Here is a 226,978-nt window from a genome sequence, read left to right as displayed (position 1 = left end):
CCTCACTATCAGCGCCTGGCAGCCGTTCGTGGCGCTGTTGCAGGATGCGCAGGTGACTAAGTTCCTGCACGCCAGCAGTGAAGATCTTGAGGTGTTTATTAATGCATTTGGCGTGTTGCCGCATCCGTTTATCGATACACAGATTTTGGCCGCCTTTCTCGGTAAGCCCTTGTCCTATGGATTTGCTGCTTTAGTGGCTGATTATCAAGGTGTGACGCTGGATAAAACCGAGTCGCGTACCGACTGGCTGGCGCGTCCGTTGACTGAGAAACAGTGTGACTATGCTGCTGCAGATGTCTTCTACCTATTGCCGATGGCTGAGAAGATTGTGGCCGAAACGCGTGAAGCTGGATGGCTGGACGCGGCGTTGGATGAGTGCCGGCTACTGTGTCAGCGTAAACAGGATATTCTCACGCCGGAACTGGCCTATCGTGAATTTGGTAACGCCTGGCAACTGCGTGGCAAGCAACTGGCTTGTTTACAACTGCTTGCTCAGTGGCGGCTCAATCTGGCGCGTCAGCGCGACAGCTCGGTCAACTTTGTGGTACGGGAAGAAAATTTACTTCAGGTGGCGCGCTGTATGCCGTCCTCGTTGGGTGAGTTGAGTGCATTGGGGCTGAGCGGCCCGGAAATCCGTTATCACGGGAAAACACTGCTCGATATTGTCACCCAGGCCAATGCGCTGCCGGAATCCCACTATCCCGCGCCGATCGTTAATTTGATCGACTACCCCGGCTATAAGCGCGTGTTTAAATACATCAAAAATCTGGTGACACAGGTGAGTGAACGCAGTGGACTTTCTGCTGAATTACTGGCATCACGGCGTCAGATCAACCGCTTGTTGAATTGGCATTGGAAACTGTTTGCTCAAGAAGGCACTGCGCCGGAAATGTTGAACGGCTGGCGAGCTAAACTGTTCGATGAACCGTTGCGCGATTTGTTGACTCGCGAAGGGTAACAGCAGAATAACCCCCACAAGGTGCGGGGGTTATTTAATTCCTTGGACTCATTTAGCGGGTTCTTCCGGTTCAGGCAGGGTGACGTTAAGCTCAAGCACGGAGATATCATCCCCTTTTTGCTCCAACTGCACCGTCACCATTTCCGGGTCGATCTGTACGTATTTACAGATCACCGCCAAAATATCCCGCTTTAACTGTGGCAAATAATGTGGCTCACTGTCGCCACGGCGGCGTTCTGCAACGATAATTTGCAGCCGCTCCTTGGCAATATTCGCAGTGTTTTTTTTGCGGGACAGAAAGAAGTCGAGTAATGCCATAATTTATCCCCCAAAAAGGCGTTTAAGAAAACTCTTTTTCTCTTCCTCAATGAAACGGTAGGGACGATCTTCACCCAGCAAGCGATCTACGGTGTCAGCGTAGGCTTTACCTGCGTCAGAAGCGATATCAAGGATCACCGGTTCCCCCTGGTTTGAGGCGCGTAGTACGGACTGATCTTCGGGGATAACTCCAACCAGCGAAATACGAAGAATTTCCAGTACATCTTCCATGCTTAACATATCACCGCGGCTGACGCGGCCTGGATTGTAACGGGTGAGCAGCAAGTGCTCTTTAATCGCATCCTGCCCGCGTTCTGCCCGGCGTGATTTGGAGGCGAGGATACCAAGAATGCGGTCAGAGTCGCGCACTGATGACACTTCCGGGTTGGTGGTAATGATGGCTTCGTCGGCAAAATAGAGCGCCATCAATGCACCCGTTTCAATTCCGGCCGGCGAGTCACAGATGATAAAATCAAACTTCATCTCTGCCAGCGTATCCAACACTTTTTCCACGCCTTCGCGCGTCAGTGCATCTTTGTCACGGGTTTGTGACGCGGGCAGGATATAGAGGTTTTCCGTGCGCTTGTCTTTGATTAATGCCTGATTCAGCGTGGCATCGCCTTGAATCACATTGACGAAATCGTAGACTACGCGGCGCTCGCATCCCATGATGAGATCGAGGTTACGCAGCCCAATATCGAAGTCGATAACAACCGTCTTTTTACCTTTCTGGGCTAAACCGGTAGCAATGGCCGCGCTTGAAGTAGTCTTGCCAACGCCCCCTTTACCCGATGTAACAACAATAATGCGTGCCATAAATAGTTCCTTGTTAAAGGGCTTAGTCTAGAGGTTGTATGGTTAAATCGTTTGCGAGTTGGTCGAGCTTCAGACGCACGGCCTTCCCGAAATGTGCCGCTGGGATCTTGTCACTGAGCCAGTAACGCCCGGCGATGGATACCAGTTCGGCTGCAAGATGCGTACAGAAGATTTGGCTCTGTACATCACCCGAGACGCCCGCCAGCGCTCGGCCCCGCATCATGCCGTAAATATGGATATTGCCATCGGCGATAACTTCTGAACCGGCGCTGACGCTGCTCAGTACGATTAAGTCACACTCTCTGGCATAAATCTGCTGTCCGGAACGAACCGGCGCGGTAATCACTTTCGTTTTGGCTATTGTGGGTGAAACGGGAATAGGTTCCGGTGCCCGACGCGGTGACTTGCCTTCATTTAACAGCGGTAATCCCGCTTTGATAATGGCTTTTTTAAGTACCTCGTCCTTACATCCGCTCACACCTACCACGTGTAACCCTGTAGAAATAATAGCGTGCTGGATAGATAACCAGTCTATTTCTTCCGTCAGGGCGGCAACATTAATAACCACAGGTGCATTTTTTAAAAATGCGGGAGCCTGTTCTATCTTTTCCTGTAATGCTTGAATAATTACCTCGGGCTGCGACTCATACAAATGAACAACCGATAAGGTAAAATTGCTGCCTTTTAACTCAATTGGCGTTTGTGACATCTATCCTGACTCTGTTTCAGCCTGTTAAATCCCTGGATTTGCATGGCAACATGATATTCCAGAGTGCTGTAAGCATGTTATAGTCACAATTATATACAGGCAAGATGACATTCCCATCTAATCGAGTAAAAAAATGTTTTGTGTGATCTATCGAAGCGCTAAACGCGATCAAACCTACCTCTATGTTGATAAAAAAGACGATTTCTCCCGCGTACCGGAAGCGCTGATGAAAAGTTTTGGCTCGCCGCAGTTGGTGATGCTATTACCGCTCGATGGCAGCAAAAAATTAGCGTCAGCCGACATTGAAAAAGTAAAGCAGGCGCTTAAGGACGAGGGGTTTGATCTGCAAATACCGCCGCCTCCTGAGAATTTGTTATCCGTTCATCACAACGTCAGCAAATAATGTGACGCCGTGTTTGGTATGAAAATTCGGTTTTTTCTTAACCGTTTTTCGCCCCTAATTGCGTAGTTCAGGCGTCGCGCTCGTGCCTAACCACGTTTAAAAAGTATGATCTGGCGTTGAATTCTTTACTTATATAGCCAAGCAACTTAATTTTGATTACACCATATGGACTGAGAACAAACTCTCTGTATCGCAACCCATCTCTCTTTTTTTGCTTTTTGCTTGTGCCCATTTATGCTCAATTGGGTTAAGATCTGGCGAATATGTAGGCAAATACTCCACCATATACCCTGCATCGATGATGACTTGTTGAATATTATGTTTTTTGTGAAAAGTGGCATTGTCCATCATGATTACACTGTTTTTAGGGAGTACTGGGATAAGGACTTGTGTGACCCAGGCATAGAAAACATCGCTGTTAATATTGATATCAAATAATCCGATAGCAAACAGCGTTGTGCCTAATAAAGCGCCGATAACATTTGTTCTTCCCCTAGCTCCCCAGTTCTTCAGGCCAAAACACCGTTGACCTTTTGGGGAATAGCCGTGAGTCCGTGGGGCATCGTGTGAAAAACCACTTTCATCAATAAAAACAATAGGTTTACCTTCTTTTTCATACTGTTGTTTTTTTTGTTGAAATCCCTGCCGGGAGTTTTCGTCGGCTTTCGGATGACGTAGAGTTTTTTTTATAGGTCAATCCCAGCTTTTTAAGCGCTTGCCAAATGGCCTTCTGACAAACGCCAAAACGCTCTGCACGTTCTTTTTGGTAAGCATCTGGATATTGTTCAACATCTTTTATCAACTCGGATTTATCGATCTTTCGCTGACGCGTGGTCGATGCTTTTGACTCTATTTGATTAATCCAACGCGATACAGAGGCAGGGCCAATCCGAAATTGCTTCGCTGTTTCTCGGATACTCAACCCTTCGTTTTTCCGTGTAGATATCACTTTACGTCTAAAATCAATTGAATAGCTCATTTAAATAATGTAATCAAAATTAAGTCGTTTAGCTATATTTTTCCGCATTACCGCCTATAGGCTTGTTTTATCGGCGCAGAGACGTATAAATAAACCCCTAGCGTAAATGGATACCCACCGGTTTACGGTGCGTGTCAAGGTAGTTGTCGCCCCAGTTGATTCATACGGCCTGTTTTTTCCGTTCCGGATTTAGCCACACTTCGTCCTGCCGCTCCCAGTTTCTTGTTGGCCCTGACCAACGATGCGGGTTCTGCATTTTTGCTGCCTCATACACCGATTTTCGCTTTACCAGCAACTGGCTGTCTTCGCCTCTGTGCCGCTGGCCCGGCGTGACATACCGGATACCGCTATGGCGATGTTCCTCGTTGTACCAGCCGACGAAGGTTTCCACCCAGGCTCGCGCATCTTCCAGCGTTGCAAAGCCTTTTTCAGACCATGCAGGCACGTATTTCAGCATCCTGAACAGCGATTCCACGTGGGCGTTGTCGTTGCTTACCCGCGGCCGACTGTGTGACGGGGTTATCTTCAGCTCCGCAAGCTTCACCTGCAGCACCTGTGACTTCATCGGTGCACCGTTATCCGCATGCAGTACCAGCGGCTCCTGCCAGCAGCGCTCGCTTCAGCAGTTCTGCTGCATACTCGCCGCTTTCGACCGGGTACACCTCATAACCCACTATTTTGCGACTGAACACATCTTCTATGAGATATAGCCAAGCGACATTATTTTGATAACAGCCAGCTATGCTTCTTTGCCGCATATCAGGGCATAGGATGTAATCATTTTTAAGTCGGTTGGCTATACAGGTAGAACCAGTGACCCGCCGTCAGCGACTTCAGCCAGGTGATGTCCCACGACCACACCTGGTTCGGCGCGATCGCCTTCCATGTCGACAGCGGCTTACTTTGCGGGGCCTGCTGACGCCCGCGATGACTGACCTCTCCGGCACGGCGCAACACCCGGTAAAACGTCGATTCACTGGCAACGTAACGCCCCTCATCGGCTAGTGCCGGTACGATTTGCGCCGGCGACAGACTGGCGAATCGTGGCTCATGGCAGATGGCCAGCACCTGCTGTTCCTCTTCAGCACTGAGCCTGTTTTTCGGCATCGGCCGTGATGCCGTCGGTCGCCGGTCGTCAGGACTTAGCCGCCAGCGCTGGAACGTCCGCTCGCTAATACCTACAGACCTGCAGGCATCGCTTTGCCGGACGCCGGCAGTGGCAGCCTCCTCCAGCATCTTCATCAGCCGTAACCTGTCGGCTGTGCGCGTCATTCGACCTCGCGTTCTTCGTCGAAGAACGCCTTGAGCTTTTTTTCCAGGATGAGCAGTGCCGCCGCTTCGGCGAGGGCTTTGTCCTTGCGGGCTATTTCACGATTAAGCTGCTGAATTTCTTTTTGCTGTTTCTTTATTAAGGCTCTTTCTGCACGCTGACCTGGCTGCATAAACTCGTCCTTCCACTGCTGAATCTGTTCAGGATAGAGGCCTTTACGGCGACAGTATTCAGCCACAGCATGAGCAGAAAGCGGCGCGGTTTCAACGATAACGGCGAAGCGCGCATCCTGAGACCACTCCAGGTGGAGTTTACTCTCACTGGCTGCCGACTGAGTCGGAATTCCAGCCTGAGACCGCCAGCCATAAAGCGTATTGGCGGGAATGCCTTCCAGGCGGGATATCTGGTAAATAGACTGACTATGCGGCGGCAACATTCTGGCGATCACAGCCGCTTTACGTTCTGGCGAATAGCTTCCCATGAACAGCTTCTCCAGCCCCCTAGATTTTTTTCACTCAGAGGCGACAACTACCCTGACATGGGGGGTTTATAGCCAACCGACTTAAAAATGATTACATCCTATGCCCTGATATGCGGCAAAGAAGCATAGCTGGCTGTTATCAAAATAATGTCGCTTGGCTATACCTGATGCACGGGGTATCTTAGCGTGATTTTCAACTGACAGGGCAGGAGAATGAGATGAACGCATCCCACACATTTGAGAGCAGCGAAGGGTTCGGCAGGTAAGGTGTGGATCCTCGCAGACTTACGGCATCATTGTGCCCAACACGGGATGCATAAAGCTCCCTGATAACTGGAAGATCCACGACATGAAATATACCCCTGTTGGCGTCGATATCGCAAAACATCTGATGCAGGTTCATTTCATTAATGAACATACCGGTGAAGTCATCGATAAACAGATAAAGCGCGACGCGCTGCTGGAATACTTCAGCAATCGTGAGCCTTGCCTGATTGGCATGGAAGCTTGCGGCGGTTCCCAGCACTGGGCGCGGGAGCTGGAAAAACTGGGGCATAAGGTCAGACTACTCCAGGGCAAATTCGTCAAGGCCTTCGTGATGGGCAATAAAAATGACGTGATGGATGCCCGTGCTATCTGGATGGCGGTCCAGCAGCCAGCTATAGCCAACCGACTTAAAAATGATTACATCCTATGCCCTGATATGCGGCAAAGAAGCATAGCTGGCTGTTATCAAAATAATGTCGCTTGGCTATAAAGCCGTTGCCGTCAAAACTGAGGAACAGCAGGCAGTACTGTCGCTGCACAAAATGCGCCGCCAGTTAGTAAACTAGTTGCTGAATAGAGACTTGCATTTTTTGTCAGGCTATTGAGAATAAAAAGAGGTTTAACTTAGAGAATAAAGGTTTGAAATGATCAACAAAGAGCGGTTGTTACGAGATAATCGTTTATGGGCTTTGTTGAATAAATCGAACTTTCAGGGGATCGCCGGATCAAAGCACTATCATCGCTCACGATAGCAGCTCCCCATGGCAAAGCAAAAGTTTAAAATCACCAACTGGCCCACCTACAACAAAGCACTCAGACAACGCGGCTCCCTGACGGTCTGGCTTGATGAGTCTGCCATCGCTGCATGGACTGACAGTTCTTCGCCTGAAGGTCGTGGTCGGCCGCTTTACTACACCGATATGGCTGTTACCACGGTTTTGATGATAAAGCGCGTGTTTAACCTGTCGCTCCGTGCATTACAGGGCTTTGTCGACTCGGTTTTTACACTGATGAGCCTGCCACTGCGCTGCCCGGACTACTCTCTGGTCAGTCGGCGGGCAAAAACCGTCAGTATCAGCATAAAAACGCCAACGCGTGGTGAAATCTCGCATCTGGTCATCGACAGTACCGGTCTGAAGGTCTTTGGCGAAGGTGAATGGAAAGTCAGGCAGCATGGGGCTGACAGACGAAGAGTGTGGCGCAAGCTTCATCTGGCAGCAGACAGTGCGACGCATGAGATTATCTGTTCCGACTTATCGCTCAGCGGAACGACAGATGCGCAGGCACTGCCGGGCCTGATTAACCAAACCCACCGAAAAATCAGGGAAGTGTCAGCAGACGGTGCTTATGACGCCCGTTACTGCCACGATGCGTTGCTAAGAAAGAAAATCAGGCCCCTTATCCCGCCGCGAAGCGGAGCCAAATACTGGCCGGACAAGTACCATGAACGTAACCATGCGGTGGCGAATCAGCGTCTGAGCGGGAGTAATGATATGTGGAAAAAGAAAGTGGGTTATCACCGGCGTTCAGTGGCAGAAACAGCGATGTTCCGCATAAAAACTTTGCTGGGTGGCCATCTGAGCCTGCGTGACTATGAGGCTCAAGTAGGTGAAGCCATAGCGATGGTCAAAGCGCTGAACCGTATGACGTTGTTGGGTATGCCACACAGCGTCAGGATAGGATAACAGGTGTAGCAGAGGGAGTCATCCTGTCGGCTAATTCTGATTTATTCAACAAAGCCTCGTTTATGTAAAGCAATCATTGGATTATCAGTGGCTTTGTTGAATAATTTAACGTTTTGATTTACAACTTCTTTAGGTGGGATGCATGTACAGAAAATGTATTTTGTTAGAGCGATAAATCAAATAGTTAGCACAATAAAAAGCATTACGGTAGTAAAATTTAGTCGTTAAAATTTTATAATACCCATTTAAATCAGTATTTTAAATTATTCAACAAAGCCATTATCAGTCGAAGAATTGAAAAATTTAGCCGCTGAATTTTCAGCTTGTTATTTGATTTATCGGAAAAAGAATCGAAAAGATCACGAGCGGCAGATGGGTGCAGGGCAGAAAGGATTTATCCCAACCCCATTAGATAAACTGCTTTTTATTTTATTGTATTTAAAATGTTATCCGACCTATGATTTGCAAGGACTTCTTTTTGGTTTAGATAGAACACGGGTATGTCGCTGGGTAAAAATATTATTGCCGGTTTTAGAGATGACCTTGGGGCGAGAATGTGTTTTGCCCGCTCGTCAAATTCGCTCTGCTGAGGAATTTTTTCGCGCCTTTCCTGGAGTTAAAGACGTCTTTATTGATGGGACAGAGCGACCTGTCCAAAAGCCTAAGAATCTGCGTCGGCGAAAAAAAATGTATTCGGGAAAGAAAAGACAGACCACTCGAAAAGGGCTTATTATGACTGACGAAACAAGGCAAATTGGATTTATCCCCATGAGCAAAAATGGGCGCCGTCACGATAAACGCTTACTCGATAAAGTCGATATAATTCGCCATATTCCTCCTGAGGTAACCATCTGGGCAGATACCGGTTTTCAAGGTATAGATAAACAGCATCCTAATACACAAATCCCAAAAAAAGGAACTCGAAAAAGACCTTTATCGCCTGAACAAAAACAAGAAAATAAAATAATCTCGGGCATCCGTATTACAGTTGAACACGCCATCGCGGGTATCAAGCGCCTCGGTTGCATGACCCAAATTTTACGGAATCGTAGACCCTTTATTGATGATACCTTCTTACTCCTTAGCGCCGGTCTTTGGAATTTCCATCTCAGAACAGCGTAAAATTTACTTCAATCACCGAAACACCCTTATTTCACTATTAAGCAACACGCTTATTGAAGTTCCGCACCGCGCAAATCAACGCGCTGCACGGATTGCTGTTGGAGTTCGGCGAAACTGTGCGTAAAGGCCGTGCGTCACTGGACAAGGCGATGCCAGAGGTGCTTGAGCGACTTAAGGAAAAGCTGCCACCGTTCCTGAACTACCAGTTTGAAGACCAGCGTCGGCGCCTCAATGACCTGGATATGCAGATAGAGGGTATCGAAAAACAGCTTGCCACTTGGGCGAAACAGAATGAGGCCTGTCGGCGGATTATGGACATTCCAGGTGTTGGCCCACTGGTTGCCACCGCAGCAATTACCATCATAGGCCCAATTCCCACTCGAAACGCAACAAAGTGACCCACTTGCCAGAGTCGGATAAAATCACCGTTCTGGCCATACTGGAGAGCCTGTTGCATGCAGGGAAAACATCTGACTCAGAAAGAACGGTTCTACATCGAAAAGCGGCGTGGTGAAGGTGTCAACCAAGCTACCATCGCCAGAGAGCTTGCTCTGCCTCGCTCGACCATCAGCAGGGAACTCAGACGCAATACCGACCCTACTTTCAATGGTGTCTACTGCTGTAGCAGGGCGGACACTCTGGCCCGGGAACGCCGTCATAAGCCTCTGCCAAACAATGCTTTTTACCAGTTGGAGCCACACATTCAGAACTTCATCAGGCAGGAGCTTTCCACTCACTCTTCACCTGAAATTATCAGTGGCCGTTTGCACCTGGAATTCGGTATATCTGTCAACAAGAATACGCTCTATCGCTATATCCTGCAGGAGAGACAGGCTGGCGGGGAGCTATATCAGCAACTTCCTCATCGGGGAAAACGTTACAGGTACAATGCCGAAAACCTCAAATCAGGCCCTATTCCCAACCGTGTTGGTATTGAGTATCGCCCAGCTCAAGCCGAGCTTAAACAGGAGCCTGGCCACTTCGAAATTGACACTATTTTTGGCTTTGTTGAATAAATCAGAATTAGCCGACAGGATGACTCCCTCTGCTACACCTGTTATCCGATCCTGACGCTGTGTGGCATACCCAACAACGTCATACGATTCAGCGCTTTGACCATCGCCATGGCTTCACCCACCTGAGCATCGTAGTCACGCAGGCTCAGGTGGCCACCCAGCAAAGTTTTTATGCGGAACATCGCTGTTTCTGCCACTGAACGCCGGTGATAACCCACTTTCTTTTTCCACATATCATTACTCCCGCTCAGACGCTGATTCGCCACCGCATGGTTACGTTCATAGTACTTGTCCGGCCAGTATTTCGCTCCGCTTCGCGGCGGGATAAGGGGCCTGATTTTCTTTCTTAGCAACGCATCGTGGCAGTATAGCTAAACGACTTAATTTTGATTACATTATTTAAATGAGCTATTCAATTGATTTTAGACGTAAAGTGATATCTACACGGAAAAACGAAGGGTTGAGTATCCGAGAAACAGCGAAGCAATTTCGGATTGGCCCTGCCTCTGTATCGCGTTGGATTAATCAAATAGAGTCAAAAGCATCGACCACGCGTCAGCGAAAGATCGATAAATCCGAGTTGATAAAAGATGTTGAACAATATCCAGATGCTTACCAAAAAGAACGTGCAGAGCGTTTTGGCGTTTGTCAGAAGGCCATTTGGCAAGCGCTTAAAAAGCTGGGATTGACCTATAAAAAAACTCTACGTCATCCGAAAGCCGACGAAAACGCCCGGCAGGGATTTCAACAAAAAAAACAACAGTATGAAAAAGAAGGTAAACCTATTGTTTTTATTGATGAAAGTGGTTTTTCACACGATGCCCCACGGACTCACGGCTATTCCCCAAAAGGTCAACGGTGTTTTGGCCTGAAGAACTGGGGAGCTAGGGGAAGAACAAATGTTATCGGCGCTTTATTAGGCACAACGCTGTTTGCTATCGGATTATTTGATATCAATATTAACAGCGATGTTTTCTATGCCTGGGTCACACAAGTCCTTATCCCAGTACTCCCTAAAAACAGTGTAATCATGATGGACAATGCCACTTTTCACAAAAAACATAATATTCAACAAGTCATCATCGATGCAGGGTATATGGTGGAGTATTTGCCTACATATTCGCCAGATCTTAACCCAATTGAGCATAAATGGGCACAAGCAAAAAGCAAAAAAAGAGAGATGGGTTGCGATACAGAGAGTTTGTTCTCAGTCCATATGGTGTAATCAAAATTAAGTCGCTTGGCTATAACGGGCGTCATAAGCACCGTCTGCTGACACTTCCCTGATTTTCCGGTGAGTTTGGTTAATCAGGCCCGGCAGTGCCTGCGCATCTGTCGTTCCGCTGAGCGATAAGTCGGCACAGATAATCTCATGCGTCGCACTGTCTGCTGCCAGATGAAGCTTGCGCCACACTCTTCGTCTGTCAGCCCCATGCTGCCTGACTTTCCATTCACCTTCGCCAAAGACCTTCAGACCGGTACTGTCGATGACCAGATGCGAGATTTCACCACGCGTTGGCGTTTTTATGCTGATACTGACGGTTTTTGCCCGCCGACTGACCAGAGAGTAGTCCGGGCAGCGCAGTGGCAGGCTCATCAGTGTAAAAACCGAGTCGACAAAGCCCTGTAATGCCCGGAGCGACAGGTTAAACACGCGCTTTATCATCAAAACCGTGGTAACAGCCATATCGGTGTAGTAAAGCGGCCGACCACGACCTTCAGGCGAAGCACTGTCAGTCCATGCAGCGATGGCGGACTCATCAAGCCAGACCGTCAGGGAGCCGCGTTGTCTGAGTGCTTTGTTGTAGGTGGGCCAGTTGGTGATTTTAAACTTTTGCTTTGCCATGGGGAGCTGCTATCGGGAGCGATGATAGTGCTCTGATCCGGCGATCCCCTGAAAGTTCGATTTATTCAACAAAGCCACTATTTTTGGCAAAGACCAGAAGTCATTCTTGTTAACCATCGTAGATAAAGCATTGAAAACCGTCATCATTCGCAAACTGCCTAATAAGCGTGCGGAGACTGTGGTTGCTGCTTTCAGGGACATTGAAGCTAATACCTTTTGCAAGTTTAAGACCCTAACAGCTGATAACGGCCCTGAATTCGCTCTGCACGAGGCTTTGTTGAATAATTTAAGATACTGATTTATATAAGCATTATAAAATTTCAACGACTAATTTTTCCTCTCGGAATGCTTTTTATTGTGCTAACTATTTGATTTGTCGTTCTAACAAAATACATTCTCTGTAAATGCATTCTAACTAAAGAAGATGTAAATCAAACGGTTAAATTATTCAACAAAGCCTCTGCACGAGCAAATTACTCAAATCAAAGGGGCGCAGGTCTACTTTGCCCATCCTTATAGCTAAACGACTTAATTTTGATTACATTATTTAAATGAGCTATTCAATTGATTTTAGACGTAAAGTGATATCTACACGGAAAAACGAAGGGTTGAGTATCCGAGAAACAGCGAAGCAATTTCGGATTGGCCCTGCCTCTGTATCGCGTTGGATTAATCAAATAGAGTCAAAAGCATCGACCACGCGTCAGCGAAAGATCGATAAATCCGAGTTGATAAAAGATGTTGAACAATATCCAGATGCTTACCAAAAAGAACGTGCAGAGCGTTTTGGCGTTTGTCAGAAGGCCATTTGGCAAGCGCTTAAAAAGCTGGGATTGACCTATAAAAAAAACTCTACGTCATCCGAAAGCCGACGAAAACGCCCGGCAGGGATTTCAACAAAAAAAACAACAGTATGAAAAAGAAGGTAAACCTATTGTTTTTATTGATGAAAGTGGTTTTTCACACGATGCCCCACGGACTCACGGCTATTCCCCAAAAGGTCAACGGTGTTTTGGCCTGAAGAACTGGGGAGCTAGGGGAAGAACAAATGTTATCGGCGCTTTATTAGGCACAACGCTGTTTGCTATCGGATTATTTGATATCAATATTAACAGCGATGTTTTCTATGCCTGGGTCACACAAGTCCTTATCCCAGTACTCCCTAAAAACAGTGTAATCATGATGGACAATGCCACTTTTCACAAAAAACATAATATTCAACAAGTCATCATCGATGCAGGGTATATGGTGGAGTATTTGCCTACATATTCGCCAGATCTTAACCCAATTGAGCATAAATGGGCACAAGCAAAAAGCAAAAAAAGAGAGATGGGTTGCGATACAGAGAGTTTGTTCTCAGTCCATATGGTGTAATCAAAATTAAGTCGCTTGGCTATATCATTCCTGGGAGAGGGGCTTGAATGAGCACACCAACGGGCTGATACGACGTTTTTACCCAAAGGGAACAGACTTCAGTCAGGTCAGTCATCGTAAGATTGCCGAACTCGAACACATACTCAATACAAGGGGCAGAAAATCGCTGGGCTATCGTTCCCCCAATGAGGTATTTTTAACGCACTTACTGGTGGCATAAGCCTCTACCGTTTTGTTGCGTTTCGAGTGGGAATGGGGCTCCACGGAGCCAGGGCTGCGACGCTGCTGGCGAAAGAGCCGAACCCGTGGGTTACGGAGCTGCTGAAAAGACGGACAACCAGCGTTGCGGTGGTAGGAATGGCTAACAAGATAGCGCGCACGGTGTGGGCCCTGGTGGCACATAGACGAACTTACGACAAAAAACACGTCAGCGTCAGGCCGTTCTGAACGACAGATGCTGGCAAAACATTAACTCTTTTAATAGAAGGGTGAATGCTGAAAGGTTGCTAGGGCAGCCGTAGTGATGACAACGACAGGTAAGACCGTGACTCACTAAACCTGAATGGGGTGTTGAGCTTAAAGCTCGCCAGGAGAATGAGGTGTGAGTCAGCGAATCTCATCGAGGCCCGCAGCAGCGGCTGCAACAAGGCCGAATATAGAGCTGCAACCTACCGTCAATGTCAACACCACGAATGCTTTGCAAACGGGATGCGTTCATATAGATATCCATGTACCAACACAGAGACTGGCAGGGCGCACTGCTCGATTTCCCGGTAAATAAAGTGGTTTGCGTCGGCAGTAACTACGCGGACCACATTAAAGAAATGGGAAACTCGGTCGCCCCTGAACCCGTGCTATTTATCAAACCTGAGACCGCACTGTGCGATCTGCGCCAACCCGTGGCTATTCCGAAAAACCTGGGTTCGGTGCATCACGAAGTTGAATTGGCGGTGCTGATATCGGCACGCCGCTTAAACAGGCGAATGAAGAGCGCGTGGCGCGTGCGATTGCCGGTTATGGTGTCGCGCTGGATTTCACGCTGCGTGACATTCAGTCCGACTGCAAAAAGGCCGGTCGCTCTTGGGAAAAGGCCAAAGGATTTGATGGCGCTTGTCCGATTTCCGGGTTTATTCCCGTCGCGGAGTTTGGCGATCCGCAGCAAACGGATTTAGGCGTAAAGGTGAATGATGACATTCGCCAATAGGGCAACACGCGCGATATGATCACGCCGATTCTGCCATTGATTGCTTATATGAGCCGCTTTTTTACACTGCGTGCCGGTGATGTGATCCTGACCGGAACCCCAGCGGGCGTTGGCCCGATTGTGTCCGGTGATATGCTGACCATCACTATCAACGATCGCAGTCTCTCCACGCGGATTATCTGATGTTTCCCCGACCCGTTCCCGTTGGGAACAGGTAAAGCACTTGCTTCACTCCGCTAAATCCGTTATACACCCGTCTTACTTCAAGTTGCAGATGCGCTGGCTGCACTCATTCACCCGAATCACTGACTTGAGTCAGTTCATCGGGATTGATGAACCTCATCCCTGAGATTCTCCCTTCGGGCCACTGCTTGCCGTTTTTCTGCAATTCGAATCATTTAGGGTATACCCCTCCTGCTCGTTGCAGGTGTGGTTGGCGGGGCGTTTGTGCGTTGCCAGATAACATAAAGAATGATGAGATACTGTGCATGAGCGAACGCGATTTTTGGCAGCAAAAAACCTTGTCTGAAATGTCCGATCAAGAATGGGAGTCCCTGTGCGACGGCTGCGGTCAGTGTTGTTTGCATAAACTCATTGATGAAGACACGGAAGAACTCTACTTCACTAACGTCGCCTGTAATCAGTTAAATATCAAAACCTGCCAATGCCGCAACTACGAGCGGCGATTTGAGTACGAACCGGATTGCATCAAACTGACGCGGGAAAACCTGCTCTCCTTCGACTGGTTGCCTGCTACCTGCGCTTATCGATTGATTCACGAAGGCAAAGACTTGCCCGGCTGGCACCCGCTGCGAGCAGGTAACAAAGCGCTGATGCACAGTGAACGTATCTCCGTGCGCCACATCGCGGTGCGTGAATCCGAGGTCGTCGATTGGCAGGACCATATTCTGAATAAACCAGAGTGGGCGCGGTAATAGTTGAATTGAAATATAATTTTATTATTGATTGGTTAATTGGTGCATCGGTGGGGCGTTTCCCCCAAAATTCGCATTGAGTATGTTCATTTGGTGGGTGTTGTTGTCTGCCATCCATTTTCCATAAACGCTGTAAACCCTCTGCGCCGAGGTGTGGCCCATACGAACAAGGCGTTCACCGCGGCAACTACTGACGCCACCAAAGCTACAGCGGTTGCATCAGGCAGCACCGTCATTCGCATTGCAGCCGGCATCGCTCAAATCGTCACTTCAACCGAGGATGGCAACAACGTGGCTACTCACACTGTCACCGTGAGTTAGTGGTCATTACAAGGGGAGAGCAAAACTGCCTTTGATAATGATCACGGAGAATGAGATGAACGCATCCCACACATTTGAGAGCAGCGAAGGGTTCGGCAGGTAAGGTGTGGATCCTCGCAGACTTACGGCATCATTGTGCCCAACACGGGATGCATAAAGCTCCCTGATAACTGGAGGATCCACGACATGAAATATACCCCTGTTGGCGTCGATATCGCAAAACATCTGATGCAGGTTCACTTCATTAATGAACATACCGGTGAAGTCATCGATAAACAGATAAAGCGCGACGCGCTGCTGGAATACTTCAGCAATCGGGAGCCTTGCCTGATTGGCATGGAAGCTTGCGGCGGTTCCCAGTACTGGGCGCGGGAGCTGGAAAAACTGGGGCATAAGGTCAGACTACTCCAGGGCAAATTCGTCAAGTCCTTCGTGATGGGCAATAAAAATGACGTGATGGATGCCCGTGCTATCTGGATGGCGGTCCAGCAGCCAGCTAAAGCCGTTGCCGTCAAAACTGAGGAACAGCAGGCAGTACTGTCGCTGCACAAAATGCGCCGCCAGTTAGTGAAGTTCCGCACCGCGCAAATCAACGCGCTGCACGGATTGCTGTTGGAGTTCGGCGAAACTGTGCGTAAAGGCCGGGCGTCACTGGACAAGGCGATGCCAGAGGTGCTTGAGCGACTTAAGGAAAAGCTGCCACCGTTCCTGAACTACCAGTTTGAAGACCAGCATCGGCGCCTCAATGACCTGGATATGCAGATAGAGGGTATCGAAAAACAGCTTGCCACTTGGGCGAAACAGAATGAGGCCTGTCGGCGGATTATGGACATTCCAGGTGTTGGCCCACTGGTTGCGACCGCAGCAATTACATCATAGGAGATGCGGGAGCCTTCCGATCAGGACGGGAGTTCGCAGCCTACATCGGCTTGGTGCCAAAGCAAACAGGCACCGGCGGCAAAGTGCGGCTTCTGGGCATCAGTAAACGCGGCGATGCTTATCTGCGGACGCTGTTTATCCACGGAGCCAGGGCTGCGACGCTGCTGGCGAAAGAGCCGAACCCGTGGGTTACGGAGCTGCTGAAAAGACGGACAACCAGCGTTGCGGTGGTGGGGATGGCTAACAAGATAGCGCGCACGGTGTGGGCCCTGGTGGCACATAGCCGAACTTACGACAAAAAACACGTCAGCGTCAGGCCGTTCTGAACGACAGATGCGGGCAAAACATTAACTCTTTTAATAGAAGGGTTAATGCTGAAAGGTTGCTAGGGCAGCCGTAGTGATGACAACGACAGGTATAGCCAACCGACTTAAAAATGATTACATCCTATGCCCTGATATGCGGCAAAGAAGCATAGCTGGCTGTTATCAAAATAATGTCGCTTGGCTATAAGACCGTGACTTACTAAACCTGAATGGTGTGTTGAGCTTAAAGCTCGCCAGGAGAATGAGGTGTGAGTCAGCGAATCTCATCGAGGCCCGCAGCAGCGGCTGCAACAAGGCCGAATATAGAGCTGCAATCTACCGTCAATGTCAGCACCACGAATGCTTTGCAAACGGGATGCGTTCATATTGAACCCCATGACGCCCATTGCCGAGATCGGGAAAATGCTCATCTCCAACATGTAAACAGATTACTTTTCTGCCCCTCATTTGCCGCCATGACTCGCATCGGTGTCCCGCTGAGATTGTCGACGTTTACGCGGTGCTGAACGGTGCAGAGGCGAGTATATTTACAGGGTTTATGACGTGGGCTATAGAGCACACACAACGCATCCCCTCCCTACGTCGCGTTTCTTACAGCAGCATAACTGGAAAGCGGTGCAGCGATAATTCGTGGCTATTTTCACCAATTCAGCGCATGGCTTCGCGTGAGTTGCTGTCAGCGGCAATGCACGTAATGCAGGTCTGCTGCGATAACTTGTATTAGTCGCGACTTGATCTTACACATGACCTTGAAAGGTTGAGAGTTACCGGTTTTGATATGGGTGTTCGATCCTTAAACAAAACGCGAGATAACTCTCATGCTTCATACTAACAATCCCATCATCAAACACAAAGCCGGCCTGCTCAATCTGGCCGAAGAACTTGGTAACGTATCAAAAGCCTGCAAGATCATGGGCGTGTCACGCGACACGTTTTACCGTTATCAGGAACTGGCTGCTGAAGGCGGCATCGATGCGCTGGTTAACCAGAACCGCCGGGTTCCCAACCTGAAGAACTGTAGTGGTCAACTAAATTTGGCCACCCTACCTGACTGTTGATGGAACAGCCGTTCTGATTCATTTGGTGTTAACCCACCGTTATACCAGTGAGGTCTGACATCGCTATAATAATGGGTTATGTAGCGAATAATGGATGATTGAGCAGTACTAAAGCTTTGGTAGCCAGTCGTTGGCACCCATTCAGTCTTCAGACTACGGAAGAATCGCTCCATCGGACTATTATCCCAACAATTTCCTCTGCGACTCATACTTTGGGTCATCTGATAACGCCACAACGCCTGCCTATACTGACGACTGGTGTAATGGCTTCCTTGGTCACTATGAAACATGACTTGTTTGGGATGCCCACGCAGTTCCCAAGCCATTTGTAGTGCTTTGGCTGTTAATTCTGAATCTGGCGAAAACGACATTGCCCAGCCCACGGGTTTTCGGGCAAATAAATCTAATACCACCGCCAGATACGCCCATCGGTCGCCTGTCCAAATATAGGTTACATCGCCGCACCAAACCTGGTCAGGCTTGGTCACAGCGAACTGCCTATTGAGCAGATTTGGAATATCAATACGTTCATTTCCACCGCGGTTGTATTGATGTTTTCTTGTTTGGCAACTAACGAGGGTTAATTCTTTCATCAACTTACCCGCTAACCACCGCCCAAGTTTCACGTCGTGTGTATTGGTAACCATCGTGGCGATAGTCCTTGCGCCCGCAGACCCGCCACTAACGTTCCACGCTTCGCTGACCAGGCTACGTTTTATCGTCCGCTCAATATCTGGCTCCTTAGGTCGACACCAATAGCGATAACTGCTTCGGTGAACATTAAAAATACGACACAGCGCTTTCACTGGATAAAGCGCTCTTAGCTTTTCAACTACCGAGAATTTTTCAGTGAGTCGGACATTAAGAGCGCAGTAGCCTTTTTTAAGATGGCATTCTCCATTTCCAGTCGGTGGATTTTTTTCTTCATTTCTCTGAACTCAATTGAGTCTGTAAAGAATTTTGTGTAAATGGCTCCATTGCTTAACCGGAGATTCGTTCTCCATACATCAACATGAATTGGCTCATAGCAGGTTTCCAGTCTCTGATTGGCAAGGTCCATTTAGCAGAGATATTATGCAAGGCTAGATAGAGTAATTTTATCACCGAGTCATCCGTTGGAAATATTCGTCGCGTTTTCGTTATCTTGCGCAATGAAGCATTTAACGACTCTATCGCGTTGGTGGTGTAGATAACCTTGCGGATCTCCGGCGGAAAGTCAAAAATGACGATGAGACGTTCCCAATTATTTCTCCACGACGGGCTGATCGTCGGGAACTGTTCATCCCATTTGGCCGCGAAGGCATCCAGGGCCTCTTCAGCGCCCTCTAGCGTTGCGGAACTATAGATGGTGCGCAGGTCAGCAGCAACGGCCTTACGCTCTTTCCAGCCGACGTAGCGCAGCGAGTTCCGCACCTGATGCACAATGCAGAGCTGTACCCGCGTATGCGGGTAAACAGCTTCAATGGCATCAGGAAAGCCTTTCAGGCCATCGCAGCAGGCGACGAAGATGTCCTTTAGCCCACGATTTTTCAGTTCTGTCATCACAGATAACCAGAACTTGGCCCCCTCAGTTTTGGCTATCCATAGCCCCAGCAGCTCTTTTTCGCCCTGGCCGTTGACGCCGAGGGCCAGATAAACAGACTTGTTGGCCACGGCTCCGCCGTCCTGGCTTTTGACAACAATACAGTCAAGGTAAACAATGGGATAAAGCGCATCCAGCGGCCGTTGCTGCCAGCGCTTAACTTCATCCATCACAGCATTGGTCACTTGAGAAATGAAGCCAGCGGAAACATCGACCCCGTAGACTTCTTTAAAGTGTGCCTGAATATCACGGGTTGATAACCCTCTGGAATAGAGAGAAATAATGCGGTCATCGAAGCCGTTAAGCTGTTTTTCGTGCTTACCGATCAGTGTCGGCTCGAAGGTACTGTTGCGGTCGCGCGGAATATCGAGCTCGATCTCCCCATTTTGGCTACGTACGCTCTTGGATGTCTTGCCATTGCGTGAGTTGCCTGAATGATTACCAGCCGGGTCATGCTTAGCATACCCAAGGTGCATCTCCATCGCAGCTTCAAGAACCCGTTCCGCCAGTCTTTTAGTCAGCACCTTGAGTAGGCCTGATTCACCCAGCAGATCCTGAGGGGAGTGACAATCTTGAAGCAGTTGGTCAATAAGTTCGTTGCTGATAGGCATTTTGTTATCCTTTGAAGGTTTTCCTCAAAATGCCATTTACACAGATTATTTTACAGTCTCCTATGCGGCGGCAACATTCTGGCGATCACAGCCGCTTTACGTTCTGGCGAATAGCTTCCCATGAACAGCTTCTCCAGCCCCCTAGATTTTTTTCACTCAGAGGCGACAACTACCCTGACATGGGGGGGGTTTCAGACTGTGCGGTTATTTATTTAGTGTGTTTCTGGCTTCATCGAGCTCTGACTGAGCCTCTTTGAGCTTCCTCTGTTGTTTACTGATTTTATCTTTACGCCCGTCAGCCTGAGCTTCAGCCAGTTCCTGGCGGCGTTCTTCAACCTTTCGTTCTTTTTCACGCAAGTTGACTTCACGCTTAGCACGCAGCGCTTCATCGGTGCAGTTAGCGTTAAGTTCAGCAAGTGCTTTTTTCAAACCGGCTATGCGATGGTCGTTGCCGTGAGTGCGGGCATAATCTATTTGCTGTTCAATGTTCTGGCGTTTTGCTTCGCATCCTGTTGCTGCTTGGGGTGTTGCTAGTACGGAAAAAATTGGCGTCAAAACCGGCTTTGTTGAATAAATCGAACTTTCAGGGGATCGCCGGATCAAAGCACTATCATCGCTCCCGATAGCAGCTCCCCATGGCAAAGCAAAAGTTTAAAATCACCAACTGGCCCACCTACAACAAAGCACTCAGACAACGCGGCTCCCTGACGGTCTGGCTTGATGAGTCCGCCATCGCTGCATGGACTGACAGTGCTTCGCCTGAAGGTCGTGGTCGGCCGCTTTACTACACCGATATGGCTGTTACCACGGTTTTGATGATAAAGCGCGTGTTTAACCTGTCGCTCCGGGCATTACAGGGCTTTGTCGACTCGGTTTTTACACTGATGAGCCTGCCACTGCGCTGCCCGGACTACTCTCTGGTCAGTCGGCGGGCAAAAACCGTCAGTATCAGCATAAAAACGCCAACGCGTGGTGAAATCTCGCATCTGGTCATCGACAGTACCGGTCTGAAGGTCTTTGGCGAAGGTGAATGGAAAGTCAGGCAGCATGGGGCTGACAGACGAAGAGTGTGGCGCAAGCTTCATCTGGCAGCAGACAGTGCGACGCATGAGATTATCTGTGCCGACTTATCGCTCAGCGGAACGACAGATGCGCAGGCACTGCCGGGCCTGATTAACCAAACCCACCGAAAAATCAGGGAAGTGTCAGCAGACGGTGCTTATGACGGCCGTTACTGCCACGATGCGTTGCTAAGAAAGAAAATCAGGCCCCTTATCCCGCCGCGAAGCGGAGCCAAATACTGGCCGGACAAGTACCATGAACGTAACCATGCGGTGGCGAATCAGCGTCTGAGCGGGAGTAATGATATGTGGAAAAAGAAAGTGGGTTATCACCGGCGTTCAGTGGCAGAAACAGCGATGTTCCGCATAAAAACTTTGCTGGGTTGCCATCTGAGCCTGCGTGACTATGAGGCTCAAGTAGGTGAAGCCATAGCGATGGTCAAAGCGCTGAACCGTATGACGTTGTTGGGTATGCCACACAGCGTCAGGATAGGATAACAGGTGTAGCAGAGGGAGTCATCCTGTCGGCTAATTCTGATTTATTCAACAAAGCCGGTTCTACATCGAAAAGCGGCGTGGTGAAGGTGTCAACCAAGCTACCACAGCCAGAGAGCGTGCTCTGCCTCGCTCGACCATCAGCAGGGAACTCAGACGCAATACCGACCCTACTTTCAATGGTGTCTACTGCTGTAGAAGGGCGGACACTCTGGCCCGGGAACGGAGACTGTAAAATAATCTGTGTAAATGGCATTTTGAGGAAAACCTTCAAAGGATAACAAAATGCCTATCAGCAACGAACTTATTGACCAACTGCTTCAAGATTGTCACTCCCCTCAGGATCTGCTGGGTGAATCAGGCCTACTCAAGGTGCTGACTAAAAGACTGGCGGAACGGGTTCTTGAAGCTGAGATGGAGATGCACCTTGGGTATGCTAAGCATGACCCGGCTGGTAATCATTCAGGCAACTCACGCAATGGCAAGACATCCAAGAGCGTACGTAGCCAAAATGGGGAGATCGAGCTCGATATTCCGCGCGACCGCAACAGTACCTTCGAGCCGACACTGATCGGTAAGCACGAAAAACAGCTTAACGGCTTCGATGACCGCATTATTTCTCTCTATTCCAGAGGGTTATCAACCCGTGATATTCAGGCACACTTTAAAGAAGTCTACGGGGTCGATGTTTCCGCTGGCTTCATTTCTCAAGTGACCAATGCTGTGATGGATGAAGTTAAGCGCTGGCAGCAACGGCCGCTGGATGCGCTTTATCCCATTGTTTACCTTGACTGTATTGTTGTCAAAAGCCAGGACGGCGGAGCCGTGGCCAACAAGTCTGTTTATCTGGCCCTCGGCGTCAACGGCCAGGGCGAAAAAGAGCTGCTGGGGCTATGGATAGCCAAAACTGAGGGGGCCAAGTTCTGGTTATCTGTGATGACAGAACTGAAAAATCGTGGGCTAAAGGACATCTTCGTCGCCTGCTGCGATGGCCTGAAAGGCTTTCCTGATGCCATTGAAGCTGTTTACCCGCATACGCGGGTACAGCTCTGCATTGTGCATCAGGTGCGGAACTCGCTGCGCTACGTCGGCTGGAAAGAGCGTAAGGCCGTTGCTGCTGACCTGCGCACCATCTATAGTTCCGCAACGCTAGAGGGCGCTGAAGAGGCCCTGGATGCCTTCGCGGCCAAATGGGATGAACAGTTCCCGACGATCAGCCCGTCGTGGAGAAATAATTGGGAACGTCTCATCGTCATTTTTGACTTTCCGCCGGAGATCCGCAAGGTTATCTACACCACCAACGCGATAGAGTCGTTAAATGCTTCATTGCGCAAGATAACGAAAACGCGACGAATATTTCCAACGGATGACTCGGTGATAAAATTACTCTATCTAGCCTTGCATAATATCTCTGCTAAATGGACCTTGCCAATCAGAGACTGGAAACCTGCTATGAGCCAATTCATGTTGATGTATGGAGAACGAATCTCCGGTTAAGCAATGGAGCCATTTACACAAAATTCTTTACAGACTCCGGGAACGCCGTCATAAGCCTCTGCCAAACAATGCTTTTTACCCGTTGGAGCCACACATTCAGAACTTCATCAGGCAGGCGCTTTCCACTCACTCTTCACCTGAAATCATCAGTGGCCGTTTGCACCTGGAATTCGGTATATAGCTAAGCGACATTATTTTGATAACAGCCAGCTATGCTTCTTTGCCATATATCAGGGCATCGGCTGTAATCATTTTTAAGTCGGTTGGCTATATCTGTCAGCAAGAATACGCTATAGCCAAGCGACTTAATTTTGATTACACCATATGGACTGAGAACAAACTCTCTGTATCGCAACCCATCTCTCTTTTTTTGCTTTTTGCTTGTGCCCATTTATGCTCAATTGGGTTAAGATCTGGCGAATATGTAGGCAAATACTCCACCATATACCCTGCATCGATGATGACTTGTTGAATATTATGTTTTTTGTGAAAAGTGGCATTGTCCATCATGATTACACTGTTTTTAGGGAGTACTGGGATAAGGACTTGTGTGACCCAGGCATAGAAAACATCGCTGTTAATATTGATATCAAATAATCCGATAGCAAACAGCGTTGTGCCTAATAAAGCGCCGATAACATTTGTTCTTCCCCTAGCTCCCCAGTTCTTCAGGCCAAAACACCGTTGACCTTTTGGGGAATAGCCGTGAGTCCGTGGGGCATCGTGTGAAAAACCACTTTCATCAATAAAAACAATAGGTTTACCTTCTTTTTCATACTGTTGTTTTTTTTGTTGAAATCCCTGCCGGGCGTTTTCGTCGGCTTTCGGATGACGTAGAGTTTTTTTTATAGGTCAATCCCAGCTTTTTAAGCGCTTGCCAAATGGCCTTCTGACAAACGCCAAAACGCTCTGCACGTTCTTTTTGGTAAGCATCTGGATATTGTTCAACATCTTTTATCAACTCGGATTTATCGATCTTTCGCTGACGCGTGGTCGATGCTTTTGACTCTATTTGATTAATCCAACGCGATACAGAGGCAGGGCCAATCCGAAATTGCTTCGCTGTTTCTCGGATACTCAACCCTTCGTTTTTCCGTGTAGATATCACTTTACGTCTAAAATCAATTGAATAGCTCATTTAAATAATGTAATCAAAATTAAGTCGTTTAGCTATAAAGCCATCATGGGGGGAATATGGAATGTCAGTTATAACGTATTCACCCTTCAGGAGATGCCTCTAAAACTGGCGGCAAGGATTTCTGCGGTGAGCGGGACGTTGGTGAAAATCAGCGCTGGCGTTGGTAGCCTGGTGGCCGGGTATTCTCTAGGATTTATCGGTGCAAAGTTGACGCTGGTTACATTGGCTGTGCTGACCTTGTTCATGCTGTCCGGCTCTTTTGTTTGTAAAAAAGAGTACGGTAAATACCATGAGCAAAAAGCGTCAGAAGGGTAACGTTACATTCTGGTGCTAGCTGGGGAGTAAGGTGGACAGTAAATAAAATAGACGCTGCGATATGGTGGTGGGGGAAGGATTCGAACCTTCGAAGTCTGTGACGGCAGATTTACAGTCTGCTCCCTTTGGCCGCTCGGGAACCCCACCATGGCCTAACTGATTGTGCGCTTTCTTGGTAAGCGGGGCGCATCATACCAAATGCGGCGCCCCTGTAAAGCCTGAACGCAAAAAAACGCGTTTGTTTGCCGTTTTTTCACACGCCTTGAGGATTTTCCACCCAGTGTTGAGTTGAAAAACAGCAGCTTAAAGAATAATGGTGCGATTACCGTAAACGAAAACTCGCTGCGCCAGCACGCGGTAAAGGGCGCGGCTAAGGACGTTTTTCTCGACGTCGCGGCCTGCACGCATCATGTCATCGGCGGTATAGGTGTGATCCACGTTGATCACATCCTGCATGATAATCGGACCCTCATCCAGGCTATCGTTCACATAGTGGGCGGTAGCACCGATGATCTTCACGCCGCGCTCATAGGCCTGATGATAGGGACGCGCACCGATGAACGCTGGCAGGAACGAGTGGTGGATGTTGATCACCTGATTCGGGTAGTGCTGCACAAAAGCAGGCGTCAGTACGCGCATGTATTTGGCCAATACCACGTAATCCGGTTGGTAAGCATCAATCTGCTCAATCATCAACTGGTCGTGTGCTTCGCGTGAAAGCCCTTCATGGCTCACCAGATGGAACGGAATATCAAAGCGCTCAACCAGCGTCTGCAAGGTATCGTGGTTGCCAATCACGGCGGCAATTTCAACATCCAGGCCACCGTAGGCGCTCTTCATCAGCAAATCGCCCAAACAATGCGCCTCTTTGGTGACCAGAACCACGATGCGACGACGGCCCGCATCGCTCAGTTCACGCACGGAACCTTCCGGCAGCGCGCCGTCTAAATCGGCCAGCAGCGTGGTGTCATTGAAGATCCCTTCTAATTCGGTACGCATGAAAAAGCGCCCGGTGCGGTGATCGACAAATTCATTGTTCTGCACAATGTTTAATTCGTGCTTGTAACAGATGTTGGTAATTTTCGCGATAAGCCCCTTCGCATCGGGGCAAATAGTACGCAACACTTTTCGTTGTAGTGCCTGAGATTGCATCGTTTGGGATTGCATGGAAATAAGAACCCTGTCCAAATTCGTCTGTCATCATCCCCGAAAGCTGCCACGTTCGTGCGATTTATCGCCGCGATAAGGGGAAGCATGCCACCGGGTTACATTTTTTGCCTTACACTACGCGCCTATCCACGCCCGCAGCACTGTTTGTATTTTTTGTCCGAACCTCATGGACAGCGATCGTTTCTGCCAGTTTGCAGATGTACGCCGTCCATATAGTACCAGCGATCGAGGCGGCGAAGGAAGCGTGAGCGTTCGCGCATCAGCGATGTGCGCTCTGGCTGCGCGGCGTCGGTATAGCGCGCAGCGAATTCGACATAGCCTTCATCCGCATCGCGTCCTGGGCTGGTAGCCAGCACGTTCAAGCGTTGCCACTGCGTATCCTGGGCGCTTTCGGAGATTGAAGCACGCCATTTTTCAGGTTGAAGCGCAGGGTCCCAGGTTGCAATAAGATAATCAACGTCATGGGCTACGTACGCACAATAGCGTGAACGCATTAATGCTTCTGGCGTTGGTGCGATGTGGGTGCGTTGCAGATAGGGAAGGCAGCATGCGGTATACTGCTTACCACTCCCGCAAGGACAGCTTTGCGGCACGGTGACTCCTGGGTGTGCCAATAGTAAAAAAAATGAAAAAAATATCGATATTTGCGTGAAAATAACTCAACGTCGTGGCGATATGTTACCTAACAATCTCGGTGAGTGGCAATGTACGCTAAAATGAATAGCGAGATGAGAAGGATATCATGAAGCAAAGAAAGATTGGCCTGGCGCTGGGATCGGGCGCGGCAAAAGGATGGGCCCATATCGCTGTCATTCAGGCACTGACTAAAATGGGGATTGTGGTCGATGTGGTAGCCGGTTGCTCTGTAGGCGCTTTAGTGGCAGCGGCTTATGCGACTAACCGACTGAATGCCATGGCTCGCTGGGTGAGTGGGTTTCATCATTGGGATGTGATTCGCCTGATGTATCTCTCTTGGCAGCGGGGTGGGTTACTGCGTGGCGATCGGGTATTTAATCAGGTACGACACATCTTGCGTACCCAGCAGATAGACGAGTGTACTATCAAGTTCGGTGCGGTGGCTACTAACCTTACAACAGCGCGAGAACTGTGGCTTACCGAGGGCGATCTGCACCATGCGATCCACGCCTCGTGCAGCATGCCGGGATTGCTCGCACCGGTGCGACACAATGACTATTGGTTGGTTGATGGTGCAGTGGTGAACCCGGTGCCTGTTTCTCTGGCACGCGCACTGGGCGCTGACGTGGTAATTGCCGTTGATTTGCAGCACAACGCGACGCTGGGGCATGACGACATGCTGTCGGTGGCCGCGATGGCTGAGGAGACGCATGCGGATTCGACGCCGCTCAACTGGCAGCATAAGCTTCGGCGGCGCTTGTCCATGGTATTGCAGCGTCAGCGTGCCAACCGTGCACCTTCCGCGATGGATATCATGACGGCCTCCATTCAGGTGCTGGAAAACCGTTTAAAAATGCATCGTATGGCTGGCGACCCGCCTGATGTGGTGGTGCAGCCCTATTGTCCACAAATTGCCACGCTGGATTTTCATCGTGCGCACGAGGCGATTGCAGCAGGGCGACTGGCCGTGGATAAAAAGCAGGATGAATTGCAACTGCTGGTAAACCGAGACGCAGGCTAATGCGAAACGCTGCACCTGATAGGTGTCAAAAAGGGTAAAAGTTTGGAGTGGCAGGGGTTAAGGCCGAACAACGCGAGGGAATATGCATGAAGTTGACGTATGAGGTCATCAATGGGTCAGCCATTAACAGATAAGCACATTTTGATTGTTGAAGATGAGGCGGTATTTCGTTCCGTGATCGCTGGCTATCTGACATCGCTGGGTGCATCTGTGCGTGAAGCTGTCAATGGTGTGGATGCATTAGCCGTAATGCAAGGCTATCACCCTGATTTGATCGTGTGCGATTTGGAAATGCCGCTGATGGGGGGCATTGAGTTCGTTGAAACGCTCAGGTTGCAAGATAATCGCACGCCTATTCTGGTGGTGTCCGCCACCAGCCAGATGGGGGATGTCGCCAAAGTGCTGCGCCTGGGCGTGCAGAATGTGATGCTTAAGCCTATCCGCGATTATGCGCGCTTGCGCGAAGCTGTGATGACCTGCATGTACCCTGACATGTTCACTTCTCAACTGAGTGAAGTTGAGCAGTTGATGGAGGATATGGATTCACTCAATCAATCGCCAGACGCGGTCAATAAATTGCTGGCGCAGCTACAGCCGCCGGTGCATCAAAAAATAATAGCAGGTTGCAGCGTGCGTTACCGCCAATTGACGTCATTAGAGCAGCCGGGTCTGGTACTGGATATTGCCGCTTTGTCTGATGATGATTTGGCGTTCTATTGTCTTGATGTGACACAAGCCGCTAATAATAACGGCACGCTGGCGGCTTTGCTGCTGCGCACACTGTTTAACGGGTTGTTGCAAGAGCATCTGGCTAATCAGCAACACCGTCTACCTGAATTGCCTGTATTGCTGCGACAGGTCAATCAATTGCTGCGTCAGGCCAATCTTAATGGGCGTTTCCCTCTGCTAGTGGGCTACTATCACCGAGGATTGCAACGACTCATTCTTATTTCAGCCGGTTTGCATGCCATGCTGAACGCGGGAGAGGAGCAGTTGGTGTTAAACAATGGTATTCCACTCGGCACCCTCGATGGAGCATATCTTAACCAATTAAACCATGAGTGCGCCGCTTTTGAATGTCAGGTATGGGGACGCGTCGGACGCTTACGACTGATGTTATCAGCAGATTGAATGCTTACGCGGTGTGATGAGGCCTACGGAATAGTCTGATAGGCGCTCATCATGCAATTTGTTGCATACTCTTCGCTTTCGAAATTATTTTTTATTTCCTACTATATAAAGTGTTGTTTTATTTTTATCATAGCCATCGCGTTTACCGGGTGTCGTCTCTGGCCGAGCAGGCTGGTGTATCCCGAATTAAACCCGGCAATAAAGTTCATTATTTGAACGGTATATCAGAGGTTGTTATGTCAACGGTCAATAAAAAAGTTAGAAAAGCGGTCATCCCCGTCGCAGGGCTAGGGACTCGGATGCTGCCGGCAACAAAAGCGATTCCAAAAGAAATGTTGCCGCTGGTTGATAAGCCGCTCATTCAATACGTCGTCAATGAGTGTATCGCCGCAGGCTTGAACGAAATTATTTTAGTTACACACTCATCTAAGAATTCTATTGAAAACCACTTCGATACCAGTTTTGAGCTGGAAGCGATGTTGGAGAAGCGTGTTAAACGCCAATTGTTGGAAGAAGTTCAGTCTATTTGCCCGAAGCACGTCACCATCATGCAAGTGCGTCAGGGGTTGGCAAAAGGATTGGGACACGCTGTGATGTGCGCACACCCGTTAGTCGGGGATGAGCCGGTCGCCGTTATTTTGCCCGACGTTATCATTGATGAATTTGAATCCAACCTGAAAAAAGACAACCTGAGTGAAATGCTGGCGCGTTTCTCTGAAACGGGTCATAGCCAAATTATGGTTGAACCGGTTGAAGAAGTCAGCAGCTATGGCGTTGTTGACTGCAAAGGGCAAACATTACAGCCGGGCGACAGTGCACCAATGGTGGGCGTCGTGGAAAAACCCAAGGCGGCAGAGGCACCGTCCAATTTAGCCATTGTTGGTCGCTATGTGCTATCGGCTGATATTTGGTCTCTGCTGGAAAAAACACCGCCGGGAGCGGGTAATGAAATCCAGTTAACGGATGCCATTGCCATGTTGATGGAAAAAGAAACAGTAGAGGCTTACCACCTTAAAGGGGGCAGTCACGACTGCGGAAACAAATTGGGTTACATGCGTGCATTTGTAGAATACGGCCTGCGTCACAATACGCTGGGTAATGATTTTGCTGCATGGCTTAATGAAACCGTTAATGAAAATGATGTGAAATAACCTGATTCGATGGCGCTTTGCCTTGTGGTTCGCGGAGCGTCACGAAAAATGGATATAAAAAACCCCGTTAAACGGGGTTTTTTGTTAAATAAGCGCAAGAATTCCGATTGGGAATTACAGCAGGAAATCGTCCAGCGATTTACTTTGCTCTTCAATGGCTTTTTTGATCACGGCAGGGGTACGGCCTTGGCCAGTCCACGTTCTTGATTCGCCGTTTTCATCGGTATATTGATATTTTGCAGGGCGTGCGGCGCGTTTGCTTTTGCCCGGAGTTTTTGCTGCACCCAAAGATTGCAACAGTTCATTCGGGTCGATGCCATCAGCAATCAACATATCACGATATTGTTGTAATTTACGGGTACGCTCTTCGATTTCTGCCTGAGCCTGATTATCTTCGTCACGACGCTCATTGACAACGACTTCCAGTTTTTCCAGCATTTCTTCCAAAGTATCCAGGCTGCATTCTCTCGCTTGGGCGCGCAGAGTACGGATGTTGTTTAGAACCTTTAGTGCTTCGCTCATTGTGATAATCTCAAATAATATTATTGGTGGCGTATGTAGGGTGATAATAGATGGCTATTTTATTTTCTGCAATAGTCAAATTTGTAAGATTGTTAAAAAATGGCGTTTTTAAAACCGATATCACGTTGCCGCTGAGGTAAATAAAACTGCGGTGTTAACAAATGAAATACCTGTTACTTGAGTATTACTCTGTGCGCTGCGTTAAAACGGTCAACGGTGATGTGGACAGAGAGCGATATAAGCATTTTTTATACCCGATAACGTTTACCTGTTGTCAGGTGGCTGCGTCGATAAGCACAAATCAAGTTACTCGTTCCCTTACTCTGAAGAGGGCGATTCCATGCCTTTCTGACCGGTATCATACAATGCTAATTATTTACGCTAAATATCGCTCATGCTGTTAATATTTTCCTATGTATAGGAATTTTCGCAATTGCCCATTGCTTTATATACGCCGAGCACCTACGCCATTGTGGCAGTGATATAGCTAAATGACTTAATTTTGATTACATTATTTAAATGAGCTATTCAATTGATTTTAGACGTAAAGTGATATCTACACGGAAAAACGAAGGGTTGAGTATCCGAGAAACAGCGAAGCAATTTCGGATTGGCCCTGCCTCTGTATCGCGTTGGATTAATCAAATAGAGGGATTTGTTGAATAATTTAACCGTTTGATTTACATCTTCTTTAGTTAGAATGCATTTACAGAGAATGTATTTTGTTAGAACGACAAATCAAATAGTTAGCACAATAAAAAGCATTCCGAGAGGAAAAATCAGTCGTTGAAATTTTATAATGCTTATATAAATCAGTATCTTAAATTATTCAACAAAGCCCAAATAGAGTCAAAAGCATCGACCACGCGTCAGCGAAAGATCGATAAATCCGAGTTGATAAAAGATGTTGAACAATATCCAGATGCTTACCAAAAAGAACGTGCAGAGCGTTTTGGCGTTTGTCAGAAGGCCATTTGGCAAGCGCTTAAAAAGCTGGGATTGACCTATAAAAAAAACTCTACGTCATCCGAAAGCCGACGAAAACGCCCGGCAGGGATTTCAACAAAAAAAACAACAGTATGAAAAAGAAGGTAAACCTATTGTTTTTATTGATGAAAGTGGTTTTTCACACGATGCCCCACGGACTCACGGCTATTCCCCAAAAGGTCAACGGTGTTTTGGCCTGAAGAACTGGGGAGCTAGGGGAAGAACAAATGTTATCGGCGCTTTATTAGGCACAACGCTGTTTGCTATCGGATTATTTGATATCAATATTAACAGCGATGTTTTCTATGCCTGGGTCACACAAGTCCTTATCCCAGTACTCCCTAAAAACAGTGTAATCATGATGGACAATGCCACTTTTCACAAAAAACATAATATTCAACAAGTCATCATCGATGCAGGGTATATGGTGGAGTATTTGCCTACATATTCGCCAGATCTTAACCCAATTGAGCATAAATGGGCACAAGCAAAAAGCAAAAAAAGAGAGATGGGTTGCGATACAGAGAGTTTGTTCTCAGTCCATATGGTGTAATCAAAATTAAGTCGCTTGGCTATATTCAACAAAGCCCCTTGGTGGTTAATGCGCAACGTGAACAGCCTGTACACTGCATATTAATCGATGAGTGCCAGTTTCTAACCCGCGAGCAGGTGAACCAGCTGTCGGACATTGTCGATGAGTTGGATATTCCGGTGCTGTGCTACGGTCTACGCACTGATTTTCAGGGCGAATTATTCTCCGGTAGCCAGTATCTGCTCGCCTGGGCGGATAAGCTGATCGAGTTGAAAACGGTTTGTCATTGCGTGCGCAAAGCGAATCGGGTACTGCGGCTTGATGCGCAGGGCAACCCGCTGCGCGAAGGTGAGCAGGTGGTGATCGGGGGGCAATGAGCGCTATGTGTCAGTCTGCCGTAAACACTATAGCCAACCGACTTAAAAATGATTACATCCTATGCCCTGATATGCGGCAAAGAAGCATAGCTGGCTGTTATCAAAATAATGTCGCTTGGCTATATAAAAGCGCATTGGGATTGATCCACGCGTCACTATCAACAGATAAGCAATAGGCGGTCGATAAAAATCAGGCCGATAAAAAAAACCAGTGACGCGGTGCGTCGCTGGGGTGAGAAACCCTCACCTTAACGGCAAGGGGGTGTTATCGCCTCTCAGTTAGCCTTCTTACCTTTTTTCTCGGTTTTGGCCGGGGCTTTCGCGTCTTCTACACTTTCCGTATAGGGACGGCCGTAGTACGTGTCCAGCATGATCTGTTTCAGTTCAGCAATCAGCGGATAGCGCGGGTTGGCCCCGTACACTGATCGTCAAAGGCATCTTCAGACAGTTTGTCCACTTTCGCCAGGAAATCGGCTTCTTGCACGCCTGCTTCACGAATTGACGTGGGGATGCCCAGTTCAGTTTTAATTTCATCCAACCAAGTCAACAGTTTGTCAATCTTCGCCGCAGTGCGATCGCCCGGCGCGCTCAGCCCCAGATGATCGGCCACTTCGGCAGAACGACGACGCGCTTGTGGTCGATCGTATTGACTGAATGCGGTTTGCTTGGTCGGGTTGTCATTCGCGTTATAACGAATCACGTTAGCGATCAACAGGGCGTTGGCCAAACCGTGCGGAATATGGAACTCAGAGCCCAGTTTGTGCGCCATGGAGTGGCAGACCCCAAGGAAGGCGTTGGCAAAGGCGATACCGGCGATGGTGGCGGCGTTGTGAACGCGTTCACGTGCAACCGGGTTTTTCGCGCCGTCACGGTAGCTGGCTGGCAGGTTCTCTTTGAGCAGCTTCAATGCCTGTAGCGCTTGTCCGTCGGAATATTCGTTGGCGAGTACCGATACGTAGGCTTCGAGTGAGTGGGTAACCGCATCCAGGCCGCCAAAGGCGCACAGAGATTTCGGCATGTTCATCACCAGATTCGCATCAACGATCGCCATGTCCGGGGTGAGCGCATAGTCAGCCAGCGGGTATTTTTGCCCGGTAGCATCATCCGTTATAGCCAAGCGACTTAATTTTGATTACACCATATGGACTGAGAACAAACTCTCTGTATCGCAACCCATCTCTCTTTTTTTGCTTTTTGCTTGTGCCCATTTATGCTCAATTGGGTTAAGATCTGGCGAATATGTAGGCAAATACTCCACCATATACCCTGCATCGATGATGACTTGTTGAATATTATGTTTTTTGTGAAAAGTGGCATTGTCCATCATGATTACACTGTTTTTAGGGAGTACTGGGATAAGGACTTGTGTGACCCAGGCATAGAAAACATCGCTGTTAATATTGATATCAAATAATCCGATAGCAAACAGCGTTGTGCCTAATAAAGCGCCGATAACATTTGTTCTTCCCCTAGCTCCCCAGTTCTTCAGGCCAAAACACCGTTGACCTTTTGGGGAATAGCCGTGAGTCCGTGGGGCATCGTGTGAAAAACCACTTTCATCAATAAAAACAATAGGTTTACCTTCTTTTTCATACTGTTGTTTTTTTTGTTGAAATCCCTGCCGGGCGTTTTCGTCGGCTTTCGGATGACGTAGAGTTTTTTTTATAGGTCAATCCCAGCTTTTTAAGCGCTTGCCAAATGGCCTTCTGACAAACGCCAAAACGCTCTGCACGTTCTTTTTGGTAAGCATCTGGATATTGTTCAACATCTTTTATCAACTCGGATTTATCGATCTTTCGCTGACGCGTGGTCGATGCTTTTGACTCTATTTGATTAATCCAACGCGATACAGAGGCAGGGCCAATCCGAAATTGCTTCGCTGTTTCTCGGATACTCAACCCTTCGTTTTTCCGTGTAGATATCACTTTACGTCTAAAATCAATTGAATAGCTCATTTAAATAATGTAATCAAAATTAAGTCGTTTAGCTATACTACGGCGAACGGCGTCACTTCAGAACCGGTACCGGATGTGGTGGTCACGGCAATCATCTTCGCCTTCACGCCAATTTTCGGGAATTTGTAGATACGCTTGCGAATATCCATAAAGCGCAGCGCCAATTCTTCAAAATGGGTATCTGGATGCTCGTACATCACCCACATGATTTTGGCCGTGTCCATCGGTGAACCGCCACCTAGCGCGATGATCACGTCAGGCTTGAATGCTTGCATCTGCTCAGCGCCTTTGCGCACGATGCTCAGCGTCGGATCGGCTTCCACTTCAAAGAAAACATCGGTTTCCATTCCGTGCTGTTTCAGCACCGACGTGATTTGATCCACGTAGCCGTTGTTGAACAAGAAACGGTCAGTAACGATAAAGGCGCGTTTGTGGCCATCCTCGGCCACTTATTCCAGTGCGATAGGCAAGGAGCCACGACGGAAATAGATGGATTTCGGAAGTTTGTGCCACAACATATTTTCAGCTCGCTTGGCTACCGTTTTCTTGTTAATCAAGTGTTTGGGTCCGACGTTTTCTGAAATTGAGTTACCACCCCAAGAGCCGCAGCCCAGCGTTAGCGACGGTGCCAGATTGAAGTTGTACAGATCGCCGGTACCGCCCTGAGAGGCTGGTGTATTGATTAAAATACACGCGATTTTCATCATCGCCCCAAAATGGTTGACGCGTGCTACCTCGTTATCCTGATCGGTATACAGGCAGGAGGTATGACCGATACCTCCCATGGCGACCAACTTCTCGGCTTTGACTAAAATCCTATTGGGATAGGTTCTAAGGCGTCATCAAAATCTTTAGCGCGATACATGGCAAGCGTTGGCGACAGTTTCTCGTGGGCAAACGGTTCAGACTCATCCACGTTAACCACTTCACCAATCAGCACTTTAGTCCCAGTGGGCACAGTAAAACCGGCCATTTCGGCGATTTTTGGCGCTGCCTGACCAACAATAGCCGCGTTAAGCGAGCCGTTTTTCAAAATGATCGATTGGATTGCTGCGAGCTCTTTATAGCCAAGCGACATTATTTTGATAACAGCCAGCTATGCTTCTTTGCCGCATATCAGGGCATAGGATGTAATCATTTTTAAGTCGGTTGGCTATACCTTGCAGCAGATAGCCGCCGTGGGTTGAAAAACGTTCCCGCACCGCGTCATAAACGCTGTCTACCACAATCACCGACTGTTCAGAGGCGCAGATAACACCGTTGTCGAACGTTTTCGACATCAGAATAGAAGCCACGGCGCGTTTGATGTCTGCCGTTTCATCGATCACAACGGGGTATTGCCAGCGCCCACCCCGATGGCCGGTTTGCCGGAACTGTAGGCGGCTTTTACCATGCCGGGACCACCGGTGGCGAGGATCATATTAATGTCGGGATGGTGCATTAACTGGTTGGACAATTCCACAGAAGGCTCATCAATCCAGCCAATTATGTCTTTCGGCGCGCCGGCAGCGATGGCGGCTTGCAGCACGATGTCTGCGGCTTTATTGGTGGCATTTTTAGCGCGCGGGTGCGGCGAGAAAATGATGCCATTACGGGTTTTCAGACTGATAAGTGCTTTGAAAATAGCGGTGGAGGTCGGGTTAGTGGTCGGGACAATCCCGCACAGCAATCCGATCGGCTCGGCGATGGTGATGGTGATGGTGATGGTGCGAGAGTGTAAAAAGATCTGTGTAAATGGCATTTTGAGGAAAACCTTCAGAGGACAAAAAATGCCTATCAGCAACGAACTTATTGACCAACTGCTTCAGGATTGCCACTCCCCTTGTATCTTAAAAGTTGGTTAAAATAACTACGATTAGATTTGGCACAGCGTATGCAGCCCGATTTCCCCTTGGGTTAAAAGCCCGTTACTGAGCGACTGGCGCATACGTTGAGCCACTCATCTGAAACCCGAACAGTTGTCCGTACTCCATAACGCATTTGCAAGGATGGGTAATAATGAGTCTGCCAAGTCCACTCTGTGTAGGTATCGATGTTTCGAAAGCAACGCTGGACATTGCCGCCAGCAGCACGATTGCGCAATTTTCTGTTGCCAATGATGCTGACGGCTTTGATTCCATTATTGCTGAGCTGAAGAAGCACGACGTTGCGCTTGTGCTGATGGAAGCCACCGGAGGGCTTGAAGCTGCCGTAGCTTGTGCGCTTCAGGCCGAAGGTTTTGAGCTCGCTGTGGTCAACCCCAGGCAGGCTCGTGACTTTGCCCGTGCTATGGGGTATCTGGCGAAGACTGACCGTATTGATGCGAGAGCACTTGCGCAGATGACCGAGGTTATTAATCGCCATCCGGAACGAGGCCGCTTTATTCGGGCTTTGCCGGATACTGAACGTCAGGTTCTCAATTCCATGGTAGTTCGCAGACGGCAGTTGATTGCAATGCTGGTTGCTGAACGAAACAGGTTGTATCTGGCTCATCAGCAAAGCAGAAAAAGCATTAATATCATCATCAAAGCGCTGGAAGATGAACTTGCGCGGATCGATAAGGACATGAACACCCACATCAGCAACCACTTCAAAGAGCTTTCTGAGCGGTTGAGTAGCATTAAGGGCGTCGGCACTATGAGCCCCATTCCCAGTCGAAATGCAACAAAGTGACCCACTGGCCAGAGTCGGATAAAATCACCGTTCTGGCCCTACTGGAGATCCCGTTGCATGCAGGGAAAACATCTGACTCACAAAGAACGGTTCTACATCGAAAAGCGGCGTGGTGATGGGGTTAACCAGGCCACCATCGCCCGGGAACTGGAGCTTCCTCGTTCTACCATCAGCAGGGAACTCAGACGCAATACCGACGCCGCTTTCAACGGGGTCTATTCCTGCAGAAGGGCCGAAACGTTGGCCAGAGGGCGGCGGCAGAAAACACGGCCGGACAGCGTGATTAACCAGCTTGAACCGCACATTCAGGACTTTATCATAACGGCGCTGTCTACCCACACCTCACCTGAGGTCATCAGTGGGCGCCTGGTCCTGGAATTTGGCCTGTCCGTCAGCAAGAACTCGCTCTATCGCTATATCCAGCAGGAGCGCCGGGCCGGCGGTGAGCTGTATCAGCAGCTCCCTCATCGGGGTAAACGGTATAACTATCAGACCGATGAGAACAAACGCGGTCCTATTCCCAACCGTGTTGGCATTGAGCAGCGGCCGGCCGTTGCTGACCTCAAGCAGGAACCCGGGCATTTCGAGATTGACACCATCTTTGGCAAAGATCAGAAATCATTCCTGCTGACGGTGGTCGATAAAGCCGTCAAGCTGGTCATCATTCGCAAACTGCCCAACAAGCGAGCAGAGACAGTGGTAGCGGCCTTCAGGGACATCGTTGCCAATACCTTCTGCGAGTTTAAAACCCTGACTGCTGACAACGGTTCTGAATTTTCCCAGCACGGGGAAATTACAAAAGTCACGGGGGCACCGGTCTACTTTGCCCGGCCATATCATTCCTGGGAACGCGGGTTGAATGAGCATACCAACGGGCTGATACGGCGTTTTTACCCGAAGGGAACGGACTTCAATTATGTCACCCATCGCAAGGTTGCAGCACTCGAACACCTGCTCAATACGCGAGGCAGAAAATCGCTGGGTTATCGTTCTCCAAATGAGGTATTTTTAACGCACTTACAGGCGGCATAATGCCCTACCGTTTTGTTGCGTTTCGACTGGGAATGGGCCCACTGATCGGTAAGCACGAAAAGCAGCTTAACGGCTTCGATGACCGCATTATTTCTCTCTATTCCAGAGGGCTATCAACGCGTGATATTCAGGCTCACTTTAAAGAAGTCTACGGGGTCGATGTTTCCGCTGGCTTCATTTCTCAAGTGACCAATGCCGTGATGGATGACGTTAAGCGCTGGCAGCGACGGCCGCTGGATGCGTTTTATCCCATTGTTTACCTTGACTGTATTGTGGTCAAAAGCCAGGACGGCGGAGCCGTGACCAACAAGTCTGTTTACTTGGCTCTAGGCATCAACGGCCAGGGCGAAAAAGAGCTGCTGGGGCTATGGATAGCCAAAACCGAGGGGGCCAAGTTCTGGTTATCTGTAATGACAGAACTGAAAAATCGTGGGCTACAGGACATCTTCATCGCCTGCTGCGATGGCCTGAAGGGCTTTCCTGATGCCATTGAAGCTGTTTACCCGCATACGCGGGTACAGCTCTGCATCGTGCATCAGGTGCGGAACTCGCTGCGCTACGTCGGCTGGAAAGAGCGTAAAGCCGTTGCTGCTGACCTCCGTACTATCTATAGTTCCGCAACGCTAGAGGGCGCTGAAGAGGCCCTGGATGCCTTCGCGGCCAAATGGGATGAGCAGTTCCCGACGATCAGCCCATCGCGGAGAAATAATTGGGAACGTCTCATCGTCATTTTTGATTTTCCGCCGGAGATTCGCAAGGTTATCTACACCACCAACGCGATAGAGTCGTTAAATGCTTCATTGCGCAAGATAACGAAAACGCGACGAATATTTCCAACGGATGACTCTGTGCTAAAATTATTCTATCTAGCCTTGCATAATATCTCGGCTAAATGGACCCTACCAATCAGAGACTGGAAACCGGCTATGAGCCAATTCATGTTGATGTATGGAGATCGGATTTCCGGTTAAGCGATGGAGCCATTTACACGAAATTCTTTACAGACTCATAAAATCGAACGTAGTATGTTGCTAAGGCCGATGCCCAGTAGTTATTGCAGCCCGATTGCGTTGTGACGCCGTGAGGCATTATGAAAACAAAAAATCCACGCAACTGCGTGGGTTTTTTGAGGTTTGGTGGTCCTTATGCGATGCAGTGAGATCGCATGAGACAACATAATCGATTTAGACGTTAAACAAGAATTTCATCACATCGCCATCTTTAAGGATGTATTCTTTCCCTTCAGAACGCATTTTTCCTGCTTCTTTCGCGCCTTGCTCACCTTTGTAGGTGATGAAGTCTTCATACGCGATAGTTTGGGCGCGGATAAAGCCTTTTTCAAAGTCGGTATGGATTTTACCTGCGGCCTGTGGGGCAGTAGCGCCGACAGGGATGGTCCAGGCGCGCACTTCTTTTACGCCGGCGGTAAAGTAGGTTTGCAGGTTAAGCAGTTCATAACCGGCGCGAATCACGCGGTTCAGGCCCGGTTCTTCCAGCCCCAGTTCTGCCATGAATTCGTCGCGATCGGCGTCATCCAGTTCGGCAATGTCGGATTCCACCTCAGCACAAACCGGGACGACCACAGAACCTTCGCTGGCAGCGATTTCACGCACCCGATCCAGGTAGGGGTTGTTTTCAAAGCCATCTTCATTGACGTTAGCGATGTACATGGTGGGCTTGAGCGTCAGGAAGCTCAGGTAACGAATGGCCGCTTTCTCTTCAGCGTTCAGATCTAGGGCGCGCAACATGCCCGCTTTTTCCAACTGCGGCAGACATTTTTCCAGCGCGGCCTGTTCAATTTTGGCGTCTTTGTCGCCGCCTTTGGCTTTCTTCTGCACGCGGTGCAGTGCACGTTCGCAGGTATCGAGATCAGCCAGCGCCAGTTCGGTGTTAATGGTATCGATGTCGTCAGCCGGATCAACTTTGCCCGCAACGTGGATAATATTGTCGTTTTCGAAGCAGCGCACTACGTGACCGGTCGCTTCCGTTTCGCGGATGTTAGTCAGGAATTGGTTACCCACGCCTTCACCTTTGGACGCACCTTTTACCAGACCTGCGATATCAACAAACTCCATCGTGGTTGGGAGAATACTCTGCGGTTTAACAATCTCGGCCAGCTTATCCAAACGCGGATCGGGCATCGGCACCACGCCAGTGTTGGGCTCTATGGTGCAAAACGGAAAGTTGGCCGCTTCGATACCGGCTTTGGTCAATGCATTGAACAGCGTAGATTTACCCACGTTAGGCAGCCCAACGATACCGCATTTGAATCCCATACTTTTATCACCTTAAATAGCTTATCAATCAGATGGTTGTGGTTTGTTATCTGAACAAATAAATACGTTAGCGCCGATTATACACGGAATGGCGCATTAACTCGAATCGCCTGCGCGCGAATATTACTTCACACAGGTTTATAGGCGTGCAGTCGATTCATTGCTTTTACCATATCGTCTTTCAGCAAAATCTCGGTGCAGCGAATGGCTTCGTCGATCGCGCAGTCGATCAGCGTCTGCTCACTGGCGGGCGGTTTGCCCAGCACAAAACCGGTAACCTTACTTTTATCACCGGGATGGCCGATACCGATGCGCAAACGGTGAAAATTAGGGTTGTTCCCTAATTTGCTCATGATGTCTTTCAAGCCGTTGTGTCCGCCGTGTCCACCGCCCAGTTTTAGTTTGGCAATCCCCGGTAAAAGATCCAGCTCATCGTGCGCCACCAAAATTTCATCCGGTTGGATGCGGTAAAAGGTTGCCATTGCCGCCACTGCTTTACCACTGAGGTTCATAAAGGTGGTTGGCACCAGCAGACGAATATCGTGGCCAGCCAGCTTAAGGCGTGCGGTATAGCCAAAGAACTTGGCCTCTTCCTTCAGCGATTGCCGATAAACCTCAGCTAACTGGTCAACATACCAGGCACCGGCATTGTGGCGCGTGGCGGCGTATTCGGCTCCCGGATTCGCCAATCCGACGATCAATTTGATACTGCTCACGTTAAGTCCCAGATTTTGCGTCTTATGACGCCCGATAACAGAAAGTCAAACGCGTAGTTTACACACGTGTAGTACAGTGAAAAAGCCTTCAGCAGGTTGTTTGTCGTGCGTTCGACGGGCGTGCAGCAGAAAAGGGTTGGAAACGATTTACTTTGGTAACAATTCAATTTTGTTATTAATTATATTCACACTCTGTCAGCACTAAATGTAAAAAAACGTTTCTACACTTGCTTATCTGTGATCGCCTACGCAATACCTTATTGCCTACAGCGTCTATAATTACATCAGAACAAGGACGGTTACGTAGCATTTTCATTTTTCCGAACGGTCACGTATTTTACCTGACCCTTACAGGAGGTGACAGATGAAACGCAAAAATGCTGTCATGCTAGGCAACGTATTTATGGGTATCGGTATTGTGTTAATGGTCGGGGGGATCGCCTTAACCATTATCAGCCAATTACCGGAGCTTAACTTGCCCGCCTATTTTACCTATTTCGACCTGATGGCCATCTTCGCTGGTGCCATGACCTGGTTGGTTGGTGCGCGCATTGGCGGCCGTGAAGCCGTCGCCGATCGCTATTGGTGGGTGAAGCATTTCGATAAACGCTGCCTCCGCCAGCAACCGCATTCCTGATAATACCAGACGCCTGCCTGTGCGGCAGGCGTTGAGATACTTTCTGCTTGCAGAAAGTATCTGCTTTGCGCGCTTATCATATTCCTCTATAGTGGTCAACTAAATTTGGCCACCCTACCTGACTGTTGATGGAACAGCCGTTCTGATTCATTTGGTGTTAACCCACCGTTATACCAGTGAGGTCTGACATCGCTATAATAATGGGTTATGTAGCGAATAATGGATGATTGAGCAGTACTAAAGCTTTGGTAGCCAGTCGTTGGCACCCATTCAGTCTTCAGACTACGGAAGAATCGCTCCATCGGACTATTATCCCAACAATTTCCTCTGCGACTCATACTTTGGGTCATCTGATAACGCCACAATGCCTGCCTATACTGACGACTGGTGTAATGGCTGTAGTGGTTGAATAATCAGGACACTAAACTTACATCCAAAACGGAGGTGTTTAGTGAACCATAAACGACAATTTACCCCTGAGTTTAAAAAGGAAGCCGTTGCCCTGGTAACAAAGCAGTGCTATACGATAGCCAGGGCAGCAGCATCGCTGGGCATAAGCAACAAAACCCTGCATACATGGGTCTCGCTGGCACGCAAGCAGAGCAACGGCGTACTCAGCGATGATGAACGTGCAGAGTTAAAACGGTTACAAAAGGAAAACAAAGAGTTACGTACAGAGAAGGAGATACTAAAAAAGGCGAGTGCCTTCTTCTCGAAACATATGTCGTGAGATATAGCCAAGCGACTGAGACTGTAAAATAATCTGTGTAAATGGCATTTTGAGGAAAACCTTCAAAGGATAACAAAATGCCTATCAGCAACGAACTTATTGACCAACTGCTTCAAGATTGTCACTCCCCTCAGGATCTGCTGGGTGAATCAGGCCTACTCAAGGTGCTGACTAAAAGACTGGCGGAACGGGTTCTTGAAGCTGAGATGGAGATGCACCTTGGGTATGCTAAGCATGACCCGGCTGGTAATCATTCAGGCAACTCACGCAATGGCAAGACATCCAAGAGCGTACGTAGCCAAAATGGGGAGATCGAGCTCGATATTCCGCGCGACCGCAACAGTACCTTCGAGCCGACACTGATCGGTAAGCACGAAAAACAGCTTAACGGCTTCGATGACCGCATTATTTCTCTCTATTCCAGAGGGTTATCAACCCGTGATATTCAGGCACACTTTAAAGAAGTCTACGGGGTCGATGTTTCCGCTGGCTTCATTTCTCAAGTGACCAATGCTGTGATGGATGAAGTTAAGCGCTGGCAGCAACGGCCGCTGGATGCGCTTTATCCCATTGTTTACCTTGACTGTATTGTTGTCAAAAGCCAGGACGGCGGAGCCGTGGCCAACAAGTCTGTTTATCTGGCCCTCGGCGTCAACGGCCAGGGCGAAAAAGAGCTGCTGGGGCTATGGATAGCCAAAACTGAGGGGGCCAAGTTCTGGTTATCTGTGATGACAGAACTGAAAAATCGTGGGCTAAAGGACATCTTCGTCGCCTGCTGCGATGGCCTGAAAGGCTTTCCTGATGCCATTGAAGCTGTTTACCCGCATACGCGGGTACAGCTCTGCATTGTGCATCAGGTGCGGAACTCGCTGCGCTACGTCGGCTGGAAAGAGCGTAAGGCCGTTGCTGCTGACCTGCGCACCATCTATAGTTCCGCAACGCTAGAGGGCGCTGAAGAGGCCCTGGATGCCTTCGCGGCCAAATGGGATGAACAGTTCCCGACGATCAGCCCGTCGTGGAGAAATAATTGGGAACGTCTCATCGTCATTTTTGACTTTCCGCCGGAGATCCGCAAGGTTATCTACACCACCAACGCGATAGAGTCGTTAAATGCTTCATTGCGCAAGATAACGAAAACGCGACGAATATTTCCAACGGATGACTCGGTGATAAAATTACTCTATCTAGCCTTGCATAATATCTCTGCTAAATGGACCTTGCCAATCAGAGACTGGAAACCTGCTATGAGCCAATTCATGTTGATGTATGGAGAACGAATCTCCGGTTAAGCAATGGAGCCATTTACACAAAATTCTTTACAGACTCGCTTGCCAAATGGCCTTCTGACAAACGCCAAAACGCTCTGCACGTTCTTTTTGGTAAGCATCTGGATATTGTTCAACATCTTTTATCAACTCGGATTTATCGATCTTTCGCTGACGCGTGGTCGATGCTTTTGACTCTATTTGATTAATCCAACGCGATACAGAGGCAGGGCCAATCCGAAATTGCTTCGCTGTTTCTCGGATACTCAACCCTTCGTTTTTCCGTGTAGATATCACTTTACGTCTAAAATCAATTGAATAGCTCATTTAAATAATGTAATCAAAATTAAGTCGTTTAGCTATACTTGTCCGGCCAGTATTTGGCTCCGCTTCGCGGCGGGATAAGGGGCCTGATTTTCTTTCTTAGCAACGCATCGTGGCAGTAACGGGCGTCATAAGCACCGTCTGCTGACACTTCCCTGATTTTTCGGTGGGTTTGGTTAATCAGGCCCGGCAGTGCCTGCGCATCTGTCGTTCCGCTGAGCGATAAGTCGGCACAGATAATCTCATGCGTCGCACTGTCTGCTGCCAGATGAAGCTTGCGCCACACTCTTCGTCTGTCAGCCCCATGCTGCCTGACTTTCCATTCACCTTCGCCAAAGACCTTCAGACCGGTACTGTCGATGACCAGATGCGAGATTTCACCACGCGTTGGCGTTTTTATGCTGATACTGACGGTTTTTGCCCGCCGACTGACCAGAGAGTAGTCCGGGCAGCGCATTGGCAGGCTCATCAGTGTAAAAACCGAGTCGACAAAGCCCTGTAATGCCCGGAGCGACAGGTTAAACACGCGCTTTATCATCAAAACCGTGGTAACAGCCATATCGGTGTAGTAAAGCGGCCGACCACGACCTTCAGGCGAAGAACTGTCAGTCCATGCAGCGATGGCGGACTCATCAAGCCAGACCGTCAGGGAGCCGCGTTGTCTGAGTGCTTTGTTGTAGGTGGGCCAGTTGGTGATTTTAAACTTTTGCTTTGCCATGGGGAGCTGCTATCGGGAGCGATGATAGTGCTTTGATCCGGCGATCCCCTGAAAGTTCGATTTATTCAACAAAGCCACTTACCCGCTAACCACCGCCCAAGTTTCACGTCGTGTGTATTGGTAACCATCGTGGCGATAGTCCTTGCGCCCGCAGACCCGCCACTAACGTTCCACGCTTCGCTGACCAGGCTACGTTTTATCGTCCGCTCAATATCTGGCTCCTTAGGTCGACACCAATAGCTATAACTGCGTCGGTGAACATTAAAAATACGACACAACGCTTTCACTGGATAAAGCGCTCTTAGCTTTTCAACTACCGAGAATTTTTCAGTGAGTCGGACATTAAGAGCGCAGTAGCCTTTTTTAAGATGGCATTCTCCATTTCCAGTCGGTGGATTTTTTTCTTCATTTCTCTGAACTCAATTTGTTCAGGTGTTAATGGCAGACCAGGCGATGTTTTCCCTTGACGTTCTAAACGAAGGGCTCTTACCCACCGGCTAATCGCTGAAAGACTGACGTTCATGGCTTTCGCGGCTTCCTGGTAGGTATAATTTTGGTCAAGGACTAATTTGGCGGTTTCACATTTAAATTCAGCAGTAATTATTTTACTCATTTTGGCACCTATAAAAATCATGAGGTAAGCATATCACCTCTACTTAGGTGGCCAAATTCAGTATGCCACTACACTCCTGCGCTAATAGACCCGATAATAATTATCGCCATTGTTCATAAGCAATATTATTGTCGCGCTGAACGATATTATGTCGAGCAGGTAAATGTACCCACACGATAATAAAAAACGCCACCCGAAGGTGGCGTTTTGTTAATAACAAATTGACAACAGAGATGGACGCTGTTGATTAATGCTCAAACATGGCAGAAATAGACTCTTCGTTGCTGATGCGACGAATAGCTTCTGCCAACATGCCCGAAAGTGTCAGCGTGCGCACGTTAGGCAGTGCTTTGATATTTTCCGACAGCGGAATGGTATCGCAGACGATCAATTCATCAATCACCGAATTCTTGATGTTGTCATACGCATTGCCAGAGAAAATCGGGTGAGTGGCATAAGCAAAGACGCGTTTGGCACCGCGTTCTTTTAATGCTTCTGCCGCTTTGCACAGTGTGCCACCGGTATCGATCATGTCGTCGACCAGAATACAGTCGCGCCCAGCGACATCACCAATGATGTGCATCACCTGAGAAACGTTGGCGCGCGGACGACGTTTGTCGATGATCGCCATGTCAGTGTCGTTCAGCAGTTTAGCAATGGCGCGTGCGCGCACAACGCCACCGATATCCGGAGAAACCACAATCGGGTTTTCCAGATTCTGCTGCAACATATCTTCCAGCAGAATGGGGCTGCCGAAAACGTTATCGACCGGAACATCGAAGAAGCCTTGAATCTGTTCTGCGTGCAGGTCCACGGTCAGGACACGGTCAACCCCGACGCTTGACAGAAAGTCAGCGACCACTTTGGAGGTGATCGGCACACGCGCAGAACGCACACGGCGGTCCTGACGAGCATAGCCGAAATACGGGATAACGGCGGTAATACGTCCCGCTGACGCGCGGCGTAGAGCATCGACCATTACAACCAGCTCCATCAGGTTGTCATTGGTTGGTGCACAGGTGGACTGGATGATGAAAATGTCGCCACCACGAACGTTTTCATTGACTTGCACGCTGACTTCACCGTCGCTAAAGCGACCTACAGCGGCGTCTCCCAGGCTGGTGTATAAACGGTTGGCAATACGTTGCGCTAGTTCGGGGATAGCGTTACCAGCAAAAAGCTTCATATCAGGCACGAGAAGAACCTCAGGCTTGCGTCCAGAGAAATATTGTACCCGGTGTCTCGAGGGCGTTGCGAGGCAGCGGGTAAAATATGCATACGGGTGTATGAGTTAAGCGTTGAACTTAAGGCATAAACCCGTCATACGGGGTAAAAAATTTTTCAACGCTTAACGTTGCCCAGAAAGCACACGGTGCAGCGGCGAGGTATTCACGCCACGCGCAACAAAACCGTTCAGCGTTTCCGGGGCCTGGTCAAGCACCTGACGAGCGGCAAATTCGGTGTCGAATTCGGCAAACACACAAGCTCCCGTTCCTGTCAGGCGCGCCGGTGCGTATTCTAGCAGCCAAGAAAGTCGCTGTTCAACCTCGCGAAAACGTTTTCTTACGGTAGATTCACAATCATTGACGAAGGTCTGTTTTTGTAGCTCATCTAATGTGCGTACCGGTGTGTTACGCGGTAAGTCAGGATCGCCAAATACCAAGGGTGTCGGAATGGCGACGCCGGGGTGCACCACCAGATACCATTTTTCCGGCGGCGAAGCGGGTGTCAGCCTCTCACCAACGCCTTCGGCAAAGGCGGCGTGACCGCGCACAAACACCGGCACATCTGCACCTAATTGTAATCCCAACTGCGCCAGCGTGTCTTCATCAAGACCGCATTGCCACAGGTGATTAAACGCAACCAGCACCGTAGCGGCGTTGGACGAACCGCCCCCCAGCCCGCCTCCCATCGGCAGGCGTTTATCGATAGCGATATCGGCGCCGTTACGGGCAAGGGTGAGGCCCTGCTCATGGCAGTAGGCCTGTAACAGGCGTGCTGCGCGCACCGCCAGATTGGTGTCGTCAGGTACGCCGGGCAGCGGGGTGAGTAGCTGGATAACACCGTCGTTGCGTAACCCGATGTCGACCGTATCGCCATAATCCAGAAACTGAAACAGCGTTTGCAACATGTGATATCCGTCGGCACGCTGGCCAGTGATATACAGAAACAGGTTGAGTTTGGCCGGAGACGGCCACTGCGTCAGCTGTGCAGCATCGCTCATGCTTATTGCACCGTCCAGTTATTCATTTTCAGCTTGATGCGTTGCTCGCCTTGCGTCAGTTCGAGAGCGTTCGGCAGCGTGGGCGTGACGCTATCATCGTACCCAAGGTATTTCACTTCCCACGTTAGGCCGTTTTGTTGAAGCGTTGCCGTACTGAGCCGTGCGTGCTCATTCAGCGTAAACTGCTGCGCATCTCCCGGTACGCCAATCATCCACTGGCGCAGATTGGTCAACGGAATACGCATTCCGGTCAATTGATACAGCATGTACTCGGCATCTTTGCCGATATAACGTTTGCCTTGTCCATCGGTGATTTGAATGCCATCAGGCTGCGCGCGCAGTTCCAGCTCTGTGCCGCCAAACGGGTTGGTCAGCAGCAGGCGGTAGCGCTGCGCAGAGGACTCTTGCCAGAAAAAGTTGGCTGAAAGCTTCTTGCTATCGGAGAGATAGGCAAATGCGCCACGCGTCTGATACTGGCTTAATTGTTGCACCTGCTGCTTATGTTGCAACCAGGCTGGAGAGTCCGACGTTGCATTGGGACCAGAGGGTTTGGTCAGCGTACAGGCGGTCAGCAGTAAGCTGGCGACAGGCAGGAGCCGTAAGGCGCGGGCGGTGTGGATTAACATGTTACATGTATCCTATTAAGGGTAGAGAACCCCGTCATCATGTCGAATGGATACAGTGTGCCATGCGTTGCAAGCGATGCCCAGCGACAATGTATGGCAGAGAAAAAGCAACGCGGCACGCAATACCAACTACATCAATAGAGGTACTTCGCGCCGCGTCGCTTTTCATGCTGCGCAGCATCAAGTAGAATGCCCCTACTCGAAGACCATACTAATGTCGGCATTACTCTTGACGGCGTTTATTCAAGAATGACCCAATGACCCTGCTTGCGCTTGGCATCAACCACAAAACCGCTCCAGTATCACTGAGGGAACGTATCGCGTTCTCCCCTGATGCGCTGTGCTATGCTTTGCACAGCCTGCTTGCGCAGCCGCTGGTGCAGGGCGGGGTTGTGCTGTCTACCTGCAATCGTACTGAGCTGTATCTCAGTGTCGATGAGAGGGAGAACCAGCGCGAGCAGGTGGTTGACTGGCTGTGCCAGTTCCACCACCTGCACCCTGATGAACTGAAAAACAGCCTCTACTGGCATCAGGATAACGCGGCGGTTAATCACCTGATGCGTGTTGCCAGCGGATTGGATTCGTTGGTGCTGGGCGAGCCGCAAATTCTTGGTCAGGTTAAAAAAGCCTTTGCCGAATCCCAACGCGCTCACTCGATCTCCAGTGAGTTGGAACGCTTGTTCCAGCGCTCGTTCTCAGTGGCAAAACGGGTGCGCACGGAGACGGATATCGGTGCCAGCGCGGTGTCGGTGGCGTTTGCTGCCTGTGCGTTGGCGCGGCAGATTTTTGAATCACTGGTGGGGGTTACCGTGCTGCTGGTCGGTGCGGGAGAAACCATCGAACTGGTGGCACGTCATCTACGTGAACATCAGGTGAAACGCATGGTGATTGCCAATCGCACCCGCGAACGTGCGCAAGTCCTTGCCACAGAGGTGGGTGCTGAAGTGATCACGCTGGGCGAACTGGACGATTATCTGGCACAGGCTGATATCGTGATCAGTTCCACCGCGAGTACGTTGCCGATTATTGGAAAAGGCATGATGGAACGGACGCTGAAAGTGCGACGCAACCAGCCCATGCTAATGGTGGACATCGCCGTGCCGCGCGATATCGAACCGGAAGTGGGTAAGTTACCCAACGTCTATCTGTACAGCGTAGACGATTTGCATGCCATCATTCAGCACAACATGGCGCAGCGCCAGGCTGCGGCGGTGCAGGCTGAATCCATCGTACAGCAAGAATCTGCCGATTTTATGGCCTGGATGCGTGCGCAATCTGCGGTAGAAACCATCCAAGAATACCGTTCACAGGCAGACGCGATTCGCGCGGAGATGACGGCGAAAGCGCTTACGGCCATTCAGCAAGGCAATGACGTCGAAGCGGTGCTGGACGCGTTAACCTCGCGTCTTACTAACCGCCTTATTCATGCGCCTACCACCGCGTTGCAGCAGGCTGCCCGCGATGGCGACCTAAACCGATTACACATTTTACGCGACAGCCTTGCGCTGGACTAGCCCCCCTCCATTCTTAGTTGACAGGAATTAACCGCACGCATGAAGCCTTCTATTGTTGCCAAACTGGAAGCGTTACAAGAACGTCACGAGGAAGTACAAGCCCTGCTGGGTGAGCCGAGCGTTATCTCTGATATGGAGCGTTTTCGGGCCTTATCTCGCGAATATGCTCAGTTGGCGGACATCACGCGCTGTTTTCAACGCTGGCAGCAGGTGCAAGAAGACAGCGAAACCGCAGAAATCATGCTGGACGATGCGGAAATGCGCGATATGGCGCAAGAAGAATTAAAACAGTTGAAGATTGATGGTGAAGCGCTGGAACAGCAGCTTCAGGTGCTGTTATTGCCCAAAGATCCGGATGATGAACGCGGTTGCTTCCTTGAAGTGCGTGCAGGGACCGGCGGTGATGAAGCGGCGCTGTTTGCCGGCGATCTGTTTCGCATGTACAGCCGTTATGCCGAATCGCGCCGCTGGCGGGTGGAAATCATGAGCGCCAGCGACGGTGAGCACGGCGGCTATAAAGAAGTGATCGCCAAAGTGAGTGGCGATGGTGTCTATGGCCAGTTGAAATTTGAGTCGGGCGGCCACCGCGTGCAGCGCGTGCCTGCCACAGAATCGCAGGGGCGTATTCATACTTCAGCCTGTACGGTTGCAGTGATGCCCGAGGTGCCCGAAGCGGAAACCCCTGATATCAATCCGGCCGATTTGCGTATTGATACCTTCCGCTCCTCCGGTGCCGGTGGCCAGCACGTTAACACCACCGACTCAGCCATTCGTATCACCCACTTACCGACCGGGATTGTGGTCGAATGTCAGGATGAGCGTTCCCAGCACAAAAACAAGGCGAAGGCCATGTCGGTGCTGGTAGCTCGTATACGCGCGGCAGAAATGCAAAAACGTCAATTGGAAGAAGCGTCGACACGCCGTAACCTGTTGGGCAGCGGCGACCGTTCCGATCGTATTCGTACGTATAACTTCCCGCAGGGGCGCGTGACCGATCACCGCATTAACCTGACGCTTTACCGACTGGATGAAGCGATGGAAGGCAAGATGGATATGCTGATCCAGCCCGTGGTGCAAGAGTATCAGGCCGATCAGTTGGCTGCGCTGTCAGAGCAGGAATAATGGATTACCGCACCTGGGTGGCGACGGCGTTACAGCAACTGGTACACAGTGAAAGCCCGAAGCGTGACGCTGAAATTCTGCTGGAACACGTCACGGGTAAAGGGCGCACGTTTTTGCTGGCGTTTGTCGAAACTCGGCTTGATGACGCACAGCTTCAACGCCTGTCGGCGCTGCTGGCAAGTCGCATCAACGGTGAGCCAGTGGCGTATTTGACGGGAGAACGTGAGTTTTGGTCTCTGCCACTGGCTGTTTCATCGGCAACGCTTATTCCTCGTCCCGACACTGAGTGTCTGGTGGAACAGGCGTTGCAGTGCATGGCACAGTTCACTGCACCGGCGGTGCTGGATTTGGGCACAGGCACAGGAGCGATTGCGCTGGCTTTGGCGAGCGAACGCCCGGACTGTAGGGTGACCGGGGTTGACGTTCAGCCGGATGCCGTGGCATTGGCACAACGCAATGCGACAACGTTGCAATTGTCTAATGTGCAATTTCTGCATGGCAGTTGGTTTGAGCCCGTGGCACACGCGAGCTTTTGTCTGATTGTGAGCAACCCGCCTTATATCGACGCCGAAGATACCCATTTGCGTGAAGGGGATGTGCGCTTTGAACCTCTTAGCGCGCTGGTAGCTGCCGAAGGTGGGTTAGCTGATTTACGTTGGATTATTCAACATGCTCCGCAATATTTGAAAAATACGGGCTGGCTGCTATTAGAACACGGTTGGCAGCAAGGCGAAGCGGTGCGACAGTTGTTGTCACAGCGCGGTTTTGAACAGGTTGCCACCTGTCGCGATTATGGCGGCAATGAGCGCGTGACGCTGGGGCAGTGGCCAGCGGCAGAGGAAGAAGCATAATGTCGTACCACTCCATTGTTCTCACGCTGCACGTGCTGGCCGCTGTGGTCACGCTCTGCCTGTTTGTGACGCGTTTTTATTGGCTGTGCCGCCACTCTCCCGCGTTGCAACAGCGCTGGGTCAAAGTAGCACCGCACATTAACGATACGCTACTGTTAGCCAGCGGTATTGCCCTGATCGTTATCAATCGCTTTTATCCTTTCTCTGCGCAAGAAAGCTGGCTGACGGCGAAGCTGTTTGGCGTTATCATTTACATTTTACTGGGACACATTGCGATGGGTCGACGCCAGCGTAGCCTGAGTCTGCGCTGGGTGGCGTTTATCCTTGCCTTGATGTGTTTCTTTCTGATTGCACAGGCAGCAATCACTAAACTCGCATTTCTGATGGAATAACTATGAGTTCTATTGCGGATTTTGAATTCAATCAGTCGCCGTTAAGTGAAGGTGTTATTTTAGTTTCACAGAGAGTGCGAAGTGACTTCTCCGACCTGAATGTACGCAAGAAACTGCAACAGTTGGTCGATGAAGCGCGTAAAGCCATTCCCCGCGATCTGGACCAGGATCAACAATTAGAGATGTTGTTGACGTTGTTCTACGGCACTTGGGGATTTGGCGGTGCCGGTGGGGTTTACCGTTTATCCGATGCGCTGTGGTTAGATAAGGTACTGGAATCCCGTCAGGGGATGCCGGTATCGCTGGGGATTGTGTTTCTGCATATTGCTCACGCCTTGGATCTCCCCATGATGCCTGTGATTTTTCCGACACAGTTGATCCTGCGCGCCGACTGGATGGATAACGAAATGTGGCTCATCAATCCGCTGAATGGCGACACCCTGAGTGAGCATGTGCTGGATGTGTGGCTTAAAGGTAACATTGGCCCGTCTACGCAACTGATGGATGAGGATCTGGACGAAGCGGAAAACGTGCTGATTGTGCGCAAATTGCTTGATACGTTAAAAGTGGCGCTGATGGAAGAGAAGCAGATGGAGCTTGCGCTGCGGGCAAGCGAGGCTGTGTTGCAATTTGACCCAGAAGATCCCTATGAAATTCGCGATCGCGGCTTGATCTATGCGCAATTAGACTGTGACCATATCGCCGTGTCTGATTTAAGCTACTTCGTGGAGCAATGCCCTGAAGATCCGGTCAGCGAAATGATCAAAGTGCAAATTCATTCGATAGAGCAAAAACATATTGTATTGCACTAAAGCATTTTTTTAATGTTAATCACTCCGATAAGGTAACAGCATGAAGAACAAAGTGGTCAAGGTTGGTGATATTCCTGTTGCCAACGACGCGCCTTTTGTCCTGTTTGGCGGTATGAATGTGCTTGAATCGCGCGATCTCGCCATGCGTATTTGCGAACATTACGTCACTGTCACGCAAAAACTGGGCATTCCCTACGTGTTCAAGGCCTCATTCGACAAGGCTAACCGCTCCTCCATTCACTCTTATCGTGGACCGGGTCTGGAAGAGGGCATGAAAATCTTCCAGGAACTGAAACAGACCTTCGGTGTGAAGGTGATAACCGATGTGCACGAAGCACAGCAGGCGCAGGCTGTCGCCGACGTGGTGGATGTGATCCAGCTACCTGCATTTTTGGCCCGTCAAACCGATCTGGTAGAGGCTATGGCGAAAACCGGCGCGGTGATCAACGTGAAAAAACCGCAGTTTATCAGCCCGGGACAAATCGGCAATATCGTTGACAAGTTCAAGGAAGGTGGCAACGAGCAGGTTATTTTGTGCGATCGTGGCAGCAATTTTGGTTATGACAACCTGGTTGTGGATATGTTGGGTTTCAATGTCATGAAGCAGGTGTCTGGTGGCTGCCCGGTGATTTTTGACGTGACTCACGCCTTGCAGTGTCGCGATCCGTTCGGTGCTGCCTCCGGCGGTCGTCGTGGTCAGGTTACTGAGTTGGCTCGTGCTGGTATGGCGGTCGGGCTGGCTGGGTTGTTTATTGAAGCGCATCCGGACCCAGCTAACGCGAAATGCGATGGCCCGTCTGCATTGCCGTTGAATAAACTGGAGCCCTTATTGCAGCAAATGAAAGCAATTGATGACCTGGTCAAACAGTTCCCTGAACTGGATACCAACAACTGATTGTCCGCTGTTCGTTATCCCCATTAAACACAGATTCCCGCCTTGGCGGGAATCTGTCACTTCAGCAAAAAAAATTCCAGCACGCTGTTATTTATACAGATCTGCGCTGATGGTCATATTGCTGCGTTTATTAAACCACTGCTTGGTAATGTGGTAGTACTTGGCACCTTTGTCGGCGGCACGTTTTGCCACGGCTTCTGATACATCAGTCGTTCCGTTGAAGTTGCCACGGAAGGTTATCGAGTCGAAGGGGGTCATCTGCGCAGCGGTGGCCTTGTTCAATTCCTGAATACTTTTGCCATCTGCCAAATTCACCGTATAGCGTCCACCTTTAGATGCCTGCGTTTCGTAGAAATTACCCACGTTACGGCTCGGGCTGCCAGACATGGCAACACCGGAGATTTCCACTTTCGCCGCCGCTTCACCACCCGCGGCGAGCGCAGCGCGACCTGCATCAGAATCGGCGGGGATAACATCAGTGCTCTGCACGACGCGCTTGGGCGCATCGGCCTGATAGACGTAAGCGGTGATCTTCTGGTTAGTGCCAGTGCTGTTGATATCGACCTGGCGCACGATAAAGAAGGATGCTGCATTCTTCTCTTTCGCGGCTTTGGCAATGGCGGCATTGATGTCAGGCTGGGTAGAGAAATACCCACTGACTGATACGGTATCAAACGGCTCAAGATGGTAAGCATCATGTTGTGGCAGTTCACGAATGCCATCGAAAGTGCGCTGCGCCGGGGTGGCATCCGCTTTCGGTGCCTCTTTATGGTACAGGTCGACATAAACCGTTTGACTGTTGCCTCGGTTTTGTTCGTTGATCGCCTGAATGTAAAACGCATCAGCACCGGCTTTGTCAGCACGTTTTGACGCTTCAGCCACCGCGTCAAAAATGGCGTCAAAACGGCCATTAAACGAAATTCGATCGAACGGTTTTACCGCAGCAGCCTGCTCGGGTGTCAATTCTTGTGCCGCATGGGCAGAAAAAGCCGCGAGAGAGAGGAGGATAGACGCGATAACGCGGGTCTTCAGCTTCATAAAAAATCCTTTCGCCTGACGCATGGAAGGTTGCGACATAAAACGTCATCACCTGATGACACAACGTGGTGCCGATTATGGCACGTAATCAGCGCGTTCGCCTCAGCATTTTGTCTGGCGGCGGCGTATCGTCAGGGGGAAAGCATTCGTGGCACAAAAAAGGGAATAATACCCATTAATGATAATTTGCGTGCGATAAGTGAGATTTATAAGGATTGTCGCTAATAACAACCTTGTAACAAGCAAGTTTTGTGAATTACCGCTAAATACGTTTTGGAAGATAATGATAAGAATAGGGGAGATAGCGGCGGCTTTTCTCCTAAATTCGAGCCATTCGCCGAAGTTTGCTAAGCATTTGCAGGAAAGTGATTTTATATATGGATCATCGATCACATTTTCAGTAGGTTATATGTAATTGCCTTGTGATTGTTGATAACAGAACGTTGCGCAAGCATTGCCGGGCAATCGAGTTATCAGGTGGGGTGACAATAAAAACTTCGTATAAATAAGCGATAGGGAATCAGTATGCGTATTGGTATACCAAAAGAACGGTTGGCCAATGAAGCGCGTGTCGCAGCAACGCCGAAAACGGTGGAACAGTTGCTGAAACTCGGCTTCGAGGTCTCAGTAGAACGTGACGCGGGCAAATTGGCCAGTTTCGACGATGCCGCTTATGCCGCTGCGGGCGCAGCGATTGCGGAACCGGCGGATGTCTGGCAATCCGATATCATTTTCAAAGTTAACGCGCCGTCAGAGGATGAAACGGCGTTGTTACGTGCAGGCAGCACGCTGGTAAGCTTTATTTGGCCTGCGCAGAATCCGGCATTGCTGGAAAAACTGGCAGAGCGTCAGGTAACCGTGATGGCCATGGATTCCGTGCCGCGTATTTCTCGCGCTCAATCATTGGATGCCTTGAGCTCCATGGCCAATATCGCCGGTTACCGTGCCATTGTGGAAGCCGCCCATGAGTTTGGCCGCTTCTTCACCGGTCAGATTACCGCGGCGGGTAAAGTACCGCCTGCCAAAGTGATGGTGATCGGTGCGGGCGTTGCCGGGCTGGCTGCTGTCGGTGCGGCAGGTAGCCTGGGTGCGATCGTGCGTGCGTTCGACACCCGCCCGGAGGTCAAGGAGCAGGTGCAGAGTATGGGCGCCGAATTCCTTGAACTTGATTTTGAAGAAGATGCGGGCAGCGGCGACGGCTATGCCAAAGTGATGTCAGAAGCCTTTATCAAAGCGGAAATGGAACTGTTCGCTGCGCAGGCGAAAGATGTCGATATTATCGTGACCACAGCCTTGATCCCCGGCAAACCGGCACCGAGCCTTATCACCAAAGAGATGGTGCTGAGCATGAAACCGGGCAGCGTGATTGTCGATCTGGCGGCACAAACCGGTGGTAACTGCGAACTCACCGTGGCCGATCGAGTGACCGTCACTGAAAACGGCGTGAAAATTATCGGTTACACCGATTTGCCGAGCCGTTTACCGACACAGTCCTCACAGTTGTATGCCACTAACCTGGTTAACTTGCTGAAACTGTTGTGCAAAGAGAAAGACGGCATCATCACCGTTGATTTTGATGACGTGGTGATCCGCGGTGTTACCGTGGTGAAAGAAGGAGACGTCACCTGGCCGGCACCGCCGATTCAGGTTTCTGCCCAACCGCAACAGGCCAAGGCGGCCGCTGCTGCGCCAAAAGTGGAGGCAGCACCGGCTTCACCGTGGAAAAAATACGCCTTTATGGCACTGGCTATTTTGTTGTTCGGCTGGCTGGCCAATGTGGCTCCGAAAGAGTTTTTATCGCATTTCACCGTGTTTGCGCTGTCGTGCGTGGTGGGCTACTACGTGGTGTGGAACGTCAGGCATGCGTTGCATACGCCGCTGATGTCCGTTACCAATGCGATTTCGGGCATTATTGTGTTGGGGGCGCTGTTGCAGATCGGTCATGGCGGATGGGTGTCATTCTTCTCCTTCATTGCCGTACTGATCGCCAGCATCAATATATTCGGTGGTTTCACCGTCACCCAGCGCATGCTGAAAATGTTCCGTAAAAACTAAGGGGTAACACATGTCTGGAGGATTGGTTACAGCTGCATACATTGTTGCCGCTATTTTGTTTATTTTCAGTCTGGCAGGGCTGTCGAAACATGAAACTTCACGCCAGGGCAATATATTTGGCGTTACCGGGATGGCGATTGCGCTGATTGCCACCATTCTCGGGCCGAATGCCGGAAACGTGGGCTGGATTATCGCTGCGATGGCGATTGGTGGCGCAGTCGGTATCTACCTGGCGCGTAAAGTCGAAATGACGGAAATGCCGGAGCTGGTCGCTATTCTGCACAGCTTTGTCGGCATGGCCGCAGTACTGGTTGGGTTTAACAGTTTCCTGGATCACGGTGAAATCACCGATCCGGTGATGGTGAATATCCATCTGACGGAAGTGTTCCTTGGCATCTTTATCGGTGCGGTCACCTTTACGGGTTCCGTGGTAGCCTTCGGTAAACTGCGCGGCATTATTTCATCCAAGCCGCTGATGTTACCGCATCGCCATAAGATGAACCTGGCCGCGCTGGTCGTGTCGTTCCTGCTGCTGCTGTGGTTTGTCAATACGGGCAGTGTGGCCGGACAGAGCATTGAGCTGCTGCTCATGACCGCCATTGCACTTGTGTTCGGTTGGCACTTGGTGGCATCCATCGGTGGGGCTGACATGCCTGTTGTGGTATCGATGCTGAACTCCTATTCCGGTTGGGCAGCGGCGGCGGCGGGTTTTATGCTCAGCAACGACCTGCTGATTGTTACCGGTGCGTTGGTCGGTTCTTCGGGGGCGATCCTCTCTTACATCATGTGTAAGGCGATGAACCGCTCGTTCTTTAGCGTCATTGCTGGCGGATTCGGCACCGACGGCTCTTCTACCGGTGCCAGTGAAGAAGTGGGCGAATACCGCGAAGCGTCGGCGGAAGACGTCGCGGAACTGCTGAAAAACTCTAGTTCGGTGATCATTACGCCGGGATACGGTATGGCGGTGGCTCAGGCGCAATATCCGGTGCATGACATCACGGCTAAACTGCGCGCGCGTGGCATCAAAGTGCGTTTCGCTATCCACCCGGTCGCCGGGCGTTTGCCGGGCCATATGAACGTGCTGCTGGCGGAAGCCAAAGTACCTTACGATGTGGTGCTGGAAATGGACGAGATCAATGACGATTTCGCCGATACCGATACCGTGCTGGTCATTGGTGCTAACGATACGGTGAACCCGGCGGCACAGGAAGATCCGGGTAGCCCGATTGCAGGAATGCCTGTGTTGGAAGTGTGGAAAGCGCAGAACGTTATTGTATTTAAACGTTCCATTAACACCGGCTATGCCGGGGTGCAGAACCCGCTGTTCTTCAAAGAAAACACACAAATGCTGTTTGGCGATGCCAAAGAAAGCGTGGAAGCGATCCTGAAAGCGTTGTAACAGTTTTATGACCTGAGCGTATATTGCGAAGGGCAGGAGATATCCTGCCCTTTTTATTGGTTGTCCGTTACCAGCTTAAACCAAAACCGCGCGGAAAGGCGACCGTGCCCGTATTGGTTTGCGCGTCATAGTCTTTCCACACCATCACCGGCAGCTTGCCCTGCGGCGAGGCGTTTCCTGTCAGCACTTTTGCCAGCGCTATCATAGATTTTCCACGCCACACACCGTTGTCACAGCCATAATAGGCGTAGCTGGCAACGGAGGCCTCAACGTCATTGGCATAAAGGGCGATGTCATAAGGCGCACGAAGTGACAAATGTACCCGTGTTTTGGCGAGCGACCCCGCATAACGCAACCAGCCCAGGTAACGCGCGGTATCGTTTTGCTGCGCGTTTTCGGCTGTTGCAATACCGTCTTTTTCTACTGGGGTAAAACGGGTCGAGAGGGTTCCAAGCAGAAACACATCACAGTGTGCTATCCGCTGGCGAATTTCTTTGTCGGTTAACTGCGATTCCTTGGCGACATCAACGTGAGCGTAGCCGTATTGATCCATCATTATTTTGATGCCGTCTGCCTGCTCCATCCAGGGGGTCAGGATAAAGTAGCGTAAGTTTTTTTCCAGCAACGGTAGCGTGGCACGGTGATTAACCACGGCGGTGATCGAACGATCGGCAATCAGCGCTTCGGTATCGTCGTTGGGCGGAGTGACTGCGGGAGCACTGGTGTTGCCCAGCAGGTGGTAGTGCTGTTTCAGCGTGAGGATACGCGCTACGGATGCGTTGATTTCCGCCTCACTGTAGTCACCCTGTTTCACTTTCTCAACAATGCGGTTAATCAAGGCCGATAGTGCTGCGCCCTGTTCGGGCGTGGTTATGCTGACCGGCATTAGCGCGATATCTACCCCAGCCCTAAACACCGCATCCAGTGCGTCTTGTTGCGTGAAGTGGTCGGCAATTGCACCCATGTCTAACGCATCGGTGATAGTGACGCCCTGATAATGCAACTGCTGGCGCAGCAGGTTGCTCTGTATTTCTCGCGACATGGTTGCTGGCACAATGATGCTTTCGCCGTTGCAGGTCGTGATATGACTGTTATCCAGCGCGGGGTACTGAATATGCGCAGTCATGATCATATCGGGTGCAGGCCCGTGTTCAATGGCTTGCGCAAAGGGGGCGATATCGATGGCGAAAGCATCATGGCGCGAGCGATTAACCCGTGGCAGAGAGGTATGGGAATCGGTGGAAGTATCTCCGTGCCCGGGAAAATGTTTATAGGCCGTCATTACACCTTGTTGCTGCATGCCTGCCGAGACTTTTTCAGCCAGTGTCGTGACGGTCGCGACGTCATCGCTAAAACTGCGCACATTAATCACCGGGTTGAGCGGGTTGCTGTTAACGTCAACCACCGGGGCAAAGTTGGTATTGATGTTCAACGTCCTCAGATCGTGCCCCATATGCACGCCCTGCGCGTAGGCCAGTTGGCTATCTCCGCCGCCGGTAACGGCCGCTGCCAGCGCCATGTTGCCTGAAAACGGGGCATACTGATCGCGCGGCAAGCGAAATACATTTCCGCCTTCATTGTCAGTGCCAATAAACAGCCGAACGCCAGAAAGGGTTTCCAACGAGGCGTACCAGGAGGTGAGTGTCTTAATTTGCGCTTTGTTTTTCAAATTGTTGGCAAAAAGAATCACGCCACCGATGTGGTTGACGCGTAGCAGGTTTGCGATGACCCCGTTGGGTTCGATCATGTCCTGCTGCTGCCAGAGGCGAAAATCCAGCATGATTTTTTGCCCTATTTTTTCTTCCAGCGTCATGGCATGTAGGATTTGCTGAACGTCCATGGTCGGTCTCCTGTATCAATAGCGTGTTAAATCGTCCTCTCTAAGACAAGCATAAACGAGAAAATGCGCTAAACCGTTTGGCAACATAAACGAGATTGCGCCACAACGTGCCAGATGACGGTTGCGAGCGCATAAAAAAACGAAATCGGCCGTCAGGTCGATTTCGTCCAGAGAAACAGATTATAACCTTGAAGCGCTAGGCTTTGGTATCTTCACCTTCGTCATCGAGGGTGACAGGGGAAATAAAATCATTGGGTTTGATAGCGAGCAGGTCACATTTAAGGTGATCGATAACGTGTTCAACGGTGTTGCCGATAAAGGCCGCTGACAGACCGGTGCGTCCCAGCGAGCCCAGCACCACCACGCCCGCCTGCAAGTGTTCCGCCAGGTCGGGGATAACTTCTTCCGGTAACCCTTTTTCGACATGCGTCAGGCGTTCATCCAGCGAAAATTTCTGGCGTAAGGATTTCATGGCAATCAAATGCTGGCCACGAATAGCGTCATTGTAAACACCGGGATCGAAATCCGGCAGCTCAATGGCAATATTGATAGGGGTAATCGGATAGGCGCCGACAAGATGGACTTCGGTTTGGTCAACCAGCTTGGCAAGCGCAATCGTTTCAGACACCAGCTTGATGTTGAGCGGATCGTGATAAGGATCTTCACTGGCAATGTTAACGGCGACCAGCGCACGGCCATTATCCGGCCAGGGTTGGTCTTTCACCATCCACATCGGGCAGGGGCATTTACGCAACAATTGCCAATCCAGCGGGGTAAAAATTACTGCCTCCAGCCTGTCGTGCTGGTGAGCCATTTTCAACACCAAATCGTGCTGATGAGTGATCACTTCCTGAATAATGGCGACATAGGGTTTATTGTGCCATACCACTTTGATATCGATGGGGATACCGGCTTCAATGTAGTAGGCGCACTGTTCTGCAATCCACGCTTTCCGCTGTTCAATGACACCCTGGCGCATTTCCGTGCGTTCGTCTGGCGAGAGCAAGGTGGTCATTTCGTAAGAGAAATCATAAATCGGCAGGAATGCCTTGATACGACCGCCTAACCGCTGAACCAGGTATGCCGCGCGTCGCAGCGCAGGTTGGTCATCCTGATTCGGGTCAATAGCTACCAGTAAGTTCTGATATGTTGCCATAGGTCCTCCTAACAGCTGTCACCTTACAGCCGGTAATTAAGAGTACCTCATGAGAATTGCTTTTAACAACTGGTGATGAGCGCCGGATCAATAAAATAAAAACAATGACCCGGCAATAGGTTAGGCTTTAACGCGTGCGGTTCCGGCCAGTTCTGACAGGGCATCGATATTCTTGATGGTGATGTATTTTCCTTTTACTGCCAGAATGCCGCCTTTCTGGAAGCGACCGAGCAAACCGCTGATGGTTTCCACTGTAAGCCCTAAGTAGTTACCGATATCACCGCGAGTCATGGTCAGTCGGAACTCGCGTGGAGAGAAACCACGCTGGGCGAAACGGCGCGACAGGTTGTAGATAAATGCAGCCAGACGTTCTTCGGCGTTCTTTTTCGACAGTAGCAGTATCATGTCTTGATCGCTACGAATCTCACCGCTCATCAGGCGCATCATCTGCTGGCGCAGATTCGGCATTTTGCCAGACAGGTCGTCCAGCGTCTCGAAGGGGATTTCACACACCATAGAGGTTTCCAACGCCTGCGCAAAGCTGGGATGCTGGGCATTGCCAATGGCATCGAAACCCACCAGATCGCCTGCCAAATGGAAACCGGTAATTTGTTCGTCACCCTGTTCGTGATGGTGTAACTTTTAATGGTCCCGGAACGGATCGCGTACAGTGATTTCAGTTCATCACCGGCTTTAAACAGTGCTTGTCCCTTTTGGATCGGTTTTTTCCTTTCAATGACATTATCGAGCTGATCAAGCTTGTGCTCATTTAATGTAAAAGGAATGCACAACTGGCTGATGCTGCAATCCTGGCAATGGATTGCACAACCACCAGACTGAATGCGCCGAATAATTCGCTTTTCCGGGATCCACGCAGCACCAGTTTTTTGCCGTGCAGACGCAAAATGCGGTGCAGCACTTTCATGCTCTGTTTCCACTGCTCGGGATGAAACGTTGGGGTTTGCAGACTGAGAATCAGTCCGCTGATGTCCGGCAGCGCCCCCCCATGTCAGGGTAGTTGTCGCCTCTGAGTGAAAAAAATCTAGGGGGCTGGAGAAGCTGTTCATGGGAAGCTATTCGCCAGAACGTAAAGCGGCTGTGATCGCCAGAATGTTGCCGCCGCATAGTCAGTCTATTTACCAGATATCCCGCCTGGAAGGCATTCCCGCCAATACGCTTTATGGCTGGCGGTCTCATGCTGGAATTCCGACTCAGTCGGCAGCCAGTGAGAGTAAACTCCACCTGGAGTGGTCTCAGGATGCGCGCTTCGCCGTTATAGCCAAGCGACTTAATTTTGATTACACCATATGGACTGAGAACAAACTCTCTGTATCGCAACCCATCTCTCTTTTTTTGCTTTTTGCTTGTGCCCATTGCCCCATTCCCACTCGAAACGCAACAAAGTGACCCACTGGCCAGAGTCGGATAAAATCACCGTTCTGGCCCTACTGGAGATCCCGTTGCATGCAGGGAAAACATCTGACTCACAAAGAACGGTTCTACATCGAAAAGCGGCGTGGTGATGGGGTTAACCAGGCCACCATCGCCCGGGAACTGGAGCTTCCTCGTTCTACCATCAGCAGGGAACTCAGACGCAATACCGACGCCGCTTTCAACGGGGTCTATTCCTGCAGAAGGGCCGAAACGTTGGCCAGAGGGCGGCGGCAGAAAACACGGCCGGACAGCGTGATTAACCAGCTTGAACCGCACATTCAGGACGTTATCAGAACGGCGCTGTCTACCCACACCTCACCTGAGGTCATCAGTGGGCGCCTGGTCCTGGAATTTGGCCTGTCCGTCAGCAAGAACTCGCTCTATCGCTATATCCTGCAGGAGCGCCGGGCCGGCGGTGAGCTGTATCAGCAGCTCCCTCATCGGGGTAAACGGTATAACTATCAGACCGATGAGAACAAACGCGGTCCTATTCCCAACCGTGTTGGCATTGAGCAGCGGCCGGCCGTTGCTGACCTCAAGCAGGAACCCGGGCATTTCGAGATTGACACCATCTTTGGCAAAGATCAGAAATCATTCCTGCTGACGGTGGTCGATAAAGCCGTCAAGCTGGTCATCATTCGCAAACTGCCCAACAAGCGAGCAGAGACAGTGGTAGCGGCCTTCAGGGACATCGTTGCCAATACCTTTTGCGAGTTTAAAACCCTGACTGCTGACAACGGTTCTGAATTTTCCCAGCACGGGGAAATTACAAAAGTCACGGGGGCACCGGTCTACTTTGCCCGGCCATATCATTCCTGGGAACGCGGGTTGAATGAGCATACCAACGGGCTGATACGGCGTTTTTACCCGAAGGGAACGGACTTCAATTATGTCACCCATCGCAAGGTTGCAGCACTCGAACACCTGCTCAATACGCGAGGCCGAAAATCGCTGGGTTATCGTTCTCCAAATGAGGTATTTTTAACGCACTTACAGGCGGCATAATGCCCTACCGTTTTGTTGCGTTTCGACTGGGAATGGGGCATTTATGCTCAATTGGGTTAAGATCTGGCGAATATGTAGGCAAATACTCCACCATATACCCTGCATCGATGATGACTTGTTGAATATTATGTTTTTTGTGAAAAGTGGCATTGTCCATCATGATTACACTGTTTTTAGGGAGTACTGGGATAAGGACTTGTGTGACCCAGGCATAGAAAACATCGCTGTTAATATTGATATCAAATAATCCGATAGCAAACAGCGTTGTGCCTAATAAAGCGCCGATAACATTTGTTCTTCCCCTAGCTCCCCAGTTCTTCAGGCCAAAACACCGTTGACCTTTTGGGGAATAGCCGTGAGTCCGTGGGGCATCGTGTGAAAAACCACTTTCATCAATAAAAACAATAGGTTTACCTTCTTTTTCATACTGTTGTTTTTTTTGTTGAAATCCCTGCCGGGCGTTTTCGTCGGCTTTCGGATGACGTAGAGTTTTTTTTATAGGTCAATCCCAGCTTTTTAAGCGCTTGCCAAATGGCCTTCTGACAAACGCCAAAACGCTCTGCACGTTCTTTTTGGTAAGCATCTGGATATTGTTCAACATCTTTTATCAACTCGGATTTATCGATCTTTCGCTGACGCGTGGTCGATGCTTTTGACTCTATTTGATTAATCCAACGCGATACAGAGGCAGGGCCAATCCGAAATTGCTTCGCTGTTTCTCGGATACTCAACCCTTCGTTTTTCCGTGTAGATATCACTTTACGTCTAAAATCAATTGAATAGCTCATTTAAATAATGTAATCAAAATTAAGTCGTTTAGCTATATTCGATATTTAACGCTGTTAGCCTCGTATAAACTTATTTTTATCTCCATATTTGTTTTAATGGTGGTGTTAAAAACCATAGTTCATACAAAATTAATTTAAATCATAATGCGGTGTCGCTGCATTGGGTAAAACGGTTGCGTTGCTATCTGTCTTCCCAACCTGTTAATGGAATCGAAAATGAATAACCCAATGAAGGTACTGTTTACTGCTGCACTATTTGCCTTGCCCGTTGCTGCCTTTGCCCATATCGGTGCCGATGAGGGGGCGCACCACGTAACGGGCTTTATGCAGGGATTTATCCATCCGCTTACCGGCCTAGATCACCTGTTTGCCATGACGCTGGTCGGCGTGTGGAGTGCCATGAATACCCAAAAATGGTGGTTGGCACCTCTCTCGTTTGCCAGCCTGTTGCTGGTAGGCGCACTGATTGGCATGACAGGGCTGGTTGTGCCAGCGACTGAACATATTGTTGCGGCTTCGCTGTTGGTTCTGGGGCTGATGGTGGCTATGCAACTGAAGCTGTCAGCTTCCACTGGCGCAGTGCTGGTCGGCGCTTTTGCCCTGTTTCATGGTCTGGCGCACGGCGCTGAGTTGTCTCACTCCTTTGTCGCCCTGTCAGGGATGGTGGTCGCGACTGCGCTGCTACACATCGGCGGGCTGGCGTTGGGCTATGCCATGCTGGCTGCGAAACGCAGCGTGTGGTGGCCGCGCGTTATCGGTGCAAGCTCTGCGCTGCTTGGCGTAGGGTTGTTGAGTTGCTTCTTTGCCTGAGCATTTTCTTGATGATGACACCGGTTCCCACCGCCTGATGCGGTGGGATATCGGATTTTACAACGCAGGCTGACCCGGCAACTGTTATCGTGTAATCCACTGAATTCCACGGAGTATCGCCATGTTGCCAGCAGTGACTTCCGAATCTATCGCTCTGTTACCCCTCTATTCCCGCGATCGGCAGCAAACTGCCTTGACGCCCACCTCAGTCATTAATCAAACCCACCTACGTCCACATGGACAATTGATGTATCGTTTTCAGGACCAGCTCTTCTGGTGTGAGCATGATGATGTCTCCTCGCTGAACAGTCGGGTGAGTTACCTCAACGCGGTGGTTAACCATATCCGGCAGACGATGCCCAACCGGGATCAGCCGTTGACGCTGATTTCACTTGGTGCTGGTGGGTTGTTGATGGAATCCTTTATTCATAAGCAGTTGCAAGGCCATGGATATCAGGACATAAATTGGCGGGTTATCGATATTGAATACGGGCCTGATGGGGTTCACCGTTGCCTTTCCTACCGCGACAGTCTGGATGACTTTGCCGGGTTAACGGCGGGAAAACTGGCTGTTTACAGTTCGGAACAACACTATTTCACTACCGGTACGGGCGGAAATGGCGCAACTAACGACAGAGACCGTTGGGCTACCGTACTACTGATCATTGATCCGCCGACGTCATCGTCACAGGCTTTAGGCAGGGCGTGCATCGATCCGCAAAGTATGTCGGTCAAGGGCCGCCCCGTTGAGGATATCGCCGCCGCCAATTGCCTCTATTTGATCGCCTGCGATCCTGAATATAAAGAGCTGGTGGACCATGCGATGGCGATGCTGGCACGTGGCGATCGCATCGCGACGCTGTGCAGCATCTTGAAATGCCACGTCAATAAATTCGGGCGCTGTGAGGTGTTGTCGACGCAGGCACCAAGAAGTTTGATGATGAAAGAGGCATGTATTCCGCTTCTGGAACAGGCAAAAACCATACAGGCGTCGACGTCGGCTCCCGAAATGACGATATCGGATATCAAGCGCGCTGTTGAGCGCTACGTTACAGCGATGGCAGATGAAAACAATCTTTACTACTCCGTATGTTGCGTGTCTGATTATGACGTTAGTCTGGCACGACTGCGTGATTACATCATCGATAGCCCGCATTCATCATCACTCGCCACACTCGAGATAAATGCGACCTGTATTGAAAACTATTCGTAAGCGGCGATATGGGGAGGTTTGCCCCTGCATTGAGCAGGGGCGAATCACTTATTTTGTGCCGGAGGCGGTCTGTTTGAAAATTTGTAGAATGGCACCCAACTGTTTGCGCTGTTCGGTATCCAGTTCGCGACCTGCAGAATGCCCGGCATTATGCAGGATCAGCGTATTGAGCACAATCAGCCAATCGTACACGTAAAACGCCGTATTGTTGGTAGGGGGGAGCGACAGCTTGGTCAATCTTTTGGCGCTGCCCCAACTGACGGCCTGTTTTTCCGGCTTAGCAAAGATTTTACGGCCACGGTTGATGCGGCTTTCCGGCCGCTGTTCCTCGGGTATTTTCTGGAAACCCAACCAGGCGATATAATCGCCGAGCACCGTCAGGGCACGAGAAACCTGACTGTCAATCTCATTGTCCGTGTAGGCGCTGGGGTGATCGGCATCACCAGCGCATTTTTATCTACCGGTTTGGCTTCTTCCGGTTTGACTTCTGCAACCACCGTTTCAACCGGTGGCGTGCTGGGCGTCGGGGCCGGTTTCTGAGCCACCACCGGCGCAGTTTCAGGATGCGCAACCACGGGCGCTTTTACTGCCTCGGGCGGTGTTTCAGCAGCAACCGGAGGTGGCGCTATCGGTGTGGCATTTTGTGCAACGGTCTCGGCTTCTTTGGCTTTTTCCGTAGCAGGCAGCACGCGTTTTTCCGGCGTATGTGCGACCACCGGTTCTGCCGTTATCGGCTGGCTCGGCGCGCCCGCGCGGAACTGCCACACTAACGCACCAGCGAGTGCTACGCCCGGTGCAGCCCACCACCAGCGGCGTAAGGCGGATTTCCCTTGAGATGCGGACGGCACAGGAGGAATAGCGACCTTGGGGGCGTCGTCGGGTTCGTTGTCTGGCTCAACCGGTAACGACGCCGTTTCCGCATAGACGGCGGCAGCGTTGGGTTGCGCAATAGGCGGTGCAATCGGATCGACCAGTGGTTGTGACGTGATGACCGGCAAGGCTTCGCGCAGGCACTCTAAGGCGTCGGTTCGCGGTTTTTGGTCAATATTAATAAAACCCCAAAAGGTGATGATGGGGAGGCCACCGACCAGATAAACGTAATTTGCCGCGGGGAATTGGAACGCTTTGGCGAGCAGGGCGCCAAATCGTTGCTGTGCCGCATTGTCTGATGCTAACGCGCGCTCACTCAGCGCCGCAACGGTGGTCAGGCAGGTTTGCAACTGCTCCAGCGAGGCCTCCCGTTCTGTTTCGCCCGCGGCCATCCATGAGGGCACTTTTCCTTCGCTGGGGGCGTACCAATCAAGACGGTCGCCCGTTTCATTAGGCTGCGGAATGGCCAGGCAGTCAGCGATCGTTTGTTGTCGCCGTAAACGTAGAGTTTCTCGCAACTGAAGTGCCGATGCATACACCGGTTGCCCATTTTCGCCCAGCGCAAAAAAATCGGCCAAACTTCCGCTGCGTAGTAATTATTTTGCCAAGAAAAAGACCTTATTAAATGGAAGGTTAAAATCTGAAATCAAATCAGTTTACTATAAAATTTACTTTAAACCGGAAATGGCAATGTCAAACGGATAAAGAAACGACAAAACCACTAAATATTTGACCTATAAACGCCGTTTCTTGGGTTTAGCGTCGTGTATGGGCCGTTTTTTTCTATGGGCTATCGTTTTCCGAGTAGGCCGTGTCTTGTGATGCGGGTGGGAAGGGAACCGAGGTCTTTTCGGGCACAAAGGGCATCCACCATAACGGTGGGGTGGATAATGAATGGCTGTCCACCACTTCTCCCAGACGTGGGCAGAGCACCTGAATGCCTTTCTGAGCGGCCAACGCGCAGCTGCGCTGTACCGGTTCTGTCCAGTGATGCAGTGACAGCGTAAACATGCCCCAGTGAATAGGAACAAAGGTACGCGGTGCCAGATCGCATACTGCTTGCAGGGTTTGTTCCGGTGTCATGTGTGAATCGGGCCAGCGTCGGTTGTATTGACCATTCTCGACAAACGCAAGATCGATAGGGCCAAAGCGTTCTTTGATGGCCGTAAAGTGGTCATCGTAGGCGGAGTCCCCGCTGTAATACAGCGTTTCATGCGGACTCTGTAGCACCCAGGAGCACCAGAGCGTACGGTTATGATCGAAGGGGGTGCGACCGGAGGCATGACGCGCTGGCGCCGCAGTTAATTTCAGCGTCTTCCACACACATTCCTCATACCAAGCCCGTTCGGTAATGCGTTCAGCGGCGATCCCCCATTTTTGCAGGGTTTTTCCCATGCCGAGCGGGGTAACAAAATGACTTTTCTTATCGCGGAAGAAATCGATGGTCACGCGGTCCAGATAATCGTAATGGTTATGTGAAAGCACGATCACATCGATGGCGGGTAAGGCTTCCATCGGGACCACCGACGGTTGAAAGCGTTTGATACGAAAAGGAAAGGGGGCTGCGGATGCAGAAAATACCGTGTCGATCAGTACGGTGACGCCATCCATGTTCAGTAACAGACTGGAGTGACCAAACCAGATGATGCGGGTTTTAGTGTCAGGTTTGAGAAACTCCCGCCAATTCGGCGTGACTTCAGGCAAACGCTGTTCCGGCATACGGGATCGTGCAGTAAACAACAGGCGCCTGAGTACCGAAAGCCGTTCACGCCAGCCCATGTGCAGGTATACGCTGGGTCGCACTTCGTGAAAGCGCTGGTCAGCCGCAGAATAGTGATGAGGCGTGGTGTTCGATATCGCCTTTTCGGTCATGGTATCACTCCGCCCTAAGGTGAAATTGTGCTGTCTGAGTAAAAAAGCTGCATGACAGTGTCATGCGTGTTTAGTATGATAAACAAACCGTGATTGACGATGACATAATAATATCATGATTTTATCTCAGGTAAGACAGGGTGCGTTATGCAGTAATAAGTTATTGCTCATTTGTGGCACCGGCTGGTTGTTTGATGCCATGGATGTCGGGCTATTGTCTTTTGTTCTGGCGGCGCTGAAGCTGGAGTGGGGGCTTTCTGCCGCGCAGTTAGGGCTAATCGGCAGCGTTAACTCCATTGGCATGGTGGTTGGTGCATTTGTTTTCGGCCTTTATGCCGATCGTAAAGGGCGTAAATGTGCCTTTATGATCACGTTGCTGATGTTCAGCATTGCCAGCGGATTAAGCGCCTTTGCCTGGGGATTCGGCAGTTTGCTGGTGTTGCGCTTCTTTATCGGCATGGGATTAGGCGGCGAATTGCCGGTGGCCTCTACTCTGGTCAGTGAAAGTGTGCCCCCAGAAGTACGAGGACGCGTCGTGGTGCTGCTCGAAAGCTTTTGGGCTGTAGGCTGGCTGCTGGCCGCATTAATCGCCTACTTCCTTATTCCCTTGCCTAGCGTTGGCTGGCGCGGTGCCATGATCCTGTGTGCGTTGCCCGCTTTCTATGCGCTCTACTTGCGCTTTCGTTTGCCGGATTCGCCGCACTATCTGCAACTGAGCCAGAAAGAGAAAAAAAGCGCTTTTCGCCATAAGATTGCTGCACTCTGGGCACCGGAGTTGCGGCGTGCCAGCGTAATGTTGTGGATTGTCTGGTTTTGCGTGGTGTTCTCCTATTACGGCATGTTCTTGTGGTTGCCGAGCGTGATGATGCTCAAAGGGTTTGATATGGTGAAAAGTTTCGGCTACGTGCTGGTGATGACGCTGGCGCAGTTACCCGGCTATTTTACCGTTGCCTGGCTGATTGAACGCGCAGGGCGAAAGGCTGTGCTGGTGGTCTATTTGTTGGGAACGCTGATCAGCGCCTATTTTTTTGGTGTTGCCACCAGTGCCTCACAACTGCTGCTTTCCGGCTCGCTGCTATCGTTTTTCAACCTTGGGGCTTGGGGGGCGCTGTATGCCTATACGCCAGAGCAATACGCGACTTCCATTCGCGCTACCGGTGCAGGGATGGCTGCGGCCGTAGGGCGCATCGGTGGGATTTTTGGCCCACTGTTGGTTGGCGCTTTGGTCGCAAGCGGCGTGCCCATCAGTGGTATTTTTGCCTTGTTTAGTCTGGCAATACTGCTTGCTGTCTTGGCTATTATGCTGTTGGGACAGGAAACGCGGCAGCGTGCACTGTAGCGCCCAGCATCGAATGAAAAACGGGAGCCGGGTGGCTCCCATTTTTTATGCCTGCTTTATAGAAACGTTTACCGCAATAGCCCAATTCCCACTCGAAACGCAACAAAACGGTAGAGGCTTATGCCACCAGTAAGTGCGTTAAAAATACCTCATTGGGGGAACGATAGCCCAGCGATTTTCTGCCCCTTGTATTGAGTATGTGTTCGAGTTCGGCAATCTTACGATGACTGACCTGACTGAAGTCTGATCTGGCCCAGACTTGATGGACACGCCCTTAAGAGAGGACTTGTCGTTCAAATACCATCGGGCTGACATAGCCCAGCGTGCTATGCCGCCGTTTCTGATTGTAATCCACCTCAATGTAGTTAAACACCTCAGATTTCATGGTTTCCCGGTCAGGAAAGTGTTCGCCGTGGATCAGCTCCACCTTCAGGCTGTGAAAAAAACTTTCAGCACACGCGTTATCATAACAGTTGCCTTTCCCACTCATGCTACATGTTAATTTACTGATTTTAATTAACTTCTGATAATCATCAGAACAGTACTGACTGCCACGATCCGAGTGGACGATGACGCCCTCTGGGGAACCCCGTCGGCTCAGGGCCATCTGCAGGGCATCGCAGACCAGGCCCGACTTCATCCTTACCGATATTGACCATCCCACAACGGCTCGTGAAAATAAATCAATTATTACAGCCAGATAAACCCAGCCCGCTTCCGTCCATAAGTAAGTGATGTCACCGACCCATTTCTGGTTCGGGGCTGATGCTGTGAAATCCTGCTGTAGCAGATTCGGCGCCACCGGACGATTATAGCCAAGCGACATTATTTTGATAACAGCCAGCTATGCTTCTTTGCCGCATATCAGGGCATAGGATGTAATCATTTTTAAGTCGGTTGGCTATACTGTTGCGGTCGCGCGGAATATCGAGCTCGATCTCCCCATTTTGGCTACGTACGCTCTTGGATGTCTTGCCATTGCGGGAGTTGCCTGAATGATTACCTGCCGGGTCATGCTTAGCATACCCAAGGTGCATCTCCATCTCAGCTTGAAGAACCCGTTCCGCCAGTCTTTTAGTCAGCACCTTGAGTAGGCCTGATTCACCCAGCAGATCCTGAGGGGAGTGACAATCTTGAAGCAGTTGGTCAATAAGTTCGTTGCTGATAGGCATTTTGTTATCCTTTGAAGGTTTTCGGCTTTGTTGAATAAATCGAACTTTCAGGGGATCGCCGGATCAAAGCACTATCATCGCTCCCGATAGCAGCTCCCCATGGCAAAGCAAAAGTTTAAAATCACCAACTGGCCCACCTACAACAAAGCACTCAGACAACGCGGCTCCCTGACGGTCTGGCTTGATGAGTCGGCCATCGCTGCATGGACTGACAGTTCTTCGCCTGAAGGTCGTGGTCGGCCGCTTTACTACACCGATATAGCCAACCGACTTAAAAATGATTACATCCTATGCCCTGATATGCGGCAAAGAATCATAGCTGGCTGTTATCAAAATAATGTCGTTTGGCTATATGGCTGTTACCACGGTTTTGATGATAAAGCGCGTGTTTAACCTGTCGCTCCGGGCATTACAGGGCTTTGTCGACTCGGTTTTTACACTGATGAGCCTGCCACTGCGCTGCCCGGACTACTCTCTGGTCAGTCGGCGGGCAAAAACCGTCAGTATCAGCATAAAAACGCCAACGCGTGGTGAAATCTCGCATCTGGTCATCGACAGTACCGGTCTGAAGGTCTTTGGCGAAGGTGAATGGAAAGTCAGGCAGCATTGGGCTGACAGACGAAGAGTGTGGCGCAAGCTTCATCTGGCAGCAGACAGTGCGACGCATGAGATTATCTGTGCCGACTTATCGCTCAGCGGAACGACAGATGCGCAGGCACTGCCGGGCCTGATTAACCAAACCCACCGAAAAATCAGGGAAGTGTCAGCAGACGGTGCTTATGACGCCCGTTACTGCCACGATGCGTTGCTAAGAAAGAAAATCAGGCCCCTTATCCCGCCGCGAAGCGGAGCCAAATACTGGCCGGACAAGTACCATGAACGTAACCATGCGGTGGCGAATCAGCGTCTGAGCGGGAGTAATGATATGTGGAAAAAGAAAGTGGGTTATCACCGGCGTTCAGTGGCAGAAACAGCGATGTTCCGCATAAAAACTTTGCTGGGTGGCCATCTGAGCCTGCGTGACTATGAGGCTCAAGTAGGTGAAGCCATAGCGATGGTCAAAGCGCTGAACCGTATGACGTTGTTGGGTATGCCACACAGCGTCAGGATAGGATAACAGGTGTAGCAGAGGGAGTCATCCTGTCGGCTAATTCTGATTTATTCAACAAAGCCAAGGTTTTCCTCAAAATGCCATTTACACAGATTATTTTACAGTCTCACCAGCGATGGCGTGTTCAACTGTAATACGGATGCCCGAGATTATTTTATTTTCTTGTTTTTGTTCAGGCGATAAAGGTCTTTTTCGAGTTCCTTTTTTTGGGATTTGTGCATTAGGATGCTGTTTCTCTATACCTTGAAAACCGGTATCTGCCCAGATGGTTACCTCAGGAGGAATATGGCGAATTATATCGACTTTAGCGGGTATCAAGCGCCTCGGGGCTTTGTTGAATAAATCAGAATTAGCCGACAGGATGACTCCCTCTGCTACACCTGTTATAGTCAACCGACTTAAAAATGATTACATCCTATGCCCTGATATGCGGCAAAGAAGCATAGCTGGCTGTTATCAAAATAATGTCGCTTGGCTATATCCTATCCTGACGCTGTGTGGCATACCCAACAACGTCATACGGTTCAGCGCTTTGACCATCGCTATGGCTTCACCTACTTGAGCCTCATAGTCACGCAGGCTCAGATGGCCACCCAGCAAAGTTTTTATGCGGAACATCGCTGTTTCTGCCACTGAACGCCAGTGATAACCCACTTTCTTTTTCCACATATCATTACTCCCGCTCAGACGCTGATTCGCCACCGCATGGTTACGTTCATGGTACTTGTCCGGCCAGTATTTGGCTCCGCTTCGCGGCGGGATAAGGTGCCTGATTTTCTTTCTTAGCAACGCATCGTGGCAGTAACGGGCGTCATAAGCACCGTCTGCTGACACTTCCCTGATTTTTCGGTGGGTTTGGTTAATCAGGCCCGGCAGTGCCTGCGCATCTGTCGTTCCGCTGAGCGATAAGTCGGCACAGATAATCTCATGCGTCGCACTGTCTGCTGCCAGATGAAGCTTGCGCCACACTCTTCGTCTGTCAGCCCCATGCTGCCTGACTTTTCATTCACCTTCGCCAAAGACCTTCAGACCGGTACTGTCGATGACCAGATGCGAGATTTCACCACGCGTTGGCGTTTTTATGCTGATACTGACGGTTTTTGCCCGCCGACTGACCAGAGAGTAGTCCGGGCAGCGCAGTGGCAGGCTCATCAGTGTAAAAACCGAGTCGACAAAGCCCTGTAATGCCCGGAGCGACAGGTTAAACACGCGCTTTATCATCAAAACCGTGGTAACAGCCATATCGGTGTAGTAAAGCGGCCGACCACGACCTTCAGGCGAAGCACTGTCAGTCCATGCAGCGATGGCCGACTCATCAAGCCAGACCGTCAGGGAGCCGCGTTGTCTGAGTGCTTTGTTGTAGGTGGGCCAGTTGGTGATTTTAAACTTTTGCTTTGCCATGGGGAGCTGCTATCGGGAGCGATGATAGTGCTTTGATCCGGCGATCCCCTGAAAGTTCGATTTATTCAACAAAGCCGCGCCTCGGTTGCATGACCCAAATTTTACGGAATCGTAGACCCTTTATTGATGATATAGCCAAGCGACATTATTTTGATAACAGCCAGCTATGCTTCTTTGCCGCATATCAGGGCATAGGATGTAATCATTTTTAAGTCGGTTGGCTATACCTTCTTACTCCTTAGCGCCGGTCTTTGGAATTTCCATCTCAGAACAGCGTAAAATTTACTTCAATCACCGAAACACCCTTATTTCACTATTAAGCAACACGCTTATTGTTACTCCTTGATTGCCAGGCTGCTTAGCGCTGCTCTCTGAAATTTAATAGCCCTGTAAACATTACTATTACTCATGAGTTCGATCGGATCTCGTTCACCGGCAAATCTGAATACCGGTGAGGAAAGGGAATCCGCCTTCTTTAAAAGGCTTTACATTTTTTTTCAGTTGGTTAAATAACACTACAAATATTAAACAAATCCTAAACGAGAGTGGCGATTATCGTCATAATCCTACGTATTCCCGCTATTTACTTCGCTAAACTCACATTAAGATTCGTTTTTTGCTATTCGCCACAGTGATGATTTTCGACGCCGTTTGGCGTAATGCGCATTGCTGCTCGGCACAGAGGAATAATCATGATCAAACCGCGTACAGAACGCTTTATCGGACTGGAATGGCTGCGTTTTCTGCTCGGCTGCTATGTGATGATCTATCACACTGCCCATGTTTATCCCCAGATAAAACGTGTGCCTTTCTTAAGTGAACTGACCAGCATGGGTTTTTTTGCCACCAGCACCTTTTTCGTGCTGTCCGGATTTTTGCTGGCTCACGTTTATATTCGCGGTGGACAACTGCGCGAGCCCGTCCGCCATTTTTGGGCCAAACGGCTGTTCACGCTTTATCCCATCCACATCATGGCACTGCTGGCATCTATCGCCGTGGTCACCCTGATGCAATGGCTGGCGGTGCCACCAGAGGGCCAGGTCGCCAGCGCACGCTTTGTCATTTATGACACCAACGAGCCCAATGTCGATCCGGAAAGCCTGCGCCATTACATGACCAATGCGCAGTTGCTCTTCAATAGCCTGCTGCAAGTGTTTATGCTGCAAGCGTGGAATCCCTACTTTCTGACGTTCAATGCCCCGTTGTGGTCGCTCTCAACGCTGTTTTTCTTCTATTTACTCTTTCCAGCACTGGGGCCGCGCTTACTTAACAGCCGTCACCCCTGGATGTGGCTTGGTATTATTTGTCTGCTCTATTTGATACCACCTGCCTGGATTATTTGGAAGCAGCAGTTTGGTATGCCCTACACCGGTTTGCTGCAACGCGGGCCTATTTTCCGTTTGCCGGAATTTTTAGCGGGGATATTAGGCTATGCGCTATTCCGCTATTATCGCGATCGCGCCAGAACGCCACTGACCAACGGCCAACGCAACGGCGTTGCCGCGTTTATTTTGCTGAATTTCATTGCGGGTGCCTGGTTGTTCACTAACGGAGAAGCCTATTGGTATTTCCTGTTGCACAACGGTCTGCTGCTACCAGCGCAGGTGGGGCTGGTGTGTCTGAGCGCGCTGGCACGCGATCCGGATAGCCACTGGCTACGCCATTGGTCACCGCGATTGGGTGCAGCATCACTCTCTATTTTTGCGCTGCATGTTCCCCTGTTTAACCTGTTCCGAACGCTGGAGCAGCTATTACGCGGCGATCCTAAGACCTGCTTTAGCGATTGGGGACAGTGCGCCTTGGCCGCTGGGAACGTGCAGCTTTCACTGCCCGGCTACGGCATATTCCTGCTGGCAACCGTGATTATCTGCTTGCTGTTCCAAGAACACATTGTGACGCGAGTACGCCAATTTCTCACAATCCGTTTTCTGCCACGCAAGGCACGCCCTGAGAGAAACCAGCGCAAGCCACAACAAGCGGCGTGATGTCCCTCTCCCTCTTCGCACCCTCGGACGGCGTTGAGGGGATAACGCCCGATTGAAACGGGATTTTGCTCTGGTTATAGCGCTTAATCATCATTGATATGTTTTATAACAATTTAGATTCTAACGAATCGCTGTTTTATTGTAGAGCCAGATCACATTTCCTGTTACTGTTTGCAGTGACGAAATTAACGGCTCAACTGCTTTAGCCAGCGCCATTGGCAGCATTATTCATCAACGACTTCCACTGTATTATCTCCCAAAAAATGACACATACTAAACGCGCACTATCTTCCCTGGGTTTGGCCTTTGCTCTGGCAACGGTTGGCACGTCTGCAAGCTACGCCGATACGGTCTGGCTCAACAACGGGGACAAAATTACCGGGAAAATTACGCTGCTTGACGGCGGCAAACTGTTTATCACCACGGATTATGCAGGCTCCGTTTCTGTCGCCTGGGATCAGGTCAAGACCTTTGAATCCGACCACGGGTTGGTGATTCAGGGCGAGCGCTATGAAAACGGTGTGCTGTATCCGAACCTGAAGGCGGGTGAAACCCGTTCCGTCGTCGGCGCGCCTGCCAGCGCAGGTCAGGGTGAACAAACGCTGGCACTCACCAATATCAAATCCATCGTTACCGCGAAACCGTTGGTCACTGACTTCTCATGGAAAGGCAACATCGACGCCGGGATGTCGCACAAGAAGAGCTCGACCGAGACCGAAAACTACGTCGTCACCCTCGATACCCGGATGCGCCACGGCACCTAGCGTCACAACGTGGATGGTACTTACCACGAAGCCACTGAAAATGATGTGCGCAGCACCAAGAATGCCTCCGGCGAATACGCACTGGATAAATTCCTTGATGAGCAATGGTTCGTCCAGTCACGTTAATACTACATACGTGACTGGATCGAAAACATCAAGGTCAACCGCTCGTTCGGTCTTGGTCCCGGCTACCAGTTCTGGGACAATGATTTAGGCGCGTTCTCGCTGACGTCTCTGGTCAACAGCCAAACCTTTACCTATCAGAAGTCACCCTGCTGTGGATGCGCCTGCTTCGCCTGTTCCTTAATCTCTCGCACCCGCTGCGCCAGCGCCGTTAGACATTCATCGGCCATACCGTGTTTTTTGAGCGCCTCTTCCAGCGCAAACAGATACTGTGCATTTGTGCCTAGCGGACCGCTGGCTCTGGCAATCAGGGTGGCAACGCGCTGTATACAGGTATCCGCCTCGATCAGCGGGTGCTGTTCTTGTGAAACAAACACCAACGCAGTGAGTGTCTCACCGCTGTGGCAGTGCAGATCGCACCACTCCGGACGATAGCAACCGGTGATCATCTCGCGCTTCCACAACAGTTCCAGATCTTCACGCAGCGAGGCCTCCGGCAAACGAAATGCCATCCCGGTCGTTTTCCCGCCTGGCGTTAACGCCAGCATGCGCCCAGGTTGGGTTGCCGTACCGCGTCCTGCCGTAAGGCGCAGGCAAAATGCACGCTGCCAGCCGGAAAGTGTAGCCAAACGGGCTTCCTCCGGTGTAAATACCGGATTCCACATCAGTGAGCCATAACCAAAGACCCACACCGGGCTATCAGGGCGACGCGATAGCGTCTGGTTCAGGGAGGCCGCTCGCTGCGAAGGCGTGAGCAGCAAGTTTTCTTCGATACAACCAAAAGACGTACCACAATCAGCCTTTTGTAAAAAATCGCGTGTTAACAATACCTTAAAACCCCCAACAACCAATAACCGAACAAAAACCGCCGCGTTCTTTCTGACAAAAATCGCGTAGCTGCTTAAATTTTCTGCAACTCATTTCAGAATATGCCATTTTTTGTGTGGCAATCAAGCTTGATCTTAATCATAAAGGGTTAATGTAACGCTGAAATCGTAACAAAAAAGGGTGAACAACACTTTTTAGCCACGCGTGCTTTTTGCCTGTCACTAAAATGATAATCACTATCATCAACATGATATAGCCAAGCGACATTATTTTGATAACAGCCAGCTATGCTTCTTTGCCGCATATCAGGGCATAGGATGTAATCATTTTTAAGTCGGTTGGCTATATGATGTTGTCCATCAAATCAATAATGATATCGGCTGAATGATGGAGAAATTTAATGGCTCATCCGACAGGTTTTCGCCCAGCCCAACCCCGATTAATCCAGGTTAAACGCATCACCGATCTCTCACCGCACTTGCGCTGCATCACCTTTCACAGCTACACACTGCTCGACTACCCGGCCGTCGGGCGACATGCTGCGCATATTAAACTGTTTTTAGCGCGTTCCGGTCAGAAAGTACCTACGTTGCCCACATTGGGAGAGCTAGGCCCGCAATGGCCAGAAGGTGAGACGCGCCCCATCGTGCGCACTTATACGATTTATGCCTTCCGGCACGAATTGGGCGAAGTGGATGTGGCCTTTGCCCTGCACGACCACGGCGGACCCGCCGTCACGTTTGCCCGCAACGCACAGCCAGGAGATAGCGTAGGTATTACTCAACCGGGCGGTCCGCACCCGATGCTGCCTGCGTCCAGCGCCTATTACCTGGCAGGCGATCCCTCTTCGCTGCCCGCCATTGCGGCGTTGCTGGACGCATTGCCCCGCGATGCCACCGGTCATGCCGTTATCCGCGTCGACAGCGAGGCCGATCGTCTGCCACTGACCGCCCCCAGTGGCCTCAGCGTGCATTGGGTGGTCCGCTCGACCGCCAGTACGGATACGTTGTTGCAACAGTTCCACGCTGTGACACGCGACATTGATGCCAGCAGCGCATTTTTCTGGCTGGCGGGCGAAGACCGCATCGTGGTGCAACTGCGTCGTTATGTACGCAGAGAGATCAAAGTTGAGAGAAATCAGCTCTACGCCGTGCCATATTGGCGTGAAGGGTTAAACGAAGAGGATTATCATCAGAAAAGTCACGATTTTATGGATAACCCAGATGACTGAGATGGCTAAAATTCATAGCCACATCAATACAGTGAGGATAAAACTGCAAAATTCTCTCCACTTACCCTCTTTTTATCACCAAGAATGTAAAATCACTTAAAATCTCCCGCCTGCTGCGCGCATTCTGCTAATCTGATTTTGTTTTTTAGGCTATAACTATACCTTAAAGCATTCGTGTTGCAGCGCAACACGTTTACGTTTTAAACAGCGCCTATGCTGGCCCGTTGGGTGAACCTTAGGATGAGGGTCATTCATCACGATACGCATACTCGAGTAAGTAATTCGGATGAACGCGTGCAGCCAACGCATCTGCAACTTGAAGTATGACAGGTATAGCTGTAAGCAACTTTTTTCCGCAACGCCACACCCTTGCACATGGATTGCCGTCGCTACCCGTCTGGCATAAGTGAAAAGAACAATAAGGCGTGCGGCACGACCAGTGAGATTCATTACTTTTGATAAGGAACCGCCTGCCATGAAGTCGCACACTGAGGTGATCAAAACGCGTCACCACGAATATTCTCTGATCTTCCCCATTATCGCGCTGTTTGTTTTGTTGCAATGGAACGATGCACAGAACCTGATCGCTATCCTTGGTATAAACTTTATTGCATTGGTGGGTATTCTCGCCAGCGCCTTTAGCGTCGTGCGCCATGCTGACGTGTTGGCCCACCGCTTGGGCGAACCCTATGGTTCACTAAACTAGTTGCTGAATAGAGACTTGCATTTTTTGTCAGGCTATTGAGAATAAAAAGAGGTTTAACTTAGAGAATAAAGGTTTGAAATGATCAACAAAGAGCGGTTGTTACGAGATAATCGTTTATGTAAAGCAATCATTGGATTATCAGTCGAAGAATTGAAAAATTTAGCCGCTGAATTTTCAGCTTGTTATTTGATTTATCGGAAAAAGAATCGAAAAGATCACGAGCGGCAGATGGGTGCAGGGCAGAAAGGATTTATCCCAACCCCATTAGATAAACTGCTTTTTATTTTATTGTATTTAAAATGTTATCCGACCTATGATTTGCAAGGACTTCTTTTTGGTTTAGATAGAACACGGGTATGTCGCTGGGTAAAAATATTATTGCCGGTTTTAGAGATGACCTTGGGGCGAGAATGTGTTTTGCCCGCTCGTCAAATTCGCTCTGCTGAGGAATTTTTTCGCGCCTTTCCTGGAGTTAAAGACGTCTTTATTGATGGGACAGAGCGACCTGTCCAAAAGCCTAAGAATCTGCGTCGGCGAAAAAAAATGTATTCGGGAAAGAAAAGACAGACCACTCGAAAAGGGCTTATTATGACTGACGAAACAAGGCAAATTGGATTTATCCCCATGAGCAAAAATGGGCGCCGTCACGATAAACGCTTACTCGATAAAGTCGATATAATTCGCCATATTCCTCCTGAGGTAACCATCTGGGCAGATACCGGTTTTCAAGGTATAGATAAACAGCATCCTAATACACAAATCCCAAAAAAAGGAACTCGAAAAAGACCTTTATCGCCTGAACAAAAACAAGAAAATAAAATAATCTCGGGCATCCGTATTACAGTTGAACACGCCATCGCGGGTATCAAGCGCCTCGGTTGCATGACCCAAATTTTACGGAATCGTAGACCCTTTATTGATGATACCTTCTTACTCCTTAGCGCCGGTCTTTGGAATTTCCATCTCAGAACAGCGTAAAATTTACTTCAATCACCGAAACACCCTTATTTTACTATTAAGCAACACGCTTACTGATCCTCAGTCTCTCCGTCGTCGTCCTTGAAGTAAGCTTGATCTCTGCGCTGATGGCCACGGGTGATGCCGGTCCGGACCTGATGCGTGATACGCTTTATTCCATCATTATGATCGTCAGCGGCGGCCTGGTCGGGTTTGCCTTACTGCTAGGCGGTCGGAAATTTGCCACACAGCACGTCAACTTGATCGGTATCAAACAGTACCTGATGGCCATTTTTCCACTGGCAATTATCGTGCTGGTTTTCCCCACCTCACTGCCGGGCGGAAGTTTCACCACCGGGCAAGCGCTGATTATCGCCCTCATTTCCGCCGCCATGTACGGCGTGTTTCTCCTGATCCAAACGCGCACGCACCAAAGCCTGTTTATCTACGAACATGAAGATGAAAGTGATGACGGCGATCCGCACCATGGCAAACCCTCTGCGCACAGTTCGCTGTGGCACACCGCTTGGCTGCTGATTCATCTGGTAGCGGTGATCAGTATCACCAAAATGGACTCCGCGCCGCTCAACGCGCTGCTGACGCGCATGAACGCCCCAGAGCAATTCACCGGCTTTCTGGTGGCGCTGCTTATCCTCTCTCCAGAGGTTCTGGGCGCGATTAAAGCAGTGCTGCGCAATCAGGTGCAGCGTGCAATGAACCTGTTTTTCGGATCGGTACTCGCCACCATTTCACTGACCGTGCCAGCGGTCACCGTGATTGCCAGCCTAACGGGCAATACGCTGAATTTCGGCCTGGAGATGCCAAGCATCGTCGTCATGGTCTCGGTGTTGATGCTGTGTCATATTTCGTTCTCAACCGGCAGGACCAACGTGTTGAACGGCAGCGCACATTTAGAACCTATCCCAATAGGATTTTATTCCAGACAATGATGCCGCGGGTATAGCTAAACGACTTAATTTTGATTACATTATTTAAATGAGCTATTCAATTGATTTTAGACGTAAAGTGATATCTACACGGAAAAACGAAGGGTTGAGTATCCGAGAAACAGCGAAGCAATTTCGGATTGGCCCTGCCTCTGTATCGCGTTGGATTAATCAAATAGAGTCAAAAGCATCGACCACGCGTCAGCGAAAGATCGATAAATCCGAGTTGATAAAAGATGTTGAACAATATCCAGATGCTTACCAAAAAGAACGTGCAGAGCGTTTTGGCGTTTGTCAGAAGGCCATTTGGCAAGCGCTTAAAAAGCTGGGATTGACCTATAAAAAAAACTCTACGTCATCCGAAAGCCGACGAAAACGCCCGGCAGGGATTTCAACAAAAAAAACAACAGTATGAAAAAGAAGGTAAACCTATTGTTTTTATTGATGAAAGTGGTTTTTCACACGATGCCCCACGGACTCACGGCTATTCCCCAAAAGGTCAACGGTGTTTTGGCCTGAAGAACTGGGGAGCTAGGGGAAGAACAAATGTTATCGGCGCTTTATTAGGCACAACGCTGTTTGCTATCGGATTATTTGATATCAATATTAACAGCGATGTTTTCTATGCCTGGGTCACACAAGTCCTTATCCCAGTACTCCCTAAAAACAGTGTAATCATGGTGGACAATGCCACTTTTCACAAAAAACATAATATTCAACAAGTCATCATCGATGCAGGGTATATGGTGGAGTATTTGCCTACATATTCGCCAGATCTTAACCCAATTGAGCATAAATGGGCACAAGCAAAAAGCAAAAAAAGAGAGATGGGTTGCGATACAGAGAGTTTGTTCTCAGTCCATATGATGTAATCAAAATTAAGTCGCTTGGCTATAAAATGCAGCATCGCCTCATAATTTTCGACTTTCTTCTCCCAGCGAGTCAGAACCCGACGAAAGCGATTCATCCAGCTTTGCGTTCTCTCCACTACCCAGCGGTGAGCTTTAAAATCCGTGTTTTTGATGGCTTCCGACTCCTCTTTCCTTGACTGGATATGAGGTTCGTAACGACGACTTTTCAGACAGGCCTCCAGCCATCCGGCTTCATTAAACTAGTTGCTGAATAGAGACTTGCATTTTTTGTCAGGCTATTGAGAATAAAAAGAGGTTTAACTTAGAGAATAAAGGTTTGAAATGATCAACAAAGAGCGGTTATTACGAGATAATCGTTTATGTAAAGCAATCATTGGATTATCAGTCGAAGAATTGAAAAATTTAGCCGCTGAATTTTCAGCTTGTTATTTGATTTATCGGAAAAAGAATCGAAAAGATCACGAGCGGCAGATGGGTGCAGGGCAGAAAGGATTTATCCCAACCCCATTAGATAAACTGCTTTTTATTTTATGAGACTGTAAAATAATCTGTGTAAATGGCATTTTGAGGAAAACCTTCAAAGGATAACAAAATGCCTATCAGCAACGAACTTATTGACCAACTGCTTCAAGATTGTAACTCCCCTCAGGATCTGCTGGGTGAATCAGGCCTACTCAAGGTGCTGACTAAAAGACTGGCGGAACGGGTTCTTGAAGCTGAGATGGAGATGCACCTTGGGTATGCTAAGCATGACCCGGCTGGTAATCATTCAGGCAACTCACGCAATGGCAAGACATCCAAGAGCGTACGTAGCCAAAATGGGGAGATCGAGCTCGATATTCCGCGCGACCGCAACAGTACCTTCGAGCCGACACTGATCGGTAAGCACGAAAAACAGCTTAACGGCTTCGATGACCGCATTATTTCTCTCTATTCCAGAGGGTTATCAACCCGTGATATTCAGGCACACTTTAAAGAAGTCTACGGGGTCGATGTTTCCGCTGGCTTCATTTCTCAAGTGACCAATGCTGTGATGGATGAAGTTAAGCGCTGGCAGCAACGGCCGCTGGATGCGCTTTATCCCATTGTTTACCTTGACTGTATTGTTGTCAAAAGCCAGGACGGCGGAGCCGTGGCCAACAAGTCTGTTTATCTGGCCCTCGGCGTCAACGGCCAGGGCGAAAAAGAGCTGCTGGGGCTATGGATAGCCAAAACTGAGGGGGCCAAGTTCTGGTTATCTGTGATGACAGAACTGAAAAATCGTGGGCTAAAGGACATCTTCGTCGCCTGCTGCGATGGCCTGAAAGGCTTTCCTGATGCCATTGAAGCTGTTTACCCGCATACGCGGGTACAGCTCTGCATTGTGCATCAGGTGCGGAACTCGCTGCGCTACGTCGGCTGGAAAGAGCGTAAGGCCGTTGCTGCTGACCTGCGCACCATCTATAGTTCCGCAACGCTAGAGGGCGCTGAAGAGGCCCTGGATGCCTTCGCGGCCAAATGGGATGAACAGTTCCCGACGATCAGCCCGTCGTGGAGAAATAATTGGGAACGTCTCATCGTCATTTTTGACTTTCCGCCGGAGATCCGCAAGGTTATCTACACCACCAACGCGATAGAGTCGTTAAATGCTTCATTGCGCAAGATAACGAAAACGCGACGAATATTTCCAACGGATGACTCGGTGATAAAATTACTCTATCTAGCCTTGCATAATATCTCTGCTAAATGGACCTTGCCAATCAGAGACTGGAAACCTGCTATGAGCCAATTCATGTTGATGTATGGAGAACGAATCTCCGGTTAAGCAATGGAGCCATTTACACAAAATTCTTTACAGACTCTATTTTTGTATTTAAAATGTTATCCGACCTATGATTTGCAAGGACTTCTTTTTGGTTTAGATAGAACACGGGTATGTCGCTGGGTAAAAATATTATTGCCGGTTTTAGAGATGACCTTGGGGCGAGAATGTGTTTTGCCCGCTCGTCAAATTCGCTCTGCTGAGGAATTTTTTCGCGCCTTTCCTGGAGTTAAAGACGTCTTTATTGATGGGACAGAGCGACCTGTCCAAAAGCCTAAGAATCTGCGTCGGCGAAAAAAAATGTATTCGGGAAAGAAAAGACAGACCACTCGAAAAGGGCTTATTATGACTGACGAAACAAGGCAAATTGGATTTATCCCCATGAGCAAAAATGGGCGCCGTCACGATAAACGCTTACTTGATAAAGTCGGAGTCTGTAAAGAATTTTGTGTAAATGGCTCCATTGCTTAACCGGAGATTCGTTCTCCATACATCAACATGAATTGGCTCATAGCAGGTTTCCAGTCTCTGATTGGCAAGGTCCATTTAGCAGAGATATTATGCAAGGCTAGATAGAGTAATTTTATCACCGAGTCATCCGTTGGAAATATTCGTCGCGTTTTCGTTATCTTGCGCAATGAAGCATTTAACGACTCTATTGCGTTGGTGGTGTAGATAACCTTGCGGATCTCCGGCGGAAAGTCAAAAATGACGATGAGACGTTCCCAATTATTTCTCCACGACGGGCTGATCGTCGGGAACTGCTCATCCCATTTGGCCGCGAAGGCATCCAGGGCCTCTTCAGCGCCCTCTAGCGTTGCGGAACTATAGATGGTGCGCAGGTCAGCAGCAACGGCCTTACGCTCTTTCCAGCCGACGTAGCGCAGCGAGTTCCGCACCTGATGCACAATGCAGAGCTGTACCCGCGTATGCGGGTAAACAGCTTCAATGGCATCAGGAAAGCCTTTCAGGCCATCGCAGCAGGCGACGAAGATGTCCTTTAGCCCACGATTTTTCAGTTCTGTCATCACAGATAACCAGAACTTGGCCCCCTCAGTTTTGGCTATCCATAGCCCCAGCAGCTCTTTTTCGCCCTGGCCGTTGACGCCGAGGGCCAGATAAACAGACTTGTTGGCCACGGCTCCGCCGTCCTGGCTTTTGACAACAATACAGTCAAGGTAAACAATGGGATAAAGCGCATCCAGCGGCCGTTGCTGCCAGCGCTTAACTTCATCCATCACAGCATTGGTCACTTGAGAAATGAAGCCAGCGGAAACATCGACCCCGTAGACTTCTTTAAAGTGTGCCTGAATATCACGGGTTGATAACCCTCTGGAATAGAGAGAAATAATGCGGTCATCGAAGCCGTTAAGCTGTTTTTCGTTCTTACCGATCAGTGTCGGCTCGAAGGTACTGTTGCGGTCGCGCGGAATATCGAGCTCGATCTCCCCATTTTGGCTACGTACGCTCTTGGATGTCTTGCCATTGCGTGATTTGCCTGAATGATTACCAGCCGGGTCATGCTTAGCATACCCAAGGTGCATCTCCATCTCAGCTTGAAGAACCCGTTCCGCCAGTCTTTTAGTCAGCACCTTGAGTAGGCCTGATTCACCCAGCAGATCCTGAGGGGAGTGACAATCTTGAAGCAGTTGGTCAATAAGTTCGTTGCTGATAGGCATTTTGTTATCCTTTGAAGGTTTTCCTCAAAATGCCATTTACACAGATTATTTTACAGTCTCGCGATGGCGTGTTCAACTGTAATACGGATGCCCGAGATTATTTTATTTTCTTGTTTTTGTTCAGGCGATAAAGGTCTTTTTCGAGTTCCTTTTTTTGGGATTTGTGTATTAGGATGCTGTTTATCTATACCTTGAAAACCGGTATCTGCCCAGATGGTTACCTCAGGAGGAATATGGCGAATTATATCGACTTTATCGAGTAAGCGTTTATCGTGACGGCGCCCATTTTTGCTCATGGGGATAAATCCAATTTGCATTGTTTCGTCAGTCATAATAAGCCCTTTTCGAGTGGTCTGTCTTTTCTTTCCCGAATACATTTTTTTTCGCCGACGCAGATTCTTAGGCTTTTGGACAGGTCGCTCTGTCCCATCAATAAAGACGTCTTTAACTCCAGGAAAGGCGCGAAAAAATTCCTCAGCAGAGCGAATTTGACGAGCGGGCAAAACACATTCTCGCCCCAAGGTCATCTCTAAAACCGGCAATAATATTTTTACCCAGCGACATACCCGTGTTCTATCTAAACCAAAAAGAAGTCCTTGCAAATCATAGGTCGGATAACATTTTAAATACAATAAAATAAAAAGCAGTTTATCTAATGGGGTTGGGATAAATCCTTTCTGCCCTGCACCCATCTGCCGCTCGTGATCTTTTCGATTCTTTTTCCGATAAATCAAATAACAAGCTGAAAATTCAGCGGCTAAATTTTTCAATTCTTCGACTGATAATCCAATGATTGCTTTACATAAACGATTATCTCGTAACAACCGCTTTTTGTTGATCATTTCAAACCTTTATTCTCTAAGTTAAACCTCTTTTTATTCTCAATAGCCTGACAAAAAATGCAAGTCTCTATTCAGCAACTAGTTTATTTTTTTCAGCAGATGCTTAACGTGCACCTTCACTGTACTTTCCGTGATGGACAGCTTGCGTGTAATCACCTTATTGGCGTGCCAAAGATAAAAACTTTGAGCATATGCAAAAGGAGATGTACGGCCAGTTCGAAAACACCTTCATGATGTATTTGCCGCGCCTGTGTGAACACTGTCTGAATCCGGCCTGCGTAGCGACCTGCCCGAGCGGTGCGATTTACAAACGGGGTGAAGATGGCATCGTACTGATCGATCAAGATAAATGCCGCGGTTGGCGCATGTGCCTGACCGGCTGCCCGTGGCTTTGTTGAATAATTTAACGTTTTGATTTACAACTTCTTTAGGTGGGATGCATGTACAGAAAATGTATTTTGTTAGAGCGATAAATCAAATAGTTAGCACAATAAAAAGCATTACGGTAGTAAAATTTAGTCGTTAAAATTTTATAATACCCATTTAAATCAGTATTTTAAATTATTCAACAAAGCCGCTGCCCGTACAAAAAAATCTACTTTAATTGGAAGAGCGGAAAATCAGAAAAATGCATCTTCTGCTACCCGCGTATCGAAAGTGGGCAACCGACCCTCTGCTCTGAAACCTGCGTTGGCCGCATCCGTTATCTCGGCGTGCTGCTGTACGACGCCGATCGTATCGCGGAAGCAGCGGCCACGGAAAACGAGCAGGATCTCTACCAGCGTCAGTTGGATGTCTTTCTCGACCCGCACGATCCGAACGTGATTGCTCAGGCGCTGAAAGACGGCGTACCGCGCGGGGTTATCGAAGCGGCACAGCAATCGCCGGTCTACAAAATGGCGATGGAGTGGAAGTTGGCGCTGCCGCTGCACCCGGAATATCGCACGTTGCCCATGGTGTGGTACGTGCCGCCGTTGTCACCGATCCAATCTGCCGCCGATGCGGGCGTGCTGGCACACAGCGGTGTGTTGCCGGACGTGGAAAGTCTGCGCATTCCTGTGCAGTACCTGGCAAATCTGCTGACGGCGGGCGATACCGCACCGTTACTGTTGGCGCTGAAACGCATGCTGGCGATGCGCCACTTTAAACGGGCAGAAACCGTAGAAGGGGTGATCGATACCCGCGCTGGAACAGGTGGGCTTGACCAGCGCTCAGGCGCAGGAAATGTACCGCTACCTGGCCATTGCCAACTATGAAGATCGCTTCGTGGTGCCGTCTAGCCACCGTGAGTTAGCGCGTGACGCCTTTCCGGAAAGTAAAGGGTGCGGTTTCAGCTTCGGTGACGATTGCCACGGCAGCGACAGCAAATTCAACCTATTTAACAGCAAACGTATTGATGCCATTGATGTCACCAGCAAAACGCGTGACATGAACAGCAAAGTGATGCAGGAGGATTGATGATGATGACGTTACGCATTATCGCCCGTCTGCTCGATTATCCCGATGGGGACCTGTGGGTGCATCATCAGGAATTGATTGAGGCGCTGGCACAAGACGATGCACTGTCACCGCCACTGCGTGAGCAATTAGCGCTGTTTATCCGACAACAATGTACGCAGGAGCTGCTGGATAAACAGGCCGAATACACTGCGCGCTGTTCGACCGGGGCCGCGCGACGTCGCTGCTGTTGTTCGAACATGTGAACGGTGAATCGCGTGATCGCGGTCAGGCGATGGTGGACCTGATGCAGCATTACCATGCGGCGGGACTTGAGCTTGACTGTCACGAACTGCCGGATTTTTTGCCGCTCTATCTCGAATATCTCTCGCGATTGGGCTCAGCAGAAAGTCGTGCGGGGCTGCTGGATATTGTGCCCATTCTGGCGTTGCTCGGTGCACGTTTACAGCAGCGCGACAGCGATTATGCCCTGTTGTTTGATGTGTTGCTGACGCTTTCTGGTAGCGCCTTAAAAAGTGACGATGTCACGCATAAAGTGGCGGAAGAAGCCCGTGACGACACACCGCAGGCGTTGGATGCGGTTTGGGAAGAAGAGCAGGTGAAATTCTTTGCGGATAAAGGGTCCGACAGTGCGCAGCAGACCGCGTACCAGCGTCGTTTTGCGGGCGCGGTAGTACCCCAGTATCTGGATCTTGATGCACAACCTGCCGGAGGAAAAAACCATGCACTACGTTATAGCCAAGCGACTTAATTTTGATTACACCATATGGACTGAGAACAAACTCTCTGTATCGCAACCCATCTCTCTTTTTTTGCTTTTTGCTTGTGCCCATTTATGCTCAATTGGGTTAAGATCTGGCGAATATGTAGGCAAATACTCCACCATATACCCTGCATCGATGATGACTTGTTGAATATTATGTTTTTTGTGAAAAGTGGCATTGTCCATCATGATTACACTGTTTTTAGGGAGTACTGGGATAAGGACTTGTGTGACCCAGGCAGGCTTTGTTGAATAATTTAAGATACTGATTTATATAAGCATTATAAAATTTCAACGACTAATTTTTCCTCTCGGAATGCTTTTTATTGTGCTAACTATTTGATTTGTCGTTCTAACAAAATACATTCTCTGTAAATGCATTCTAACTAAAGAAGATGTAAATCAAACGGTTAAATTATTCAACAAAGCCACCCAGGCATAGAAAACATCGCTGTTAATATTGATATCAAATAATCCGATAGCAAACAGCGTTGTGCCTAATAAAGCGCCGATAACATTTGTTCTTCCCCTAGCTCCCCAGTTCTTCAGGCCAAAACACCGTTGACCTTTTGGGGAATAGCCGTGAGTCCGTGGGGTATCGTGTGAAAAACCACTTTCATCAATAAAAACAATAGGTTTACCTTCTTTTTCATACTGTTGTTTTTTTTGTTGAAATCCCTGCCGGGCGTTTTCGTCGGCTTTCGGATGACGTAGAGTTTTTTTTATAGGTCAATCCCAGCTTTTTAAGCGCTTGCCAAATGGCCTTCTGACAAACGCCAAAACGCTCTGCACGTTCTTTTTGGTAAGCATCTGGATATTGTTCAACATCTTTTATCAACTCGGATTTATCGATCTTTCGCTGACGCGTGGTCGATGCTTTTGACTCTATTTGATTAATCCAACGCGATATAGCCAACCGACTTAAAAATGATTACATCCTATGCCCTGATATGCGGCAAAGAATCATAGCTGGATGTTATCAAAATAATGTCGTTTAGCTATATACCCGTGATGCGGTACGCCAGTGGAAGGTGCCGGAAGCGTTGGATTACGGCATGGTCGGTATCAATACCGGTCTTATCTCCAACGAAGTGGCACCGTTTGGTGGGGTGAAACAGTCTGGTTTAGGACGTGAAGGCTCGCGTTTCGGCAGGCTTTGTTGAATAATTTAACCGTTTGATTTACATCTTCTTTAGTTAGAATGCATTTACAGAGAATGTATTTACAGAGAATGTATTTTGTTAGAACGACAAATCAAATAGTTAGCACAATAAAAAGCATTCCGAGAGGAAAAATTAGTCGTTGAAATTTTATAATGCTTATATAAATCAGTATCTTAAATTATTCAACAAAGCCGTTTCGGCATTGAAGATTATCTGGAGATGAAATATCTCTGCGTCGATTTATCGTAATGCCAAGGTGGTACGGTTCAGAAACCCGTTTCTGGCCGTGCCGCATTCTGGCGCTATGTTCTGGCAGTCTCCGCCTTTTGCTGGTGCAGCGTGTAACACGATGCACCACAACAAAGCAAAAAACGCGATGTCAGGGCAGCGTGGCCAGCCATAAAAATTCCCTATGCCTTTTTCAGGCTCCAATCGCGCTAATTCAGCTAATCAACCAGGGGTAATCCGAATTCATGGCACAGGTTATGCTTTTTATTTGATGCATGATGCATCAAATAAATTGTGATGGGTACAGTCCGCATTTTACGTTGACGAACTCTCCAGGAGCCGCACTATGTTGACCAAGAAGTTACCGTCCAAGATGTCCGCAGTGAAAAAAATGGCGCTCGGCGCGCTGGTTACTGCTATGGCTTCACAGGCCTATGCCGAAACCGTAACCGTTGTCTCGTTTGGTGGCTTGAACAAGGACGCTCATGATAAAGCTTTCTACAAACCTTTCGCTGCGTGTAGTGGCATACTGAATTTGGCCACCTAAGTAGAGGTGATATGCTTACCTCATAATTTTTATAGGTGCCAAAATGAGTAAAATAATTACTGCTGAATTTAAATGTGAAACCGCCAAATTAGTCCTTGACCAAAATTATACCTACCAGGAAGCCGCGAAAGCCATGAACGTCAGTCTTTCAGCGATTAGCCGGTGGGTAAGAGCCCTTCGTTTAGAACGTCAAGGGAAAACATCGCCTGGTCTGCCATTAACACCTGAACAAATTGAGTTCAGAGAAATGAAGAAAAAAATCCACCGACTGGAAATGGAGAATTCCATCTTAAAAAAGGCTACTGCGCTCTTAATGTCCGACTCACTGAAAAATTCTCGGTAGTTGAAAAGCTAAGAGCGCTTTATCCAGTGAAAGCGTTGTGTCGTATTTTTAATGTTCACCGAAGCAGTTATCGCTATTGGTGTCGACCTAAGGAGCCAGATATTGAGCGGACGATAAAACGTAGCCTGGTCAGCGAAGCGTGGAACGTTAGTGGGGCTTTGTTGAATAAATCGAACTTTCAGGGGATCGCCGGATCAAAGCACTATGATCGCTCCCGATAGCAGCTCCCCATGGCAAAGCAAAAGTTTAAAATCACCAACTGGCCCACCTACAACAAAGCACTCAGACAACGCGGCTCCCTGACGGTCTGGCTTGATGAGTCGGCCATCGCTGCATGGACTGACAGTTCTTCGCCTGAAGGTCGTGGTCGGCCGCTTTACTACACCGATATGGCTGTTACCACGGTTTTGATGATAAAGCGCGTGTTTAACCTGTCGCTCCGGGCATTACAGGGCTTTGTCGACTCGGTTTTTACACTGATGAGCCTGCCATTGCGCTGCCCGGACTACTCTCTGGTCAGTCGGCGGGCAAAAACCGTCAGTATCAGCATAAAAACGCCAACGCGTGGTGAAATCTCGCATCTGGTCATCGACAGTACCGGTCTGAAGGTCTTTGGCGAAGGTGAATGGAAAGTCAGGCAGCATTGGGCTGACAGACGAAGAGTGTGGCGCAAGCTTCATCTGGCAGCAGACAGTGCGACGCATGAGATTATCTGTGCCGACTTATCGCTCAGCGGAACGACAGATGCGCAGGCACTGCCGGGCCTGATTAACCAAACCCACCGAAAAATCAGGGAAGTGTCAGCAGACGGTGCTTATGACGCCCGTTACTGCCACGATGCGTTGCTAAGAAAGAAAATCAGGCCCCTTATCCCGCCGCGAAGCGGAGCCAAATACTGGCCGGACAAGTACCATGAACGTAACCATGCGGTGGCGAATCAGCGTCTGAGCGGGAGTAATGATATGTGGAAAAAGAAAGTGGGTTATCACCGGCGTTCAGTGGCAGAAACAGCGATGTTCCGCATAAAAACTTTGCTGGGTGGCCATCTGAGCCTGCGTGACTATGAGGCTCAAGTAGGTGAAGCCATAGCGATGGTCAAAGCGCTGAACCGTATGACGTTGTTGGGTATGCCACACAGCGTCAGGATAGGATAACAGGTGTAGCAGAGGGAGTCATCCTGTCGGCTAATTCTGATTTATTCAACAAAGCCCGTTAGTGGCGGGTCTGCGGGCGCAAGGACTATCGCCACGATGGTTACCAATACACACGACGTGAAACTTGGGCGGTGGTTAGCGGGTAAGTTGATGAAAAAATTAACCCTCGCTAGTTGCCAAACAAGAAAACATCAATACAACCGCGGTGGAAATGAACGTATTGATATTCCAAATCTGCTCAATAGGCAGTTCGCTGTTACCAAGCCTGACCAGGTTTGGTGCGGCGATGTAACCTATATTTGGACAGGCGACCGATGGGCGTATCTGGCGGTGGTATTAGATTTATTTGCCCGAAAACCCGTGGGTTGGGCAATGTCGTTTTCGCCAGATTCAGAATTAACAGCCAAAGCACTACAAATGGCTTGGGAACTGTGTGGGCATCCCAAACAAGTCATGTTTCATAGTGACCAAGGAAGCCATTACACCAGTCGTCAGTATAGGCAGGCATTGTGGCGTTATCAGATGACCCAAAGTATGAGTCGCAGAGGAAATTGTTGGGATAATAGTCCGATGGAGCGATTCTTCCGTAGTCTGAAGACTGAATGGGTGCCAACGACTGGCTACCAAAGCTTTAGTACTGCTCAATCATCCATTATTCGCTACATAACCCATTATTATAGCGATGTCAGACCTCACTGGTATAACGGTGGGTTAACACCAAATGAATCAGAACGGCTGTTCCATCAACAGTCAGGTAGGGTGGCCAAATTTAGTTGACCACTACAATAGTTTCTTGCCGTTTTTTCATAACGTGTGGCAATCCGTCTATATTCCTTTAAACGGCCAAAACATCTTTCTACAACGTTGGGACGGCGATAAGCATCACGATAAAGTTGTGAGCGTGAGTTTGTAAAGAATTTCGTGTAAATGGCTCCATCGCTTAACCGGAAATCCGATCTCCATACATCAACATGAATTGGCTCATAGCCGGTTTCCAGTCTCTGATTGGTAGGGTCCATTTAGCCGAGATATTATGCAAGGCTAGATAGAATAATTTTAGCACAGAGTCATCCGTTGGAAATATTCGTCGCGTTTTCGTTATCTTGCGCAATGAAGCATTTAACGACTCTATCGCGTTGGTGGTGTAGATAACCTTGCGAATCTCCGGCGGAAAATCAAAAATGACGATGAGACGTTCCCAATTATTTCTCCACGATGGGCTGATCGTCGGGAACTGCTCATCCCATTTGGCCGCGAAGGCATCCAGGGCCTCTTCAGCGCCCTCTAGCGTTGCGGAACTATAGATAGTGCGGAGGTCAGCAGCAACGGCTTTACGCTCTTTCCAGCCGACGTAGCGCAGCGAGTTCCGCACCTGATGCACGATGCAGAGCTGTACCCGCGTATGCGGGTAAACAGCTTCAATGGCATCAGGAAAGCCCTTCAGGCCATCGCAGCAGGCGATGAAGATGTCCTGTAGCCCACGATTTTTCAGTTCTGTCATTACAGATAACCAGAACTTGGCCCCCTCGGTTTTGGCTATCCATAGCCCCAGCAGCTCTTTTTCGCCCTGGCCGTTGATGCCTAGAGCCAAGTAAACAGACTTGTTGGTCACGGCTCCGCCGTCCTGGCTTTTGACCACAATACAGTCAAGGTAAACAATGGGATAAAACGCATCCAGCGGCCGTTGCTGCTAGCGCTTAACGTCATCCATCACGGCATTGGTCACTTGAGAAATGAAGCCAGCGGAAGCATCGACCCCGTAGACTTCTTTAAAGTGAGCCTGAATATCACGGGTTGATAGCCCTCTGGAATAGAGAGAAATAATGCGGTCATCGAAGCCGTTAAGCTGCTTTTCGTGCTTACCGATCAGTGTCGGCTCGAAGGTACTGTTGCGGTGGCGCGGAATATCGAGCTCGAGCGCCCCATTTTGGCTACGTACGCTCTTGGATGTCTTGCCATTGCGGGAGTTGCCTGAATTATTACCAGCCGGGTCATGCTTAGCATACCCAAGGTGTATCTCCATCTCAGCTTGAAGAACCCGTTCCGCCAGTCTTTTAGTCAGCTCCTTGAGTAGGCCTGATTCACCCAGAAGCTCCTGAGGGGAGTGGCAATCCTGAAGCAGTTGGTCAATAAGTTCGTTGCTGATATGCATTTTTTGTCCTCTGAAGGTTTTCCTCAAAATGCCATTTACACAGATCTTTTTACACTCTCCCCCATGGATTGCCTGCTATCAACCGTAGCGGATCCCTCGACGCGAAATAAATATCGTCTGGTTATATTTTATGGCTGTAAAGCAGAACGACCGCTGCCGCTCGCGCTTTTCCGTACGGTGAATAAAAGCAGAATAACGCTCCTGCTTATATTTTCCTGCGTGCTGATATGCCGCGTATAAATATTTATTTCACAAAGAGAAAAGGCCAAAGAAAAAGCAGGAATAGCATATCGCTGGGGATAAATGTGGCAGATTTAAACAAGGTATTCCTGTTTTCTGAATGCAGAAATCTCAACGTTGCCGTTATTTTGGCTTAACTCATAGGTGAATGTCTTTTGGCATAGCTTATAAAACATGATCTTGGCCGCAATAAATAAACATCATAGGTCTCTGTCAGTGAGTCAAGCCGAAGTCGGACTTCGGCAAGCAAAAGGAGCGTGAACCAGATGGCCAAAAAGGATGCGCTGCTGATCCCTTTATTGAGCAGGATACTCGATGTTCCCGAAGCAGCATTACACGACGACAGGAATCTGATGCACTATGGCATGGACTCGATGCGCACCATGCGTGCCGCGACCTGGTTACGGCGCGAGGGGATCGCCGTTACTTTCTCTGATTTTATCGATAAACGGACCGTTAAAGAGTGGCGTGAGGTGATCTCTGCTGCAAAGGCGTATCGCACGGAGGCCGATGCGGATGCACCGCCGTGCGATACGCCGGGGTTCGAACTGGCCACTATGCAGCACGCCTTTTGGATTGGGCGTAACGAGCGGCAACAACTTGGCGGTGTAAGCGCCCATTTTTATGCTGAATTGGACGGTAAAGCGCTCGATCCAGAACGGCTGGCGAACGCGCTGAACCGCCTGATTCAACGCCATGACATGCTGCGGTTGCGTATTGATCAGGACGCGCGTTTGCGCATTGCGCCGGATAGCCCTTGTCAGCTACAGATCAATGATTTGCGCGAGCTGTCTGCGGAGCAGCGTCATGGGCGTCTGGCCGCGTTGCGTCAGCGCTATACCCATCAGCAGTTGGATATTGCCAATGGTGAAACGCTGATGTTGGCGTTATCGCTGCTGCCAACAGGAGACAGTCGGCTGCACATCGATTTGGATATGATCGCTGGCGATGCCACCAGCCTGCGTCTCTTGCTGCGTGAGTTGGCGCAAGGCTATCGCCAACCGGATTATGCGCTACCGCCGTTGCGGTCAAGCTATCGTGACTACCAACAGCGCTGGCAAGAGAAGCATCAACACCGTCGTGAGCAGGACAGAGCATGGTGGCAAACTCAGTTATCCCGCTTGGCGACATCGCCCACCTTGCCCCTTCAATCATCAGAAAAAACCATACCGGTAACCGAAAGACGCTATCTGTGGCTGAACCCAACGCAGCAGCAGCAATTGATGACGATGAGTCACAAATCTGGACTAAGCGTCCCGGTCGTGCTGGCAACGATTTTTGGCGAGTGTATTGGTTTATGGAGCGGCGGTGCCCCCTTTCTGTTGAATCTGCCAGTGTTTTCCCGCGATGAAGAGATAGAAGACGCCGATCGATTGGTGGGCGATTTTTCCAGCTCAGTACTGATTAACGTTGAGCCGGGCAGTGCCGCGAGCGTTATCGAGCAGGCGCGTCAACTGCAAACTCAGCTTCACCGGGCGCTGGCACATACGGCGTGGAGTGGCGTTGATGTGCTACGCGATCTGTCGCGGCAGCAACAGATCAATGCCAGCCTGGCTCCGGTGGTGTTTACCAGCGCATTGGCGCTGGGCGATCTCTTTGAACCACCAGTGCGCGCGGTGTTAGGGGAGCCCGTGTGGTCGGTTTCTCAGGGGCCGCAGGTGTTGATTGATGCACAGGCTACTGAATACCTGAACGGCATCATGCTGAATTGGGATGTGCGTACTGACAGGTTTGCACCCGGTGTGATCGATGCCATGTTCGATGGGTTTCAGCAACAGGTGCACGCGTTGCTCAACGATACAACGTGCTGGCAGCGCCCACAGCCAGTGCCACCGCCGGTAGCACCCTGGCCGCCAGAGGTTGCCGAACCGGCCAATGCGCCGACGCTGCTGCATCGATTCTTCATGCACGCCGAACGAGAGCCCGATGCTATCGCCTTGCAGTGGGGGGAGCACGGCGTGCTGCATTACGGTGAATTGGCGCAAAATGCCCTGTGCATTGCGCGTTTTCTTCATGAGCAGGGCATCAAAACCGGTGACAGCGTCGCCATCAGTATGGGAAAGGGGCCGGAGCAGGTGATGGCCGTATTAGGCGCCTTGGCTGCGGGGGCAACCTATGTTCCTTGCGGTATTGATATCCCGCTGGCGCGCCGCGAAGCCGTGTATCGCCTGGCGAATGTAGCACTGGTGCTTTGTGACTCCCGCAGTGCCTATCAGCCTGAATGGCCGCAGGGTATCCCGGTGTTTCCACTGGTGCAAGGGCTACAGGCGTTGCCGCTTGCGGCATCGGCCGAGGTGGATGAACAGCGGGCGATGTATGTCATCTTTACCTCCGGCACCACCGGGGAACCGAAAGGCGTCGCGGTTTCGTACCGAGCGGTTGCCAATACGGTGGACGGTGTTGATTCGCTTTTCACTGTTACACCCAGCGATTGTACGATCACGCTATCCGCGCTTGATTTCGATCTCTCTGCCTACGATATCTTCTCCTGCCTGAGCCGCGGCGCTCGCGTGGCGGTGGTTGAAGAACACCAACGCCGGGATGCCCATGCATGGCTGGCGCTTATACAGCGCTATGGTGTCAGCATCATCAGTTGTGTGCCTGCGCTGTTGGATATGATCCTTACCGCCGCCGGAGAAACGCCATTATTTTCTGCCCGGCTGGTTATGCTGGGGGGCGATCGTATTCCGGTGGCATTGGCGGAGCGGTGGTGGCGGCGCACGGCAGGAGCACTTTTCGTTGGGTTGGGCGGTATGACGGAGGCAGCAATCCACTCCACGTTATTCGTGCTGCATGCCGACGACCCGCGCTGGACGCTGGTGCCTTTTGGTACGCCTCTACCCAATATGTATTGTCGTATTGTTGATGCTCTGGGGCGGGATTGCCCTCCTTGGGTAGCCGGAGAACTGTGGGTCAGCGGCCCGGGATTGGCGCTGGGGTATCGTAACGATGCGGCGCGCACCGCGGAGAAGTTTGTGGAATATTCCGAGCGACGCTGGTATCGCAGTGGTGACCGCGCACGCTATTGGCCCGATGGCACCATTGACTATCTCGGGCGTAATGACCAGCAGATAAAGATTCGTGGACACCGTATCGAACCGGGTGAGGTGGAAGCGGCCCTGATGCGCCATCCCGCCATTCACGGCGCCTGCGTAACGGTAGTGGCACAGGCGACCCGCCAACTCTGCGCCACGCTGGTGACCGATGAAAATAACAGCGCCAGCGTCTGGCAAGGCTGGTTGCAGCCGCTGCTGCCACGCTATGCCATTCCCGAACATTACGTAGTTATACCCGCGATGCCAGTAACGGAAAACGGCAAAACGGACCGGGCGAGCGTAGAATACCTCGCCGCATCGCAGATTAACCTGGCGCGCACCCCGCGCAGCACGCCCGAAAACGATATCGAACGGCAGGTTGCCGCGCTGTGGGCCATGCTGTTGAACGTTGACAGCGTGAGCCGTGAGGATAATTTTTTCGTTCTGGGTGGCGACAGCCTTATTGCCACGCGCTTGATTGCGGCGCTACGCGAACGGCAGTTGAGCGCGCCGTTGCATGCTTTATTCATGTCCCCCGAGCTGCGCGATTTTTGCCATTATGTTCAAGCAGAAGCCGCCGTTTCACTGCCCATGCTGGTCGCCGATGACGCCGCGCGCTATCAACCCTTCCCACTCAGTGACATTCAGCGTGCCTTCTGGATTGGCCGCAGTGAACAGATGACGCTGGGCGGCGTCGGCTCGCATTTTTATATCGAATTTGATGGTGAAGGGCTGGATGTCGCACGCCTTGAAGCCGCCTGGCAACAGTTGATCGCGCGTCATGCTATGCTGCGTGCGGTGGTGACCGACGCCGGGGAGCAGCAGGTGCTACCCGACACGCGGCTTTATCATATTGAACGTCATAACGCCTGGGACGACGTTGAAGGGGCGTTGCAGACCTGGCGCGATACGCTGTCGCACCGGGTTTACGATGTGCGTGAGTGGCCGCTGTTTTCCCTTCATGTGGTGGATTACCAACAAGGGGGGGACGCGCGCCAACGGCTGATGGTCAGCCTCGACAGCATGATGTTCGATGGGCGTAGCATCATGATCCTGTTCACTGAATGGGATGCTTTATACCGCAATCCGACGGCGGAATTACCCGCGTTGCGCATCCATTATCGGGATTATCAATGTGGGCAGGCGGATCATAGTGCAGCACTGATGCCGCAGGCGAAGGCCTACTGGCTGGAGCAATTGAAGACGTTGCCCGCGGCGCCCGCCTTGCCGTTGGCGGTGAGACCCGAGACGGTGGCGAAACCCCGCTTCCAGCGCAGGCGCTATGTGTTACCCGCGGAGTCATGGCAGCGTTTTATGTGGCAGGCGCAGCGGCATGGTGTCACCGTCAGCGTGGCGCTGGCGGCGGCCTACGGTGAAGTGCTGGCGTACTGGAGCAATCAGTCTGCACTGGCGCTGAACTTCACGCTGTTCGATAGGCAGCCCTTGCATCCCGATATTAATCGCGTGGTGGGGGATTTCGCCTCCATCCTGTTGCTCGGTTATGAAACTGCGCAGGGTAAAGATTTTTGTCAGGCGACCATGCAATTGCAGCAGCAAGTGGGGGAAGGGCTAAGCCATCGGCAGTTTTCTGGGGTGCAGGTTTTACGGGAACTGGCCCGTTATCACGACCAAAGCATGGCTACGATGCCCGTCGTGTTCACCAGCGTGCTCGGGCTGGAAAAGAATGCATCGATGGCGCTGTCTGACGCGTTTCCCCGCGTACATTATACGCTGACGCAAACGCCGCAGGTGTGGCTCGATGCCAAAGTCAGCGAATCGCATGGGTGTCTGCTGCTGGAGTGGGACGTGGTGGAAGCCCTGTTTCCCCTCGGCGTTATCGACAGCCTGTTTGCCGCATACTGCCATCTGGTCGAAAGCCTGGTACAGGCAGACTGGTGCCAGCCAATATCGTTATCGCTTCCCGCCGAACAGCAGCGTCTAAGGGCGCAAATCAACCAAACGGCGATGGATTTCGGTAACAACACCGTGCCTTACCTGCGCGTTTTTGCTCAAGCACAACGTGCCCCGCAAGCGACGGCGCTGGTATGGGGCGATCACGGCGTAATGCATTACGGTGAGATGACGCGTCAAGCGTTGAGCGTGGCGGCATATCTGGTGCAACAGGGCATGCAGCCAGGTGACAAGGTGGCCATCACTCACCGCAAGGGGGCGGCGCAGATTGTCGGGGTACTAGGGGTGTTGGCGGCGGGAGGCTGCTATGTTCCTTGCAATATTGCGTTACCGCTGGCACGCCGCGAGCAGATTTACCAGGCGGCTCAGGTACGCTGGGTTCTGACTGACGATATGAGCCTGACTCATCTCGATTGGCCTGCCGCATTTCCCGTCGTGGCGCTCAGCACCGCGCTGGCTTGTGCCCCGCTACAAGAACCTGTCATCCAGCCTGATTATGCGCCGATCTACGTTATTTTTACCTCCGGTAGCACTGGAGCACCCAAAGGGGTGGTGGTGAGCCATCGTGCGGTTGCCAATACTATTGATGCCGTCACTCGGCGTTTTGATCTCAGCGTCAGCGATCGTTCCATAACGCTTTCTGCACTGGATTTTGATCTGTCGGCTTTTGATATTTTAACCTTCCTCGGCATCGGTGCTTCGCTGGCCGTGGTCGAAGAGCCTCAGTGGCGTGATGCGGCCGCCTGGGCTGTGTTGATGACTCGCTGGCAGGTTAGCGTGATCAGCGCTGTGCCAGCGCAAGTGGAGATGTTGACCATTGCAGCCCATGACGGTGGGTTGCCGCAGTCGCTGCGGCTGGTGATGGTGGGCGGCGATCGTATCTTGTACGCCTTGCCGCATCAGCTATGGGCGCTGGCGCCTCAAGCGCGCTTTGCGGCCCTGGGCGGCATGACGGAGGCGGCAATCCACGCGACCTGCTACATCGTCACCCACGATGAACCCTGGTGGCCCGCGGCCCCGTATGGCGAGCCGCTGGCGAACATGCGCTGTCGGGTTGTCGATGGACAGGAACGCGATTGTCCGAATGGGGTGAAAGGTGAATTGTGGATCAGTGGTGCTGGACTTGCGGACGGTTATATGGGGGATGCGCAACGCAGCGCGGAGAAGTTTGTCGTGCGCCAGGGCACCACCTGGTACCGCACCGGTGACCGGGCCTATTACCGCGACGACGGCGTGCTGATTTTCTGCGGGCGCACCGATGGGCAAGTCAAAGTGCGGGGATATCGCATCGAACTGGCGGAAATCGAAGGCGCGTTAACACGACTGCCGGAAGTGGATGAGGCGGTTGCCGTGGTTCTGGATGCGCCTTCGCAGCAGGTAGCTGCCGCACTGGTGTGTCCTGAGACCACCGAGATGGCGGACATCAAGTTAACGCTACAGGCGTGGTTACCTGAGTATGAAGTGCCTGAACACCTGATACGCATCGCCCGTGTACCCTTGACGGCCAATGGCAAGATTGACCGAGCAGCCATTCGTGACGAGATGCAGTCCTATCTGAATGGTCTGCGTGATGAACGGGTGGGGGAACGTCCCGTCGGCCGGGCAGAGCAGGTTCTGGCAACGCTGTGGGGCGCATTGCTCGATCTGGACACGGTTACGCGTGAGGCGAACTTTTTTTCACACGGTGGCGACAGCCTGATTGCTACCCGGCTAATTAGCCGCCTGCCCCAGGAGGGGTTTCACGGCTCGCTGGCGTCCCTGTTTCGCCAGCCGGTGCTGCACGCGTTTGCGGCAACGCTGCGGAACGCTACGCCCGAACAGCCGATCCGCTTACACCATGACGCCGCGCAGCGTTATCACCCGTTCCCACTGAATGACGTGCAAGAGGCCTATTGGCTGGGGCGGCGCGACGGGTTTGTACTGGGCGGTATCGCCGCCCAGTGCTACCACGAATATGAACTACAACACGCCGATCTGATGCGTCTTGAACACACCTGGAACCAGTTGGTTATGCGGCATGACATGCTGCGCTGTGTTATCAGTGAGGATGGTCAACAGTCAATCATGGAAGAGGTCCCCTATTTTTACTTCCGTTACCACGATTTACGCCATTTGACCGATGCGTCAGCGCAGTTGGCACTGCTCAGAAACCGAATGGCGCATCAGATTCTGTCTGCGAGTAGCGGCAGGCTCTACGACATTACGTTGATTGACTATGGTGCAGGAAAATCACGACTTGCGGTGCTGTTCGATAATTTGATTGTCGATGGTTTAAGCATGTTGACATTGTTCAGCGAATGGTTCGAATGCTACCAAAATCCGGAGAGTGAACTCCCCCCGCTGGCGATACAATTCCGTGATTATCAGTGCTGGCGTGCGCAGCAGGGGCAGGCGCAAGAGGATATTGTCTACTGGCAGCAGCGCTTTGATGCGTTGCCACCTGCGCCCGCATTGCCGACACGGATGGTGCCTGCAGCCATTATTACACCGCGTTTTCGTCGGCTGGAAACGCAGCTCGATCCCGCACTGTGGCGACAGCTCAGCAATCGCGCGCGTCAGGCGCAAATTACCCCCTCTGTGCTGCTCTTGACCTGCTTTGCAGAAACGTTGAGTCGGTGGAGTGGGCAAAAAGCGTTGGTGATCACCCTGACGCAGTTCGATCGCCAACCGCTTCACCCTGACATCAACCGCGTGGTAGGGGATTTTACCTCGCTGACGCTCGCAGAGTATCACGCCGATAACGCAGAGAGCTGGCTAAGGCACGCCCAGCGGTTGCAGGAACAAGTGTGGCGCGATCTTGGCCACGCCTCCGTGTCCGCTATTTCAGTACAGCGTGAGCTGGCACAGCGGACAGGCAATGAGATGCAGGCCGCACCAGTGGTGTTCACCAGTATGCTGGGGGTGGCCAATGCGCTGGCTAAAACGGTGCCCTGGCCGAACTACACCCGTTCGCAAACGCCGCAGGTGTGGCTTGATCATCAGGCCATTGATTTAGCCGATGGTGTGTTGCTCAGTTGGGATTATCTGGAAGAGCTGTTTTTACCCGACATGATCGAGCAGATGTTTGCCTGGTACTGTCACACGCTGCGCGCGTTGGCAGCCAATGACTGGCTGTCGCCGCCAATGAGGGATTTGCCCGTTGCGCAGCGCCAGATACGACTCCAGGCCAACACGACCGGCGGTCCGATGCCAAATCATCGGGCGCTGCATGACGCCTTTTTCAGCCAGGCGCAGCAGTGGCCCGAGCGCCCAGCGCTGTGGGATAGCGTGAACGGCTACCTGAGCTACGGTGCGCTGCGGGAACAGGCGCTGACGGTTGCGGCCGGGCTGCTACACCACGGTATTCACACGGGAGATTGTGTCGCACTGTGCCTGCCGTCAGGTAGCGAGCGCATGGTGGCGCTGCTCGGCATCCTTGCCGCCGGTGCGGCTTATTTGCCCCTCAATCAGGCGCATCCCGTCGCGCGCCACGCAATGCTTTGTCGTAAAGGACGCGCGAAAGCCGTTATTTGCGACAACGAACTATCGTTCGCCTTACCGACTTACTCGCTGGCCTCATTACGGGCCAACGCGCCGTTAACGGCACCGATTATTCCGCCGGACGATACGCTTGCCTATGTGCTGTTTACCTCTGGAACCACCGGGGAGCCCAAAGGCGTAATGATTGAACACCGTAATGTCCTCAATACGCTGGAGACGGTGTGTCAGCAACTTGATATCTCGGCACAGGATGTCTTTCTGGCCGTTTCTGCGTTGGATTTTGACCTGTCGGTGTTTGATCTGTTCGCCACGCTGAGCGTGGGGGGGCTGATGGTGTTGGTGGAAGACTCGCCCCATCATGATGCAGATCGCTGGTTAACGCTGATGTCTACCCACGGTGTCAGCGTATGGAACAGTGTGCCATCGCTGTTCGATATGCTGCATACCTTGGCGCGTGCGCGGCAGGTGACACTGCCCGATCTGCGTATTGCCTTGTTATCGGGAGATTGGGTGGAGCCTGATAGCGGAGAACGGCTGCGCACGTTCGCGCCGTCAGCACAGGGGTTTGCGTTGGGCGGTGCTACCGAGGCCGCAATCTGGTCCTCGATATGGCCGCTCTCCTCACCGCGACCGGAAGGATGCCACTCGGTGCCCTACGGTTTCCCTCTGAGAAATCAGCGTTTCCGCGTAGTGGACACATTGGGCAATGACACGCCCGATTGGGTGCCCGGTGAACTGTGGATTGGCGGGTTGGGGGTAGCACGCGGTTATTGTGCGGATGCGCGCTTGACGGCGCTGCACTTCAACGGTGATTACCTGTGGCGTTGGTATCGTACCGGCGATCGCGCTCGCTACCGCCCAAACGGTGTGCTGGAGTTTTTAGGACGCATCGATAATCAAATCAAGTTACAGGGTCACAGAATTGAACTGAGTGAAATTGAATCCATCTTGCAGCGTCACCCACAGGTGCGTCAGGCGGTTGCCGTAGTGCAGGGCGATGGCGCTACGGCAGGATTGCACGCTTATGTCCAGATGGATGCTGCTGAAGACACGATCAACGAGCTTCTGAGTGCACTGCACCATGAACTGCGTATCACCTTGCCGGGCTATGCGATTCCGGGGGCAATATCGTCTGTTACCACCTGGCCGCTGACGCCCAACGGGAAAATCGACAGGCGTCAGTTAGCGTTATCGTCACCGTACTCAACGTCCCACCACCCCAACAAGGTCAGCGAATTGCAGCATGTGGTTGCCATGTTGTGGCAACAACTCGTGGAAGGGCAGCTGCCATTGGGCACTGATTCCTTCTTCCGCGCGGGCGGTAACTCGTTGCTGGGGACAAAATTGGTCGCTCAGGTGTGTGATCGATTTTCTATCAATCTGACCATAAAGGAGTTTTTCTATGATGCAACCTTATCTGGTCTGTGTGCCTGTGTTGAAAGGCATTTAGCCGACCGCGCTCGAATGGAGGAGGGATCGCTATGAATATCGCCGATTTTGTTGCCACGCTGGAGTTACAGGGCATCGAGTTGTGGAGCGAAGGGAATAATCTGCACTTTCGGGCGCCTGCCGGAACCTTGAGTGAAACGGTGAAAGAAGCGCTGCGCGAACACAAGCCTGCGCTATTGGTCTATCTGGCAAGCCGGAATGAGAGCGAGGCGATTCACTGCGATCGTCAAGGTCGCTTTACGCCATTCCCCCTGACGGAAACTCAGCAGGCGTGGCTGATCGGGCGTCACAGCGCTTTCACCTACGGCGGTCTGGCGTGTCGTGGGTTTCTTGCTGTGAGTTTCCCCGCTGTGCTGGAGCCCGTGCGGCTCGAGCAGGCATTGCAGCAGTTGATTGCTCGCCACGACATGCTACGGGTGGTGGTGAAAGAGGAAGGCTTTCAGCGCGTTCTGGCAACAGTGCCTGATTATGCGCTGCCCAGCAGCGATCTACGCCATCTTAGTACTGAAGCGGCGCAGCGCGCTGTGGAGCGGCTACGCGATACCCTGTTGTCAGCCCCGTCTGATTACGCCACCTGGCCGCTGTTCGCGGCGCATGCGGTGCGGTTGGCCCGTGATACACAGTTGCTGTTGGCCGTTGAACTGATCGCGTTGGATGCGGCCAGCCTCTATCTGTTGGTCGATGAGCTTGCGCTGCTGTTGTTCAATCCGGAACAGCTTCTCCCTGCGCCTGACATTACCTTTCGTGACTGCGTGATTGCCCGGCGTGCCGCACGTGAAGGAAAACGCTATCGAGACGATCGACACTATTGGCTGGCACGCCTTGATGCCCTGCCTGACGCGCCGCAACTGCCGCTGGCGGAAGCCGTGGCCGATGCGCCTTTTCTGCGCCGTCATCGGCTGCTGTCGGCGAGTCAGGTCAGACTGCTCGGCTCACTGGCTGGCGAACATCAGGTGACATTGAGCGTATTGTTGCTCGGGGCGTTTGCCCAGGTGCTGGCGCTGTACAGTCAACAGCGTCATTTCACACTGAATTTGCCCGTGTCTAGGCGCGATCAACGTCACCACGATATCCAGCGCGTGGTGGGCGATTTTACTGACACCGTGCTGCTTGAGGTTGATTTACAAGGTGTGGTCCCGTTTGGCGAACAGCTGCGTGTGCTCAGTCAGCGCCTGTGTGACGCGATGGATCACGTCAGCTACTCCGGGTTAGACGTGCTCAGAGAGCTTTCTCGCCGTCGCGGGGACGCCCAAATAATGCCCGTGGTGTTTACCAGCACATTGGGGCAACGCGGACACCGCGAGGGGAAAAAGCCTTGCTATCACCTTGTTCAAGGCATGACGCAGACGCCGCAGGTGCTGATCGATTGCCAGGTGGTTGAGCAACCAGAAGGGATCCTGGTGGCATGGGATTCGCGCGAGGCGCTGTTTCCTCCGGCCTTGATTGAGCAGGCGTTCGAAGTGTATAGCAGTTTTATCAATCGGCTAATTGAAGACGGTGAGGGCTGCATGCCGCAGGCCCGCCCGGTGCCGCTGCCCGCCTCATTGTGCCATGTGCGTCAGTATGCCAACGCGACCTGTAGGACCCATCCGACCCAGTTGCTGCATCAGGGGATTGTAGCGCAGGCTGAACGGCATCCCGAAGGTATCGCAGTCATTGATGAACACGGTGCACTGAGCTACCAACAACTGCTGGCGCAGGCCCGCAGGCTGGCCGCACAGTTGCAGCAGGCGGGGCATCAACCTACGCAACGGGTTGCCATTTTCTGTGACAAGGGGCGGGGGCAGGCGCTGGCCGTGCTTGCAACGCTACTGTGCGGGGGATGCTATGTGCCGTTTTACTTGAAGCAACCGACGGCGCGTCGCGACCTGATGTTGCAAGATGCTGACATTGCGTGGGCCATTGCCGACGATCTCACGTTGCTTCCCGCAGGTATCCAGGTGTTTGACTGGCGATGTGACTCGCCAGTGTGCGATTTCACACCGGTATCGGTGGCACCGGAGCAGCCCGCATACCTGATTTATACCTCAGGCTCTACCGGCACACCGAAAGGGGTGGTGATGTCTCATCAGGCTGCCTGGAATACGCTGGCCGACATCAACAACCGATTTGCCGTGGGGCCGCAGGATGCTATGCTGGCTTTGGCTAATCTCTCCTTCGATCTCGCCGTTTATGACCTATTTGGAGTGCTGGCCGCCGGAGGGCGTCTGGTCTATCCCCACGCAGATCAGCAGGGCGATCCGGCGCACTGGGCGCAGCAGATTCAGCGTCATGGCATCACCTTGTGGAACAGCGTGCCGTCACAGTTGCAGATGCTATGTAATGTCCAGCAACCATTGGCACCGCTACGCGTGGTGCTGGTCTCCGGGGATTGGGTGCCGCGTAGCCTGACGGAATCGCTGTCGGCGTTGCAGGCATCCGCAGAGATGTTTGCCCTGGGGGGTGCCACTGAGGCGGGCATTTGGTCGGTGTGCTGCCCGGTCAATGCGCTGGAGGCCCACTGGGTTCATGCCCCTTATGGCGCGCCCCTCGCCAACCAGCGCCTGTACGTTCTGGACGACGCAATGAATGACCGCCCCGATTGGGTAGAGGGAGAAATTGCCATCGCCGGAGCCAGCCTGGCTGACGGATACTGGCAGGATGCCGAAAAAACGGCGCAACGTTTTGTTACCGCGCGCAATGGTGAGCGTCGTTACCTTACTGGCGATCGAGGGCGTTATTGGCCCGACGGCCGTATCGAATTTCGTGGTCGCTATGACCAGCAGGTGAAAATCCACGGTCACCGGGTAGAACTGGGCGAGATCACCGCGACGCTACGCCAACATCCGGCGGTTGCGGATGGCATTGCGCTGTTGACGGCAGAGGGGACGTTGCACGGTGTAGTCGAAACGGCTGCCGGACAGCAGTCCGCCGCCACCTCAGTGACAGATGCTGCCCGAGACTGCGCACATCAACTCGAACGGGGGATGGATGCCCCGGCCTTCATGGCATTGATGGCAGCGGCGGACCGGGTGGCCATGCTCGCGATGGCAGCCCGGTTACGTGCCGATGGGTTATTCGGCGCGGAGGCGGTTTACCATTCATTAGACGAGATATATCAGGCAACACATGTGGCGCAGACGCATCAGCGCTTGCTGCGTCGCTGGTTGGATGCCTTGGTCGGGGCGCGGGCGTTAACGCGCGATGCACAAGGTCATTACCGTGACTTGATACCGAGTGATACAGCGGCGCTTGACGATGCCTGGCAACAGGTTGACCGCCTCGAACAGCGTACTCGCTATGGCAGTCTGACATTGAATTACATCCGGGCGTGCAGTGAAGATCTGGCAGGGCTATTACGCGGTGAGCGAGATGTGCGTGGGCTGCTGTTTCCACAAGGCGAACTGTCGACGGCGCAGGCCGCCTACCGTGATAACGTGGCGAGCCGCAGCATGAATGCCATCGCTATTGCAGCCATTACCGAATTTGCGAAGCAGTGCGAACGGCCATTGCGCTTGCTGGAAGTGGGGGCGGGGGTGGCGGGGACGGCCAGCGAGTTGGTTCCTGCGCTGGCGGCCTATGGAACTGAATACTGGTTTACTGATTTGTCGACGTTCTTCCTGACAGAATCGCGTAAACGCTTTGCTGACTACGACGGTATGCACTACGGCCTGTTTGATATGAACCTACCCGCCGCGGCGCAGGGCATGCAGGCCAACAGCATGGACGTTATCCTGTGCGCCAACGCGTTGCACAATGCACGACACGCGGGTGAGGTGCTGGCCGGTCTGGCGCAATTGCTGACACCGGGCGGCATTCTGGTGTTTATTGAACCGGTACGGCGCCATAACTACCCGCTGTTAGTGTCGATGGAGTTCTTCCCTGAACTGACCGGATTTACCGATCTGCGTGCAGAAACCGATCAGACCTTCTTTACCCGTGAACAGTGGCTCGATTTATTGCAGCAGGCGGGCGCGACTCTGCTTGACTGCTCACCTGCTGCGCACAGCGCCTTGGCAACGTCGGGACAGGGCGTCTTTATCGCTCAGTTTAAAACCGATCGTGCCAGTGTGTGTGATGCACGCCTGCGGGCGTACCTGCAAACGCGGTTACCGGTGTACATGATACCGACACAGTTGCATGTCTGGGATACCTTGCCGCGCACTGCTAGCGGCAAAATAGACAGACCGATGCTGGCGAAAATGCTGGTGAGCCACGGGTCAATCGCGGCATCGCAGGTGCAGGGTGATGCGCTGAGTGACGCACTGGAACAGGATATTGCTGCCATCTGGAGCGAGGTTCTCGACACGGAGATCGTCACACGGGACGCCGATTTTTATGCTTGTGGCGGCGATTCACTGTTGCTGTCGCGCATGATTGGCCGACTGCGCGAGCGCGTCCCTGCGGCCAACGCGCTGACCTGGGGCAGTTTGCTGCGCCATTTGCTACAAGAACCCACGTTAAAATCGCTTTCTGCAAGGCTGCGTCAGGTGGAAAAACAACAAACGGTGGCGTCCCCCTCACAGGTTCCTCTGGTGGCCTTATGGGAAACGGCGGGCGTGTCGTCACACGCCTGTGTGTTGTTACATGCGGGTAGTGGCGATATGCAGCCCTATCGACACGTGCTGCCGGAATTGGATAAATCAGGCTATTCCTGCGGAATCGGGATTGAACTGCCTTCACTGACGGCGTTTATGGCGTTACCCCCGTCGCAGGCGCTGCTCAGACTGGCGGGACAGTATGCTGATGCACTTTGCGAACGGGGAGAGCGTTTCACGCTAATCGGCTACTGTTTGGGGGGATTGCTGGCAGCAGAAATGGCTCGTCAGCTCAGTGAGCGCGGCGTCGGCGTGCAACAATTGGTGGTGATTAGCGCCTGGCAGCCACCGCGCGTGGACGATGTGCGTCTGGTTGAGTATGTGTTTGCCCGTTCACACGGCGCATGCATGGAGGCGTTGCGTTTGCCATCGGAATCGGCGCTGGCAGAGGTTGTTCATTACGTGCTGCGTGAAACACCGTCCCACATCCCCGCTGGTGCATTTGACCGCTTGTCTGAGGCCTATCAGCCAGTCGGTGACGCACTGAGTCAATGGGCGATGAAACCGCTGAATGAGCGATTGCGCGCCTTGCAAGCCGGTGGTGATGCGCAGGGAGCCTACCTTGCTCCCGCAGATGAAGTGCAGGCCTTTGCGGAGCGTCATGCGCTGTTCCATCACTGCATGGCTGCTGTGGGTGAACATCAGCCTGCGCCCTGGACGGGAAAAACCGTGCTGATACGTAACAGTGCGAGCGATCCACTATTGCCGGGTATGCCGCAGGATGTCACCGACTATTGGCAACGTCTGAGTCTTGGCGATCTGACCGTGGTGGACACGCCTGGCGATCATTTCAGTTGCATGACGCAGCAACACGCTGCGTCCCTGGCTGACTGTATCGCACGACACACGCGCCCGGAGGCGGCGCTGTGAAGCGGTTTTGCATCGCGATTCTGGGGGCGACAGGCAGTATCGGACGAGAAGTTACCCATTGGTTAGGCGCGGCGGGATACACATTACGCCTCGGTGCCAGGCAGCCCGAGGCGCTGTGCGCGCTTGCACAGCGGGTTAACGCGCAGGCGCAGGTGGTCGATCTCTATCAGCAAGCGGAATTGGATGCCTTTAGTCAGGGCTGCGCACTGGTGGTGAACTGTGCAGGACCGTCCTATCTGGTGCTCGATCGGGTTGCGCGCAGTGCCGCTCGGGCCGGTGCACATTATATCGATGTGTCCGGCGATGCGCCGGTATGGCATTTGCTGCAACAAACACCAACCTGCTCACGCGGCTGGATCGCCGTGCTCTCGGCGGGCATGTTGCCGGGATTAGCCAATTTGATGCCAGATTGGCTGGGCGTGTTGAGTGATGATGCCATTAACGTATACAGCGGCGGACGTGAAAGTGTACGCGGTGCCGCAGCGGGGGATCTGGTGCTGTCGGTCAACGATCAGTACGGCACGGTAGCGGCCAGTAGCTACTGGTATGGCGAAGCGAGCGCTTTCTGGGTCAAGGTAGAGCCGCATTTACGCCGGCTATCGACAGAATTGCGCCATGATTTGGCGCATTTCCCCGGTGAATTAACGTTGCTTCCGTTTCTCAGTAGCGATGCTGAGCGCCTGGCATTACGCCATCAATTGCGCGAACTGCGCTGGTATAACGTGTTTAGCGGCAGCTTATTGCGTGAGACGCTGACCGGTTTACGCGGTTGGGTCAACAGTGCTGAACGTCTGGCGCAGGCGGTGGCTCAGGTTGAGCAGGCCAGTGAACTCGATCTGCTGGGGCACTCGCCGTATTACCGACTGGTATTCGATCTTATCCCTCACCACGCACCGCGCCGCCGCGCGGTGATCTCCACTGACAGCAGCGCGGCGTTAACCGCCGCCGTTACGGTGAGCACGGTGAATGCGTTATTACGGGGTGACATTGCCCCCGGTGTACATTTCGCGGATGACGTCCTGATGGCGACACAAACCTTTAACGACGTTATCCGCCTACATCCGGGTACGCAGATTCGTCAATACCTGCCTGATGAACGCCTCGAAGAGGGAAAACTATGACCCGCAAAATAAAGGCTGTCGTGTGCGGCACCGCGTTTGGCCGTTTTTATCTTCGAGCATTGGCGATACATCCGAACATTGAACTGGTTGGGATCTTGTCGCGTGGCTCTGAGGCTTCCGCGCGCTGTGCCTGCGAGCTGGGTATTGCGCATTATCACTCGGTGAATGAATTGCCGGATACGATAACGCTGGCCTGCGTGGTGGTGCGCGCTGGCGTATCCGGTGGCAACGGTGCAGAGATCGCGTGTGCGTTGCTGCGCCGTGGAATCCACGTTTTACAGGAGCACCCACTGCATCCTGATGAACTGGCGCACTGTTTTCGTACTGCTTATCAGTATGGTGTGCGCTATGACGTCAATGCATTTTATCCCCATGTGTGCGCAGTGATGCGCTTCTTGCAGGCCGCGGCGTTGCTGCTTAAGCAACAACCGATCGCTTATCTGGAGGGGGTCTGTGGCGCACAAGTGTTGTATCCCTGGCTGGATATGGCGGCGCGGGCGCTGGGGCGTTTGCAACCTTGTCGACTGACGCTGGCGCAGCCAGCGCACACCGGCCCCTACACCACGATTCAGGGCGATATTGGTGGTGTCCCGGTGACTCTGCGCGTACAAAATCAGATCCATCCGGGGGATGCCGATAACCATGCGTTTTTGCTGCACCGCATGACGCTGGCGGCGGACAGCGGCGTTTTGACATTAGCGGATACGCACGGTCCAGCCCTGTGGCAACCTCGTTTGCACACCCACCGTGATACCACTCACCGTTTGGTGTTGGACGGACCGGGCACAGAACGCTTGGCGGCGCTGAGCAGTAGCACTCTGCCGGGCAGTGAGCCTGACACCTTTCGCGCCGTATTCGATAGCCAATGGCCGCAGGCGATCAATCGGGCGCTGGATGCTTTTATCATAAGTATCGGAAACCCGGCCTTGGCCCAGAGCCAATCCGCTTGGACATTGAGCGTTACGCGCAGTTGGCATCTGATTTCAACCCTGCTCGGTCCCCCCGTGTTGATTGAACCCGAAACGCCACCCGAGGTGGCGCTGTGCCAGCAATTGTGCCAACAGGAGGCCGAATGACCCGTCATTTCTTGCGTTTTTTTACTCCGACCTCGGCGTGGCAACCGCTGCTGGTTTGTCTGCCCTATGCCGGGGGCGGAGCTAGCGCATTTCGCGCCTGGTCAACGCTGTTTGATACGCAGATCGCCGTGGCTGCTGTGCAATATCCAGGGCGAGAAGATCGTTTTACCGAAGCGACTATCGATGACATGTCACGCTTGCTGACCACGCTGATGACCGAATTGCAACGCGATATCGCGACCCGGCCCTACGCGCTGCTGGGGCACAGCATGGGCGGTGCGATTGCGCATGAGTTGGCTATCCAGTTGGAAGCACAGGGGATGCCGCCGCGACATCTGTTTATTTCTGGCCGACAACCCCCCCGTTATCACCCGCGCGACAGCGCTGTTCATCGCAGCAGTGACAGCGATATTCTGGCTGAGCTGCGCCGTTTGAATCCGCGCAACAATGCGCTTGTGGAATCGCCGGAATTAGCGGCTCTGCTGGTGCCGATTATCCGCAGTGACTATTGCTTGATCGAAAACTATCGGCCTCATAACACGCCTGTGATTGGGTGTCCGATTGATGTGCTCGCCGGACGGGACGATCCCGATCTTCCCGCCGATCAAGCCTGCGCCTGGGCCGATTACACCTCCGCATCGTGTCAGGTGCATATTTTTCCCGGTGACCATTTCTTTATCAATCAGCAACGCGATGCGGTGGTTGACACCGTGCAGCAGGCGTTTCTCTCCTCGCTCACACCTTGCACAAAAGGATAAACGATGGACGATTTCTACTCACCCGTAGCAGAATATTATGACCTGGTGGCCAGAGCGCATTCAGAAGGCGATACCGTGCTTCGGGAACGTCTTGCGACCACCGCGTTAAATGGCGAACCGATCCTGGATCTTGGCGCGGGAACCGGGCGCACGGTCGCGGCCATTGCTGAGAGCGTGCCGCAGTGTGACATTTTGGCGGTGGAGCCGGCACCGGCCATGCGCGCCGTGTTGATGCACCGCGTTGTCAACGATCCGCATCTGCGTCAGCGCGTGACGGTAGTCGCTGAACCCGTGGATAAATTGCAACTGCCGGACAAACTGGGCGCCGTGGTGGCCTATGGCGTATTGGGGCATCTGTGTCGGGAAAAACGCCAGCAGCTATGGCAGCTACTGTTACCGCGCCTGTCGGCTGGCGCCCCGATTTTTGTCGAGCTGTTGCCGCTGGAAAAACCCATTGTACTGCCCGCCTTTCCGCTCGCTTGTGAAACGGTAGGTAAACGGCATTACACCGCATCATTGCAAGGCGAACCGGGGCTAGACGATACTATGCTGCTGACGTCCTGCTGGACGGTACGCGGCGGGCCTTGCCCGGCGCAGGTGATCCGTAATCAGAGCGTCTGGCACACATTTAGTCTGGCGGAACTTGCGCAGGAAGCGGGGTTGCGTGCAGAACGTCTCACCGCTCAGGCCGGGGTGCTTTATGCATAATAACGATGCGCAGGATGCTTATCTGACCGATACCCGTATGTTCGATACCGATGCGCGGCGATTGCCGCCAACGCTTGCCTGGCCGCCGGATGCCGTCCAGCGCTATCAGGATGTGGGTTACTGGCAAGCGGATACGCTATCGACCCATATTATCCGTTGGCAACAGGCTTACAGCGAACACATTGCCTTGATCGCCGAGGGGCACGCCTGGCCCTATTGGAAACTGATTGGTCAAGGCAGGCGTTTTGCCACCATACTCCGTCAACATGGGGTCTCTCCCGGTGATCCGGTGTTGGTGCAGTTGCCAAACGGTGCTGATTTCGCCGTTGCCCTGTTTGCGGTATTGCTGATTGGCGCTGTACCAGTATTGATGGTGCCGACACTGTGTACCAAGACGGTAGTTCAGGTGGCGGCGCAGGCTCGTGCCCGACGTTACCTGGGCAGCGCACGTCTCTTCCAGAGTGAAAACGAGGCATTGACCACGCAACTGGCCGAACTCGGGTGCCGTACACTCTTCAGTGGCAAAACGGATCGCTTTTGTTTTTGCCAGGAGACGATGATCGCTGCACCGCCGCCGGGGGATGAGGCGGGCAATATTGCGCTGCTGTTGCTGTCCGGCGGAACAACGGGCACACCGAAAATGATCCCGCGCACCCATGCAGATTATTGCTATAACTTTCAGCGCTGTGCTGAACTGTGCGCGTTGAGCGGGCGGGATCGCTATTTGGCCGCCTTGCCGATGGCGCACAATTTTTCGTTGGCGTGTCCCGGCGCGTTAGGGGTGTGGTCGCGCGGCGGTTGTGTGGTGGTCCATGCCACGCCAGCGCCGGAGGATGCTTTCGCCGCGATTGCCCGTTTTGGTGTCACGCTCACCGCCTTGGTGCCTTCGTTAAGCCAATGTTGGCTGGAAGCGCTGGACAGTGAGCTTCCTGATTTGCGCTCACTGCGTCTGATTCAGGTGGGCGGAGCCAAACTTGATGCTATTCGGGCCAGTGCAATGCTGAATCGTTTCGGATGCCAATTGCAGCAAGTCTTTGGTATGGCTGAAGGGTTGATCACCGCGACCCGACTGGACGATACACCACACACTATTCTTACCACGCAAGGGCGACCGCTGTGTGAGGATGACGATATTCGCATTGTAGATCCCGCTGGGAAAGCGGTCTCCCCCGGTGACCCGGGTGAACTATGGGTGCGCGGCCCCTATACGATTCGAGGGTATTTCCGTGCTCGCCCTTCAGATGTGCAGCCATTCACGTCCGAGGGATTTTACCGTAGCGGCGATCGGGTTCGATGTTTGCCGGATGGCAATCTTTGCGTCGAAGGGCGCATCAAGGAAACCATCAACCGCCACGGCGAATCCGTTGCGGCAGGGGATATTGAGGATGCGTTGCGCTTGCATCCTGATGTGCGTGACGTGGCCGTTGTGACAGGTCTGGATGAAACGGTGCATGCGGTGGTGGTCGCCAAGCGTTCGCTGTTGTTGGAGGATTTATGTGCTTTTTTGGAACAACAGGGCGTTCCCTTATCCCGATGGCCCGACGCGCTGAGCGTGGTAAAAGCATTGCCGCTCACCCCAATGGGAAAAATTAATAAACAGGCACTAACGGCGCGTCTTCTCGGTCGTGTAAGGGAACAGGTAAAGGAGCAACCATGATGGGATATCACAGTAGACGGCATCTGATTTTGCCTGAGGCGCAATCGCTGCCAATCATCGCGGAACTGCTCAACCAGTTGAAAGGGGAAGACCACTATGTCTACGAGCGTCAATCCTGCTGGTATCTGGCATTAGGGCAACGGGCATCGTTGACCGTCGATGCCGCTGGTGAGCAGGCGACCACCATTACCGATAACGGCATCAATACTACGCGCGTCAAGGGATCGCCAGCGGAGTATGCCCGTCGCTTTCAAGCGGCACATGGCGGTGACAATCTGCGCATTTATGGCGAAGCGGGATTTCACTATGCGCTTTGTGTTCAGGATCACGCATACAAACCGGGGCGTTGGCCGGTGCTGAACCTGATCGTGCCGCGTGAAGAGCTGATTTTTTGCGATAACGGCGTCACGGTGTTGGCGGAGGATGCGCTGCGTTGTCGGCAACTCTCTGATTGGATACTGAGTGCCGCAGCCGTGGCGAAACGTCGCGGTGGGGATGCCAGACTGGCCCACATTGCTGAACTCGCCTGCGATCAGGGCGACTACTGCCAGCGTGTATGCCAGGCGATTGAAGAAATCAACGATGCCCACTACAGCAAGGTGATCCTGGCACGCGTCTTGCCCCTTAAACAATCGGTGGATATGGCAGCAACGCTGCTGCGTGGACGCCAGGCTAATACGCCGGTGCGCACGTTTTTATTGCGACAGGGAGATCGGGAGGCCGTCGGTTTTTGTCCTGAGTTGGTGATGTCCGTCGAGCAGGACAGGGTGAGCACGGATACGCTGGCGGGCACCTGCGTACAGCATCAGGATGTGGCCCGGACGAATGCATTGCTGAACCATTCCTTGAGTGACGACAAAGAGATTGTTGAGCATGTGATGTCAGTCAGAGCGGCGGTAGAGGAAATGAAAGGGCTGTGCCAGCCTGAGAGTGTCGTTATCAATGATTTAATGTCGGTACGTCAGCGCGGTAACGTGCAGCACCTCGGCTCGCGCGTCAGCGGTGAATTGGGCTTCGGGAAAGATGCGTGGGATGCTTTTGATGCCCTGTTTCCCGCGATAACCGCCACGGGCGTACCGAAGCGCGCCGCGCTGTCGGCAATTGCCCGACTTGAATCGTCCCCGCGCGAACTTTACTCCGGCGCCATACTCTGGCTAGACGGCAAAACGCATTTCGAAGCGGCACTGGTGCTGCGCTCTGCATTTCAGGATAGCCAACAGCGCTGGTTACAGGCCGGGGCAGGGGTGATTGCGCAGTCATCCCCCATACGGGAACTCACTGAAACGCAAGAAAAATTGGACAGTATTGCTCCTTATCTGGTCTTCCAGCAAAAAACGCGGTAAGGATGCAACATCGAGGGACTGGAGGAAGGGTTACATGTCATCAGTACAACACCTCTCATCGCTAAAGCAATTAAGCGACTTAGCACGTCATTGGGACTACGAATGTGACATGGTCGCGGCAGGCAAAAGTCCGGCCCATGAGATCGCGTTAGAGGGCACGCTGCGGGCCGTGACGTTGCCGTATGGGATCGATCTTTGTCTTAACGACATTACTACCCGTGAGGAAGATTCTCGCAGTGCCACGCTTAAACAGTGCCTGACCATCCTGTTGACCCTGGACGGGGACACGCCAAATTATTATCTGGATGATGGCAGCATGCTGGTGATGGAGCTTGGTGTGGCCAAAGTGATTGCCACTCGCAGCCCGCTCCGCCTCTGGTGCCGCAATCCGCGTGGTCATCATAGCCGGAGTTTGGTTATTCAGGCGGCACCACGTCGCATTGTTGATGGCGAATTGGCGCAGCAGATTGAACGCTTGCTACAGCATGAAGGTATTTACAGTTTTATGGTGCCGTATCACACCCTGACGCTGGCCGAAAACCTGTTTACCCTGTGCGATAGCTGTGTGCCTGGACGTTTACATATTCATAGCTGCGTGTTGGATCTTTTGGCGCAGGGTCTGCGCGCCGCAGAACAGACGCCGTCCTTGATGCCCTACACCACACCTTGTCGGGATACAGTGCGCATTCTGAAAGTTCGCGACAAGCTGCTCGCACAGTTGGATAACAATCACTGCCTGTTTGATTTGGCGCGTGAAGCCGGGATCAGCATCAGTGCGCTCAAAAGCAAATTTACGGCGGTGATGGGGCAATCCGTGTTTTCTTTCTTGCGGGAGCAGCGGCTGATGCGTGCGCGAAAAGGGCTGGAGTCGGAAGGATGGACGGTGAAACAAGCTGCCTATTATGTCGGCTATCAGCATCCCAGCAATTTCTCAACCGCCTACCGCCGCAAGTTTGGTCGCTGTCCCCGTGATGCGCTCAATGCTTGATGCTGGCTCCAATCACAGCTGTTTTAGCTTTTATCATAGTTAAGTTCGCTAGGGCGGCGTCGGGCCTCCCCCTACACTCTCCGTAATGAAAATAATTATCATTTCTTTTTTTTGCTGCGTTGAGGGATGGACATGCTGAACAACAAGTACTTTTGTCACAAGCGAGTAACTTACCCGATGTGCGTATGCGCCGGGTATGCACTGTGTGGGGCCGTGGCAGCAACGCCAGTTGATACTGCGCAACCCCCTACGGAGCAGGAGGATGACAGCGTTGTGTGGGTCACGGCCCGCAAAATTAAAGAGGATTCCCTGCGTGTGCCGCTCAGTTTGAGCGTGTTCGACAAACAAACGATCGAAGACCGCCGTATTGATGATATTGCCCGGCTGATCCGCGGTGTGCCGAACATTGGTATGAGCGCGCTGGGCGATGGGCGATCCACGCATCTTTCCATGAGAGGCGTGGGCACGTTGGCGCAGCCCCTCGGGCACGATGACACCTCGGTCGTCACTTATATTGATGGCGTACCGCAGCCGCTGTTTGGTTCTGATTTGCGTTTTCTCAACGTTGAACGTATAGAAGTGCTGCGCGGTCCGCAAGGCACGGTGTTCGGGCGCAATGCCCAGGCCGGAGCTATCAATATCATCACGCGTCAACCGAGCGATGACGCTCAACACACCCTGCGTGCGGAAGGTGCGCTGGATCGACATTCCCAGAATCTCGGGCAGTTAACGTTTTCCGGCCCGCTGCGTGATGATATGTTGAAAGGCAGTTTTTCTGCTGCCTACGCCGATCAGGGTGGTGACGTGCGCAATCAGGTCGGAGGATGGATGGGCCGCGAGCAGGACGGTGCAATGCGCACTACGCTGTTGGCAACGCCCGATGACATCACCCAACTGGTGCTCGCGCTAAGCTATGGGCGCGATCGCCTGATGCCGTCCAATTTTGTGCTGCAAGGTACACCGAATTTTCCCAGCGTGGCTCTGGATCCCAAAGGGTGGGCACACCGGGAAACGGGGGCCCTGTCGCTGACCGCCAATCGCACGCTGCGTACCTTGCAAGTGACCTCGGTGACCGCATTCAATCGTTATGATTTCGACAACCTGACGAACAATTCCGAAGCACTCACCTATGGAACCTGGTTTAACCAGCCCAGTGCAGCATTTCTACCTGCGCTTGACTGGAGTACCTATGACGAAAAACAGCGCAGCTTCTATCAGGAGCTGCGGATGAGCAGTCTGGACAAGGCCCGGGTGGGGTGGGTCGGCGGCATGAATTACCTGCACGACGACTATCGTCTAATGAACGATTACACCACGACCTCGCTGTTGGCACCGAGCAACGTCAGTTCGATGATCAATGGAAAGCGTAATAACCATTATCAAACGGACAGCTACGCGCTGTTCGGCGAACTGACCACGGCGCTGACGGATAGCGAAAAATTAAAAGGCACGCTGGGGTTACGTTACACCCACGACAGCAAAGGGTATCACGCTCATTTTCAAAATAATGGTCACCCCGGTAACGTTGCCGCCTTCGATCAGCAAGGAAGATTGCAATATGACATGGTGACCGGACGTGCAGCGCTACACTATCAACTGACACGCGATGCCATGCTGTATACCAGCGTGGCGCGCGGTGCCAAAAGTGGGGGCTTCCCCAACTTCACCAATAATGCGCCGAGCGGTATGCGAGATGAACCCTATCAGGCGTCCTCGTCGTGGAGTTATGAGGTTGGCAGCAAGAACCGTGTCGCTGGCGGACGTGGCGAATGGAATCTGGCGCTGTTTTACAACCAGGTGAGAAACGAGCACATGTTTGCCAAAGAACGTAATTCGATGGCCTTCACACCACAATCCATCGATACCGCCAGCTATGGCGCGGAGCTGGAAGGCGGATGGCAAGTGGCGGAGCACTGGCGGCTTGGCGGTGGTGTCGGGTACACCCATGCCGAGTTGCGCAATGTGCCCAGCAATGTGGCCGATAAAACTTGGGCGCGCGATGGTTATCGTGTTCCTGCCGTTCCCCGTTTTACCACCTCGCTGACCATGGCCTATTACGACTCAGCCGCCGTGCTGGGCATCCCAGCCGCCAATGTGTTTGCGCTGGCACAGCATCAGTTTATCGCTCAGCGTGAGGCGAATGTGGATAACAACTTCACATTGCCCGCTTATCGCCAGATCAATCTCAGGGCTGGGTTAGAGTTTCCGTCACTGGATGTGTACCTGTTTGCGCAAAATCTGACGAATGAGCGGCCCCAGTATACCGGCATAAGCTATATGCCCGGCGTGAACGTCGTCACCGTGGGACACGGACGGGTGATCGGTGCCGGAATGAAGGTACACATGTAGCCGTTGCACCGTACTGTGCGGCGCCCGTTGGCATTATCAGGATTCGAATGAGAAACCAGAGAAAAACACTGTGGGTTGTTGCTCTGCTGGTTGCTGCCGTTGGGTTCTTCTGGAGACACAGCGACATCTCTGATACCTCGCGTGATGACAAAACGCTGCGTGTGGTCATGCTTGGCAGTCAAAATGAGACGCTGGAGTATGGTCAGGCCCAAACTTACTTTCCCTGGGCGGTGATGGGAAACGTCTGTGATGTGCTGGTCAGATGGCGCAATGGGCGGCTGGAGTACCAGTTGGCAACGGCCATTGAACCGAATGAAGATGCAACTCTCTGGACGATACGTCTGCGTCCCGATGTCTATTTCTCTGATGGTAGCCGATTATCGGCAACCAACGTGTTGACCAGCCTACAGCAGTTGTCGCAGTCCATCGGCTTTGGCAGTTTTTTTCAGGATGTTGATTTTACACGGAGTGTCGCAACGGGGGCCTTGACGCTGAGGTTACAATTGCACCAGCCACGCGCCGATCTGGTTCCCGCGGTGCTGGCGGCGGCCAGTATGGTGTGGAAAGCGGGTACGCAGACCGGTGATTTCCCCGTGTGCAGCGGTCCCTGGCAGGTGAGCCTCTTTGACGGCATCAACTGTGCCGAACTTACGCGTAACCCGTATGCCTGGCAACCTGTCGTTTACTTTGAACGCATCGTTATTCGTCCCTTGGCCGATGCGGCTGCGCGTGTCAATGCCTTGCTGAGCGGTGCCGCCGATTATGCGTTTGATATTCCCGTGAGCAGTGCGCGCATGTTGAACGGACAGCCCAAATACCGCGTACTGCGCAGCGGTATCGTCGGTGCCAACGCCTTCTATTTTTCCATGAATACGCGTATTCCGCCTTTTAACGACGTTGAAGTGCGTCAGGCATTGAAGGCGCTGGTGAATCGCCAACAGCTAGTGGATGTGGTGTTGGAAGGGTATGGTTATCCGGGTAACGATTTGTTCGGTCAAGGTCTGCCCGGGGGGAATACGCTGGCCTGGCCGATAAAACACGATGTTGAAGCGGCTCGCCAAGTGTTTGCGCAAAAAGGCATTACTGCATTAACCCTGCTGACGGCCGACTTGACCCCTGGGCTTAACAACGCCGCCGAACTGCTGCGCCAGCAACTGGCGGAGATTGACGTCACGCTGACGCTGGTGCGGATTAACCCGGCAGACTATCTCAGTGACATTCGGCGGCTCCATCAAGCGCCGTTAATGGCCATGTTTGCTCTCAATCGCCCCTTTGTCGCCGCGCTACCCGTGCTGTTCGGCGACAATAATCCCTACAACTACGGGGGATGGTATTCCTCCAGTATGGCAGAGCGAGTGACTCGCCTGCGTGCTACGCCCGAACCGTCGTTACAGCAACCGCTGTTGCAACAATTGCAAAGGCAAGTCATGCACGACGGGCCCTATCTGGTGTGGGGTTACCGCGATCAATTGTCAGCGGCAGTTACTGATTTGCAGGGCGTGGAATTAAGTCAGGGGGTACCGCTATTTGCTGATGCAGACTGGATAAAAGGCGCGTCGGCAAATGGTCGTTAATCTCAGGCGATTCTGCCTGCTGCGGGTGCTGACCACGCTGTTTTCTCTGTGGCTGGTGAGCGTACTGACGTTTTATGCGGTGGCAACGGCCCCCGGTGATGCGGTGAACCGGGTACTGGGCGATCGGGCAACGCCGTCGGCGCTGGCCTACTGGCGTCATCAATACGGGCTGGATAAACCGGTAATGGTGCGATATCTGTACTGGTTTAAGGGCGCGTTAAACGGTGAATGGGGCCGTTCACTGACGAGCCAGCGGCCTGTGACAGATGTGGTTCTGCCCGCCATGAAGCGCAGTGCCACGCTGGTGGCCTGTGCGGCCGTTGTGATGTTGCTGCTGGGCTTCTCCGGCGGAATTATCGCGGCACTCTGTCACAGGGCATGGCCCGATCGATGGTTATCCGCACTCGCCCTGGCTGGGCTGAGTATCCCTGAGTTTGTGATTGCCACACTGCTCATCCTGATCTTTTCTGTGTGGATGGGGGTGTTGCCAGCGGTATCCCTGTCGGTTGACACTGCCAGTGTCGCCGAGCAGGTGCGTAATCTGGTGCTACCTGCATTGACATTAGGGCTGGTTGCCGTGTGCTATCTGCAGCGGATGGTGCGCATTACGTTGTTGCAGCAGGTTCAGGCTCCGTGGTTCATCAGTGCTCGATTAAACGGTGTAACGACGGGGGCTCTACTGCGCGACTATTTATTTCCGAACGCGGCGGCGTCGTTTATTCCGATTGTTGCTGTCACCCTTCCTTATCTCTTGGGCGGAGCAATTGTGGTTGAGCGCCTGTTTGGCTACCCCGGTCTAGGCAGCATGTGGGTTGATGCGTTTAATGCCCGAGACGGCGCATTACTTCAGGCGATTGTGATGCTGCTGGCGCTGAATACCGCCGTGTGCTGGCTGGTCGCGGATAGTCTTTCCACACTGATCGCGCAGCGTAGAACGTTATGAAAACGGTGCTATTGGTGCTGTTATGCGTTCTGTTTGCGCCGTTTTTAGCGCCGTATGATCCGGCGCGTAGCGTAGGGTTGCCGTGGCAAGTGCCGGATGCGCTGTTTTGGTGTGGAACCGACGCGTTGGGGCGCTATGTGCTAAGCCGTACCCTGCACGGTGGCGTTGCTATGTTGCTGTTTTCGCTGATGGCTATGTTGGTGGCGTCCATGGTTGGACTCGTCACGGGCATGGGGCTGTTGGTGTTACCCGATCGCGGGTATGCAGTGACGGCGCTGTTAGACAGTATCCTGATGTTGCCGCCGCTGTTGATTGTGATGATGACCTATTATGCACTCGGTCCCTCACCGCTAACCCTACTATTCGCCATCATACTGCTGAACGTGCCCTTTACTGCACGGTTTATCCGTGCGCTGGCAGAGCCGATGCTGGACAGCGATTACGTGATGGTAGCCCGTGCCGCAGGCGATTCTACCGGTCTGTTGCTTCGACGTGAAATCCTGCCGGGGGTGTGTCCGGCGCTGTTGTGCGATGGAGCAACGCGGCTGGTGGGGGCATTTTATCTTTTTTCTGCGGCCAGCTTTCTGGGCATCAATGCAGTCGGACAGGGGAATGACTGGGCGAGCATGGTCCGCGAGAGCCTGGAAGGGATGGCGCTCAATCCTTGTGCCTTGTTCTTGCCTGCAGTCAGCATCGCCAGCGTGATGATATTGATCAATCGGGCCGTTGACCGCCGGGGGCTCAGATGAGGTCGCCGGTGTTGCAGGTGACGAAATTAAGCGTCGAAGACGCCGTATGTAACCCAGTGCTGGCCGGCATCTCTTTCTGTCTTGGTATCGATGACGTACTGGTCGTTGTCGGGTGCAGCGGGGCGGGGAAGAGTACCTTGCTGCGATCGCTGCTCGGGGAACTTGCACCGGGGATGCGTCGGGTGGCAGGAGCGATCTTCTGTTGCGGTTGCGCAGTACATGATGCCGACGGTGAGCGTTTACGAACGTTGCGTGCACAGCAGTGCGCCTGGTTGGGGCAAGATCCGGCACAGGAACTGGTGCACACTCAGAGAGTTGAGCAACTGTTGCTGGGTTTTGTGTCAAAAACACCTGAAGCATTAAGTGACGCTGTCACGTTACTACGCGCGATGGGTTTACCCACGGATAACACCTTCCTGCGTCGTTATCCGCATCAACTGTCTGGCGGTCAACGGCGGCGCGTGGCGTTAATTCGCGTGCTGCTCAAGCGGCCTCGCTTACTGCTGTTGGATGAGCCTTTCGCCGGTATCGATGACGCACAGCGGTATAACATGATTGCGGTGCTGAGGGGCTTTGTTGAATAATTTAACCGTTTGATTTACATCTTCTTTAGTTAGAATGCATTTACAGAGAATGTATTTTGTTAGAACGACAAATCAAATAGTTAGCACAATAAAAAGCATTCCGAGAGGAAAAATTAGTCGTTGAAATTTTATAATGCTCATATAAATCAGTATCTTAAATTATTCAACAAAGCCGTGCTGAGGCATTGGCAGCGAGAGCATCGCGGTGCGTTGCTGCTTATCAGCCATCATGCAACCAGTGTGCGTGACCTGGCAACCCATATCCTGGTGTTACAGCACGGGCAGCAGCAGGCCTATGGTCCCGTGGACAGTCTGCTGGCGCAGAAGGATATTCCCTTGTTGAACCCGTGGCAGGCACCGGACAGCGCACCGATCTCGCTGTCGGTCGCTACGCGCACACGCCCTGTACTTGAACTCGATCGTCTGTTGCTGTCTCTGCCGTACTCAGAAAACCTGCTGCCGCCGTTGTCTTTGCAGCTTTACGCCGGAGAAATGGTGGCATTACACGGTGTGTCCGGAGTGGGGAAAAGCACGCTGGCTAAAACCGTGATCGGGCTTCTGGCACCTCGGCAAGGAACGCTGCGCTTAGCAGGGGAACCGTTGGCAGCGGCGGTTCAACAGCGTCAACGTGGTCAACAGCAGGCGGTGGCGTTTGTGCCACAGGATACGGCTCGAACCCTTAATCCCTTTCGGCGCGTTGGTGCGCAGTTATATCAGGCACTGCGGCGTTATGGCCTCCATCAGGAGTACGACGTTGAACACTTACTTGCGGCGGTTGCCTTGCCAGCGGATTATGCTCTGCGCTTTCCGGCACAGCTATCCGGTGGGGAATTGCAGCGGGTTGCTTTGGCACGCGCGCTGGCCGCTAAACCTGCCGTCTTGATTTGTGATGAAGTCACTTCAGCGCTGGATGCGCTCACCGCCAGACAAATTCTTGTCCTTTTACAACGTCTTTGCCATGAACACCACATGGCACTGTTGTTGATCACGCATCAGGTGGAAAGCGTACGTTCACTGTGCCATCGGGTGTTACTGCTGAGTCCCCGGTCAGGCATCACCCCTTCATTACCCCAGCAACAAGGAGAGCCTGTTAATGACGGAGCCGATAATCCCTCTATCGTCACCTACTGATTCACTTGAGAGTATCAAACCGGCGTCACTGTTAGCGCCTATTCGTGGTTGGATCATGCTTGCGGCAGTGCTGCAAATATTTTCGGCGGGGTTGGTGTTGGTACCGCTGGTTGAATTGTGTGAACTGATCCAAGTGTTGATGAGTACGTCGCTGACGCGACATAAAGAGGCCTGGCACGTCATTATGCTGGCCTGCGCCTGTCTGGCTTCCGGTTTGGCCCTGCGCGGCCTGGCGGAACTGATTACTCATCTGGCCGATAATCGTTTGGCCTTATCGCTACGCCGCCAATTAGCGCAACGCCTGTCTCAGGCACCGCTCGGCTGGTTTACTGCCCAGACCAGCGGACGGATCAAACAAGGGCTTCAGGATGACGTTACGGCAATTCATCATCTGGTGGCGCATGCCTGGCTCAATATCACCAATCCGAGCGCCACATTGCTGTTTGTCTACGGTTATCTGCTGTGGGTTGACTGGCGTATGACGCTGGTGGCTCTGGTGCCGCTGCTGCTGTTTACGGTGTTCTATCGGCAAGTGCAGAAAGGTTGTCAACGCAAAATGTCGGAATACGGTACAGCGCTGACACAGGTGAACCAATCAGTGGTGGAGTACGTGCAGGGCATCACCGTGGTCAAGACCTTTGGACTCAGCGGTAAAGCCCATCAGGCTTATTGTCGGGCAACAACTGGGTTTCAGCATTTTTTTCTGGATTGGGCGCTGCCGCTGATCAAGCCTGAGTGTTTGTCTGCCGTGATGATCGCGCCCATTACTATGCTGATGTTGATACTGGTCGGCGGCATCGGGTTGATGCATCAGGGGATGCTTGGGATGACAGAACTGCTGCCGTTTCTGGTGATTGCGCTTGGGATCTCGGTGCCCGTGACCACACTGAGTCACAGCGCGCAATCCCTGCGTATGGCGAAAACCGCGTTAGAACGGCTTGCCACGCTGCTGGCGATCCCACTGCAACCGGAGCCGACGCTGAGCCGGTTTCCTCAGAATAATGAGGTCGTGTTTGACCAGATTGATTTTAGTTATCAGCCTGGTGCCCCCCTGTTACACAAAATCTCGCTCACCCTCGCGCCAGGCACGGTAACCGCGTTGGTCGGTGCCTCTGGCGCGGGGAAATCAACGTTGGCGCGCTTATTGTTGCGCTTCGATGTGCCCGACCACGGCCAAATTACCCTGGGTGGCATTGCGTTGAGCCAGATTGACAGCCGACATTTATACCGCCAGGTCGGTACTGTGTTTCAGGACACGCGACTGTTGCGTATGAGTTTGTATGACAATATTGCGCTGGGCGATCCGCAGGCCAGCATAGAGCAGGTGGTTGCCGCAGCCAAGGCGGCCCATATTCACGAGCGCATTCTGTGTTTACCGCGCGGTTATCAATCGGTATACGGCGATGATGCCACACTGTCAGGCGGTGAGGAACAGCGGGTCAGCATTGCCCGCGCGCTGTTACTGCAACCTGCCGTGCTGGTGTTGGATGAGCCCACCGCGCAGGCGGATGCTGAATCAGAAGCCGCGATACAGTCAGCGTTCAATGCATTGATCGCGCATCAACGTCGTCAGGTGGTGCTGGTGATCGCCCACCGTCTGGAGACCATCACGCACGCAGATAACATTGTCGTGCTGTCGCATGGCCGCATTGACGCGCAAGGGTGTCATGCCGATTTGCTGGCCGGTGGCGGTGAATATGCGCGGCTGTGGGCGGTACAACAAGGGCAACAGGAGGCAATATGCTGTTGATGCGCCTGACCAGACTGATGGGGAAATCTCACGCGTTGTTGCTGCGGCATTATTTGCTATGGGTGTTCAGCTATTGTCTGATGCAGGGGCTGACGTTTGTACTGGTGGTGCCCATTATCCGCGCTCTGCTGGATCTGCGCGTGGACGATGCGTTGATGTGGTTGCTGCCGTTAGGAGTGGGGGTAGTGCTGACCGGGTATTTGCACTATCGCGCGGCGTACAGTGGATTTCAGGTGGCGGCAACGTTAATGAGCCAGTTGCGTCGCCGCATTGGCGATCATGTAGTCACATTACCGCTGGGCTGGTTTGTGCGCGCCAATACCAGTCGATTGGGCCTATTACTCAGTCAGGGCGTGATGGAGATCCTGGGATTGCCTGCCCACCAGTTAACCCCCTTGTTACGTGCGGTGATCACGCCTGCGGTGGTGGTGGTGGCAACCAGTTTTTTCGACTGGCGCGTAGCACTGTGCGCGTCGTTTCTGTTTCCCATGTTGGGGATGGTGTATTGGTGGGCCGGGCGACTGGGGCGTACCGCCGACCGGGCCGTTCAGACTGCCAATGCACAGGCGTGCGATCGCATGGTGGAGTTTGCGCAAAGCCAGCCGGTGTTACGCACCTATGGCAAGTCCGCACAGGGATATCGACAGTTTGATCAGGCGCTTGTGGCGCAAAGCCGGGCTGGGCGGCGTCAGTTATGGCTGGTGTTGCCACCGTTGCTGTTGAACACCTGGTTGGGGCAATTGGCTTTGATGGGGCTGATGGCAGGGATTACCTGGCTGGTGGTGATGGAAGGCGATGCGGCGAAGCAAACCACGCTGTTTGCCTTACTTGTGTTGGTGAGCAGGGTTATCGATCCCCTCAGTGAGGTGGCCTCTTATGGCTCAGGTATCCGTATGGCGTCAGCCCAAATGGAAGCGGCTGAAAACGTGTTGTCACAACTGTCGTTACCGGCACCGACAGAGCCCGTGCCTTTACCACAACACTACACCATCGAATTGCGTGATGTGACCTTCAGCTATCAGCCCGGTGTTAGGGCGCTGCAGCGTGTCTCCGCGACGCTGCCGGCTAATAGCGTGACCGCCGTGGTGGGCGCATCCGGTTCGGGGAAAACCACCTTGACCAAGTTGATTGCCCGTTTTTTCGATCCGGATAATGGGGTGATTGCTATTGGCGGCATTAATGTGAAGAACTTCCCGGTCAAGCAACACATTAATATGATTTCACAAGTGTTTCAGGACAATTATCTGTTCAGTGGCACGCTGCGGGAAAACCTGATGATGGGAAACCCGGCCGCTGATGATAACACCTTGAAAAACGTTCTGAAACTGACGCGTTTGGACGAGGTTGTGCAGCGCTTACCGCTGGGACTGGATAGTCGGGTCGGCGAAGGGGGCGGATTTCTGTCGGGGGGGGAACGTCAGCGTGCCGCACTGGCACGTGCATTGCTGAAAAATGCGCCAATTCTGCTGCTGGATGAGGCGACCGGTGCGTTGGATCCGGAAAACCAGGAAGCGATCGCGCAGGGGCTTAACGCGTTGCGTGGTCACTGCACCATGCTGGTCATTGCCCATCAACTGCACACCATCCGCAATGCAGACAACATTTTAGTGCTCGACAACGGGCAAATTGTGGAGCAGGGCAATCATCAACAGTTGTTGGCCAAAAATGGACGCTACGCGGCCCTTTGGCAGGCAAAAGTACGCGCTGAAGGATGGCGTATTGTACATCCCCGAGAAGATCAAGGAGGAGATAATGTCTGAGCATCTTTGTGACAGTGAACGTTGCGCTACGTATTGGCCGTTGCCTGATGTTGATTTAACGGATTTGACGCTGTTCTCTCAGGGCTTCCCCCATGACGTGTTCACTCAATTACGACAGAATGATGGCGCGCTATATCATCCGGCTACGCCGTTGACGCCGGATAATGAAGGTTTTTGGGTGTTCACTCGCTATCAGGATATTGTACCGCTTGCCATAGATATCGACACCTTCTCCTCACACCGTGGTGGCGCTCGTACCGGTGGCGGAACCATGATTGAGGATCTTCCCAGCGCCGCAGGGCCAGGGACCGTCATCAATATGATGGACGATCCGCGCCACAAAGCGTTGCGGCGTCTAATGGCGCCGGGGATCACCCGTGGACGCATCGCTGCGCTGGAGCCGATTCTCACCGTGGCGGCACGTCAGGCCATCGTGAGCGCGTTAACCAAAGGCGAAGGGGATTTTGTGTCGGATATTGCCGCCGAACTTCCGCTGTTTGCCATCGCGCATTTGGTCGGGATTCCTCCTGAAGATCGGCACCCGATCTCGGAGTGGATTAGCGCGGTGCTTGATTATGCCGATCGTCAATTGGGGCAGAGCAGTGCCAGCAGTCAGCAAGGTATGCAGCAGTTTATGGCTTACGCACAGCGCTTTGTGGAACAACGCCGTCAGGCTCCCGGTGATGACATTGTTTCGCTGGCAATTGCGGGAGAACTGTCTGCTGAACTGGGCAGCTTAACGCCGATGGAGCAGGTGATGATGTTTAGCGTGGTGATGGTGGCCGGCTTGGAAACCACGCGCAATGCCATTGCGGGGGGAATACTGGCGTTTATTCAGCATCCGCAACAGTGGCAGCTGTTGCAACGTGAACCAGTGCGAATGAACCGGGCGCTGGAGGAAATTCTACGCTGGACCTCTCCCACGCCGTACAACCGCCGGACCGCGACGCGTGATGTTGACGTCGCAGGTAAGCGCATCAAGGCTGGCGAGAAAGTGACACTGTGGTGGGCTTCGGCCAATCGCGATGAACAGCAGTTTGAAAACCCCTTTGCCTTTGATATCTGCCGGGAAAAAAATCCCCATTTAGCGTTCGGTATTGGGGGACACGGCTGTCTGGGGGCGCAGTTGGCGACGTTGGAGATGCGGGTTGTCTTTCGGGAATTGCTAAACCACATTGATACCTTCGCCTTAAACGGTCCCGTGGAATGGGTGCGCAGCAACAAGCACACCGGTATTCGGCGTATGCCGCTGCGCTACCAAGGGTTATAGCGGTAGAGTGCGGCAATGCTCTCTTGTCATGAAGAGCAGTAATAGCCGTTAAAAAATAACGGCTTATTTTTTGAATGAATATTCTGCGTTTACGGTGTAAAAACCAGTATCTGTTCAATACGCTAAGTTATTCTCATGTCTATATTGATACCGCATCGATCGTGCTCAACGCTTATTCCATCATCCCCCTTATATGATTCAGATGCGCATAGCCATCGGCTCGGTGTCCTTATTTCAGCGGCTATCGAGGGGACGCCTTTGCATTGTGATGGTGGTGATGGAACCACGATAAAACAACACCTTGATAGCGTATACCATCGGGCAAAAAATAACTGTTGTGAGAGCATTGAATTATTACAAAATATCGCCCTTGGGAAAGGCGAGATTGCAACGCTTACCCAGGATTACCTCTGGCGTATCGTGTGCCAGGATGACGACGGCGCAGCCAACGTCGCCAAAAAGGCGCGCGCGCAGTGTCAATCGTTAATCACAGATTTCCCCCAGTGGATCAACAATGCGTTTCTACAAGACCGGTTTGCGCTGTTGTTTATTGCTGGCACGCACCTCAAAGACGAAGAACCCTGCACGGATAATATACCGGCCCTGGTGAAAGAAAAAATCATGGATCTCGATAGGTTGCCCGTTAAACCGAAGTGGTATACCCCGGAGCAAGGGACGTTTGATGCGGTAGATTACGCCACTTTCAACGACAACAACCGTCAACTGCGCTACGTGTTGCCTGAAGACGGCGCCTGCCAGTTTCGTGCGGCCTTGATGCTACGTGATAGAAATGAAAATTGGTTGGAAGTCGATAAATCGGTTATTTTGCAGGAGATAAAAACGACAGATTGGGAACCAAAAATACAGATGGCGATAAAAAATGCCATCGCTAACATGGGTGAGGTTTACGGTTATTCTCCTGTTACTGATGGGGAATCTGTTGAGGCGATAATTTACAACAATACCATTGCTAACGGTGCGTTTACGCTTTATTCGCCACTGGCGGTTAGATAGGCATTACCTGAAGCGTTAAGGAAATTAAAAAATCAGGAAAACGGCAATGAGTATTTATCTGATATGTCTTTTGAACAGTGGGAAAACTTCACGCACCTTATTTCTGAAAATCTGATTTACCAATTGAGCATGAACGTGCATGACAGCACTCAACCCTATGCTGAGTGGAATGTCGAACAGGCGCATTACAATGTGATCGTTGCCTCGGATGAGCGCTTTCCCCGCGCTTAGTTTCAACTATGCTGTAGGGGTAAACGTGATTTTTTGCGAATGATGCCATCACATCATTCCGTTGCTTATTATATCGATACTAATAATGTGGGTTGCATCACATTCTGACGAGATGAGGTATTTATCCATATAAATAGCAGGAAACTGCATTTCTCGTTGTCCGCCCCAAGATTACCCTGTCTTGGATTTTTTACAGAAAAATCACCCTACTGAGACAATAAACGTAAGCTGAAAAAATAACTTCCATCGGCAGATGACGCGGCGGCGTTATGTGGAACACCGCATCAAGGGTAAGTCGCTGTGGTGTAGTTCCCTGGCAAATGGTAAGGCCCCATTCCCACTCGAAACGCAACAAAACGGTAGAGGCTTATGCCACCAGTAAGTGCGTTAAAAATACCTCATTGGGGGAACGATAGCCCAGCGATTTTCTGCCCCTTGTATTGAGTATGTGTTCGAGTTCGGCAATCTTACGATGACTGACCTGACTGAAGTCTGTTCCCTTTGGGTAAAAACGTCGTATCAGCCCGTTGGTGTGCTCATTCAAGCCCCTCTCCCAGGAATGATAAGGATGGGCAAAGTAGACCTGCGCCCCTGTGATTTGAGTAATTTGCTCGTGCAGAGCGAATTCAGGGCCGTTATCAGCTGTTAGGGTCTTAAACTTGCAAAAGGTATTAGCTTCAATGTCCCTGAAAGCAGCAACCACAGTCTCCGCACGCTTATTAGGCAGTTTGCGAATGATGACGTTTTTCAATGCTTTATCTACGATGATTAACAAGAATGACTTCTGGTCTTTGCCAAAAATAGTGTCAATTTCGAAGTGGCCAGGCTCCTGTTTAAGCTCGGCTTGAGCTGGGCGATACTCAATACCAACACGGTTGGGAATAGGGCCTGATTTGAGGTTTTCGGCATTGTACCTGTAACGTTTTCCCCGATGAGGAAGTTGCTGATATAGCTCCCCGCCAGCCTGTCTCTCCTGCAGGATATAGCGATATAGCGTATTCTTGCTGACAGATATACCGAATTCCAGGTGCAAACGGCCACTGATAATTTCAGGTGAAGAGTGAGTGGAAAGCGCCTGCCTGATGAAGTTCTGAATGTGTGGCTCCAACGGGTAAAAAGCATTGTTTGGCAGAGGCTTATGACGGTGTTCCCGGGCCAGAGTGTCCGCCCTTCTACAGCAGTAGACACCATTGAAAGTAGGGTCGGTATTGCGTCTGAGTTCCCTGCTGATGGTCGAGCGAGGCAGAGCAAGCTCTCTGGCGATGGTAGCTTGGTTGACACCTTCACCACGCCGCTTTTCGATGTAGAACCGTTCTTTCTGAGTCAGAGGTTTTCCCTGCATGCAACAGGCTCTCCAGTATGGCCAGAACGGTGATTTTATCCGACTCTGGCAAGTGGGTCACTTTGTTGCGTTTCGAGTGGGAATGGGGCGATTACCATAACATTATTTACCTGTTATTTGCGTGAGAATAACCCGTCGTTTATCAGCGTCATCTCAGAATGGGTAGCCAGCGACCAGAATAATGTTTAATGTTTGAAGCGCTTCCAGGATACGTCTTGCATTTCCCTCAGAGCCATATGCTTTGAAGGAACCCATTTGATATCAATGTGATAACATAGAGAGGACCGGATATATGGACAAAGAATTATCAGGTTACGCTGTTTCACAAATAGAAGATTCGACTCAAATACGACGTCAATGGCTTACGGGGGCAGCACGACTTGCCACAACAGTGGCGTTATTGTTGGGCTGTTGGGGGTGCGGCGCGCTTGTCGCACGTGCGGCTCCGCCGCCCGGTACGACGTTAGCCAAAGATCAGGTGCTGGTGCGAAACAACGGTGCGGAAGTGGCTTCCCTCGATCCGCACAAAATAGAAGGTGTGCCAGAGTCCAACTTGTCTCGCGATCTGTTGGAAGGGCTGGTGATTACCGATCCGAATGGAAAAATAGTGCCTGGTGTGGCTGAGCGTTAGGAAAATCAAGATTTCCGAATTTGGACGTTCCATTTACGCAAAGATGCACGCTGGTCGAACGGTGATCCTGTAACCGCGCAGGATTTTGTTTACAGTTGGCAACGATTAGCCGATCCGGCAACCGCTTCGCCTTACGCCAGCTACCTGCAATACGGGCATATCGTTAACATTGACGACATCATTGCAGGAAAGAAAACGCCGGACACGCTGGGTGTCAAAGCCGTTGATGACCATACGCTGGAGGTGACGCTGAGCGAAGCGGTGCCTTATTTTGATAAGCTTCCTGTTTATCCTGCCATGTCGCCATTCAACCGCGCGGCGGTAGAAACCTTTGGAGAGAAATGGACGTTGCAACAAAATTGGATCGGTAATGGTGCTTACACTTTGAAAAGCTGGGTCGTTAATGAACGCCTGGTGTTAGTACGCAACCCACGCTACTGGAATAATGCCAATACCACCATTGAGCAGGTGACGTATTTACCCATCGCGTCAGAAGTCACTGACGTAAACCGCTATCGCAGCGGTGAAATTGACATGTCGAATAATAAGTTGCCGATTGAACTGTTTCAGAAAATGAAACAGGAAATACCCAATGAGGTTAAAATTTCGCCCTATTTATGCACCTACTGGCTTTGTTGAATAATTTAACCGTTTGATTTACATCTTCTTTAGTTAGAATGCATTTACAGAGAATGTATTTTGTTAGAACGACAAATCAAATAGTTAGCACAATAAAAAGCATTCCGAGAGGAAAAATTAGTCGTTGAAATTTTATAATGCTTATATAAATCAGTATCTTAAATTATTCAACAAAGCCGCACCTACTATTATGAAATTAATAATCAGCGGGGCTTTGTTGAATAAATCGAACTTTCAGGGGATCGCCGGATCAAAGCACTATCATCGCTCCCGATAGCAGCTCCCCATGGCAAAGCAAAAGTTTAAAATCACCAACTGGCCCACCTACAACAAAGCACTCAGACAACGCGGCTCCCTGACGGTCTGGCTTGATGAGTCGGCCATCGCTGCATGGACTGACAGTGCTTCGCCTGAAGGTCGTGGTCGGCCGCTTTACTACACCGATATGGCTGTTACCACGGTTTTGATGATAAAGCGCGTGTTTAACCTGTCGCTCCGGGCATTACAGGGCTTTGTCGACTCGGTTTTTACACTGATGAGCCTGCCACTGCGCTGCCCGGACTACTCTCTGGTCAGTCGGCGGGCAAAAACCGTCAGTATCAGCATAAAAACGCCAACGCGTGGTGAAATCTCGCATCTGGTCATCGACAGTACCGGTCTGAAGGTCTTTGGCGAAGGTGAATGGAAAGTCAGGCAGCATGGGGCTGACAGACGAAGAGTGTGGCGCAAGCTTCATCTGGCAGCAGACAGTGCGACGCATGAGATTATCTGTGCCGACTTATCGCTCAGCGGAACGACAGATGCGCAGGCACTGCCGGGCCTGATTAACCAAACCCACCGAAAAATCAGGGAAGTGTCAGCAGACGGTGCTTATGACGCCCGTTACTGCCACGATGCGTTGCTAAGAAAGAAAATCAGGCCCCTTATCCCGCCGCGAAGCGGAGCCAAATACTGGCCGGACAAGTACCATGAACGTAACCATGCGGTGGCGAATCAGCGTCTGAGCGGGAGTAATGATATGTGGAAAAAGAAAGTGGGTTATCACCGGCGTTCAGTGGCAGAAACAGCGATGTTCCGCATAAAAACTTTGCTGGGTGGCCATCTGAGCCTGCGTGACTATGAGGCTCAAGTAGGTGAAGCCATAGCGATGGTCAAAGCGCTGAACCGTATGACGTTGTTGGGTATGCCACACAGCGTCAGGATAGGATAACAGGTGTAGCAGAGGGAGTCATCCTGTCGGCTAATTCTGATTTATTCAACAAAGCCAATCAGCGGGCTCCCTTTACTGATGTTCTGGTGCGACAGGCGTTGCGTTTAGGGCTCGATCAGGCGATTTTAACCAACAAGGTCAAAAATCAAGGCGATATGCCTGCCTATGGATTTGTACCTCCTTATATTGATGGGTTAAAGGCCAGCGTGCCTGAGTGGTTTACCTGGACACAGGAGAAGCGTAATGCTGAGGCGAAGCGACTATTGAGTGAAGTAGGGTATTCACCCGAAAAACCGTTGACGTTGACCTTGCTTTATAACACTTCCGATCTGCACAAGAAAATGGCGATTGCTGCCGCGTCGATCTGGAAGCAAAATATTGGTGTGAATGTGAAATTGGAAAATCAGGAATGGAAAACGTTTCTCAGTACGCGCCATCAGGGCAATTTTGACCTGGCGCGCGCCGGGTGGTGTGCCGATTATAATGAACCGTCGTCATTTTTGAACAGTATGTTATCGGACAGCAGCTCAAATACGTCACATTACAAAAGCGCTGCGTTTGATACGTTTATGGCGAAATCACTGCAAGTGTGCAATGAACAACAGCGTACCGCCGTATATCAACAGGCTGAAACGCAATTGGACCAGGATGCGGTGACGATCCCGATATTTTATTACGCCAATACCCGGTTGGTGAAACCGTATGTCGGTGGTCTGACGGGAAATGACCCACTCGACAATATTCATGTGAAAGACCTTTATATTTTGCAACATTAACGCCGTTCCTTAATGTGCATCGCTTCTCTCTTGCCGAAAAAATGATCGGTAGAGAGAATGCGAACACAGAAACAGGTGCAATGCCTTTATAGGTAGAACCATGCTGAAATTTATTCTGCGTCGTTGTCTGGAAGCGATACCGACGCTGTTTATATTGATTACGATGTCGTTCTTTATGATGCGGTTAGCGCCGGGGAGTCCCTTTACTGGCGAACGAAACTTGCCTCCGGAAGTGATGGCGAATATTGAGGCCAAATACCATCTCAACGATCCGGTATTGAAACAATATGGAAATTATTTGCTGCAATTGGCGCAGGGAGATTTTGGCCCGTCCTTTAAATATAAAGACTACTCGGTTAACGATCTGGTGGCGAGTGCGTTTCCCGTTTCCGCTAAACTTGGTGCGGCCGCTTTTGTGTTTGCGGTGATCTTGGGCGTTACGGCAGGTACTGTAGCAGCGCTGTACCAAAATAGCCGTTGGGACTACACCATTATGGGATTTGCCATGACCGGCGTGGTGATCCCCAGTTTTATGGTCGCGCCACTTTTGGTGCTGGTGTTCTCGATCACGCTGCGCTGGCTGCCCGCCGGGGGATGGAACGGTGGGGCAGGCAAATATGTGTTACTGCCTATGGTGGCGCTTTCACTCTCTTATATCGCCAGTATCGCACGCATCACGCGTGGCGCGATGATTGAAGTGCTGCATGCCAATTTCATCCGCACCGCGCGCGCTAAAGGGTTGCCAATGCGTCACATCATTTTGCGCCACGCGTTGAAACCGGCCTTGCTGCCGGTGCTTTCCTACATGGGCCCGGCGTTTGTCGGCATTATCACCGGTTCAATGGTGATCGAGACTATTTTCGGTCTGCCAGGCATCGGGCAACTGTTTGTTAACGGTGCATTGAACCGGGACTATTCTCTGGTGCTTAGCCTGACCATACTGGTGGGCGGTTTGACGATTCTGTTTAACGCCATCATCGATGTGTTGTATGCCGTCATCGATCCCAAAATTCGTTATTGAGTGAGGTGAGGATGTTTAGGAAACAAAATCATCACGCGCTGATGAAGATGGGACAATCATTGGAAATTAAGGGGCGCAGTCTATGGCAGGACGCCGGGCGGCGGTTTATGCATCACCGCGCTGCCGTGGCAAGCCTGATGGTGCTGGTGGGCATTACGTTGTTTGTTACGCTGGCTCCGCTGTTGTCCCCCTTCAATTTTGCCGATACGGATTTTGCCATGATGTCGCAGGCACCGGATTTGGCTTCAAAACACTACTTTGGCACCGATTCTAACGGCCGCGATCTGTTGGTTCGTGTTGCCATTGGCGGGAGAATTTCATTGCTGGTGGGCATCGCTGCCGCGCTGATTGCGGTGCTGGTGGGCACCTTGTACGGGGCCATTTCTGGCTATGCGGGCGGCAAAGTGGACTCCGTCATGATGCGCTGGCTGGAGATCCTGAACTCCTTCCCTTTTATGTTTTTCGTCATCTTGCTGGTGACCTTTTTTGGACAGCAACTGCTGCTGATCTTTATTGCGATTGGCATGGTGTCGTGGCTTGATATGGCGAGAATTGTGCGCGGGCAGACGCTTAGCCTGAAACGTAAAGAATTTATTGAAGCTGCAGTGGTGTGCGGGGTGTCTACCACTGGCATAGTGTTGCGCCATATCGTGCCCAATGTGCTGGGCGTTGTCGTGGTTTACGCATCATTGCTGGTTCCGAGCATGATTCTGTTCGAATCGTTTTTAAGTTTTCTTGGGCTGGGCGTGCAAGAGCCTCTCAGCAGTTGGGGCTCGCTGCTCAATGATGGGGCGAACTCTATGGAAGTGTCGCCTTGGCTGCTGCTGTTTCCGGCCGCGTTTTTGGTTGTCACCCTGTTTTGTTTTAATTTTATCGGCGATGGCTTACGGGATGCCTTGGACCCGAAGGATCGTTGAGGAGCCGCTATGATTGCGAAACACGCAGAACAGAAAGGGAATAACCTGCGCGCGCTGCACCTGTTGCTGAGCGTCACGGATCTCAACGTGCGATTTGCCACGGAGGAAGGCGAGGTCACGGCAGTGAACGCGCTGACGTTTACGGTAGAACAAGGTGAAACGCTGGGTATTGTTGGCGAGTCAGGCTCGGGAAAATCGCAGACCGCGTTTGCGCTGATGGGGCTGCTGGCGGCCAATGGTCAAGCCAGCGGGTCGGCTCGCTTCATGGGGCATGAAATCCTCAATCTGCCTGAAAAATCGTTGAACATGCTGCGGGCGAAAGAGATCGCCATGATTTTTCAGGATCCGATGACCTCGCTTAATCCTTATATGCGCGTCGGGGAACAGTTGATGGAAGTCCTGATGTTTCATCAAGGATGCAGTCGCAGCGAGGCGTTTGACGGCGCGGTGCATATGCTGGATGCGGTGCGAATGCCAGAGGCGCGCCAGCGGATGAAAATGTATCCCCATGAGTTTTCGGGGGGGATGCGCCAGCGTGTCATGATTGCCATGGCGCTGCTGTGTCAGCCCAAACTGCTGATTGCCGATGAACCGACCACGGCACTGGATGTGACCGTTCAGGCACAAATGATGATGTTGCTTGCGGATTTAAAACGGGAATTTAACATCTCCATCATCATGATTACCCATGATTTAGGCGTGGTGGCAGGCATTTGTGACAAGGTGTTGGTGATGTATGCGGGTCGTACTATGGAGTATGGCAGCGCGCGCGATGTATTTTATCGTCCTTCGCACCCTTATTCGGTTGGGTTGCTTAACGCGGTGCCCCGTCTCGATGTCAGTGACGACATGCTGGCCACGATCCCCGGTAATCCGCCCAATTTGTTGCATCTACCGCAGGGATGTCCTTTTCTTCCCCGGTGTCCTTACGCCATGGAAAGCTGCCAGGAAGTGCCTGCGTTGACCACGTTTGATGCGGGTCGGATGCGGGCCTGTTTTCGCGCAGTGGAGGAGGTGTTATGACCACCCAACAGGAAAAACGCGTCATCCTTGACGTGCGTGACCTCTGCGTACACTTTGCCGTCAATGCACGCAAAAAATGGTTTTGGCAACCGCCACACTCGCTCAGAGCGGTAGATGGCGTCACGTTTCGTCTCTATGAAGGTGAAACCTTGGGTATTGTCGGCGAATCGGGTTGCGGTAAATCGACCCTGGCGCGCGCCATTATTGGGTTGGTGAAAGCCACCAGTGGGCAGATTTGCTGGCTGGGCCAGGATTTGTGCCACATCCATCAGGAGGGATGGCGTCACGTCCGAAACGATATCCAGATGATATTTCAAGACCCGCTGGCTTCGCTGAATCCGCGTATGACGGTGGGTGAGATCATCGCCGAGCCGCTGCGCACGTATCGTGACGATCTGTCTCGACAAGTGATCGACGAACGTGTCAAAAATATGATGCAGAAAGTGGGGCTGCTACCAAACCAGATTAACCGCTATCCTCATGAGTTTTCTGGCGGTCAGTGTCAGCGAATCGGCATTGCCCGGGCATTGATTTTACGCCCCAAGCTGATTATTTGTGATGAGCCCGTATCGGCGCTTGATGTGTCGATACAGGCTCAGGTAGTGAATCTGCTGCGGCAGTTGCAGAAGGAAATGCAACTGTCACTGATTTTTATTGCGCACGACCTTTCGGTGGTTAAGCACATATCCGATCGCGTACTGGTGATGTATCTCGGTCACGCCGTGGAATTGGCCACCGATGACGCCTTATTTGGCAACCCGTTGCACCCTTATACCCAGGCGCTGATGTCGGCAGTACCGATCCCCGATCCCGACAAAGAGCGTGGCAAACGGATACAGCTGTTGGAGGGAGAGTTGCCTTCACCTATTAACCCGCCCACTGGCTGCGTATTTTGCACCCGCTGCCCGATAGCCAGTGAAACCTGTGTTAAGACGCGGCCGTTGTTGGGAGGCAATTTTACCCATGCGGTCTCATGCCTGAAGGTCGATCCGCTACAGGGCTGACCAAAAAAAGGCCTGCATATTAGCAGGCCGTTAATCTGAAGTTTTACTCACGCCACAAGATGTGGCACATCTTGTTGTCTTTTTCACGGCAAATCAAAATGCGCGCAAACACGTCATTGATCGGGTCACCGTCTTTTTCCGCCAAGCCAATCACCACTTCGGCAAAAAAGTCGGGATTCAAATCGATATCAACGTGCTCTTGCCAATCCTCGGCGGGATCAAATAATTCTGCACCGCCACGCTCCTCAAATTGAAGATTGAACAGGATGATATCCGCCGGGTCTAGGTTGTCAGACGCCAGTTCAAGAAAGATATCGTAAGCTTGCTCAAGCGTTTCATCTTCCGTAAGACGGTTGTTCAGGTCCATAACACATTTCCATAGATTCGTTAATGACACTATTAGAGCATGACGGCTCGGCTATTGACAGCGTAACACGCGGCGTTTGTCGGGAACCTGAGCATCACAAAAACGGGCTGAAAAAGTAAAACAGACGCTCGACAATACGCTGCCAGTAGGGCCGCTGTTGCCATTTGCTCTCATCCATCAGACGCGAGCGTGCAATATAGTCTTCCTGTACGCAGGCCAGATCGCTGCCGAAGCCGTCATCGTCGATCACCAGCGTGATTTCAAAGTTGAGCCACAGGCTACGCATATCCAGGTTGACGGTGCCCACCAAGCTGAGTTGTCTGTCGACCAACACGCTTTTGGTGTGCAGCAATCCATCCTGAAACTGATAGATTTTTACCCCTGCGGCAAACAGTTCGTTGAAAAACGCACGGCTGGCCCAACCAACCAACACCGAGTCGTTTTTATGCGGCAGGATAATACTGACATCGACGCCGCGTTGTGCCGCCGTGCAGATAGCGTGTAGCAAGTCGTCACTGGGCACGAAGTAGGGCGTGGTCATGATCAACTGGTGTCGCGCCGAGTAGACCGCCGTTAGTAGCGCTTGGTGAATCATGTCCTCGGGGTAGCCCGGACCTGATGCAATCACCTGCACGGTATGCCCTTGCTCCTGCTCGAACGGCATCAAGCCGACATCCGGCGGTGGTGGCAACAGGCGTTGACCCGTTTCCATTTCCCAGTCGCAGCAATAGATGATGCCCATGGTGGTGGTGATCGGCCCTTCGATACGCGCCATTAAATCGACCCACTGGCCGACGCCCGCATCCTGTTTGAAAAAGCGCGGATCGACAATGTTCATGCTGCCGGTATAGGCAATCCGGTTATCAATCAGAACCACTTTGCGGTGCTGACGCAAATCCATACGGCGCAGAAAAGCACGAAACAGATTTACATTGAGGGCTTCCACAACCTCAATTCCTGCTTCGCGCATCTGTGCGGGATAGGTGCTGTGAAAGAAATCGACGCTGCCTGCGGAATCGAGCAAAATTCGACAGGTTACACCGCGTTGGGCCGCTTTTTTCAAGGCGGCAGTGACCTCTTCTACCAGCCCGCCAGGTTGCCAGATGTAAAACACCATCTCGATGTCGCTACGCGCCAGCTCGATATCACTCACCAGCCCTTTTATGGTGTCTTCGAACGTGGTCAACAACTGCAACTGGTTTCCTTTGATGCCGCCAATCCCCTGACGACGTTCACACAACTGGAACAGTGAACGTGCCACTTCGCTATTCTCAGTGGCGAAAATTTGCCGATATACGGCCAACTCACGCAGCCATTTGGCCGTCGATGGCCACATCCGGCTGGCGCGTTCGGCGCGCCGCTTACCCAGATGTAACTCACCAAACGAGAGGTAAGCGATGATACCGACCAGAGGCAGAATATAAATGACCAGTAACCAGGCCATTGCAGAAGGAACCGCACGGCGCTTCATCAAAACGCGAAGCGTGACGCCAGCGATCAGCAGCCAGTAACCCAGAACCAGTAGCCAACTCAACAGAGTGTAAAAAGTCGTCATAGCAGCGCACAGATCCCTTCGGCACACGATTGACATAAAGTGTACGCATAGTTTGTCAAAAGAGGAAATTCCTTTCCCGTTTTCGATAAAGAGTGTTGTCATGAGACGCAGCAGGAATGAAGTGATCCGGTGGCGCATGTTACGCCAGGTTCAGCGGCGCAGAGGCCGTTGGTTGGAAGCCCAGTCACGCACTTATCGGCATATTCACTATGCCCGTTATCTGCAACAGAAACATCAGCGTCGTGCTCTGCTGTATGCGGTGGCCTACGAGTGGTAGTCGTCTAAACGGACTTGTTAGCAGCCTGAACGGCCACCTACTGTGGCCGTTGTTTTTTCTTGTTCTCCGTGTGCCGTTAGCGCGCGATACCTAATCGTGCTGATGCCACGGGTTGCCCCGTTTCCAGCGCATTTGAGATTGGCAGGGTGAAGAGGGTGACGGATGAGCGCAACAGCTCGGTCTGCGCCAGTAACGCGTTAAACGTATAGCCAAGCGACATTATTTTGATAACAGCCAGCTATGCTTCTTTGCCGCATATCAGGGCATAGGATGTAATCATTTTTAAGTCGGTTGGCTATATCAGCGCTGGCTTCTACCTGGCTGACATTCTGTTTGACCGTATCGTTCAGGGTTTGAATGCGCGCTGTCACCGCCTGAATATGCTGGGTTTGCTGCGCAGAAATATCGGCGATCTCATTGAGGAAGGCGCCAGTGCCCTGTGCGGAGCTGATGATATTTTGCAGGCTGTCGCTCAATTTCTTGACCAATTTGGCACCGGTGTCGACGCTGCTGTCTGAGTCGCGAATCAGCACATTAATGTGCTGTGCCGACTGGCTACTCTGTGCAGCCAGCGTGCCAACCTCACGGGCGACCACCGCGAAACCGCGCCCCAGTTCACCCGCTCGCGCAGCCTCAATGGCGGCATTCAATGAAAGAATGTGCGTTTGAAACGCCAGGTTTTCAATCATCCCGATGGCATCCGTCATCTCTTTGGTGCGTCCGGTAATGTCGGACATTGCGCACCATTCCCACTCGAAACGCAACAAAAAACTAGTTGCTGAATAGAGACTTGCATTTTTTGTCAGGCTATTGAGAATAAAAAGAGGTTTAACTTAGAGAATAAAGGTTTGAAATGATCAACAAAGAGCGGTTGTTACGAGATAATCGTTTATGTAAAGCAATCATTGGATTATCAGTCGAAGAATTGAAAAATTTAGCCGCTGAATTTTCAGCTTGTTATTTGATTTATCGGAAAAAGAATCGAAAAGATCACGAGCGGCAGATGGGTGCAGGGCAGAAAGGATTTATCCCAACCCCATTAGATAAACTGCTTTTTATTTTATTGTATTTAAAATGTTATCCGACCTATGATTTGCAAGGACTTCTTTTTGGTTTAGATAGAACACGGGTATGTCGCTGGGTAAAAATATTATTGCCGGTTTTAGAGATGACCTTGGGGCGAGAATGTGTTTTGCCCGCTCGTCAAATTCGCTCTGCTGAGGAATTTTTTCGCGCCTTTCCTGGAGTTAAAGACGTCTTTATTGATGGGACAGAGCGACCTGTCCAAAAGCCTAAGAATCTGCGTCGGCGAAAAAAAATGTATTCGGGAAAGAAAAGACAGACCACTCGAAAAGGGCTTATTATGACTGACGAAACAAGGCAAATTGGATTTATCCCCATGAGCAAAAATGGGCGCCGTCACGATAAACGCTTACTCGATAAAGTCGATATAATTCGCCATATTCCTCCTGAGGTAACCATCTGGGCAGATACCGGTTTTCAAGGTATAGATAAACAGCATCCTAATACACAAATCCCAAAAAAAGGAACTCGAAAAAGACCTTTATCGCCTGAACAAAAACAAGAAAATAAAATAATCTCGGGCATCCGTATTACAGTTGAACACGCCATCGCGGGTATCAAGCGCCTCGGTTGCATGACCCAAATTTTACGGAATCGTAGACCCTTTATTGATGATACCTTCTTACTCCTTAGCGCCGGTCTTTGGAATTTCCATCTCAGAACAGCGTAAAATTTACTTCAATCACCGAAACACCCTTATTTCACTATTAAGCAACACGCTTAAAGTGACCCACTTGCCAGAGTCGGATAAAATCACCGTTCTGGCCATACTGGAGAGCCTGTTGCATGCAGGGAAAACATCTGACTCAGAAAGAACGGTTCTACATCGAAAAGCGGCGTGGTGAAGGTGTCAACCAAGCTACCATCGCCAGAGAGCGTGCTCTGCCTCGCTCGACCATCAGCAGGGAACTCAGACGCAATACCGACCCTACTTTCAATGGTGTCTACTGCTGTAGAAGGGCGGACACGCTAGCCCGGGAACGCCGTCATAAGCCTCTGCCAAACAATGCTTTTTACCCGTTGGAGCCACACATTCAGAACTTCATCAGGCAGGCGCTTTCCACTCACTCTTCACCTGAAATTATCAGTGGCCGTTTGCACCTGGAATTCGGTATATCTGTCAGCAAGAATACGCTATATCCTGCAGGAGAGACAGGCTGGCGGGGAGCTATATCAGCAACTTCCTCATCGGGGAAAACGTTACAGGTACAATGCCGAAAACCTCAAATCAGGCCCTATTCCCAACCGTGTTGGTATTGAGTATCGCCCAGCTCAAGCCGAGCTTAAACAGGAGCCTGGCCACTTCGAAATTGACACTATTTTTGGCAAAGACCAGAAGTCATTCTTGTTAATCATCGTAGATAAAGCATTGAAAAACGTCATCATTCGCAAACTGCCTAATAAGCGTGCGGAGACTGTGGTTGCTGCTTTCAGGGACATTGAAGCTAATACCTTTTGCAAGTTTAAGACCCTAACAGCTGATAACGGCCCTGAATTCGCTCTGCACGAGCAAATTACTCAAATCACAGGGGCGCAGGTCTACTTTGCCCATCCTTATCATTCCTGGGAGAGGGGCTTGAATGAGCACACCAACGGGCTGATACGACGTTTTTACCCAAAGGGAACAGACTTCAGTCAGGTCAGTCATCGTAAGATTGCCGAACTCGAACACATACTCAATACAAGGGGCAGAAAATCGCTGGGCTATCGTTCCCCCAATGAGGTATTTTTAACGCACTTACTGGTGGCATAAGCCTCTACCGTTTTGTTGCGTTTCGAGTGGGAATGGGGCCAATGACTATATTATTTCAGCTTTTTTCTTCAGTTACTCAAGTTGTTCAAATTCACTGAAATAGATACGGCATTGAGTTATAGCCGCTAATACAGCAAAACGCGTTAAACCGGGCGTTTTTACTGCATCATAAATGCTGTCTTAAACAAAATAACCGTTGGTAATGCAGGGTTAAAATACCTTTTTGTACGGTTTTACGGTTACGCTGTGGCACACGCCTGCGGCCACGTAAGGGTCAGCATCGGCCCAGCGCTGTGCGTCGGTCAGAGTGGGGAATTCGGCAATAACCGCAGAACCGGTAAACCCTGCATCTCCGGGGGCTTCACTATCAACGGCGGGGAGTGGGCCTGCCGTAAGCAGCCATCCTTCATCGCGCAAGGTTTGCAACCGTGCCAAATGGGCAGTGCGTGCAGCCAGACGATTTGACAATGAACCAGAAACGTCCTGAGCAAAAATGATGTACAACATCTTGATAATCCTCAAGGGAATAGCGTGAAAACACCATCATACTCTGCCCGTGGTTTTTTTAACAAACTATCGGGTTCTTATTGAATATGATTGCTATTTGCATTTAAACTTGGGCGGCTAAGAGGACAACGGAAAATTATGCCGCAAACAACTTTATTAGGAATCCGCCGCCAATCATGGTCTTTTTTACTTTCTGTTGGCGCCCATGGTGGATTAATCGCCGTATTGTTATACGCATCGTTTAATGACGCACTTGAACTTCCTCAGGCGACGAAACCGATCAGCGTCGTAATGGTCGCGCCTGCGGCGATGGAAGAGGCTCCTGCACCTCAGGCTGCTCAGCCTGAGCCAGAGCCAGAACCACAGGTCGAAGCCGTGAAACAACCTGAGCTAGAGTCGGAACCTTTACCGCAGCCTGTCGCTATTCCATTGCCAGAGCCAAAGCCAGAACCGAAACCTAAGCCGAAACCGAAAACGGAGCCGGTGAAGAAAAAGGTTGAGCAACCGAAGAAAACGCAAGAGAAAGCTGATGAGAAACAGCCTACCTCGCCGTTTACCTCAGAGGATGCCAGCAAAACTCGTGACAATGCGCCCGTGCGCCAAGCCCCGGCGCCGTCTGCCTCTGCGCAGTCGTCAGGTCCGCGGCCGTTGAGCCGTGCGCCACCGCAGTATCCGGCTCGAGCGTTTGCGCTGTGCGTGGAAGGTCGGGCAACGCTTCAGTTTGATGTGGATAGCGAAGGGCGAGTAGACAATATTCGCGTGTTGAACGCGCAGCCGCGCAACATGTTTGAACGCGATATTCGTAAGGCCATGCGTAAATGGAGCTATGAAGCGGGAAAACCAGGCAAAGATTTGCAAGTCACGATTATCTTTAAAATTGATGGCGGCGCCGTGGTTGAATAAAACCGCGATTGCACGGCAAAAAAAAGAACCGCAAATGCGGTTCTTTTTTTCATTCAAGGCCCGACCACGTTACTGGCGATCAGGGTTGTTCCTGGGCTGGGTCGGGTGCGGTAAAGTGGCTTTTCCCGGCCGGTAACTCGCAGGGGTGGCCCGCTTCATCTAAGGCTACATAGGTGAAAAGCGCCTCGGTTGCACGGTAACGTTGCCCGATGGGGGCGGTGGAGACCTTTTTCACCCACACTTCAACATTGATGTCCAGTGAACTGCGACCGGTACGCAGGCAGCGGGCATAGCAGCAAACCACATCACCAACGGCGACGGGTTTGAGGAAACTCATGCCGTCAACGCGTACCGTAACAACGCGTCCTTCGGCAATCTCTTTCGCCATAATGGCACCGCCAATGTCCATTTGCGACATCAGTCAGCCACCAAAGATATCGCCATTGGCATTGGTATCCGCGGGCATGACCAGCGTGCGCAAAACCAGCTCACCGTGAGGTGCAGTTTGAGTAGTGCTCATCGTCGTCTCAGGTTAACGTTTAAAGGATTACTGTTTGCTTTCGTTATTATTCTGCTCAGGCGGCAGATGGCGGTAGATGTAAACGCCACAGGCCAGTGTAAACAACAAGGTGAGCCCTGTCAGCCCGAATACTTTGAAGTTCATCCACAGACCTTCTGACAACCAGAATGCAACATAGATATTAAGCAATCCACAGGCAATGAAGAACAGTGCCCAGGCGGTATTCAGCTTGCGCCACACAGGTTGTGGCAGCGTAATCTCTTTGCCCAGCATGCTCTGAATCAGCGACTTGTTGAAAAACCATTGACCGATCAGTAACGCACCAGCGAACAAGGCATAGATGATCGTTACTTTCCATTTGATGAATTCGGGGTTATGGAAATAGATAGTCAGCCCGCCGAACACCGCGACCAACACCACGGTGACCAGCATGGTTTTTTCCACCTTACGGAATTTGTACCAGCTATAGAGAAAAGCGGCGAGTGTGGCAGCGATCAGCGCCCCGGTTGCCCAAAAGATATCGTGCAGTTTGTATACGACGAAAAAGATAACTAAAGGTAAAAAATCAAGAAGTTGCTTCATTATATCGACCCGTTACAACGCGAGGTGCCAAAGATTAACCACATTCACCCGTAGGCGATCGTCTCTGCTGGTTGTCATTATCCTTGATTGCGCCATCCGCTTCCTGTTTTATCGTGATAATTTGCAGAACATTACTTTTCTGTTAATCAAACATGCCGTCCGCAGACGGCACATTCACGCATTATTGACGCAGCAACATATACAGACGGAAAAGATAGATCAAAAAGATGGCAGAGACCAGGTTACTCACCCCGTTCATCAGGATTGCCATGGTGGTAGGCGATGCCAGCGGCAGACGCGCAACCAACATCAGCAGGGCCACTTTTGCCAATAACCAAAAGAGCACGGCAGGGGCAACCAGCTTCAAATTGCCATAGGCGAGCTTTGCACTGAGGCGGATGGAGGCGAAAACGCCTTTATTTTCGACTGCGGCGATCACCGGGGATAAACTCACCGCTATGGCGAGTAACACCCCCGGCACGATTAACAGCAGCATCCCCAACTGCACCAAAATAGTACCCACCAGAATCAAAAAAAACAGTCGTGGCAGCAGCGGAGCGGAGGCACCAATTGACCGTAGCGCGCTGGTCGGTTGTCCGGCCGAGACCCGTCTCACCAGCGTCAGCACGCCGCCAGTCAGCAACGCATTACCGACCAGTGCTGCAAAGGTGCTGGCAGCGGAAACTTTGAGTAGCACCATCTGCTGCTCGGGCGTCATTTGTTGAATCAGGTCGTGCAGCCCTAATTGACCGGTGCTGGAGAGATCGCCGCTGACATTACTTAATAGCTGTAACTGTTCCGGCGCGGGTATCAATGCCTGATTTAACATGACAGTAATGACCGCCGTGAGCAATGACAGCAACAACAGGCCGATAAGTTGGTTACGCGTAAAATTCATAGTGTCACGGTAGAGGGTACCGGCCGTGATAGACATGAAGGCTCCTTGGCTATTCAACAGTGAAAACGACGCGTCACCGCGCCTAATGATCCACATTGTAACCTGTTACCTCAAAAGGTTGCACCTTGCTGCACGTCTGAAAAGGGTATTCGCTGCAATTTTATTAGGTAGGTGCCCCATTCCCAGTCGAAATGCAACAAAGTGACCCACTGGCCAGACCCGGATAAAATCACCGTTCTGGCCCTACTGGAGATCCCGTTGCATGCAGGGAAAACATCTGACTCACAAAGAGCGGTTCTACATCGAAAAACGGCGTGGTGATGGGGTTAACCAGGCCACCATCGCCCGGGAACTGGAGCTTCCTCGTTCTACCATCAGCAGGGAGCTCAGACGCAATACCGACGCCGCTTTCAACGGGGTCTATTCCTGCAGAAGGGCCGAAACGTTGGCCAGAGGGCGGCGGCAGAAAACTCGGCCGGACAGCGTGATTAACCAGCTTGAACCGCACATTCAGGACTTTATCAGAACGGCGCTGTCTACCCACACCTCACCTGAGGTCATCAGTGGGCGCCTGGTCCTGGAATTTGGCCTGTCCGTCAGCAAGAACTCGCTCTATCGCTATAGCCAAGCGACTTAATTTTGATTACACCATATGGACTGAGAACAAACTCTCTGTATCGCAACCCATCTCTCTTTTTTTGCTTTTTGCTTGTGCCCATTTATGCTCAATTGGGTTAAGATCTGGCGAATATGTAGGCAAATACTCCACCATATACCCTGCATCGATGATGACTTGTTGAATATTATGTTTTTTGTGAAAAGTGGCATTGTCCATCATGATTACACTGTTTTTAGGGAGTACTGGGATAAGGACTTGTGTGACCCAGGCATAGAAAACATCGCTGTTAATATTGATATCAAATAATCCGATAGCAAACAGCGTTGTGCCTAATAAAGCGCCGATAACATTTGTTCTTCCCCTAGCTCCCCAGTTCTTCAGGCCAAAACACCGTTGACCTTTTGGGGAATAGCCGTGAGTCCGTGGGGCATCGTGTGAAAAACCACTTTCATCAATAAAAACAATAGGTTTACCTTCTTTTTCATACTGTTGTTTTTTTTGTTGAAATCCCTGCCGGGAGTTTTCGTCGGCTTTCGGATGACGTAGAGTTTTTTTTATAGGTCAATCCCAGCTTTTTAAGCGCTTGCCAAATGGCCTTCTGACAAACGCCAAAACGCTCTGCACGTTCTTTTTGGTAAGCATCTGGATATTGTTCAACATCTTTTATCAACTCGGATTTATCGATCTTTCGCTGACGCGTGGTCGATGCTTTTGACTCTATTTGATTAATCCAACGCGATACAGAGGCAGGGCCAATCCGAAATTGCTTCGCTGTTTCTCGGATACTCAACCCTTCGTTTTTCCGTGTAGATATCACTTTACGTCTAAAATCAATTGAATAGCTCATTTAAATAATGTAATCAAAATTAAGTCGTTTAGCTATATATCCAGCAGGAGCGCCGGGCCGGCGGTGAGCTGTATCAGCAGCTCCCTCATCGGGGTAAACGGTATAACTATCAGACCGATGAGAACAAACGCGGTCCTATTCCCAACCGTGTTGGCATTGAGCAGCGGCCGGCCGTTGCTGACCTCAAGCAGGAACCCGGTCATTTCGAGATTGACACCATCTTTGGCAAAGATCAGAAATCATTCCTGCTGACGGTGGTCGATAAAGCCGTCAAGCTGGTCATCATTCGCAAACTGCCCAACAAGCGAGCAGAGACAGTGGTAGCGGCCTTCAGGGACATCGTTGCCAATACCTTCTGCGAGTTTAAAACCCTGACTGCTGACAACGGTTCTGAATTTTCCCAGCACGGGGAAATTACAAAAGTCACGGGGGCACCGGTCTACTTTGCCCGGCCATATCATTCCTGGGAACGCGGGTTGAATGAGCATACCAACGGGCTGATACGGCGTTTTTACCCGAAGGGAACGGACTTCAATTATGTCACCCATCGCAAGGTTGCAGCACTCGAACACCTGCTCAATACGCGAGGCAGAAAATCGCTGGGTTATCGTTCTCCAAATGAGGTATTTTTAACGCACTTACAGGCGGCATAATGCCCTACCGTTTTGTTGCGTTTCGACTGGGAATGGGGCGGTTAAAGCGGGGGCAAGCCATAGCGGGCCCTGGCTCGGTTGCAGGCGCCATTTTCCTGACCGTTTTCACCCGATCGTAAAAACTCACGGCACGGCGAAGGGCGTTGTGCATAGATCTTGCAACTGACAGCCTGACCGATTTCGCCCTCAAGCGCAGTGCAACGACAGTGCGATGTGCTGTTGGTGCCCTGCATACAGCGAATAAACGGAGTAATGGGTTCTGTCAGGCTTGCTGGCGTCACTCCGCCACCATCATCAGCCTCTGCCCGGCTTTGTTGAATAATTTAAGATACTGATTTATATAAGCATTATAAAATTTCAACGACTAATTTTTCCTCTCGGAATGCTTTTTATTGTGCTAACTATTTGATTTGTCGTTCTAACAAAATACATTCTCTGTAAATGCATTCTAACTAAAGAAGATGTAAATCAAACGGTTAAATTATTCAACAAAGCCCCTCTGCCCAGTAAAATGAGACACGAAAAAAACCGCAGCAGGCACCGCATTGCAGGCAGCTGTTGAGATTGTCACCGCTATTCGATTTCGGGTTCGACGCGTCCATGGTTTACCTCTTCCACAACGTCATCACAGGGTGCCGTACTGTCGCTCACTATAGCGTCAACGATTCAGCGGTGTGAAGGCGCAGCATGAGCCTGAGCACTAATTGTGTTTTAAGTTGAAAATTGACGCAGATCAATTTTAGTTTTTTTAAGTATTTAGCGCATCTTGATGTGTTTTAAATTTCGCTTTTTCAGCGTGAAAGTTGTGATCTGGCTTAAAACAAGAATACCTACTTAGAGGTATTCTGCGCTCGATTTTAAACCATATAAAGGGAATGGATAATAATGAAAAAAACGTCTTTGGCTCTACTCGTCGCAACGTTGCTGCCTGTCTTCGCTCAGGCGCATCAGGCTGGTGATTTTATTGTGCGCGCAGGAACCGCTACCGTGCGTCCGAATGCAGGTGGGGACACGGTGCTTAACGTAAGCTCTTTTAAGGTCGACAACGATACGCAGTTGGGGCTGACGTTCAGCTACATGGTCACCGATAACATTGGCGTGGAATTGCTGGCTGCAACCCCGTTTACGCACAATGTAGTGCTGCAAACTGTCGGTAACGTTGCGCAGGTGAGTCATTTGCACCCATCTTTAATGGCGCAGTATTATTTCCGTGATGCGAAAGACAAACTGCGTCCTTATCTTGGTGTCGGGATCAACCACCCATGTCAGGGTAGTTGTCGCCTCTGAGTGAAAAAAATCTGAGGGGCTGGAGACGACAATGAAAATCTATTCACCTGAGCGTAAAGCGGCTGTGATCGCCAGAATGCTTCCACCGCATAATCAACCCGTCAGCCAGTTATCACGCCAGGAGGCGATCCCGATAAAAACGCTTTACCACTGGCGCTCAGAGGCGGGTATTTCCACTTTGCCTGTATCCGCAGAGAAAACACCTCCCGGTGAGTGGTCTCAGGAAGCGCGTTTTGCTGTACTGGTTGAAACGGCCCCGCTTTCTGCCCACGCTGTAGCTGAATACTGTCGCCGTAAGGGCCTGTATCCTGAGCAACTTCAGCAGTGGAAGGACGAGTTAATGCAACCCGGTCAGCGAGAAGAAAAAGCCGAAATAAAACGATTAAGAAAAGAAAACCAACAACTTAACCGTGAAATTGCCCGTAAGGATAAAGCGCTTGCCGAAGCTGCCGCGCTGTTGCTCCTGGAAAAAAAGCTGAAGGCGTTGTTCGACGAAAAAAACGAGGCCGAATGACGCGCACTGCCGGCAGGCTACAGTTGATGGCGATGGTGCAGGAAGCCGTCGCTGGCGGGGCCCGACTGAGCGAGGCCTGTCGCTGCGTTGGGCTGAGTGAACGGACCCTGCAACGCTGGCAGCAGATACCGGACGATCGGCGAACCTCGACGCCACGGCCGGCACCGAAAAACAAGCTCAGTGCTGAAGAGGAACAGCAGGTGCTGGCCATCTGCCATGAACCCCGGTTCGCCAGCCTGCCGCCATCGCAAATCGTTCCGGTGCTGGCTGATGAGAAGCGCTATATCGCCAGCGAATCAACGTTCTACCGGGTGCTGCGGCGGGCGGGTGAAACCACGCACCGGGGCCGGCAGAAGGCCCGGCAGAGCAAACCACTGTCGACCTGGAAGGCGATAGCCGCCAGACAGGTGTGGTCATGGGACATAACCTGGTTAAAATCGCTGACGGCCGGGCACTAAGCGTGTTGCTTAATAGTGAAATAAGGGTGTTTCGGTGATTGAAGTAAATTTTACGCTGTTCTGAGATGGAAATTCCAAAGACCGGCGCTAAGGAGTAAGAAGGTATCATCAATAAAGGGTCTACGATTCCGTAAAATTTGGGTCATGCAACCGAGGCGCTGAGTCTGTAAAGAATTTCGTGTAAATGGCTCCATCGCTTAACCGGAAATCCGATCTCCATACATCAACATGAATTGGCTCATAGCCGGTTTCCAGTCTCTGATTGGTAGGGTCCATTTAGCCGAGATATTATGCAAGGCTAGATAGAATAATTTTAGCACCGAGTCATCCGTTGGAAATATTCGTCGCGTTTTCGTTATCTTGCGCAATGAAGCATTTAACGACTCTATCGCGTTGGTGGTGTAGATAACCTTGCGGATCTCCGGCGGAAAATCAAAAATGACGATGAGACGTTCCCAATTATTTCTCCACGATGGGCTGATCGTCGGGAACTGCTCATCCCATTTGTCCGCGAAGGCATCCAGGGCCTCTTCAGCGCCCTCTAGCGTTGCGGAACTATAGATAGTGCGGAGGTCAGCAGCAACGGCTTTACGCTCTTTCCAGCCGACGTAGCGCAGCGAGTTCCGCACCTGATGCACGATGCAGAGCTGTACCCGCGTATGCGGGTAAACAGCTTCAATGGCATCAGGAAAGCCCTTCAGGCCATCGCAGCAGGCGATGAAGATGTCCTGTAGCCCACGATTTTTCAGTTCTGTCATTACAGATAACCAGAACTTGGCCTCCTCAGTTTTGGCTATCCATAGCCCCAGCAGCTCTTTTTCGCCCTGGCCGTTGATGCCTAGAGCCAAGTAAACAGACTTGTTGGTCACGGCTCCGCCGTCCTGGCTTTTGACCACAATACAGTCAAGGTAAACAATGAGATAAAACGCATCCAGCGGCCGTTGCTGCCAGCGCTTAACGTCATCCATCACGGCATTGGTCACTTGAGAAATGAAGCCAGCGGAAACATCGACCCCGTAGACTTCTTTAAAGTGAGCCTGAATATCACGGGTTGATAGCCCTCTGGAATAGAGAGAAATAATGCGGTCATCGAAGCCGTTAAGCTGCTTTTCGTGCTTACCGATCAGTGTCGGCTCGAAGGTACTGTTGCGGTCGCGCGGAATATCGAGCTCGAGCGCCCCATTTTGGCTACGTACGCTCTTGGATGTCTTGCCATTGCGGGAGTTGCCTGAATTATTACCAGCCGGGTCATGCTTAGCATACCCAAGGTGTATCTCCATCTCAGCTTGAAGAACCCGTTCCGCCAGTCTTTTAGTCAGCTCCTTGAGTAGGCCTGATTCACCCAGAAGCTCCTGAGGGGAATGGCAATCCTGAAGCAGTTGGTCAATAAGTTCGTTGCTGATAGGCATTTTTTGTCCTCTGAAGGTTTTCCTCAAAATGCCATTTACACAGATCTTTTTACACTCTCCATAGTTACGTTTTGATGTGCCTTTGAGCGCTTCTTCAAATACGCCGGTTCTGAGCGCCTTAAACACATCATTAGCAAGACTGCACGCGGTTAACACGCCGGCGACAACAATCCAATAGTCGTACCACTTCATCCGTTGCTATCTTTTCCTATTAGGCAGGAATCCTGCGTAACAGCAGGCCTAACGGCGTCCCCGCACATGAGTATTTGCAGACCATTTATAGGTGACGTTAGCATCCGGTTTGAATTTATTTTTCTTCTGCTCTGCACGAGCCTGCTTCGCTGCCATTTCACGTTCTTTCATCAACTTATCGATATAATCGTCTTTAATACGATTATTCTCCGCGTTGGTTAATGTCCGACCTCGTTTCTTCCTTTCCTGATCCAGCAGCGTTTTGAGCTGTCGCTGTTCACTCTCAGTCATGTCTTTCTGTGTCAGTCTGGGCATGGGAAGGGATCTCGTTGTAGGTTAGAAAATCCATTGTAGAGCAAACTCGCTAATTTTACATTGGTTTCAATGCCATTGAACGTCAACTGCTTATATATAGGTCCTGGCGGTTAAAGTGCTTCAAATTATAACCAGTGAATGTATTACCAGGAAAAAATGAAAGGATGCTTATGAAGAAGCTTTGGGTGTTAATGGTTGCCTCAACGTTGAATATATTTTTACCCACTAATGCCCAAGGCACTCTGTCAACAACACCGCCACGAATGGAGGGGGTCGACAAATTTTACACATCAAGTGGCCGAGCAGGGATTATTCCTGCAAACAGGCTGGTTGTTTATTATGGTAATTTCAACTCCCGAAGAATGGGCATATTAGGGGAATATCCGGCTCCTGAACTGTGGAAAAAATTAACCGCTGAAGCGCAGGAATGGGAAAATGCAGACCCATCAAAGCCTGTCATTCCGGGATTAGAGTATATTGCTACCGTAGCAAGCAATCAGCCTGGGCGAGACGGATTCTACCGTAACCGTATTTTCATCATGTTAATGTGGCTACCGTCAGTGTTAGTAGATTCGCATTGTACATGGAAGGCAGAGTCCCAGAGTTTTATACCACCGGGCTAACTGAGCTAACTGACCGCCGACAGGCGGTACGACGATTAGCAGATCACTCTAACGCTGTAAGGTTATGAACATTGCAGCGTTAGAGGACATTGGACTTTTGGAGATCGAAGACAAGAGAACATATCAACGACACCGGATGAAATGTACTAGCTCAGACCTGATCTGACAGTTACCGGTTATTTATACAGGTGTCTGTCAGATTACATCCGGTTCAGATCCTTTTCTGACCAGACCCGTTTTCCATCAAGTAACGTGGCCATTGGCGTTCGCCCGCAGCACATTTTTCCCTGATGAGTTCGCTCATTATTGTAATGCCACAACCAGTTGTCCAGATCTGCCTGCAGGCTCTCCAGGTCCCCATATAACTTCTTGCGGAACGTAACCTGATAAAAATCCTGCAAAATCGTTTTATGGAAGCGCTCGCAGATGCCGTTCGTCTGCGGAGACATCGCCTTCGTTTTTGTATGGTCGATATCGTTGATGGCCAGATACAGCTGGTAATCATGCTGCTCCACCTTACCACAGTACTCCGTTCCCCTGTCGGTCAGTATTCTCAGCATCGGCAGTCCCTGAGCCTCGTAGAACGGCAGTACACGATCATTGAGCAGATCGGCGTTTTATCGTATACAGCTTGCAGTGTGCCACTTTCGAGTACGTATCCACGAACGTCTGCTGGTAGATACGGCCCACCGCTTTCAGATTGCCAACGTAGAAGGTGTCCTGCGACCCGAGATAACCCGGATGAGCCGTCTCGATTTCGCCGCTGGCCTCATCATCATGCGCCTTTTTCTCCAGCGCTGCGATTTGGACATCGGTAAGCACGATGCCTTCTCTGGCAACTTTTTCCTCAAGCGCCTTCATGCGTTTACGGAAGTTCTCCAGATCGTGCCGTTGCCAGATGGACCGCACGCCGCTGCCGGAGATAAACACGCCTTTTTTACGCAGCTCATTACTGGTCCGGTGCTGCCCGTGGGCCGGGAACTCAACGCCCCATTCCCACTCGAAACGCAACAAAACGGTAGAGGGTTATGCCACCAGTAAGTGCGTTAAAAATACCTCATTGGGGGAACGATAGCCCAGCGATTTTCTGCCCCTTGTATTGAGTATGTGTTCGAGTTCGGCAATCTTACGATGACTGACCTGACTGAAGTCTGTTCCCTTTGGGTAAAAACGTCGTATCAGCCCGTTGGTGTGCTCATTCAAGCCCCTCTCCCAGGAATGATAAGGATGGGCAAAGTAGACCTGCGCCCCTGTGATTTGAGTAATTTGCTCGTGCAGAGCGAATTCAGGGCCGTTATCAGCTGTTAGGGTCTTAAACTTGCAAAAGGTATTAGCTTCAATGTCCCTGAAAGCAGCAACCACAGTCTCCGCACGCTTATTAGGCAGTTTGCGAATGATGACGGTTTTCAATGCTTTATCTACGATGGTTAACAAGAATGACTTCTGGTGTTTGCCAAAAATAGTGTCAATTTCGAAGTGGCCAGGCTCCTGTTTAAGCTCGGCTTGAGCTGGGCGATACTCAATACCAACACGGTTGGGAATAGGGCCTGATTTGAGGTTTTCGGCATTGTACCTGTAACGTTTTCCCCGATGAGGAAGTTGCTGATATAGCTCCCCGCCAGCCTGTCTCTCCTGCAGGATATAGAGATATAGCGTATTCTTGCTGACAGATATACCGAATTCCAGGTGCAAACGGCCACTGATGATTTCAGGTGAAGAGTGAGTGGAAAGCGCCTGCCTGATGAAGTTCTGAATGTGTGGCTCCAACGGGTAAAAAGCATTGTTTGGCAGAGGCTTATGACGGCGTTCCCGGGCCAGAGTGTCCGCCCTTCTACAGCAGTAGACACCATTGAAAGTAGGGTCGGTATTGCGTCTGAGTTCCCTGCTGATGGTCGAGCGAGGCAGAGCACGCTCTCTGGCGATGGTAGCTTGGTTGACACCTTCACCACGCCGCTTTTCGATGTAGAACCGTTCTTTCTGAGTCAGAGGTTTTCCCTGCATGCAACAGGCTCTCCAGTATGGCCAGAACGGTGATTTTATCCGACTCTGGCAAGTGGGTCACTTTGTTGCGTTTCGAGTGGGAATGGGGCAACGGCATATTCAACAACCGCGCGTTCAGTGGCTTCGTCGGCGCGTTTCTTCAGGTTGGGAACCCGGCGGTTCTGGTTAACCAGTGCATCGATGCCACCTTCAGCAGCCAGTTCCTGATAACGGTAAAACGTGTCGCGCGACACGCCCATGATCTTGCAGGCTTTTGATTCGCTACCAAGTTCTTCGGCGTGTAGTGGTCAACTAAATTTGGCCACCCTACCTGACTGTTGATGGAACAGCCGTTCTGATTCATTTGGTGTTAACCCACCGTTATACCAGTGAGGTCTGACATCGCTATAATAATGGGTTATGTAGCGAATAATGGATGATTGAGCAGTACTAAAGCTTTGGTAGCCAGTCGTTGGCACCCATTCAGTCTTCAGACTACGGAAGAATCGCTCCATCGGACTATTATCCCAACAATTTCCTCTGCGACTCATACTTTGGGTCATCTGATAACGCCACAATGCCTGCCTTGTAGTGGTTGAATAATCAGGACACTAAACTTACATCCAAAACGGAGGTGTTTAGTGAACCATAAACGACAATTTACCCCTGAGTTTAAAAAGGAAGCCGTTGCCCTGGTATAGCTAAGCGACATTATTTTGATAACAGCCAGCTATGCTTCTTTGCCACATATAGCCAACCGACTTAAAAATGATTACAGCCGATGCCCTGATATGTGGCAAAGAAGCATAGCTGGCTGTTATCAAAATAATGTCGCTTAGCTATATCAGGGCATCGGCTGTAATCATTTTTAAGTCGGTTGGCTATAACAGAGCAGGGCTATACGATAGCCAGGGCAGCAGCATCGCTGGGCATAAGCAACAAAACCCTGCATACATGGGTCTCGCTGGCACGCGAGCAGAGCAACGGCGTACTCAGCGATGATGAACGTGCAGAGTTAAAACGGTTACAAAAGGAAAACAAAGAGTTACGTACAGAGAAGGAGATACTAAAAAAGGCGAGTGCCTTCTTCGCGAAACATATGTCGTGAGATACCGGTTCATTCTCGACAATGCCACTGACTTCAGCGTTCGTACACTCTGTCGGGTCATGCGTGTGACAGCCTCTGCCTGGTATGCATGGCGAAAAAAGCCCGCCGAACCGCTGCAAAAAGACGTGGAGGTCCGGTTCAGGTTAAAGGCGCTGTTCGCCGCCAGCAGGCAGGGAGCAGGAAGCCGGACGCTGGTCAAAAGGCTTCGTGGAGAAGGCATCATAATCAGCCGCTGGCGGGTGAGGAAACTCATGCAGGAAGAGGGGCTGGTCTGCCGACAGCGCCGGACTTATAAGGTCACGACAAAACCCCGCCCGGGTGCAGAGGTGGCCGCAAACCTGCTGAACCAGAATTTTAACCCGCCGGGGCCAAATCAGGTGTGGGCGAGTGACATCACGTATACTGGTGCACTGGTGCGCATAATGTATATTATGTTAAATTTAATGTGAATGTAAAACAACGTAATGCCCCACCGTAGCCTTCCAATAAAAATTCGCGTACTGCCGCATTTCACCCGGTCCCCATTGCGGTTGCCAGTACAGATAGAACTGTAGCAACCCCGCGGGGGTCGTCACTTCATCGGGAACTTGTAAAGGCAGACCACCTGCTGTGTATAGCCAAGCGACTTAATTTTGATTACACCATATGGACTGAGAACAAACTCTCTGTATCGCAACCCATCTCTCTTTTTTTGCTTTTTGCTTGTGCCCATTTATGCTCAATTGGGTTAAGATCTGGCGAATATGTAGGCAAATACTCCACCATATACCCTGCATCGATGATGACTTGTTGAATATTATGTTTTTTGTGAAAAGTGGCATTGTCCATCATGATTACACTGTTTTTAGGGAGTACTGGGATAAGGACTTGTGTGACCCAGGCATAGAAAACATCGCTGTTAATATTGATATCAAATAATCCGATAGCAAACAGCGTTGTGCCTAATAAAGCGCCGATAACATTTGTTCTTCCCCTAGCTCCCCAGTTCTTCAGGCCAAAACACCGTTGACCTTTTGGGGAATAGCCGTGAGTCCGTGGGGCATCGTGTGAAAAACCACTTTCATCAATAAAAACAATAGGTTTACCTTCTTTTTCATACTGTTGTTTTTTTTGTTGAAATCCCTGCCGGGCGTTTTCGTCGGCTTTCGGATGACGTAGAGTTTTTTTATAGGTCAATCCCAGCTTTTTAAGCGCTTGCCAAATGGCCTTCTGACAAACGCCAAAACGCTCTGCACGTTCTTTTTGGTAAGCATCTGGATATTGTTCAACATCTTTTATCAACTCGGATTTATCGATCTTTCGCTGACGCGTGGTCGATGCTTTTGACTCTATTTGATTAATCCAACGCGATACAGAGGCAGGGCCAATCCGAAATTGCTTCGCTGTTTCTCGGATACTCAACCCTTCGTTTTTCCGTGTAGATATCACTTTACGTCTAAAATCAATTGAATAGCTCATTTAAATAATGTAATCAAAATTAAGTCGTTTAGCTATAAGTAAGGTTTGCCATGCACTGTAGTGGTCAACTAAATTTGGCCACCCTACCTGACTGTTGATGGAACAGCCGTTCTGATTCATTTGGTGTTAACCCACCGTTATACCAGTGAGGTCTGACATCGCTATAATAATGGGTTATGTAGCGAATAATGGATGATTGAGCAGTACTAAAGCTTTGGTAGCCAGTCGTTGGCACCCATTCAGTCTTCAGACTACGGAAGAATCGCTCCATCGGACTATTATCCCAACAATTTCCTCTGCGACTCATACTTTGGGTCATCTGATAACGCCACAATGCCTGCCTATACTGACGACTGGTGTAATGGCTTCCTTGGTCACTATGAAACATGACTTGTTTGGGATGCCCACACAGTTCCCAAGCCATTTGTAGTGCTTTGGCTGTTAATTCTGAATCTGGCGAAAACGACATTGCCCAACCCACGGGTTTTCGGGCAAATAAATCTAATACCACCGCCAGATACGCCCATCGGGCGCCTGTCCAAATATAGGTTACATCGCCGCACCAAACCTGGTCAGGCTTGGTATAGCCAACCGACTTAAAAATGATTACATCCTATGCCCTGATATGCGGCAAAGAAGCATAGCTGGCTGTTATCAAAATAATGTCGCTTGGCTATAACAGCGAATTGCCTATTGAGCAGATTTGGAATATCAATACGTTCATTTCCACCTCGGTTGTATTGATGTTTTCTTGTTTGGCAACTAACGAGGGTTAATTCTTTCATCAACTTACCCGCTAACCACCGCCCAAGTTTCACGTCGTGTGTATTGGTAACCATCGTGGCGATAGTCCTTGCGCCCGCAGACCCGCCACTAACGTTCCACGCTTCGCTGACCAGGCTACGTTTTATCGTCCGCTCAATATCTGGCTCCTTAGGTCGACACCAATAGCTATAACTGGGCTTTGTTGAATAATTTAACCGTTTGATTTACATCTTCTTTAGTTAGAATGCATTTACAGAGAATGTATTTTGTTAGAACGACAAATCAAATAGTTAGCACAATAAAAAGCATTCCGAGAGGAAAAATTAGTCGTTGAAATTTTATAATGCTTATATAAATCAGTATCTTAAATTATTCAACAAAGCCCTATAACTGCTTCGGTGAACATTAAAAATACGACACAACGCTTTCACTGGATAAAGCGCTCTTAGCTTTTCAACTACCGAGAATTTTTCAGTGAGTCGGACATTAAGAGCGCAGTAGCCTTTTTTAAGATGGCATTCTCCATTTCCAGTCGGTGGATTTTTTTCTTCATTTCTCTGAACTCAATTTGTTCAGGTGTTAATGGCAGACCAGGCGATGTTTTCCCTTGACGTTCTAAACGAAGGGCTCTTACCCACCGGCTAATCGCTGAAAGACTGACGTTCATGGCTTTCGCGGCTTCCTGGTAGGTATAATTTTGGTCAAGGACTAATTTGGCGGTTTCACATTTAAATTCAGCAGTAATTATTTTACTCATTTTGGCACCTATAAAAATTATGAGGTAAGCATATCACCTCTACTTAGGTGGCCAAATTCAGTATGCCACTACACACCTGAAAATAAAAAACACAGCAAAAAGTCTTCCAAGAGTGAAAGTCTAGGTGATGTACCTCAGGTAGGGCTTGCGTTAGCGCAATGTTTTGTAATTCATGAAACGTTTTATAAATTTTTGTGCCACATCAGCCTTGCAACAGTCTCACCAGCAGTGAACCGTTATACAACGCCTCTTTGACCAACGCCGCACCTGGCATGGTCCCCTGATTATAAAACGCCGTAGATTCCACTTGTATATTGTGGCTGTAGGCAGGTAAAGACTGTTGGCGAACACAATCCAGGATCGCAGGATGCAGGATACTTGCGGCCTTATTTAAGGGGGAGCCAACCAGAATCTTATCTGGGTTGAAGAGGTTAACCATGATAGCCGCGATACGGCCGACATTGCTGCCAACTCCGTTAATGATATCTTTGGCTAATTGGTCCCCTTTCAACGCGGCATCGCAGAGTGTCTCTACGGTAAGCGGTGAACCGTTCAGCAATGAGCTCATCGAACCATTCAGACGCTGTTGTGCCAGTTCGAGCATGCTTTCGATGCTGGCAACGGTTTCCAGACAACCGTTATTACCGCAATAGCAGCGTTTGCCGTAGGGATCGACCTGGGTATGGCCGATTTCAACCAGATTACGGCTGCCCGCATGAAGTAGGTGGCCTCCGGTGATCACCCCTGAGCCGACATTGTGATCAATAACAATCTGGATAACGTTTTGCGAACCTCGCGCTGCGCCATACATCGCTTCGGCCATAGTCCACGCGTAAATGTCATGCTGTAGGAAGACCGGTAATCCAGTGCGGCTTTCTAACGCCGGGCCTAACGCCATCTCCTCGACCGCATAAAATGGCATGCGGTGAATAATCCCGGCAACAGCATCAACCATACCCGGTGAGGTAATGGCAATTGCCGTTAGCCGTTCCAGTTTGCGTTGGTGTCGAATAAAAAACTGGTCGACTTCGTGCAGGATACGCTCCAGCAGCGGCTGCGAATGGTTGCTCGGCAGGTTGACGCAATCCTCAACAACCAGCGCATTACTGAGATCGCGCAGTGCCAGCGTAATTTCTTCACGGCCAATTCTAACGGAAAGATAGTGCCAGGCATCGGTATCCAGCAACAAGCCAATCGCAGGACGGCCACGGCTGCCGACGTCCTGATATTCGGTCTCTTTCACCAGATGCGCTTCCATCAATTCGCGCACGATCTTTGTGATACTGGCAGGGGCCAACTGGGCCAGTTTTGATAACGCAATGCGGGATACGGGGCCGTGCAGGTCAATGAGCCGGTATAACGCACCGGCATTCATTTGTTTAATCTGATCGATATGTCCGGGTTGACCATCCGCAATCACAAAACGGCTCCTACTGTCTACGAATTGCCATGCTGAGCGTTCGCTGATGCATAAGGTGAGTTGTTACGTACATTGTGCAGCGAAGGTTGTTAGCATCAATGCGTATTTTTCACGCTGCAAAATAAAAAAACTGCGGGTATGGTGGGGCTTTTAGTGAATTGCGTCAACTCTTTGATTCATTTTGTGATTTGGTGCACATATTTGCCCGTGTCTTGTTCCAACATAAATGAAATCAACGTGTTTGCCGCAGGATTAAGTGCCGCCCGGCGTGAGGTGACCAGCCACACTTCCGTGGTGGCATCAGGTTCGCTAAGCGGCACATATTTGACACCATCCACGGAGATACGCAAAAAGGATGCGGGCAGAATTGAAACGCCCAGCCCCGCCGAGACTAATCCCACAATGGTCATCGCTTCCCCGACTTCCTGCGTAATGTAGGGATCAATGGCATAATTTTTCAGCAAACGCAGAATTTCGTCATAAAGCGCCGTTCCTACTTCCCGGGCAAAAAACACAAAAGGCTCGTTAGCCAATTGACGCACGCTGATATGGGGCTGACTGGCCAACGGATGTGTTTTGTGTACCACCGCCACCAAGGCTTCATGCAACAGTAACTGATGCTGTAAATCTGCCGGCAGCGTGTTATTGCGCATTACGCCGATATCCAACTTTCCACTGAGCAATGGGTCTATCTGCTGCTTGGTGTTCAACTCCAACATTTGCAGATGAACATCCGGATAACGTTGCCGGAAATGCAGCAAACTGCGCGAAACCGCACGAATAAAAGGCGCAGAGGAGGTAAAACCAATCCGTAGTTCACCAATCTCACCACGTTGGAGCCTGGCGGCGTGCGCAGAGGCTTGCTCTACCTGGTGCAATATTCCCCAACTCGCTTTGCGAAACGCTTCCCCTGCCGGGGTCAGCCTGACATTGCGATTGTTGCGTTCAAACAGCGTCGCGCCGATTTGTGCCTCTAATGACTGAATCTGCTGGCTCAGTGGCGGCTGTGAAATGTTGAGTTTCTCTGCTGCCCGGCCAAAATGCAGCTCTTCAGCAACAGCAAGAAAATAGCGTAGATGGCGTAGTTCGATGTTGATGGCAAGCCTCCTCGATCAGAGAGTAGAGATCTACGTGCAATATTGAGACTGTAAAATAATCTGTGTAAATGGCATTTTGAGGAAAACCTTCAAAGGATAACAAAATGCTTATCAGCAACGAACTTATTGACCAACTGCTTCAAGATTGTCACTCCCCTCAGGATCTGCTGGGTGAATCAGGCCTACTCAAGGTGCTGACTAAAAGACTGGCGGAACGGGTTCTTGAAGCTGAGATGGATATGCACCTTGGGTATGCTAAGCATGAACCGGCAGGTAATCATTCAGGCGCCCCATTCCCACTCGAAACGCAACAAAATGGTAGAGGCTTATGCCACCAGTAAGTGCGTTAAAAATACCTCATTGGGGGAACGATAGCCCAGCGATTTTCTGCCCCTTGTAGGCTTTGTTGAATAAATCAGAATTAGCCGACAGGATGACTCCCTCTGCTACACCTGTTATCCTATCCTGACGCTGTGTGGCATACCCAACAACGTCATACGGTTCAGCGCTTTGACCATCGCTATGGCTTCACCTACTTGAGCCTCATAGTCACGCAGGCTCAGATGGCCACCCAGCAAAGTTTTTATGCGGAACATCGCTGTTTCTGCCACTGAACGCCGGTGATAACCCACTTTCTTTTTCCACATATCATTACTCCCGCTCAGACGCTGATTCGCCACCGCATGGTTACGTTCATGGTACTTGTCCGGCCAGTATTTGGCTCCGCTTCGCGGCGGGATAAGGGGCCTGATTTTCTTTCTTAGCAACGCATCGTGGCAGTAACGGGCGTCATAAGCACCGTCTGCTGACACTTCCCTGATTTTTCGGTGGGTTTGGTTAATCAGGCCCGGCAGTGCCTGCGCATCTGTCGTTCCGCTGAGCGATAAGTCGGAACAGATAATCTCATGCGTCGCACTGTCTGCTGCCAGATGAAGCTTGCGCCACACTCTTCGTCTGTCAGCCCCATGCTGCCTGACTTTCCATTCACCTTCGCCAAAGACCTTCAGACCGGTACTGTCGATGACCAGATGCGAGATTTCACCACGCGTTGGCGTTTTTATGCTGATACTGACGGTTTTTGCCCGCCGACTGACCAGAGAGTAGTCCGGGCAGCGCAGTGGCAGGCTCATCAGTGTAAAAACCGAGTCGACAAAGCCCTGTAATGCACGGAGCGACAGGTTAAACACGCGCTTTATCATCAAAACCGTGGTAACAGCCATATCGGTGTAGTAAAGCGGCCGACCACGACCTTCAGGCGAAGAACTGTCAGTCCATGCAGCGATGGCCGACTCATCAAGCCAGACCGTCAGGGAGCCGCGTTGTCTGAGTGCTTTGTTGTAGGTGGGCCAGTTGGTGATTTTAAACTTTTGCTTTGCCATGGGGAGCTGCTATCGGGAGCGATGATATAGCCAAGCGACATTATTTTGATAACAGCCAGCTATGCTTCTTTGCCGCATATCAGGGCATAGGATGTAATCATTTTTAAGTCGGTTGGCTATAGTGCTTTGATCCGGCGATCCCCTGAAAGTTCGATTTATTCAACAAAGCCCATTGTACCTGTAACGTTTTCCCCGATGAGGAAGTTGCTGATATAGCTCCCCGCCAGCCTGTCTCTCCTGCAGGATATAGCGATATAGCGTATTCTTGCTGACAGATATACCGAATTCCAGGTGCAAACGGCCACTGATAATTTCAGGTGAAGAGTGAGTGGAAAGCGCCTGCCTGATGAAGTTCTGAATGTGTGGCTCCAACTGGTAAAAAGCATTAAACTAGTTGCTGAATAGAGACTTGCATTTTTTGTCAGGCTATTGAGAATAAAAAGAGGTTTAACTTAGAGAATAAAGGTTTGAAATGATCAACAAAGAGCGGTTGTTACGAGATAATCGTTTATGTAAAGCAATCATTGGATTATCAGTCGAAGAATTGAAAAATTTAGCCGCTGAATTTTCAGCTTGTTATTTGATTTATCGGAAAAAGAATCGAAAAGATCACGAGCGGCAGATGGGTGCAGGGCAGAAAGGATTTATCCCAACCCCATTAGATAAACTGCTTTTTATTTTATTGTATTTAAAATGTTATCCGACCTATGATTTGCAAGGACTTCTTTTTGGTTTAGATAGAACACGGGTATGTCGCTGGGTAAAAATATTATTGCCGGTTTTAGAGATGACCTTGGGGCGAGAATGTGTTTTGCCCGCTCTTCAAATTCGCTCTGCTGAGGAATTTTTTCGCGCCTTTCCTGGAGTTAAAGACGTCTTTATTGATGGGACAGAGCGACCTGTCCAAAAGCCTAAGAATCTGCGTCGGCGAAAAAAAATGTATTCGGGAAAGAAAAGACAGACCACTCGAAAAGGGCTTATTATGACTGACGAAACAAGGCAAATTGGATTTATCCCCATGAGCAAAAATGGGCGCCGTCACGATAAACGCTTACTCGATAAAGTCGATATAATTCGCCATATTCCTCCTGAGGTAACCATCTGGGCAGATACCGGTTTTCAAGGTATAGATAAACAGCATCCTAATACACAAATCCCAAAAAAAGGAACTCGAAAAAGACCTTTATCGCCTGAACAAAAACAAGAAAATAAAATAATCTCGGGCATCCGTATTACAGTTGAACACGCCATCGCGGGTATCAAGCGCCTCGGTTGCATGACCCAAATTTTACGGAATCGTAGACCCTTTATTGATGATACCTTCTTACTCCTTAGCGCCGGTCTTTGGAATTTCCATCTCAGAACAGCGTAAAATTTACTTCAATCACCGAAACACCCTTATTTCACTATTAAGCAACACGCTTATTGTTTGGCAGAGGCTTATGACGGCGTTCCCAGGCCAGAGTGTCCGCCCTTCTACAGCAGTAGACACCATTGAAAGTAGGGTCGGTATTGCGTCTGAGTTCCCTGCTGATGGTCGAGCGAGGCAGAGCAAGCTCTCTGGCGATGGTAGCTTGGTTGACACCTTCACCACGCCGCTTTTCGATGTAGAACCGTTCTTTCTGAGTCAGATGTTTTCCCTGCATGCAACAGGCTCTCCAGTATGGCCAGAACGGTGATTTTATCCTACTCTGGCAAGTGGGTCACTTTGTTGCGTTTCGAGTGGGAATGGGGCCTTGAGCTGGGCGATACTCAATACCAACACGGTTGGGAATAGGGCCTGATTTGAGGTTTTCGGCATTGTACCTGTAACGTTTTCCCTGATGAGGAAGTTGCTGATATAGCTAAACGACTTAATTTTGATTACATTATTTAAATGAGCTATTCAATTGATTTTAGACGTAAAGTGATATCTACACGGAAAAACGAAGGGTTGAGTATCCGAGAAACAGCGAAGCAATTTCGGATTGGCCCTGCCTCTGTATCGCGTTGGATTAATCAAATAGAGTCAAAAGCATCGACCACGCGTCAGCGAAAGATCGATAAATCCGAGTTGATCAAAGATGTTGAACAATATCCAGATGCTTACCAAAAAGAACGTGCAGAGCGTTTTGGCGTTTGTCAGAAGGCCATTTGGCAAGCGCTTAAAAAGCTGGGATTGACCTATAAAAAAAACTCTACGTCATCCGAAAGCCGACGAAAACGCCCGGCAGGGATTTCAACAAAAAAAACAACAGTATGAAAAAGAAGGTAAACCTATTGTTTTTATTGATGAAAGTGGTTTTTCACACGATGCCCCACGGACTCACGGCTATTCCCCAAAAGGTCAACGGTGTTTTGGCCTGAAGAACTGGGGAGCTAGGGGAAGAACAAATGTTATCGGCGCTTTATTAGGCACAACGCTGTTTGCTATCGGATTATTTGATATCAATATTAACAGCGATGTTTTCTATGCCTGGGTCACACAAGTCCTTATCCCAGTACTCCCTAAAAACAGTGTAATCATGATGGACACTGCCACTTTTCACAAAAAACATAATATTCAACAAGTCATCATCGATGCAGGGTATATGGTGGAGTATTTGCCTACATATTCGCCAGATCTTAACCCAATTGAGCATAAATGGGCACAAGCAAAAAGCAAAAAAAGAGAGATGGGTTGCGATACAGAGAGTTTGTTCTCAGTCCATATGGTGTAATCAAAATTAAGTCGCTTGGCTATAACCTTGCGGATCTCCGGCGGAAAGTCAAAAATGACGATGAGACGTTCCCAATTATTTCTCCACGACGGGCTGATCGTCGGGAACTGCTCATCCCATTTGGCCGCGAAGGCATCCAGGGCCTCTTCAGCGCCCTCTAGCGTTGAGGAACTATAGCCAACCGACTTAAAAATGATTACATCCTATGCCCTGATATGCGGCAAAGAAGCATAGCTGGCTGTTATCAAAATAATGTCGCTTGGCTATAAAGGACATCTTCGTCGCCTGCTGCGATGGCCTGAAAGGCTTTCCTGATGCCATTGAAGCTGTTTACCCGCATACGCGGGTACAGCTCTGCATTGTGCATCAGGTGCGGAACTCGCTGCGCTACGTCGGCTGGAAAGAGCGTAAGGCCGTTGCTGCTGACCTGCGCACCATCTATAGTTCCGCAACGCTAGAGGGCGCTGAAGAGGCCCTGGATGCCTTCGCGGCCAAATGGGATGAGCAGTTCCCGACGATCAGCCCGTCGTGGAGAAATAATTGGGAACGTCTCATCGTCATTTTTGACTTTCCGCCGGAGATCCGCAAGGTTATCTACACCACCAACGTGGCTTTGTTGAATAATTTAAGATACTGATTTATATAAGCATTATAAAATTTCAACGACTAATTTTTCCTCTCGGAATGCTTTTTATTGTGCTAACTATTTGATTTGTCGTTCTAACAAAATACATTCTCTGTAAATGCATTCTAACTAAAGAAGATGTAAATCAAACGGTTAAATTATTCAACAAAGCCCACCAACGCGATAGAGTCGTTAAATGCTTCATTGCGCAAGATAACGAAAACGCGACGAATATTTCCAACGGATGACTCGGTGATAAAATTACTCTATCTAGCCTTGCATAATATCTCTGCTAAATGGACCTTGCCAATCAGAGACTGGAAACCTGCTATGAGCCAATTCATGTTGATGTATGGAGAACGAATCTCCGGTTAAGCAATGGAGCCATTTACACAAAATTCTTTACAGACTCAATATTTTAAACATATCAATTGGTATTATTAATATATTATACAAAACATTTTTACCCTTCTATGATCCTCTACGCGTCATACACTACATCGCACGCAGAATGCCGCATAAATTTGCTACTTTCCCCCTGTTGCCAAGGAATAGTTTTGAGTACGTCACTTTCTTCAGTATCTGATTCGGTCACCGTGCCAGATGACGAACGACGCGAAGAACCTCTGAATCGTAAAATCCCCGTCGCGCCCAAATCACCGTATATCACCCGTGGTACGACTGCATTTATTCGCGTTACGCTGGCACTGTTTTCCGCCGGGCTTGCGACCTTTGCCTTGCTGTATTGCGTACAACCGATTTTACCCGTGCTGTCGCAGGATTTTGGTATTTCACCAGCAACCAGTAGCCTGTCATTATCGATTGCCACGATAATGCTTGCGGTTGGGTTATTGTTTACCGGTCCACTTTCTGACACGCTGGGCCGCAAAAATGTAATGGTAATCTCGTTGCTGTTGGCCGCATTTTGCACGCTTATTTGCGCCTTTATGACCAGTTGGCACGGTGTGTTGTTAATGCGTGCGCTGATTGGACTCTCATTAAGCGGCGTGGCGGCGGTGGCCATGAGCTACCTAAGCGAAGAGATTCATCCCAGCTTCCTGGCCTTCTCCATGGGGTTATACATCAGCGGGAACTCTATCGGTGGCATGAGTGGTCGTTTGGTCACTGGGGTTCTTACTGATTATTTCCCCTGGCGCGTGGCCATCGGAGTTATGGGCGTTCTCGCACTGTTTGCGGCGTTGATGTTTTGGCGTATTTTGCCGGATTCGCGCCATTTTCGCCCTGGCTCACTGCGGCCCAAATCATTGCTGATTAATACCAAGATTCACTGGCATGACGCCGGGTTGCCCTGGCTTTTCCTTCAGGCGTTTTTACTGATGGGGGCCTTTGTTACCCTGTTCAACTACATTGGCTACCGGCTACTGGCACCGCCCTACACCCTGAATCAGGCCGTTGTTGGCTTGCTCTCGGTGGTGTATCTCACCGGCAGCATCAGTTCACCGCGCGCTGGCGCAATGACAGCACGCTATGGGCGCGGTGCGGTGATGGCTGGCTCCGTAGGGCTGATGCTTGCGGGGCTATGCCTGACAGCCTTTGTTGCATTGTGGCTTATTTTTATCGGCATGATGCTGTTTACCGCCGGTTTTTTTGCGGCACACGCCGTTGCCAGCGGCTGGATTGGTGTAAGAGCACGCCGTGCACGCGGTCAAGCCTCCTCGATGTATCTGTTTTGCTACTATCTGGGCTCCAGCCTGGCGGGTACGCTCGGCGGCGTATTCTGGTCACATTATGGCTGGCTGGGCGTGGCGCTGTTTATCGGACTGCTGCTGCTGATTGCGCTCTATGTCAGCCTGTATTTACGACGTAACCTATAAATCCATCTCGGCAATAGACTTCAGACGGTATGTTCAGCGCCTTTGAACATACCGCCCCACATCACAAAGCAGTATGATGTTTGATAATGGGTTCGCAAGTCACTGGGAAATTAAGTGAATTGGCGATGAAACAGAGTTCATGCGCCTGATGATGCAGCGCATATGCACGTTCCAGGTCATCGCCGGGGCGCAGCGTAATTTCAGGTTTAAGCACAATCTGCGTGAACGCCCCCTTTTTACCTTCCACCATCGTACCCTCTGTACTGTCTCGATAAGTGCAAACCGATATGCCAGCGTCGGCACACAGGTGCAGGTACCAGAGTTTATGGCATGCCGATGCTGAAGCGACAAGCAGATCTTCTGGGTTCCAGCGTGTCGCGTCTCCCAAAAAAGTGGGATCGGATGAGCCGGCGATAGTCCGTTTATTTCCCGACGATATATCATAATCACGGCTGTAGGCTTTATAGGACTCAGTTCCACTTCCCTGCCCCATTCCCACTCGAAACGCAACAAAACGGTTGTAGTGGTCAACTAAATTTGGCCACCCTACCTGACTGTTGATGGAACAGCCGTTCTGATTCATTTGGTGTTAACCCACCGTTATACCAGTGAGGTCTGACATCGCTATAATAATGGGTTATGTAGCGAATAATGGATGATTGAGCAGTACTAAAGCTTTGGTAGCCAGTCGTTGGCACCCATTCAGTCTTCAGACTACGGAAGAATCGCTCCATCGGACTATTATCCCAACAATTTCCTCTGCGACTCATACTTTGGGTCATCTGATAACGCCACAATGCCTGCCTATACTGACGACTGGTGTAATGGCTTCCTTGGTCACTATGAAACATGACTTGTTTGGGATGCCCACGCAGTTCCCAAGCCATTTGTAGTGCTTTGGCTGTTAATTCTGAATCTGGCGAAAACGACATTGCCCAACCCACGGGTTTTCGGGCAAATAAATCTAATACCACCGCCAGATACGCCCATCGGTCGCCTGTCCAAATATAGGTTACATCGCGGCTTTGTTGAATAATTTAACCGTTTGATTTACATCTTCTTTAGTTAGAATGCATTTACAGAGAATGTATTTTGTTAGAACGACAAATCAAATAGTTAGCACAATAAAAAGCATTCCGAGAGGAAAAATTAGTCGTTGAAATTTTATAATGCTTATATAAATCAGTATCTTAAATTATTCAACAAAGCCTTACATCGCCGCACCAAACCTGGTCAGGTTTGGTAACAGCGAACTGCCTATTGAGCAGATTTGGAATATCAATACGTTCATTTCCACCGCGGTTGTATTGATGTTTTTTTGTTTGGCAACTAACGAGGGTTAATTCTTTCATCAACTTACCCGCTAACCACCGCCCAAGTTTCACGTCGTGTGTATTGGTAACCATCGTGGCGATAGTCCTTGCGCCCGCAGACCCGCCACTAACGTTCCACGCTTCGCTGACCAGGCTACGTTTTATCGTCCGCTCAATATCTGGCTCCTTAGGTCGACACCAATAGCGATAACTGCTTCGGTGAACATTAAAAATACGACACAACGCTTTCACTAAGCGTGTTGCTTAATAGTGAAATAAGGGTGTTTCGGTGATTGAAGTAAATTTTACGCTGTTCTGCGATGGAAATTCCAAAGACCGGCGCTAAGGAGTAAGAAGGTATCATCAATAAAGGGTCTACGATTCCGTAAAATTTGGGTCATGCAACCGAGGCGCTTGATACCCGCGATGGCGTGTTCAACTGTAATACGGATGCCCGAGATTATTTTATTTTCTTGTTTTTGTTCAGGCGATAAAGGTCTTTTTCGAGTTCCTTTTTTTGGGATTTGTGTATTAGGATACTGTTTATCTATACCTTGAAAACCGGTATCTGCCCAGATGGTTACCTCAGGAGGAATATGGCGAATTATATCGACTTTATCGAGTAAGCGTTTATCGTGACGGCGCCCATTTTTGCTCATGGGGATAAATCCAACTTGCCTTGTTTCGTCAGTCATAATAAGCCCTTTTCGAGTGGTCTGTCTTTTCTTTCCCGAATACATTTTTTTTCGCCGACGCAGATTCTTAGGCTTTTGGACAGGTCGCTCTGTCCCATCAATAAAGACGTCTTTAACTCCAGGAAAGGCGCGAAAAAATTCCTCAGTAGAGCGAATTTGACGAGCGGGCAAAACACATTCTCGCCCCAAGGTCATCTCTAAAACCGGCAATAATATTTTTACCCAGCGATATACCCGTGTTCTATCTAAACCAAAAAGAAGTCCTTGCAAATCATAGGTCGGATAACATTTTAAATACAATAAAATAAAAAGCAGTTTATCTAATGGGGTTGGGATAAATCCTTTCTGCCCTGCACCCATCTGCCGCTCGTGATCTTTTCGATTCTTTTTCCGATAAATCAAATAACAAGCTGAAAATTCAGCGGCTAAATTTTTCACTTCTTCGACTGATAATCCAATGATTGCTTTACATAAACGATTATCTCGTAACAACCGCTCTTTGTTGATCATTTCAAACCTTTATTCTCTAAGTTAAACCTCTTTTTATTCTCAATAGCCTGACAAAAAATGCAAGTCTCTATTCAGCAACTAGTTTACTGGATAAAGCGCTCTTAGCTTTTCAACTACCGAGGCTTTGTTGAATAATTTAAGATACTGATTTATATAAGCATTATAAAATTTCAACGACTAATTTTTCCTCTCGGAATGCTTTTTATTGTGCTAACTATTTGATTTGTCGTTCTAACAAAATACATTCTCTGTAAATGCATTCTAACTAAAGAAGATGTAAATCAAACGGTTAAATTATACAACAAAGCCAACTACCGAGAATTTTTCAGTGAGTCGGACATTAAGAGCGCAGTAGCCTTTTTTTAAGATGGCATTCTCCATTTCCAGTCGGTGGATTTTTTTCTTCATTTCTCTGAACTCAATTTGTTCAGGTGTTAATGGCAGACAAGGCGATGTTTTCCCTTGACGTTCTAAACGAAGGGCTCTTACCCACCGGCTAATCGCTGAAAGACTGACGTTCATGGCTTTCGCGGCTTCCTGGTAGGTATAATTTTGGTCAAGGACTAATTTGGCGGTTTCACATTTAAATTCAGCAGTAATTATTTTACTCATTTTGGCACCTATAAAAATTATGAGGTAAGCATATCACCTCTACTTAGGTGGCCAAATTCAGTATGCCACTACACAGCCCGTTGGTGTGCTCATTCAAGCCCCTCTCCCAGGAATGATAAGGATGGGCAAAGTAGACCTGCGCCCCTGTGATTTGAGTAATTTGCTCGTGCAGAGCGAATTCAGGGCCGTTATCAGCTGTTAGGGTCTTAAACTTGCAAAAGGTATTAGCTTCAATGTCCCTGAAAGCAGCAACCACAGTCTCCGCACGCTTATTAGGCAGTTTGCGAATGATGACGGTTTTCAATGCTTTACCTACGATGGTTAACAAGAATGACTTCTGGTCTTTGCCAAAAATAGTGTCAATTTCGAAGTGGCCAGGCTCCTGTTTAAGCTCGGCTTGAGCTGGGCGATACTCAATACCAACACGGTTGGGAATAGGGCCTGATTTGAGGTTTTCGGCATTGTACCTGTAACGTTTTCCCCGATGAGGAAGTTGCTGATATAGCTCCCCGCCAGCCTGTCTCTCCTGCAGGATATAGCGATATAGCGTATTCTTGCTGACAGATATACCGAATTCCAGGTGCAAACGGCCACTGATGATTTCAGGTGAAGAGTGAGTGGAAAGCGCCTGCCTGATGAAGTTCTGAATGTGTGGCTCCAACTGGTAAAAAGCATTGTTTGGCAGAGGCTTATGACGGTGTTCCCGGACCAGAGTGTCCGCCCTTCTACAGCAGTAGACACCATTGAAAGTAGGGTCGGTATTGCGTCTGAGTTCCCTGCTGATGGTCGAGCGAGGCAGAGCAAGCTCTCTGGCGATGGTAGCTTGGTTGACACCTTCACCACGCCGCTTTTCGATGTAGAATCGTTCTTTCTGAGTCAGATGTTTTCCCTGCATGCAACAGGCTCTCCAGTATGGCCAGAACGGTGATTTTATCCGACTCTGGCAAGTGGGTCACTTTGTTGCGTTTCGAGTGGGAATGGGGCAACTGATTGCTGCCCTTTATGAGACCTTTTCATCACTAGAACAGCTGCTTGCAGAATTTCGCCAGCGTTTGGCCTCGCTTACCCTGCTCAATGCTCGCGTGTTCATCCTCCCGACTGTCGAAAAAGGGAAAGAACACGATCCCATCACTCAGATCCCCGTTACGGCGTTGCAAGGCGAAGCGGCCTGTGCGGCGGGTCTGGCACACGTTCAACGTTTGTTTATTCATCATTATGCCGAGACGGTATAGCCAAGCGACTTAATTTTGATTACACCATATGGACTGAGAACAAACTCTCTGTATCGCAACCCATCTCTCTTTTTTTGCTTTTTGCTTGTGCCCATTTATGCTCAATTGGGTTAAGATCTGGCGAATATGTAGGCAAATACTCCACCATATACCCTGCATCGATGATGACTTGTTGAATATTATGTTTTTTGTGAAAAGTGGCATTGTCCATCATGATTACACTGTTTTTAGGGAGTACTGGGATAAGGACTTGTGTGACCCAGGCATAGAAAACATCGCTGTTAATATTGATATCAAATAATCCGATAGCAAACAGCGTTGTGCCTAATAAAGCGCCGATAACATTTGTTCTTCCCCTAGCTCCCCAGTTCTTCAGGCCAAAACACCGTTGACCTTTTGGGGAATAGCCGTGAGTCCGTGGGGCATCGTGTGAAAAACCACTTTCATCAATAAAAACAATAGGTTTACCTTCTTTTTCATACTGTTGTTTTTTTTGTTGAAATCCCTGCCGGGCGTTTTCGTCGGCTTTCGGATGACGTAGAGTTTTTTTTATAGGTCAATCCCAGCTTTTTAAGCGCTTGCCAAATGGCCTTCTGACAAACGCCAAAACGCTCTGCACGTTCTTTTTGGTAAGCATCTGGATATTGTTCAACATCTTTTATCAACTCGGATTTATCGATCTTTCGGGCTTTGTTGAATAATTTAAGATACTGATTTATATAAGCATTATAAAATTTCAACGACTAATTTTTCCTCTCGGAATGCTTTTTATTGTGCTAACTATTTGATTTGTCGTTCTAACAAAATACATTCTCTGTAAATGCATTCTAACTAAAGAAGATGTAAATCAAACGGTTAAATTATTCAACAAAGCCGATCTTTCGCTGACGCGTGGTCGATGCTTTTGACTCTATTTGATTAATCCAACGCGATACAGAGGCAGGGCCAATCCGAAATTGCTTCGCTGTTTCTCGGATACTCAACCCTTCGTTTTTCCGTGTAGATATCACTTTACGTCTAAAATCAATTGAATAGCTCATTTAAATAATGTAATCAAAATTAAGTCGTTTAGCTATAATCGAACCCGATACCGTGCGCTTTGGTTGGGCCAATAAGCATGTAGTGAATACGCTGACCCGCGAGGCGGTATTAGAAAAACTGGAGAAAAGCCTTCAGGCAACCCGCGGAATTTCACCGACAGAAAAAGCCACTTGGCACGCCCGGGTAACCCAGGAACTGATTGATATCAAAAAGCTGCCGCAAGATGACGTGTTGAAGATTAAACGGCCGGTGAAAGTACAACCTATCGCCCGAGTGTGGTATCAGGACGCGCAGAAACAGGTGCAACACCCCTGCCCGTCACCGTTATTGGTGTTGTGCCGCGATCAATCACGCATTCCACTCATTGGTGAATTGGGAAACTATCTGGCTGACAGTGTTCAACCCAAATTCAGACCGAAAGCGAAAGCGCTGCGACTGCTGATTCCGCGCCTTCACCTCTATCTGGATGAAAGCGCGTAAGACTCGCCCCTTATCCGATATGCAAGCTACCCACCATATCCTGCGGACGCACCCACTCATCGAAATGCGACTCGGTTAAATAACCGAGTTTAAGCGCGGCGGCTTTGAGCGTTAATCCATCTTTATGCGCTTTCTTGGCAATCTCTGCGGCTTTATCGTAACCGATGTGGGTGTTTAATGCGGTAACCAACATCAGAGAGTCATTCAGCAACTGTTCAATACGATCGCGGTTAGGCTCAATACCGATAGCGCAGTGCTCATCAAAGCTCTTCATGCCATCTGCCAGCAAACGAACCGATTGCAGGAAATTGTGGATCACCATGGGGCGATAGACATTGAGCTCAAAATTCCCCGACGCGCCCCCCATATTCACCGCCACATCATTACCCATCACCTGGCAACACAGCATGGTCAGCGCTTCACACTGAGTCGGATTCACTTTCCCTGGCATGATGGAACTGCCAGGCTCATTTTCAGGGATGCTCAACTCCCCGATGCTGCAGCGTGGCCCAGACGCCAGCCAGCGCACATCGTTGGCTATTTTCATCAGTGATGCTGCCAACCCTTTCAACGCGCCGTGCCCATGCACCAGTGCATCACAGGTTGCCAACGCTTCGAATTTATTGGGGGCGGTAATAAACGGTTGTCCGGTCAATTCGGTCAGCGCGCTAGCAACGCGAACGGCATATTCAGGGTGGCTGTTAAGGCCCGTCCCCACCGCCGTGCCACCGAGAGCCAATTCGCTCAAATGGGGAATGCTGTTCTCAATATGCTTGCGGTTATGTTGCAACATGGCAACCCAACCGGAAATCTCCTGCCCCAAGGTCAACGGCGTGGCATCCTGCAAATGGGTGCGCCCGATTTTAACGATATCGCTGAACGCCTCGGCTTTCGCCTGTAACGTTGCCAACAGCGCATCAAGCTCCGGCAACAGATGGGTATTGAGGGCGATAACGGCAGCTACGTGCATTGCCGTAGGGAATACATCGTTCGAACTTTGGCTTTTGTTAACATCATCATTGGGGTGCACTAAACGTGCATTACCGCGTTCTCCCCCCAGTATTTCGCTGGCACGGTTGGCTAGCACTTCGTTCATGTTCATGTTGCTTTGCGTGCCAGAGCCGGTCTGCCAAATCGCCAAAGGAAACTCGCCGGGGTGTTTCTCGGCTAACACCTCATCAGCAGCCTCAATGATCGCCGCGCTCTTGTCATCTGGCAACAGGCCGAGCATGTTATTGACCTGTGCGGCTGCACGTTTGGTCAACGCCAAGGCGAAAATTAGCGCTTGCGGCATTTTCTCCTCAGAGATACGAAAATGCTCCAAAGAGCGCTGCGTTTGAGCCCCCCACAGCTTATTGGCGGGAACATCAATCGGGCCCATGGAATCTTTTTCGATACGAGTCGTCATTGGTTTTTTCTCCTAACATTCCTAAAAAGGACGGGGGGTCATGGTCTTGTCTGGCATCGTGATTGAGAAAACATTAACATGCACGTCAAGCGCCATCGTCTGCAAGCTAAGGCAGTGTATTCATATTCACCGCCTTTATTAACCTCTATAGTCACATATATTAACAAATTACATAACAATCGAGTGTGAATATGCAAAAAATGCGCAATAGCATCCAGCACTACGCCTGGGGAAGCACAACAGCATTAACAGAACTCTACGGCATTGAGAATAAAGACAATCGACCAATGGCAGAGCTTTGGATGGGGGCGCATCCCAAAAGCAGTTCGTGGGTGCTGAATGATCAGGGTGAGGAACAGCGTTTACGTGACGTTATCAGCGATGCGCCCGTGGAGACATTGGGAGCGTCTATCGCAGCACAGTTTGGTGAGCTGCCATTTCTGTTTAAAGTTCTCTGCGCGGCGCAGCCGCTCTCCATTCAGGTTCACCCGAGCAAATCCGCCGCAGAGCAAGGTTTTGCCAAAGAGAACAGGCTCGCGATCCCGCTCGATACGCCCCATCGCAATTACAAAGATGCCAACCACAAGCCAGAACTGGTGTTTGCCTTAACGCCCTTTCAAGCGATGAACGGTTTTCGAGAGCACGACGATATTGTGGCACTATTGCAGCCCGTTGCCAGCGCACATCCGTCCATTACCGCCTATTTGCAGCAGCCCGATGACAAAAACCTGTCGATGCTGTTTGCCAATTTATTGAGTATGCGCGCAGAGATCAAAGATCGCGCTCTGGCAGTGTTAAAAGCCGCACTCACCTCACAACAGGGTGAACCCTGGGCGACGCTGCGCAACATCATTCAGGAATACCCTAACGACAGCGGACTGTTTTCCCCGTTGTTGCTCAACGTCATCACCCTGCAACCGGGGCAAGCGATGTTTCTTTATGCGGAAACGCCGCATGCTTATCTGCACGGCGTGGCACTCGAAGTAATGGCAAATTCGGATAACGTACTGCGGGCTGGACTCACCCCTAAATACATCGATATTCCTGAGCTGCTGGCGAACGTGAAATTCATCCCTAAACCGGCGAACCAGTTGTTAACTCAGCCGATTGAAGACGGTGAAACCTGCTATTTTCCCGTACCGGTCGCCGATTTTGCCTTTTCCCTGCATCATCTGAAAGGTCAGCCACAAACGCTGAACCAACAGAGTGCTGCCGTTGTCTTTTGTATCGATGGAAAAGCCACGTTGATTAAAAATGGTCAACAGCTTACGCTTTGTCCCGGCGAATCCTGTTTTTTGCGTGCGTCAGAGTCTCCCGTCAGCGTAGAGGGAAGTGGACGACTGGCACGCGTTTATAATGGTTAGACACTTTCTCCCTTTAGGGATGCTTACTTAGAAAAGGAATCACACTATGAAGAAGTCTCTGATTGCCGTCGGAGTTATCGTCGCACTGGGCGCCGTGTGGACAGGTGCGTCATGGTATACGGGCAAGCAATTGGCACAAAACATCGATACTGTCACCGCTGAATTTAACAAGCAGTTGCAGGAAGCCTATCCGAATTCAGGATTCAAGCTGGTGTATCGTGATTACCAAGGGGGCGTGTTTAGCAGTACGTTTTCTCTGGTGTTACAGCCTGACGGTTCTGCATCAGAAACGCGTCCATTAGCGCCCAAAAACGAAATCGTGCTCAACGAAACCTTTTCACACGGGCCACTTCCGCTCGCCCTGCTAAAAAAAATGAATTTACGTCCCAGCATGGCGCATATCCACAGCGAACTGGCTAATACCGAAGCGACCAAAGAACTGTTTGATGTGCTTCAGAATCAGCCGTTCCTGAGCGCAGAAACACGTGTGGCATTCAATGGTGATACGTCATCTGTTATCTCTCTACGTCCACTCGATATTGACAGTGAGGGCACCAAATTTGCCTTCAGCGGCACTGATATTGCGTTAGACCTTGCTCACGATCTACGTAGCAGCCGAATTTCAGGCACGGTTTCTCACTTTTTATCAGAAACCACCAATTACGAAGGCGGCAAAGAGACTATCGTTCTCGAAGGCTTTGGATTGGAAGCGAACAATCACCGCGGCAAGTTTAATCTGGATCTTGGCGATGGTGGTGTCACCCTGAAATCCATGAGGGTGACACCACCAATAAGTGACCCTGTCACGCTGAATAACTTCGTGATCAACAGCACCATGAGCGAAGATGACAAAAGCATCGCTGGCGCGATAACATTGTCATTAGACGCACTGCTGCTCAAAGATCGCGACTTGGGTAGCATGAAGTTTGCTTTCAACTTTAACCAACTCGATGGAGAAGCAACACAACAGTTCGCCAAAACCTATAAGGCCTTGAGTGCGTCATTCCTGGAGTCGCCGTCCGCCATGGACCCACTGCGTTTCCAGTATGAGCTCGGACAATCATTACGCAAGGCTTTGCCTGGCTTGCTGAAAGGCAACCCTAACTTTACCATCGCCCCTTTGAGTTGGAAAAATGCCAAAGGTGAAAGCACACTAAACGCCTCACTCAATTTGACTAACCCGGTGCAATCCACAGCGTTAACGCCGCCGGCACAAAGTGATGAAGAAGGCGTGATCCGTCGCGCGGTTAAACAACTGTATGTGACATTGAACGCACCAATGTCCATGCTGGCTGAAGGCATTGTTCAGGCCGGAGGACAAGCACAATCAGAGCAAGAGCATCAGCAACTGATTACCAGTGCGCAAGAGCAAGTGAAAATGCTGGCTGGCGTAGGTGAAATGAACCAAATTACCGTGACCAAAGATGATGCTATCACCAGTTCGCTGCACTATGCGGACAATCAGGTGGAGTTCAACGGACGCAAAATCTCACTGGCAGAGTTTATTGCCCCCTTTATCGATATCCCTACCGATGCAGGTGACGAAGGCGATGATGCCGAGCCGGAAACACAAGACACACCGGCAGTCGTGCCCCCGCAAGCGCAGTAATGCCTATACCGCCTGCGCGTTCTGGCAGGCGGTCCCCTAGAATTCGCTGAGTAAATGGTCATACCGTTGGATAAACACACACTCGAGTCGCGTCAGAGCGTACTTTATTTTGCTGCAATGGCACTGGCCTGGCTGGCAGCACAGGTTTTTTCTGAAACGGATGGCTGGCTAAGTCTGATGCCCCATTCCCACTCGAAACGCAACAAAACGGTAGAGGCTTATGCCACCAGTAAGTGCGTTAAAAATACCTCATTGGGGGAGCGATAGCCCAGCGATTTTCTGCCCCTTGTATTGAGTATGTGTTCGAGTTCGGCAATCTTACGATGACTGACCTGACTGAAGTCTGTTCCCTTTGGGTAAAAACGTCGTATCAGCCCGTTGGTGTGCTCATTCAAGCCCCTCTCCCAGGAATGATAAGGATGGGCAAAGTAGACCTGCGCCCCTGTGATTTGAGTAATTTGCTCGTGCAGAGCGAATTCAGGGCCGTTATCAGCTGTTAGGGTCTTAAACTTGCAAAAGGTATTAGCTTCAATGTCCCTGAAAGCAGCAACCACAGTCTCCGCACGCTTATTAGGCAGTTTGCGAATGATGACGGTTTTCAATGCTTTATCTACGATGGTTAACAAGAATGACTTCTGGTCTTTGCCAAAAATAGTGTCAATTTCGAAGTGGCCAGGCTCCTGTTTAAGCTCGGCTTGAGCTGGGCGATACTCAATACCAACACGGTTGGGAATAGGGCCTGATTTGAGGTTTTCGGCATTGTACCTGTAACGTTTTCCCCGATGAGGAAGTTGCTGATATAGCTCCCCGCCAGCCTGTCTCTCCTGCAGGATATAGAGATATAGCGTATTCTTGCTGACAGATATACCGAATTCCAGGTGCAAACGGCCACTGATGATTTCAGGTGAAGAGTGAGTGGAAAGCGCCTGACTGATGAAGTTCTGAATGTGTGGCTCCAACTGGTAAAAAGCATTAAACTAGTTGCTGAATAGAGACTTGCATTTTTTGTCAGGCTATTGAGAATAAAAAGAGGTTTAACTTAGAGAATAAAGGTTTGAAATGATCAACAAAGAGCGGTTGTTACGAGATAATCGTTTATGTAAAGCAATCATTGGATTATCAGTCGAAGAATTGAAAAATTTAGCCGCTGAATTTTCAGCTTGTTATTTGATTTATCGGCAAAAGAATCGAAAAGATCACGAGCGGCAGATGGGTGCAGGGCAGAAAGGATTTATCCCAACCCCATTAGAGAGTCTGTAAAGAATTTCGTGTAAATGGCTCCATCGCTTAACCGGAAATCCGATCTCCATACATCAACATGAATTGGCTCATAGCCGGTTTCCAGTCTCTGATTGGTAGGGTCCATTTAGCCGAGATATTATGCAAGGCTAGATAGAATAATTTTAGCACCGAGTCATCCGTTGGAAATATTCGTCGCGTTTTCGTTATCTTGCGCAATGAAGCATTTAACGATTCTATCGCGTTGGTGGTGTAGATAACCTTGCGAATCTCCGGCGGAAAATCAAAAATGACGATGAGACGTTCCCAATTATTTCTCCACGATGGGCTGATCGTCGGGAACTGTTCATCCCATTTGGCCGCGAAGGCATCCAGGGCCTCTTCAGCGCCCTCTAGCGTTGCGGAACTATAGATAGTGCGGAGGTCAGCAGCAACGGCTTTACGCTCTTTCCAGCCGACGTAGCGCAGCGAGTTCCGCACCTGATGCACGATGCAGAGCTGTACCCGCGTATGCGGGTAAACAGCTTCAATGGCATCAGGAAAGCCCTTCAGGCCATCGCAGCAGGCGATGAAGATGTCCTGTAGCCCACGATTTTTCAGTTCTGTCATTACAGATAACCAGAACTTGGCCCCCTCGGTTTTGGCTATCCATAGCCCCAGCAGCTCTTTTTCGCCCTGGCCGTTGATGCCTAGAGCCAAGTAAACAGACTTGTTGGTCACGGCTCCGCCGTCCTGGCTTTTGACCACAATACAGTCAAGGTAAACAATGGGATAAAACGCATCCAGCGGCCGTTGCTGCCAGCGCTTAACGTCATCCATCACGGCATTGGTCACTTGAGAAATGAAGCCAGCGGAAACATCGACCCCGTAGACTTCTTTAAAGTGAGCCTGAATATCACGGGTTGATAGCCCTCTGGAATAGAGAGAAATAATGCGGTCATCGAAACCGTTAAGCTGCTTTTCGTGCTTACCGATCAGTGTCGGCTCGAAGGTATAGCTAAACGACTTAATTTTGATTACATTATTTAAATGAGCTATTCAATTGATTTTAGACGTAAAGTGATATCTACACGGAAAAACGAAGGGTTGAGTATCCGAGAAACAGCGAAGCAATTTCGGATTGGCCCCGCCTCTGTATCGCGTTGGATTAATCAAATAGAGTCAAAAGCATCGACCACGCGTCAGCGAAAGATCGATAAATCCGAGTTGATAAAAGATGTTGAACAATATCCAGATGCTTACCAAAAAGAACGTGCAGAGCGTTTTGGCGTTTGTCAGAAGGCCATTTGGCAAGCGCTTAAAAAGCTGGGATTGACCTATAAAAAAAACTCTACGTCATCCGAAAGCCGACGAAAACGCCCGGCAGGGATTTCAACAAAAAAAACAACAGTATGAAAAAGAAGGTAAACCTATTGTTTTTATTGATGAAAGTGGTTTTTCACACGATGCCCCACGGACTCACGGCTATTCACCAAAAGGTCAACGGTGTTTTGGCCTGAAGAACTGGGGAGCTAGGGGAAGAACAAATGTTATCGGCGCTTTATTAGGCACAACGCTGTTTGCTATCGGATTATTTGATATCAATATTAACAGCGATGTTTTCTATGCCTGGGTCACACAAGTCCTTATCCCAGTACTCCCTAAAAACAGTGTAATCATGATGGACAATGCCACTTTTCACAAAAAACATAATATTCAACAAGTCATCATCGATGCAGGGTATATGGTGGAGTATTTGCCTACATATTCGCCAGATCTTAACCCAATTGAGCATAAATGGGCACAAGCAAAAAGCAAAAAAAGAGAGATGGGTTGCGATACAGAGAGTTTGTTCTTAGTCCATATGGTGTAATCAAAATTAAGTCGCTTGGCTATACTGTTGCGGGCGCGCGGAATATCGAGCTCGAGCGCCCCATTTTGGCTACGTACGCTCTTGGATGTCTTGCCATTGCGGGAGTTGCCTGAATTATTACCAGCCGGGTCATGCTTAGCATACCCAAGGTGTATCTCCATCTCAGCTTGAAGAACCCGTTCCGCCAGTCTTTTAGTCAGCTCCTTGAGTAGGCCTGATTCACCCAGAAGCTCCTGAGGGGAGTGGCAATCCTGAAGCAGTTGGTCAATAAGTTCGTTGCTGATATGCATTTTTTGTCCTCTGAAGGTTTTCCTCAAAATGCCATTTACACAGATCTTTTTACACTCTCCCATTAGATAAACTGCTTTTTATTTTATTGTATTTAAAATGTTATCCGACCTATGATTTGCAAGGACTTCTTTTTGGTTTAGATAGAACACGGGTATGTCGCTGGGTAAAAATATAGCCAACCGACTTAAAAATGATTACATCCTATGCCCTGATATGCGGCAAAGAAGCATAGCTGGCTGTTATCAAAATAATGTCGCTTGGCTATATTATTGCCGGTTTTAGAGATGACCTTGGGGCGAGAATGTGTTTTGCCCGCTCGTCAAATTCGCTCTGCTGAGGAATTTTTTCGCGCCTTTCCTGGAGTTAAAGACGTCTTTATTGATGGGACAGAGCGACCTGTCCAAAAGCCTAAGAATCTGCGTCGGCGAAAAAAAATGTATTCGGGAAAGAAAAGACAGACCACTCGAAAAGCGCTTATTATGACTGACGAAACAAGGCAAATTGGATTTATCCCCATGAGCAAAAATGGGCGCCGTCACGATAAACGCTTACTCGATAAAGTCGATATAATTCGCCATATTCCTCCTGAGGTAACCATCTGGGCAGATACCGGTTTTCAAGGTATAGATAAACAGCATCCTAATACACAAATCCCAAAAAAAGGAACTCGAAAAAGACCTTTATCGCCTGAACAAAAACAAGAAAATAAAATAATCTCGGGCATCCGTATTACAGTTGAACACGCCATCGCGGGTATCAAGCGCCTCGGTTGCATGACCCAAATTTTACGGACTCGTAGACCCTTTATTGATGATACCTTCTTACTCCTTAGCGCCGGTCTTTGGAATTTCCATCTCAGAACAGCGTAAAATTTACTTCAATCACCGAAACACCCTTATTTCACTATTAAGCAACACGCTTATTGTTTGGCAGAGGCTTATGACGGCGTTCCCGGGCCAGAGTGTCCGCCCTTCTACAGCAGTAGACACCATTGAAAGTAGGGTCGGTATTGCGTCTGAGTTCCCTGCTGATGGTCGAGCGAGGCAGAGCAAGCTCTCTGGCGATGGTAGCTTGGTTGACACCTTCACCACGCCGCTTTTCGATGTAGAACCGTTCTTTCTGAGTCAGATGTTTTCCCTGCATGCAACAGGCTCTCCAGTATGGCCAGAACGGTGATTTTATCCGACTCTGGCAAGTGGGTCACTTTGTTGCGTTTCGAGTGGGAATGGGGCCTCGATTTGGCTGGCGATTAATTAGGCTTCCCGGGCGGTTTGTTTACTTCGCACTTTCGTTAGGCGCGTGATAACGGTTGGCATATTACCGTTCATGCCGGTGAAGCGGCGGATGCTGAAAGTATCTGGCAGGCGATTCGTCAATTAGGGGCAGAGCGCATCGGTCACGGCGTAGCCGCCATTGTGGAAGCCGCCATTGTGGATAAAACGCTAATGACACACATGGCGCAGCAACAGATCGCCATTGAATCCTGCCTGACGTCAAATATTCAAACCAGTACCGTCATGTCCTTAGCGGAACATCCTCTGCCCCACTTTCTGCGTCACGGTATTCCCGCGACCATCAATACTGACGATCCGGTAGTACAAGGGATCGAGATAGCACACGAATATCACACTGCCGCCCCGCAGGCTGGCCTGACCGCCGATGAAATTCGTCAGGCGCAGAGCAATGGATTGGCCGTCGTGTTTCTTTCCGAGCAGGACAAACAGCGTATTCGTGAAAAAGTTCAACGCAAGCGCGCTCGCGCGTAAGCTCAAGCACACCGGGGCGACAGCTCGCCCCTACAGGGTTATCACACGATTTATCCAACGTAACCGGCTTAATAGACAGCAAATCAGGTATGACAGCGCAAAGGTCAACGCGCCATAGAGCACAATAAAGCCATAGACGGACAAAAAGCTGAACATGAGGTATAACCGGTCATAAAGCGCGGTGTTGTTAATCTCTATGACGAAGATATTGTGCACCAGATAAATCCCCAACGTTTTACTACCAATCCGACCGATCATCCCTTCAAGCCAGGCAAAACGGGTATGTAACATTAGGCTGTGTCCCTTAATTGCTTGAACTATAGTATCCATCTGTTTCTAAGACACTTTGGATTATGGCTCGCTACGATCTTTCTGATGAAGCATGGGCAATCATTGAGCCCTTGTTACCAACCGTTTTGACATCTCCGCAGGCAGGCCGGCCATGGGCAGAACATCGCAAAATCGTCAACGGCATGTTCTGGATACTGTGTTCAGGTGCCCCATGGCGTGATTTACCTGAACGTTACGGCCCATGGAAAACCGTTTATAACCGTTTCAATAGATGGTCAAAGTCTGGAGTTATTAACATTATTTTTAATAAGTTACTTTCATTTCTTGATGCTCATGGACTTGTTGACTGGTCAGCCACTGCGCTGGATGGCAGCAATATCCGTGCGCTCAAATGTGCGGCTGGCGCTCAAAAAAACATCCCGATATTACCAACGATAACAGCCTGAGTCGCTCACGAGGTGGTTATGGCACCAAAATCCACATGGCGACTGACGGAAGCGGCATCCCGCTAAATATCGTACTGAGTGCTGGGCAGGCTCACGAAAGCCTGTTCGCGTTACGACTCCTGGACGGCATTGGCGTGCAACGGCAGAACGGTAGCATGAAGCGTCGTGGTCATGCGGTACTGGCTGACAAAACCTACTCTGGCAATGCACTCCGTAACGAGTTGAAAAGAAAAGGGATAAGAGCGGTTATTCCCCGAAAATCAAATGAAAAACTGGCTTCAGATGGACGCTCACAACTTTATCGTGATGCTTATCGCCGTCGCAACGTTGTAGAAAGATGTTTTGGCCGTTTAAAGGAATATAGCTAAACGACTTAATTTTGATTACATTATTTAAATGAGCTATTCAATTGATTTTAGACGTAAAGTGATATCTACACGGAAAAACGAAGGGTTGAGTATCCGAGAAACAGCGAAGCAATTTCGGATTGGCCCTGCCTCTGTATCGCGTTGGATTAATCAAATAGAGTCAAAAGCATCGACCACGCGTCAGCGAAAGATCGATAAATCCGAGTTGATAAAAGATGTTGAACAATATCCAGATGCTTACCAAAAAGAACGTGCAGAGCGTTTTGGCGTTTGTCAGAAGGCCATTTGGCAAGCGCTTAAAAAGCTGGGATTGACCTATAAAAAAAACTCTACGTCATCCGAAAGCCGACGAAAACGCCCGGCAGGGATTTCAACAAAAAAAATAACAGTATGAAAAAGAAGGTAAACCTATTGTTTTTATTGATAAAAGTGGTTTTTCACACGATGCCCCACGGACTCACGGCTATTCCACAAAAGGTCAACGGTGTTTTGGCCTGAAGAACTGGGGAGCTAGGGGAAGAACAAATGTTATCGGCGCTTTATTAGGCACAACGCTGTTTGCTATCGGATTATTTGATATCAATATTAACAGCGATGTTTTCTATGCCTGGGTCACACAAGTCCTTATCCCAGTACTCCCTAAAAACAGTGTAATCATGATGGACAATGCCACTTTTCACAAAAAACATAATATTCAACAAGTCATCATCGATGCAGGGTATATGGTGGAGTATTTGCCTACATATTCGCCAGATCTTAACCCAATTGAGCATAAATGGGCACAAGCAAAAAGCAAAAAGCAAAAAAAGAGAGATGGGTTGCGATACAGAGAGTTTGTTCTCAGTCCATATGGTGTAATCAAAATTAAGTCGCTTGGCTATACTGCCACGATGCGTTGCTAAGAAAGAAAATCAGGCCCCTTATCCCGCCGCGAAGCGGAGCCAAATACTGGCCGGACAAGTACCATGAACGTAACCATGCGGTGGCGAATCAGCGTCTGAGCGGGAGTAATGATATGTGGAAAAAGAAAGTGGGTTATCACCGGCGTTCAGTGGCAGAAACAGCGATGTTCCGCATAAAAACTTTGCTGGGTGGCCATCTGAGCCTGCGTGACTATGAGGCTCAAGTAGGTGAAGCCATAGCGATGGTCAAAGCGCTGAACCGTATGACGTTGTTGGGTATGCCACACAGTGTCAGGATAGGATAACAGGTGTAGCAGAGGGAGTCATCCTGTCGGCTAATTCTGATTTATTCAACAAAGCCTTTAGTCATCACATAACGAAATTGATCCTCATGGTGATTATTCAATAAAAAATAGCCACTCGCCATATAAAACATTGCCACACCAAATTGTCCGGTCTGACGAATAAACAATACGCCAAAATCCTGAGGATCACGATTCATAAAATAGAGAGAGACATGTGAAATAATAACCAGAAAAATCGCAACAATTTTCATCAAATCGAGACTATAAATTCGCATACCTCGTCCTTATGACCAAGATAACATTCGAAATAACTCACGTTTGAGAAGTATTGGTGATTTTTACGATGATATAATGCAGAAAACGATTCTATCCAAGGAAGCGTGCTAAGGCCGGACGGTTATCCGGCCTTAGAATAAGACTAAACAGTTTGAACCATTAGGCCGGTTTCACCGGTTGCGTCTTGGCCCTTTTATTAGCATAACGCTGAGCCAAGGCGGCGCACACCATTAATTGAATCTGATGAAATATCATCAACGGCAACACCATGGCGCCAACGGCGGCGGCGGGAAACAGCACATTAGCCATAGGAATACCGTTCGCCAGACTCTTTTTGGAACCGCAAAAGACGATGGTGATCTCATCGGCAGTATTGAAGCCCAACTTACGCGCCGCCAAGGTGTTAACCACCAGCACAATCGCCAGCAGCACAATCGAACAAACGACCACGGCCAGCAGCGACCAGCCGTTAATTTGTGTCCAAATCCCCTGCACTACGGCTTCACTGAAGGCCACATAAACCACCAACAGAATCGATGACCGGTCAGTAATATTAATCAATTTGCGATGGCGTTCAACCCAACCCGCAATCAGTGGACGAGAAAGATGCCCTAACACAAACGGCACCATCAGTTGCAGGATAATCGAGCCAATCGCGTGCAGCGTATCCGTTTCCCCGCCCTGTGTGTGCATCAACAAACCGACAAGAATGGGAGATAAAAACACGCCAAGAATGCTGGACGCTGACGCGCTGCAAATAGCAGCCGCCACGTTGCCTCCCGCCATTGATGTATAGGCAATAGCTGATTGCACCGTAGCAGGCAGTGCACACAGGTAGAGAAACCCAAGATAGAGCGTCGGCGTCAACACGGTAGGCACCAATGCATTCATCCCCATACCCAGCAGCGGAAAGAACAAAAAGGTGCTGGCGAACACCACCAGATGCAAACGCCAGTGCCCCATGCCTGCGGTGATTGCTTCACGTGAGAGCTTTGCGCCGTGCATAAAAAACAGCAGCGCTATAGCTGCCGTGGTCAGGTATTCAAAAAAGGTTTTCACGTTACCTTCGCACGGAAAAACCGATGCCGTAAGCACCACCACAATCAATACCAGTAAAAATTTATCAATACGAAGGCGTTGTAACCATGACAAGGGAGAGAATGAAGCCATTACAGGAACCTGCTGTTTTTATAAAAAATACGGTCAATCTTAAGATCGCCTTTATCAACGAAATGCCAACAAGATCAAAACTAACCTTGCATCATAAGGAGATGAAATGGTAAGGCATGATGCTATCCGATTTCGGGATCATTGTTTTTTGACCATCACCGCACGGCGTTCCTGATGAGAGAGCAGGCCAATCTCAATCAACTCCATCACCTGCTCAGCGGGCACTGGGTTTTCGCCCTTGCCTTGCAGCGCATCACGCACTGCCGCGTAATAGGCAGGATAGTTACCAGGCAACGTCGTTACCGTCTGCTCAGCCATCACCCCATCCTGATGCAGCGTTAGCACACCATGACGCGAATCCTGCCCCCAACCTGTCTGCGGCAGACGTACACCGGTTTTCAAACGATCTTCTTGCGGATCAAGGCCATATTTAATGAAGCTGCCTTTGGTTCCGTGCAGCGTAAAACGCGCAGACTCGGCGGCCACCAGCATACTGGCATGTAACACCATACGACGCTGTGGGTAAATCAAGGTGGCATGAAAATAATCCGTCGCTTTGCCGCCAGGGCGCAGTTGTGCCAGATCCACATTGATAGCCACTGGCAACCCAAACAGCTGCAGCGCTTGATCCAACAGATGCGGTCCTAAGTCGTACCAGATTCCGCTGCCCACACTGCCATCTTCACGCCAGCGCTGACGCACTTCCGGGCGGAAACGGTCAAAATGGGACTCAAGATAAACGACTTCGCCCAACACACCGGTATCAACTAACTGTTTTAGCGTGAGAAAATCTCTGTCCAAGCGACGATTGTGGAACACAGACAACAGCTTTCCACTGTGGGCCGCCACCTGCGCCAGCTCTTTTGCTTGTGACAACGTCACGGTGGAAGGTTTATCAACCACCACGTGTTTCCCCGCTAACAGCGCCTGTTTGGCCAAAGGGAAATGGGTTTCATTCGGGGTGGGAATGGGGCAACAAGATCAATATCGGTACGGCTGAACAGCGCCTGCGGATCGTCAACCACAATGACGTCAGCCCAATCCGCATGCACTTTCTGCACATCACTGCTCGACACGGCAACCAGTTTCATACCCGGCACGGCGGTGATCAACAGCACATGAAACGTCTTGCTGGCATAGCCATACCCTACCAGCCCGACGCGAATGGTATCACTCATGAATGTCCCATCGGTAGTATTATCCTTGTCATCAATGCATTAGCATGAGTATATAGCCAAGCGACTTAATTTTGATTACACCATATGGACTGAGAACAAACTCTCTGTATCGCAACCCATCTCTCTTTTTTTGCTTTTTGCTTGTGCCCATTTATGCTCAATTGGGTTAAGATCTGGCGAATATGTAGGCAAATACTCCACCATATACCCTGCATCGATGATGACTTGTTGAATATTATGTTTTTTGTGAAAAGTGGCATTGTCCATCGGCTTTGTTGAATAATTTAAGATACTGATTTATATAAGCATTATAAAATTTCAACGACTAATTTTTCCTCTCGGAATGCTTTTTATTGTGCTAACTATTTGATTTGTCGTTCTAACAAAATACATTCTCTGTAAATGCATTCTAACTAAAGAAGATGTAAATCAAACGGTTAAATTATTCAACAAAGCCTTGTCCATCATGATTACACTGTTTTTAGGGAGTACTGGGATAAGGACTTGTGTGACCCAGGCATAGAAAAGATCGCTGTTAATATTGATATCAAATAATCCGATAGCAAACAGCGTTGTGCCTAATAAAGCGCCGATAACATTTGTTCTTCCCCTAGCTCCCCAGTTCTTCAGGCCAAAACACCGTTGACCTTTTGGGGAATAGCCGTGAGTCCGTGGGGCATCGTGTGAAAAACCACTTTCATCAATAAAAACAATAGGTTTGCCTTCTTTTTCATACTGTTGTTTTTTTTGTTGAAATCCCTGCCGGGCGTTTTCGTCGGCTTTCGGATGACGTAGAGTTTTTTTTATAGGTCAATCGCCCCATTCCCAGTCGAAATGCAACAAAGTGACCCACTGGCCAGACCCGGATAAAATCACCGTTCTGGCCCTACTGGAGATCCCGTTGCATGCAGGGAAAACATCTGACTCACAAAGAGCGGTTCTACATCGAAAAACGGCGTGGTGATGGGGTTAACCAGGCCACCATCGCCCGGGAACTGGAGCTTCCTCGTTCTACCATCAGCAGGGAACTCAGACGCAATACCGACGCCGCTTTCAACGGGGTCTATTCCTGCAGAAGGGCCGAAACGTTGGCCAGAGGGCGGCGGCAGAAAACACGGCCGGACAGCGTGATTAACCAGCTTGAACCGCACATTCAGGACTTTATCATAACGGCGCTGTCTACCCACACCTCACCTGAGGTCATCAGTGGGCGCCTGGTCCTGGAATTTGGCCTGTCCGTCAGCAAGAACTCGCTCTATCGCTATATCCAGCAGGAGCGCCGGGCCGGCGGTGAGCTGTATCAGCAGCTCCCTCATCGGGGTAAACGGTATAACTATCAGACCGATGAGAACAAACGCGGTCCTATTCCCAACCGTGTTGGCATTGAGCAGCGGCCGGCCGTTGCTGACCTCAAGCAGGAACCCGGGCATTTCGAGATTGACACCATCTTTGGCAAAGATCAGAAATCATTCCTGCTGACGGTGGTCGATAAAGCCGTCAAGCTGGTCATCATTCGCAAACTGCCCAACAAGCGAGCAGAGACAGTGGTAGCGGCCTTCAGGGACATCGTTGCCAATACCTTCTGCGAGTTTAAAACCCTGACTGCTGACAACGGTTCTGAATTTTCCCAGCACGGGGAAATTACAAAAGTCACGGGGGCACCGGTCTACTTTGCCCGGCCATATCATTCCTGGGAACGCGGGTTGAATGAGCATACCAACGGGCTGATACGGCGTTTTTACCCGAAGGGAACGGACTTCAATTATGTCACCCATCGCAAGGTTGCAGCACTCGAACACCTGCTCAATACGCGAGGCAGAAAATCGCTGGGTTATCGTTCTCCAAATGAGGTATTTTTAACGCACTTACAGGCGGCATAATGCCCTACCGTTTTGTTGCGTTTCGACTGGGAATGGGGCAGCTACCATCGCCAGAGAGCGTGCTCTGCCTCGCTCGACCATCAGCAGGGAACTCAGACGCAATACCGACCCTACTTTCAATGGTGTCTACTGCTGTAGAAGGGCGGACACTCTGGCCCGGGAACGCCGTCATAAGCCTCTACCAAACAATGCTTTTTACCCGTTGGAGCCACACATTCAGAACTTCATCAGGCAGGCGCTTTCCACTCACTCTTCACCTGAAATCATCAGTGGCCGTTTGCACCTGGAATTCGGTATATCTGTCAGCAAGAATACGCTATATCTCTATATCCTGCAGGAGAGACAGGCTGGCGGGGAGCTATATCAGCAACTTCCTCATCGGGGAAAACGTTACAGGTACAATGCCGAAAACCTCAAATCAGGCACTATTCCCAACCGTGTTGGTATTGAGTATCGCCCAGCTCAAGCCGAGCTTAAACAGGAGCCTGGCCACTTCGAAATTGACACTATTTTTGGCAAAGACCAGAAGTCATTCTTGTTAACCATCGTAGATAACGCATTGAAAACCGTCATCATTCGCAAACTGCATAATAAGCGTGCGGAGACTGTGGTTGCTGCTTTCAGGGACATTGAAGCTAATACCTTTTGCAAGTTTAAGACCCTAACAGCTGATAACGGCCCTGAATTCGCTCTGCACGAGCAAATTACTCAAATCACAGGGGCGCAGGTCTACTTTGCCCATCCTTATCATTCCTGGGAGAGGGGCTTGAATGAGCACACCAACGGGCTGATACGACGTTTTTACCCAAAGGGAACAGACTTCAGTCAGGTCAGTCATCGTAAGATTGCCGAACTCGAACACATACTCAATACAAGGGGCAGAAAATCGCTGGGCTATCGTTCCCCCAATGAGGTATTTTTAACGCACTTACTGGTGGCATAACCCTCTACCGTTTTGTTGCGTTTCGAGTCGGAATGGGGCAGCGCATTACGGCAGCGACCGTCCCATCAGAGCGTGATCATTACTGGTCGCGGCTGCCACCGCGAATTGTTGGAATTGGCGGATAAGGTAACGGAAATGCGGCCGACAAAACACGCGTTTGATGCGGGTATAAAGGCTCAGCAAGGCATCGATTGGTAAGAAAATACGCTATTGATATTGCGGGGTGTAGCGACTGCACACCCCGTGTAAAACCCAATATATACAGATCACACTTAGCCGTTACGCTTTGGCGCACTGCGACGCGCAGGACCAGCCTGGCCGTGGCGTTTAACCGCACGACGAATTTGATTGGCTTTCACCCGACGACGCTCGCGCTCCACCGGCAGTTTACTGGTGGTTTCCGCCGGCAATTGCACCAGCTCACGCAGATAGTTAAGCTGCTCGAGCAGCATTTCTGTCCAACCACCGCGCGGCAACCCTTTTGGTAATGGGATGTCGCCATAGCGCACACGAATCAAGCGGCTTACCTGCACGCCGACCGCTTCCCACAGACGACGCACTTCGCGGTTGCGCCCTTCGGTCAGCGTGACGTTATACCACTGGTTCAATCCTTCACCACCGCTGTACTTCAGGGTGCAGAACGATGCAGGACCGTCATCAAGCTGTACACCTTTGGTCAGTAGTTTGAGTTTATCCTCATCCACTTCACCAAACACCCGCACCGCATATTCACGTTCTACTTCATGACTGGGGTGCATCAAGCGGTTTGCCAATTCGCCGTCGGTGGTGAACAACAACAGGCCAGAGGTATTCACATCCAGACGCCCTACCGCTACCCAGCGCGAATCGCGCATTTTCGGCAAGCGGTCGAATACCGTCGGGCGACCATCGGGATCGCTGCGGGTGCACAGCTCACCTTCCGGTTTGTAATAGATCAGTACGCGACACACCGCTTCTTCAGTTTCCTTCACAGAAACCACGTGACCATCGATACGAATGCGGGTTGCCTTGGTCACCTCGACGCGGTCGCCCAGCGTCGCAATTTTTCCGTCCACGCTCACACGGCCTGCCTGGATAATGCCTTCAATCTCGCGGCGTGAGCCGTGGCCAGCGCGCGCCAGCACTTTTTGTAACTTTTCGCTCATTGAGCAGCCTCAGAGTGTCGCCTTCACAGGCGTCGGATAAAACAATGAGTCAACGTTAATTACCGCATAACTCACTGATGAGTATCTGTTTAACAGAGGAATTCGGGCAATGCCCCCCTGCTTATCGCCACATCGCCGTACCCGTAGCGCGAGTGGCCGATCATTCTACATGAATTTTAGGCTAAAAAGCGCATCTTGTTTGAGTACAACGGCATATCGACCGATAATCCTGTTACAGGGAGCCGTATACGCTAGCGCCGACACTACAGGAAACGTCCATGACATCGATTTCACCGCTGGTCTGCCGTAATGCCACGCACTAGGCTGTGTCCCTTAATTGCTTAAGCTATAGTATCCATCTGTTTCTAAGACACTTTGGATTATGGCTCGCTACGATCTTTCTGATGAAGCATGGGCAATCATTGAGCCCTTGTTACCAACCGTTTTGACATCTCCGCAGGCAGGCCGCCCCATTCCCACTCGAAACGCAACAAAGTGACCCACTTGCCAGAGTCGGATAAAATCACCGTTCTGGCCATACTGGAGAGCCTGTTGCATGCAGGGAAAACATCTGACTCAGAAAGAACGGTTCTACATCGAAAAGCGGGCTTTGTTGAATAATTTAACCGTTTGATTTACATCTTCTTTAGTTAGAATGCATTTACAGAGAATGTATTTTGTTAGAACGACAAATCAAATAGTTAGCACAATAAAAAGCATTCCGAGAGGAAAAATTAGTCGTTGAAATTTTATAATGCTTATATAAATCAGTATCTTAAATTATTCAACAAAGCCGCTGGCGGGGAGCTATATCAGCAACTTCCTCATCGGGGAAAACGTTACAGGTACAATAAACTAGTTGCTGAATAGAGACTTGCATTTTTTGTCAGGCTATTGAGAATAAAAAGAGGTTTAACTTAGAGAATAAAGGTTTGAAATGATCAACAAAGAGCGGTTGTTACGAGATAATCGTTTATGCAAAGCAATCATTGGATTATCAGTCGAAGAATTGAAAAATTTAGCCGCTGAATTTTCAGCTTGTTATTTGATTTATCGGAAAAAGAATCGAAAAGATCACGAGCGGCAGATGGGTGCAGGGCAGAAAGGATTTATCCCAACCCCATTAGATAAACTGCTTTTTATTTTATTGTATTTAAAATGTTATCCGACCTATGATTTGCAAGGACTTCTTTTTGGTTTAGATAGAACACGGGTATGTCGCTGGGTAAAAATATTATTGCCGGTTTTAGAGATGACCTTGGGGCGAGAATGTGTTTTGCCCGCTCGTCAAATTCGCTCTGCTGAGGAATTTTTTCGCGCCTTTCCTGGAGTTAAAGACGTCTTTATTGATGGGACAGAGCGACCTGTCCAAAAGCCTAAGAATCTGCGTCGGCGAAAAAAAATGTATTCGGGAAAGAAAAGACAGACCACTCGAAAAGGGCTTATTATGACTGACGAAACAAGGCAAATTGGATTTATCCCCGGCTTTGTTGAATAACTTAACCGTTTGATTTACATCTTCTTTAGTTAGAATGCATTTACAGAGAATGTATTTTGTTAGAACGACAAATCAAATAGTTAGCACAATAAAAAGCATTCCGAGAGGAAAAATTAGTCGTTGAAATGGCTTTGTTGAATAATTTAACCGTTTGATTTACATCTTCTTTAGTTAGAATGCATTTACAGAGAATGTATTTTGTTAGAACGACAAATCAAATAGTTAGCACAATAAAAAGCATTCCGAGAGGAAAAATTAGTCGTTGAAATTTTATAATGCTTATATAAATCAGTATCTTAAATTATTCAACAAAGCCTTTATCCCCATGAGCAAAAATGGGCGCCGTCACGATAAACGCTTACTCGATAAAGTCGATATAATTCGCCATATTCCTCCTGAGGTAACCATCTGGGCAGATACCGGTTTTCAAGGTATAGATAAACAGCATCCTAATACACAAATCCCAAAAAAAGGAACTCGAAAAAGACCTTTATCGCCTGAACAAAAACAAGAAAATAAAATAATCTCGGGCATCCGTATTACAGTTGAAGACGCCATCGCGGGTATCAAGCGCCTCGGTTGCATGACCCAAATTTTACGGAATCGTAGACCCTTTATTGATGATACCTTCTTACTCCTTAGCGCCGGTCTTTGGAATTTCCATCTCAGAACAGCGTAAAATTTACTTCAATCACCGAAACACCCTTACTTCACTATTAAGCAACACGCTTAATGCCGAAAACCTCAAATCAGGCCCTATTCCCAACCGTGTTGGTATTGAGTATCGCTCAGCTCAAGCCGAGCTTAAACAGGAGCCTGGCCACTTCGAAATTGACACTATTTTTGGCAAAGACCAGAAGTCATTCTTGTTAACCATCGTAGATAAAGCATTGAAAACCGTCATCATTCGCAAACTGCCTAATAAGCGTGCGGAGACTGTGGTTGCTGCTTTCAGGGACATTGAAGCTAATACCTTTTGCAAGTTTAAGACCCTAACAGCTGATAACGGCCCTGAATTCGCTCTGCACGAGCAAATTACTCAAATCACAGGGGCGCAGGTCTACTTTGCCCATCCTTATCATTCCTGGGAGAGGGGCTTGAATGAGCACACCAACGGGCTGATACGACGTTTTTACCCAAAGGGAACAGACTTCAGTCAGGTCAGTCATCGTAAGATTGCCGAACTCGAACACATACTCAATACAAGGGGCAGAAAATCGCTGGGCTATCGTTCCCCCAATGAGGTATTTTTAACGCACTTACTGGTGGCATAACCCTCTACCGTTTTGTTGCGTTTCGAGTGGGAATGGGGCCGGAGCGCTAACAATAATCCGGTAGCGTTAGCAATCATGGTACGGCGCGGCTCGCGTTGCCGTTTGGCAGCCTTTGCCGTTCATCCGCGCTGGCGCGTGGCGGATTAGGAACAGCGTTGTTAGAGCAATTGCTGAATGAAGCACGTCAACGGGGCGATTGCGCCCTGTGGCTCGAGGTGATTAGCTGCAATGCAGCTGGCATTGCTTTGTATGACAAGATGGGATTTGTACGTCAGGACACCCTGTGTGGTTTTGCTGCACCACTGGGCAATGGAACAATAAACGGTTCGGTAACATTAACGCGTTGCGATCCGGTCACCATTATCGGCAGTATGATTGCAGCACCGGATAACGCGCTACCCTGGATGATCGATCCTTTGGGCACCGTCGCACTGCCGGCACAGGGATATCGCTGGGGCAATGATGCCTACGCCATTGTTGCCACTGCGTTTACCAATCCACAGTTGCGGACGCTTTATGTCGCGCCCGCCGCCCGGCGGCAAGGTCATGCACGGCGACTACTGCAAGCGCTGGCCGCTCAGTTCGAGGGGATTTGTACCCCTGTTGCGGTACCGCAGGCATTGACCCCGTTATTTTTACAGGCAGGCTGGGAACAGCACCCGACGACCCAATTTACGCTGCGCCATTCGCTGACGAAAACGGAACGCTGAGCGCAAAGCACCGAGCGAGCCTTACTCACTGAAATGGTGAGATATCGCCGGTGCCTTCACGCACCACAACCGGCGCCGAGTCGGTCAGATCAATCACCGTTGTGGGTTTTTGTCCCAGAAATCCACCGTGGATAATCAAATCAACCCGTTTGCCCAAGTGATCTTGAATCTCTTCTGGATCGGACTCCGCAAAATCATTGCCCGGCAGCATCAATGTGGTCGACATCAGCGGCTCATTCAGCGCTTCCAGCAGCGCCAGTGCTATCTCGTTAGAAGGCACGCGCATGCCGATAGTTTTACGTTTTTCACTCATCAATCGGCGCGGCACTTCTTTGGTGGCTTTCAAAATAAAGGTGTAGTTACCGGGCGTATTGTTCTTGATCAGACGAAACGCTGCATTATCCACATAGGCATAGGTAGACATTTCGGAAAGATCGCGACATACGATGGTGAAGTTATGGTTGCTGTCCAGATGGCGAATTTGACAAATGCGCTCCATCGCGTTTTTCTCGCCCAGCATACATCCCAATGCGTAGCCTGAATCGGTGGGATAAACCAGCACGCCACCTTTGCGTAGCACATCCACAGATTGATTGATCAACCGGGGCTGCGGGTTTTGTGGATGAATATAAAAAAACTGACTCATAATACGTCCTTAAACATCGAATTTAGCGCGACGCTTCGCATCCATCGGGGGGCAGTGCGTCTGCGGTCAAAAGCAAAGCTGCCAACACGGGATGTTGCCATACTGGCGTAACCCCGCCGGGCAACCACAGCTTGCGCCCCAACTCTATCCAGGCACAGGGACGGTGAAAATCAGAGCCCTGTGAGGCATAGAGCTGAAAATCCTGCGCATAACGCGCCAGTTGAGTACGTTCGTCCGGCGCTTGTTGGCACTGGGCGACCTCCATCGCATCCCCCGTAGCTGCCACAAAACTGGCCAGCACCCGTTTGAGCCATTTTGGCGACAAATCATAGCGCCCAGGGTGTGCCAGTACTGCCACACCGCCCGCATGATGAATAACATCAACGGCTTCTGCTATTGTACACCACTGGGTCGGGACATATCCGGTTTTCCCTTTTGCCAGATAGGATTTGAACACCTGCCCTACATTGCTGGCTTTGCCCTGCTCCACCAGAAAACGGGCAAAATGACCACGAGTGATTTCGCCCTCTCCAGCGAGGCGCTGTGCCCCTTTCAGTGCGCCTGAAATACCTGCCTTCTCCAACCGTTCACCGATGGCCTGCGCACGCTGCCAGCGGCGCGCCTTCTGTTGTAGCCGTGTGAGAGCGACGTGGTCGGGATCAATGCCTAAACCGACAATATAAATCTCATGGTTTTCCCACAGGGTGGAGATCTCAACACCACACACCAGCCGTAATGGGAGATTGTATGTGGCTATCGCTTGCTGCGCAGCCGCCAGGCCAGCTACGGTATCGTGTTCGGTGATCGCCAGAACACCAATGCGCATCTCGACGGCGCGTTGCACCAGATCGCCGGGCGACAGTTCTCCATCCGAAGCGGTGGTGTGGCTGTGCAGATCAAACAGTGGGTTGGCGGACAGGGCAACGGAAAGTTCGGACACACAGGCACCTATGGTTGTTAATGCGGCTCAGGGGACCTGAGGCGCGGGACATCATGCCATTAAACACCGTCGGAGGGGAACCACACGACGGCGGTACGGTATTGATAAAATAAAATGTGTTAACCCGTTGACAATGCGCTCATGAACTAGTTAACTATTTAACTAGTACACGAGTTCAGCAAATAAATGGAAATGTGATAATGGCAACGCACGTTCTCGCAATGGTAAACAGCAGCCCGCGCGGCAGCTTCCAAACCAGTGGTTGGTGGCGCTCTTCCCTATGGTGGGTGGAGTATTAACGCATAGCTGTTATCACAACATGCAAAATCTCTAAACCCGCTTAATTGGCGGGTTTTTTTATGACTTACTGCTGTGCGATGCCGTGAAACCGACGTAAAACGGGCAGCAGATAACCAGAGTAGCGACGATGCAAACATCAGCAACGATATCTTCATCCACCGATAAGCCGCAGCTTGAACTGCTGCGCATCGAAGCCGCTTATCGCGACAATCCGAGCGCGGTTTTCCATCAACTGTGCGGTGCCCGGCCGGCCACGCTGCTGCTGGAATACGCTGAAATTGACAGTAAACAGGATCTGAAAAGCCTGTTGATCATTGATAGCGCACTGCGTATCACCGCACTGGGGCAGCAGGTCTCCATTCAGGCCTTGACTGCTAACGGCGCGACACTGCTGCCACTGCTTGACCAACTGTTACCGGCTGATATCGATGTCGCCGTGCGTCCCAACGGTCGTGAATTAACCTTTCCCGCCGTGGATACCCTGCAAGATGAAGATGCCCGTCTGCGTTCGCTGTCCGTTTTTGACGCACTTCGTCTGCTGCAAACGCTGGTAACCAGCCCTGCTCATGAGCGGGAAGCGATGTTCTTCGGTGGCCTGTTTGCTTACGATTTGGTTGCCGGGTTTGAGGCATTGCCGCCACTCAGCCAACAACAGCGCTGCCCGGACTACTGCTTTTATCTGGCAGAGACCTTGTTGATTCTGGATCACCAACAGCGCGTCACGCATTTACAGGCTAGCTTGTTCACGCCAGATGCCACCGAACGTCAGCGCCTGCAACATCGCCTGGCACAGTTAGGGCACCAGTTGCAGCAACCGGCACCCGCGCTGCCGCGTCAGACGCTGACAGATATGACGCTCAGTTGTGACCAGAGCGACGAAGAATACGGTGACGTGGTACGTCAAATGCAGGAAGCGATTCGTATTGGTGAAATCTTCCAGGTAGTGCCGTCACGCCGTTTCTCTTTGCCGTGCCCATCGCCGCTGGCCGCATACCAAACGCTAAAAGAGAACAATCCCAGCCCTTATATGTTCTTTATGCAGGATCAGGACTTCACCTTGTTTGGTGCCTCTCCTGAAAGCTCGCTGAAATACGACGCGGATTCTCGTCAAATCGAAATCTACCCCATTGCCGGAACCCGCCCACGCGGCCGTCGGGCAGATGGTTCACTGGATCGCGATCTCGACAGCCGCATCGAGTTGGAAATGCGCACTGACCATAAAGAGCTGGCTGAGCACCTGATGCTGGTCGATCTGGCGCGTAACGATCTGGCGCGTATTTGTGAAGCCGGTAGCCGCTACGTGGCCGAACTAACCAAAGTGGATCGCTACTCGTTCGTAATGCATCTGGTATCCCGCGTTGTTGGTACGTTGCGTAAGGATTTAGATGTACTGCACGCCTACCGGGCTTGCATGAACATGGGCACGCTGAGCGGCGCGCCGAAAGTACGCGCCATGCAGTTGATTGCCGACAGTGAGAAAACGCGACGCGGCAGCTATGGCGGCGCAGTGGGGTATTTCACCGTGCACGGCGATTTAGACACCTGCATCGTCATCCGCTCTGCTTATGTTGAAGACGGTATCGCTACTGTTCAGGCCGGTGCGGGCGTGGTGCTCGACTCACAGCCGCAGGCGGAAGCGGATGAAACCGGAAATAAAGCGCGCGCGGTGCTTCGCGCCATTGTCAAGGCTCACCATGCCAAGGAGATCTTCTGATGGCCGATATCCTGTTGCTCGATAACATTGATTCCTTCACCTACAACCTGGTGGACCAGCTGCGCGCCAGCGGCCATAACGTGGTGATTTACCGCAATCAGGTGCCGGTGGATACCATTATTGCCCGCCTGAAAACCCTGGAAAAACCGGTTCTGATGCTTTCCCCCGGCCCTGGTACTCCGGCACAGGCCGGCTGCATGCCGGCACTATTAACCCAACTGCGCGGACGCTTGCCGATCATTGGCGTCTGTCTGGGGCATCAGGCGATTGTTGAAGCCTATGGTGGCCACGTAGGCCAAGCCGGTGAAATCCTGCACGGCAAAGCCTCGTCCATTGAACATGATGGACAAGCGATGTTTCAGGGATTGCCTAACCCCTTGCCGGTGGCGCGTTACCACTCCCTGGTAGGCAGTCAGGTGCCCGATGAACTCACGGTCAATGCCCATTTTAATGGCATGGTGATGGCAGTGCGTCACGACGCCGATCGCGTCTGCGGCTTCCAGTTTCACCCCGAATCTATCCTGACCACTCATGGTGCCCGTCTGCTGGAACAGACGCTGGCGTGGGCGCTGGCATAAGCCTTATCGCCACCCACAACGAAAATCATTACCGAATTTAAGGATATATTATGTACGCTTCTGTAAACACGCTGACCGCTGCTCCGCTCGATGCCCCCCTGGGAACACAGGCCATACTGGAGAAACTGTTTGGCGCTCAGGCCATTTCCCGCGCTGAGAGCCAAGCGCTGTTTAGCGCGATTGTGCACGGCGAGTTGGAACCTGCGCAGTTGGCAGCCGCACTGATCAGCATGAAAGTGCGTGGTGAACACCCGGAAGAGATCGCGGGCGCGGCGGCGGCCTTACTGGCGGACGCGCAACCTTTCCCACGCCCTGACTACCTGTTTGCCGATATCGTCGGCACCGGCGGTGATGGCACCAATAGCATCAATATCTCAACGGCCAGCGCGTTCGTTGCCGCCAGTTGCGGCGTGAAGGTCGCCAAGCACGGTAACCGCAGCGTCTCCAGCCGTTCCGGCTCTTCCGATCTGCTGTCTGCCTTCGGCATTAAATTGGATATGGCACCCGAACAATCACGTCAGGCGCTGGACGATCTCGGCGTTTGTTTTTTGTTTGCACCGCAGTACCACACCGGATTTCGCCACGCGATGCCAGTGCGTCAGTTGCTGAAAACCCGCACGCTGTTTAACGTGCTGGGACCGCTGATTAACCCGGCGCGTCCGCCGCTGGCGCTGATTGGAGTTTACAGTCCGCATCTGGTGACACCCATCGCTGAAACGCTCCGTGTGCTCGGCTACCAACGTGCTGCCGTCGTGCACGGCGGCGGTATGGATGAAGTCGCGCTGCACGCCCCAACTCAAGTGGCAGAATTGCGCGATGGCAAGGTGGAAACCTACGAACTGACCCACCGCGATTTTGGTCTCGAAAGCTCCCCGCTTCCTGCACTCCAGGGCGGGCTGCCCGAAGAAAACCGTGATATTCTGGCACGCCTGTTACAAGGCAAAGGCGAACGCGCGCAGGAAAATGCCGTGGCCGCCAACGTTGCATTACTGTTGCGTCTGTTCGGACAAGAAGATTTGCGCCAGAACGCGCAGCAGGCATTGGATGTTATTCACAGCGGGCAGGCTTATCAGCGCGTGACAGCGCTCGCCGCCAGATGGTAAAGGTGCTATGCAAGAGTCAGAACTGAACAAGACCGTATTGGGTAAAATCGTAAAGGATAAAGTGAGTTGGATTGTTGCGCGCCAGCAAACACAGCCGTTATCCAGCTTTCAAGCGGATCTTGTTCCTAGCCAGCGCGATTTTTATGCGGCGCTCAAACATAAAAAGCCCGCGTTTATTCTGGAATGCAAAAAAGCATCGCCTTCCAAGGGGCTGATTCGCGAAGATTTTGATCCGGTGGCCATTGCACGCGTCTACAGCGATTACGCCTCTGCCATCTCGGTGCTAACCGATGAGAAATATTTTCAGGGCAGTTTTGATTTTTTACCGCGCATCAGCGCTGTCGTCAGACAACCGGTGCTGTGCAAAGATTTTATCATCTCGGAATACCAGATTTATCTGGCGCGCCATTACCAGGCCGACGCCATTCTGTTGATGCTCTCCGTACTGGACGATCACGAATACCGTGAGCTGGCCCAGGTTGCACACAGTCTGAAAATGGGAGTGTTGACAGAAGTGAGTAACGAGGCTGAACTGGAACGGGCTATCGCGCTCAAAGCCCGCGTGGTCGGTATCAATAATCGCGATCTGCGCGATCTGTCTATCGATCTCGACCGCACTCGCACACTGGCCCCGCGCTTACCCAAAAATGTTACCGTTATCAGTGAGTCAGGGATTCATAACGCGGCACAAATTCGCGAACTCAGCGCCAACGCGAACGGCTTTCTGGTTGGCAGTTCGCTGATGTCAGAGCCCAATCTGTCATTGGCGGTGCGCCGTCTTATCCTGGGCGAAAATAAAGTGTGCGGACTCACGCGTGCGATAGATGCTGCTGCGGCGTATAACGCCGGCGCAGTGTACGGTGGCTTGATCTTTGTCCCCTCTTCACCGCGTTGTGTAACACCGGAATTCGCTCTGACGGTAATGTCCGGTGCACCGTTGCGCTACGTCGGCGTGTTTCGTAACGCGCCCGCCGCTGAGATTGCGCAAACGGCCCGACAACTGGGGTTGTTCGCCGTGCAACTGCACGGCAACGAAAACCAGACCGCCATTGATGACCTGCGCGCGTTGCTGCCCACCACCTGCCAGATCTGGAAGGCGCTCAGCGTTGAGAAAAAGCTGCCCAAACGCGATTTTGCCGGTGTGAATCGTTACCTGTTCGATAACGGACAAGGCGGTAGCGGTGAGCGTTTTGACTGGAATTTATTGCATGATGCCGAACTGAGTAACGTGCTGCTGGCAGGGGGCGTGAATGTGTTCAATAGCGCTAAAGCTGCGCAGTTCGACTGTGCCGGGCTGGACGTTAACTCTGGTGTCGAAAGAGAACCTGGGATCAAAGACGCGGTGAAAATACATGCCGCCTTTGCCCCACTCTATCCGCAATAATCGCCGGCCGGTACGGCGCGGCACGCTTTAATTTTTTGATTAGCACTGATAGGACATACAGGAACATTATGACGTTACTTAATCCTTACTTTGGTGAATTCGGCGGACAGTATGTACCGCAGATACTGATCCCTGCGTTACAACAATTGGAACAGGCCTTTGTAGACGCACAAAAAGATCCTGAATTTCAGGCTGCCTTTACCGATTTGTTGAAAAACTACGCTGGTCGCCCCACGGCGCTCACCCGTTGCCGTAACCTGACCGAAGGCACGCGTGCCACGCTGTACCTTAAGCGCGAAGATCTGTTGCACGGTGGCGCGCATAAAACCAACCAGGTGTTGGGTCAGGCGCTGCTAGCCAAGCGCATGGGGAAAACCGAAATCATCGCTGAAACTGGCGCTGGACAACACGGTGTGGCAACCGCGCTGGCATGTGCCCTGCTCGGCCTGAAATGTCGCATCTATATGGGTGCCAAAGACGTTGAACGTCAGTCACCTAACGTGTTCCGCATGCGCCTGATGGGGGCAGAAGTGATCCCGGTGCACAGCGGATCCTCTACGCTGAAAGATGCCTGTAACGAGGCGCTACGCGACTGGTCCGGCAGTTATGACAAGGCTCATTACCTATTAGGTACCGCAGCCGGTCCGCACCCGTTCCCGACGATTGTGCGCGAATTTCAGCGCATGATTGGCGAAGAAACCAAAGCGCAGATTCTGGAGCACGAAGGGCGTTTGCCTGATGCCGTCATCGCCTGCGTAGGCGGCGGATCCAACGCCATTGGCATGTTTGCAGATTTCATCGAAGAAACCCCGGTGCGGTTGATTGGCATTGAACCGGCGGGACTGGGTATTGAAAGCGGGCAACACGGTGCCCCGCTGAAACATGGCCGGGTAGGGATTTATTTTGGGATGAAATCGCCCATGATGCAGACTTCCGACGGCCAAATCGAGGAGTCCTACTCCATTTCTGCGGGGCTGGATTTTCCGTCAGTGGGTCCGCAGCACGCCCACCTGAACAGCATCGGGCGCGCCGACTACGTCTCGATAACCGATGATGAAGCCCTCGCCGCGTTTCAGGAACTGTCCCGCCATGAAGGGATCATTCCAGCGCTGGAATCTTCCCACGCATTGGCACATGCCTTGAAGATGATTCGTCAGGAGCCTGAGAAAGAGCAACTGCTGGTGGTTAACCTCTCTGGCCGTGGCGATAAAGACATATTTACAGTGCACGATATTTTGAAAGGTCGGGGGGAGATCTGATGGAGCGTTATCAACACCGGTTTGCACAGTTGGCGGAAAAGCAGGAAGGTGCCTTTGTTCCCTTCGTTACCTTAGGCGATCCGACTCCGGCACTCTCATTGCAGATTATCGACACACTGATTGATGCTGGTGCCGATGCGTTAGAATTAGGCATCCCGTTCTCCGATCCTCTGGCTGACGGCCACACGATTCAGGCCGCAACCCTGCGTGCCTTTGAAGCAGGCGTGACCCCCAGACACTGTTTTGAGATGCTGGCAGCCATCCGCCAGAAGCACCCTACCATGCCTATTGGCCTGTTGATGTACGCCAATCTGGTCTTCAGCAACGGTATCGATGCCTTTTACCAGCGCTGCGCCGACGCGGGTGTTGATTCCGTGTTGATCGCCGACGTGCCGATTGAAGAATCTGCACCCTTCCGCGCCGCCGCGTTGCGACATAACGTTGCACCCATCTTTATATGCCCGCCCAACGCGAATGACGCCTTGCTCAGAGAGATTGCTTCTCATGGCCGTGGTTATACCTATCTGTTATCCCGAGCGGGCGTGACGGGCGCGGAGAAGGGCGCTGAACTGCCGTTGCACCACCTGATAGCCACGCTGACGGAATATCACGCTGCGCCCGCGCTACAAGGCTTCGGTATTTCGGAACCTTCACAGGTTAAAGAGGCTATCGCTTCCGGCGCCGCGGGGGCAATTTCAGGCTCAGCCATCGTGCGTATCATTGAACAGCATCGGCACCAGCCAGAAGTGATTCTGGCAAAACTGCATGATTTTGTCAGCCGTATGAAAGCCGCCACGCGCGGCTAATCCAGGCTATTTTCCCTTCCCCGTCGGGTTTCTCTCTGACGGGGACAGCATTTTTCACTACGTTTTCTTGCCAATCCCACCGTTTATCGAATCTGTTCCCGCTTATGGCAGTGGAAAAAATATTTTTCGCACTGGCAATACCCTGTTTATGATTATTTTTTGAAGGTATTTACCAAAAATAAAGACGATTTTTAATATATAGCCAAGCGACTTAATTTTGATTACACCATATGGACTGAGAACAAACTCTCTGTATCGCAACCCATCTCTCTTTTTTTGCTTTTTGCTTGTGCCCATTTATGCTCAATTGGGTTAAGATCTGGCGAATATGTAGGCAAATACTCCACCATATACCCTGCATCGATGATGACTTGTTGAATATTATGTTTTTTGTGAAAAGTGGCATTGTCCATCATGATTACACTGTTTTTAGGGAGTACTGGGATAAGGACTTGTGTGACCCAGGCATAGAAAACATCGCTGTTAATATTGATATCAAATAATCCGATAGCAAACAGCGTTGTGCCTAATAAAGCGCCGATAACATTTGTTCTTCCCCTAGCTCCCCAGTTCTTCAGGCCAAAACACCGTTGACCTTTTGGGGAATAGCCGTGAGTCCGTGGGGTATCGTGTGAAAAACCACTTTCATCAATAAAAACAATAGGTTTACCTTCTTTTTCATACTGTTGTTTTTTTTGTTGAAATCCCTGCCGGGCGTTTTCGTCGGCTTTCGGATGACGTAGAGTTTTTTTTATAGGTCAATCCCAGCTTTTTAAGCGCTTGCCAAATGGCCTTCTGACAAACGCCAAAACGCTCTGCACGTTCTTTTTGGTAAGCATCTGGATATTGTTCAACATCTTTTATCAACTCGGATTTATCGATCTTTCGCTGACGCGTGGTCGATGCTTTTGACTCTATTTGATTAATCCAACGCGATACAGAGGCAGGGCCAATCCGAAATTGCTTCGCTGTTTCTCGGATACTCAACCCTTCGTTTTTCCGTGTAGATATCACTTTACGTCTAAAATCAATTGAATAGCTCATTTAAATAATGTAATCAAAATTAAGTCGTTTAGCTATATATCCAACATGGAAGGATTTGTGCTGCCTAAATTTCAGGTGACGTTATGACCTACGAAGAATTAACGCCCGACGAAAGGAAATATTACGACCGGTTAGACCCGTGGAGAAAGGAACGATATCTAAATACGACTCCTATAGTCAGAGGAGCAATGGAAGCGGTAGACGCTGGAGAAAAAGGACTGCCTCACCCACGGTTAATTAACTGGGAAGAAAAACGGGTGGCATGGGAAAATCGCGTGATATTAGCCGAAGAGAAGCGGATCGCAGCCCAAGCCAATAGAGTTTATGCCAAAGTAGAAATTGACCCCTCTAAAGACGAACGCTTTAAGAATTACAGAGGGCGTTACGGTGCTGTCAGAAGCGACTAATCCCCAATATTGTGGGTTGTGCAGGATTTGAACATGCGACCGATGGATTAGAGTCCACTAGTCTACCAACTGAGCTAACAACCCAGGGTGGCATCACATTTTGAGAATGGCAGCAATGATGCTCACGGCAGCGGCGACCATTAGACCAAGCCGGATGGTCATCTGCATGCCAAGTTTATCAAAACCGGCAGTCATATCCTTACGGACATCGGCTATCTGAACCGTTAAATCTTTGCGCACATCTTCAAGGTCACGCTTGGTAGCAAGGTCGGCAACCTCATGGGACTGACGCACGGCAAGGGTTATAGCCTTGGCCTGCTCTCTATTAAGACCAGAGCTTTCCAGCTTCTCGACGAACTCTTGAGTATCAAATGCAACTTGTCCCATGGGGGGATCCTCCTGTGTTAAGCCAAGTGTAAGCGATCTGACCGCCAATCTGCAAAATTTTATAAGTGAGTTTGCTAGGCTGTGTCCCTTAATTAATTTTCACTGATTGGAAATGAGAAAAACACATCGAATCTGTTCGTTTTTGGACTGATTTTGGGTTTTTTTACTGTCAAAAACAGCCTGCTTTGTACGATTTTTCATCTATCGTGCAATTAAGGGACACAGCCTAATACCTTTAACCACATCCGTTCCATTATGGGGCCTCTACCTATGGTGCGGCACTGGCGGTAATGCTAGTGAGTTGGGCGCCGCTGGCGGCGCATACTGCCGCATTGGTGGAAGAGATACTGGCACGTCCTTATGTGCGTATCACTCCCTTGTTGGGTGTCGGACGTTGGCACCGCTTCACAGGCTATGTGCTGCCTGCGCTGGTTGGCCCCGTCACCCGGCACGCCCTGGTGCGTTTTCCCGGTATCACCTTGGCATTGACGGCATTAGGTTTTCTCGGATTGGGGCAACAACCGCCATACCCTGAATGGGGGCTGATTGTCGCTGAAGGCATATATAGAACGTGCCCCTTGGGCGGTACTGGCCCCGATTACCACACTGATGCTGCTGGCAATGTTGGCGGTCTCGTTGGGGCAAATGACCTTTGGTGTGAAGAAGGTAAAGTGACAGCGTCACTGAAAATAATGTACCAAATTCTCTGCCCCGGAACGCCATAAAACACCAAGAAACGCTTCTGGCGTGGTAAAGCACGTCCGTTGTAGCGTACCATTCGCTACAGTGTGGTTATGTAACCCGCCTTTCCTGACGATGACCAAAGGCAAGCACTAAGTTATTCATTCACTTGCCAGGGAACGGAATTTACCTTGCTATGACCATACAAAGATTCGTGCTGTTGTTATTTATACTGGTGCTGCTCGGCCCGTTAGCCATCGACATCTACCTTCCAGTGATCCCGGCTATCTCACAAGGTCTGGATAGCGATAATGCGACCATTCAATCGACCATTTCATTGTTTATCATGATCATGGGATGGGGACAACTGGTGGCTGGTCCGCTGGTTGACCGCGTAGGACGCCGCCCAATGGCCCTGATCGGGATAGTAATTTACATTGTGGGGGCCATCACGGCAGCGCTGGCGACCACTGGGGCCGTGTTTATCGCTTCGCGCGTACTGCAAAGCATTGCCGTGTGTTGCACTGCCGTGGTGGTATTTAGCGCCGTGCGGGACCGGTTAAACGGTGATGATGCTGCACGCACTTTTGGCTTTCTCAATGGTACCTTGAATATCGTGCCCGCACTGGCCCCTTTTTTTGGCGGACTGCTATCCGCCGCTTTCGGTTGGCGCGCCTGCTTCTGGTTTTTGACGCTGTATGCCAGCCTGGCCCTGTTGCTCACCCTGCGCTATCTGCCAGAAACCCGCCCGGCAGACACCCTGCGCCTGCCAGGGTTACCCATCAAACAATACGCACGCATCCTATTTACGCCACGTTTTATCGGTTTTGCTGGCTGTAATGCAGGCATTATGGGGATGGCCCTTACCTATCTGTCGATGGCATCAGTGGTATTGATGGCACACGGCGGGTTGTCACCGTTACAGTTCTCACTGGTATTCGGCGCAAACGGCTTTTGGGTGATGGCGATGAGCCTGCTGGCAACGCGAGCGATCGTGAAAATTGGCCGCCCCGCTTGCCTGACACTGAGTGTGATATTCATTGGCAGTGGTTTTTTATTACTGTGCGCCATTATTCTGTGGTTGCCCGAGGCGCTACAGGTGCGTTGGTGGATCTTTATGATCCCGATCGTGGTAGCGTTCGCTGGCCTGGCGTTTGCCATCGGCCCAGCCACCAGCTATGCACTGGAACCTTATGCCAATGAAGCGGGTACCGCATCGGCGCTGGTAGGATTAGTGCAAATGGCGGGCGGTGCGGGTGTTGGGCTGGCGGTGATGGCACTGCCCCTTTCACCTCAGAGTACGCTGGCTATTTCCATGCTGTGCGCCACGCTGTTGGCGCTGCGCGCCCAACGTTTAAGCGTAGTGGCGCGCGGCACGATCACGGCGCTTGGTTGATCGTAGCGCGCTGCAATCGTGCTCGATAACCCGACGATTTAAATACTGGCGTAACGAAAGATCGACAAATCGTCATGGGCAATTTCAGGCGTCTTGCCAGAAATGATATCCGCCAGCAGTTGCCCTGAACCGCACGCCATCGTCCAGCCTAACGTACCGTGTCCGGTATTCAGATAAAGATTGGATAGCGGCGAACGGCCTACCAATGGCGTGCCGTCTGGATCATTGGGCGTAGCCCGGTCCAGAACGTTGCCTGCTCTACCGGCCCAGCGTCAGGGTAAAGATCGCGCACCACCATTTCCAACGTTTCACGGCGTTTAGGATTAAGGGCTGTGTCAAAGCCAACGATTTCTGCCATGCCCCCGACACGAATACGGCGATCGAAGCGCGTCACCGCCACTTTGTACGTCTCATCAAGCACCGTTGAAACCGGTGCAGCAGCGTCGTTGGCAAGCGGCAGCGTGAGTGAATAGCCCTTCAGGGGATAGACCGGCAGGTGCATCCACTGGAGTACGGCTTTGTTGAATAATTTAACCGTTTGATTTACATCTTCTTTAGTTAGAATGCATTTACAGAGAATGTATTTTGTTAGAACGACAAATCAAATAGTTAGCACAATAAAAAGCATTCCGAGAGGGCTTTGTTGAATAAATCAGAATTAGCCGACAGGATGACTCCCTCTGCTACACCTGTTATCCTATCCTGACGCTGTGTGGCATACCCAACAACGTCATACGCTTCAGGGCTTTGTTGAATAATTTAACCGTTTGATTTACATCTTCTTTAGTTAGAATGAATTTACAGAGAATGTATTTTGTTAGAACGACAAATCAAATAGTTAGCACAATAAAAAGCATTCCGAGAGGAAAAATTAGTCGTTGAAATTTTATAATGCTTATATAAATCAGTATCTTAAATTATTCAACAAAGCCCAAAGCCGGTGCAGGGCAGAAAGGATTTATCCCAACCCCATTAGATAAACTGCTTTTTATTTTATTGTATTTAAAATGTTATCCGACCTATGATTTGCAAGGACTTCTTTTTGGTTTAGATAGAACACGGGTATGTCGCTGGGTAAAAATATTATTGCCGGTTTTAGAGATGACCTTGGGGCGAGAATGTGTTTTGCCCGCTCGTCAAATTCGCTCTGCTGAGGAATTTTTTCGCGCCTTTCCTGGAGTTAAAGACGTCTTTATTGATGGGACAGAGCGACCTGTCCAAAAGCCTAAGAATCTGCGTCGGCGAAAAAAAATGTATTCGGGAAAGAAAAGACAAACCACTCGAAAAGGGCTTATTATGACTGACGAAACAAGGCAAATTGGATTTATCCCCATGAGCAAAAATGGGCGCCGTCACGATAAACGCTTACTCGATAAAGTCGATATAATTCGCCATATTCCTCCTGAGGTAACCATCTAGGCAGATACCGGTTTTCAAGGTATAGATAAACAGCATCCTAATACACAAATCCCAAAAAAAGGAACTCGAAAAAGACCTTTATCGCCTGAACAAAAACAAGAAAATAAAATAATCTCGGGCATCCGTATTACAGTTGAACACGCCATCGCGGGTATCAAGCGCCTCGGTTGCATGACCCAAATTTTACGGAATCGTAGACCCTTTATTGATGATATAGCTAAACGACTTAATTTTGATTACATTATTTAAATGAGCTATTCAATTGATTTTAGACGTAAAGTGATATCTACACGGAAAAACGAAGGGTTGAGTATCCGAGAAACAGCGAAGCAATTTCGGATTGGCCCTGCCTCTGTATCGCGTTGGATTAATCAAATAGAGTCAAAAGCATCGACCACGCGTCAGCGAAAGATCGATAAATCCGAGTTGATAAAAGATGTTGAACAATATCCAGATGCTTACCAAAAAGAACGTGCAGAGCGTTTTGGCGTTTGTCAGAAGGCCATTTGGCAAGCGCTTAAAAAGCTGGGATTGACCTATAAAAAAAACTCTACGTCATCCGAAAGCCGACGAAAACGCCCGGCAGGGATTTCAACAAAAAAAACAACAGTATGAAAAAGAAGGTAAACCTATTGTTTTTATTGATGAAAGTGGTTTTTCACACGATACCCCACGGACTCACGGCTATTCCCCAAAAGGTCAACGGTGTTTTGGCCTGAAGAACTGGGGAGCTAGGGGAAGAACAAATGTTATCGGCGCTTTATTAGGCACAACGCTGTTTGCTATCGGATTATTTGATATCAATATTAACAGCGATGTTTTCTATGCCTGGGTCACACAAGTCCTTATCCCAGTACTCCCTAAAAACAGTGTAATCATGATGGACAATGCCACTTTTCACAAAAAACATAATATTCAACAAGTCATCATCGATGCAGGGTATATGGTGGAGTATTTGCCTACATATTCGCCAGATCTTAACCCAATTGAGCATAAATGGGCACAAGCAAAAAGCAAAAAAAGAGAGATGGGTTGCCCCATTCCCAGTCGAAACGCAACAAAGCGGTAGGGCATTATGCCGCCTGTAAGTGCGTTAAAAATACCTCATTTGGAGAACGATAACCCAGCGATTTTCGGCCTCGCGTATTGAGCAGGTGTTCGAGTGCTGCAACCTTGCGATGGGTGACATAATTGAAGTCCGTTCCCTTCGGGTAAAAACGCCGTATCAGCCCGTTGGTATGCTCATTCAACCCGCGTTCCCAGGAATGATATGGCCGGGCAAAGTAGACCGGTGCCCCCGTGACTTTTGTAATTTCCCCGTGCTGGGAAAATTCAGAACCGTTGTCAGCAGTCAGGGTTTTAAACTCGCAGAAGGTATTGGCAACGATGTCCCTGAAGGCCGCTACCACTGTCTCTGCTCGCTTGTTGGGCAGTTTGCGAATGATGACCAGCTTGACGGCTTTATCGACCACCGTCAGCAGGAATGATTTCTGATCTTTGCCAAAGATGGTGTCAATCTCGAAATGCCCGGGTTCCTGCTTGAGGTCAGCAACGGCCGGCCGCTGCTCAATGCCAACACGGTTGGGAATAGGACCGCGTTTGTTCTCATCGGTCTGATAGTTATACCGTTTACCCCGATGAGGGAGCTGCTGATACAGCTCACCGCCGGCCCGGCGCTCCTGCAGGATATAGCGATAGAGCGAGTTCTTGCTGACGGACAGGCCAAATTCCAGGACCAGGCGCCCACTGATGACCTCAGGTGAGGTGTGGGTAGACAGCGCCGTTCTGATAAAGTCCTGAATGTGCGGTTCAAGCTGGTTAATCACGCTGTCCGGCCGTGTTTTCTGCCGCCGCCCTCTGGCCAACGTTTCGGCCCTTCTGCAGGAATAGACCCCGTTGAAAGCGGCGTCGGTATTGCGTCTGAGTTCCCTGCTGATGGTAGAACGAGGAAGCTCCAGTTCCCGGGCGATGGTGGCCTGGTTAACCCCATCACCACGCCGCTTTTCGATGTAGAACCGTTCTTTGTGAGTCAGATGTTTTCCCTGCATGCAACGGGATCTCCAGTAGGGCCAGAACGGTGATTTTATCCGACTCTGGCCAGTGGGTCACTTTGTTGCGTTTCGAGTGGGAATGGGGCATTGCGATACAGAGAGTTTGTTCTCAGTCCATATGGTGTAATCAAAATTAAGTCGCTTGGCTACACGTTCATGGTACTTGTCCGGCCAGTATTTGGCTCCGCTTCGCGGCGGGATAAGGGGCCTGATTTTCTTTCTTAGCAACGCATCGTGGCAGTAACGGGCGTCATAAGCACCGTCTGCTGACACTTCCCTGATTTTTCGGTGGGTTTGGTTAATCAGGCCCGGCAGTGCCTGCGCATCTGTCGTTCCGCTGAGCGATAAGTCGGCACAGATAATCTCATGCGTCGCACTGTCTGCTGCCAGATGAAGCTTGCGCCACACTCTTCGTCTGTCAGCCCCATGCTGCCTGACTTTCCATTCACCTTCGCCAAAGACCTTCAGACCGGTACTGTCGATGACCAGATGCGAGATTTCACCACGCGTTGGCGTTTTTATGCTGATACTGACGGTTTTTGCCCGCCGACTGACCAGAGAGTAGTCCGGGCAGCGCAGTGGCAGGCTCATCAGTGTAAAAACCGAGTCGACAAAGCCCTGTAATGCCCGGAGCGACAGGTTAAACACGCGCTTTATCATCAAAACCGTGGTAACAGCCATATCGGTGTAGTAAAGCGGCCGACCACGACCTTCAGGCGAAGAACTGTCAGTCCATGCAGCGATGGCCGACTCATCAAGCCAGACCGTCAGGGAGCCGCGTTGTCTGAGTGCTTTGTTGTAGGTGGGCCAGTTGGTGATTTTAAACTTTTGCTTTGCCATGGGGAGCTGCTATCGGGAGCGATGATAGTGCTTTGATCCGGCGATCCCCTGAAAGTTCGATTTATTCAACAAAGCCCTTTAAGCCCTGACAACGGGTCGTTTTATGAGCGGCCTGTTTACTCTTGCCTTGCGTTACTGGCCCAAAAGGCTTTCACTATGACGGTTTACTCTGCCAACCGCGGAGTAAATATGCGCTTTTGGTGAATATCCCTATTTTGGGTGTGTTGTCGAAAGCCTTACAATGCCGGATAATGGTCCGGTTTTGTTTTTTAGGCATGGTAATGACCGACTATCTACTTCTTTTCGTCAGCACTCTGCTGGTGAACAATTTTGTTCTGGTGAAATTTCTTGGACTTTGTCCCTTTATGGGCGTGTCCAAGAAACTGGAAACCGCCATTGGTATGGGGTTGGCAACAACCTTCGTCATGACGCTCGGCTCGATGTTTTCCTGGCTGGTAAATGAGTATGTGCTGCTGCCGCTGGGGATCGTCTACCTGCGTACCATGGCATTTATTCTGATTCTGGCGGTCGTGGTGCAGTTCACCGAAATGGCCGTGCGCAAAACCAGCCCGGAACTCTACCGCCTGCTGGGCATTTTCCTGCCGTTGATCACCACCAACTGCGCCGTGTTGGGCGTTGCGCTGATCAGCGTCAACCTGTCACACAATTTCTTGCAATCAACGGTTTATGGCTTCAGCGCCGCTGCGGGCTTCTCATTGGTTATGGTGTTGTTCGCCGCAATTCGTGAACGCATTGCTGTGTCGGATGTCCCTGCGCCGTTCCGAGGATCGTCGATTGCACTGGTAACCGCTGGGTTGATGTCGCTCGCGTTTATGGGCTTTACCGGGTTGGTGAAATTCTAATGAATGCCATTTGGATTGCGATTGCCGCGTTGAGTGTGCTGGCGCTGGTTTCCGGCTTGATTCTTGGTTTTGCTTCGCGCCGTTTTCACGTTGATGCTGATCCTATAGTCGAGCAGGTCGAGGCCATGCTACCGCAAAGCCAATGTGGTCAATGCGGTTATCCGGGTTGCCGCCCTTACGCCGAAGCCGTTGCCTTGCACGGTGAGCAGATCAACAAGTGTGGCCCCGGCGGCGAGGCGATGATGTTGAAGCTGGCCGAGAAACTCAATATTGACACGCAGCCGCTCGATGGTGACGCGCCGGACCTGCAACCGGCGCTCAAAGTGGCTTGGATCGACGAAAGTAACTGCATCGGCTGCACCAAATGTATTCAAGCCTGCCCGGTTGATGCCATTATTGGCACCACTCGCGCGGTGCACACCGTGGTAAGCGATCTCTGTACCGGCTGTGACCTGTGTGTTGCCCCTTGCCCGACAGATTGCATTGAACTGCGCCCGGTAGCCACCACGACATCCAACTGGAAATGGGATCTCGAAACCATCCCGGTTCGCCTTATCCAAGTAGACCATCATGCTTAAACTGTTAACTCTGTTTCGTAAAGAAAGAATTTGGGATTTCGACGGTGGTATTCATCCACCGGAGATGAAAACCCAATCCAGCCGTGTGCCGATGCGTCACATCCCGCTGCCGGAACAGTTTATCATTCCGTTAAAACAGCACCTCGGGCCGGAAGGCGAACTCTGCGTGAACGTTGGCGATCGCGTACTGCGCGGTCAACTCCTGACGCGCGGCACGGGACGTATGCTGCCGGTACATGCCTCCACCTCCGGCACGGTAAACGCCATCCGTCCGCACATGACGGCACACCCTTCGGCCTTGCCTGAGTTAAGCATCATTCTTATTCCTGACGGAGAAGATCGCTGGTGCGACCGTCAGTGCTTGCCTGATTATCAGCAGCATTCGATAGATACCCTGCTTGCACATTTACATCAGGCAGGCATCGCGGGGCTGGGCGGCGCAGGCTTCCCGACCTCAGCCAAACTCAAAGGTGGGCTGCGTGGTATCGCAACGTTGATCATCAACGCCGCCGAATGTGAACCTTATATCACCGCCGACGACCGGTTGATGCAAGAGTATGCGCGTGAAATTGTGCAAGGGATTGAGATCCTGATGCATTTACTTTCACCAGAACGTACCTTGATTGGCATTGAAGACAACAAGCCTGAAGCCATTCAGGCGCTGCGCCACGTACTGGCCAATCGCGCGGATATACGGTTGCGGGTCATTCCCACCAAATACCCCTCCGGCGGAGCCAAGCAGCTCACCAAGATTTTGACCGGTAAGGAAGTGCCGTTTGGCAAACACTCCGCCTCCATCGGCGTATTGATGCAAAACGTCGGTACCGCTTATGCCATCAAACGTGCGGTGATCGACGGTGAAGCCTTGACGGAGCGGGTGGTTACCCTGACTGGAGAGGCACTGCGCCAACCAGGCAACGTTTGGGCACGCCTCGGCACACCGGTACGCCACTTGCTTAAACAAGCCGGGTTTCATGCCGAAAACAAAACCCCGATGGTGATCATGGGTGGACCGTTGATGGGATTCACCCTGCCCGCGCTTGATGTTCCTATTGTCAAAATCAGCAACTGTATTCTTGCTCCGTCGGTGAGTGAAATGCAGGCACCAGAGCAAGAACAATCCTGCATTCGGTGTAGTAAGTGCGCTGATACCTGTCCGGCAGGCCTGTTACCACAACAGCTTTATTGGTTCAGCCGCGGTCAGGAACATGAAAAAGCGCGCGCACATCATTTATTTGACTGCATTGAATGCGGTGCCTGTGCCTATGTCTGCCCAAGCAACATTCCATTGGTACAATACTACCGTCAGGAAAAAGCGGAAATCCGCACCCTCGATCTTGAGGCATCGCGAGCGCAACAAGCGAAAGCGCGTTTTGATGCGAAACAGTTGCGTTTGGAGCGAGAAAAAGCGGCGCGTGAACGGCGTCATCAGCAAGCGGCTGCCACGGTGTCTACGACGGATAAACAGGCCGTTCAGGCTGCACTGGAGCGCGTGCGCAGCAAAAATGCGCTGACTGAAACGCTTGCTCCGATTGCGATAAATCCTGACCGCACGCCGGATAATAGTGCGGTCATCGCGGCGCGCGAAGCGCGAAAAGCCCAGGCGCGCGAAAAGCAACGGATGCAGGCCGAAGATGAACAAGCCCAACCGATTGCCGCTGTGCCAGAGGATCCACGACAAGCTGCGGTAGCTGCGGCTATTGCTCGGGTTAAAGCTAAAAAAGCCGCTCAGCAGTCACCGGAAGCTATCACCCCAGCGGATGTCGCCACGCCAGTCCCCGAAGCGGAACCTGCCCCAGATCTGAGTGACCCACGCAAAGCTGCCGTTGCCGCTGCCATTGCCCGCGTTAAAGCACGTAAAGCCGAACAGGCTTTAATCCACACTCACGAGGAATAGATGGCTTTCAAGATCGCAAGTTCGCCTTTTACCCATAACCATCAGCGCACACAGCACATCATACTGTGGGTGATACTCGCCTGTGTGCCCGGTATCGTTGCCCAGACCCTGTTTTTTGGCGTCGGCACATTGATACAAATCGCGCTCGCCTCGGTCACCGCGCTAACGGCGGAAGCGGTGACGTTGTCACTGCGAAAATTTGCAGTACGAACTACGCTGGCGGATCAATCCGCGCTGTTAACCGCCATTCTGCTCGGCGTCAGCTTGCCCCCATTGGCGCCCTGGTGGATGGTGGTGCTTGCCACGTTTTTCGCTATCGTGATCGCCAAACAACTTTATGGTGGATTAGGAAACAACCCCTTTAATCCGGCTATGGTCGGCTACGTGGTATTGCTAATCTCCTTCCCGGTCCAGATGACCAGTTGGCTACCGCCCACCACATTGCAGGTGGCTCCGGTCACCTTCATTGATGCACTGCATGTGATTTTCACAGGACAAACCGATGCAGGTTTGCACATTCAGGGCTTAATGCAGAACATTGATGGCATTACCCAGGCCACGCCGTTAGATAGCTTCAAAACCGGCCTGCGTGCCGGGGAAACACCAGCACAAGTGTTACAACACCCGATCTTTGCCGAGAGCCTGGCGGGCGTAGGCTGGCAATGGGTCAATCTGGCGTACCTTGCAGGCGGTATCCTTTTATTATTGACCCGCTCCATTCGTTGGCATATTCCTGTCAGCATGCTGCTCTCTTTGCTGCTGTGTGCCGCGCTTTGTTGGATATTGATGCCGGAAAAAGCGGCGCCACCGCTGCTGCATCTGTTCTCTGGTGCCACTATGCTCGGTGCTTTCTTCATCGCCACCGACCCTGTGACGGCCTCCACCACCAACAAAGGGCGCTTGTTGTTTGGCGCACTGATTGGCCTGCTGGTGTGGTTGATCCGTACCTACGGCGGATACCCGGATGGCATCGCGTTTGCGGTGTTGCTGGCGAATATTACCGTGCCGCTCATCGATTACTATACCCAGCCACGCGCCTATGGCCATCGTCGATAAGGAAATAGCATGATCAGTACGATGCGACGTCACGCGACCACGCTGGCGCTGTTTGCCGCCTTGACCACCGGCTTGACAGCCATGGTCAATACCCTGACCAAACCTACCATTGCCCATCAGGCGCAGTTGCAACAAAAGGCATTGCTGGATCAGGTGATTCCGCCGGATATTTACGACAACAATATTCTGCAAGAATGTTACCTTGTCACCGATGTGGCGCTGGGCACGACATCCGCGCGCCATCTCTATATTGCTCGCAAAGGTGATACGCCGGTGGCAGCAGCCATTGAATCCAGCGCACCGGATGGCTATTCCGGTGCCATTCATCTGCTGATAGGGGCCGATTTCCATGGTAAGGTACTCGGTGTTCGGGTGACTGAGCATCATGAAACACCAGGTCTGGGCGACAAAATTGATCTGCGGATATCCGACTGGATAACCCGTTTTACAGGGCGCACCGTGCAAGGTGCTGACGATCGTCAATGGGCTGTTAAAAAGGATGGCGGTGAATACGATCAGTTCACCGGCGCCACCATCACGCCCCGTGCCGTGGTAAACGCAAGCAAACGGACTGCGCTTTTTATGCAGACCCTCACGGCGCGCCTGGCAACATTGCCGAATTGTGGAGCAGAGTAACATGAGTGAAGTGAACCACCTTCTGGCACAGGGGCTTTGGAAAAACAATTCGGCGCTGGTGCAACTGTTAGGCATGTGTCCGCTGCTGGCCGTCACCTCCACGGCCACCAACGCATTGGGCTTAGGGTTAGCCACCACGCTGGTACTGACCTGTACCAATGCAGCGATTTCCGCTATGCGCCGTTGGGTACCGTCTGAAATCCGCATCCCTATTTATGTGATGATTATTGCGGCCGTGGTCAGCTCGGTGGAAATGTTGATTAACGCCTACGCCTATGGCTTATACCAGTCGCTGGGCATTTTTATTCCGCTGATCGTCACTAACTGTTTGGTTATTGGCCGTGCGGAAGCCTATGCGGCGCAAAACCCTGTGGCCCTGTCGGCGTTGGATGGTTTCGCCATGGGTATGGGGGCGACCTGTACTATGTTCGTCTTGGGTTCGCTGCGCGAATTGCTGGGTAACGGCACCTTATTTGACGGTGCAGACCTACTGCTCGGCGATTGGGCCAAGGTGCTGCGCATTGAAGTGATCCAGGTTGATACCCCTTTCTTACTGGCCATGCTGCCGCCGGGGGCGTTTATTGGCTTGGCGCTGTTGCTTGCCGCCAAGTACCTGATTGACGAAAAAATGAAACGCCGCCGCGCTGTCAGTGAGACAAAACAGAGCGTCACAGCTGTTGATAAGCTGACCGGAATCGCACCATAAGCACAAGGACAAGACGATGAACAAGGAAAAACGCGGCGAAATCTTGCGTCGTCTGCGCGATGCGAATCCACATCCGACCACCGAACTACGCTTTCAGACACCGTTCGAGCTGCTGATTGCCGTACTGCTATCCGCACAGGCCACGGACGTCAGCGTGAATAAGGCCACGGCAAAACTCTACCCGGTAGTCAACACGCCAGAAGCTTTATTGGCGCTTGGCGTGGACGGGGTGAAAGATTATATCCGCACCATCGGCCTGTTTAACAGCAAGGCTGAAAACATCATCAAGACCTGCCGGATTCTGTTAGACAAGCATCAGGGGCAGGTGCCAGAAAATCGCGAAGCGCTGGAAGCGCTGCCCGGTGTCGGCCGAAAAACCGCCAATGTGGTGTTAAACACCGCCTTTGGTTGGCCCACCATCGCCGTTGACACGCACATTTTTCGTGTATGCAACCGCACCGGTTTTGCGCCGGGAAAAAACGTGGATACGGTAGAAGAAAAGCTATTGAAGGTGGTGCCCGCAGAATTCAAAATCGACTGCCACCACTGGCTAATTCTGCACGGACGTTACACCTGTATTGCCCGTAAACCACGCTGCGGCTCCTGCCTGATTGAAGATTTGTGCGAGTTCGGTGACAAGGTTTACGCCTGAAATCACTCAACACGCTCAGCAACGGTAAGCGTCACATATAGACCGTATTGACGCCTATACAGATTTAAGATCGGTTTTCCACGGCAGAAGATCCCGGATCCCGTTCACCGGCCAGTCCTGGATATGCCCCAGCACATAGCGCAACCACGCTTCCGGTTCCACACCGTTCAGCCTGCAGGTATAGCCAAGCGACTTAATTTTGATTGCACCATATGGACTGAGAACAAACTCTCTGTATCGCAACCCATCTCTCTTTTTTTGCTTTTTGCTTGTGCCCATTTATGCTCAATTGGGTTAAGATCTGGCGAATATGTAGGCAAATACTCCACCATATACCCTGCATCGATGATGACTTGTTGAATATTATGTTTTTTGTGAAAAGTGGCATTGTCCATCATGATTACACTGTTTTTAGGGAGTACTGGGATAAGGACTTGTGTGACCCAGGCATAGAAAACATCGCTGTTAATATTGATATCAAATAATCCGATAGCAAACAGCGTTGTGCCTAATAAAGCGCCGATAACATTTGTTCTTCCCCTAGCTCCCCAGTTCTTCAGGCCAAAACACCGTTGACCTTTTGGGGAATAGCCGTGAGTCCGTGGGGCATCGTGTGAAAAACCACTTTCATCAATAAAAACAATAGGTTTACCTTCTTTTTCATACTGTTGTTTTTTTTGTTGAAATCCCTGCCGGGCGTTTTCGTCGGCTTTCGGATGACGTAGAGTTTTTTTTATAGGTCAATCCCAGCTTTTTAAGCGCTTGCCAAATGGCCTTCTGACAAACGCCAAAACGCTCTGCACGTTCTTTTTGGTAAGCATCTGGATATTGTTCAACATCTTTTATCAACTCGGATTTATCGATCTTTCGCTGACGCGTGGTCGATGCTTTTGACTCTATTTGATTAATCCAACGCGATACAGAGGCAGGGCCAATCCGAAATTGCTTCGCTGTTTCTCGGATACTCAACCCTTCGTTTTTCCGTGTAGATATCACTTTACGTCTAAAATCAATTGAATAGCTCATTTAAATAATGTAATCAAAATTAAGTCGTTTAGCTATATCAGCAACTTCCTCATCAGGGAAAACGTTACAGGTACAATGCCGAAAACCTCAAATCAGGCCCTATTCCCAACCGTGTTGGTATTGAGTATCGCCCAGCTCAAGCCGAGCTTAAACAAGAGCCTGGCCACTTCGAAATTGACACTATAGCCAACCGACTTAAAAATGATTACATCCTATGCCCTGATATGCGGCAAAGAAGCATAGCTGGCTGTTATCAAAATAATGTCGCTTGGCTATACTGTAGTGGTCAACTAAATTTGGCCACCCTACCTGACTGTTGATGGAACAGCCGTTCTGATTCATTTGGTGTTAACCCACCGTTATACCAGTGAGGTCTGACATCGCTATAATAATGGGTTATGTAGCGAATAATGGATGATTGAGCAGTACTAAAGCTTTGGTAGCCAGTCGTTGGCACCCATTCAGTCTTCAGACTACGGAAGAATCGCTCCATCGGACTATTATCCCAACAATTTCCTCTGCGACTCATACTTTGGGTCATCTGATAACGCCACAATGCCTGCCTATACTGACGACTGGTGTAATGGCTTCCTTGGTCACTATGAAACATGACTTGTTTGGGATGCCCACGCAGTTCCCAAGCCATTTGTAGTGCTTTGGCTGTTAATTCTGAATCTGGCGAAAACGACATTGCCCAACCCACGGGTTTTCGGGCAAATAAATCTAATACCACCGCCAGATACGCCCATCGGGCGCCTGTCCAAATATAGGTTACATCGCCGCACCAAACCTGGTCAGGCTTGGTAACAGCGAACTGCCTATTGAGCAGATTTGGAATATCAATGCCCCATTCCCACTCGAAACGCAACAAAGTGACCCACTTGCCAGAGTCGGATAAAATCACCGTTCTGGCCATACTGGAGAGCCTGTTGCATGCAGGGAAAACATCTGACTCAGAAAGAACGGTTCTACATCGAAAAGCGGCGTGGTGAAGGTGTCAACCAAGCTACCATCGCCAGAGAGCTTGCTCTGCCTCGCTCGACCATCAGCAGGGAACTCAGACGCAATACCGACCCTACTTTCAATGGTGTCTACTGCTGTAGAAGGGCGGACACTCTGGCCCGGGAACGCCGTCATAAGCCTCTGCCAAACAATGCTTTTTACCCGTTGGAGCCACACATTCAGAACTTCATCAGGCAGGCGCTTTCCACTCACTCTTCACCTGAAATTATCAGTGGCCGTTTGCACCTGGAATTCGGTATATCTGTCAGCAAGAATACGCTATATAGCTAAACGACTTAATTTTGATTACATTATTTAAATGAGCTATTCAATTGATTTTAGACGTAAAGTGATATCTACACGGAAAAACGAAGGGTTGAGTATCCGAGAAACAGCGAAGCAATTTCGGATTGGCCCTGCCTCTGTATCGCGTTGGATTAATCAAATAGAGTCAAAAGCATCGACCACGCGTCAGCGAAAGATCGATAAATCCGAGTTGATAAAAGATGTTGAACAATATCCAGATGCTTACCAAAAAGAACGTGCAGAGCGTTTTGGCGTTTGTCAGAAGGCCATTTGGCAAGCGCTTAAAAAGCTGGGATTGACCTATAAAAAAAACGCTACGTCATCCGAAAGCCGACGAAAACGCCCGGCAGGGATTTCAACAAAAAAAACAACAGTATGAAAAAGAAGGTAAACCTATTGTTTTTATTGATGAAAGTGGTTTTTCACACGATGCCCCACGGACTCACGGCTATTCCCCAAAAGGTCAACGGTGTTTTGGCCTGAAGAACTGGGGAGCTAGGGGAAGAACAAATGTTATCGGCGCTTTATTAGGCACAACGCTGTTTGCTATCGGATTATTTGATATCAATATTAACAGCGATGTTTTCTATGCCTGGGTCACACAAGTCCTTATCCCAGTACTCCCTAAAAACAGTGTAATCATGATGGACAATGCCACTTTTCACAAAAAACATAATATTCAACAAGTCATCATCGATGCAGGGTATATGGTGGAGTATTTGCCTACATATTCGCCAGATCTTAACCCAATTGAGCATAAATGGGCACAAGCAAAAAGCAAAAAAAGAGAGATGGGTTGCGATACAGAGAGTTTGTTCTCAGTCCATATGGTGTAATCAAAATTAAGTCGCTTGGCTATATCGCTATATCCTGCAGGAGAGACAGGCTGGCGGGGAGCTATATCAGCAACTTCCTCATCGGGGAAAACGTTACAGGTACAATGCCGAAAACCTCAAATCAGGCCCTATTCCCAACCGTGTTGGTATTGAGTATCGCCCAGCTCAAGCCGAGCTTAAACAGGAGCCTGGCCACTTCGAAATTGACACTATTTTTGGCAAAGACCAGAAGTCATTCTTGTTAACCATCGTAGATAAAGCATTGAAAACCGTCATCATTCGCAAACTGCCTAATAAGCGTGCGGAGACTGTGGTTGCTGCTTTCAGGGACATTGAAGCTAATACCTTTTGCAAGTTTAAGACCCTAACAGCTGATAACGGCCCTGAATTCGCTCTGCACGAGCAAATTACTCAAATCACAGGGGCGCAGGTCTACTTTGCCCATCCTTATCATTCCTGGGAGAGGGGCTTGAATGAGCACACCAACGGGCTGATACGACGTTTTTACCCAAAGGGAACAGACTTCAGTCAGGTCAGTCATCGTAAGATTGCCGAACTCGAACACATACTCAATACAAGGGGCAGAAAATCGCTGGGCTATCGTTCTCCCAATGAGGTATTTTTAACGCACTTACTGGTGGCATAAGCCTCTACCGTTTTGTTGCGTTTCGAGTGGGAATGGGGCGACGAAGTGTGGCTAAATCCGGAACGGGAAAAACAGGCCGAATGAATCAACTGGGGCGACAACTACCTTGACACGCACCGGACGCGCCAAGGCCCATTAAGCCCGTCCCGCTTCCGTATGAAAGCCTGCTGTAGAGAGTGCTCATTCGGCTTTGTTGAATAAATAGATATTATTCTGCGCAGCCATAAAGGCTGCGGATTCCCTTGAGGTAAAATCAGTATGTTACATCCAGAGCGTAGTGATGCATCCCGGAGCGATCAGCATTTTAATCCAAAAAAGGCGTGTCATAACAGCATTATTCCCTATTATTCAACAAAGCCTGCTCATTCGTGTCATACCCTCACCTCCCGGCAGGGATGGCGATATATTATTGAAAGGGAAATAAAAAAGGCCGCGCCGGAGCGTAGCCTTAAAATGAAATATATTATTAATTAAATTTGATGATATTTCATCTATACTCAACGTACTTCAAGATGCATCTGCTTGTCCAACAAGAGCCACGGGCAGTAAGTCTCTCGCGTGGCCTAGGCGTGCATTTTGAAGTTTGTTGAGTATAATTATTTTAGATTCTGAAAATGTGCTACGAGATCAGCAACCTTTTTTCCTCGAACTTTTTCATGTTTTACGTCCGGTTTTACGCCCGTACTCTGATATATAGTTTTGCGATTTTCCTTTGCAGAAGGATGACTCTCTACGAAAGGTTGTTGCATGTTTGTCTTTTGTGCTTCAATTAGGCGTTTTCTTGGAGTCGGAATAGGCTTTTTGTTAATAACATCATGATGTTCTACTATAGCAGAACAAGTGATTTTTGTGCGTGGTTTAGGTGTCGGTTTTTCTTTATACAGAAGTTCGGTATTTTCTTTAAAAGAGGCAATTCTAGGAACTTTTGTTGATGCATCGTTGCATGCCTGCGATTGAGGAAATGTATCAGGAGGCGAAGCCTGAAATACACTTATGATTTTTTGAAACATGGCTCCTATTTTTTTCTTACACTGTGTCCACAAAGAAATTTTACGTTCAGGAAATATAAATTTGTTTTGGACTCTATGAATGCTTTTTGACAGAACATGTGGCTGTTCATTTAATGATGAACCAGAAGTAGGTGATGACCATCCATCTTTTTGGTAAATAATACTACCGTTAGAATATGAAGCAATATGCATATTAATATCCATTTTTAGTTTAGGCTTTCATGTGGATTAGAATGCATTTTGACGCTAACTAATATCAAAAAAAGCCCAAACCACCATAGGGAGTTGAGGCTTCATGTCCTGCGCGCTTTTGCCGCAGCATGGGCAAATTATATGTAGCTCAGGTGCTCACGTCAAGAATTTAACTGATCGTTTGATCAGTTATTTAACGTCAAGAGTTATAGCCAAGCGACATTATTTTGATAACAGCCAGCTATGCTTCTTTGCCGCATATCAGGGCATAGGATGTAATCATTTTTAAGTCGGTTGGCTATAATGGCGTTGTAGAAACTGCTGGATATCCGCTTGTTGCCATCGTGCTAAGGTATTCGTCAGCAACAGATTGTGCGATTGATTGGTTTCATCAAGCAGCTGTTTCATTTCAGATACTACGGCGTCAGCATCCTCACGATTCTTGAGAACTCGTCGGACAGCTTGCTTTTCAGCATCGTACATGACCTCTTTCAGCGCATTCGTGAAACTGTAAATACGCTGGCACTCTTCCGCGAGGAGCGGGATATGACTGACGCCAAAATGCTGTGGGGAAGAGACGCCCGCCGCATAGCGCAGTGCATGCCATATG

Annotated in this window: 211 protein-coding genes, 1 tRNA gene, 74 pseudogenes and 1 other annotated feature (1 of these 287 cut by a window edge); of the genes and pseudogenes, 163 read left to right on the top strand and 123 right to left on the bottom strand. The window is 50.5% G+C overall.

Annotation, left to right across the window (positions count from 1 at the left end; genetic code table 11):
- A protein-coding gene (gene rnd / locus ACQGXV_RS31380) for a ribonuclease D (protein WP_440864208.1) crosses the window boundary here: on the top strand, positions 1–958 show its 3' portion. It extends 170 nt beyond the left edge of the window; the window shows 958 of its 1,128 coding nt (coding positions 171–1,128); its start codon lies beyond the left edge, outside the window; the stop codon is at positions 956–958.
- 48 nt (positions 959–1,006) lie between these two features.
- Here rnd and minE read toward each other — a convergent pair whose 3' ends face one another.
- Genes minE through minC form a run of 3 tightly spaced genes read right to left on the bottom strand, consistent with a single transcriptional unit; the run spans position 1,007 to position 2,801 of the window.
- Positions 1,007–1,276, bottom strand: coding sequence for a cell division topological specificity factor MinE (gene minE / locus ACQGXV_RS31375; RefSeq protein WP_222160745.1), 270 nt, complete (start codon positions 1,274–1,276; stop codon positions 1,007–1,009).
- 3 nt (positions 1,277–1,279) lie between these two features.
- Entirely contained in the window at positions 1,280–2,092 is an 813-nt protein-coding gene (gene minD / locus ACQGXV_RS31370) for a septum site-determining protein MinD (RefSeq protein ID WP_440864207.1), read from the bottom strand.
- A gap of 22 nt (positions 2,093–2,114) precedes the next feature.
- Positions 2,115–2,801, bottom strand: coding sequence for a septum site-determining protein MinC (gene minC, locus ACQGXV_RS31365; protein WP_440864206.1), 687 nt, complete (start codon positions 2,799–2,801; stop codon positions 2,115–2,117).
- Positions 2,802–2,934: 133 nt separating this feature from the next.
- Here minC and ACQGXV_RS31360 point away from each other — a divergent pair, with 133 nt between their 5' ends.
- Positions 2,935–3,204, top strand: a complete 270-nt coding sequence (locus ACQGXV_RS31360; protein ID WP_440864205.1) for a YcgL domain-containing protein — start codon at positions 2,935–2,937, stop codon at positions 3,202–3,204.
- A gap of 156 nt (positions 3,205–3,360) precedes the next feature.
- Here ACQGXV_RS31360 and ACQGXV_RS31355 read toward each other — a convergent pair whose 3' ends face one another.
- From ACQGXV_RS31355 to ACQGXV_RS31340, 4 genes and pseudogenes are all read right to left on the bottom strand, one after another.
- Positions 3,361–3,894: an IS630 family transposase gene (locus tag ACQGXV_RS31355; protein ID WP_440867276.1), complete on the bottom strand. Its 534-nt coding sequence runs from the start codon at positions 3,892–3,894 to the stop codon at positions 3,361–3,363.
- Positions 3,818–4,183, bottom strand: coding sequence for an IS630 transposase-related protein (locus tag ACQGXV_RS31350; RefSeq protein WP_440863997.1), 366 nt, complete (start codon positions 4,181–4,183; stop codon positions 3,818–3,820). The genes ACQGXV_RS31355 and ACQGXV_RS31350 overlap by 77 nt, the downstream gene beginning before the upstream one ends.
- 160 nt (positions 4,184–4,343) lie before the next feature.
- Positions 4,344–5,934 (bottom strand): annotated as a pseudogene (locus ACQGXV_RS31345) (integrase core domain-containing protein).
- An 81-nt stretch (positions 5,935–6,015) separates the two neighbouring features.
- Complete coding sequence (locus ACQGXV_RS31340) at positions 6,016–6,162, bottom strand: hypothetical protein (protein WP_440864204.1); 147 nt, start codon at positions 6,160–6,162, stop codon at positions 6,016–6,018.
- A gap of 121 nt (positions 6,163–6,283) precedes the next feature.
- Here ACQGXV_RS31340 and ACQGXV_RS31335 point away from each other — a divergent pair.
- The 5 genes and pseudogenes from ACQGXV_RS31335 to ACQGXV_RS31315 form a co-directional block, all read left to right on the top strand.
- Positions 6,284–6,761, top strand: a pseudogene (locus ACQGXV_RS31335) (IS110 family transposase); the annotation flags it as partial.
- A 201-nt stretch (positions 6,762–6,962) separates the two neighbouring features.
- Positions 6,963–7,886 carry an IS5 family transposase gene (locus tag ACQGXV_RS31330; RefSeq protein WP_440864110.1) on the top strand — a complete coding sequence of 308 codons (924 nt, stop codon included), beginning with the start codon at positions 6,963–6,965 and terminating at the stop codon, positions 7,884–7,886.
- 294 nt (positions 7,887–8,180) lie between these two features.
- A complete protein-coding gene (locus tag ACQGXV_RS31325; RefSeq protein WP_440863815.1) occupies positions 8,181–9,008 on the top strand; it encodes a transposase family protein in 828 nt (275 codons plus the stop codon).
- Between the two features lie 47 nt (positions 9,009–9,055).
- A pseudogene (locus ACQGXV_RS31320) lies at positions 9,056–9,376 on the top strand (IS110 family transposase); the annotation flags it as partial.
- A gap of 87 nt (positions 9,377–9,463) precedes the next feature.
- The gene (locus ACQGXV_RS31315) at positions 9,464–10,024 is read left to right on the top strand and encodes an IS30 family transposase (protein WP_440864203.1); all 561 of its coding nucleotides are present in this window, start codon (positions 9,464–9,466) and stop codon (positions 10,022–10,024) included.
- Between the two features lie 41 nt (positions 10,025–10,065).
- Here ACQGXV_RS31315 and ACQGXV_RS31310 read toward each other — a convergent pair.
- A pseudogene (locus tag ACQGXV_RS31310) lies at positions 10,066–10,392 on the bottom strand (transposase); the annotation flags it as partial.
- 35 nt (positions 10,393–10,427) lie between these two features.
- On the opposite strand from ACQGXV_RS31310, the gene ACQGXV_RS31305 reads away from it, so the two are divergent.
- Positions 10,428–11,249: an IS630 family transposase gene (locus ACQGXV_RS31305; protein WP_440864113.1), complete on the top strand. Its 822-nt coding sequence runs from the start codon at positions 10,428–10,430 to the stop codon at positions 11,247–11,249.
- Between the two features lie 21 nt (positions 11,250–11,270).
- Here ACQGXV_RS31305 and ACQGXV_RS31300 read toward each other — a convergent pair.
- Positions 11,271–11,870, bottom strand: a pseudogene (locus ACQGXV_RS31300) (IS5 family transposase); the annotation flags it as partial.
- 106 nt (positions 11,871–11,976) lie between these two features.
- On the opposite strand from ACQGXV_RS31300, the gene ACQGXV_RS31295 reads away from it, so the two are divergent.
- From ACQGXV_RS31295 to ACQGXV_RS31265, 7 genes and pseudogenes are all read left to right on the top strand, one after another.
- A complete protein-coding gene (locus ACQGXV_RS31295; RefSeq protein WP_440864202.1) occupies positions 11,977–12,168 on the top strand; it encodes a hypothetical protein in 192 nt (63 codons plus the stop codon).
- A gap of 253 nt (positions 12,169–12,421) precedes the next feature.
- Positions 12,422–12,787, top strand: coding sequence for an IS630 transposase-related protein (locus ACQGXV_RS31290; RefSeq protein ID WP_440862584.1), 366 nt, complete (start codon positions 12,422–12,424; stop codon positions 12,785–12,787).
- A complete protein-coding gene (locus tag ACQGXV_RS31285) occupies positions 12,711–13,244 on the top strand; it encodes an IS630 family transposase (RefSeq protein WP_440862665.1) in 534 nt (177 codons plus the stop codon). Before ACQGXV_RS31290 ends, ACQGXV_RS31285 begins: the two co-directional genes overlap by 77 nt.
- A 22-nt stretch (positions 13,245–13,266) precedes the next feature.
- Positions 13,267–13,464 (top strand): annotated as a pseudogene (locus tag ACQGXV_RS31280) (transposase); the annotation flags it as partial.
- A gap of 38 nt (positions 13,465–13,502) precedes the next feature.
- Positions 13,503–13,691: pseudogene (locus ACQGXV_RS31275) on the top strand (IS110 family transposase); the annotation flags it as partial.
- Positions 13,692–13,972: 281 nt separating this feature from the next.
- Positions 13,973–14,631 (top strand): annotated as a pseudogene (locus ACQGXV_RS31270) (fumarylacetoacetate hydrolase family protein).
- A 305-nt stretch (positions 14,632–14,936) separates the two neighbouring features.
- Complete coding sequence (locus ACQGXV_RS31265; RefSeq protein WP_222160741.1) at positions 14,937–15,383, top strand: YcgN family cysteine cluster protein; 447 nt, start codon at positions 14,937–14,939, stop codon at positions 15,381–15,383.
- Positions 15,384–15,407: 24 nt separating this feature from the next.
- On the opposite strand, the pseudogene ACQGXV_RS31260 reads toward ACQGXV_RS31265, so the two are convergent.
- Positions 15,408–15,548 (bottom strand): annotated as a pseudogene (locus tag ACQGXV_RS31260) (site-specific integrase); the annotation flags it as partial.
- Between the two features lie 342 nt (positions 15,549–15,890).
- Here ACQGXV_RS31260 and ACQGXV_RS31255 point away from each other — a divergent pair.
- Both ACQGXV_RS31255 and ACQGXV_RS31250 read left to right on the top strand, forming a co-directional pair.
- Positions 15,891–16,909: pseudogene (locus ACQGXV_RS31255) on the top strand (IS110 family transposase).
- Between the two features lie 818 nt (positions 16,910–17,727).
- Positions 17,728–17,925, top strand: a pseudogene (locus tag ACQGXV_RS31250) (helix-turn-helix domain-containing protein); the annotation flags it as partial.
- 8 nt (positions 17,926–17,933) lie between these two features.
- Here ACQGXV_RS31250 and ACQGXV_RS31245 read toward each other — a convergent pair.
- The 3 genes and pseudogenes from ACQGXV_RS31245 to ACQGXV_RS31235 all read right to left on the bottom strand — a co-directional run.
- Positions 17,934–18,916: pseudogene (locus tag ACQGXV_RS31245) on the bottom strand (IS3 family transposase); the annotation flags it as partial.
- Between the two features lie 32 nt (positions 18,917–18,948).
- Positions 18,949–20,160 (bottom strand): IS256 family transposase, encoded by a 1,212-nt coding sequence (locus ACQGXV_RS31240; RefSeq protein ID WP_440864201.1) that lies wholly within the window; start codon positions 20,158–20,160, stop codon positions 18,949–18,951.
- Positions 20,161–20,364: 204 nt separating this feature from the next.
- Positions 20,365–20,715, bottom strand: a complete 351-nt coding sequence (locus ACQGXV_RS31235; protein WP_440864200.1) for a DUF1090 domain-containing protein — start codon at positions 20,713–20,715, stop codon at positions 20,365–20,367.
- Between the two features lie 80 nt (positions 20,716–20,795).
- Here ACQGXV_RS31235 and ACQGXV_RS31230 point away from each other — a divergent pair, with 80 nt between their 5' ends.
- From ACQGXV_RS31230 to ACQGXV_RS31220, 3 genes are all read left to right on the top strand, one after another.
- Positions 20,796–21,719 (top strand): IS5 family transposase, encoded by a 924-nt coding sequence (locus tag ACQGXV_RS31230; RefSeq protein ID WP_440864199.1) that lies wholly within the window; start codon positions 20,796–20,798, stop codon positions 21,717–21,719.
- 282 nt (positions 21,720–22,001) lie between these two features.
- Complete coding sequence (locus ACQGXV_RS31225; protein ID WP_440862551.1) at positions 22,002–23,213, top strand: IS256 family transposase; 1,212 nt, start codon at positions 22,002–22,004, stop codon at positions 23,211–23,213.
- On the top strand, positions 23,191–23,394 hold the full coding sequence (locus tag ACQGXV_RS31220) for a hypothetical protein (RefSeq protein WP_440864198.1): 204 nt from the start codon (positions 23,191–23,193) through the stop codon (positions 23,392–23,394). The genes ACQGXV_RS31225 and ACQGXV_RS31220 overlap by 23 nt, the downstream gene beginning before the upstream one ends.
- Here the strand turns inward: ACQGXV_RS31220 and ACQGXV_RS31215 are convergent, their stop codons facing one another.
- The 3 genes from ACQGXV_RS31215 to ACQGXV_RS31205 are packed head-to-tail and all read right to left on the bottom strand — an operon-like array spanning position 23,395 to position 24,351.
- A complete protein-coding gene (locus ACQGXV_RS31215) occupies positions 23,395–23,568 on the bottom strand; it encodes a hypothetical protein (protein WP_440864197.1) in 174 nt (57 codons plus the stop codon).
- Positions 23,529–24,062, bottom strand: coding sequence for an IS630 family transposase (locus ACQGXV_RS31210; protein WP_440862665.1), 534 nt, complete (start codon positions 24,060–24,062; stop codon positions 23,529–23,531). Before ACQGXV_RS31210 ends, ACQGXV_RS31215 begins: the two co-directional genes overlap by 40 nt.
- Positions 23,986–24,351 carry an IS630 transposase-related protein gene (locus ACQGXV_RS31205; RefSeq protein ID WP_440862584.1) on the bottom strand — a complete coding sequence of 122 codons (366 nt, stop codon included), beginning with the start codon at positions 24,349–24,351 and terminating at the stop codon, positions 23,986–23,988. The genes ACQGXV_RS31210 and ACQGXV_RS31205 overlap by 77 nt, the downstream gene beginning before the upstream one ends.
- 45 nt (positions 24,352–24,396) lie before the next feature.
- Here ACQGXV_RS31205 and ACQGXV_RS31200 point away from each other — a divergent pair, with 45 nt between their 5' ends.
- On the top strand, positions 24,397–24,666 hold the full coding sequence (locus tag ACQGXV_RS31200) for a hypothetical protein (RefSeq protein ID WP_440864196.1): 270 nt from the start codon (positions 24,397–24,399) through the stop codon (positions 24,664–24,666).
- 62 nt (positions 24,667–24,728) lie between these two features.
- Here ACQGXV_RS31200 and ACQGXV_RS31195 read toward each other — a convergent pair.
- From ACQGXV_RS31195 to ACQGXV_RS31185, 3 genes are all read right to left on the bottom strand, one after another.
- Positions 24,729–24,813: transfer RNA gene (locus ACQGXV_RS31195), tRNA-Tyr, on the bottom strand.
- 156 nt (positions 24,814–24,969) lie between these two features.
- Positions 24,970–25,818 (bottom strand): formyltetrahydrofolate deformylase, encoded by an 849-nt coding sequence (purU, locus tag ACQGXV_RS31190; RefSeq protein ID WP_440867745.1) that lies wholly within the window; start codon positions 25,816–25,818, stop codon positions 24,970–24,972.
- A 182-nt stretch (positions 25,819–26,000) separates the two neighbouring features.
- Positions 26,001–26,429 carry a YchJ family metal-binding protein gene (locus ACQGXV_RS31185; protein ID WP_440864195.1) on the bottom strand — a complete coding sequence of 143 codons (429 nt, stop codon included), beginning with the start codon at positions 26,427–26,429 and terminating at the stop codon, positions 26,001–26,003.
- A 149-nt stretch (positions 26,430–26,578) separates the two neighbouring features.
- On the opposite strand from ACQGXV_RS31185, the gene rssA reads away from it, so the two are divergent.
- The 3 genes from rssA to galU all read left to right on the top strand — a co-directional run bounded on the left by rssA (position 26,579) and on the right by galU (position 29,775).
- Complete coding sequence (gene rssA, locus ACQGXV_RS31180) at positions 26,579–27,493, top strand: patatin-like phospholipase RssA (protein ID WP_440864194.1); 915 nt, start codon at positions 26,579–26,581, stop codon at positions 27,491–27,493.
- Positions 27,494–27,604: 111 nt separating this feature from the next.
- Positions 27,605–28,624 carry a two-component system response regulator RssB gene (gene rssB, locus ACQGXV_RS31175; RefSeq protein WP_440864193.1) on the top strand — a complete coding sequence of 340 codons (1,020 nt, stop codon included), beginning with the start codon at positions 27,605–27,607 and terminating at the stop codon, positions 28,622–28,624.
- 236 nt (positions 28,625–28,860) lie between these two features.
- Positions 28,861–29,775 (top strand): UTP--glucose-1-phosphate uridylyltransferase GalU, encoded by a 915-nt coding sequence (gene galU / locus ACQGXV_RS31170; protein WP_440867744.1) that lies wholly within the window; start codon positions 28,861–28,863, stop codon positions 29,773–29,775.
- A 114-nt stretch (positions 29,776–29,889) separates the two neighbouring features.
- Here the strand turns inward: galU and hns are convergent, their stop codons facing one another.
- Complete coding sequence (gene hns / locus ACQGXV_RS31165) at positions 29,890–30,297, bottom strand: histone-like nucleoid-structuring protein H-NS (RefSeq protein WP_440864192.1); 408 nt, start codon at positions 30,295–30,297, stop codon at positions 29,890–29,892.
- A gap of 519 nt (positions 30,298–30,816) precedes the next feature.
- On the opposite strand from hns, the gene ACQGXV_RS31160 reads away from it, so the two are divergent.
- The 5 genes and pseudogenes from ACQGXV_RS31160 to ACQGXV_RS31140 all read left to right on the top strand — a co-directional run bounded on the left by ACQGXV_RS31160 (position 30,817) and on the right by ACQGXV_RS31140 (position 32,369).
- Positions 30,817–30,963, top strand: a complete 147-nt coding sequence (locus ACQGXV_RS31160; protein WP_440864191.1) for a helix-turn-helix domain-containing protein — start codon at positions 30,817–30,819, stop codon at positions 30,961–30,963.
- Positions 30,964–31,083: 120 nt separating this feature from the next.
- Positions 31,084–31,380: an IS630 transposase-related protein gene (locus tag ACQGXV_RS31155; RefSeq protein ID WP_440864190.1), complete on the top strand. Its 297-nt coding sequence runs from the start codon at positions 31,084–31,086 to the stop codon at positions 31,378–31,380.
- The gene (locus ACQGXV_RS31150; RefSeq protein ID WP_440862665.1) at positions 31,304–31,837 is read left to right on the top strand and encodes an IS630 family transposase; all 534 of its coding nucleotides are present in this window, start codon (positions 31,304–31,306) and stop codon (positions 31,835–31,837) included. Before ACQGXV_RS31155 ends, ACQGXV_RS31150 begins: the two co-directional genes overlap by 77 nt.
- Positions 31,838–31,896: 59 nt before the next feature.
- Positions 31,897–32,239 (top strand): annotated as a pseudogene (locus tag ACQGXV_RS31145) (thymidine kinase); the annotation flags it as partial.
- Positions 32,199–32,369: a hypothetical protein gene (locus tag ACQGXV_RS31140; protein WP_440864189.1), complete on the top strand. Its 171-nt coding sequence runs from the start codon at positions 32,199–32,201 to the stop codon at positions 32,367–32,369. The pseudogene ACQGXV_RS31145 and the gene ACQGXV_RS31140, both read left to right, overlap by 41 nt.
- A 99-nt stretch (positions 32,370–32,468) precedes the next feature.
- On the opposite strand, the pseudogene ACQGXV_RS31135 reads toward ACQGXV_RS31140, so the two are convergent.
- The 4 genes and pseudogenes from ACQGXV_RS31135 to ACQGXV_RS31120 all read right to left on the bottom strand — a co-directional run.
- Positions 32,469–33,304 (bottom strand): annotated as a pseudogene (locus tag ACQGXV_RS31135) (bifunctional acetaldehyde-CoA/alcohol dehydrogenase); the annotation flags it as partial.
- Between the two features lie 21 nt (positions 33,305–33,325).
- Complete coding sequence (locus tag ACQGXV_RS31130; RefSeq protein WP_440862665.1) at positions 33,326–33,859, bottom strand: IS630 family transposase; 534 nt, start codon at positions 33,857–33,859, stop codon at positions 33,326–33,328.
- Positions 33,783–34,148: an IS630 transposase-related protein gene (locus tag ACQGXV_RS31125; RefSeq protein WP_440862584.1), complete on the bottom strand. Its 366-nt coding sequence runs from the start codon at positions 34,146–34,148 to the stop codon at positions 33,783–33,785. The genes ACQGXV_RS31130 and ACQGXV_RS31125 overlap by 77 nt, the downstream gene beginning before the upstream one ends.
- A gap of 35 nt (positions 34,149–34,183) precedes the next feature.
- Positions 34,184–35,844, bottom strand: a pseudogene (locus ACQGXV_RS31120) (iron-containing alcohol dehydrogenase); the annotation flags it as partial.
- A 302-nt stretch (positions 35,845–36,146) separates the two neighbouring features.
- Here ACQGXV_RS31120 and ACQGXV_RS31115 point away from each other — a divergent pair.
- From ACQGXV_RS31115 to ACQGXV_RS31105, 3 genes and pseudogenes are all read left to right on the top strand, one after another.
- Positions 36,147–36,761: pseudogene (locus ACQGXV_RS31115) on the top strand (IS110 family transposase); the annotation flags it as partial.
- A 96-nt stretch (positions 36,762–36,857) separates the two neighbouring features.
- A complete protein-coding gene (locus tag ACQGXV_RS31110) occupies positions 36,858–37,832 on the top strand; it encodes an IS30 family transposase (protein ID WP_440863602.1) in 975 nt (324 codons plus the stop codon).
- Positions 37,833–37,873: 41 nt separating this feature from the next.
- Positions 37,874–38,803: pseudogene (locus tag ACQGXV_RS31105) on the top strand (IS256 family transposase); the annotation flags it as partial.
- Positions 38,804–39,016: 213 nt separating this feature from the next.
- On the opposite strand, the gene ychF reads toward ACQGXV_RS31105, so the two are convergent.
- Together ychF and pth are read right to left on the bottom strand one after the other, a co-directional pair.
- The gene (gene ychF / locus ACQGXV_RS31100) at positions 39,017–40,108 is read right to left on the bottom strand and encodes a redox-regulated ATPase YchF (protein WP_440864188.1); all 1,092 of its coding nucleotides are present in this window, start codon (positions 40,106–40,108) and stop codon (positions 39,017–39,019) included.
- 128 nt (positions 40,109–40,236) lie between these two features.
- Positions 40,237–40,824: an aminoacyl-tRNA hydrolase gene (gene pth, locus ACQGXV_RS31095; RefSeq protein WP_440864187.1), complete on the bottom strand. Its 588-nt coding sequence runs from the start codon at positions 40,822–40,824 to the stop codon at positions 40,237–40,239.
- A 364-nt stretch (positions 40,825–41,188) separates the two neighbouring features.
- Between pth and ychH the strand changes: the two genes are divergently transcribed.
- Entirely contained in the window at positions 41,189–41,461 is a 273-nt protein-coding gene (gene ychH / locus ACQGXV_RS31090; RefSeq protein ID WP_440864186.1) for a stress-induced protein YchH, read from the top strand.
- A 95-nt stretch (positions 41,462–41,556) separates the two neighbouring features.
- Here the strand turns inward: ychH and ACQGXV_RS31085 are convergent.
- Positions 41,557–41,859: pseudogene (locus ACQGXV_RS31085) on the bottom strand (integrase core domain-containing protein); the annotation flags it as partial.
- 53 nt (positions 41,860–41,912) lie between these two features.
- Between ACQGXV_RS31085 and ACQGXV_RS31080 the strand changes: the two are divergent.
- Positions 41,913–42,191 carry a transposase gene (locus ACQGXV_RS31080; protein WP_440864185.1) on the top strand — a complete coding sequence of 93 codons (279 nt, stop codon included), beginning with the start codon at positions 41,913–41,915 and terminating at the stop codon, positions 42,189–42,191.
- A 77-nt stretch (positions 42,192–42,268) separates the two neighbouring features.
- Positions 42,269–43,480, top strand: a complete 1,212-nt coding sequence (locus ACQGXV_RS31075; RefSeq protein ID WP_440862551.1) for an IS256 family transposase — start codon at positions 42,269–42,271, stop codon at positions 43,478–43,480.
- A 27-nt stretch (positions 43,481–43,507) separates the two neighbouring features.
- Here ACQGXV_RS31075 and ACQGXV_RS31070 read toward each other — a convergent pair whose 3' ends face one another.
- The 6 genes and pseudogenes from ACQGXV_RS31070 to lolB form a co-directional block, all read right to left on the bottom strand.
- Complete coding sequence (locus ACQGXV_RS31070; RefSeq protein WP_440864184.1) at positions 43,508–43,783, bottom strand: IS630 transposase-related protein; 276 nt, start codon at positions 43,781–43,783, stop codon at positions 43,508–43,510.
- Between the two features lie 34 nt (positions 43,784–43,817).
- Positions 43,818–44,498, bottom strand: a pseudogene (locus ACQGXV_RS31065) (IS5 family transposase); the annotation flags it as partial.
- Positions 44,499–44,575: 77 nt separating this feature from the next.
- A pseudogene (locus ACQGXV_RS31060) lies at positions 44,576–45,111 on the bottom strand (transposase); the annotation flags it as partial.
- A gap of 247 nt (positions 45,112–45,358) precedes the next feature.
- On the bottom strand, positions 45,359–46,306 hold the full coding sequence (prs, locus tag ACQGXV_RS31055; RefSeq protein ID WP_440864183.1) for a ribose-phosphate diphosphokinase: 948 nt from the start codon (positions 46,304–46,306) through the stop codon (positions 45,359–45,361).
- Between the two features lie 153 nt (positions 46,307–46,459).
- Positions 46,460–47,335, bottom strand: a complete 876-nt coding sequence (gene ispE / locus ACQGXV_RS31050; protein WP_440864182.1) for a 4-(cytidine 5'-diphospho)-2-C-methyl-D-erythritol kinase — start codon at positions 47,333–47,335, stop codon at positions 46,460–46,462.
- Between the two features lie 2 nt (positions 47,336–47,337).
- Positions 47,338–47,961 carry a lipoprotein insertase outer membrane protein LolB gene (gene lolB, locus ACQGXV_RS31045; RefSeq protein WP_440864181.1) on the bottom strand — a complete coding sequence of 208 codons (624 nt, stop codon included), beginning with the start codon at positions 47,959–47,961 and terminating at the stop codon, positions 47,338–47,340.
- A gap of 257 nt (positions 47,962–48,218) precedes the next feature.
- On the opposite strand from lolB, the gene hemA reads away from it, so the two are divergent.
- The 6 genes from hemA to kdsA are packed head-to-tail and all read left to right on the top strand — an operon-like array spanning position 48,219 to position 53,547.
- Positions 48,219–49,475, top strand: coding sequence for a glutamyl-tRNA reductase (hemA, locus tag ACQGXV_RS31040; protein ID WP_440864180.1), 1,257 nt, complete (start codon positions 48,219–48,221; stop codon positions 49,473–49,475).
- 39 nt (positions 49,476–49,514) lie between these two features.
- Positions 49,515–50,597, top strand: coding sequence for a peptide chain release factor 1 (gene prfA, locus ACQGXV_RS31035; protein ID WP_440864179.1), 1,083 nt, complete (start codon positions 49,515–49,517; stop codon positions 50,595–50,597).
- Positions 50,597–51,448, top strand: a complete 852-nt coding sequence (gene prmC, locus ACQGXV_RS31030; protein ID WP_440864178.1) for a peptide chain release factor N(5)-glutamine methyltransferase — start codon at positions 50,597–50,599, stop codon at positions 51,446–51,448. The genes prfA and prmC overlap by 1 nt, the downstream gene beginning before the upstream one ends.
- A complete protein-coding gene (locus ACQGXV_RS31025; protein WP_440864177.1) occupies positions 51,448–51,840 on the top strand; it encodes a SirB2 family protein in 393 nt (130 codons plus the stop codon). Before prmC ends, ACQGXV_RS31025 begins: the two co-directional genes overlap by 1 nt.
- Before the next feature lie 2 nt (positions 51,841–51,842).
- Positions 51,843–52,652: an invasion regulator SirB1 gene (gene sirB1 / locus ACQGXV_RS31020; protein ID WP_440864176.1), complete on the top strand. Its 810-nt coding sequence runs from the start codon at positions 51,843–51,845 to the stop codon at positions 52,650–52,652.
- Positions 52,653–52,692: 40 nt separating this feature from the next.
- Positions 52,693–53,547, top strand: coding sequence for a 3-deoxy-8-phosphooctulonate synthase (gene kdsA / locus ACQGXV_RS31015; protein WP_440864175.1), 855 nt, complete (start codon positions 52,693–52,695; stop codon positions 53,545–53,547).
- Positions 53,548–53,634: 87 nt separating this feature from the next.
- Here the strand turns inward: kdsA and ydgH are convergent, their stop codons facing one another.
- Positions 53,635–54,585, bottom strand: coding sequence for a DUF1471 family protein YdgH (ydgH, locus tag ACQGXV_RS31010; RefSeq protein ID WP_440867743.1), 951 nt, complete (start codon positions 54,583–54,585; stop codon positions 53,635–53,637).
- 525 nt (positions 54,586–55,110) lie between these two features.
- Here ydgH and pntA point away from each other — a divergent pair.
- Positions 55,111–56,640, top strand: a complete 1,530-nt coding sequence (gene pntA / locus ACQGXV_RS31005) for a Re/Si-specific NAD(P)(+) transhydrogenase subunit alpha (protein WP_440864174.1) — start codon at positions 55,111–55,113, stop codon at positions 56,638–56,640.
- A 10-nt stretch (positions 56,641–56,650) separates the two neighbouring features.
- Positions 56,651–58,039 carry a Re/Si-specific NAD(P)(+) transhydrogenase subunit beta gene (pntB, locus tag ACQGXV_RS31000; RefSeq protein ID WP_440864173.1) on the top strand — a complete coding sequence of 463 codons (1,389 nt, stop codon included), beginning with the start codon at positions 56,651–56,653 and terminating at the stop codon, positions 58,037–58,039.
- Positions 58,040–58,106: 67 nt separating this feature from the next.
- Here pntB and ACQGXV_RS30995 read toward each other — a convergent pair whose 3' ends face one another.
- The 4 genes and pseudogenes from ACQGXV_RS30995 to ACQGXV_RS30980 form a co-directional block, all read right to left on the bottom strand.
- Positions 58,107–59,852, bottom strand: coding sequence for a glycoside hydrolase family 3 N-terminal domain-containing protein (locus tag ACQGXV_RS30995; RefSeq protein WP_440864172.1), 1,746 nt, complete (start codon positions 59,850–59,852; stop codon positions 58,107–58,109).
- A gap of 223 nt (positions 59,853–60,075) precedes the next feature.
- A complete protein-coding gene (uspE, locus tag ACQGXV_RS30990; RefSeq protein ID WP_440864171.1) occupies positions 60,076–61,035 on the bottom strand; it encodes a universal stress protein UspE in 960 nt (319 codons plus the stop codon).
- Between the two features lie 120 nt (positions 61,036–61,155).
- Positions 61,156–61,877: pseudogene (locus ACQGXV_RS30985) on the bottom strand (FNR family transcription factor).
- Positions 61,805–61,960 carry a hypothetical protein gene (locus tag ACQGXV_RS30980; protein ID WP_440867844.1) on the bottom strand — a complete coding sequence of 52 codons (156 nt, stop codon included), beginning with the start codon at positions 61,958–61,960 and terminating at the stop codon, positions 61,805–61,807. Before ACQGXV_RS30980 ends, ACQGXV_RS30985 begins: the two are co-directional and overlap by 73 nt.
- A 539-nt stretch (positions 61,961–62,499) precedes the next feature.
- Between ACQGXV_RS30980 and ACQGXV_RS30975 the strand changes: the two genes are divergently transcribed.
- A complete protein-coding gene (locus ACQGXV_RS30975; RefSeq protein WP_440864170.1) occupies positions 62,500–63,474 on the top strand; it encodes an IS30 family transposase in 975 nt (324 codons plus the stop codon).
- A 4-nt stretch (positions 63,475–63,478) separates the two neighbouring features.
- Here ACQGXV_RS30975 and ACQGXV_RS30970 read toward each other — a convergent pair whose 3' ends face one another.
- Complete coding sequence (locus tag ACQGXV_RS30970; RefSeq protein WP_440867740.1) at positions 63,479–63,973, bottom strand: IS630 family transposase; 495 nt, start codon at positions 63,971–63,973, stop codon at positions 63,479–63,481.
- Positions 63,897–64,262 carry an IS630 transposase-related protein gene (locus ACQGXV_RS30965; protein ID WP_440862584.1) on the bottom strand — a complete coding sequence of 122 codons (366 nt, stop codon included), beginning with the start codon at positions 64,260–64,262 and terminating at the stop codon, positions 63,897–63,899. The genes ACQGXV_RS30970 and ACQGXV_RS30965 overlap by 77 nt, the downstream gene beginning before the upstream one ends.
- 216 nt (positions 64,263–64,478) lie before the next feature.
- Between ACQGXV_RS30965 and ACQGXV_RS30960 the strand changes: the two genes are divergently transcribed.
- A complete protein-coding gene (locus ACQGXV_RS30960) occupies positions 64,479–65,072 on the top strand; it encodes a HupE/UreJ family protein (protein ID WP_440864169.1) in 594 nt (197 codons plus the stop codon).
- 121 nt (positions 65,073–65,193) lie between these two features.
- Positions 65,194–66,285, top strand: a complete 1,092-nt coding sequence (locus tag ACQGXV_RS30955; RefSeq protein ID WP_440864168.1) for a hypothetical protein — start codon at positions 65,194–65,196, stop codon at positions 66,283–66,285.
- Between the two features lie 48 nt (positions 66,286–66,333).
- Here the strand turns inward: ACQGXV_RS30955 and ACQGXV_RS30950 are convergent.
- From ACQGXV_RS30950 to ACQGXV_RS30940, 3 genes and pseudogenes are all read right to left on the bottom strand, one after another.
- Positions 66,334–66,690: pseudogene (locus ACQGXV_RS30950) on the bottom strand (virulence factor SrfC family protein); the annotation flags it as partial.
- A pseudogene (locus tag ACQGXV_RS30945) lies at positions 66,663–67,739 on the bottom strand (SrfA family protein); the annotation flags it as partial. The pseudogenes ACQGXV_RS30945 and ACQGXV_RS30950, both read right to left, overlap by 28 nt.
- Positions 67,740–67,938: 199 nt before the next feature.
- Positions 67,939–69,027: an MBL fold metallo-hydrolase gene (locus ACQGXV_RS30940; protein ID WP_440864167.1), complete on the bottom strand. Its 1,089-nt coding sequence runs from the start codon at positions 69,025–69,027 to the stop codon at positions 67,939–67,941.
- A 115-nt stretch (positions 69,028–69,142) separates the two neighbouring features.
- Here ACQGXV_RS30940 and ACQGXV_RS30935 point away from each other — a divergent pair, with 115 nt between their 5' ends.
- Positions 69,143–70,366 carry an MFS transporter gene (locus tag ACQGXV_RS30935; protein WP_440864166.1) on the top strand — a complete coding sequence of 408 codons (1,224 nt, stop codon included), beginning with the start codon at positions 69,143–69,145 and terminating at the stop codon, positions 70,364–70,366.
- A gap of 274 nt (positions 70,367–70,640) precedes the next feature.
- Here ACQGXV_RS30935 and ACQGXV_RS30930 read toward each other — a convergent pair.
- Together ACQGXV_RS30930 and ACQGXV_RS30925 are read right to left on the bottom strand one after the other, a co-directional pair.
- Positions 70,641–71,171: pseudogene (locus tag ACQGXV_RS30930) on the bottom strand (IS3 family transposase); the annotation flags it as partial.
- A 103-nt stretch (positions 71,172–71,274) separates the two neighbouring features.
- Positions 71,275–71,538 (bottom strand): annotated as a pseudogene (locus ACQGXV_RS30925) (transposase); the annotation flags it as partial.
- Between the two features lie 99 nt (positions 71,539–71,637).
- On the opposite strand from ACQGXV_RS30925, the pseudogene ACQGXV_RS30920 reads away from it, so the two are divergent.
- Positions 71,638–72,655, top strand: a pseudogene (locus tag ACQGXV_RS30920) (IS5 family transposase).
- Positions 72,656–72,742: 87 nt separating this feature from the next.
- Here ACQGXV_RS30920 and ACQGXV_RS30915 read toward each other — a convergent pair.
- Both ACQGXV_RS30915 and ACQGXV_RS30910 read right to left on the bottom strand, forming a co-directional pair.
- Positions 72,743–72,967, bottom strand: a complete 225-nt coding sequence (locus tag ACQGXV_RS30915) for a transposase family protein (RefSeq protein WP_440864165.1) — start codon at positions 72,965–72,967, stop codon at positions 72,743–72,745.
- A 138-nt stretch (positions 72,968–73,105) separates the two neighbouring features.
- Positions 73,106–74,050, bottom strand: a pseudogene (locus tag ACQGXV_RS30910) (IS5 family transposase).
- A gap of 89 nt (positions 74,051–74,139) precedes the next feature.
- On the opposite strand from ACQGXV_RS30910, the gene ACQGXV_RS30905 reads away from it, so the two are divergent.
- The 3 genes and pseudogenes from ACQGXV_RS30905 to ACQGXV_RS30895 all read left to right on the top strand — a co-directional run.
- Positions 74,140–74,262 (top strand): hypothetical protein, encoded by a 123-nt coding sequence (locus ACQGXV_RS30905; protein WP_440864164.1) that lies wholly within the window; start codon positions 74,140–74,142, stop codon positions 74,260–74,262.
- Between the two features lie 480 nt (positions 74,263–74,742).
- Complete coding sequence (locus ACQGXV_RS30900) at positions 74,743–76,035, top strand: acyltransferase family protein (RefSeq protein WP_440864163.1); 1,293 nt, start codon at positions 74,743–74,745, stop codon at positions 76,033–76,035.
- Between the two features lie 263 nt (positions 76,036–76,298).
- A pseudogene (locus ACQGXV_RS30895) lies at positions 76,299–77,063 on the top strand (DUF481 domain-containing protein); the annotation flags it as partial.
- Here ACQGXV_RS30895 and ACQGXV_RS30890 read toward each other — a convergent pair.
- Together ACQGXV_RS30890 and ACQGXV_RS30885 are read right to left on the bottom strand one after the other, a co-directional pair.
- The gene (locus ACQGXV_RS30890; RefSeq protein ID WP_440867738.1) at positions 77,060–77,749 is read right to left on the bottom strand and encodes a gamma-glutamylcyclotransferase; all 690 of its coding nucleotides are present in this window, start codon (positions 77,747–77,749) and stop codon (positions 77,060–77,062) included. The pseudogene ACQGXV_RS30895 and the gene ACQGXV_RS30890 sit on opposite strands and share 4 nt — an antisense overlap.
- A gap of 149 nt (positions 77,750–77,898) precedes the next feature.
- Positions 77,899–78,054 (bottom strand): hypothetical protein, encoded by a 156-nt coding sequence (locus ACQGXV_RS30885; RefSeq protein WP_440864162.1) that lies wholly within the window; start codon positions 78,052–78,054, stop codon positions 77,899–77,901.
- 96 nt (positions 78,055–78,150) lie between these two features.
- On the opposite strand from ACQGXV_RS30885, the gene ACQGXV_RS30880 reads away from it, so the two are divergent.
- The 6 genes and pseudogenes from ACQGXV_RS30880 (at position 78,151) to ACQGXV_RS30855 (ending at position 82,463) form a co-directional block, all read left to right on the top strand.
- Positions 78,151–78,981 carry a siderophore-interacting protein gene (locus tag ACQGXV_RS30880; RefSeq protein ID WP_440864161.1) on the top strand — a complete coding sequence of 277 codons (831 nt, stop codon included), beginning with the start codon at positions 78,151–78,153 and terminating at the stop codon, positions 78,979–78,981.
- A 475-nt stretch (positions 78,982–79,456) separates the two neighbouring features.
- Positions 79,457–79,681: pseudogene (locus tag ACQGXV_RS30875) on the top strand (sodium-potassium/proton antiporter ChaA); the annotation flags it as partial.
- An 84-nt stretch (positions 79,682–79,765) separates the two neighbouring features.
- Positions 79,766–80,665 (top strand): transposase family protein, encoded by a 900-nt coding sequence (locus ACQGXV_RS30870; RefSeq protein ID WP_440862939.1) that lies wholly within the window; start codon positions 79,766–79,768, stop codon positions 80,663–80,665.
- Positions 80,666–80,718: 53 nt separating this feature from the next.
- Positions 80,719–81,594, top strand: a pseudogene (chaA, locus tag ACQGXV_RS30865) (sodium-potassium/proton antiporter ChaA); the annotation flags it as partial.
- 46 nt (positions 81,595–81,640) lie between these two features.
- On the top strand, positions 81,641–82,006 hold the full coding sequence (locus tag ACQGXV_RS30860; RefSeq protein ID WP_440862584.1) for an IS630 transposase-related protein: 366 nt from the start codon (positions 81,641–81,643) through the stop codon (positions 82,004–82,006).
- Positions 81,930–82,463, top strand: a complete 534-nt coding sequence (locus ACQGXV_RS30855) for an IS630 family transposase (RefSeq protein ID WP_440867737.1) — start codon at positions 81,930–81,932, stop codon at positions 82,461–82,463. Before ACQGXV_RS30860 ends, ACQGXV_RS30855 begins: the two co-directional genes overlap by 77 nt.
- Here ACQGXV_RS30855 and ACQGXV_RS30850 read toward each other — a convergent pair.
- Positions 82,436–82,696, bottom strand: a pseudogene (locus ACQGXV_RS30850) (IS5/IS1182 family transposase); the annotation flags it as partial. The gene ACQGXV_RS30855 and the pseudogene ACQGXV_RS30850 sit on opposite strands and share 28 nt — an antisense overlap.
- 88 nt (positions 82,697–82,784) lie before the next feature.
- Between ACQGXV_RS30850 and ACQGXV_RS30845 the strand changes: the two are divergent.
- Genes ACQGXV_RS30845 through ACQGXV_RS30835 form a run of 3 tightly spaced genes read left to right on the top strand, consistent with a single transcriptional unit; the run spans position 82,785 to position 84,735 of the window.
- The gene (locus tag ACQGXV_RS30845; protein WP_440864160.1) at positions 82,785–82,997 is read left to right on the top strand and encodes a hypothetical protein; all 213 of its coding nucleotides are present in this window, start codon (positions 82,785–82,787) and stop codon (positions 82,995–82,997) included.
- A gap of 58 nt (positions 82,998–83,055) precedes the next feature.
- Complete coding sequence (locus ACQGXV_RS30840; protein ID WP_440864159.1) at positions 83,056–84,267, top strand: IS256 family transposase; 1,212 nt, start codon at positions 83,056–83,058, stop codon at positions 84,265–84,267.
- A gap of 42 nt (positions 84,268–84,309) precedes the next feature.
- A complete protein-coding gene (locus ACQGXV_RS30835) occupies positions 84,310–84,735 on the top strand; it encodes a transposase family protein (protein ID WP_440864158.1) in 426 nt (141 codons plus the stop codon).
- Here the strand turns inward: ACQGXV_RS30835 and ACQGXV_RS30830 are convergent.
- The 3 genes and pseudogenes from ACQGXV_RS30830 to ACQGXV_RS30820 all read right to left on the bottom strand — a co-directional run.
- Positions 84,732–85,943 carry an IS256 family transposase gene (locus ACQGXV_RS30830; protein ID WP_440864157.1) on the bottom strand — a complete coding sequence of 404 codons (1,212 nt, stop codon included), beginning with the start codon at positions 85,941–85,943 and terminating at the stop codon, positions 84,732–84,734. The genes ACQGXV_RS30835 and ACQGXV_RS30830 overlap by 4 nt on opposite strands.
- A 50-nt stretch (positions 85,944–85,993) precedes the next feature.
- Entirely contained in the window at positions 85,994–86,785 is a 792-nt protein-coding gene (locus ACQGXV_RS30825) for a transposase family protein (protein ID WP_440864156.1), read from the bottom strand.
- A gap of 78 nt (positions 86,786–86,863) precedes the next feature.
- A pseudogene (locus ACQGXV_RS30820) lies at positions 86,864–86,950 on the bottom strand (LuxR C-terminal-related transcriptional regulator); the annotation flags it as partial.
- 26 nt (positions 86,951–86,976) lie between these two features.
- On the opposite strand from ACQGXV_RS30820, the gene ACQGXV_RS30815 reads away from it, so the two are divergent.
- The 3 genes and pseudogenes from ACQGXV_RS30815 to narJ all read left to right on the top strand — a co-directional run bounded on the left by ACQGXV_RS30815 (position 86,977) and on the right by narJ (position 88,994).
- Positions 86,977–87,183: a 4Fe-4S dicluster domain-containing protein gene (locus ACQGXV_RS30815; RefSeq protein ID WP_440864155.1), complete on the top strand. Its 207-nt coding sequence runs from the start codon at positions 86,977–86,979 to the stop codon at positions 87,181–87,183.
- 180 nt (positions 87,184–87,363) lie between these two features.
- Positions 87,364–88,243 (top strand): annotated as a pseudogene (locus tag ACQGXV_RS30810) (4Fe-4S dicluster domain-containing protein); the annotation flags it as partial.
- A 2-nt stretch (positions 88,244–88,245) separates the two neighbouring features.
- A pseudogene (gene narJ / locus ACQGXV_RS30805) lies at positions 88,246–88,994 on the top strand (nitrate reductase molybdenum cofactor assembly chaperone).
- A gap of 6 nt (positions 88,995–89,000) precedes the next feature.
- Here narJ and ACQGXV_RS30800 read toward each other — a convergent pair.
- The 3 genes from ACQGXV_RS30800 to ACQGXV_RS30790 all read right to left on the bottom strand — a co-directional run bounded on the left by ACQGXV_RS30800 (position 89,001) and on the right by ACQGXV_RS30790 (position 89,922).
- Positions 89,001–89,270 (bottom strand): transposase, encoded by a 270-nt coding sequence (locus ACQGXV_RS30800; protein WP_440867736.1) that lies wholly within the window; start codon positions 89,268–89,270, stop codon positions 89,001–89,003.
- Positions 89,271–89,408: 138 nt separating this feature from the next.
- The gene (locus tag ACQGXV_RS30795) at positions 89,409–89,630 is read right to left on the bottom strand and encodes a transposase (protein WP_440867735.1); all 222 of its coding nucleotides are present in this window, start codon (positions 89,628–89,630) and stop codon (positions 89,409–89,411) included.
- Between the two features lie 25 nt (positions 89,631–89,655).
- Positions 89,656–89,922 carry an IS630 transposase-related protein gene (locus tag ACQGXV_RS30790; RefSeq protein ID WP_440864154.1) on the bottom strand — a complete coding sequence of 89 codons (267 nt, stop codon included), beginning with the start codon at positions 89,920–89,922 and terminating at the stop codon, positions 89,656–89,658.
- Positions 89,923–90,004: 82 nt separating this feature from the next.
- Between ACQGXV_RS30790 and ACQGXV_RS30785 the strand changes: the two are divergent.
- The 5 genes and pseudogenes from ACQGXV_RS30785 to ACQGXV_RS30765 form a co-directional block, all read left to right on the top strand.
- Positions 90,005–90,169: pseudogene (locus ACQGXV_RS30785) on the top strand (aldehyde dehydrogenase family protein); the annotation flags it as partial.
- A 601-nt stretch (positions 90,170–90,770) separates the two neighbouring features.
- A pseudogene (locus ACQGXV_RS30780) lies at positions 90,771–90,914 on the top strand (ABC transporter substrate-binding protein); the annotation flags it as partial.
- 73 nt (positions 90,915–90,987) lie between these two features.
- A pseudogene (locus tag ACQGXV_RS30775) lies at positions 90,988–91,425 on the top strand (transposase); the annotation flags it as partial.
- Positions 91,426–91,517: 92 nt separating this feature from the next.
- A complete protein-coding gene (locus ACQGXV_RS30770) occupies positions 91,518–92,441 on the top strand; it encodes an IS5 family transposase (RefSeq protein WP_440864153.1) in 924 nt (307 codons plus the stop codon).
- A 57-nt stretch (positions 92,442–92,498) separates the two neighbouring features.
- Positions 92,499–93,218, top strand: a pseudogene (locus ACQGXV_RS30765) (IS3 family transposase); the annotation flags it as partial.
- Here the strand turns inward: ACQGXV_RS30765 and ACQGXV_RS30760 are convergent.
- Together ACQGXV_RS30760 and ACQGXV_RS30755 are read right to left on the bottom strand one after the other, a co-directional pair.
- A pseudogene (locus ACQGXV_RS30760) lies at positions 93,185–93,343 on the bottom strand (transposase); the annotation flags it as partial. The pseudogenes ACQGXV_RS30765 and ACQGXV_RS30760 overlap by 34 nt on opposite strands.
- Before the next feature lie 38 nt (positions 93,344–93,381).
- Positions 93,382–94,593, bottom strand: a pseudogene (locus ACQGXV_RS30755) (IS256 family transposase).
- A gap of 506 nt (positions 94,594–95,099) precedes the next feature.
- Here ACQGXV_RS30755 and ACQGXV_RS30750 point away from each other — a divergent pair.
- From ACQGXV_RS30750 to ACQGXV_RS30655, 20 genes are all read left to right on the top strand, one after another.
- Positions 95,100–104,744, top strand: a complete 9,645-nt coding sequence (locus tag ACQGXV_RS30750) for an amino acid adenylation domain-containing protein (protein WP_440867734.1) — start codon at positions 95,100–95,102, stop codon at positions 104,742–104,744.
- The gene (locus ACQGXV_RS30745; protein ID WP_440864152.1) at positions 104,741–110,155 is read left to right on the top strand and encodes an amino acid adenylation domain-containing protein; all 5,415 of its coding nucleotides are present in this window, start codon (positions 104,741–104,743) and stop codon (positions 110,153–110,155) included. The genes ACQGXV_RS30750 and ACQGXV_RS30745 overlap by 4 nt, the downstream gene beginning before the upstream one ends.
- Positions 110,152–111,276, top strand: a complete 1,125-nt coding sequence (locus ACQGXV_RS30740; protein ID WP_440864151.1) for a saccharopine dehydrogenase NADP-binding domain-containing protein — start codon at positions 110,152–110,154, stop codon at positions 111,274–111,276. Before ACQGXV_RS30745 ends, ACQGXV_RS30740 begins: the two co-directional genes overlap by 4 nt.
- A complete protein-coding gene (locus ACQGXV_RS30735) occupies positions 111,273–112,352 on the top strand; it encodes a Gfo/Idh/MocA family oxidoreductase (protein WP_440864150.1) in 1,080 nt (359 codons plus the stop codon). The genes ACQGXV_RS30740 and ACQGXV_RS30735 overlap by 4 nt, the downstream gene beginning before the upstream one ends.
- Complete coding sequence (locus tag ACQGXV_RS30730) at positions 112,349–113,110, top strand: thioesterase II family protein (RefSeq protein ID WP_440864149.1); 762 nt, start codon at positions 112,349–112,351, stop codon at positions 113,108–113,110. Before ACQGXV_RS30735 ends, ACQGXV_RS30730 begins: the two co-directional genes overlap by 4 nt.
- Before the next feature lie 3 nt (positions 113,111–113,113).
- The gene (locus ACQGXV_RS30725; protein WP_440864148.1) at positions 113,114–113,818 is read left to right on the top strand and encodes a class I SAM-dependent methyltransferase; all 705 of its coding nucleotides are present in this window, start codon (positions 113,114–113,116) and stop codon (positions 113,816–113,818) included.
- Positions 113,775–115,475, top strand: coding sequence for a (2,3-dihydroxybenzoyl)adenylate synthase (locus ACQGXV_RS30720; protein WP_440864147.1), 1,701 nt, complete (start codon positions 113,775–113,777; stop codon positions 115,473–115,475). The genes ACQGXV_RS30725 and ACQGXV_RS30720 overlap by 44 nt, the downstream gene beginning before the upstream one ends.
- Complete coding sequence (locus tag ACQGXV_RS30715) at positions 115,475–116,818, top strand: salicylate synthase (RefSeq protein ID WP_440867733.1); 1,344 nt, start codon at positions 115,475–115,477, stop codon at positions 116,816–116,818. Before ACQGXV_RS30720 ends, ACQGXV_RS30715 begins: the two co-directional genes overlap by 1 nt.
- Positions 116,819–116,927: 109 nt before the next feature.
- Positions 116,928–117,806, top strand: coding sequence for a helix-turn-helix transcriptional regulator (locus tag ACQGXV_RS30710; RefSeq protein WP_440864146.1), 879 nt, complete (start codon positions 116,928–116,930; stop codon positions 117,804–117,806).
- A 132-nt stretch (positions 117,807–117,938) separates the two neighbouring features.
- Positions 117,939–120,155 carry a TonB-dependent receptor gene (locus ACQGXV_RS30705; RefSeq protein WP_440864145.1) on the top strand — a complete coding sequence of 739 codons (2,217 nt, stop codon included), beginning with the start codon at positions 117,939–117,941 and terminating at the stop codon, positions 120,153–120,155.
- A gap of 47 nt (positions 120,156–120,202) precedes the next feature.
- Positions 120,203–121,729 (top strand): ABC transporter substrate-binding protein, encoded by a 1,527-nt coding sequence (locus ACQGXV_RS30700; RefSeq protein WP_440864144.1) that lies wholly within the window; start codon positions 120,203–120,205, stop codon positions 121,727–121,729.
- Positions 121,719–122,672 carry an ABC transporter permease gene (locus ACQGXV_RS30695; protein ID WP_440864143.1) on the top strand — a complete coding sequence of 318 codons (954 nt, stop codon included), beginning with the start codon at positions 121,719–121,721 and terminating at the stop codon, positions 122,670–122,672. The genes ACQGXV_RS30700 and ACQGXV_RS30695 overlap by 11 nt, the downstream gene beginning before the upstream one ends.
- Positions 122,669–123,421: an ABC transporter permease gene (locus ACQGXV_RS30690; protein WP_440864142.1), complete on the top strand. Its 753-nt coding sequence runs from the start codon at positions 122,669–122,671 to the stop codon at positions 123,419–123,421. Before ACQGXV_RS30695 ends, ACQGXV_RS30690 begins: the two co-directional genes overlap by 4 nt.
- 17 nt (positions 123,422–123,438) lie before the next feature.
- Positions 123,439–124,005, top strand: coding sequence for an ATP-binding cassette domain-containing protein (locus ACQGXV_RS30685; RefSeq protein WP_440867732.1), 567 nt, complete (start codon positions 123,439–123,441; stop codon positions 124,003–124,005).
- Between the two features lie 120 nt (positions 124,006–124,125).
- A complete protein-coding gene (locus tag ACQGXV_RS30680; protein WP_440864141.1) occupies positions 124,126–125,136 on the top strand; it encodes an ATP-binding cassette domain-containing protein in 1,011 nt (336 codons plus the stop codon).
- 55 nt (positions 125,137–125,191) lie between these two features.
- Positions 125,192–126,886: an ABC transporter ATP-binding protein gene (locus ACQGXV_RS30675; RefSeq protein WP_440864140.1), complete on the top strand. Its 1,695-nt coding sequence runs from the start codon at positions 125,192–125,194 to the stop codon at positions 126,884–126,886.
- Positions 126,886–128,646: an ABC transporter ATP-binding protein gene (locus tag ACQGXV_RS30670; protein ID WP_440867731.1), complete on the top strand. Its 1,761-nt coding sequence runs from the start codon at positions 126,886–126,888 to the stop codon at positions 128,644–128,646. The genes ACQGXV_RS30675 and ACQGXV_RS30670 overlap by 1 nt, the downstream gene beginning before the upstream one ends.
- Complete coding sequence (locus tag ACQGXV_RS30665; RefSeq protein WP_440864139.1) at positions 128,606–129,916, top strand: cytochrome P450; 1,311 nt, start codon at positions 128,606–128,608, stop codon at positions 129,914–129,916. The genes ACQGXV_RS30670 and ACQGXV_RS30665 overlap by 41 nt, the downstream gene beginning before the upstream one ends.
- A gap of 135 nt (positions 129,917–130,051) precedes the next feature.
- Complete coding sequence (locus ACQGXV_RS30660) at positions 130,052–130,930, top strand: hypothetical protein (protein WP_440864138.1); 879 nt, start codon at positions 130,052–130,054, stop codon at positions 130,928–130,930.
- 63 nt (positions 130,931–130,993) lie between these two features.
- Positions 130,994–131,161: a hypothetical protein gene (locus ACQGXV_RS30655; RefSeq protein WP_440864137.1), complete on the top strand. Its 168-nt coding sequence runs from the start codon at positions 130,994–130,996 to the stop codon at positions 131,159–131,161.
- 367 nt (positions 131,162–131,528) lie between these two features.
- Here ACQGXV_RS30655 and ACQGXV_RS30650 read toward each other — a convergent pair whose 3' ends face one another.
- Entirely contained in the window at positions 131,529–132,503 is a 975-nt protein-coding gene (locus tag ACQGXV_RS30650) for an IS30 family transposase (protein ID WP_440864136.1), read from the bottom strand.
- A 454-nt stretch (positions 132,504–132,957) separates the two neighbouring features.
- Here ACQGXV_RS30650 and ACQGXV_RS30645 point away from each other — a divergent pair.
- From ACQGXV_RS30645 to oppF, 7 genes and pseudogenes are all read left to right on the top strand, one after another.
- Positions 132,958–133,764: pseudogene (locus tag ACQGXV_RS30645) on the top strand (ABC transporter substrate-binding protein); the annotation flags it as partial.
- Between the two features lie 295 nt (positions 133,765–134,059).
- Entirely contained in the window at positions 134,060–134,983 is a 924-nt protein-coding gene (locus ACQGXV_RS30640) for an IS5 family transposase (protein ID WP_440863224.1), read from the top strand.
- A gap of 56 nt (positions 134,984–135,039) precedes the next feature.
- A pseudogene (locus ACQGXV_RS30635) lies at positions 135,040–135,759 on the top strand (ABC transporter substrate-binding protein); the annotation flags it as partial.
- A 100-nt stretch (positions 135,760–135,859) separates the two neighbouring features.
- Positions 135,860–136,780, top strand: a complete 921-nt coding sequence (gene oppB / locus ACQGXV_RS30630) for an oligopeptide ABC transporter permease OppB (RefSeq protein ID WP_440864135.1) — start codon at positions 135,860–135,862, stop codon at positions 136,778–136,780.
- A gap of 11 nt (positions 136,781–136,791) precedes the next feature.
- Positions 136,792–137,697 (top strand): oligopeptide ABC transporter permease OppC, encoded by a 906-nt coding sequence (oppC, locus tag ACQGXV_RS30625; RefSeq protein ID WP_440864134.1) that lies wholly within the window; start codon positions 136,792–136,794, stop codon positions 137,695–137,697.
- A gap of 9 nt (positions 137,698–137,706) precedes the next feature.
- Entirely contained in the window at positions 137,707–138,720 is a 1,014-nt protein-coding gene (gene oppD / locus ACQGXV_RS30620; protein WP_440864133.1) for an oligopeptide ABC transporter ATP-binding protein OppD, read from the top strand.
- On the top strand, positions 138,717–139,724 hold the full coding sequence (oppF, locus tag ACQGXV_RS30615; protein WP_440864132.1) for a murein tripeptide/oligopeptide ABC transporter ATP binding protein OppF: 1,008 nt from the start codon (positions 138,717–138,719) through the stop codon (positions 139,722–139,724). The genes oppD and oppF overlap by 4 nt, the downstream gene beginning before the upstream one ends.
- A 43-nt stretch (positions 139,725–139,767) precedes the next feature.
- On the opposite strand, the gene ACQGXV_RS30610 is transcribed toward oppF, so the two are convergent.
- Together ACQGXV_RS30610 and cls are read right to left on the bottom strand one after the other, a co-directional pair.
- Complete coding sequence (locus ACQGXV_RS30610) at positions 139,768–140,091, bottom strand: HI1450 family dsDNA-mimic protein (protein WP_440864131.1); 324 nt, start codon at positions 140,089–140,091, stop codon at positions 139,768–139,770.
- Between the two features lie 94 nt (positions 140,092–140,185).
- A complete protein-coding gene (gene cls, locus ACQGXV_RS30605) occupies positions 140,186–141,646 on the bottom strand; it encodes a cardiolipin synthase (RefSeq protein WP_440864130.1) in 1,461 nt (486 codons plus the stop codon).
- Between the two features lie 100 nt (positions 141,647–141,746).
- On the opposite strand from cls, the gene ACQGXV_RS30600 reads away from it, so the two are divergent.
- A complete protein-coding gene (locus tag ACQGXV_RS30600; RefSeq protein ID WP_196907077.1) occupies positions 141,747–141,923 on the top strand; it encodes a YciY family protein in 177 nt (58 codons plus the stop codon).
- A 76-nt stretch (positions 141,924–141,999) separates the two neighbouring features.
- On the opposite strand, the gene ACQGXV_RS30595 is transcribed toward ACQGXV_RS30600, so the two are convergent.
- Together ACQGXV_RS30595 and ACQGXV_RS30590 are read right to left on the bottom strand one after the other, a co-directional pair.
- The gene (locus ACQGXV_RS30595) at positions 142,000–142,143 is read right to left on the bottom strand and encodes a hypothetical protein (RefSeq protein WP_440864129.1); all 144 of its coding nucleotides are present in this window, start codon (positions 142,141–142,143) and stop codon (positions 142,000–142,002) included.
- 82 nt (positions 142,144–142,225) lie between these two features.
- A pseudogene (locus tag ACQGXV_RS30590) lies at positions 142,226–142,663 on the bottom strand (methyl-accepting chemotaxis protein); the annotation flags it as partial.
- Positions 142,664–142,776: 113 nt separating this feature from the next.
- On the opposite strand from ACQGXV_RS30590, the gene ACQGXV_RS30585 reads away from it, so the two are divergent.
- From ACQGXV_RS30585 to ACQGXV_RS30575, 3 genes are all read left to right on the top strand, one after another.
- Positions 142,777–143,676 (top strand): transposase family protein, encoded by a 900-nt coding sequence (locus ACQGXV_RS30585; protein ID WP_440862939.1) that lies wholly within the window; start codon positions 142,777–142,779, stop codon positions 143,674–143,676.
- Between the two features lie 116 nt (positions 143,677–143,792).
- A complete protein-coding gene (locus ACQGXV_RS30580) occupies positions 143,793–144,266 on the top strand; it encodes a transposase (protein WP_440864128.1) in 474 nt (157 codons plus the stop codon).
- Complete coding sequence (locus ACQGXV_RS30575; RefSeq protein ID WP_440867729.1) at positions 144,148–144,759, top strand: IS30 family transposase; 612 nt, start codon at positions 144,148–144,150, stop codon at positions 144,757–144,759. The genes ACQGXV_RS30580 and ACQGXV_RS30575 overlap by 119 nt, the downstream gene beginning before the upstream one ends.
- A 210-nt stretch (positions 144,760–144,969) precedes the next feature.
- Here the strand turns inward: ACQGXV_RS30575 and ACQGXV_RS30570 are convergent, their stop codons facing one another.
- On the bottom strand, positions 144,970–145,266 hold the full coding sequence (locus ACQGXV_RS30570) for a YciI family protein (RefSeq protein WP_440864127.1): 297 nt from the start codon (positions 145,264–145,266) through the stop codon (positions 144,970–144,972).
- A 138-nt stretch (positions 145,267–145,404) separates the two neighbouring features.
- Here ACQGXV_RS30570 and tonB point away from each other — a divergent pair, with 138 nt between their 5' ends.
- The gene (gene tonB, locus ACQGXV_RS30565) at positions 145,405–146,169 is read left to right on the top strand and encodes a TonB system transport protein TonB (RefSeq protein WP_440864126.1); all 765 of its coding nucleotides are present in this window, start codon (positions 145,405–145,407) and stop codon (positions 146,167–146,169) included.
- A 79-nt stretch (positions 146,170–146,248) separates the two neighbouring features.
- Here the strand turns inward: tonB and yciA are convergent.
- The 3 genes and pseudogenes from yciA to ACQGXV_RS30550 all read right to left on the bottom strand — a co-directional run bounded on the left by yciA (position 146,249) and on the right by ACQGXV_RS30550 (position 148,205).
- Positions 146,249–146,689 (bottom strand): annotated as a pseudogene (gene yciA / locus ACQGXV_RS30560) (acyl-CoA thioester hydrolase YciA).
- A gap of 27 nt (positions 146,690–146,716) precedes the next feature.
- Positions 146,717–147,271: a septation protein A gene (locus ACQGXV_RS30555; RefSeq protein ID WP_222160695.1), complete on the bottom strand. Its 555-nt coding sequence runs from the start codon at positions 147,269–147,271 to the stop codon at positions 146,717–146,719.
- A gap of 181 nt (positions 147,272–147,452) precedes the next feature.
- Complete coding sequence (locus ACQGXV_RS30550; RefSeq protein WP_440864125.1) at positions 147,453–148,205, bottom strand: YciC family protein; 753 nt, start codon at positions 148,203–148,205, stop codon at positions 147,453–147,455.
- A 226-nt stretch (positions 148,206–148,431) separates the two neighbouring features.
- Here ACQGXV_RS30550 and ACQGXV_RS30545 point away from each other — a divergent pair, with 226 nt between their 5' ends.
- Positions 148,432–148,806 (top strand): transposase, encoded by a 375-nt coding sequence (locus tag ACQGXV_RS30545; protein WP_440864124.1) that lies wholly within the window; start codon positions 148,432–148,434, stop codon positions 148,804–148,806.
- 6 nt (positions 148,807–148,812) lie between these two features.
- Here ACQGXV_RS30545 and ACQGXV_RS30540 read toward each other — a convergent pair whose 3' ends face one another.
- Together ACQGXV_RS30540 and ACQGXV_RS30535 are read right to left on the bottom strand one after the other, a co-directional pair.
- Positions 148,813–149,346, bottom strand: a complete 534-nt coding sequence (locus ACQGXV_RS30540) for an IS630 family transposase (RefSeq protein WP_440867276.1) — start codon at positions 149,344–149,346, stop codon at positions 148,813–148,815.
- Entirely contained in the window at positions 149,270–149,635 is a 366-nt protein-coding gene (locus ACQGXV_RS30535; RefSeq protein ID WP_440863997.1) for an IS630 transposase-related protein, read from the bottom strand. The genes ACQGXV_RS30540 and ACQGXV_RS30535 overlap by 77 nt, the downstream gene beginning before the upstream one ends.
- A 38-nt stretch (positions 149,636–149,673) precedes the next feature.
- On the opposite strand from ACQGXV_RS30535, the gene ACQGXV_RS30530 reads away from it, so the two are divergent.
- Complete coding sequence (locus ACQGXV_RS30530; protein WP_440867454.1) at positions 149,674–150,288, top strand: IS30 family transposase; 615 nt, start codon at positions 149,674–149,676, stop codon at positions 150,286–150,288.
- Positions 150,289–150,329: 41 nt separating this feature from the next.
- On the opposite strand, the pseudogene ACQGXV_RS30525 reads toward ACQGXV_RS30530, so the two are convergent.
- A pseudogene (locus ACQGXV_RS30525) lies at positions 150,330–150,593 on the bottom strand (YkgJ family cysteine cluster protein); the annotation flags it as partial.
- Positions 150,594–151,173: 580 nt separating this feature from the next.
- On the opposite strand from ACQGXV_RS30525, the pseudogene ACQGXV_RS30520 reads away from it, so the two are divergent.
- From ACQGXV_RS30520 to ACQGXV_RS30510, 3 genes and pseudogenes are all read left to right on the top strand, one after another.
- Positions 151,174–151,548: pseudogene (locus ACQGXV_RS30520) on the top strand (OmpW family outer membrane protein); the annotation flags it as partial.
- Positions 151,549–151,606: 58 nt separating this feature from the next.
- Complete coding sequence (locus tag ACQGXV_RS30515; protein ID WP_440864123.1) at positions 151,607–152,089, top strand: transposase; 483 nt, start codon at positions 151,607–151,609, stop codon at positions 152,087–152,089.
- The gene (locus ACQGXV_RS30510; RefSeq protein ID WP_440864122.1) at positions 152,086–152,547 is read left to right on the top strand and encodes a helix-turn-helix domain-containing protein; all 462 of its coding nucleotides are present in this window, start codon (positions 152,086–152,088) and stop codon (positions 152,545–152,547) included. The genes ACQGXV_RS30515 and ACQGXV_RS30510 overlap by 4 nt, the downstream gene beginning before the upstream one ends.
- Positions 152,548–152,597: 50 nt before the next feature.
- Here the strand turns inward: ACQGXV_RS30510 and ACQGXV_RS30505 are convergent, their stop codons facing one another.
- From ACQGXV_RS30505 to ACQGXV_RS30495, 3 genes are all read right to left on the bottom strand, one after another.
- Entirely contained in the window at positions 152,598–152,741 is a 144-nt protein-coding gene (locus ACQGXV_RS30505) for a hypothetical protein (protein WP_440864121.1), read from the bottom strand.
- Positions 152,742–152,744: 3 nt separating this feature from the next.
- A complete protein-coding gene (locus ACQGXV_RS30500; protein WP_440864120.1) occupies positions 152,745–153,956 on the bottom strand; it encodes an IS256 family transposase in 1,212 nt (403 codons plus the stop codon).
- 240 nt (positions 153,957–154,196) lie between these two features.
- Complete coding sequence (locus ACQGXV_RS30495) at positions 154,197–154,463, bottom strand: DUF3811 domain-containing protein (RefSeq protein ID WP_440864119.1); 267 nt, start codon at positions 154,461–154,463, stop codon at positions 154,197–154,199.
- A gap of 170 nt (positions 154,464–154,633) precedes the next feature.
- Between ACQGXV_RS30495 and ACQGXV_RS30490 the strand changes: the two genes are divergently transcribed.
- Positions 154,634–155,086, top strand: coding sequence for a hypothetical protein (locus tag ACQGXV_RS30490; protein ID WP_440864118.1), 453 nt, complete (start codon positions 154,634–154,636; stop codon positions 155,084–155,086).
- Between the two features lie 200 nt (positions 155,087–155,286).
- Here the strand turns inward: ACQGXV_RS30490 and ACQGXV_RS30485 are convergent.
- From ACQGXV_RS30485 to ACQGXV_RS30470, 4 genes and pseudogenes are all read right to left on the bottom strand, one after another.
- Positions 155,287–156,073: pseudogene (locus ACQGXV_RS30485) on the bottom strand (integrase core domain-containing protein); the annotation flags it as partial.
- Positions 156,074–156,112: 39 nt separating this feature from the next.
- Complete coding sequence (locus ACQGXV_RS30480) at positions 156,113–157,087, bottom strand: IS30 family transposase (protein ID WP_440864117.1); 975 nt, start codon at positions 157,085–157,087, stop codon at positions 156,113–156,115.
- A 65-nt stretch (positions 157,088–157,152) separates the two neighbouring features.
- Positions 157,153–157,365, bottom strand: a pseudogene (locus ACQGXV_RS30475) (helix-turn-helix domain-containing protein); the annotation flags it as partial.
- 9 nt (positions 157,366–157,374) lie between these two features.
- Positions 157,375–157,653: pseudogene (locus ACQGXV_RS30470) on the bottom strand (integrase core domain-containing protein); the annotation flags it as partial.
- A gap of 129 nt (positions 157,654–157,782) precedes the next feature.
- Here ACQGXV_RS30470 and ACQGXV_RS30465 point away from each other — a divergent pair.
- From ACQGXV_RS30465 to ACQGXV_RS30455, 3 genes are read left to right on the top strand one after another with little or no spacing between them, the layout of a single operon-like run.
- Positions 157,783–157,905 carry a hypothetical protein gene (locus ACQGXV_RS30465; RefSeq protein ID WP_440864116.1) on the top strand — a complete coding sequence of 41 codons (123 nt, stop codon included), beginning with the start codon at positions 157,783–157,785 and terminating at the stop codon, positions 157,903–157,905.
- Positions 157,906–157,943: 38 nt separating this feature from the next.
- A complete protein-coding gene (locus ACQGXV_RS30460; protein ID WP_440864115.1) occupies positions 157,944–158,174 on the top strand; it encodes a transposase in 231 nt (76 codons plus the stop codon).
- A gap of 59 nt (positions 158,175–158,233) precedes the next feature.
- On the top strand, positions 158,234–158,623 hold the full coding sequence (locus tag ACQGXV_RS30455; protein ID WP_440864114.1) for an IS3 family transposase: 390 nt from the start codon (positions 158,234–158,236) through the stop codon (positions 158,621–158,623).
- 42 nt (positions 158,624–158,665) lie between these two features.
- On the opposite strand, the pseudogene ACQGXV_RS30450 reads toward ACQGXV_RS30455, so the two are convergent.
- From ACQGXV_RS30450 to ACQGXV_RS30425, 6 genes and pseudogenes are all read right to left on the bottom strand, one after another.
- A pseudogene (locus ACQGXV_RS30450) lies at positions 158,666–158,788 on the bottom strand (class C beta-lactamase); the annotation flags it as partial.
- 22 nt (positions 158,789–158,810) lie between these two features.
- Positions 158,811–159,632 carry an IS630 family transposase gene (locus ACQGXV_RS30445; RefSeq protein WP_440864113.1) on the bottom strand — a complete coding sequence of 274 codons (822 nt, stop codon included), beginning with the start codon at positions 159,630–159,632 and terminating at the stop codon, positions 158,811–158,813.
- Positions 159,633–159,696: 64 nt separating this feature from the next.
- Positions 159,697–160,450, bottom strand: a pseudogene (locus tag ACQGXV_RS30440) (IS3 family transposase); the annotation flags it as partial.
- 404 nt (positions 160,451–160,854) lie between these two features.
- Positions 160,855–161,154 carry a transposase gene (locus ACQGXV_RS30435; protein ID WP_440864112.1) on the bottom strand — a complete coding sequence of 100 codons (300 nt, stop codon included), beginning with the start codon at positions 161,152–161,154 and terminating at the stop codon, positions 160,855–160,857.
- A gap of 202 nt (positions 161,155–161,356) precedes the next feature.
- A complete protein-coding gene (gene mlc, locus ACQGXV_RS30430; RefSeq protein ID WP_440864111.1) occupies positions 161,357–162,574 on the bottom strand; it encodes a sugar metabolism global transcriptional regulator Mlc in 1,218 nt (405 codons plus the stop codon).
- 176 nt (positions 162,575–162,750) lie between these two features.
- Positions 162,751–163,671, bottom strand: coding sequence for a LysR family transcriptional regulator (locus tag ACQGXV_RS30425; RefSeq protein ID WP_440867728.1), 921 nt, complete (start codon positions 163,669–163,671; stop codon positions 162,751–162,753).
- A gap of 104 nt (positions 163,672–163,775) precedes the next feature.
- Between ACQGXV_RS30425 and ACQGXV_RS30420 the strand changes: the two are divergent.
- A pseudogene (locus ACQGXV_RS30420) lies at positions 163,776–163,958 on the top strand (IS256 family transposase); the annotation flags it as partial.
- Between the two features lie 168 nt (positions 163,959–164,126).
- Here the strand turns inward: ACQGXV_RS30420 and ACQGXV_RS30415 are convergent.
- Both ACQGXV_RS30415 and ACQGXV_RS30410 read right to left on the bottom strand, forming a co-directional pair.
- Complete coding sequence (locus tag ACQGXV_RS30415) at positions 164,127–165,050, bottom strand: IS5 family transposase (protein ID WP_440864110.1); 924 nt, start codon at positions 165,048–165,050, stop codon at positions 164,127–164,129.
- A 159-nt stretch (positions 165,051–165,209) separates the two neighbouring features.
- Entirely contained in the window at positions 165,210–165,422 is a 213-nt protein-coding gene (locus tag ACQGXV_RS30410) for a hypothetical protein (RefSeq protein WP_440864109.1), read from the bottom strand.
- Between the two features lie 100 nt (positions 165,423–165,522).
- Here ACQGXV_RS30410 and ACQGXV_RS30405 point away from each other — a divergent pair, with 100 nt between their 5' ends.
- Positions 165,523–166,422, top strand: coding sequence for a transposase family protein (locus ACQGXV_RS30405; RefSeq protein ID WP_440864108.1), 900 nt, complete (start codon positions 165,523–165,525; stop codon positions 166,420–166,422).
- Between the two features lie 37 nt (positions 166,423–166,459).
- Here ACQGXV_RS30405 and ACQGXV_RS30400 read toward each other — a convergent pair whose 3' ends face one another.
- Positions 166,460–166,696, bottom strand: a complete 237-nt coding sequence (locus ACQGXV_RS30400; RefSeq protein WP_440864107.1) for a helix-turn-helix domain-containing protein — start codon at positions 166,694–166,696, stop codon at positions 166,460–166,462.
- A gap of 230 nt (positions 166,697–166,926) precedes the next feature.
- Between ACQGXV_RS30400 and ACQGXV_RS30395 the strand changes: the two genes are divergently transcribed.
- Together ACQGXV_RS30395 and ACQGXV_RS30390 are read left to right on the top strand one after the other, a co-directional pair.
- On the top strand, positions 166,927–167,292 hold the full coding sequence (locus tag ACQGXV_RS30395) for an IS630 transposase-related protein (RefSeq protein ID WP_440862584.1): 366 nt from the start codon (positions 166,927–166,929) through the stop codon (positions 167,290–167,292).
- Positions 167,216–167,749, top strand: coding sequence for an IS630 family transposase (locus ACQGXV_RS30390; RefSeq protein WP_440867726.1), 534 nt, complete (start codon positions 167,216–167,218; stop codon positions 167,747–167,749). The genes ACQGXV_RS30395 and ACQGXV_RS30390 overlap by 77 nt, the downstream gene beginning before the upstream one ends.
- 20 nt (positions 167,750–167,769) lie before the next feature.
- Here ACQGXV_RS30390 and ACQGXV_RS30385 read toward each other — a convergent pair.
- A pseudogene (locus tag ACQGXV_RS30385) lies at positions 167,770–167,925 on the bottom strand (transposase); the annotation flags it as partial.
- Positions 167,926–168,014: 89 nt separating this feature from the next.
- Between ACQGXV_RS30385 and ACQGXV_RS30380 the strand changes: the two are divergent.
- From ACQGXV_RS30380 to ACQGXV_RS30370, 3 genes and pseudogenes are all read left to right on the top strand, one after another.
- Positions 168,015–168,356, top strand: a pseudogene (locus tag ACQGXV_RS30380) (transposase); the annotation flags it as partial.
- Between the two features lie 192 nt (positions 168,357–168,548).
- Positions 168,549–168,749: pseudogene (locus ACQGXV_RS30375) on the top strand (transposase); the annotation flags it as partial.
- Positions 168,750–168,970: 221 nt separating this feature from the next.
- Entirely contained in the window at positions 168,971–170,209 is a 1,239-nt protein-coding gene (locus ACQGXV_RS30370) for an MFS transporter (RefSeq protein ID WP_440867724.1), read from the top strand.
- A gap of 61 nt (positions 170,210–170,270) precedes the next feature.
- Here the strand turns inward: ACQGXV_RS30370 and ACQGXV_RS30365 are convergent, their stop codons facing one another.
- The 6 genes and pseudogenes from ACQGXV_RS30365 to ACQGXV_RS30340 form a co-directional block, all read right to left on the bottom strand.
- A complete protein-coding gene (locus tag ACQGXV_RS30365) occupies positions 170,271–170,702 on the bottom strand; it encodes an OsmC family protein (RefSeq protein WP_440867723.1) in 432 nt (143 codons plus the stop codon).
- A 34-nt stretch (positions 170,703–170,736) separates the two neighbouring features.
- Positions 170,737–171,228: pseudogene (locus tag ACQGXV_RS30360) on the bottom strand (IS3 family transposase); the annotation flags it as partial.
- 180 nt (positions 171,229–171,408) lie between these two features.
- The gene (locus ACQGXV_RS30355; protein ID WP_440864106.1) at positions 171,409–171,615 is read right to left on the bottom strand and encodes a hypothetical protein; all 207 of its coding nucleotides are present in this window, start codon (positions 171,613–171,615) and stop codon (positions 171,409–171,411) included.
- A 212-nt stretch (positions 171,616–171,827) separates the two neighbouring features.
- The gene (locus ACQGXV_RS30350; RefSeq protein WP_440864105.1) at positions 171,828–172,727 is read right to left on the bottom strand and encodes a transposase family protein; all 900 of its coding nucleotides are present in this window, start codon (positions 172,725–172,727) and stop codon (positions 171,828–171,830) included.
- Positions 172,728–173,033: 306 nt separating this feature from the next.
- A pseudogene (locus tag ACQGXV_RS30345) lies at positions 173,034–173,339 on the bottom strand (transposase); the annotation flags it as partial.
- 43 nt (positions 173,340–173,382) lie between these two features.
- On the bottom strand, positions 173,383–174,234 hold the full coding sequence (locus tag ACQGXV_RS30340; protein WP_440864104.1) for an IS30 family transposase: 852 nt from the start codon (positions 174,232–174,234) through the stop codon (positions 173,383–173,385).
- Between ACQGXV_RS30340 and ACQGXV_RS30335 the strand changes: the two genes are divergently transcribed.
- Positions 174,233–174,571 carry a DNA replication terminus site-binding protein gene (locus ACQGXV_RS30335; protein WP_440864103.1) on the top strand — a complete coding sequence of 113 codons (339 nt, stop codon included), beginning with the start codon at positions 174,233–174,235 and terminating at the stop codon, positions 174,569–174,571. The two genes, ACQGXV_RS30340 and ACQGXV_RS30335, sit on opposite strands and share 2 nt — an antisense overlap.
- A gap of 19 nt (positions 174,572–174,590) precedes the next feature.
- Here the strand turns inward: ACQGXV_RS30335 and ACQGXV_RS30330 are convergent, their stop codons facing one another.
- The 3 genes from ACQGXV_RS30330 to ACQGXV_RS30320 form a co-directional block, all read right to left on the bottom strand.
- The gene (locus ACQGXV_RS30330; RefSeq protein WP_440862665.1) at positions 174,591–175,124 is read right to left on the bottom strand and encodes an IS630 family transposase; all 534 of its coding nucleotides are present in this window, start codon (positions 175,122–175,124) and stop codon (positions 174,591–174,593) included.
- Entirely contained in the window at positions 175,048–175,311 is a 264-nt protein-coding gene (locus tag ACQGXV_RS30325) for an IS630 transposase-related protein (RefSeq protein WP_440864102.1), read from the bottom strand. Before ACQGXV_RS30325 ends, ACQGXV_RS30330 begins: the two co-directional genes overlap by 77 nt.
- Positions 175,312–175,431: 120 nt before the next feature.
- A complete protein-coding gene (locus tag ACQGXV_RS30320; RefSeq protein WP_440864101.1) occupies positions 175,432–175,611 on the bottom strand; it encodes an IS630 transposase-related protein in 180 nt (59 codons plus the stop codon).
- Between the two features lie 34 nt (positions 175,612–175,645).
- On the opposite strand from ACQGXV_RS30320, the gene tus reads away from it, so the two are divergent.
- Positions 175,646–176,092 carry a DNA replication terminus site-binding protein gene (gene tus, locus ACQGXV_RS30315; protein WP_440867721.1) on the top strand — a complete coding sequence of 149 codons (447 nt, stop codon included), beginning with the start codon at positions 175,646–175,648 and terminating at the stop codon, positions 176,090–176,092.
- A 10-nt stretch (positions 176,093–176,102) separates the two neighbouring features.
- On the opposite strand, the gene fumC is transcribed toward tus, so the two are convergent.
- Positions 176,103–177,500, bottom strand: a complete 1,398-nt coding sequence (gene fumC / locus ACQGXV_RS30310; protein ID WP_440864100.1) for a class II fumarate hydratase — start codon at positions 177,498–177,500, stop codon at positions 176,103–176,105.
- Between the two features lie 191 nt (positions 177,501–177,691).
- Here fumC and manA point away from each other — a divergent pair, with 191 nt between their 5' ends.
- Positions 177,692–178,864, top strand: coding sequence for a mannose-6-phosphate isomerase (gene manA / locus ACQGXV_RS30305; protein ID WP_440867719.1), 1,173 nt, complete (start codon positions 177,692–177,694; stop codon positions 178,862–178,864).
- A gap of 46 nt (positions 178,865–178,910) precedes the next feature.
- A complete protein-coding gene (locus ACQGXV_RS30300) occupies positions 178,911–180,473 on the top strand; it encodes a YdgA family protein (protein ID WP_440864099.1) in 1,563 nt (520 codons plus the stop codon).
- Between the two features lie 218 nt (positions 180,474–180,691).
- Here the strand turns inward: ACQGXV_RS30300 and ACQGXV_RS30295 are convergent, their stop codons facing one another.
- Positions 180,692–181,432, bottom strand: coding sequence for an IS30 family transposase (locus tag ACQGXV_RS30295; protein ID WP_440864098.1), 741 nt, complete (start codon positions 181,430–181,432; stop codon positions 180,692–180,694).
- A gap of 100 nt (positions 181,433–181,532) precedes the next feature.
- Here ACQGXV_RS30295 and ACQGXV_RS30290 point away from each other — a divergent pair, with 100 nt between their 5' ends.
- A complete protein-coding gene (locus ACQGXV_RS30290; protein ID WP_440864097.1) occupies positions 181,533–181,733 on the top strand; it encodes a hypothetical protein in 201 nt (66 codons plus the stop codon).
- Between the two features lie 27 nt (positions 181,734–181,760).
- Here ACQGXV_RS30290 and ACQGXV_RS30285 read toward each other — a convergent pair.
- Positions 181,761–182,705 (bottom strand): annotated as a pseudogene (locus ACQGXV_RS30285) (IS256 family transposase); the annotation flags it as partial.
- Between the two features lie 36 nt (positions 182,706–182,741).
- Here ACQGXV_RS30285 and ACQGXV_RS30280 point away from each other — a divergent pair.
- Both ACQGXV_RS30280 and ACQGXV_RS30275 read left to right on the top strand, forming a co-directional pair.
- The gene (locus tag ACQGXV_RS30280; RefSeq protein ID WP_440862584.1) at positions 182,742–183,107 is read left to right on the top strand and encodes an IS630 transposase-related protein; all 366 of its coding nucleotides are present in this window, start codon (positions 182,742–182,744) and stop codon (positions 183,105–183,107) included.
- Entirely contained in the window at positions 183,031–183,564 is a 534-nt protein-coding gene (locus ACQGXV_RS30275; protein WP_440867717.1) for an IS630 family transposase, read from the top strand. Before ACQGXV_RS30280 ends, ACQGXV_RS30275 begins: the two co-directional genes overlap by 77 nt.
- 26 nt (positions 183,565–183,590) lie before the next feature.
- Here the strand turns inward: ACQGXV_RS30275 and ACQGXV_RS30270 are convergent.
- Positions 183,591–183,854 (bottom strand): annotated as a pseudogene (locus ACQGXV_RS30270) (transposase); the annotation flags it as partial.
- A gap of 86 nt (positions 183,855–183,940) precedes the next feature.
- Here ACQGXV_RS30270 and ACQGXV_RS30265 point away from each other — a divergent pair.
- Genes ACQGXV_RS30265 through ACQGXV_RS30255 form a run of 3 tightly spaced genes read left to right on the top strand, consistent with a single transcriptional unit; the run spans position 183,941 to position 184,724 of the window.
- Positions 183,941–184,030, top strand: a complete 90-nt coding sequence (locus ACQGXV_RS30265) for a transposase family protein (protein ID WP_440864096.1) — start codon at positions 183,941–183,943, stop codon at positions 184,028–184,030.
- Entirely contained in the window at positions 184,009–184,137 is a 129-nt protein-coding gene (locus tag ACQGXV_RS30260) for a hypothetical protein (protein WP_440864095.1), read from the top strand. Before ACQGXV_RS30265 ends, ACQGXV_RS30260 begins: the two co-directional genes overlap by 22 nt.
- Positions 184,113–184,724: a transposase family protein gene (locus tag ACQGXV_RS30255; protein ID WP_440864094.1), complete on the top strand. Its 612-nt coding sequence runs from the start codon at positions 184,113–184,115 to the stop codon at positions 184,722–184,724. Before ACQGXV_RS30260 ends, ACQGXV_RS30255 begins: the two co-directional genes overlap by 25 nt.
- A 37-nt stretch (positions 184,725–184,761) precedes the next feature.
- On the opposite strand, the gene ACQGXV_RS30250 is transcribed toward ACQGXV_RS30255, so the two are convergent.
- Positions 184,762–184,998, bottom strand: coding sequence for a helix-turn-helix domain-containing protein (locus ACQGXV_RS30250; protein ID WP_440864093.1), 237 nt, complete (start codon positions 184,996–184,998; stop codon positions 184,762–184,764).
- Positions 184,999–185,087: 89 nt separating this feature from the next.
- Between ACQGXV_RS30250 and ACQGXV_RS30245 the strand changes: the two are divergent.
- Positions 185,088–185,621, top strand: a pseudogene (locus ACQGXV_RS30245) (adenosine deaminase); the annotation flags it as partial.
- A gap of 30 nt (positions 185,622–185,651) precedes the next feature.
- Here ACQGXV_RS30245 and ACQGXV_RS30240 read toward each other — a convergent pair.
- Positions 185,652–185,912 (bottom strand): hypothetical protein, encoded by a 261-nt coding sequence (locus ACQGXV_RS30240; protein ID WP_440864092.1) that lies wholly within the window; start codon positions 185,910–185,912, stop codon positions 185,652–185,654.
- Between the two features lie 62 nt (positions 185,913–185,974).
- On the opposite strand from ACQGXV_RS30240, the pseudogene ACQGXV_RS30235 reads away from it, so the two are divergent.
- The 4 genes and pseudogenes from ACQGXV_RS30235 to ACQGXV_RS30220 form a co-directional block, all read left to right on the top strand.
- Positions 185,975–186,720, top strand: a pseudogene (locus tag ACQGXV_RS30235) (IS5 family transposase); the annotation flags it as partial.
- Between the two features lie 34 nt (positions 186,721–186,754).
- Positions 186,755–187,120, top strand: a complete 366-nt coding sequence (locus ACQGXV_RS30230) for an IS630 transposase-related protein (protein WP_440864091.1) — start codon at positions 186,755–186,757, stop codon at positions 187,118–187,120.
- A gap of 13 nt (positions 187,121–187,133) precedes the next feature.
- Positions 187,134–187,628, top strand: a pseudogene (locus tag ACQGXV_RS30225) (IS630 family transposase); the annotation flags it as partial.
- Positions 187,607–187,933, top strand: a pseudogene (locus ACQGXV_RS30220) (transposase); the annotation flags it as partial. The pseudogenes ACQGXV_RS30225 and ACQGXV_RS30220, both read left to right, overlap by 22 nt.
- A gap of 41 nt (positions 187,934–187,974) precedes the next feature.
- Here the strand turns inward: ACQGXV_RS30220 and ACQGXV_RS30215 are convergent.
- From ACQGXV_RS30215 to ACQGXV_RS30190, 6 genes and pseudogenes are all read right to left on the bottom strand, one after another.
- Positions 187,975–188,208 carry an acyltransferase family protein gene (locus ACQGXV_RS30215; RefSeq protein ID WP_440864090.1) on the bottom strand — a complete coding sequence of 78 codons (234 nt, stop codon included), beginning with the start codon at positions 188,206–188,208 and terminating at the stop codon, positions 187,975–187,977.
- A gap of 160 nt (positions 188,209–188,368) precedes the next feature.
- Positions 188,369–189,361 carry a bile acid:sodium symporter family protein gene (locus ACQGXV_RS30210; protein ID WP_440867715.1) on the bottom strand — a complete coding sequence of 331 codons (993 nt, stop codon included), beginning with the start codon at positions 189,359–189,361 and terminating at the stop codon, positions 188,369–188,371.
- Positions 189,362–189,517: 156 nt separating this feature from the next.
- Positions 189,518–190,557 (bottom strand): annotated as a pseudogene (locus tag ACQGXV_RS30205) (oxidoreductase).
- Positions 190,558–190,632: 75 nt separating this feature from the next.
- Entirely contained in the window at positions 190,633–190,824 is a 192-nt protein-coding gene (locus ACQGXV_RS30200) for a transposase (RefSeq protein ID WP_440864089.1), read from the bottom strand.
- 162 nt (positions 190,825–190,986) lie between these two features.
- Positions 190,987–191,262: a transposase gene (locus tag ACQGXV_RS30195; protein ID WP_440867714.1), complete on the bottom strand. Its 276-nt coding sequence runs from the start codon at positions 191,260–191,262 to the stop codon at positions 190,987–190,989.
- A 25-nt stretch (positions 191,263–191,287) separates the two neighbouring features.
- On the bottom strand, positions 191,288–191,410 hold the full coding sequence (locus ACQGXV_RS30190) for a hypothetical protein (protein WP_440864088.1): 123 nt from the start codon (positions 191,408–191,410) through the stop codon (positions 191,288–191,290).
- A 52-nt stretch (positions 191,411–191,462) separates the two neighbouring features.
- On the opposite strand from ACQGXV_RS30190, the gene ACQGXV_RS30185 reads away from it, so the two are divergent.
- From ACQGXV_RS30185 to ACQGXV_RS30175, 3 genes and pseudogenes are all read left to right on the top strand, one after another.
- The gene (locus ACQGXV_RS30185; RefSeq protein WP_440863602.1) at positions 191,463–192,437 is read left to right on the top strand and encodes an IS30 family transposase; all 975 of its coding nucleotides are present in this window, start codon (positions 191,463–191,465) and stop codon (positions 192,435–192,437) included.
- 46 nt (positions 192,438–192,483) lie between these two features.
- On the top strand, positions 192,484–193,380 hold the full coding sequence (locus ACQGXV_RS30180; RefSeq protein ID WP_440867713.1) for an IS30 family transposase: 897 nt from the start codon (positions 192,484–192,486) through the stop codon (positions 193,378–193,380).
- A 42-nt stretch (positions 193,381–193,422) separates the two neighbouring features.
- Positions 193,423–193,578, top strand: a pseudogene (locus ACQGXV_RS30175) (cob(I)yrinic acid a,c-diamide adenosyltransferase); the annotation flags it as partial.
- 74 nt (positions 193,579–193,652) lie between these two features.
- Here ACQGXV_RS30175 and rluB read toward each other — a convergent pair.
- Positions 193,653–194,525, bottom strand: coding sequence for a 23S rRNA pseudouridine(2605) synthase RluB (gene rluB / locus ACQGXV_RS30170; protein ID WP_440864087.1), 873 nt, complete (start codon positions 194,523–194,525; stop codon positions 193,653–193,655).
- Between the two features lie 382 nt (positions 194,526–194,907).
- On the opposite strand from rluB, the pseudogene ACQGXV_RS30165 reads away from it, so the two are divergent.
- The 6 genes and pseudogenes from ACQGXV_RS30165 to ACQGXV_RS30140 all read left to right on the top strand — a co-directional run.
- Positions 194,908–194,997 (top strand): annotated as a pseudogene (locus tag ACQGXV_RS30165) (IS5/IS1182 family transposase); the annotation flags it as partial.
- A gap of 269 nt (positions 194,998–195,266) precedes the next feature.
- A complete protein-coding gene (locus ACQGXV_RS30160; RefSeq protein WP_440864086.1) occupies positions 195,267–195,395 on the top strand; it encodes a hypothetical protein in 129 nt (42 codons plus the stop codon).
- Between the two features lie 67 nt (positions 195,396–195,462).
- Positions 195,463–196,023: a transposase family protein gene (locus ACQGXV_RS30155; RefSeq protein WP_440864085.1), complete on the top strand. Its 561-nt coding sequence runs from the start codon at positions 195,463–195,465 to the stop codon at positions 196,021–196,023.
- 262 nt (positions 196,024–196,285) lie between these two features.
- A complete protein-coding gene (locus ACQGXV_RS30150; RefSeq protein ID WP_440864084.1) occupies positions 196,286–196,702 on the top strand; it encodes a transposase family protein in 417 nt (138 codons plus the stop codon).
- Positions 196,644–197,297: an IS30 family transposase gene (locus ACQGXV_RS30145; RefSeq protein ID WP_440867711.1), complete on the top strand. Its 654-nt coding sequence runs from the start codon at positions 196,644–196,646 to the stop codon at positions 197,295–197,297. Before ACQGXV_RS30150 ends, ACQGXV_RS30145 begins: the two co-directional genes overlap by 59 nt.
- A gap of 95 nt (positions 197,298–197,392) precedes the next feature.
- On the top strand, positions 197,393–198,007 hold the full coding sequence (locus tag ACQGXV_RS30140; protein ID WP_440864083.1) for a GNAT family N-acetyltransferase: 615 nt from the start codon (positions 197,393–197,395) through the stop codon (positions 198,005–198,007).
- 25 nt (positions 198,008–198,032) lie between these two features.
- Here the strand turns inward: ACQGXV_RS30140 and ACQGXV_RS30135 are convergent, their stop codons facing one another.
- Complete coding sequence (locus ACQGXV_RS30135) at positions 198,033–198,653, bottom strand: L-threonylcarbamoyladenylate synthase (protein WP_440864082.1); 621 nt, start codon at positions 198,651–198,653, stop codon at positions 198,033–198,035.
- A 22-nt stretch (positions 198,654–198,675) separates the two neighbouring features.
- The gene (gene rnm / locus ACQGXV_RS30130; RefSeq protein WP_440864081.1) at positions 198,676–199,593 is read right to left on the bottom strand and encodes an RNase RNM; all 918 of its coding nucleotides are present in this window, start codon (positions 199,591–199,593) and stop codon (positions 198,676–198,678) included.
- Between the two features lie 257 nt (positions 199,594–199,850).
- Positions 199,851–199,954, top strand: a sequence feature (Trp leader region).
- A gap of 66 nt (positions 199,955–200,020) precedes the next feature.
- Between rnm and ACQGXV_RS30125 the strand changes: the two genes are divergently transcribed.
- The 5 genes and pseudogenes from ACQGXV_RS30125 (at position 200,021) to trpA (ending at position 206,737) form a co-directional block, all read left to right on the top strand.
- Complete coding sequence (locus ACQGXV_RS30125) at positions 200,021–201,607, top strand: anthranilate synthase component 1 (protein WP_440864080.1); 1,587 nt, start codon at positions 200,021–200,023, stop codon at positions 201,605–201,607.
- Positions 201,607–203,288 (top strand): annotated as a pseudogene (gene trpD, locus ACQGXV_RS30120) (anthranilate phosphoribosyltransferase). Before ACQGXV_RS30125 ends, trpD begins: the two are co-directional and overlap by 1 nt.
- Before the next feature lie 7 nt (positions 203,289–203,295).
- Entirely contained in the window at positions 203,296–204,672 is a 1,377-nt protein-coding gene (gene trpCF, locus ACQGXV_RS30115) for a bifunctional indole-3-glycerol-phosphate synthase TrpC/phosphoribosylanthranilate isomerase TrpF (protein WP_440864079.1), read from the top strand.
- Positions 204,673–204,737: 65 nt separating this feature from the next.
- The gene (gene trpB, locus ACQGXV_RS30110; RefSeq protein WP_440867710.1) at positions 204,738–205,931 is read left to right on the top strand and encodes a tryptophan synthase subunit beta; all 1,194 of its coding nucleotides are present in this window, start codon (positions 204,738–204,740) and stop codon (positions 205,929–205,931) included.
- The gene (gene trpA / locus ACQGXV_RS30105; protein ID WP_440864078.1) at positions 205,931–206,737 is read left to right on the top strand and encodes a tryptophan synthase subunit alpha; all 807 of its coding nucleotides are present in this window, start codon (positions 205,931–205,933) and stop codon (positions 206,735–206,737) included. Before trpB ends, trpA begins: the two co-directional genes overlap by 1 nt.
- A gap of 221 nt (positions 206,738–206,958) precedes the next feature.
- Here trpA and ACQGXV_RS30100 read toward each other — a convergent pair whose 3' ends face one another.
- Together ACQGXV_RS30100 and ACQGXV_RS30095 are read right to left on the bottom strand one after the other, a co-directional pair.
- Positions 206,959–207,492 (bottom strand): IS630 family transposase, encoded by a 534-nt coding sequence (locus ACQGXV_RS30100; protein ID WP_440867179.1) that lies wholly within the window; start codon positions 207,490–207,492, stop codon positions 206,959–206,961.
- On the bottom strand, positions 207,416–207,781 hold the full coding sequence (locus tag ACQGXV_RS30095) for an IS630 transposase-related protein (RefSeq protein ID WP_440862584.1): 366 nt from the start codon (positions 207,779–207,781) through the stop codon (positions 207,416–207,418). Before ACQGXV_RS30095 ends, ACQGXV_RS30100 begins: the two co-directional genes overlap by 77 nt.
- Before the next feature lie 83 nt (positions 207,782–207,864).
- Here ACQGXV_RS30095 and ACQGXV_RS30090 point away from each other — a divergent pair, with 83 nt between their 5' ends.
- A complete protein-coding gene (locus tag ACQGXV_RS30090; RefSeq protein WP_440864077.1) occupies positions 207,865–208,188 on the top strand; it encodes a hypothetical protein in 324 nt (107 codons plus the stop codon).
- Between the two features lie 93 nt (positions 208,189–208,281).
- Here the strand turns inward: ACQGXV_RS30090 and ACQGXV_RS30085 are convergent, their stop codons facing one another.
- Positions 208,282–208,575 carry a DUF1640 domain-containing protein gene (locus tag ACQGXV_RS30085; RefSeq protein ID WP_440864076.1) on the bottom strand — a complete coding sequence of 98 codons (294 nt, stop codon included), beginning with the start codon at positions 208,573–208,575 and terminating at the stop codon, positions 208,282–208,284.
- 257 nt (positions 208,576–208,832) lie between these two features.
- On the opposite strand from ACQGXV_RS30085, the pseudogene ACQGXV_RS30080 reads away from it, so the two are divergent.
- Positions 208,833–209,250, top strand: a pseudogene (locus ACQGXV_RS30080) (ABC transporter permease subunit); the annotation flags it as partial.
- Positions 209,251–209,458: 208 nt separating this feature from the next.
- Entirely contained in the window at positions 209,459–210,652 is a 1,194-nt protein-coding gene (locus ACQGXV_RS30075) for a multidrug effflux MFS transporter (protein WP_440867708.1), read from the top strand.
- A 38-nt stretch (positions 210,653–210,690) separates the two neighbouring features.
- Here the strand turns inward: ACQGXV_RS30075 and ACQGXV_RS30070 are convergent.
- Positions 210,691–211,160: pseudogene (locus ACQGXV_RS30070) on the bottom strand (FAD-dependent oxidoreductase); the annotation flags it as partial.
- 395 nt (positions 211,161–211,555) lie between these two features.
- Here ACQGXV_RS30070 and ACQGXV_RS30065 point away from each other — a divergent pair.
- The 4 genes and pseudogenes from ACQGXV_RS30065 to ACQGXV_RS30050 all read left to right on the top strand — a co-directional run bounded on the left by ACQGXV_RS30065 (position 211,556) and on the right by ACQGXV_RS30050 (position 213,140).
- Positions 211,556–212,071 (top strand): transposase family protein, encoded by a 516-nt coding sequence (locus ACQGXV_RS30065; RefSeq protein ID WP_440867707.1) that lies wholly within the window; start codon positions 211,556–211,558, stop codon positions 212,069–212,071.
- A gap of 12 nt (positions 212,072–212,083) precedes the next feature.
- Positions 212,084–212,320 (top strand): annotated as a pseudogene (locus ACQGXV_RS30060) (transposase family protein); the annotation flags it as partial.
- Entirely contained in the window at positions 212,321–212,686 is a 366-nt protein-coding gene (locus ACQGXV_RS30055) for an IS630 transposase-related protein (protein WP_440862584.1), read from the top strand. It begins immediately after the preceding pseudogene.
- Positions 212,610–213,140 (top strand): IS630 family transposase, encoded by a 531-nt coding sequence (locus ACQGXV_RS30050; RefSeq protein ID WP_440867706.1) that lies wholly within the window; start codon positions 212,610–212,612, stop codon positions 213,138–213,140. The genes ACQGXV_RS30055 and ACQGXV_RS30050 overlap by 77 nt, the downstream gene beginning before the upstream one ends.
- A gap of 4 nt (positions 213,141–213,144) precedes the next feature.
- Here the strand turns inward: ACQGXV_RS30050 and ACQGXV_RS30045 are convergent, their stop codons facing one another.
- Positions 213,145–214,119 (bottom strand): IS30 family transposase, encoded by a 975-nt coding sequence (locus ACQGXV_RS30045; RefSeq protein ID WP_440863132.1) that lies wholly within the window; start codon positions 214,117–214,119, stop codon positions 213,145–213,147.
- A 117-nt stretch (positions 214,120–214,236) separates the two neighbouring features.
- Positions 214,237–214,962: pseudogene (locus tag ACQGXV_RS30040) on the bottom strand (IS5 family transposase); the annotation flags it as partial.
- Between the two features lie 281 nt (positions 214,963–215,243).
- Here ACQGXV_RS30040 and rsxA point away from each other — a divergent pair.
- Genes rsxA through nth form a run of 7 tightly spaced genes read left to right on the top strand, consistent with a single transcriptional unit; the run spans position 215,244 to position 221,350 of the window.
- Positions 215,244–215,825, top strand: coding sequence for an electron transport complex subunit RsxA (gene rsxA, locus ACQGXV_RS30035; protein WP_222160672.1), 582 nt, complete (start codon positions 215,244–215,246; stop codon positions 215,823–215,825).
- On the top strand, positions 215,825–216,403 hold the full coding sequence (gene rsxB / locus ACQGXV_RS30030; protein ID WP_440864075.1) for an electron transport complex subunit RsxB: 579 nt from the start codon (positions 215,825–215,827) through the stop codon (positions 216,401–216,403). The genes rsxA and rsxB overlap by 1 nt, the downstream gene beginning before the upstream one ends.
- Positions 216,396–218,300: an electron transport complex subunit RsxC gene (gene rsxC, locus ACQGXV_RS30025; RefSeq protein WP_440864074.1), complete on the top strand. Its 1,905-nt coding sequence runs from the start codon at positions 216,396–216,398 to the stop codon at positions 218,298–218,300. Before rsxB ends, rsxC begins: the two co-directional genes overlap by 8 nt.
- On the top strand, positions 218,301–219,356 hold the full coding sequence (gene rsxD, locus ACQGXV_RS30020; RefSeq protein ID WP_440864073.1) for an electron transport complex subunit RsxD: 1,056 nt from the start codon (positions 218,301–218,303) through the stop codon (positions 219,354–219,356).
- A 9-nt stretch (positions 219,357–219,365) separates the two neighbouring features.
- Complete coding sequence (gene rsxG, locus ACQGXV_RS30015) at positions 219,366–219,992, top strand: electron transport complex subunit RsxG (RefSeq protein WP_440864072.1); 627 nt, start codon at positions 219,366–219,368, stop codon at positions 219,990–219,992.
- A 1-nt stretch (position 219,993) separates the two neighbouring features.
- Positions 219,994–220,698: an electron transport complex subunit E gene (locus tag ACQGXV_RS30010; protein WP_440864071.1), complete on the top strand. Its 705-nt coding sequence runs from the start codon at positions 219,994–219,996 to the stop codon at positions 220,696–220,698.
- A gap of 16 nt (positions 220,699–220,714) precedes the next feature.
- Positions 220,715–221,350 (top strand): endonuclease III, encoded by a 636-nt coding sequence (gene nth, locus ACQGXV_RS30005; protein ID WP_440864070.1) that lies wholly within the window; start codon positions 220,715–220,717, stop codon positions 221,348–221,350.
- 54 nt (positions 221,351–221,404) lie between these two features.
- On the opposite strand, the pseudogene ACQGXV_RS30000 reads toward nth, so the two are convergent.
- The 5 genes and pseudogenes from ACQGXV_RS30000 to ACQGXV_RS29980 form a co-directional block, all read right to left on the bottom strand.
- Positions 221,405–221,542 (bottom strand): annotated as a pseudogene (locus ACQGXV_RS30000) (transposase domain-containing protein); the annotation flags it as partial.
- A complete protein-coding gene (locus tag ACQGXV_RS29995; protein ID WP_440867704.1) occupies positions 221,518–222,087 on the bottom strand; it encodes an IS630 family transposase in 570 nt (189 codons plus the stop codon). The pseudogene ACQGXV_RS30000 and the gene ACQGXV_RS29995, both read right to left, overlap by 25 nt.
- Positions 222,011–222,376: an IS630 transposase-related protein gene (locus ACQGXV_RS29990; RefSeq protein WP_440862584.1), complete on the bottom strand. Its 366-nt coding sequence runs from the start codon at positions 222,374–222,376 to the stop codon at positions 222,011–222,013. Before ACQGXV_RS29990 ends, ACQGXV_RS29995 begins: the two co-directional genes overlap by 77 nt.
- 195 nt (positions 222,377–222,571) lie before the next feature.
- Positions 222,572–222,718: a hypothetical protein gene (locus ACQGXV_RS29985; protein ID WP_440864069.1), complete on the bottom strand. Its 147-nt coding sequence runs from the start codon at positions 222,716–222,718 to the stop codon at positions 222,572–222,574.
- Positions 222,663–223,220: pseudogene (locus tag ACQGXV_RS29980) on the bottom strand (IS3 family transposase); the annotation flags it as partial. The gene ACQGXV_RS29985 and the pseudogene ACQGXV_RS29980, both read right to left, overlap by 56 nt.
- Positions 223,221–223,309: 89 nt before the next feature.
- On the opposite strand from ACQGXV_RS29980, the gene ACQGXV_RS29975 reads away from it, so the two are divergent.
- The 4 genes and pseudogenes from ACQGXV_RS29975 to ACQGXV_RS29960 all read left to right on the top strand — a co-directional run.
- The gene (locus ACQGXV_RS29975; protein ID WP_440864068.1) at positions 223,310–223,669 is read left to right on the top strand and encodes a transposase; all 360 of its coding nucleotides are present in this window, start codon (positions 223,310–223,312) and stop codon (positions 223,667–223,669) included.
- Between the two features lie 28 nt (positions 223,670–223,697).
- Positions 223,698–224,063: an IS630 transposase-related protein gene (locus ACQGXV_RS29970; RefSeq protein ID WP_440863104.1), complete on the top strand. Its 366-nt coding sequence runs from the start codon at positions 223,698–223,700 to the stop codon at positions 224,061–224,063.
- Entirely contained in the window at positions 223,987–224,520 is a 534-nt protein-coding gene (locus ACQGXV_RS29965) for an IS630 family transposase (RefSeq protein ID WP_440862665.1), read from the top strand. The genes ACQGXV_RS29970 and ACQGXV_RS29965 overlap by 77 nt, the downstream gene beginning before the upstream one ends.
- 25 nt (positions 224,521–224,545) lie before the next feature.
- A pseudogene (locus ACQGXV_RS29960) lies at positions 224,546–225,166 on the top strand (IS30 family transposase); the annotation flags it as partial.
- Between the two features lie 596 nt (positions 225,167–225,762).
- Here ACQGXV_RS29960 and ACQGXV_RS29955 read toward each other — a convergent pair.
- Positions 225,763–226,380, bottom strand: coding sequence for a hypothetical protein (locus ACQGXV_RS29955; protein WP_440864067.1), 618 nt, complete (start codon positions 226,378–226,380; stop codon positions 225,763–225,765).
- Between the last annotated feature and the right edge of the window lie 598 nt (positions 226,381–226,978).

Source organism: Symbiopectobacterium purcellii, from assembly GCF_052050035.1.
Taxonomy (GTDB): Bacteria; Pseudomonadota; Gammaproteobacteria; order Enterobacterales; family Enterobacteriaceae; genus Symbiopectobacterium; species Symbiopectobacterium purcellii_A.
Note: the sequence above shows the minus strand (reverse complement) of the source record. Positions and strands in the feature narration are given on the sequence as shown.

Excerpts from the sequence above, each read along its gene's own strand:
- minE (WP_222160745.1), bottom strand. The coding sequence starts at position 1,276 with ATGGCATTACTCGACTTCTTTCTGTCCCGCAAAAAAAACACTGCGAAT.
- minD (WP_440864207.1), bottom strand. The coding sequence starts at position 2,092 with ATGGCACGCATTATTGTTGTTACATCGGGTAAAGGGGGCGTTGGCAAG.
- minC (WP_440864206.1), bottom strand. The coding sequence starts at position 2,801 with ATGTCACAAACGCCAATTGAGTTAAAAGGCAGCAATTTTACCTTATCG.
- ACQGXV_RS31360 (WP_440864205.1), top strand. The coding sequence starts at position 2,935 with ATGTTTTGTGTGATCTATCGAAGCGCTAAACGCGATCAAACCTACCTC.
- ACQGXV_RS31350 (WP_440863997.1), bottom strand. The coding sequence starts at position 4,183 with ATGAGCTATTCAATTGATTTTAGACGTAAAGTGATATCTACACGGAAA.
- ACQGXV_RS31340 (WP_440864204.1), bottom strand. The coding sequence starts at position 6,162 with ATGCGTTCATCTCATTCTCCTGCCCTGTCAGTTGAAAATCACGCTAAG.
- ACQGXV_RS31330 (WP_440864110.1), top strand. The coding sequence starts at position 6,963 with ATGGCAAAGCAAAAGTTTAAAATCACCAACTGGCCCACCTACAACAAA.
- ACQGXV_RS31315 (WP_440864203.1), top strand. The coding sequence starts at position 9,464 with ATGCAGGGAAAACATCTGACTCAGAAAGAACGGTTCTACATCGAAAAG.
- ACQGXV_RS31305 (WP_440864113.1), top strand. The coding sequence starts at position 10,428 with ATGAGCTATTCAATTGATTTTAGACGTAAAGTGATATCTACACGGAAA.
- ACQGXV_RS31290 (WP_440862584.1), top strand. The coding sequence starts at position 12,422 with ATGAGCTATTCAATTGATTTTAGACGTAAAGTGATATCTACACGGAAA.
- ACQGXV_RS31265 (WP_222160741.1), top strand. The coding sequence starts at position 14,937 with ATGAGCGAACGCGATTTTTGGCAGCAAAAAACCTTGTCTGAAATGTCC.
- ACQGXV_RS31240 (WP_440864201.1), bottom strand. The coding sequence starts at position 20,160 with ATGCCTATCAGCAACGAACTTATTGACCAACTGCTTCAAGATTGTCAC.
- ACQGXV_RS31230 (WP_440864199.1), top strand. The coding sequence starts at position 20,796 with ATGGCAAAGCAAAAGTTTAAAATCACCAACTGGCCCACCTACAACAAA.
- ACQGXV_RS31225 (WP_440862551.1), top strand. The coding sequence starts at position 22,002 with ATGCCTATCAGCAACGAACTTATTGACCAACTGCTTCAAGATTGTCAC.
- ACQGXV_RS31220 (WP_440864198.1), top strand. The coding sequence starts at position 23,191 with ATGGAGAACGAATCTCCGGTTAAGCAATGGAGCCATTTACACAAAATT.
- ACQGXV_RS31205 (WP_440862584.1), bottom strand. The coding sequence starts at position 24,351 with ATGAGCTATTCAATTGATTTTAGACGTAAAGTGATATCTACACGGAAA.
- ACQGXV_RS31200 (WP_440864196.1), top strand. The coding sequence starts at position 24,397 with ATGGGGGGAATATGGAATGTCAGTTATAACGTATTCACCCTTCAGGAG.
- purU (WP_440867745.1), bottom strand. The coding sequence starts at position 25,818 with ATGCAATCTCAGGCACTACAACGAAAAGTGTTGCGTACTATTTGCCCC.
- rssA (WP_440864194.1), top strand. The coding sequence starts at position 26,579 with ATGAAGCAAAGAAAGATTGGCCTGGCGCTGGGATCGGGCGCGGCAAAA.
- rssB (WP_440864193.1), top strand. The coding sequence starts at position 27,605 with ATGGGTCAGCCATTAACAGATAAGCACATTTTGATTGTTGAAGATGAG.
- galU (WP_440867744.1), top strand. The coding sequence starts at position 28,861 with ATGTCAACGGTCAATAAAAAAGTTAGAAAAGCGGTCATCCCCGTCGCA.
- hns (WP_440864192.1), bottom strand. The coding sequence starts at position 30,297 with ATGAGCGAAGCACTAAAGGTTCTAAACAACATCCGTACTCTGCGCGCC.
- ACQGXV_RS31160 (WP_440864191.1), top strand. The coding sequence starts at position 30,817 with ATGAGCTATTCAATTGATTTTAGACGTAAAGTGATATCTACACGGAAA.
- ACQGXV_RS31140 (WP_440864189.1), top strand. The coding sequence starts at position 32,199 with ATGTGTCAGTCTGCCGTAAACACTATAGCCAACCGACTTAAAAATGAT.
- ACQGXV_RS31125 (WP_440862584.1), bottom strand. The coding sequence starts at position 34,148 with ATGAGCTATTCAATTGATTTTAGACGTAAAGTGATATCTACACGGAAA.
- ACQGXV_RS31110 (WP_440863602.1), top strand. The coding sequence starts at position 36,858 with ATGCAGGGAAAACATCTGACTCACAAAGAACGGTTCTACATCGAAAAG.
- ychF (WP_440864188.1), bottom strand. The coding sequence starts at position 40,108 with ATGGGATTCAAATGCGGTATCGTTGGGCTGCCTAACGTGGGTAAATCT.
- ychH (WP_440864186.1), top strand. The coding sequence starts at position 41,189 with ATGAAACGCAAAAATGCTGTCATGCTAGGCAACGTATTTATGGGTATC.
- ACQGXV_RS31075 (WP_440862551.1), top strand. The coding sequence starts at position 42,269 with ATGCCTATCAGCAACGAACTTATTGACCAACTGCTTCAAGATTGTCAC.
- ACQGXV_RS31070 (WP_440864184.1), bottom strand. The coding sequence starts at position 43,783 with ATGAGCTATTCAATTGATTTTAGACGTAAAGTGATATCTACACGGAAA.
- ispE (WP_440864182.1), bottom strand. The coding sequence starts at position 47,335 with ATGAGCGATGCTGCACAGCTGACGCAGTGGCCGTCTCCGGCCAAACTC.
- lolB (WP_440864181.1), bottom strand. The coding sequence starts at position 47,961 with ATGTTAATCCACACCGCCCGCGCCTTACGGCTCCTGCCTGTCGCCAGC.
- hemA (WP_440864180.1), top strand. The coding sequence starts at position 48,219 with ATGACCCTGCTTGCGCTTGGCATCAACCACAAAACCGCTCCAGTATCA.
- prfA (WP_440864179.1), top strand. The coding sequence starts at position 49,515 with ATGAAGCCTTCTATTGTTGCCAAACTGGAAGCGTTACAAGAACGTCAC.
- prmC (WP_440864178.1), top strand. The coding sequence starts at position 50,597 with ATGGATTACCGCACCTGGGTGGCGACGGCGTTACAGCAACTGGTACAC.
- ACQGXV_RS31025 (WP_440864177.1), top strand. The coding sequence starts at position 51,448 with ATGTCGTACCACTCCATTGTTCTCACGCTGCACGTGCTGGCCGCTGTG.
- sirB1 (WP_440864176.1), top strand. The coding sequence starts at position 51,843 with ATGAGTTCTATTGCGGATTTTGAATTCAATCAGTCGCCGTTAAGTGAA.
- kdsA (WP_440864175.1), top strand. The coding sequence starts at position 52,693 with ATGAAGAACAAAGTGGTCAAGGTTGGTGATATTCCTGTTGCCAACGAC.
- ydgH (WP_440867743.1), bottom strand. The coding sequence starts at position 54,585 with ATGAAGCTGAAGACCCGCGTTATCGCGTCTATCCTCCTCTCTCTCGCG.
- pntA (WP_440864174.1), top strand. The coding sequence starts at position 55,111 with ATGCGTATTGGTATACCAAAAGAACGGTTGGCCAATGAAGCGCGTGTC.
- pntB (WP_440864173.1), top strand. The coding sequence starts at position 56,651 with ATGTCTGGAGGATTGGTTACAGCTGCATACATTGTTGCCGCTATTTTG.
- ACQGXV_RS30995 (WP_440864172.1), bottom strand. The coding sequence starts at position 59,852 with ATGACGCTGGAAGAAAAAATAGGGCAAAAAATCATGCTGGATTTTCGC.
- uspE (WP_440864171.1), bottom strand. The coding sequence starts at position 61,035 with ATGGCAACATATCAGAACTTACTGGTAGCTATTGACCCGAATCAGGAT.
- ACQGXV_RS30980 (WP_440867844.1), bottom strand. The coding sequence starts at position 61,960 with ATGAAAGTGCTGCACCGCATTTTGCGTCTGCACGGCAAAAAACTGGTG.
- ACQGXV_RS30975 (WP_440864170.1), top strand. The coding sequence starts at position 62,500 with ATGCAGGGAAAACATCTGACTCACAAAGAACGGTTCTACATCGAAAAG.
- ACQGXV_RS30965 (WP_440862584.1), bottom strand. The coding sequence starts at position 64,262 with ATGAGCTATTCAATTGATTTTAGACGTAAAGTGATATCTACACGGAAA.
- ACQGXV_RS30960 (WP_440864169.1), top strand. The coding sequence starts at position 64,479 with ATGAATAACCCAATGAAGGTACTGTTTACTGCTGCACTATTTGCCTTG.
- ACQGXV_RS30955 (WP_440864168.1), top strand. The coding sequence starts at position 65,194 with ATGTTGCCAGCAGTGACTTCCGAATCTATCGCTCTGTTACCCCTCTAT.
- ACQGXV_RS30940 (WP_440864167.1), bottom strand. The coding sequence starts at position 69,027 with ATGACCGAAAAGGCGATATCGAACACCACGCCTCATCACTATTCTGCG.
- ACQGXV_RS30935 (WP_440864166.1), top strand. The coding sequence starts at position 69,143 with ATGATTTTATCTCAGGTAAGACAGGGTGCGTTATGCAGTAATAAGTTA.
- ACQGXV_RS30905 (WP_440864164.1), top strand. The coding sequence starts at position 74,140 with ATGACCCAAATTTTACGGAATCGTAGACCCTTTATTGATGATATAGCC.
- ACQGXV_RS30900 (WP_440864163.1), top strand. The coding sequence starts at position 74,743 with ATGATCAAACCGCGTACAGAACGCTTTATCGGACTGGAATGGCTGCGT.
- ACQGXV_RS30885 (WP_440864162.1), bottom strand. The coding sequence starts at position 78,054 with ATGCGGCAAAGAAGCATAGCTGGCTGTTATCAAAATAATGTCGCTTGG.
- ACQGXV_RS30880 (WP_440864161.1), top strand. The coding sequence starts at position 78,151 with ATGGCTCATCCGACAGGTTTTCGCCCAGCCCAACCCCGATTAATCCAG.
- ACQGXV_RS30870 (WP_440862939.1), top strand. The coding sequence starts at position 79,766 with ATGATCAACAAAGAGCGGTTGTTACGAGATAATCGTTTATGTAAAGCA.
- ACQGXV_RS30860 (WP_440862584.1), top strand. The coding sequence starts at position 81,641 with ATGAGCTATTCAATTGATTTTAGACGTAAAGTGATATCTACACGGAAA.
- ACQGXV_RS30845 (WP_440864160.1), top strand. The coding sequence starts at position 82,785 with ATGATCAACAAAGAGCGGTTATTACGAGATAATCGTTTATGTAAAGCA.
- ACQGXV_RS30840 (WP_440864159.1), top strand. The coding sequence starts at position 83,056 with ATGCCTATCAGCAACGAACTTATTGACCAACTGCTTCAAGATTGTAAC.
- ACQGXV_RS30830 (WP_440864157.1), bottom strand. The coding sequence starts at position 85,943 with ATGCCTATCAGCAACGAACTTATTGACCAACTGCTTCAAGATTGTCAC.
- ACQGXV_RS30825 (WP_440864156.1), bottom strand. The coding sequence starts at position 86,785 with ATGATCAACAAAAAGCGGTTGTTACGAGATAATCGTTTATGTAAAGCA.
- ACQGXV_RS30815 (WP_440864155.1), top strand. The coding sequence starts at position 86,977 with ATGCAAAAGGAGATGTACGGCCAGTTCGAAAACACCTTCATGATGTAT.
- ACQGXV_RS30770 (WP_440864153.1), top strand. The coding sequence starts at position 91,518 with ATGGCAAAGCAAAAGTTTAAAATCACCAACTGGCCCACCTACAACAAA.
- ACQGXV_RS30750 (WP_440867734.1), top strand. The coding sequence starts at position 95,100 with ATGGCCAAAAAGGATGCGCTGCTGATCCCTTTATTGAGCAGGATACTC.
- ACQGXV_RS30745 (WP_440864152.1), top strand. The coding sequence starts at position 104,741 with ATGAATATCGCCGATTTTGTTGCCACGCTGGAGTTACAGGGCATCGAG.
- ACQGXV_RS30735 (WP_440864150.1), top strand. The coding sequence starts at position 111,273 with ATGACCCGCAAAATAAAGGCTGTCGTGTGCGGCACCGCGTTTGGCCGT.
- ACQGXV_RS30730 (WP_440864149.1), top strand. The coding sequence starts at position 112,349 with ATGACCCGTCATTTCTTGCGTTTTTTTACTCCGACCTCGGCGTGGCAA.
- ACQGXV_RS30725 (WP_440864148.1), top strand. The coding sequence starts at position 113,114 with ATGGACGATTTCTACTCACCCGTAGCAGAATATTATGACCTGGTGGCC.
- ACQGXV_RS30715 (WP_440867733.1), top strand. The coding sequence starts at position 115,475 with ATGGGATATCACAGTAGACGGCATCTGATTTTGCCTGAGGCGCAATCG.
- ACQGXV_RS30710 (WP_440864146.1), top strand. The coding sequence starts at position 116,928 with ATGGTCGCGGCAGGCAAAAGTCCGGCCCATGAGATCGCGTTAGAGGGC.
- ACQGXV_RS30705 (WP_440864145.1), top strand. The coding sequence starts at position 117,939 with ATGCTGAACAACAAGTACTTTTGTCACAAGCGAGTAACTTACCCGATG.
- ACQGXV_RS30700 (WP_440864144.1), top strand. The coding sequence starts at position 120,203 with ATGAGAAACCAGAGAAAAACACTGTGGGTTGTTGCTCTGCTGGTTGCT.
- ACQGXV_RS30695 (WP_440864143.1), top strand. The coding sequence starts at position 121,719 with ATGGTCGTTAATCTCAGGCGATTCTGCCTGCTGCGGGTGCTGACCACG.
- ACQGXV_RS30690 (WP_440864142.1), top strand. The coding sequence starts at position 122,669 with ATGAAAACGGTGCTATTGGTGCTGTTATGCGTTCTGTTTGCGCCGTTT.
- ACQGXV_RS30675 (WP_440864140.1), top strand. The coding sequence starts at position 125,192 with ATGCTTGCGGCAGTGCTGCAAATATTTTCGGCGGGGTTGGTGTTGGTA.
- ACQGXV_RS30670 (WP_440867731.1), top strand. The coding sequence starts at position 126,886 with ATGCGCCTGACCAGACTGATGGGGAAATCTCACGCGTTGTTGCTGCGG.
- ACQGXV_RS30660 (WP_440864138.1), top strand. The coding sequence starts at position 130,052 with ATGTCTATATTGATACCGCATCGATCGTGCTCAACGCTTATTCCATCA.
- ACQGXV_RS30655 (WP_440864137.1), top strand. The coding sequence starts at position 130,994 with ATGTCTTTTGAACAGTGGGAAAACTTCACGCACCTTATTTCTGAAAAT.
- ACQGXV_RS30650 (WP_440864136.1), bottom strand. The coding sequence starts at position 132,503 with ATGCAGGGAAAACCTCTGACTCAGAAAGAACGGTTCTACATCGAAAAG.
- ACQGXV_RS30640 (WP_440863224.1), top strand. The coding sequence starts at position 134,060 with ATGGCAAAGCAAAAGTTTAAAATCACCAACTGGCCCACCTACAACAAA.
- oppB (WP_440864135.1), top strand. The coding sequence starts at position 135,860 with ATGCTGAAATTTATTCTGCGTCGTTGTCTGGAAGCGATACCGACGCTG.
- oppC (WP_440864134.1), top strand. The coding sequence starts at position 136,792 with ATGTTTAGGAAACAAAATCATCACGCGCTGATGAAGATGGGACAATCA.
- oppD (WP_440864133.1), top strand. The coding sequence starts at position 137,707 with ATGATTGCGAAACACGCAGAACAGAAAGGGAATAACCTGCGCGCGCTG.
- oppF (WP_440864132.1), top strand. The coding sequence starts at position 138,717 with ATGACCACCCAACAGGAAAAACGCGTCATCCTTGACGTGCGTGACCTC.
- ACQGXV_RS30610 (WP_440864131.1), bottom strand. The coding sequence starts at position 140,091 with ATGGACCTGAACAACCGTCTTACGGAAGATGAAACGCTTGAGCAAGCT.
- cls (WP_440864130.1), bottom strand. The coding sequence starts at position 141,646 with ATGACGACTTTTTACACTCTGTTGAGTTGGCTACTGGTTCTGGGTTAC.
- ACQGXV_RS30600 (WP_196907077.1), top strand. The coding sequence starts at position 141,747 with ATGAGACGCAGCAGGAATGAAGTGATCCGGTGGCGCATGTTACGCCAG.
- ACQGXV_RS30595 (WP_440864129.1), bottom strand. The coding sequence starts at position 142,143 with ATGTCGCTTGGCTATACGTTTAACGCGTTACTGGCGCAGACCGAGCTG.
- ACQGXV_RS30585 (WP_440862939.1), top strand. The coding sequence starts at position 142,777 with ATGATCAACAAAGAGCGGTTGTTACGAGATAATCGTTTATGTAAAGCA.
- ACQGXV_RS30580 (WP_440864128.1), top strand. The coding sequence starts at position 143,793 with ATGCAGGGAAAACATCTGACTCAGAAAGAACGGTTCTACATCGAAAAG.
- ACQGXV_RS30570 (WP_440864127.1), bottom strand. The coding sequence starts at position 145,266 with ATGTTGTACATCATTTTTGCTCAGGACGTTTCTGGTTCATTGTCAAAT.
- tonB (WP_440864126.1), top strand. The coding sequence starts at position 145,405 with ATGCCGCAAACAACTTTATTAGGAATCCGCCGCCAATCATGGTCTTTT.
- ACQGXV_RS30555 (WP_222160695.1), bottom strand. The coding sequence starts at position 147,271 with ATGAAGCAACTTCTTGATTTTTTACCTTTAGTTATCTTTTTCGTCGTA.
- ACQGXV_RS30550 (WP_440864125.1), bottom strand. The coding sequence starts at position 148,205 with ATGTCTATCACGGCCGGTACCCTCTACCGTGACACTATGAATTTTACG.
- ACQGXV_RS30545 (WP_440864124.1), top strand. The coding sequence starts at position 148,432 with ATGCAGGGAAAACATCTGACTCACAAAGAGCGGTTCTACATCGAAAAA.
- ACQGXV_RS30535 (WP_440863997.1), bottom strand. The coding sequence starts at position 149,635 with ATGAGCTATTCAATTGATTTTAGACGTAAAGTGATATCTACACGGAAA.
- ACQGXV_RS30515 (WP_440864123.1), top strand. The coding sequence starts at position 151,607 with ATGAAAATCTATTCACCTGAGCGTAAAGCGGCTGTGATCGCCAGAATG.
- ACQGXV_RS30510 (WP_440864122.1), top strand. The coding sequence starts at position 152,086 with ATGACGCGCACTGCCGGCAGGCTACAGTTGATGGCGATGGTGCAGGAA.
- ACQGXV_RS30505 (WP_440864121.1), bottom strand. The coding sequence starts at position 152,741 with ATGGAGCCATTTACACGAAATTCTTTACAGACTCAGCGCCTCGGTTGC.
- ACQGXV_RS30500 (WP_440864120.1), bottom strand. The coding sequence starts at position 153,956 with ATGCCTATCAGCAACGAACTTATTGACCAACTGCTTCAGGATTGCCAT.
- ACQGXV_RS30495 (WP_440864119.1), bottom strand. The coding sequence starts at position 154,463 with ATGCCCAGACTGACACAGAAAGACATGACTGAGAGTGAACAGCGACAG.
- ACQGXV_RS30490 (WP_440864118.1), top strand. The coding sequence starts at position 154,634 with ATGAAGAAGCTTTGGGTGTTAATGGTTGCCTCAACGTTGAATATATTT.
- ACQGXV_RS30480 (WP_440864117.1), bottom strand. The coding sequence starts at position 157,087 with ATGCAGGGAAAACCTCTGACTCAGAAAGAACGGTTCTACATCGAAAAG.
- ACQGXV_RS30455 (WP_440864114.1), top strand. The coding sequence starts at position 158,234 with ATGCGTGTGACAGCCTCTGCCTGGTATGCATGGCGAAAAAAGCCCGCC.
- ACQGXV_RS30445 (WP_440864113.1), bottom strand. The coding sequence starts at position 159,632 with ATGAGCTATTCAATTGATTTTAGACGTAAAGTGATATCTACACGGAAA.
- ACQGXV_RS30435 (WP_440864112.1), bottom strand. The coding sequence starts at position 161,154 with ATGAGTAAAATAATTACTGCTGAATTTAAATGTGAAACCGCCAAATTA.
- ACQGXV_RS30415 (WP_440864110.1), bottom strand. The coding sequence starts at position 165,050 with ATGGCAAAGCAAAAGTTTAAAATCACCAACTGGCCCACCTACAACAAA.
- ACQGXV_RS30405 (WP_440864108.1), top strand. The coding sequence starts at position 165,523 with ATGATCAACAAAGAGCGGTTGTTACGAGATAATCGTTTATGTAAAGCA.
- ACQGXV_RS30400 (WP_440864107.1), bottom strand. The coding sequence starts at position 166,696 with ATGCAGGGAAAACATCTGACTCAGAAAGAACGGTTCTACATCGAAAAG.
- ACQGXV_RS30395 (WP_440862584.1), top strand. The coding sequence starts at position 166,927 with ATGAGCTATTCAATTGATTTTAGACGTAAAGTGATATCTACACGGAAA.
- ACQGXV_RS30365 (WP_440867723.1), bottom strand. The coding sequence starts at position 170,702 with ATGGGGCAGGGAAGTGGAACTGAGTCCTATAAAGCCTACAGCCGTGAT.
- ACQGXV_RS30355 (WP_440864106.1), bottom strand. The coding sequence starts at position 171,615 with ATGGTTACCAATACACACGACGTGAAACTTGGGCGGTGGTTAGCGGGT.
- ACQGXV_RS30350 (WP_440864105.1), bottom strand. The coding sequence starts at position 172,727 with ATGATCAACAAAGAGCGGTTGTTACGAGATAATCGTTTATGTAAAGCA.
- ACQGXV_RS30335 (WP_440864103.1), top strand. The coding sequence starts at position 174,233 with ATGCAACAGGCTCTCCAGTATGGCCAGAACGGTGATTTTATCCGACTC.
- ACQGXV_RS30340 (WP_440864104.1), bottom strand. The coding sequence starts at position 174,234 with ATGCAGGGAAAACATCTGACTCAGAAAGAACGATTCTACATCGAAAAG.
- ACQGXV_RS30320 (WP_440864101.1), bottom strand. The coding sequence starts at position 175,611 with ATGAGCTATTCAATTGATTTTAGACGTAAAGTGATATCTACACGGAAA.
- fumC (WP_440864100.1), bottom strand. The coding sequence starts at position 177,500 with ATGACGACTCGTATCGAAAAAGATTCCATGGGCCCGATTGATGTTCCC.
- manA (WP_440867719.1), top strand. The coding sequence starts at position 177,692 with ATGCAAAAAATGCGCAATAGCATCCAGCACTACGCCTGGGGAAGCACA.
- ACQGXV_RS30300 (WP_440864099.1), top strand. The coding sequence starts at position 178,911 with ATGAAGAAGTCTCTGATTGCCGTCGGAGTTATCGTCGCACTGGGCGCC.
- ACQGXV_RS30290 (WP_440864097.1), top strand. The coding sequence starts at position 181,533 with ATGATCAACAAAGAGCGGTTGTTACGAGATAATCGTTTATGTAAAGCA.
- ACQGXV_RS30280 (WP_440862584.1), top strand. The coding sequence starts at position 182,742 with ATGAGCTATTCAATTGATTTTAGACGTAAAGTGATATCTACACGGAAA.
- ACQGXV_RS30260 (WP_440864095.1), top strand. The coding sequence starts at position 184,009 with ATGTCGCTGGGTAAAAATATAGCCAACCGACTTAAAAATGATTACATC.
- ACQGXV_RS30250 (WP_440864093.1), bottom strand. The coding sequence starts at position 184,998 with ATGCAGGGAAAACATCTGACTCAGAAAGAACGGTTCTACATCGAAAAG.
- ACQGXV_RS30240 (WP_440864092.1), bottom strand. The coding sequence starts at position 185,912 with ATGTTACATACCCGTTTTGCCTGGCTTGAAGGGATGATCGGTCGGATT.
- ACQGXV_RS30230 (WP_440864091.1), top strand. The coding sequence starts at position 186,755 with ATGAGCTATTCAATTGATTTTAGACGTAAAGTGATATCTACACGGAAA.
- ACQGXV_RS30215 (WP_440864090.1), bottom strand. The coding sequence starts at position 188,208 with ATGCGAATTTATAGTCTCGATTTGATGAAAATTGTTGCGATTTTTCTG.
- ACQGXV_RS30200 (WP_440864089.1), bottom strand. The coding sequence starts at position 190,824 with ATGGACAATGCCACTTTTCACAAAAAACATAATATTCAACAAGTCATC.
- ACQGXV_RS30185 (WP_440863602.1), top strand. The coding sequence starts at position 191,463 with ATGCAGGGAAAACATCTGACTCACAAAGAGCGGTTCTACATCGAAAAA.
- rluB (WP_440864087.1), bottom strand. The coding sequence starts at position 194,525 with ATGAGCGAAAAGTTACAAAAAGTGCTGGCGCGCGCTGGCCACGGCTCA.
- ACQGXV_RS30155 (WP_440864085.1), top strand. The coding sequence starts at position 195,463 with ATGATCAACAAAGAGCGGTTGTTACGAGATAATCGTTTATGCAAAGCA.
- ACQGXV_RS30145 (WP_440867711.1), top strand. The coding sequence starts at position 196,644 with ATGATACCTTCTTACTCCTTAGCGCCGGTCTTTGGAATTTCCATCTCA.
- ACQGXV_RS30135 (WP_440864082.1), bottom strand. The coding sequence starts at position 198,653 with ATGAGTCAGTTTTTTTATATTCATCCACAAAACCCGCAGCCCCGGTTG.
- ACQGXV_RS30125 (WP_440864080.1), top strand. The coding sequence starts at position 200,021 with ATGCAAACATCAGCAACGATATCTTCATCCACCGATAAGCCGCAGCTT.
- trpCF (WP_440864079.1), top strand. The coding sequence starts at position 203,296 with ATGCAAGAGTCAGAACTGAACAAGACCGTATTGGGTAAAATCGTAAAG.
- trpA (WP_440864078.1), top strand. The coding sequence starts at position 205,931 with ATGGAGCGTTATCAACACCGGTTTGCACAGTTGGCGGAAAAGCAGGAA.
- ACQGXV_RS30095 (WP_440862584.1), bottom strand. The coding sequence starts at position 207,781 with ATGAGCTATTCAATTGATTTTAGACGTAAAGTGATATCTACACGGAAA.
- ACQGXV_RS30090 (WP_440864077.1), top strand. The coding sequence starts at position 207,865 with ATGACCTACGAAGAATTAACGCCCGACGAAAGGAAATATTACGACCGG.
- ACQGXV_RS30085 (WP_440864076.1), bottom strand. The coding sequence starts at position 208,575 with ATGGGACAAGTTGCATTTGATACTCAAGAGTTCGTCGAGAAGCTGGAA.
- ACQGXV_RS30055 (WP_440862584.1), top strand. The coding sequence starts at position 212,321 with ATGAGCTATTCAATTGATTTTAGACGTAAAGTGATATCTACACGGAAA.
- ACQGXV_RS30045 (WP_440863132.1), bottom strand. The coding sequence starts at position 214,119 with ATGCAGGGAAAACATCTGACTCACAAAGAACGGTTCTACATCGAAAAG.
- rsxA (WP_222160672.1), top strand. The coding sequence starts at position 215,244 with ATGACCGACTATCTACTTCTTTTCGTCAGCACTCTGCTGGTGAACAAT.
- rsxB (WP_440864075.1), top strand. The coding sequence starts at position 215,825 with ATGAATGCCATTTGGATTGCGATTGCCGCGTTGAGTGTGCTGGCGCTG.
- rsxC (WP_440864074.1), top strand. The coding sequence starts at position 216,396 with ATGCTTAAACTGTTAACTCTGTTTCGTAAAGAAAGAATTTGGGATTTC.
- rsxD (WP_440864073.1), top strand. The coding sequence starts at position 218,301 with ATGGCTTTCAAGATCGCAAGTTCGCCTTTTACCCATAACCATCAGCGC.
- rsxG (WP_440864072.1), top strand. The coding sequence starts at position 219,366 with ATGATCAGTACGATGCGACGTCACGCGACCACGCTGGCGCTGTTTGCC.
- ACQGXV_RS30010 (WP_440864071.1), top strand. The coding sequence starts at position 219,994 with ATGAGTGAAGTGAACCACCTTCTGGCACAGGGGCTTTGGAAAAACAAT.
- nth (WP_440864070.1), top strand. The coding sequence starts at position 220,715 with ATGAACAAGGAAAAACGCGGCGAAATCTTGCGTCGTCTGCGCGATGCG.
- ACQGXV_RS29990 (WP_440862584.1), bottom strand. The coding sequence starts at position 222,376 with ATGAGCTATTCAATTGATTTTAGACGTAAAGTGATATCTACACGGAAA.
- ACQGXV_RS29985 (WP_440864069.1), bottom strand. The coding sequence starts at position 222,718 with ATGAATCAGAACGGCTGTTCCATCAACAGTCAGGTAGGGTGGCCAAAT.
- ACQGXV_RS29975 (WP_440864068.1), top strand. The coding sequence starts at position 223,310 with ATGCAGGGAAAACATCTGACTCAGAAAGAACGGTTCTACATCGAAAAG.
- ACQGXV_RS29970 (WP_440863104.1), top strand. The coding sequence starts at position 223,698 with ATGAGCTATTCAATTGATTTTAGACGTAAAGTGATATCTACACGGAAA.
- ACQGXV_RS29955 (WP_440864067.1), bottom strand. The coding sequence starts at position 226,380 with ATGGATATTAATATGCATATTGCTTCATATTCTAACGGTAGTATTATT.